Raw genomic sequence first — 230686 nt, forward strand, 5'->3', positions numbered from 1 at the left:
GGCCAAACGATCAAAAATGGCGGACTCAGTAACCCGATTTTGCGGCGTACTGGAGCCATGGGCCTGCACAAAGCTGCGACGCCGCAAACTATCCTCACCCACAATTGCCCGCGCCTCCGCCATTGCCCTGGCCATCGTCAGGTAATTCCCGGGACCCGGCGCAGAAATCGATTTCTTTGTACCGTCGGCATTGGTAAACACACCGGCAACCGAACCATATACGGAAGCACCCAACTCAAGCGCCAGAGCATCATCCATTAAGATGACCCACTGGGTACCCTCACCCAAGGTAAAACCACAGTTCTCACCGAACGGGCGACTGGTGCGTCGATAATCAATTTCACCAGGGAAAAGCTTGCGTAAATTCTCGGTAGTGGCAAGAGCACCCATCGTTGAATAGCCATCGACAACTTCAGGCACAAGGGGCGCCTCAGCCGCACCAATTACAGCGACCCGCGCCCTACCCGAGCGAATATCTTCAACGCCAGCGCGAAGGTTGTACAGGAAGGTTGCGCAAGCACCGGCAACAGCGCCAGTAGAACCGACATTTCCGAGCACATAAGCGTTAACAAAATCCGCTGGCATACTATTTAGACCAAGCGCCAGTTGTTTAGAGCTTACGCGGCCACCTCGCAGGCGGGACTGCAATAGACCACCGTTGCCAAATGGGTCCAGCTGACTCATTGCCGAGGCGGCATAGAGTGAAATATTTCCCGGCCCAGCCGCAGATACAACGGTATCCCAATCAACCCCCAAAGACTGCACAGCATCTGATGCGCCCAAGAGGGCCAACTGCAGTCCCCTCGGGTGAAATCGAGAGTTATATTTAGTGCCCGGTTCAAATCCGGTTGGGAGCTGGCCGGCAGCAGCCACACTTATCTCGCGGTGGCTATCCAACAAAACTGACAGCTCAGCTGTGGTGACCCGAACCCTGCCGCCCTGGATATGCTCCAAGTGCCAATGAGCGGGCACAGGCTGCGGAAGCTGCCGGGTGGAAATTTCGAATGTCAGGCCCTGGGGGTTTGCGAGCTGGGCAGACTGATGGAAATGGCACTTGCGGTAGTCGTAATAGCGACTCTCTAGTTCGCGCACCAAAGTACCATCCAACACCTGCTGCTCAAGGGCAGAGTCCAAAATGCCTTCAGCGTTGTCTCCGGTACGCAAGCCCATCAGGGCGGCCAGGTCGGAAAGAGTGCTATCCCTCTCTTCCTTACCCAGTTTATCTAGCACGAGGCGAGAGTACCCCCTATGGAAAGAACTACGTCCAGCAGGGTTGAATCCACCGAATGCGGTGATTACGGGAAGGCGCTGCATCCTGACCTCCAGCCAAGCACTTAACACTATAAAAATAAGAGATGCGAGTGTAGGGGGTGGCGATTCTGTCCAGTTATGGGCATACTGGCCAGCAAAATTGAGTGTTTTGGCCAATAGCGCAAGTGCGCATAGATGTGTAATGCGAACAGTAACTTTTCTACTTATCGACCAGATGCTGGCAACCGGTACCGTTCTCCCACTTGAGATGCTCCGCGGTGCGGAGAGTCGCGCCAGGGTTGAGGGCATCAAGGGCAGCCTAAAACTGGTGACCGCCAGTTTGGATGGGGCACCAGTAAATACCCGCTGCGGGTTTACCCTTCAACCGGACGTCGCTCTTAGCGATGCACCAGATAGCGACCTAATCTACATCCCGACCATGTGGCGCAACCCCCGCCCCGCCCTTAAGCGAGGCGGAAAAATATTGGAATGGCTGCGCCAACAGGAAAAACAAGGAGCTGCAATTAGTGCTGTGGGTACCGGAGTTTGCTTTTTGGCCGAAGCGGGCCTCCTTAACGGAAAACCTGCAACCACCCACTGGCATTATTTTGATCAATTTAGCTCAGACTATCCAGAGGTAAAGTTAAAACGTCAGTATTTTATTACCCAGGCAGACAAACTTTTCTGTGCGGCCAGCGTCAATGCCCTCGCCGACGTAACGGTTCATATGATCCGTCAACTGTATGGACCGGCCATCGCCAGTCATGTGGAGCGCAATTTCTCTCACGAAATTCGCCGCCCATTTGAAGAGATAGCCTACTCAGAAGGATCTGTTCACCTACACCCAGACGAAGATATCGTTCAAGCCCAGGCCTGGCTCAAAGAACATTGTAATACCGAGGTGCGCCTTAGCGAAGTGGCACAACTTTTCGATATGAGTGTGCGATCGTTCAATCGCCGGTTCAAACTTGCTACAGGACAGACACCACTGCAGTATTTACAAAATGTCAGGGTTGACATGGCGCGCGAGCTTTTACAATCAAGCAATTTATCGGTCAATGAAATTGCTGAAAAAGTTGGTTACCAGGATATGGGGCATTTCACAGCGCTATTTAAAAAATTCCTGGCAACAACTCCAAGTGAATACCGCACCACGGTGCGAGCCAAGCTATTCAGGGTCAATACTTAATTTTCTTAGAAAAATAACATCGCTGTGGACAAACTGGAGCTCGGCACCGAGTGACCGAGCTAACCATTCAAATGTCTTCACGCTAAAGAAGCAAATATGTGTAGGGTCTCTGATATAGTGCCACGTGGCGAAGCGCTCTGCAGAAATAACCAGTTTCGTCATCAGGGCCATAACCCCCCCTGTGCGAAGCCTTTGCCAAAGGCTTTCAAGCTCTTCTCCTGGCTTCACAAGATGTTCGATCACTTCTGTAGCAACAATAAAATCGTAGCTCCTATGCAGCGCCTTCCTGGCCGGCATGTAAAAGTGATCATACAGGTCCACCCGGTGTCCACTCTCCGCCAAAATTCTGGCCAATAAAGGCGCCGGGCCACAACCAAAGTCCAGGCCATGGCAGGCCCCACTCAACTCTTTCAGTAACGGCTGCGCGCAACGACTGAGAAATTGATGATAACCGTCATCCTCCATCGAATTCTCATGGAGGTCGTAATAAGCTCTCTCTTTTTCAGGTGTCAGATGGTATTGCGGCGGCACAAAAACGAGCGCGCAGTTATCACACTGATGATAACTGCGGAATTTATCCTGATGGTAAAGCTGTACCGCGCTTTGGCGGCACAGCGGGCAATGAAGTGACAACTTACGCTACTGCAGCAGTGGACTTAGTCTCACTCTCTTTGTGCTGCAGCACATTACCTTCTGTAATCGAAATTTTTCGTGGTTTCATCGCTTCAGGTATTTCGCGTACCAATTCTATATGTAACAACCCATTAGCCAGTTTTGCATCGGTCACTTTCACGTGATCGGCAAGTTGAAAGCGCCGCTCAAAATTTCTTGCGGCGATACCCCTGTGTAAATAATTTCCCTGGCTATTACTTTCTGGCTTAGTACCGCTAACCACTAAACGATTTTGCTCTACCTGAATATCGAGTTCAGACTGCTCAAAGCCGGCGACAGCCATGGATATTCGGTAGCTATCCTCACCAGTCAGCTCTATATCGTAAGGGGGGTAGGAAGGCTGCTTTTGCTCGCTTGTGGTCATTGCATCGAGCAGACTAGCCATACGGTCAAAACCAATTGCAGAGCGATAAAGTGGAGAGAAATCAAAATTACGCATTATCATATCCTCAATTCAGAGCAATATTTAAAACCACGTCCGTCAAATGACCGGACTCTATCCAGGGGCACTTTTCATTGAAGCTACCACCTGTACAACATAGATATGGGCAGAGGTTTCTAATTCAAGGGTGACAGATAAATTTTATGCCAAAAAATCACAAAAAACCTTTAGAGCCCACTTGTCGAATCTTTATCGGCATCCAGCTGGATAAAACAACACAAGAATTTTTAAATTATTTAACGAGCTTCATCACGGAAAAACAAAGCGCCTCATCCTTAGCCAGCACCCGCTTGATAACCTATAAGAACCGTCATATCACCCTTTGTTTTTTAGGCCAGATTCCAATAAAAACAATACCGCCACTAAAAACCGGCCTGACCTCAATCGCTCGAAACACAACTGAGACGAAAACTCGCCTATTTAAACTTGATACCTTCCCAGGCAATGATGCTCATCTAATCGCCGCAGAAATCACAGCCACCAAACAATTGACGGCCTTGCATATGTCCGTCAAAAGCCTCGCAGAAAGCCTATCGATACCGACAGAAAACCGGCGCTATCGCCCACATATCACCCTGTGCAGAAACAGGAAACAATTTCACGGATTTTCTCCAATCGACCTAGAACACCCAATAACAATTAACAATATTACTCTCTACCAAAGTCAACCAAGCCCGACTGGAAGCCTTTACACCCCCCTACTAACAACTATTCTACAGTCGCGGTAAAACTCCTCCCCACCGGTAAAATCTATTTTCTGGAACCCCAAAAGCAAAAAAGCGAGCCTTAGGCTCGCTTTTTTGCTTGTTCACTGAAGAATTAATTCAATTCTGACAGCACATACTCTGGGTACATAACCAATCTTGGTCGAGACAGGCGACGCGCATCAAAAATAAAGACATAGCGAGCCCCGTCATCCTCAGCCGGAATTGTACGGCGGAATTTCCAAGTGTTAATTTTATAAGTTTGGCGACCTGACTCAACGGTAGTCACCAAGCGATATTGATTTTCCCCCAAAAACTCAAAGGGCACTCTTTCCCCCCCAATTGGCCGCAACTCAAGATCCCGGAACGTTTTTCTATCGTTACCTTCTTCGTCAGCCAGGAGATCACTCAGGCGTGCTGTTTCCCGCTTTACATAATCCAACAAGTCGGCATCGATCTCTCGCTTAGCAACAGCTTCCACTTTTTTAGCGGGCTCCTCGCGCTTTGGCGGCTCGACCTGAGCTTTAATTTGCGGGGGCTTTGGTTTCTCATTAGTAGCAGCAGCTCGCGCCATAGCTGCCCTTCTCTCGGATGCTTCAGCCTTTGCCAGCATATCCTCAACCATCTTGCTAATTTTATCCTGCTGGGCAGAAATCTTAGCTTTGGCATCAGCAATTGCCTGTTTCTCTTCAGCCAGTTTTTGTTGAAGCTGCTGATGATTTTCTTTAATAAACTCGAGACGACGTGAACGGCTATCGACACCTCTCTCCGCCATAGCGAAGGCATGCTTAGCCTTCTTCAGGCGACGCTCAGTATCTGAGCTGGGGGTTGACTCATGAGCCCGGGTCGCCTGATTGAGTTCCTGGCGACTCGCTTCGTATTCCAGGCGCAGGTCATCGAGAGATTTCTGGGCCTGCTCGAGCTTATATTCATAGGAGAGCAGCTCATTTTCGACATCCTCGAGCCCAACACTCCTATTTTCAAGAGACTGTTCCAATCGCGCAAGACGGTTCTTCTCCGCCGTGAGGGGCGTCTGCGCTTGTGCCACTGCCCCACCCATAACTACTAAGCCCGCCAAAAGGAGCGAGCAACACCGCTTTACCGCCATCGTCGTGAACCCATTTCTCGAATTGATGTGTTTCGTGTTTTGGAAGCGCAGCGACTCTGAACCTACGACAGAGTGAAGCTACTGCGCAATATGGTCAATTTTACGCAGGGAGCAAGCTATGAGCAATGACCTTGCGTTCACCTGAGCCAACCAGCTGATCAATAAACCTTCAAATCCACAATATTGAGTCACCACAGTGACACCACTCCAAAATTTATATGAAATTTTTCTGCGATAGCGCTTGATTTTTTTTTTGGCGGAAGCATTATGGATACCAGGGAGAAGATCGCTGGACTCAGCGGAAACCCGACCCGGACGTAAAACACCCTAAGCTGCTTTGTCAGCAAACAATCGTTGCGATTCCGGCAGCTCGGCGCTTCAACTGCAGCCTCGAACCCTCCCACTAGGGCGCCCTACCTTCTTTACAGCAAACCGCAACAGCGGCCTGCATGGTTTCTTTTAACCGGAGGTATGTGCCCATGAAATCAGCGCCTAACGATAACATTGTGTTCCGCGACATTGACAAGTCAGCCGCCCTGGCGACTACCGTATCCAAGAAGTTAAACAAGCTGGAACGTTATTGTGGCGACATTATACATAGTCGCGTAGTCCTCGAAGCTCCCCATCAACACAAAACTAAAGGCAGACACTTCAAGGCATCACTAGAGCTTGCGATTAGTGGCAATCCCGTGACTATTAGTAGTGAGAACGAATCCATACACCGAGCGGTAAACGACACATTCGCCTCCGCCGAGCGCTGTCTGAAAGAGCGTAGTGAACGCAAGAAAACACGGCGGCACCAAGCCCTACAAGAGGCTGTAGAAGAACCCAGCTAAAAACTGGGAGTCACAAAAAAGGCGGCAAAATGCCGCCTTTTTCATTATTCACAACTGCAACTTATATCTACAGCGTAACAACAGCACCTAACCTGTAACTGGAGTTCTCATAGTTACAAACTCCTCAGCAGCGGTGGGGTGAATTCCAATCGTTGAATCAAAGGTGCTTTTGGTAGCTCCTGCCTTAAGTGCTACAGCCATCCCCTGAATAATCTCCCCTGCGTCATCGCCAACCATATGCACGCCAATCACCTTGTCGTTGGACGCATCTACAACCAGCTTCATCAATGTCCGCTCTGTATTCCCACTCACAGTGTGACGCATTGGTCTGAATTCCGACTTATAAATAGTGACGTCGAGTCCAGAGTCCCGTGCCTCTTCTTCAGACAACCCCACAGTTCCGATATTCGGTTGACAGAAAACCGCTGTAGGAATGTTGTTATAGTCAATTTCAGCCGTCTCTCCCGTGCGCCAATGCTTAACCAAGGCCATAGCCTCCGCCAAGGCAACAGGAGTAAGCTGAGGCTCACCCGTTACATCTCCCAGTGCAAAGATTGACTGCACACTAGTTCTAAAATTATCGTCCACAGAGATTGTGCCATCCTTGTGCAAGACAACACCCTGCTCCTCTAGCCCCAACCCTTCAACATTTGCTACGCGCCCAGTAGCGTAAAGCACCATATCCACATTAATACTGGAACCATCATCGGCATGAGCGAGCAAGCTGCCATCTTGAAGCTTCTCAATAGAGACAACGTTGTGGTTAAACTTTAAATCAATATTTTTCTTCTGCATCTCATCGCGAACAAAAGTGCGAATATCCCGATCGAATCCTCGCAAGAATAAATCTCTTCGATAAGAGAGGTGCACGTTTGCGCCGAGACCAGCAAAGATGCCTGCAAATTCAACGGCAATATAACCCCCACCAACAACCAAAACTCGCTTGGGAAAGTTTTCCATTGAGAAAACTTCATTGGAAGTCAGCGCAAATTCCCGTCCCGGAATATTCGGAATAAATGGCCATCCGCCTGTCGCCACCAAAATACGCTCTGCAGTAATTTCTTTGCCGTTAACAACAACACTGTGAGGACCTTTGATGCTGGCTCTGCCATTTAGGGTTTCCACCCCAGAGTTATCCAGCAAATTGCGATAAATCCCATTGAGTCGAGCAACTTCTTTTGCGTTGTTATCCCGCAGTGTTGGCCAGTCAAACTCAACTCCCGCGCTATTCCAGCCATAGGCTCGAGCATCAGAAAAGCCTGCGGAATAACCACTCGCATAAACAAATAATTTTTTGGGGACACAACCTACATTTACACAGGTCCCCCCCATATAGCGGTCTTCAGCCACAGCGACCTTCATTCCTTGTGCAGCAGCCATCCTACTTGCACGCACGCCACCAGAGCCGGCACCAATAACAAACAGATCAAAATCATACTCAGCCAAAATAAACTCCCACTCAGCTATGCTTCGAATAATTTTTAAACAGCCCGACAATAAGTTTTCTGTGAACAACCATCTCAAGCTGACAATTCTTACTTAATAACCGTTGACACTTGACTTCGCTTTGGATATTCATGTGACTGCTGTCACAGATATCAGCCCGCCAGAGGAAATTGCACAACAAAAAAACCTGAGGCGGATAAAATAACAGTCATTAATAAGAGCAAAACCTATGGGCAATAATATGAAATACCCAAATGCAGTGATGCAGCGCGCCCTATTGCTTACCTCTCTACTGCTCATCAGCAATTTAAGCAGCGCAAAGTCTCATCCATCCTATCTGTCAGAAAAATACTGTGGCGATGTGGTTGAACAATTTGTCGGCTCGGGCATGCGTAGCCTCGACAAGTATATCAACCATAACTTCAACCCCGAATACACCGGGGGAATTCGCAATACAATACAGTTTCTTGAACAGAGGTTGGACTGGCTGAGCGAGTGCGATGATTACCTGACAGACACCACAAAAAGCTCAGTATTTCACAGCAAAGACGACACACAAAAGATCTTCACCGCCATCAGAGAGTTAGCCAAGGAGCTCCAACACGTCCGGTCTGGAGTTGAATATCGGGATGAATCGGGAAATAACAACCCCGCCCCCTTCATACAGCGCCGCTATGAAGCCCTGGCCCAGCTGGTTGATCGACATCACACCCGCATGTTGATGAAAAAACAGTTTCAATAAGTTGCTGACTAAGGGGGCAGATTTTCGCCCCCTTACATCAAATAGTCAGCCCAAGAGATTGGCTTACGATCCCAGTAGCTACTCGGTACCCGCCTTCCGAACCTTTGCTTCCTTTCGCGAGCTAAGCCCAACCATAGAAAACAACTCGGGCATCCTCTCTTTAAGGCCACCACCAATACGGGCCATAACTGATCTCAGGCGAGGGCGCTGCTTTTCAGTAAAAGGGATTGGCCGACAGCTTTGCATTGTCGCCAAGCCGATACGCGCAACAAACAGACTGGCTCCGACCCCCTGCCCCAAACGCACAGATACTGTGCTCAGCATGCTATCGCCAACAAGTTCCGGCCACATTTCACTGATCGCATACTCACTCGCGCCAGTGTAGGCGACCAAAGACAAAACCCTCTTGAACAAGCGCCATCGCACCACAAGAGACGGCTGCACGCCATAAATCTGCGCCACATCATCAATCATTCGCAGTGACTGCCTCAGGGCAACCAGAATATCGATACTGGCAAAAGGGCTCAGCCCAACCAGTGCACCAGTGCTCGTTGAGTGGCGCACGACTCTCCTTAGAGCTTCTTGGTCAAGGGCATTTAAGAAGGTAACCTCTAAATGCTCTAACAACTCACTGCTATCGTAATAGTCAGCTGCCTCATCTAGAACTCGATTGAGCAGTACACCTTGGGGCTTACCGGCAAAATGCTCCTGCAAATTGCGCCTGAATACTTGCGCCTCTTGGTGACTGCGGCAGTCTCGGGCCTCGGCAGCCATTGCCTGAGTTTTTTCAAGCTTGTTCAGTGGGCGCCCCGCTCGGAAAAACTCCCACACGGAACTACCAATGATTGCACTGAAGCCCGCCATCAAAACAGCCACAAAAAGTCCCAATCCCCAGTGTTTATCGACCGCCCATTGATAAAGTCCATAAAACTCCCATCCGACCACGACCACCACTACTGCAAGCACAGAGAGCACTGCTGGCTTTAGCCACTTAAACCGGAAAGTGGGTAGGCGCAACTCGGAGAAAGCAATCCGATCAGGAAGAGACTCTCCAGTGGTTATTGACCTAGGAATCTCCGCTGACTCATCCGCCAGCGGTTCCACCCGCGTTGCATCTCTGTGCGGGACCTCCTGTCCAGGCTCATCTAGCGACTCGATACGTGTTTCGCGACGGTACTCAGTATTTTTATCACTGTTAATCAAACCTTATCTCCCAACAGAAGGTTCAAAAGAGCATCCACCCGTATATGTGGAATATGTCCTGCCTGCATTCCCACTGGAGGCCGCAGCTGTGGTGGTGCAGCTCCCGCATAGTGGCTCCACCCCTGCTCTTCATAGGGTGCCTGGGCAAAAATTTCCGCATTCTCAAAACCCAAATACTGCCCTTCGAGGTCATAACCCATCAGCATTCTCCGTCCATTCTTCTGCCCCTCTCTAGAGCAGCGAACCGCGGCAATCGCCTCACTAAATACCGGCAAACCCCGGTGACGGGCATCGGAGAAAGTCTGTTGCAACTGCTGGCCTAGAAGCTGCCTCAAAGCATCGTGGTCGGCAGCAAGTACCTGATCGACTTTAGTCGCAGCAAAAAGGAGTCGATTAACCTTTGGGCGCCATAGCTTGCTTAAAAACCCCGATTCGCCATAGCGGAATGTATCGGCAATATGAGCAAATGCCAGACGCATATCTTCCAGGGACTGTTCACCAGCAAATAGAGTGCCAATCATATCTACCAGTACCAGTTGTCGATCGATATGTCGAAAATGGCTGTCTACAAAGGGTTTTACCTGCGTCTGTACATAGCGTTCGTAACGCGCCTGCAAAACCTTAAAAACACTACTCTCAGACAAAGCAGCTAACTGCCCAGCATCTAAACCACGCAAATCCAGGAGTGGAACTACCCCGTACGCCTCCTCGTCTAGCAGCGCTCTACCAGGCTGTAAATAACTGAGATTCAACTTGGTTCGGCAACTCAGGAGATAAGCTCGGTATTCCCCCCATAATTCGTCCAAATTTACTTCACTGGCATTCGCCTGGGGGGACAGTGCTGCCAGCTGAGCTGTCAAGCGGGGGGCCAGCATTGATCGCGCATCTGTAGAAAATAGGTGTGCTTGATGACGACACCACTCTGCATAGTCCATACGCAATAGCGGCAAGTCCATCAACCATTCCCCGGGGTAGTCACGCAACTCCACTACCAACGTCTTTCTACCACTACCCCGAAAACGGCGCCGGCTGCGTAAATGGATGTGTAACTCCATAGCCGAAGCATCTCTAGTGCTCTGTGGCCAACTAGGTGGCTCAGCCATCAGTGCCGACAGGCAGGTCTGATAGTCAAACGGCGCCAAACCAGAGTCCAGCGCTGGCTTCAACTCTGCCCCCAACAGATCGCCATTGAGTGCAGGGGCAAAACCAGGTAATTGAGACTTCTCCGGATTGCAGAGTTGGTATATCAGACTGGTGAGAAACGTGGACTTGCCAGCACTACTGAGCCCAGTGATACCGATACAGATGCGTCGGTCCAACAAGCGCTCGGCGGCCCAGTGGGATTTATCCTGGGCCTCTCGGCTCCAGCGCCGTAGCTTTTCTTTTAAATGTGGGCGAGATTGACTCTCGCGAGACATAGAATCTTCGCGGTCCAGCGACACACACTCTGTCACTTTGGGTTCCATATAAAGCTGACTTCCAGAAATGGGTATAGAGAGGACGATGGAGGCTCAAGAATGCCCCCAAAAAAGAAATAGGCGCACAGCCTTACTGACCGAACGCCTTAGATGCAAAGGGGGCTCAGGAGCCGCCGCTTAGTCGACCAGCGCTACGTCTCCCGACCCCATCACTGAGAAGGAGTCAGTTCCTGGCCGTTTCAAAACAATATCACCCGATCCCATTATTGAGCCGCTGGCATTATCGGCGCGCAGACTGCGGCCAATAAAATCACCTGAACCCATGAGGCGAACGTTCACATCGGCAACTCGCCCGCCAACCAACATATCGCCGGAGCCTTGTATCTCCGCAAGTAAACTCTCACCGGTAATAGTACTTATCTTCATGTCGCCAGAGCCTGTCACCGCTACTTCCCCTTTGACAGTCAATGCCTTGTTGAGGAATAAATCACCGGAACCAGTAACATACGCTTTCAAGGATTCTGCGGCGACCTTGTCGATATTGATCATTCCTGAACCTGTCACCCCCAAAGTTAGGCCTTCACTCTCAACACTTGAAGATCTAGCCTCACCAGAGCCAGTCACCTTAAGAGCCTCAATTTTAGGCATCGTCACTGTAAAGTTAACTTCATCTCCCTGCCCTCGGGATATGGTGACAAATCCAAAAAGGTTCTGGGTGTTTTCCTCAACGGATAACTCCAACCTTTCCCCTTTTACCTCAACTTTGACGTAGGGCATTGTGCTGACAGGGCCGACAGCGACAACTTCAAAACTGTCCCCCTGAATCAACTTCAAGTGAGAACTTCCCTTGAGAGACACCTGAGTGAACCCTTCCATATCGAAACGCTTAGTTTCCATTTCTTCTGCCTGGGCATTAGTGCAAAACGCAGCGACTGTAGCGAGGACTACTACCAGCGGGGCAAAGAGCGTCTTCTTCAAAATCATCATTAGAGGAATCTCATCGTTATTACCAGTTCATACCTATGTGACTCAGTAAGCGGGGGACTTGGATGCAGTGTCCCACAAATATTTTGGGGACACCATGTGACCAAGCAGTCTAAAAAATCAATCTTAACGTCCTAGCTGCACTCCGCCTCGCTAAAGCCCAGCTCCTTTAAGGATTGTCGAATCTTTTCCGCCTCATGTGCCAACTGCTCTGAAGAAGCAGGCTTTTGCTTAGAGAAGTCAAAGTCTGACAATTCATCTACGGGTATCAGGTGGATATGGGTATGTGGCACTTCAATCCCAGCGATCATCACGCCCACTCGCTTCGGTGAGTAAGTTGCTTTCAGCCCTTTCGCCACCTTTTGCGCAACCAGCATTAGATGACTCGCCAGCTCCTCCGGAACATCATCCCAATGATTAATTTCCTCAACAGGGATGACCAAACAATGACCAGCCTTAATGGGTGAAATGGTCAAAATAGCTACGACCTTTTCATCTCTCCAAATAAAATTGCCAGGTAAATCGCCATTAATAATCTGAGTAAAAATACTTGCCATAAATTATCTCAAAAGGTTGAAATTTATTATTTGGTGCAAGCGTGCAGTCTAACACCAAGAAGAAAAAATAAAGTGTAAAGGCTTAGAAAATACTTGCGCAAACATAGATTTTCTTCTTTGGCGAAATAAACCCCCAATATGTGACAACCTGTCGAACAGAATGACAATTTTCTTAAACCAAGTTGGCATACCGAAAGAATATGTCTTAGGCTCGTCACCAATTAATGTTGTACCGCCATTGAGCCAATGCACATTGTGCTTCTCGTTAACAAAATACTTTTTCGGCTCTGCGGATAAACTTTAAATCAGTGCCAACTGCTCACCGGGGGGAGAGATATGGAAAGCCTGTTGGATCAGGTCGGTGGTGCTAAATTTGTCAACCGTACAGTCAGTGAATTTTACGGTGCTCTCAGCCACCACCTTTCAGCCTACGAAACTTGTGATTTCCGCAAACAATTAAGTCGTCAAGCTCAGTTTTTGAGCCATGCGTTGTCATCTACACCGGAACCAGACCGGAGTAGTCGCGCCCGCTTTTTAGCCAGGGGGTTAAACCCAGAGCTATTCGATTCAATGCTGGAGTATTTCGAGGGTCGCCTAATGGAGTTGGGCTATCGCCCTGACTTCAGCACACAACTGGTTGCGACCGTAACCAATCTCTATGGCGGTTGTGAGCAGGACCTGTCAATAGCTTGCTAATCTTTATCAGCGGCGCGCACGCACAAGTTGCGGCGCGCCCGCCCTGTCAATACAATTGCGCTTCACAGCCTTTACCCCCCGTTTTATTGCGCAGCGGTAAGCGCTCATTCACATACTCTTTTATATCAGAGATTATTCATGAAGATTGCCAACCACACAGTTGTGGAGATCCACTACACCCTGAAAGATGCTGACGGAACAGTCATTGACTCCTCAGCCAATGGAGAGCCGCTCAAATATCTGCAAGGGGTTGGTAATATCATTCCTGGGCTTGAGCGCGAGATGCTGGAAAAGGCACCCGGTGATAAATTTACTGCGGTGATCGCACCAGAAGACGGTTACGGCGAGCAAAACCCGGAGCTGATCCAAACCATGCCGCGCAGTGCCTTTGGTGGTGTTGAAGAGTTATCTGTAGGCATGGCATTCCGTGCAGAGAGCACCGAAGGCCACCCGATTGAAGTGGAAATTATCGACATCGACGGCGACGAAGTCACTATCAATGGCAACCACCCCCTCGCCGGCGTTGAGCTGCACTTCGAAATTGAAGTTGTTTCTGTACGCGAAGCGACTGCCGAAGAAGTTGACCACGGTCACGTGCACTAATCCCATGATATGAAACGCCGCCAGCCGCGCGGCGTTCCCCCCTTCTCAATGTCATTGCCAAACAACATCATCCTGTTTGATAGCGTCTGCCACCTGTGCAACCGCTGGAGCCAGCTAATTCTCAAGCGCGATAGAGAGCAGCGCTTTACCCTGTGCCGAGTGCAGTCCAATGCAGGCCAGCACTTCCTTAAACAGCTGAACCTGCCGCTGGGCACTTACCAGACCATGATTTTGCTGGAACGACATGGTGGCACTTACCAATCCTTTTACAAAAGTGAAGCGGCACTGAGAATTGCCAGCCGCCTACCCCAACCCTGGCGTTCATTGGCCATTTTGCGCTACATTCCCCGCCCGGCAAGGGATTGGCTCTACGACTTGGTTGCCCGCAACCGCTATCGCTGGTTTGGTCAACGGGAGAGTTGCCTATTGCCGTGTGACGCTGACAAACAGCGGTTTTTGGAAGATGTACCTGAAGAGACCCCAGATGAGCTTGTCTGACCAGTATTTACAGCGATTTGGCGGCATTGCTCGCCTGTATGGCGATAAGGCCCTCGAAATTTTATCCTCTGCTCACATATTGGTTATCGGTATTGGTGGCGTAGGGAGCTGGACCGCAGAGGCCCTAGCGCGAAGCGGCATTGGTCAGTTGACGCTTATCGACTTGGATGACGTCTGCATCACCAATACCAATCGTCAGAGCCACGCACTCGCGGATACGGTAGGCCATATCAAGGTCGAGGTGATGGCAGAGCGCCTACGGCAGATTAACCCGGAGATTACAGTTCATACGGAAGAGGACTTTATCGCTAATGACAATTTCTCAGAGCTGATCAACCCCGATATACACCCTGTCGATGTGGTGATTGATGCAATAGATTCCGCCCGGGTAAAAGCCGCCCTGATCGCTTACTGTAAAGCCCGAAAAATACGCTTGATAACGGTTGGTTCCGCAGGAGGTAAGCGCTCCCCCGATCGCATTGAGTGCGCCGATCTCGGCCGTACAATTAATGATCCGATGCTGGCAAAAGTCCGCCAACATCTATACCGCTTTCATAACTTCCAGAAGAGTCGCAAGCGCCAGTTTGGCATCGATGCGATCTTTTCCACTGAAGCAATGGTATACCCGCAGCCAGATGGGCAAGTATGCCAACAGAAGAGCGCTATGCAGGACGGTGTTAAATTAGACTGCAGTGGCGGCTTTGGTGCGGCAACTATGATTACCGGCACCTTTGGGTTTTTGGCCGCCAACCGGGCCATCGAGCGACTTCTCCAGGCAAAAAACTAAGCCGGGGTTAAATGAGCCCTCAGCTGATCGCGGTAGCGCCTGCTCACCGGGATTAGCTGGCCGCCAACCAAGTGAATACGCGCATCACCGCTCTCCAGGGGTTCAATCTCCGCAATAGAGTCCAAGCGCACAATATAGGAGCGGTGGATGCGAGCGAATGATCCTGGATCCAAACGCTCCAGTAACTTGGTCATAGTCTCCCGCAGGGGGTAAATTCTATCGCCCAAGTGCAGATTGACATAGTTGCCAGCAGCTTCTACCCATTCGATATCCTGCACATTAACCAGAAATTCTTTTCCCAGCTTTTTCACCAGAAGACGCTCTGGCCTTTCTACTGGCTCAGCAGCATCTCCCTCATCTGGCTCTTCTAGTAAGCGCGCCTCACCCTGTAAACGTACCAACAAAAAGCGGTACAAATAAACAGAGCTTAAAAGAGCGGCATAGGTTTGAATATCTTTGAGATATTCATAGAAAAATTCTACAGCCCAGTTACCAAAGTTATAGGAACCATCATTGAGGTGGTAAATGACCGTCCTCATAAACACCATGCCGGAAACGTGGATCAAGGACCAAGGCAAAGTGAAAAATAAATGTATGGCCAAGCTCTGCCGAACTCTCCCCTTACGCAGGGGGGAATAATGATCAAGAAGCAATATCAGCGGAAATAAGATTGCGATCATTAGGATACTGGTTCCCTCCCACACCAGAAATTCCCATGGCTGAAAAATAGAACCCCAGCGGCGGTGATCAAAGTATGCCAAAGCGAACTGAACAAGCCACTGGCCGACAAAAAACAACACCCAGAACCCCACCTCAAACTGTCGCCGGTGCGTCAAATACTGCTGAACCGTCATTGCTCCTGAACCAGTATAAAAATTCATCGGCAGTCTACCCCCGATTCACCCCCAAAAACCACCACTGGCCCCTAATACCGCACAAACCGGCACTTTGGGATAGCTAATGGCAATTACTAACGGGAGCATAGCGAGCGACTAAAACAGCCTTGAACGACGAAACCTATGCATTCAATAACACAGAGACGCCACGATATTGACGCCCTTCGTGTACTAGCCTTTGGCCTACTTATTCTCTACCACCTGGGAATGGCCTATGTCGCGGAATGGGGGTGGCATGTAAAAAGCAGCTACCAAAGCGAGCCACTACAACTGGTAATGCTAGCGGTTAACCAGTGGCGGATGCCGTTGTTGTTCCTGATTTCAGGTGCAGCCAGCTATTTTCTCTTCCACAAGCTGGGCACTGGGGGGTACTTACTGAGAAGAATGAAGCAGCTATTGATTCCGCTGGCATTTGGAATGCTGGTGGTGGTTCCACCCCAGGCCTACTATGAAGCGCTAAGCAACGGCATTATTGAGCCTGGATACTTATCATTCCTGCTGAAGTACTTCTCGTTCAGCCCCTGGCCAGAGAATGCCTTTGCTGGAAGTGAGTTTGGCCTGACCTGGAACCATCTGTGGTATCTACCCTATCTGGCATGCTACACCCTGGCCCTTATTCCTCTAGCCCTGTGGTTTAAACACCAACGGTGGCTGGGCCAATTCATGGAGAATATGAAATCTTGGCAACTGCTAATTCTACCGCTTGTACCCATGATGGTGTACGGCCTGGTCCTATTTCCGCGCTTTGGTGGGATAAACTATGCCGTCGTCGACGACTGGTACACTCATGCCAGATTTTTTACTTATTTCTGCTGCGGCTACTTGCTGGTCAGCAGTAACGCCCCCTGGGAAATACTGGCAAGACTGCGCAATCGCTTGGTTATTGCAGCGCCCCTCACTTTCGCCCTATATCTATTATTTGATCGAGTACTACCTGATAGCAGTATTCCCGCCCCAAAAATACTGCTTTTTATTGTTATCTATACAAATCGATGGGTATGGCTCCTGGCTGTTTTAGCCTGCGCTTATCAATTTCTCAATAAGCAATTCCGTTGGTTACCCTATGCCACTGAAGCGGTTTATCCCTGGTATATCCTCCATCAAACCATTACCGTAATCGCTGTGTATCAACTGGGGCAACTCGCCCTGGGGGCCATCCTGGAGCCCTTGCTAGTATTATTAATCACTATTTTCGGCTGCTGGGCTTCATACGAATTTATCATCCGAAGAAACCCAGTTTTACGGCCGCTGTTTGGTTTAAAGCCTATTTCCAATATCGGGCCTATTGCGGTGGAGGCCCCCATACCCCGCTCCAGTTAAGTTAATGGGAGGTCTGCTCCACCAGATTCAAAGCACGTTGCAGCAATGCGTAAAAACCATTGCTGCGCGATTCACTTAAGTGCTTTCCGAGCCCCAGCTCAGCAAATAACAGGGAAAGATCTCTCTCCCTAATCTCAGTAGCCGTGCGGCCATCGATTTGTGAAAGTAATAACGCACCCAGGCCTTTTACAACCCGGCTGTCGCTTTCCAATCCAAAATAGTGCCTACCACCCTCTGTCCGGTGCGCTAACCAAGCTGCGGACTCACAACCCCGCACCAGGTTTTCCTCGGTACGTATCTTGGGCTTTCGGGCAATAGTTTTACTCCACAGCATTAATTCTCTATAACGTCCCTGCCAGTTGCGCTGGGAAACCAAACTCTCTAGCAATAACGAGGAAAAATCATCCCTGGCCCATTCATCACTCTGAATACTATCCCCCTGTTCAATTGACTTCTGGATCTCACAATACTCTTCCAGGGCCTGCAAAAAAGCCTGAATATCACTATCGGTATTGTAGGCTGCGACTGATGCTCGTACCGTCACCAAATCACCGCTCTCTTTACCTAACAACTGTGCACAGTGATGGCCGACTCTCACCGCAATATCGCGCTCATCTAGCCAATGCATTAAATCGGCAGCGCTACCATGAATAGGCACAAAAGAGACAATACCCAGATTGTGGCGCACTTGGCTGATAATTCTAAAATTGGGGGACGCTATCAGTTCGCGATGTATCCATCGCACCAATTTCTGCTCATGCGCCGCTATTGCGACCCTATCTTGCTGCTCAAGAAATTCCAGTGCCGCTCCAAGACCCGCTATTGCCGCCAGCGGAGAAGTGCCTGCCTCAAATTTGTGCGGCAAGCCTGCATAATGACTCGTTTCAAGTTCAACGTCGGAGATCATTTCTCCACCACCCAGCCATGGCGGCATAGATTCCAAAAGTGTTTCCCTGCCGTATAAGAAACCAATTCCTGACGGGCCATAAAACTTATGTGCTGAGGAAACAAAAAAATCACAGCCAATTTTCTGCACATCAATCACTTCATGAGCTGCCAACTGGGCGCCATCAACAATCCACATCAAGTGCTTTCTGCGCAGCAATTGCCTCACCGCAGCCAGGTCCGGACGCAATCCGAGTGCGTTGGAACCGCCGGTCAGGGAAACAATTCTTGTGCGCTCATTCAGCACTTCTCCCAGGCGATCAAATTCCGGGATACCCGCTACATGGGGTACATAGCGCAAACTCAAATTGAATCGCTTGGCCGCCATCTGCCAAGGGATAATATTTGCATGGTGCTCCGCTGTTGAGATGACAATTTCGTCCCCAGCCTGCAGCTCACTGCACAGGCTGTGCGCCAACAAATTCAATGCCTCAGTAGCACCGCGACAAAATACAATTTCCCTTGTGCTGGCAGCATTAACAAACTGTGCCGCTTGGCGACGCACTCGCTCCACCATTTCTGTAGCCTTACGCGCCAGACGGTGACTGGAGCGGTGCGTATTGGCATTGCTGTGCACATAGTAATCGCGTACAGCATTAATCACTGCCTCTGGCTTCTGCGTCGTTGCAGCATTATCCAGGTATACCAACTCCTTATTCTCCTCTTGAGCAAAGAGGGGAAATGACTGCCTGAATGATTCAGCGGAAAAACTCATAGGGAAAATAACTTCTCAGTATTTCGACAGGTAGCATTGGCGATTTCCCGCACGGAAACTCCCCGCAAATCAGCCAGTGCTTGTGCAATTTTAGAAAGGTTTTCAGGGCTATTACGCATACCCTGCTGACCTGAAAGGGGCATATCCGGGGCGTCCGACTCAAGCAGTAAACTCTCCAGCGGCGCACGTGACACAGCCCGTCGGGTTTTCGCTGCCCGTGGGTAAGTAATTGTTCCACCGATACCCAGATAGAAGCCGCGCTTCCAGTACTCTTGCGCCATTTGCTCACTTCCACTGAAAGCGTGGATCACACCTCCCCAGGGGAGCTTGAATTGCTTTAACAGTCTCAGGAGTTCATTGTGGGCCCGGTGAACATGCAGAATAATCGGCAGTTCATGGTTACTAGCAATCTCCAAATGAAGCTTGAGAATATCTTCCTGCTTATTCAAGTCAGTGCCGATAGAGGCATCCAAGCCACACTCTCCAACAGCGACACATGAGTATTTCTCAAGGCTCTCACTAAGCCGTACTCCCAACTCCATCAGGTTTTCCCGCCAACGGGAATCTTGCGGGATTTTCTTCACCCACCAAGGGTGAACACCAGCAGCCATCATCCAACCGGGCTGTTCCGATACCAGAGCGCCCAACGACTGCCACTGAGCCTCGCAAACGCCGGGGATAATGACCCTATCTATTCCGGCATTGAGACATCTTTGCCACACCTGGTCCCGGTCCAGAGAAAAAACCTCAAAATCAAAGTGGCAATGACTGTCTATAAATTTCACTTGTGATACCCATTATTCGCGCGCATATTAGCATGAAGTCGCCTTTTCCTCTGGTACACCTGTGATTGAATCTCTTTTGCCGATCGCCCTTTTTGCTTTCTCAGCCAGTATTACACCGGGCCCTAATAACCTGATGATTATGTCCTCAGGACTCAATCACGGCATCTACAGTTCAACACCTCACCTACTGGGAATTTGGCTGGGATTTCCCGCCATGGTGGTTGCCATTGGCTTGGGACTGGGAACCGCCTTCAATCACTTCCCTTTTCTGCATGAAGTTATTCGCTGGGCAGGCATTGCCTATTTACTCTACCTGGCATGGATAATTGGTTCGACCCGGGAAATGGGTTCTGGAAATTCAAGCCAACCCCTGAGCTTTACCCAGGCGATGGCTTTTCAGTGGATCAATCCCAAAGGCTGGATTATGGCCACTGGAGCACTGGCTGCTTTCACCAGTCCCGGCACAGAAATATGGTCGGGAGTTGTTAAGGTTGCACTGGCATTTATCACCATTGGCGGGCCTTGTGTTGCCATTTGGCTATTCTTTGGCGTTGGGCTAAAACGGTTCCTGACTGAACCACGCTACTTGCGAAGCTTTAACATTGCTATGGGATTGTTGCTTGCTGCAAGCGTTATCCCCTTGGCGCTCGAGGGGCTTACCCCCTTTGGCGCAGCCACCTGAAAGGTCTCTTCAACAGCTTAAGCTCGGGAGCCTTCAACTCCCGAGGCGCTCAGAGTTAGGAAAAACTAGCGAGACGCAGCCTGGAAACGGCTTACTGCACGAAGCTCGGCTGAGTCCTGTAACCAAACAATATCTTCAGCGTCTACTTGCTGCCCTGTTATCCCTGATAACTGATCACTGAGTACTTCTAGTCGGGTATTCTCATCGACGCCCTCCACCGGAAGTCGGATCCAGACCTGCCCCTCTTCGTCTGTAACCTCCGCAGGTGCCCCCTGGTCAGTACTGCTTAAATGGCGATCAAACACCGAACTATGCCCTGGCGGCAAATAAATGGTGCCATTGGTAATATCGACAGCGAAAGCCACTATGCCCGGCAGCAAGCCAAATAGCAGGCCTGCGCCGTCCAAGATTACGACCGCAGGATCAACTCGCCCACCCGCCTGCCCTTTGCGCTCCGGGTACAGGAAATAGCCACAGGCGCTCAGATTCATCACTGTTACAAGCGCAGCGGATGCCACGATACTTCGTCTAATCACTCTATTCATGGTGTCACCTCTCACGAAAGCCCCCTATGCGGAGCTATTACTTGCTCTTTCTATTCCCACTAATGCCATGGGATCTATTCTCTATCTGTACAAATTCACGTCAGATAGCCCTGAGACAAAAAGATCATCAAATTTACGCCGATCGAAACGTTCGTACAACATCAAGCAGGCTCGATTGCCTAAACTTTAACCAGCACTTGCTGCGGGATGTTAAGGAGATTTACTAATTTCTGACAGTGTGGAGTGACGCACTTGTGATCTGACCGGGCAGTAAGCAGTCGCCTGGGGTCCGACACCGGAAATTTCAGGGAGCAGTAGTCGTAGCAGGTGCCGCCAGGGATTGGCTAAAGCACGGTATCCTTATCGATGCCGTGCTTTTCTAATTCACTAAATAAAGGAGATTTCGTCCTATCGCACCCAAAATTGGCGAGATCCCCTACCTTTCTTCCTGGAAAATTCCCCCTACCGCTGTATCCTGCGCCCAAGAACAAGAGTGGAGCTCTCTACATGTATATCAGCAGCGCCTTTGACAGCGGCAATATCGAAGTTATCAATACCGACAGCAATCCAATTGAGCTAGCAATCCGTCAGGACAACAATTCTGACTTCTATCAATGGTTTCACTTTCGTCTGGAAGGCGATATTGGCACCAGCTATCCCTTGCGCATCGTTAATGCCGGCAAATCCGCCTACCCGGAAGGCTGGGAAAACTACCGCATCTGTGCCTCTTACGATCGTCAAAATTGGTTCAGAATTGGCGCCAACTACGACAGCAATACCCTGGACTTCACTGTAACCCTGGATGAACCCAGCATCTATCTCGCCTATTTTGCCCCCTACTCCTGGGAACGCCACCTGGACCTGCTCGCTTGGGCGCAGAGCCACGACCTGGTCAAACTGCAAACTCTGGGTAAAACCCTTGATGAGCGCGATATGACCATGCTCACGGTTGGCAACGCCGACACCGCGAAACATCGTGTTTGGATGATTGCCCGCCAACACCCAGGAGAGACCATGGCGGAATGGTTTGTCGAGGGCTTCCTGGAAACTTTGCTCGACCATGCCAATCCTACTGCGCAAAGCTTGCTGGCAGATACCGTATTTTATGTAGTACCCAATATGAACCCCGACGGCAGCGTTCGCGGGCATCTGCGCACTAACGCTGCGGGCGCCAACCTGAACCGTGAGTGGCTCAACCCCACAATGGAGCGAAGCCCGGAAGTCTTTTTGGTCAGGGAGAAAATGTTGGAGCTAGGAGGGGATATCTTCCTGGATATTCATGGTGATGAAGCCCTGCCCTATAACTTTGTTGCGGCTTGTGAAGGTATTCCCGGCTATGACGAGCGCCACGCCAAGTTGGAAGAGACATTTAAGCAAGCTTATGAGGCCATCAGCCCCGACTTCCAAACGGAGCATGGATATGAGCTGGATAAACCCGGCGAAGCAAATTTGACAATTGGTACCGCCTGGGCTGGACATCAATTCCGCACCCTGGCTCTAACATTGGAGATGCCGTTTAAAGACAATGATGACCTTCCCGACTTAATCGAAGGATGGTCCCCGGCGCGAAGCCAACAACTCGCTCGCGATATTCTTTTCCCAATTCGCGAAACGCTAAAAACTATGTCTTAATCAGCCCAAAAGCCCCTAGCTTAAAGAGCCAAGGGGCTTTTGCCGACCAAAACTTAGTAAACAGGCTTTTCTATAAACCAAGCTATATCGATATAATTAGTCTGCTGACGGCTAATCTCCCCGCTTTCAGTATCCAACCAAATTACATCCAGCTCCCCCGAAGAACTTAACTTCGCTCCCCATACCACACTGTTTGAAGTAGGTGGAACCATACCTAATTTTGAAAATTCATCTGATCCGAGATGATGAGGCAACTGCGCTGTAATTTCTCCCCCATTAGATATATGGGCAACAACAGGTATTGCTTGCTCTGCCTCAATAACTGTTCTCTTTTCAGTCTCGGTATTAACACTACCTAACCAACTAATTCGTACTGCTAACCTTCTGCGTATAGCATCCAATAGATTAGAGATCCCTCCAGCAATAACCCTTCCACTATGGTCTTTCTGAAAAGCAACTTCCCAGTTTCGTTTTGGGGGAGCAGTGAAACACCAAACTGAATGTACACGGTCGCTATCTACCCTATTAGAGTGCTCAAAACGCCCTAGTAAAATACCTCGGCTATCTAGTAAACCGTGCCACCGTCCAAACTCAGAAGAAAGCTCTATCCTTGTATCATGAATTCTAGGAATCTGCCGATGAACAGACTGAACTTTTGTTGCCACTTCTCCAGACATAACAGTTGTAAACTGCGCATCAGACCAATGTGTAAGATCAGATTCTTTATCTCCATTAAAATCCAAATCCCACCCTACTCGCATTGGCACTCCACTTAAGGCAACTCTGGATAGTTCTTTTTTAGAGCCCGCCACTACCACACCATCAAAGTCGACTTCCAAAATAGGATCGTTACAGCTTGCCATCTGTTCGGCATTAACCTCAATCGCCCTTGCTAAAAAGAAAGTCAAAAGTAGCCAACTTTTACTTTTCATCACTATCACCCATGCATACTTTATTTGCCGTTGTCGCCTTTAAATGTTACCCACTAAAGAGCTGCTATATTTATACCCCAGCAGTAAGCCCCCTTATCTAAAGAAGGGATAAAAGCAGCATTTTATGAGCTGAATTGACTTTCTACGGCTAATTTACGTAAGCCTTTACCCTTTTTCTTTTGCCATTTTCAATAAAGCAAGCACAACCAAAAAAAGAAGAAAAGTAAATACAACCAACCCCCACATCACCGACTGAAAAGCCTGGGCAAAAGCCTCATTAAACATGTTAGCGATGCGACTGTGCAGAGCAGCAGACACCCCCATTGCGCCACGCTCTATCCTTTCAGGATTAATCAGCAATGCATCGATATATTTTTCCAGTACACTGGTAATCTGCACCCCACTTTCCTGCAATTGATTTAGCAAACTCTGTTTTTCCATTATCCGGAATACAGTACCCACTACAGCCAGTCCAAGTGCTGCGCCTATGTTTTGTATGCCCCACAACATTCCGGTTGCTATACCTGCACTATTAGGCGGCAAAGCGCCAATAGCGATTGGCGCTGTCGCACTAAATACAAACCCCCAAGCCACACCAAAAGGTATAAAAGCCAGCAAAAGCGTTGAAAAATTGGTATCCACTGAGAATTGCGTCATTACGATTGCCGCAATCAAAATACATATGACACCAATTAAGATTGGAGCCGCAGGTGCGGAATTAGCTGCCATTCTGCCCGCCACAGGAGATACCAAAGCCATTACCAAGGTAATAGGGAGCAAAATCAAGCCGGACATTACCGTTGTATCCTGACGCACAATATGCAAATAAAATGGCAACAAAAAGAAAGCAGAAATGAGAAATATCAACAAGCTGAAATTAGTTAAAATACAAGCGGAAAATAGCGAATTCTTAAAATAGGCAAAATGGATCAACGGTTGCTCCAGTTTTCGCTCAACACGAAAAAGGGCAACAAAACTCAATATAGAAATAACCAACAACAACAGTATCGGCCAGCTCAACCAACCCACTTGCGCCCCTTCAACTACTAACACCACTAGCGAACCCACACTAAGAGCAAGAAGTATCATTCCACGCCAGTCAATATAACTTTTTTCTTTATCTAAATTTTGCGGGCTCCGCATTACAAAAAGGCCAAACACCATACTAACCAACACAAAGGGGATATTAATAAAAAAGATCGACCTCCAAGACAAATACTCACATAGGACCCCACCCAACACCGGACCAAGAGCAAAGCCGACAGCCAATACCGACATCCACCATCCCATTGCAAATCCGGCTTCTTTTTCTACAAAAGTGTGGGACAGCAAAGCAATATTATTCGGCACGATTATGGCAATGGAGACACCTTGAAAGGCCCGCCAGACAATTAACCAAAGTGGATCCTCAGCCAATCCCGCGAAAAGGGAGCTAACTGCAAGTAATACCCATCCAATATTGAGCATCTTCAGGGAGCCCACAATATCCCCCAATCTCCCCATACTGGCCATCAGGATACATAGCATCAACATAAATATATTCATAACCCACTGGGTTTGAATAAAGGATGCACCTAAACTTTGCTGGATTGTCGGCAGTGCAATACTGACAATGGTGTAGTCCAACCCCAATATAAAGGTGGCTGGAAAGGAGCCAAGCAAAACAACCCACTTATTCATTAGTCGCATAATTCCCCTTATGCAGCTTGTTAATTAAAGCAAGGAAAGATCCTGAATAATTTATCGGCATTTATTGCTGAGAGAGCTACACAACCCATCCATTAACAATAGAATTATGATGCTGCCAGAAAACAACAAGAAACCAACCCTCATCACATAGACAAAAAAGTCCAATTCGTAGTAAAAAGCAAAAATAATAAAACGGTACCTTAAGGCACCGCACACTAATAAAAATTAAAAAATATTCACTAGCGTCTACTGCAAAGGTAGCGTATCTACTCAGTCCGGAGAAAAATAATGAAACACACTATCAGACAGATGATCCTATCGATTCTATTTGTACTTTCCTTCGCCTCTCCCCCCCTTTGGGCCGATAGCATTTCTGATTTCCAAAACAGCTGGACAGGCACAGCCTTGGATCTACAGCGTCAAATAGACAACCACACTCCCATGAGTGAAAACAATATTTTGGGGACACACAATTCTTACAACTCAGAAGTGTATCGCGCCTGTAACTTCTCAGTGGGATGCCGCTACCTGGACCCTCAACAGGAGCATTCCATAAAAGATCAATTGCGTATGGGAGCTCGCTTTATAGAGCTGGATGTCCATTGGACAACGAAAATGGAGAGCCTTTTTTCCTACCCAAAAAGATTACTTCTGTGCCATGGGCTCTGCAGTATCAATGACAAGTATGCGACTGAAGGATTTAACGAAATAAAGGACTGGCTAAATGACAGCGCCAATCAGGACGAAGTCATCATTTTATATATCGAGGACCACTCTGATGGGCGCCATCAAGATCTCTACAACCAAATAACCGATCGATTCGGGGATAAGATTTTCTACAGCGGCGGCTGCCAGAGTATTCCCAGCAATCTGACAAAAAATGATGTGCTTGCTGCAGGGAAACAAGTCGTCGTATGGAAAGATAGCGGCTGCTCTGGAAATGGTGACATGAAGAACATGGCCTTCACCGGATTAGGGGAAATCGGTCGAGTGTGGGAAGACAGCACCACTATTGGCACCATAGGGGAAATTTTTAGCGGTGGTATTGAGCGAATCACAGCCGATGATGTTCGCAATGGCTTTGCTATAGGTCACAACATAATCAATCTCGATAATATGAATACGACTGATGGCCGCATCGCTGCAGCTATTTGGTCATGGGATCAGAATGAGCCAAATAACTTGAACAATGAGGACTGCGCCATGCAGTGGGGCAACGGACGCTGGAATGATGCCAACTGCAGCAACCAATATAGCTTCGCATGTAAGAACACGGCTGACGGTAGCTGGCTGGTCAGCGCCTCCACAGGCCCATTCTCTTATGGTGCCGGGGTGTGCCAGGCACTGGGCAATGACTATGTGTTTTCCGCCCCCACCAATAGCCAGGACAACCAAGCCCTTAAAAGCGCCAAGGAAACCACTGGCTATGACAAGGTGTGGATTAACTATCAGGACCAGATAACTGAGGGCCACTGGCAGCACAATTAACCTCAAAAATCTCGACTTGAGGATTTAGGCTGGATAGGAGGCTAAGCCCGAGCCTCCTATCCAAGGCGAGTTTTATTGAACCCTCTCAAACACAAACCCTGTCACCATATTCAACTAAAATATCAAAACGGGAATATAGCTCCGGGCCTAGTCACACTCTACTCTCAACTGATCGCTGATATGTCGTTAGTTAAGACAAGATCAGGCATAATCTGCCTCCTAACAAGACTGTCAGGACAAAATTATGCGAATTCCTACTACCTGGCGCCGCCTTGGCTTGGCTATAGCCATCGGCGGTGTTATCAGCGGTTGTAGCAAGGGCAACGAAGAAGTCAGCTCACAAGCGCACTCCCATAAAGAACATATCGAGCACGGCACTGAAAAGCTCAATTTGGAAGCCGCTGAGAAGGCTCAAATTGATATTGTCGCTGCCGACCTGCACAAGCATGTCGCCGTATTGGCCTCCGATGAATTCGAAGGCCGCGCTCCCGCCAGTAAAGGTGAGGAGCTGACGGTAAACTATCTGGCAGAGCAATTTAAGGCGCTCGGACTTACCCCTGGTGCTGTAGATTCCGACGGTAACCCCAGCTGGTTCCAGGAAGTCCCCATTGTAGAGATGGATATTCAATCCACCCCCCTTACTATTCAGGGCGAAGGTGTAGGCCAGGTTCTAAAACCGATTGACGACATGGTCGCGTTTACCCAGCGCCAAACCAGCGCATCCAGCCTTAATGAAAGCGAATTGGTTTTTGTCGGTTACGGCATCGTAGCTCCAGAAAACAACTGGAATGACTACGCAGGTCTGGATATGGAAGGCAAAACCGCAGTCATTCTGGTGAATGACCCCGGCTATGCCACCCAAGATGAGGCTCTATTCAATGGCAATGCCATGACCTACTACGGTCGCTGGAGCTACAAGTTTGAAGAAGCTGCCCGTCAGGGCGCCGCAGGGGCCATTATTATCCATGAGAATGGTGCTGCCGGTTACCCCTGGGAGGTAGTGAGCGGCTCCTGGTCTGGCGCCCAGGTAAGCCTTGAAGCAGAAAACAAGAATATCGATCGCGTGGCGATTGAGGCCTGGATCACCAACCAGGCAGCGAAGGATCTGTTCCAGGCGGCAGGTCTCGACTTGACCGAAGAAATGGCAGCTGCAAAGGCACCGGGATTCAAGCCTAAGTCACTGGAACTCAAAGCCAGCATCGAACTCAGCAACAGCCTTGAGAAGTCCAACTCTCGCAATGTTATTGCTAAGTTACCCGGCAAAAAGTACGCAGATGAAACCATTGTTTACACTGCCCACTGGGACCACTTAGGGGTCAACAAAAACGCTTCTGGCGAAGACCATATCTTCAATGGCGCAGTGGACAATGCCACCGGTACCGCTGGACTACTTGCTCTTGCAGCCCAAGCAGCAAAAGAGGATCAAGCTGATCGCTCCCTGGTATTCGTCGCAGTAACTGCTGAAGAGTCCGGTTTACTCGGCTCCAAATATTATGCTGCTAACCCTGTTGATCCTCTGGAAAAGACGGTTGCCGGCTTTAACTTCGACGCTATGAATGTCTTGGGCCCCACCAAAGACATCACCGTCGTAGGCTTCGGCAGCAGCGAGCTGGAAAATCTCTTAGAAGCAGCCGCCAAAAAGCAGGGCCGCTATCTGGCTGCTGAAGAGCACCCGGAACGCGGCTACTTCTATCGCTCAGATCATTTCAGCCTGGCAAAAGAAGGCGTGCCAATGCTGTATTTTGATTCTGGTAGCGAAAACCATGAGCACGGCCGGGAGTGGGCACAATCTAAGGACAAGGAATATCTCAGCCAGCACTACCACAAGCCCGGAGATGAATACGACCCCAACTGGAACCTGAAAGGCGCCGCTATGAATTTGCAGCTGGGCCTACAATTGGGCCTGAAGCTGGCAAACAGCCGCGACTGGCCCAACTGGTATGAAGGCAATGAGTTCCGCGCTATTCGCGACGCCAGTGCCGAAAGCCGCAAATAACCAAGCAGGATAAACATCCCGCTTTTCCTTGGTGGCACCTCCTCGGTGTCACCAAACTTCCCTCCCCAAACATCAACCCTGCATTAGCTGCAGGTGCCTCTCCGTGAATCGAAACCAATAAAAAAGCCCCACTGTCTCCAGCAGGGCCTTTTATGCGGTTGAACTCTTTAGCTAAATAGCGACTTAAGCAGCGCTAGTAGCCTCAAGCTTTTTCAACTCTTCATCGCGAAGTTCACGGCGCAAGATTTTGCCCACATTAGTTTTGGGTAAGTCCTCACGGAACTCAACATGCTTCGGCACTTTATAAGCCGTCATATGCTCACGGCAGTAGGCGACAACTTCATCTTCGGTCAAAGATGGATCAGCCTTCACCAGGAAGAGCTTCACCTGCTCACCACTTTTCTCATCCGGGATACCGATAGCGGCAGCTTCAGTGACCTTCGGATGCGCGCTGATCACGTCTTCAATCTCATTGGGATATACATTGAAGCCGGACACAATAATCATGTCCTTCTTGCGATCTACGATTTTGATGTAACCATCATCCTGAATAACGGCCATATCGCCGGTATTCAACCAACCTTCACTGTCGATGGTATCCGCTGTCGCTTCCGGACGCTGCCAGTAGCCTTTCATCACCTGAGGTCCGCGCACGCACAGCTCGCCAGGAGAGTTGTTTGGCAGGTCATTGCCATTCTCATCGACAACCTTGACCTCGGTACCGGGAACAGGAACACCCACTGTGCCCAGCTGAACACCATCAGTAGGGTTAAATGAAACAACCGGGGAGGTTTCAGTCATACCGTAACCTTCCATGATCATACAACCGGTCATTTCCTCCCAGCGCTTAGCCGTATCGCGAGTTAACGCCATGCCACCAGAAGCTGTTGAGTGCAATTTGCTGAAGTCCAGTTCAGCAAAATCCTTGTTGCGCATCAGGCCATTGAACAGGGTATTGAGCCCAACAAATCCGGTGAAACGCAGGCCTTTCAGCATCTTCACAAAACCCGGAATATCCCTCGGGTTGGGTACTAACAACGAGTGGTTGCCCGTGGAGAAAAGGCACATGCAGTGGATGGTAAATGCGTAGATATGGTAAAGAGGCAAAGGTGCAATATAGAACTCCTCACCTTCTTTCATACCACTGGCAAATGCGATACGAACCTGCTCCATATTCGCAACCAGATTGCCATTAGTCAGCATTGCCCCTTTGGCAACCCCGGTAGTACCGCCGGTATACTGCAGAACCGCAATATCTTCTTTGGTGCGCTCAACATCCTTATGAGGACGCTCAGCGCCTTTTGCCATTGCATCGCGGAAGCTAACTTCATTGGCAAACGAAAATTCGGGCACCATTTTCTTAACGTACTTCGCCACACTGTTGATCAAGGTACGCTTCAGCGGACTGTGCAGATCCGCAATCTCAGTAACAATAACTTGTTTTACATCGGTTTCAGCAACCACCGCAGCAGCGGTATCGGCAATATTCGCCAGTACGACCAGAGCCTTGGCCCCTGAATCATTCAGCTGGTGCTTAAGCTCGCGCTGCGTGTACAGCGGATTGGTATTTACTACAACCAGACCTGCGCGCAGTGCACCAAAAACAACTACTGGGTACTGCAACACGTTGGGCAGCTGGACAGCGATGCGATCGCCGGGCTTCAAGTCGGTATGATTTTGTAAATAAGAGGCGAATTTTCCACTCAGCGTGTCAATATCATTGATTGAAAGTGTACGCCCCAGGCATGTGAAAGCCGGCCGGTCACCGAATTTGGCGCAAGCGCCTTTAAAGACATCAAGTATGCTGCGATCAATGTCCAACTCTCTTCTCCCATTCCTGATTGTTGTCGTCGCTTGCCCACACCTTCCGTCTCCATAGGCGAAAGCTGCCATATCTCTTGGCGAGCGAGAATTTATTTATTGTTTGTAGTATCTTTGAGACGGTGAAAAAGAAGGGTTTAAAACCTCTCTTTACCGATCTCCCTCTTCACTATTTGCAGGAAATAAACCTGCCAATGCTGCGGCCAATTCGCGATTTCCAGAATATTGAACATCCCCCAAAAGGAAGGCGTGACGCCCACTTAATTGACCGTCCAATATAGCACTGAGAGTGCTGTTTTCCATTTCCAATGTTAGTTCTGGATTATCAGTCTGACCAAATTCGGAAATCACTTTGTAATTTTTAGATACTTCGGTGACATAAACATAGAAGTCACAGGCATCTGGCAGCCGGAACTGTACCCGAGCCAGCGGGTACGAACAAGCTAAGTGACACAGGCGCTCTTGAACTGAATCCGGCAATTGCATCGGAAATTCTCCGTTTAAGCCGCTTTATTACTCACAAAAAAACCGCCGGCATTTGCCGGCGGTTTTCATTTCAGAGCGGGATCAGAATGCAAAATGCTCGGCATCCAATTCCATCAAGTTGCCTGCTCCACTCAACATGGACGTTGCGTGGCTGGAAGTGCGAGGAAGGATACGCTCGAAGAAGAAACGCGCGGTAGTAATTTTCGCCTTGTAGAAATCTTCTTCTCCAGTGCCCGCTGCCAGTTTTTCATTGGCAACTTTAGCCGCCTGTGCCCACAGGAAGGCCAGCACGGTGTAACCGGAGAACATCAGGTAATCTACAGAGGCAGCACCGACTTCGTCTGGGTTTTCCATAGCTTTGCCGCCAACGTGCAAGGTCAGGTCGCCCCACTGCTTGTTAAGCTCTTGCAATTTAGCAACGAAAGGCGCCAGTGCTTCGTTATCAATTTCCGCCTGGCAGAATTTGTGAACCTGCTTGGTGAAACCGCGCAGCAATTCACCCTGGGTCATCAGAACCTTACGACCCAACAGGTCCAGAGCCTGAATACCAGTGGTGCCTTCATAGATAGTGGAGATACGCGCATCACGTACGTTCTGCTCCACGCCCCACTCGGCAATATAACCGTGGCCACCGAAACACTGCATACCCAGGTTGGCAGATTCGAAACCAGCTTCTGTCAAAAATGCTTTTGCAATCGGCGTCAGGAACGCCAGCATATCGTCAGCGGCTTTCTTCGCGTCAGCATCGCCTTTGTGAGTGATATCAACCAGCTGTGCGCACTTAACAACCAGCATACGACCACCTTCAGAGAAGGCTTTCTGGGTCATCAGCATGCGGCGCACGTCAGGGTGAACAATAATCGGGTCAGCCGGGCCTTCCGGGTTTTTCACGCCGGACAGAGAACGCATTTGCAGGCGATCTTTTGCATAAGCCAGAGACTTCTGGAAACCGATCTCGGAGTGAGCCAGGCCTTGCAGAGCAGTGCCCAGGCGCGCAGTGTTCATAAAGGTGAACATATAGCTCAGGCCTTTATTCTGCTCGCCGATCAGGAAGCCTTTAGCACCGTCAAAGTTCAGCACTGCAGTGGCGTTGCCGTGAATACCCATTTTGTGCTCGAGGGAACCACATACCACACCGTTGCGCTCACCAGCAGAGCCGTCAGCGTTCGGCAGGAACTTGGGTACGATAAACAGGGAGATACCCTTGGTGCCAGCAGGTGCGTCTGGCAGGCGGGCGAGTACGATATGAACAATGTTGTCAGTCATGTCGTGCTCACCGGCGGAGATAAAGATCTTGGTGCCGGTAATCGCGTAGGAGCCATCGTCATTTGGCTCGGCCTTGGTGCGCAGAATACCCAGATCGGTACCACAGTGAGGCTCGGTCAGACACATAGTGCCAGTCCAGCTACCTTCAACCAGCTTGGTCAGGTAAACCTGCTTCTGCTCTTCAGTACCGTGCTCTTCCAGGGTGTTCATGGCACCGTGGGACAAACCGGGGTACATGCCCCAGGACCAGTTGGCGGTGCCAACCATCTCGCTCATGATAGTGCCGAGCGAGGGCGGCAGGCCCTGGCCACCGTACTCAGGATCGTGAGGCAGTGCAGCCCAGCCACCCTCTACAAACTGCTGGTAAGCTTCTTTAAAGCCTTCCGGGGTAGTAACTTCACCGTCTTTCCAGGTGCAACCTTGCTGGTCGCCAATTTGGTTCAGCGGTGCAATAACGTTTTCACAAAACTTTGCACCCTCTTCCAGGATGGCATCCACGACATCAGGAGTAGCCTCCTCATATCCAAGTGACTCATAATGCTTTTCTGAGTCCAGCATCTCGCGCATTACGAAACGCAAATCACGCAGTGGCATTTTGATATCGGTCATCCTGATAACCTCAATTCGCTTATGTTTGGGACCGGAGGCAAAACCATCCAGTCATATTTATGACTAATTTCTAAGATTGGTTCATCATAGTAGTAAGCGAGCAGCCCCCTCTATGGCCAAACCCGTCCAAAGCGGTGACAAATCGAGGCGAGAGGATGAAAAAAGGTGACTGGCCTAGTCAAATATCCAGGCCAGCTGCAGCGCGACCACCCCGGCGATACTCGCCTGGCGTAATTCCCGTCCATTTTTTGAAGGCGCGGAAGAAAGCACTGGATTCATCGAACCCAAGCATCTCTGCGATCTGCCCATTGGAAAGATCCGGGCAGCTGAGGTAGTGAAAAGCCGCTTCCATCCGACATTCGTCTTTGAGCTTCTGGTAGGAGGTACCCTCCTGCTGAAGGCGACGTCGCAACGTGGTGACCGACATATTGAGCCTCTCCGCCACCGCCTCAGCGGCAGGCATGGACTCACTCACGTCCCGGTTCAAAATGGTTTTCACTTTGGTCTTGATACTATTGGCACTGCCGTCGCTAATCACCAGGTGGTAAGGAGCGGTGCGAATAAAGTCCTCAACCATCTGCGGGCTTTGCACCACAGGGTATTCCAGGTAGCGGGTATCGTATTCGAGCGCATTAAACGGCTGCTCAAATAACAACTCATTGGCCTCACTCTGCGCGAGACTGCGAAACTCTTCTGGGCAAGCAAATGAAAAGTGCAGCCTGGCCAGCGGAATCTCCCGCCCTGCCAGCCAGCAATAAAACCTGTGCCAAACCGCTAAGGTTGTACGCACCACACTGGGGCTCGTGTTATTCAGCAGCTGCTCAAATTCGCCTTTGCCCAGCGAACTGATCCCGCAAATTTCAACCCGCTCGCGCCCATGGCCACCTTCTCCGAGTACCGGCTTCACCTTAAAACCTCGGCAGATTTCCATAAATTCGGCACAGAGCGTAATCGCCTGGCGGAGGGTTGCACAATTCACCACCGCCAGACACAACAAGCGAAAAGACCCGGAACGGACCCTTCCACCGCTAAGCATGCCAAACCACTCATTTTGCGCCAGCCACATCACGCGCTGGTACAAGCGGCCGTACTTCACTGCTGAAAATGCGGATACGCCCTGCAATTCAGACTCATCGATATCGACAGAAGCTAAAAGCTCCTTGCGATCACACCCATGCTTGGTCGCCTCTTCGAGCAGTCGCTCGAGGTAGGCGATAGGGATGCGAATATCCTCTTCCGTTGACGCCATCTATTATTTACGCCTGCGCAACCAATTCAATAAAGCCCCGCACCCAAACGCCAGAGCAATGATGACAAGCAATATCACCAACAGAAGAATGAAATAGGTGACAACATCCTTAACGGGCAGGTCCCAGCTGTAGACTGCCGCCACTACAAAGGCGACACAGGCGAGGACACTGGTAATAAAGGAGCGGCGACTTCTTTTAGCCATGACGATCTGGATACATTGATTTTCAAAACAGGTGAGACTGCCACATTTTGTGGCGCTACCATTGTATTGTCGGCACCCAGTACCGACGCGGCGTCGAATCGTGAGGGATTGGCCGGTTCCTGTCAACGCCGCAGGAGGCACCAATGAGCAGAAGAATGCTGGAACCAGAGGATCGAGCCACGCTGTTAAGGCTTTTGCACTGGCTTATGTGCCTGACCGCCATTATATCGTTAATACTGTTGGGAATCGCCTTTTTTGCCCCTAGCTAATCAGCCCACCCTTGGCCAAATGGGCGGGATCTAACAATTCCTCAAGCGTTTCTCTATCCAGGTCCGTCATTTCAACAGCAACATCCAGCACTGGCCTACAGCTGGCATAGGCGGCCTTGGCAATCTCCGCCGCTTTCAGGTAGCCAATCACTGGGTTAAGGGAGGTCACTAAAATGGGGTTGCGGCCCAGGGTTCCCTCAATATGCGCCCGATTCACCGCGAAACTGGCAACGGCTCGATCAGCCAATAGGGTCGATGCATTCGCGAGCAGGTTAATACTTTCCAGCAGCGTACTGCCTACTAAAGGCAACATAACATTCAATTGAAAATTGCCGCTCTGTCCCGCCACGGTCACTGTGGTGTCATTACCCATCACCCGGGCACAAACCATAGTAACTGATTCGGCAATAACTGGGTTCACTTTGCCCGGCATAATACTGCTCCCTGGCTGCAAGGCCTCCAGGGCGATTTCGGAGAGGCCAGCAAGGGGACCGCTGTTCATCCAACGCAAGTCATTGGCAATTTTCATCAGGGAAACTGCCAACACCTTGAGCTGCCCGGACAATTCCACCGACGTATCCTGACTGGAAATTGCGGTAAAAAAGTTCTCTGCCGGGCGAAACTGATGAGATGTGTGGGCGCTGATTTTTTGCGCGAACAGCTCGGCAAAATCCGGGTGAGCATTGAGCCCGGTGCCAATCGCCGTACCGCCTTGAGCCAGCTGGGCAAGCCGAGGCATTACCGCGCGAATTCTCTCCCGGCACGCCTCTATTTGTGCAGCCCAACCTCCAACTTCCTGCGCCATTGTCATAGGCACTGCATCCATCAGATGGGTGCGGCCAGTTTTTACAATACTTTCAAGTTCCGTGGACTTGTCGCACAAGCCAGTGTGCAAATGGCGCAACGCAGGCAGCAGGGTATCGCGCACTGCAAGCAGGGCGGACACATGTATTGCGGTAGGAACCACATCATTACTGCTCTGACTCATATTCACGTGATCATTGGGGCTGATGGTTTGATCACTGTGCTTTTCTGCGAGGTGGGCGAGCACCTCATTAACATTCATATTTGAGCTGGTACCAGAACCTGTCTGGTAAATATCGACGGGGAAATGAGTGGCATACTCCTCATCACCGAGACTGTCGCAAGCATTGATAATGGCCTCAGCCTGGGCTTTATCCAGCAACCCCAAGTCCCGGTTGGCCTCCGCAGCAGATTTCTTTATCAGCACAATGGCGCGGATAAACTCTGCAGGCAAGCCGTGACCACTGACAGGAAAATTCTCCACTGCGCGCTGGGTTTGCGCACCATACATCGCCTCAGTCGGCACCTGAACTTCGCCCAGGCTGTCCTTTTCAGTGCGGAATTCGCCACCCATTTCACTCTCCCCAGATGCGTTTAATGCATCGACAGAAGGTTATTTAGCCGCTGCAGCCCTACTCGACCACGACGGTAATTTTCTTGGACATCACAGGCTCTTTATGTGGCACATGCATATAGTTGCCCAGAACCAGTTGTAGCGTATGTTTGCCGGGTGGCAAGGTAACTTGAGTCTCGGTTTGCCCGCCACCAAAGTGAATGATGTTCTTACTCGCCGGCAAAGGCTTGCTCATATCCGGCATATCATCCACATCAATCAGCAGATGATGGTGGCCGGTATTCTCTTGATTGGTACCCGCCGGTGCCACACCCATACCAGACAAACCAAACTTCACCGTAAATGTTTGGGGCACCTTCTCTCCATCCTTCGGCGAGATAATATAGACCTTGGCATCTGCTGGGGCCTTACTGCTCATATTCGTTTTGCTTTCGTGCTCAGACGCATGTAACAGCGGCGATAGCATCAGTGCGCTGGCAAACAGCAGAGAACTGGATTTAATCATGTGTATTCCTTCCTGATAGGGCGCCCAGATCGCGCCAATTCTTATAATCTGGCTTTACAGCTTCTCGGCCGCGGCACCTTGGTACCGTTCGGCAAAGACACTTTAACAGACCAAAGTTTCAGTTCCAGGGACTATGAGGGAATATAGTTGCGGAAAGAAAAAGAGAGATAGGATTTGTGACAGGGCTGCTTATTTAAATCTGCTTTGCGGCAATTAGGCAAGAGAGGGCCCGGACCAACCGGGCCAGAAAAATCAGATACTCACCCGCCCCTCTTGGGTCCACTCGCAGCGAACCTGCATATCGCCGCTACCCGGCTCGTGATAAAGGCCAGCGGATTCCCAGCTGAAAGAGTGAACGCCGGAAAGCTCAGTTTCCAAATGCACAGTTGCCGAAACCCAATACATACTCTTCAACAACTCTTCAAACTTCTGTATCCACAAATCCCACTCGTACTCTACCGCCCGATAGGAAGCGCCAAAGTGGATAACATCGGTTTGGTACTGGGATTGCTTCACCTTAATGGTGGGAATAGCAAACATATCCCGGCACAGAAATGGCCATTCATCAGCACTGGGCAGAGCGAGCACAGCATTGCGGTTCACCCTGCGCCGATCGCTGCCGCCAGCGAGGCTATTGCTGTCTTTGATACATCCGTAAACGATGGATTCCTGATCGCCCTGAAGCATTAATTCCATTCCTTACCACAGTGCCACTGGACATCAGGTACCCAGGGCAAAACAGATCTAAGGCATCAACTTTAACGGCGAAGCGACCAGAAAGCCACAAAACAAAACACGAACCTGCAAAGTGCTCAAAAGTTCGGCTATTCAGTTACTAATGGTGCCCCGCCTAAAATACCAGGACTAAATCTCAAAGCCCCTTTCGCGCAGCATATCCAGAAGCGCCTCTTCATCCATAACCGTGATACCCAGTTCCTGTGCTTTGGTCAATTTTGAGCCGGCGCCTGGCCCTGCAACCAGAGTGCCGGTCTTGGCGGAAACACTTCCTGCGACTTTCGCACCCAGCCTCTGTAAATAGTCTTTTGCTTCACTGCGGGACAGGGTTTCCAGTTTGCCGGTAAGCACCCAGGTTTCCCCTGCCAGGGGCTGATCCTGCTCGTCACTCTCCTCCGCTTGCCAATGCACACCCGCCTGCTGCAGTGCCTCCACCTCTTCTTGGGCATGAGGTTGCTGAAAAAACTCAGCAACAAAATGAGCGACCACTGGGCCCACATCTTCAACTTCCTGCAAAGCCTCGACATCTGCCGACATTAGCGGATTCAATTCGCCAAAGTGCCGCGCCAAATTGCGCGCTGTCGCCTCACCCACTTCCCGGATACCCAGGGCATAGAGGAATTTAGGCAGCGTGGTCTCTTTACTGCGCTCCAGTGCATCAAGGAGGTTCTGGGCAGACTTTTGCCCCATTCGCTCAAGTCCCGCCACCTGCTCCAAGGTGAGGTGGTAGAGCCCGGACACCGAGTGTAACAAGTCCTCATCTACAAGCTGCTCTACCAGCTTGTCTCCCAGACCATCAATGTCCATCGCTTTGCGCGAAGCGAAATGCTTGATGGCCTGCTTGCGCTGGGCACTACAAATCAGGCCGCCGCTACAGCGAACCACCGCCTCACCGGGCGTGGATTCCACCGGCGAGCCGCATACCGGGCAATGCGTGGGGAATTCAATAGCGTGGCCACCCGGCTTGCGCTTGCTCTCCACTACAGAAACCACCTGCGGGATAACATCTCCAGCACGGCGAATAATGACGGTATCACCCACCTGCACGCCGAGGCGCTCGATCTCATCTCGATTGTGCAGAGTTGCATTGGAAACGGTAACGCCGCCGACAAACACCGGCTGCAGGCGAGCAACCGGGGTGACCGCGCCGGTGCGCCCTACCTGGAATTCAACATCCAATAATTCAGTCATTTCCTCCTGAGCGGGAAATTTGTAGGCCATGGCCCAACGGGGTGCGCGGGCAACAAAACCGAGGCGGCGCTGCAGGGGAATACTGTTGACCTTAAAAACAATACCGTCAATATCGTAAGCGAGGTCCTCGCGCTTCTCGCCGATTTCCCGGTAGTAGTCGATGCAGCCCTGAATATCTTTAGCGACGCGCATCTCCCGGTTTGTACGGAAGCCCCAATGTCCCAGCAGCTGCAAAGTCTCAACGTGCTTTTCCGGCAGCTCACCGTCCTCTACAAGGCCAGTGCCATAAACACACAATTCCAGCGGTCTCTGCGCGGTTATGCGGGAGTCCAATTGACGCAAACTACCGGCAGCGGCATTTCGAGGATTTACGAAAAGCTTCTCACCCGCCGCGGCCGCTTTGCGATTCAATTCGGCAAAGCCCGCTTTCGGCATATAGATTTCGCCGCGCACTTCCAATACACCCGGATGCTTTTCAATACCATCTGCTTGACGCAAACGCAGAGGTACAGATCCCACGGTGCGTACATTCTGGGTGATATCCTCACCCGTCGTGCCATCCCCTCGCGTTGCCGCTCGCTCAAGTACGCCGTCGCGATACAAAAGGCTGATAGCGATACCGTCTAACTTGGGTTCACAGGCGTATTCCACCGGCCCTTTACTGTTGAGGCGCTCACACACCCGGCGGTCAAACTCCAGCAACTCTTCATCATTAAAGGCGTTATCCAAAGACAACATCGCCACCTCATGGCGAACTTCCTGAAAAGAGGAGAGCGGCTCTGCGCCTACCCGCTGGGTGGGAGAATCCGGTGTCAGTAGCTGAGGGAATTCACTTTCCAGGTCCTGCAACTCGCGCAGGCGCCGGTCGTACTCAATATCCGGCAACTCGGGATCATCAAGCACATAGTATTGGTGATTCGCACGCTGGAGGATTTCATGTAATTCCTGAACACGTTCGCGCACTTGAGGGGAAATAGTTTGATGAGTCATCGGCAATTCGAGTGAATAAAAATAATAGTTAGAAAATTATTTCGATTTTACATGCAAATACGGCCCGAGCTTACGGCTAATTTCCAAAATGAAAATCAGCCGGCATCCCGGGCCGCATTAAAAATGGCAACAATTATTTAGAGATTGCGAGTTAGCTTTGCGCCATCGCTAAAGTCCTGCGGCGCTGGTACTCCACAACCCGCTGACGATAATGCTCCGCCGTTTGCGCGGTAAATACACTGCGATTCTCATCCTTCAATTCGCCACCGAGCAGCTCGGCAATTTTGTATGAGGTGGAAAGCAGTTGATCGAAAGCTTTAATCGCCTCGCCTTCCACAGGTAGTGTCAGGAACAGGCTAACACCTGGCGTGGCAAATTCTTCCATCTGGGCCAGATCGAAAACGCCGGGCACAACAATATTGGCGAGGCTAAAGATAATGGCCCCATCAGCACCGCCGTGCTCATGGTAGTGAAAAATATTCATTTCACCAAAGCGCATGCCACAGGCAACCATCACCCGAAGTAAGTCATTGCCCTCGAAGTAATCCCCTTCTGGCGCCATTACATTAATCACCAACACCTCACGGGTGGGGGCACCTTCACCAACACTGCCAGAGCTTGGAGACTGAGAAGATCGCTCGGATTGAGAATCCTCATGCACCGCTTCATGCTCAGGACTGTGAGCGCTATCCATCGCATTTAGGCTTTCAGCCTCATCTAATGCAGGCTCATAGCGCTGCTCTTCACCGACCGACTCCATCAGGGTGGGGACTTGCTCTTCCAAATCGAGGATACCCTGCTCTTCCGGACTCCTCTGGGGACTGCTGCCGGCGAGCGGTTTGCGCGAGGAAATAAAGCTCTCCTGCACCTGGCGATTCACATGTAGCGCATCCTCTAGCGGACGGCGCTGAACAACGCGAGCCTGCCCCGGCAATTCGCTGTTTGCGGGCTTGGGCTCCCGCGTCTCCAGGGGTTTGCGGACCGAGGGCTCTTCTTCAGCCTTCTCTGAGACCGGATCAGCTTCATTTTTTACTTCAGATTGCATGGCCCGCGACAGATTGCGGGAGACCTTAACTGCCGCGCGCTGCCGCAAGATCGCCCGGCGTATGCCATCGACCACAACGACCAACAGAACGACAACCAGGATTGTAACCAGCCAGTTATCCATTTTTTAGCGCCTCTCCCTTTACGCCCTTATGCAGAAGCCAGCTCGGCTGCTTCTTCCACATTCACCGACACCAGTCGGGATACACCCGGCTCGTGCATGGTAACCCCCAGCAACTGATCCGCCATCTCCATTGCGATCTTATTGTGGGTAATATAGATGAACTGAACGTGTTCTGACATTTCTTTAACCATTCGTGCGTAACGACCAACGTTAGCATCGTCAAGGGGAGCATCCACCTCATCCAACATACAAAAAGGTGCTGGATTCAGACGGAAAATCGAGAATACCAAAGCGATCGCCGTCAGCGCTTTTTCTCCACCTGAGAGCAGGTGGATTGTGCTGTTGCGCTTGCCCGGCGGGCGGGCCATGATCGCGATACCAGTATCGAGCAGATCTTCACCGGTAAGTTCCAGATAGGCATTACCACCACCGAAAACTTTCGGGAAGAGTTCCTGCAGGCCCGCATTTACCTGATCAAAAGTTTCCTTGAAGCGGGTTCTCGTTTCCTTGTCGATTTTCTTAATTGCATTTTCCAGGGTCTCCAGCGCTTCCATCAGATCCCCATGCTGGCGATCCAGGTAGTGCTTGCGCTCAGACTCCTGCTTGTATTCATCGATAGCGGCGAGGTTAATCGGCCCGAGACGCGAGATACGCGCGGCTACCAATTCCAAATCTTCCTGTACCTGTTTAATCGTCAGATCGCCAGGTAACTGTTCGAGCAGCTGATCGATATCGTGCTCGCTCTCGCGCAGCTGCTCTACCAATCCGTTTCGCTGCACTTCCAGAGTCTGCGCAGCGAGACGCTCCTGCTCAAGCTGCGCGCGCACCCCCTGAAGAGCCGCCTCCACTTTGTGGCGCTCCTGTTCCTGCTCACGCAGGCCAGTCTCCACTTCTTCCAGCTTTTTGCGCGCATCGGCGAGTTCCGTTTCCACCTCAATACGCTCGCCGAGTTTTTCTTCCAACTCAGCCTGAAAATCCTGGGAGGGGTCCTGGGTCTCCTCCATTTGCTCCTGTAATTGCTGACGACGACTGCGCAACCTTTCCAGCTGCTCGCTCATCACCTGCAAGGTCCGCTCGAGAGACACCATTTGGGTGCGCACTGACTGCTCGCGCATAGCCAGTTCATGAGCGCGATCCTTGTCCTCCCGCGCGCGCTGGCGCACGGCATCCAAAGCTTCGCGCAATTCCTCCCGGCGTGCCATTAGCGTTTCGCGACGATCGGTATCATCACTCATCGCCTCGACAGCTTCCTGCAGCATTAGACGAGCTTCCGACAGGGACTCCCCTTCCAACTCCTGCTGCTCACGCACCTCATCGATTTCCTGCTCAATTCGGATACGGCGCTCATTCATCTGCTCCGCACGCGCCCGTCGGGCGGACAACTGGCTGCGCAGCTCTGCCTCGCGACGCCCGAGCTGGTCGGACTCATTGCGAGCTTGTTCGATGGAGCGCTCGAGATCGACCGTTTGCGTGCGCAGGGATTCGCGGCGCTCAGCAATACTCTCTATCTGCTCCTCGCACAGGGCCAACTCCTGCCCCAGGATTTCAAGATCCTGCTTGCGCGCCAGGACCCCCGCCTCTGCATCACTGGCGCGATTCACTCGCAACCAGTTGGGACCGAGCCAGAGCCCATCGCGAGTCACAATAGACTCATAAGCTTGCAAACTCGCGCGCCTGGACAGCGCCTCAGTCAAATCCTCTGCGGTATAAATTCCCGCCAAGATGCCGGAGAGAGAGGACGGCCCCTGAACCCTATCCTGTAGTGCGGGAAGTCCCCCCGCAACACCGCTACTGACTGCGCTGTTATCGATCAGTACTGCCTGGCCGCTCTCTAGTGCCGCCAAACCTTCAGCTACAGACTCAATCTGCTCAACACATACCGCCTGCAATTGGGGGCCGAGGATAGTTTCAACTGCGGTTTCCCAGCCGGGCTGGGCTTTAATCTGGTCGGCGAGCCGAGGCTTGTCAGCCAGGGCTTGCTGCTGCAGCCAATTCTCAACTGCCTTGCCCTGCCCTAAAGCAGCTTGCTGCAAGGCTTCCAGAGACGCCTGACGGCCGCGCCCGGTTTGCAGCTGCAAGCGCAACTGATCGAGTTCGGTGGCCAGTTCCCGCTCCTGCACACGGAGACTATCCAGAGACTCGCGACACTCTGCCGCTTCCTCGCGGCGCTCTTCAGCCTGCATTTCCAGCTCGGCCATCTGCTCGTTCAGCTGCAGTGTCTCTTCATCGTCGTCAGAGACCTGGAGGCCGGACTGCTCCGCCAATAGCTTGTTGACCCGCTCCAGCAGCCGCTGGCCAGAAGTTTCCAAGTGCTGGATGCGGGATTGTTGCACTTCAGCTTTCTGACGGGAGCCAGAGGCACCCTGGTTAAACTGGTCCCACTCGTTCTGCCAATTGCGCATCTGTTCTTCAGATTCGAGCAGTGCCGCAGCAGACTCCTCTTCTGCTGCCAAGACCATCTCCAGGTCCGGCAGAATAATCTCTAGCTCCTCCTCAAACTGGGCCGCTTTTTCGCGATCCACTTCGAGGTTGGTCTCTGCCTCGCGATATTCTTGTTCGGTTTGCGCCAAATCGGAATGCAAGCGAGTAGAGCGCTCACGAGCGTGGGCAATGCTCTGCTCCAAGCGGGCGATATCTCCACCGACGGCGTAGAAGCGCCCCTGGACTTCGTTAAAGCTGTCAGATAGCTCGTGGTACCCCACGCGCTTTTGCTCAATGCCTGTGTCACAGGTGACCTGGCGGGTAACCAGCTCTTCAACGGTGAGTTCAAGCTCACCTATTTGTTGCTGCTTAGCCTTGGATTGGTCATCCAGTTCGCGGTATTTAAGCGCCTGAAGATTAGCCTTGTGGCTGCGCTCTTCCTCTTTAAATCGGCTGTATTTTTCCGCTGCTGCGGACTGTCGCTCCAGTCGGGACAACTGGCGATCCAGCTCATCGCGGATATCCGTGAGGCGCTCAAGGTTTTCAGAGGTCCGTCTCATCCGGTTTTCGGTGTCCCGGCGGCGCTCCTTGTATTTGGAGATACCGGCGGCCTCTTCGATATAGACGCGCAGCTCTTCGGGCTTGGCTTCGATCAACTTGGAGATCATGCCCTGCTCAATAATGGCGTAGCTGCGCGGGCCAAGGCCGGTACCCAAGAAGAGATCGGTTACATCGCGGCGGCGGCACTTCTCGCCATTCAGGTAATAGGTGTTCTGTGCTTCCCGGGTTACCTTGCGCTTGACGGAAATCTCCGAGAAAGACGCATAGGCTCCAGAAAGCTTGCCCTCAGAGTTATCAAATACCAACTCAATCGAGGCCTGCCCCACGGGCTTGCGGCCACTGGAGCCGTTGAAGATAACGTCCGTCATCGAATCGCCGCGCAGGTTCTTTGCGGAGGATTCCCCCATTACCCAGCGCACCGCATCGATGGTGTTGGATTTACCACAGCCATTGGGACCCACCACCGAGTTGAGGTTTGTCGGAAAATAGACAGTGGTAGGGTCAACAAAAGACTTGAAGCCCGCTAGCTTGATGCACTTCAGACGCATGTATTTATAAACTCGATATTTTTCTCTGCCGGGCGGGACACCAAACCTTCAATCTTACTTGGTGTCGCCAGAGCATTCAGCGCTATTCTTCACAGTAATGATCAGTCGGGATTATCAATCCGACCAAGCAGCGGTCAAGTCAAACATGACGATCGCTACCAAATGCCAACTTGCCCCAATAGAACTCATCAATATCGGGGCAATGTGAGCTTGAGGCCAATTAGACGCAAGAATGCCATCCGGCCGCAAATAAAAATGAGGCCACAGCTTACACTGTGACCTCATTTTCGACAGTCACAGCCAGTTACAGCTGACTATCGATGGCTATTGACTGAGTTTCACTCCAGCGGGATTTAGGCAACTCGCTAATCATTCCCTGCCAATCCCCCGGGGCCGGACGCGCATCTCCCTTAATGGCCAGTCGCGCTACCAACTGCACAGAGTCGACAGTGGCGATGGAACTTCCAGGCATCATTGCTCGGGACTCATCCAGCACAACCTCTGCCGGTAACTGTCCAGCTGTGAGGCGCACGATAGCCAGAGGCATCGGGCTCGCAGCACTGCGTGCATAGATAAATACCGGGGTAGATTCTGGAGCTTCAACCCCATCCCCCAAACTGACCTGAACTCGAATCTGCGGGCCTTTCTCTTTCGTTTCTACCTTAGCCTGCACCGCTACAACTTCACCGCTGTCTGCCAAAGCGCTTTCAGCCCTGGCAACACCAGCCTGAAGCGCCTCTGCTGCTGCAGATCCTGGGGGAAGCTGGCTAAGCGCTAGCTGCCAGTGTTGGCGAGCCTTACGGTATTCTCCATTTTCAAAAGCGGCAATACCCGCCAGGCCCAGCACAGTGCCATTGGATGGCTGCACCTGTAACACCTGCTCAATCAAGGAGCGGATCTCATCGGTAATCTTGGAACCGCCGGCAAAAAACAGCGCTTGTGCCAGCTCAGCTTTTACATTTGCCGCCTGGGGCTCGCGGGCTACAACATAGCGATAGGAATCTACCGCCCCAGCCAAATCGCCACTCACCAGTAGCCGCTGCGCCAATATATAGCGACTGCTAAGATCATCTGGGTGAGTTTTAGCCCGCTCCTGCAACTGGCGGGTGATTTTTGCCTCTTCTTCCGAAGAGGTGTGCCCACTCTGACTCGCCACCATATCGCGATACAAAGCTACTTCGGACGGTCGGTCGGAAAACCCGTAGGCAGCCGCTGCAATTGCAGGCACCAAAACCGCCAGCCCGATTAGCAATCGGCCACCACCCTGCCTGGCTTCACCAGATTGACTCTCCTGCTGAGCCGCCAGTAGTTCCCGAGCAAGATCTGCCTCCAGCTGGGCAAACTGCTTTTCATCCATCGCACCGCTCTGCACTGCAGCGCGAAGTTCTTTACTGCGCTCCCGGTAGAGCGCTGCCATAGCCTCTCGCTTGCTACTACCGCTGCGACGTCTGCCTGCAGCTCTCAAAGCAGGAATCAGAAATACAAAAGCTACCAACAGTAGCAGTAGGGCTATACCAAACCAGATATCAATCATTTACCTTCCTTCCCGCTATTACCTTCATCTACAGCTCCATCTCCCAACAACTGCTTTAATCGACGCCGCTCATCATCAGTGAGTTCCCCACTGCCGTCATCCTGGCGAGCCCCGGTACCACTTTTTGAGCGCATCACGATCACAATCAAGGCCAGAAGCCCGAAAACGGCAAAGACTCCCGGAGCCAACCACAGGATCAAGGTATTTTTCTGAACAGGTGGACGGTAGAGCACAAAATCCCCATAGCGGGCCACCATGTAGTCAACGATTTCCTGATCCGTAAATCCCTCCTCCAGCAAACGGCGGATTTCACGGCGCAAGTCCGAGGAAATAGACGCATCGGAGTCTGCCAGGTTCTGGTTTTGACATTTGGGGCATCGCATCTCTTCAATAAGCACGCGATACCTTGTATCCAGCTCGGGAGAGGACAATTTTTGTGTCTCAACTACCGCATGTGCAGCGATGGACAGGCAAAAAATACCGAATACCAGTACAAGTTGGGCCAGCCAGGTCTTCTGTGTCACAGCTTTTCTCACGCTCTAACTAACGGGAATTGGGGCGATTATAACAGTGTCACCCCCCGGCGGACACGCCCACGAATTCACACAAAAGCGCGTTAACTCATTGAAAGACAAAAAAAAATTCAAAAAAGGCGTTGACGCCACGAAGAATATCATTAAGATACGCAGCTCCTGACACGGGGTGGTTAGCTCAGTTGGGAGAGCGACGGCCTTACAAGCCGTAGGTCACAGGTTCGACCCCTGTACCACCCACCACTTCTCTTACTCTTGCCCGGCAAGAGCATCCAAGAGAAGCAGGAATGCGGACCGGTAGTTCAGTTGGTTAGAATGCCGGCCTGTCACGCCGGAGGTCGCGGGTTCGAGTCCCGTCCGGTCCGCCATATACAAAAAAGCCCTGCTCGCAAGAGCGGGGCTTTTTTGTATATGGCAATATATGAGACCTTAGCAACAGCTAAGGCCCTCACCTAAAGGCCCGTTAATGCTTGCGCACAAAACCAGCCTGCAACCACCTTAAGCCGCTAATGTAATTCCACTCAACTCCCGAGCAACCGCGCGCACAACCTCTGATCGCAGAGTATTAATAAAAAAGTGGCCATCATTAAACATTTCCAGAGAGACCTCCCCCTCCATGCACTGCCTCCAAGCGAGAAGCTCCGGCTCCAACACGGTTTGATCTGAAGCACCTCCAAAAAGTGCTGCTGCGCCCTTGTACTTCCAGTCCACACTGCAAGAATAAGTTTCACTTAGCGAAAAATCGGCACGGAGAATTGGGAGAAAAACCTCCATCAATTGAGGGCTTGCCAAAACTTCCTCTGGTGTACCGTTATATTTCCTAAGCTCGGCCAACAAAGCCTCATCTGGCAGAGTGTGAAGCTTCTTTTCCTGAATCAAGTGAGGAGCTTTCTTGGCTGACAAGATTAGAAGCTTTGGCTCATCAAGACCTAGTAGGGACAACTTTCTGGCGACCTCAAAAGCAATAAGTGCACCATTACTATGCCCAAAAAAAGCTGTAGGCTTTGTGTTAAGCCTGGAAATCACTTTGGCAATAGAATTTGACAATTCATCTAGCGAGTGAAGCAAAGGCTGGCCGAACCGCCGGCCACGCCCAGGTAATTCGACGCCGAGCACCTCAACATCTGGGCCTAACTCACTTTGCCAGCCTTGAAACACTTGCGCACTCCCCCCCGCGTAAGGGAAACAGCACAATCTAATTGGCGCCGAGCTTGCACAGATAATTTCATCCCGTTGAAACCATTCGTCTACATTTTCAATTGAGTTCGTATGCATTCTTCCCGAATAAGTCATTGCGAAGATAACTCCAATTCTTGAATGACCGACTCCTCCTGATACGCCTTACCGAGCTCAAAATTGTACATCCTATCCGCCACATCAAAGTACTTATCGTCATGGGAAATAACTATCACGGTTTTACCATCTGCTTTAAATGCTGGAAGTAATTCCCGATAGAAATAGTTCCTAAAAATTGGATCCTGATCAGCCGCCCATTCATCGAAGAGATAAATAGGGGCATCTTCAGCACAAGCTAGTAGCATGGCCAGCCTTTTTCGCTGACCTTGTGATAAATCAATTGTCGATAGCTTTCCATCAACAATATCTACTTTGCCTGCCATCCCCAAGCGCTCGACATGAGGCCAGACATCCGCCTTTGAAACCAATTCTCCCTTAGAATTAAGAATGTGCTCAAACAAATAAAAGTCAGAAAAAATAGTAGAAAAATGATTTCTATACCACTGAATGTTTTTTTCTGAAATCTCAACATCGCCGAGATGGATACTGCCTGAATAATGAGAATATAAGCCGACTAGTGCTTTCGCAAAAGTTGACTTACCACTTCCATTTCCACCCCGAATAAAAACTACCTCCCCCTCAGAGGCCTCGAAATCTACCGGGCCTATTGAAAAGCTTAGATCACCCGATTCCTCATAACTATACCTTAAACCTCTAACAGATATCTTACTCCATCCGTTAACATCGTTCTTTTCGATCACTCTATCCACAAGCTGGTTTTCCACCAAACTTAGCGATTGAACTTTTTTATAAGCAACTCGCCCCTTGAAAAGAAACTGGAAAGAACGCATTACAAAATTTAGGGGGCCCACCATATAAGTAGTAAATAAAACAAAACCCGTTAAAACCGCAAGCTCAATTTCGTACACCGCAAAAGCAAAATATACAAGTAGCCCCAAGCAAAAAAACAGGATAGTTGATGCCCAACTTTGAGTCAAAACCCAATATGTCAGTGCACTGGACTCGAGCGTTTTTACCTCTTCCAATCTAGGTCGTACTAATTGTTTTAGAAAGAAACTTCTCCTAGCCTCATTTAAGCTTAACTCCTTACTTCCATCGACCATACCTTTAAACATGCTAAACATACCATCCTCACTATCCCTTAAAGCAGTGAAAATCCTAGCGCCCCGATACATAATATATGCCGTCAACGAGACACCACTACCCAAGGATAAAAAAAGAACGGTGAACATGATCGGAGACAAGTACGCCAAATAGCTGAAGCACAGCAATATTGTTGTGAGGTTTACAACAAATACCGGTATAATTGCCAACGCCTCAGAGAGGCTATTTACATCGGTGGTGATAGTAGCATGAATTCTGTGACCCCCTATCTTCTCCAGTTGTTCGTAGCTCGTGCCCAATACACTTTCAACCAACAAAGAGCGTATACGAAAGACCAAAGATGTTCCTAGTCTTGCAAGTAGCCATTGCGAAAAAAAACCTAGAGTGAACAACAGAACGATAGCCACAAGAAACGTGAGGACAAAATCATCCATTCCTGCCCCTGCTAGAGAGGCATTGATCATAGAGATCAACCATAGACTTACGCCTGCACTTAACGCGCTCAATAACGCCGCAAAAAATAGCTTCCATTTATATTCTGAAACAATTTTCGAAATCACTATATATCCTTAAAAGGCAGCAGGCCAGCGATCGACTGCCGGCCTACTATTTACTTCGCACCATCAAAGTGATGCAGTATTTACTAACAGCCAGTACTCCCTGTATAGAAACAAGTGAAACTTGCCATACAAAGAGGAGGGGGGCGATTTAGAGCTTTTCACTCAACCGCCGATCAAATACCTCAGATAAACCCCGAACATAAGGGTCTCGAACAAGGTTTGTATGATCGCCCTCAACCTCTATTTGAATAATTTCCCCTTTCGCATAATGGCTCCACCCATAATCACTCAGCTCAGCGTCGCTACCTGGAACTCGGTACAACTCTAAATCTATTCCTGCAACTGCTGGACGATATACCGATAGGGCAAACCCTATATCAACAAGATAATTAAAATATCGATACACTATAGACCTATCCAGCTCCTGAGGAACGAAACCAGTAGAAAAAGCATCATTAACCAACCTATCCACACCCTGATCAACATCAAGAGTAGAAATTTTTTCCCAGTCAAATTGATCTTCAAACAAACCTTTAATTCGATCAAACCAGGAAAATACAGATTTATTTAGATTTTCAATTGGCCTTTCATCAAATAAACCAACATAACCAACTTGGTACCCCGCATTCTTTAATTGAACGGCAACCTCGTAAGCAAGGGACCCACCCAGCGACCATCCTACTAAGTGGAAGGCCCCCCCAGAATGTTGGTTAATTAGAGCCCGCATATAAAATCTCGCCAATTCCTCGAATGAACTAAAACGATATTCTTCCGTAAGTGCAGGAGCCTGAACGCCATAGACAGTACCAGCAAAATTCATACTATTTGCCAACGTCGTATAGCAGCCCACATTTCCTCCCAAAGGATGAAAGCAGAAGATCTGACTATTACTAGCTCCGTGCTTTAATTTAATAAGACATGAATCAGCCAAGTTAGAAACTATCAACTCTGATAATTTACTAGCAGGATTAACATTAGGACCTGGACCAACAGAGGTAACGCTTGAAGCAAGAGTCCTCAAACCATTCCTGTACAAATCGACCAACTTCTGTACCTCACTCTCCGTATATTGAGAAGAGCTATACTGGAGGTTACAACGTAACTTTCCTCCTGTTGCAATCAAAGTCAAGGTGATCCGATGGGAAGGCCGCCTTCTTGGGCTAACGTTTGAACCAGTTGACTCGCTAGCGACAGAAAAATGATTATTCTGCTTGGTAGATTGGTCAAACTGGCCCAGATAATTAAATAAGATTTCCGGTTTTGAATAGGTTTCTATAAGTGAGTGCCCCAGCATATATCTGTAAATACCATAACCTATACCCTGTGAAGGAACTTCATTAAGTTGAACCTTAACAGCCTGAAGCTGCTTGAGTAGGTTATCACTTGCCACTTCCAGCGCTATAGGGTAAATAGATGTAAACCAACCAATGGTTTGACTTAAATCGAGACCTGAATCCAAGCCATCCCTACCGTGACCCTCAACATCAAAGCGAACGGTATCTTCACCATTCCATTGTTTAATCGAAATTGATAATACGGTTAACAATAATTCGTTGATTTGAGATGAGTAGACTTCACCAGCCTTCAGCAAAATATCCTGAGACTCGCTTATTGGCAACTCAAAACCTACATTAGAAAATTCTGAAAGAGTCATAATGTCATCATGCGAATCAACATCAAGCATATCGAGATTAGACCAGTATTCAATTTCATCAGTGAAATTTGGAGAGCGAGAAATTTGCAGTAAGTAAAGAGCCCAATCTTTAAAAGAACTAGTCTTGAATCCCGCGGAAAGCGGCTGCTTATTTACTAACTGGGTCCAAAGCAGCTCAATATCCTGCAATAGGATCCTCCAAGAAACACCATCAATTATTAGATGATGAACAATCAACAATAATCGGCCCTCACCACTTAGATTCTCAATAAAAATAGCTTTTATCAACGGACCATCTAAAATAGATAAACTTCTCTGCGCCTGTTCCGCAACATCTGAAAAACCCGAAAATGAATCATCTTCAAAAAAATAACTTTCGACACTAGTAGATATCAAATCTTCAATTTCGAATTGATACTTACCTATCCAGCTTGTATCTCTGTATTCAAAAGTTAGCCTGAAGGAGTCATGCTTACTAAAGACAACTCTCAAAATAGACTTCAACTTTTCGACGTTAAAACCGGGCGGGGTCTTCAAAACTATTGACTGATTATAGTGATGCAGATCCGTATCATCTTGAAAAAATTCACTCTGTATAGGGATCAAGTTAAGTGTTCCCGAGACGGGTTCCTGAGAGACCTCAATTTTATTTAAATTTTTAACATTCGGTGCAAGTGCCGAAATAGTTTGATACTCAAATATTTGCTTGACACTAATTTGGTAACCTTCCTTAGCAGCACTGGAAACCAACTGTAAAGAAAGAATTGAGTCGCCACCAATCTCAAAAAAACTCTTCGTCGTATCAACCCTTGAAATCGGAACACCAAGAACTTGCGCCCAAATAGCTCGAAGCTTAGTTTCAATAAGGCCTTTAGGTTCAGTTATATCAACAAGACTAAAAGAGTCCTCTGGGATGCGCAGCGCTTTACGATCAATTTTTCCATTAGGAAGAACATTGAACTCATCAACTTCAATGATCATTGAAGGAACCATATAATCCGGAAGGCGCTCCTTCAGGAAGCGCCTTAGACATTCAGGTACTGAAAAATCTCCCTCAACCTTAAACCCAGTTGACTCCACCCAAGCTATCAGCTGTTTCCTACCATCCGGGCATTCTCGCACGTCAATAACAGATGCTGATACAATGCGATGCTCAGAGAGCCTTTGCTCGATCTCTCCAAGCTCTATTCTAAACCCTCTCAATTTCACTTGGTCATCAGCACGTCCATGGAATACTAAATCACCATTTTCCAGGTAACGAACTAAATCGCCAGTTTTATAAAGCCGAGCTTTAGGTAAGTCAGAAAATGGATCACTGGAAAAACAATCCGCTGTTACTCCGTCGTTATTTAAATAACGCTCTGCCAGTATTCCACCTCCGATATATAATTCTCCTACAGCCCCCCATGGAAGAAGATTTTTATGCTCGTCCAGTACATATAGCTTCCTATTCCCTATAGCATTTCCAAGAGGAAGGTATGATTGTACTTCCGTAACATCCGCAATAGTAGTTGTTATTACAGCTTCTGTTGGTCCATAGGCATTATACAGCTTACACGTTTTGTCAATATTTAGCTCTCGCCAACGTCTTACCAGACCAATTGTAGGAGCTTCACCTCCAACAACGACTCTGCTTAGGGTTGATTTATTCCAAAATCTAGAATTAACCGCGTCATCTAATAATAACTGGGAAAGGTAGTTAGGCGATAGATCCGTAATCGTGATTTTATTTGCATCTACAAATTTTGAAAACTCAATACCACTCCATAAGTCCTTTTCCCGCAAATATACTCTCGCACCAACTGTTAAAGCAGCAAACACTTGCTCCCCAAAGGTATCAAAACTAAATGATGCAAACTGTAGCACTCTGTCCTTATCTGATATAGATAGAACTTTAGTTATAGCCAGTATATGGTCGCTCAAAGCATCATAATTAACGACGACACCTTTTGGTATTCCTGTGGTACCAGAAGTATAGATTGCGTACACAGGACTCTTACGGCTACGTTTTGGAGCTATAAAGTCAGCTTGCCCTTCACTTACCCAGTCATATAGATCTAAGACAAACTGATTATCAACATCAAAATCAAACCTACCCACTAAATGACTCAGAGTGAGTAAAGCCCCTGCTCTAGAATCTTTGAGCATAAACTCTAAACGCTCGCGCGGATAATTCGGGTCAAGGGGTACGTACGCAGCTCCGGACCTGAGAACAGCCAGCACAGCAACAATCATCTCAATCGATTGATTCATGCAAATTGCCACAAAGGATCCTTCAGAAATACCGGACCTGATCAAATCATCTGCCAATCTATTTGAGCGCCGATATAACTCACCATAATCTAAGCTCTCCTCCGAAAAAGTTACCGCATGCTGCCTCGGGAAACGTGAGGATTGCAGCGTAAATAGATCTAAAATTGCATGATCGCTCTCACTCACACCAGGCCCAACACTCTCCTCGTTGATTCTATTTAAATCACTAGAAGAAATGCAGGACAGCTCTCCTAATTTTCCTTCAGTACAGCTTGAGATATTCTGTAACAATTGTTCCAGTTGCTCAGCCATTCTTTGAATTCGAGACTCAACAAATAAGTCTGTATTGTATTCAAAGCTTAATTGAAGCCCATCTCGCAATTCTGAAACATTTAACGTTAGGTCATATTTTGCTACTGAACGATCAAACTCATAAAACTCAACACTAATATCCTCCAGCTCAGCCTCAACTGGACTATTAGTATCCATTGAAAGCATAATCTGGAAAAGTGGTGAGTAAGCGGTGCTACGTTCAGGTTTCAGTAAGTCTACCAGCTGTTCAAAAGTAAGCTCTTGATGAGAAAGAGCATCCAGATTAACTTTTTTTACTTGGGAAAAATACTCATGTAACGATTGACTGCCATCACAATCCAATCGTAAAACCAAAGTATTCACAAAGAATCCTACAACCGACTCAATCTCCTTTTGCGATCTATTTGCAACAGGAGTTCCCAGTACTATATCGTGATCATTACTTAATCTTGACAGTAAATAGGCGAATGAACCGTGAAGCAACATAAAGAGCGTTATATTGTATTTCTCCGCAGCGCCCTTTAAATTAGACAATAACTTGTTATCTAGGAGTCTATGTATAGTCTTGCCGGAATACCTTTGCGTAATAGGACGAACAAAATCCAGTGACAAATTATGCACTTGAGGTATCCCAAGCAATTGGGTCTTCCAAAAATTTCTCAAATCTGAAAGCTTATCGCCAAGCAACATCTGTTTTTGCCAAACAGCATAATCTATATATTGAAGTGGGAGATCCACCTTTCTAGGGGCCTCTCCCCTACCTATGGCCTGATATATATCAAGAAATTCTTGAGCGAGTATCCGCATAGATCGTCCATCAGCAGCAATATGATGAACATTGATGATTAGCACTCCATAATCCATCGGTGACTTAATAAAAGTTGCCCTAAGCATCAAGTCAGCTGTCAAATCAAAAACCCTGGATATTTCACTCTTAATTGTAGCGTCTATTTTCTCCTCAATCTTCCACCTTGATTCATTTCCAAAATTTATATACTTGAGAAAAAAGGGACTATATTCAGAAATTACCTGTTTAGCTCCATCACCATCATCAATATAATTAACTCTTAATATTTCATGCCTAGAAATTAGAGCTGCAAACGCGACCTCTGCAAAATTGATATTAAATTGTCCGGAAATTTTTATCGCCAGAGGTATATTATATTGACTGCCACCTCCTTCCAGCTGATCAATAAACCACAATCTTTGTTGTGGAAGAGAGAGATCAAAATGTTTCGCATCTCTATCGACTGGCTCAACCTTTGAATCAACACAATTATTTTCTGAGTTTTCTATTATACTCGCCAATAAATGTAACTCAGGGGCCTCAAATACTTCACGAACAGATAACTTAACATTAAACTTATCAGACACCTCTGCCACTAACTGAACTGATAGCAATGAGTGTCCCCCTAGCGAAAAGAAATTTGCGTTCTGCCCTATATTTTCAACATCCACTTTGAGTAAGCTAGACCAAATAGTAGCTAGAAATCTCTCTATTTCCGTTTTCGGGGCTAAATATTCCTCTCCTAGATCATTTGGCTCCGTAAGAGCTTTTCTGTCTATTTTACCGTTAGGTGTGATCGGCATTACATCGAGTATGGCTAGTCGCGTAGGTACCATATAGCCAGGAAGCAGTTCTCCGAGTCTCCTGCGAATATCATCTTTAACAAAATTAACCGAGACCGAAATATCAGAACTCAGAACAACATAACCTGCCAAATATTTATCATCCCCGCCACCCCATACTTTCACTGCTGCGTCCTTGACATCAGACAGAGTACTCATTGTGGACTCGACATCACCAAGCTCTATTCGATATCCGCGAATTTTTATTTGGTGGTCCGAGCGCCCTACGTAAATCACCTGCCCACTGCAGAGAAGGCGAACTAGGTCTCCTGTCCGATAAGTTCGACCTTGAGAACTCTCCCCGAAAACAGAATTTGTCAATGATATTTGGTTATTATATCCACTATTGACACTAGCCCCCGAAATTAAAAGCTCGCCAACCATACCACCGGGAACCGAGTTTCCACTACGATCGACAATATCAAAATTTACGCCCTGTATCGGTTGACCTAAAGGAACAGAGATTCCAGACTCCTCGCCAGTTACAGAGGAATAAAGGACATCCGACAATACCTCAGTCGAACCATATAAGTTGAAGAATTTAACGCCTTTGAAAAGGCTAATTGATCGTTTGGATAAATCTATAGAAAAAGCTTCGCCACTAACAAACCAATATTTCAGGCTTGTCAACTCCGCGGAAAATGATTCTGTTGCCCTACACATTGCGCGCAATAAAGAGGGAGCAGTGACAATCCGGCTTACTTTCGTTCTTTGTAGTTGAAGGATAAATTCCGGGGTATTTTTAATCGTATCTCGCTTGAAGAGAACTAAAGGGACACCGGCACACATAGGTACGAATAGCTCCCAAACAGCCCTTACAAACGCCATCGAAGTAATATGACACGCTATTTCCTCTTCACCAAACGGGAAGTCATTTAACATCCAAGCAATACGATTTTGTGTGGCTCCATGAGTACCCAACACTCCCTTCGGACGTCCAGTTGAGCCGGAAGTATAGATAAGGTGCGCGACAGTACCCCTTCTTATCTCCGAACAAACAGGCTTATCAGAACTAAAGGACAAGTACTCCGTGACAGTTGACGGATGATCTAGAGTAATCAACTCAATATTAGGTGCAAGATCTTGAACCCACTGAATTGATTCCAGATCAGTAAGGATCACCTTTGCTCGGCAATCCTCAAGAATATAGGACAAACGATTAGCAGGTAGCTCAGACGTCAGAGGCACATAGGCCGCTCCGAGCTTTAAAATTGCCCAAATCGAGACAACACGATCAATACTTCTTGAGGTTGCGATAGCAACCTTATGAGTCGATCGAACATCAAACTGCTTAAAAAGATAATTGGCTAACTGATTAGCTTTTTGATTCAGATCGCCGTATGAAATAGCCATATTTTCCATAATAATGGCCGGCTTGTTCGCGTAAATCTCTGCATTTTCTTCGAATACATCAATTATACTTTCGAACTTCTCATCAGTTCTCGATAGCGCTGCCCCAGACCAACCATGGCCATTCTTCCATGGAATAGAAAATACTGCCGCTTCTGGGTTGCCCACAACGTATGATAAAAGAAATGCAAACTCATTCGCTATCGTTTTTATCGTAGCTTCATCAAATAAGTTTGCATCATAGACCCACCTAAAACTTAAACTGTTGTTTTCAATATTTTCGTTGATATATAAAGTTAAATCATACTTATGCTCTATCTCTCCGGCAGATTTCAAAGGTTCAATTTCCAAGCCAGGAATACCGGCAGTCTCTCCTCCAATATTATCCATATTGATGAGAATTTGAAATATCGGCGTAAATTCCGTGCTCCTTTCAGGGCTTAAATGTTCGACGATAAGCTCAAGAGGTACATCTGCATAACTAATCGCCTCAAGATGCTCGTTACGGCAACGAGCTATTAGTTCATTGAAACTTGGATTATCTAAGAACTGTGTTCTAAATACCTGCGTATTTAGAAACAACCCTACCATAGAATCAAGTAGCTGGTTATTTCGACTAACCGATGGCGCACCTACTACAACGTCAGATTCGTTGCTACATCTTCCAATATGTAGTGAAAGCCCAGCCTGCAATAACATAAACAATGTTGCTTCATTCTTTTCCGCTAGAAGCTTTAATGAAGTCGTTATTTTAGAATTAACTCCATTGTAAAAAATGCCTGTGCTTTTCTCACCACCGCTTACCCGGATCCTATCTGTAGGGAGACTATGTATCGGAGGAGCATCGACCAGCTTCTCTTCCCAAAATTTAAGCTTCTGAGCTAAAGTAGCTCCTTCCATGTACCTACGTTGCCATATAGCGTAATCCCCATACTGAACATCCAGCTCCTTTAACTCTGAAGATCTATTTTCCTTTAATGACGTATATATATGCGAAAACTCGTCAAATAGAACTCGCATTGACCACCCGTCTGCGGCAATATGATGCAATGTAAGTAATAGAATTCTATAACTGCTGCTAAACTCCAATATAGAGCCTCGCAACAGTAAGTCCTCCTGAAGATCAAATTTATAAGAAGATTCCAGTTTAATAGTTTCTATAATTACCGCATCTTGCTCTTCAGGTGAAAGCCTATTTAGTTTTGTAACTTGAAAAGAAAAATCAAATTCCTCTCGTACTACTTGTATCGGACCTTGCTTCCTCTGATAAAAGCACGTTCTCAGGATTTCGTGCCTTTTAATAACCTTATTTATGGCTCTGTTTGCAACAACCACATCAAAATCGCCGGAGATCTTGAAGGCATGGAACATGTTATATTGAGTCGAGTCTGGAGATAACTCATTTAAAAACCAAAGCTGCTGCTGAGCAAATGAAAGTGGTAGCTCAACAATATTTCTATCTCGAGGAGTCAAGCGTACCTCAGACGAACCGGCACCGGACGTAGTAACCAACACTGAGAGCTGCCTTAATGTCCTTGCACTGAAGACATCCTGCACAGTTATACGGACATTAAGCTTATCTTCAATAAGGTTAACTAGGCGTACACTTAATAGTGAATGCCCGCCCAGGGCAAAAAAATTGTCATTGAGGCTAATCCGCTCATATTCTAGCCCGAGTAAGTCGGCCCAAATACCTGCAAGAATTCGCTGGAATTCATTTTCGGGAGCTAAGAAATTAACGCAGCCTAGTAAAGCAGGTTTAGGTAACGCGCTTTTATCTAACTTACCGTTAACTGTGAGTGGTAATTCCTCTAATACAGAAAAAGCAGCAGGTATCATATGCGTCGGCAACCTGGATTGTAGCGCTTCCAGCACCCAAGTAACTAATTCTTCACCATTTGCATTCTCTACGGGGCATAAATATGCAACTAACTGACCTGGAAGATCATCCCGAACTAACACTACCGCGGATTTGATTCTATTTAGATCCAATAGTGCGGCTTCAATTTCTCCAAGTTCAATTCGAAAGCCACGTATCTTTACTTGTTCATCAGCTCGACCGATAAACTCCAGGCGACCATCTGAAAGTTCACGAACTAGGTCTCCTGTGCGATAAAGCCTCTCACTCTCGTTATTGGGGTTAAGTATAAACCGATCAAAATCTAAATCCGGTCTGTTATAATACCCTCTAGCCAGCCCCACACCACCAATATACAATTCTCCGATAGCGCCAGGTGCAACAAGCTGCTTGATCTCATCGAATATATAACAATAGGAATTGGCTATTGGCCTCCCTATGCTCTCCCTGTCAACCCTACCAACATAAGATTCGCGCAGAGATGTTATCGTACACTCTGTTGGTCCATATAAGTTGAAATATGTACGCCCTATAGACCAGTACCTAGCAACATTGAGTGGGCAAGTTTCTCCTCCTGTGCCAATGACCTTGAGAGAGGGTAATAATTGCTCTCTCTCAGCAGCAAGTACGGCTGCAGGGAGAATTGCATGAGTTATATTTTGATCTCTAATTATTGTAGTTAAATCAGACTGAAGGTCTACCAAGTAAATAGTTGCCCCAGAATTTAGCCCTGCAAATAACTGCCCAGTAGCTGGGTCAAAATTAAACGATATACAATGTAGCAATCGATCACCGCAGCCGAGTTTAAAATCCTGGATTTCTACATGGTTGAGATTGAGTAAACTCAGGTGCTCAACTAAGACGCCCTTTGGACGGCCCGTCGACCCTGACGTATAAATTAAGTATGCTAATTGACGGCCATCTCGCTCTACAGCAGGCGCTTCAGGCGACTGCTCCTGCCAAGAACAGCGATCGAGCCACAACACATCAACTGAAATATTGTCCAGTAGTGACTGACTTTCAGTTTCTCCCAGTACCAGACTAGCACCACTATCTTGTAGCATAAAGTTCAGGCGAGTCTTGGGATATGCAGGATCAAGGGGCACATATGCTCCTCCTGCCTTCAACACCGCTAATATGGCAATCACTAAGCGAGGTGTTCTCGGTAAACACAAACCAACTTTGCTTTCCGGTACTACCCCATTATTACGCAACAAATTGGCAAGCTTGTTGGCTTGTCGATTCAACTCACCGTAGCTAATTACTTGCCCCTGCCAAACAATTGCCGCAACATCAGGTTGTAATACTGCTTTCCCTTCAAAATGTTGTTGAATATGGCCACTAGGAACTGGTACTACTTCGCCACGAAGACCCATTTGAGCGGAGGGTTCAACTAAAGGTATTCTTTCAAGCTTATCATTTCCGTGTAAGGGAATATTTCTCAACATTATCATCAATTGTGTTGCTAGTTGACGAATATGCCCCTCATCGAATAATTCATTGTTATAGTCGAATTGAAAACCCAGGCCTGATTCTTTGTCGGTCACACTTAGAGTTAATTCAAATTTTGCTTGAACATCCTCCTGTTCAAAGCTGCATAGCCGAGTACGAGGCAACTCCAAATTAGTTCGCTCATTATTATCCATCGTAAACAAAACTTGGAATAATGGGCTATATTGGGTACTTCGTTCGGGGTTAAGCCTCTCAACTAAGTGCTCAAATGGAACGTCCTGATTTGCCTGTGCATCTAAATTGACTTGCTTTACCTGCTGTAAATAGGTAGATAGAGTTTGTTCTAGGTTGCAGTTGAGTCTCAGCACTAAAGTGTTAACAAAGAACCCTATCATTTCCTCCAGTTCTTGTTGTAAACGACCGGCAACAGGTGTACCCACTACGATATCGCTTTGGCCGCTATGGCGAGATAATAGCAAGGCAAAAGCACCATGTAATAGCATAAATAACGTCACCCCACTTTCTAGAGCAAACGCTTTCAGAGCCTCCCCGTTACGTTTATCTAAAGTTAAACAAACTCGCTTTCCTTTTTGACTCAATTTTTGTGGGCGCGTGTAATCCAATGGCAGATTATGAACAAGGGGTAGTTCACGAAGCTGCTCATCCCAATATTCCAACTGGCAAGTAAAAGCCTCGCTGTTAAACCAATTTCTCTGCCAACTTGCATAATCTGTATACTGAAAAGGAAGCGGCGGCAACTGATCACTCATACCTGCCAAAATAGCTTCGTACTGTATTCCAAACTCTTTTACTAATAGCCCTATTGACCAACCATCAGCAGCGATATGGTGCATATTAATATATAAAACACCTTCATCCTCAGCTGTATGTATGTAGCCCGCGCGCAACATTAAGTCATGGGCCAAATCAAAAATTCTGTTCTGTTCTTTGCTAAGCTGCTGCTGGATTTTTTCAAAACGTTGATCTGTAAAAAAATAACTAAGGTCTAAACGTACTAGCGAAAAAGTGTCGGAATCCTGTATACGCTGTTCTACACCTTGTCCTTCATCAACGAATACAGTACGTAAGGAATGGTGACGGGAAATGATTCGAGTAAATGCCTCTTCGGCTGCCTCTTCTGAAAAGCTCCCGGTAACCGAAAAAGCGCCAAACATATTGTAATGGGGACTACCACCTTCAAGTTGATCAATAAACCAAAGGCGTTGCTGTGCAAAAGATAAAGGTATAGGACCGACAATATCACATGACGGGCTTATCTGAGGCCGTAGGGCAGATTCTTGTGTTTGATCAATACGTCGCGCAAATTCAGCCAATATTGGGCATTCAAATATTTCTCGAACTGACAATTCCACGCCAAATTCAACACGTACAGCAGCAATCAGACGTACAGATAGAAGTGAATGCCCCCCAAGAGAAAAGAAATTTGAATTAGCTCCAATTTTGTCTCTTGGCAACTGCAATAAATCAGACCAAATATTTACAAGCCTTTTTTGAATTTTTCCCTCTGGCTTTACATATCGGCTATGTGACTCAATACGACTAGGCTCTGGAAGCGCTTTTTTATCAACTTTACCATTGCTGGTTAAAGGTATTTTATCGAGCTTCACATAAAAGGAAGGATGCATATATGACGGGAGTTCATTGGCAAGTGTGCTCTTTATCTCCTCCACTTCGTCACCCACCAATTCAGGGTGACGAAACACAATATATGCAATTAGATATTTCTGCCCCTCAGTTAATTCACGATACATGACAACTGCCGTTTCAACGTGCTCGTGAGAAATAAGATGGTACTCTATTTCACCCAACTCAACTCGATAACCTCGTATTTTGATTTGGTCATCTATCCTACCAACATATATAAGCTCCCCTGATGGACGAAGCCTCACTAAATCACCCGTTCTGTAGTATCTCTCACCTTTTGGTATCATCGACACAAATCTTTGACTGGTGAGATCTTGCCGATTCAGATATTCCTTAGCCAGACCATGCCCACCAATGTATAATTCCCCTACCGCCCCTAAAGGAACTTCAGATCTATGTACATCTAGGACCTTTACTCTTACATTATTCAGGGGAATCCCTATATTTGGATATTCTCCTTCTATAACACTATAAGTACTGTTTACACAGCACTCCGTAGGTCCATAGACATTTATAGCTGAACGCTCATGCAGAGTTTTCCATTTAACCAGACGATGCCATAAATCTTGAGATATCTCTTCACCACCAATCACTAAGTTTGGAAGACTGGAAGCCAAATTTTGGCTAAACCAACTTTCAAGAAGGGAGGGGGTGCAGTCCATAACCTGAATATTAAATTTAGAGATTAGCCTTCTGAGTTTAGCTCCCTCTCGCTTTATATCCTCATCAACAATGACAAGGGACACGCCACCAGCCAGCTGAATAATACTTTGTAACGAAGCATCAAACGCATAAGAAGAAACCCAACCCCATACGTCCCCCTCTTTAATTAACCCCCAATCTCGCATATTATTGGCCAGATTGGTCAATGATTCATTCTGAATAAGCGCCGCTTTGGGTTGTCCAGTTGAACCGGAGGTATAAATCCCGTACGCCAAATCCTTACTGGAGTCTCTATCATATATTGTGAGGTTCGCAGTCGAACACTGTGCTAACTCAGCCTTAAAGAAGGCATCATCAACAGTAATACTACTCACCCCTTTTACCCGGTTCTGTAAAGATTTATGAGTTATAAGTAACTCGACACCACTGTCCTTGAGAAGGAAGTCTAAGCGTGACGAAGAACTAGACGGATCTAATGGGACGTAGGCTCCCCCAGCCTTCCATATAGAAAATATGGCCACTATAATATCGATCGAACGGTTAAGCAGCAGGCCTACTAGTACATTTTCTTTAACACCATTTTCTCGAAGGTAACAACCAAGCTGATTTGAATGTTCATTCAGCTGTGCGAACGTGAGAAATTCATTACCATTAGATACAGCTATTTGGTTGGGCCTATTTTGGATCTGACTTTCAAACTGAGAGCAAATACTTTTAAAAGTAGTAGAATTGAACTCTGGAGCCGAATCCAACTTATGAATAAGTTTGAGTTCGTTATCATCAATATAATTTAAGTGTCCGATAGGGCAATCAACACGAACTACTATGTCTTTCAGCAAGCACTGAAGATTAACTGCCATTCGAACAACAGATTCCAACAAAAACAGCTCTGTATCGAACTCAAATGTCAAGCGAATACTATCATCAACTTCAACAGCGTTTAGCAACAATTCAAACTTACTATGACCAGTTTGGCTTTCTATAAACTCCAACTCAACATCTGGCAAATTTAATGTCTCAGACTGAGTATTATTCATTGAGAACATGATTTGAAATAACGGCATATAACCAGTATTTCTGTCAGAGCATAAGCGCTCGACCAATTGATCAATTGGCACTTCTTGATTGTTTAGAGCATCAAGGTTAACTTTCTTGACTTCATTTAAGTATTCGCTAAATGCAACTTCAGAAGTACAAGTAGTCCTAAGTATAATTGTGTTAGCAAAAAAACCAATTAGGTTTTCTAATTCTTTAGAGCCTCTATTGGCTACAGGCGTACCTATTACAATATCTGACGAAGAGGAATACTTGGCAAGTAACACGGAAAATGCTGCATGCAGCAACATAAATAGGGTGACATTATTTTCTCGAGCTATTTTTTTTAGCTCTAAAGATAATTGGCGATCTAAGTTAATCACATACCTGGATCCACAGGTATTAAATTTTTTTGAGCGGGGTTTATCTAACGGTAGGGTGTGAACTGCAGGAAGCTCTTGTAAATTGGACTCCCAAAAATTAAGCTGAGTTTTAACGCGTTCACTTTTTAAATATGTACGCTGCCAAATCGCGTAGTCCACATATTGTACTGGTAAATCAGGAAGTAGCCAGCCCTTATTAGAAGTGAGTTTCTCATATAGCGTAGCAAATTCTCTTAGCAAAACCCCAGTAGAATGGCCATCTGAAGCGATATGATGCATACTAAAGGTTAAAACTCCTTCTATAGGGGATACCTTTGCATAGGAAACACGCAACATAAGGTCTTGAGAGAGATCAAACAGACTTACTCCCTCACGCTCAATCAGGTCTTTAATCTGCTGACTTCTTTCTGCATCGGATAGCCCAGAAAAGTCTAATCTTCTAATATAAAAATCATTGTCTTTAAGCACCTGTTGATACGGTTCACCCTCAACTTCCACGAATATTGTCCGGAGAGATTCGTGGCGATCTATAATGATACGAAATGACTGTTCCGCTATATCAACATCAAACTTTCCAGATACTTTCAGCGCACCTGGCATTATGTATTCTGCTCCATCACCCATTCTATCTAAAAACCAAAGACGTCGCTGAGTATCGGATACCGGAAGTAAGTCAGAACTACGAACCACTGGGACAATCTTAGCTAGATCATCAATTTCTATAGCGCCTCGAGAATCATTCTCTAAAAACGACTGAAGAGACACTTTGTGCTCTCTAATCATTTCAACAAATTGAGGTTTAAGCTTGCCCTTTTTTGCCTTTGCTTTTAATTTCCCTTCAGCAACATACAAATGGATACCCGCACCATTTAATATTCTTATAACTTCGGCTGTCTTATCCATTTTAAAACTCCAACTCATCCAGTGACTCATCCGGTAACGCTGATAATTCAGCCGAGAGTTCCTCTTGAGAAACAATTTGCTTAATCAGTTGAGCAAGCGATCGTAATTCACTTCGCTCAAATATATTTTTAATTTGCAGTTCAACATTAAATAATCTTTTTATTTCAGAAATTAATCTCATTGCCAATAAGCTTTGGCCACCCAAATCCAAAAAGTGTGAGTTAGCGCCTATCCTGCTTAAATCCACCCTCAATAATTCCGACCATATTTCAGCCAAAGAACATTCGAGATCATCTATCAGAGGTTCTAGGCTAACTTGCTCGATTCCAAAGTCAGGTAGAGATTCCGTGTCGATTTTTCCATTTTTGGTAAGTGGGAGATTTTTCAAGAAGATGTATGTACTTGGCAACATATATCGAGGAAGAATTTGTGAAGCTCTGGACTTCAATTGCTCTAAAGTGATTGTTTCATCCGCAACAACATAAGCACCTATTCTTTTATCTTTATTAGCCTCATCAATTACTTGACTGTAACAAGATCGTATACCAGCGAGACCAGCAATAGCCTCTTCAATCTCACCCAAATCAACTCTAAACCCATGCACCTTCAACTGACGATCATAACGACCAAGGAAGATAAGGTTTCCATCATTTTGATAACGTACTAGATCACCCGTTCGATACATCAATTTATTGAGCCACGGGGACTTGACAAAAACTTCAGTAGTTTTTAAGGGCTGGTTATAATAGCCTGGTGAAATACTCGGTCCAGACAAGCACAGCTCACCAACACAACCAGGCAGCACGGGCTTCAGTCCTTCATCAAGGATATAAGTGCTTATATGTGGCAGAGGTTTACCGATTGGAATTCCTAATGGAAACTCTTGGTCTTCGTGTATCTCATAGGATGTTGCAACCACTGTACATTCGGTTGGACCATAAGTATTTATGATTTTTACCTGTCCTTTAAAATACTGATTCCATCGATTGAGGGCTGGCAAAGACATTGCCTCACCACCCAGTACAATAGTTTTTAGCTCTGGCAAACTTGGGATATCATCATTGCCCATTTCTCGAACTAGATAATGCCAATAGGCAGTTGGCAGGCTAACAAAAGATATTTCTTTTCTTTGTAAATACTCCCAAAAATATACCCCGCCAGAAAGTATCTCTTCATCTCTCAGAACCAGGCAATTTCCACCTGATATAGCTAGGCAAAATTCTTCAACGAAGATATCAAAAGAGGGGGATGAGAACTGGAGAACTCTTTCATTCTCACCGAGACTATAGCTTTTTCGTGCCGAATCAAGATAGCTTGACAGGTTTCCCTGCGTAGTCATAACTCCTTTGGGTTTACCTGAAGAACCAGAGGTATAACAAATATAGGCTAAGGATTCAGGCTCAGCCCTGGAATCAAAGCTAAAGCTCTTTTGCTGACTATTAATAATGTCAGCGGCCTTCATACCATCAATAGATAGTATAGATAAATCTGGAAATCTGTCTTTATATTCGTTAAGAGTAAGTACTTTACTTAACTTTGCATCAGAAGAAATCGCCTTAATCCGTTCTAGTGGGTATTCACTGTCAATTGGCAGGTATGTTGCTCCTATTTTCCAAAGAGCCAATATAGCAATAACTAGCTCCTGAGATCTTGGCAGACATATGCCAACAACATCTCCTGCAACTATCCTATTAGTTGTTAAAAAGTTAGCAAATTGATTAGCTTTGTTATCGAGCTCTTGATAGGTCAACACAAAATCATCAGCGCCCATTAATGCTAGTTTATTTGGTTCTGAGTATACACACTGGTGAAATTGCTCAATTACACTCTTCAGAGACTTGGATTTTTTTTCTTTTGAACCCCAATATTCCAAACAAGAAAGGTCATCCTCTGAAATGGTGTTCAAATCCACTAAGGACATATTTGGGGAATCTATAAAGGACTGTATAAGATGAGAAAAACGTTTTGAAAAACTAACTATTGTAGACTTATCAAAGATATCTTTATTATACTCCCATCCAAGCATTAACCCATCATCGACTTCAATTATACTCAAAGTGATATCAAGCTTGCTTAGTGGAAGTTCAGGATTTATATATTTAGATTCCAAATTGGGAGCAGAAAAACAACCATTATCATTGCTCTGCAGAATTAGCATAACCTGGAATAGTGCAGAATAACTCATATCGTTATCGACACCTAAAGATGATATCAACTTCTCAATCGGAACTTGCTGATGAGAGAATGCATCCAGCACTAACTCTCTACTTTGCTCTAAAATATCAATAAAACTTAGAGTACTATTGATACGTGAACGAAGAATTAAAGTGTTCAAGAAATACCCAATAAGTGGGTTTAGATCATCTTTCTCCCTGCCCGCAGTTGGCGTCCCTATCACTACATCATTTTGATTACCGTGGAGATGTATTAAGATTGCAAAAACAGCATGTAGCCCCATAAATAAAGTGGCATTATTTTCACGGCAGGTTTGAACAAATAACGACTTTAATTCGGCACTTATTTGACTGCGATATACTCCTCCATGATACGACTGTATTGCTGGCCTTGACCTATCGAGTGGAAGGTTATGTATCTCCGGTATACCCTCCAATTGCTCTACCCAATAACTTACCTGGCTAAGATATTCAGGGCTCTCAATTTGTTTTTTTTGCCAGTGGGCATAATCTGAATACTGTATGCGTAATGGAGGAAGCTCCACTCTATCTCCAGATAGATACGCATTATAATAGTGGTTTAATTCATTTAGCATCACTCCCATCGACCAGCCATCACTGACTATATGATGCATGCTATAAATTAAAATATGCTTCTTCTCAGATATCTTAATAAGCTTTACGCGCAGCATTTGATCTGCTTCCAGGTCAAATACTATTTTGCATTCAAGTTTAAATATGGAATCAAGCTTGGAATCTAGTGTTCCATCAGATATCCCGCTTAAGTCAACTTCGTTTATTTTAAAGGAATCCGAGCGCTTAACCACCTGATAAAAGAAGTCGTCTTCATTAAAAAAGTTTGTATGTAGTGAACCATGTCGCTCATAAATCTTCTGAAAAGACCACTTTATTGCGTCCTTTATCAGCTCACCTTGGATCTCTTGGGCACCAATCATATTGAACAGAGATAGCCCGGGCTGCATTTTATCGATAATAATCAGTCGCTGCTGTTGAAGAGTCACAGGTGCAAGCTGATTATTGCTAGTTATACCCAACCTAATGTAGTGAGCAATTATCTCTTCTTTTGTTTCTTTGAGTTTAAACTTTATTTCCGAAGTAATTTCATCCTTGTTACCCCGAACCCGAAGCTGCCCATCATCCAAGCTTATAATAATTCTTTGTTCTTTTAACTGAATCAGAAAATTAAACAGGCTCACAACTCAAACTCCTCTATGCTCTCTGCAGATTCCATTTCTATCGACGAAAGATTTTGTATTCTTTTAACATCGGAAAGCTTTGTAGATTTATCACTTTGTATACTTTCAATATATGCAGATAAGTTTGACAAACTACTTAACTCAAATATCTTCTTCAGGGAAATAGTAATGGAGAAAACCCTCTCAATAGAATTCACTAATTTTATTGCCAAGATCGAGTGTCCCCCCAGTGCAAAGAAGCTATCATTTACACCTATATCATCGAGTTTCAGCCGTAGCAGTTGTGCCCAAATTTTTGCCAGTTCAATTTCTATGTTTGTAGCAGGGGCTATATATTCTGCCGCATCTATAATCGATGGTATTGGCAGAGCATTTTTGTCTAGTTTGCCATTTATAGTTAAAGGTAACTTCCCTATAACTGAATAGGCAACAGGCAACATATATGAAGGTAATCTTGAGGCTAATTCAGATTGAATGATACGAATATATTCATCATTATCGACCTCGCTATTTAAGCAAATATATGCAACAAGTTGGCCAGGAAATTCATCCCTAGTGACTACAGCTGCTGCTTCAATTTCATGCATGCCCAATAATATGGATTCGATTTCACCTAGTTCTATTCGAAACCCTCGCAATTTAACTTGCTCATCAATACGACCTAGGAATTCGAGCTTACCATCAGCAAGTTGGCGTACCATATCACCAGTTCGATAGAGTTTTTCGCCAGTACAAATCGGATTATCTATAAATCGCAATGCATTTTGCTCGGGGCAACCGTGATAGCCTCTAGCCAATCCTAACCCGCCGATATAAAGCTCACCAACGGCTCCCGGTGGCACAGATCGCTGCATATCATCAAGTACATAACAATAGGTGTTAGCTATAGGTCTTCCAATAGTTAGCTTATTTTCTGTTCCGGTATACCGCTCTCTGACAGCCGTTACTGTACATTCAGTGGGGCCATACAAATTGAAGAATTTACGTCCCTGAGACCAATATTGTACAGTTTTAAGTGGACAAACCTCACCTCCAACACCAATCATCTTTAACGATGGGAGTTGCTGCTCTTCCTCAGCGGCAAGAACTGCTGCCGGAAGGATAGCGTGAGTGAGCTCATGTTCCTTAATAAATGTAGTGACACTTGAGTGAGTATTAGCCAGATAGATAGCTGCTCCAGAATTTAATCCACTAAACAGTACGCTAGTTGCAGGATCAAAATTGAACGACATGCAATGCAAGATTCGATCTCCAGCACCTAACTCATAATCAAGTATTTCAAATTCATTTACATTCAATAAACTACGGTGCTCAACCATTACTCCTTTAGGAGTACCAGTCGAGCCGGAGGTGTAGATCAAATAAGCTAAGTGGTGGCTATTATATAAGCTCAGTGGCTCTTCGTTAGGAAATTCTGATAAGGTGTATTCATCCAGCCAGATTATGCTGGTCAAGCTACCTTTTAGCACCTCCTTACTATGACTCTCACCCAATATTAATTTAACCCCACTGTCTTCGAGCATGAATGCTAATCGAGTATTAGGATATGCAGGATCTAGCGGCACATACGCACCTCCTGCCTTTAGAGTAGCAAGTAATGCGATAATTAAACTGGGGCCTCTTTCAAGACACAGCCCCACCCTATCCTCCGGACCTATGCCTTTTTTACGTAGTAAATGGGCTAACTTATTAGACTGGGTATTCAATTCTCCGTAACTGATTGACTGACCTTCCCATATAAGCGCTGGTAAATCCGGTTGTCGTTTAGCTATTTTCTCAAACTTGCTTTGAACTGGTCCTTCAGGTAACGACATTTCATTACCCTTCAAGATATTTTCCGCCGCTGAATCAATAAGCGGTAGATCTATAAGTCGACTGTTCTTGTGTGTAGGAAGACTAACCAACAGCCTTAAAAGCTGTTTAGCTAATTGCAGAATATGATCTTCCTTAAATAGTGCACTGTTATAGATAAGTTCAAATTCAATTCCTGATTTATTTTCACAAACATTTAGACAGAGCTCGAATTTTGCCTGTATCAGTCTGCGCTCTAACTCACAGACAGTTAAGCTAGGTAATTGAAGCGCAACTTTGTCTGTATTATCCATCGTGAACAAAATCTGAAACAATGGGCTATATTGTGTACTGCGCTCCGGGTTGAGACGCTCTACTAAGTGCTCAAATGGTATATCTTGGTTGTCCTGGGCTTCTAAATTTACTCGCTTAATCTGTTCTAAATAGCAAGGTAAATCTTGCTCTAGATCACAGTCAACACGCAAAACTAATGTATTAACAAAAAAGCCTATCATCCTTTCTAGATCTTTATTCCGACGTCCTGCTACAGGAGTACCAACAACAATATCTTGTTGATTGCTATGTCTAGCAACTATTAAAGAAAAGGCAGCGTGGATAAGCATAAATAGAGTTACATCCTGCTCAAGAGCAAATGCCTTTAGCATCTCACTCTCAGCTTCCTTTAGACTCAGTGATGCCTTCGCACCTTTTTGCCCTATTTTACTGGGGCGAGGAAAGTCCAAAGGCAGGTTATGAACAGGAGGAAGATCTTTAAGCTGCTTATCCCAATACCCTAGCTGGCTAAGGAAATTTTCTTCAGAAGACTGCTGTAATTGCCAATGAGCGAAATCTTCATACTGAAATGATAAGGGAGATATGTAATTTTTTTTATTTAATAAAACTGACTCATATTGTAAGGAAAACTCTTCCAGCAAAATCCCAACAGACCAACCATCCGATGCAATATGATGCATACTTATGAATAGAATACCTTCACTATCTTTAATTCGGATAAAACCCGCTCGTAGCATTAAGTCAGATGACAAATTAAAGGATTGAGTTTCTTCACTCTCCAAAAGACGTTCAATTTCGGAATTCTGTTTTTCCCCATTCACCCCCCTAATATCCATGTGTCGAAGGTGGAAAGATTCCGCCTCTTTTACATATGGTTCAACACCTTGGCCATTATCTATAAAGACGGTACGCAAGCTATGATGACGTGAAATAATACGGAAAAATGCTTCTTCGGCAGCTAATTCAGAAAAATTCCCCTGCACTAGAAAAGCACCTGACAAGTTATATTGACTGCTTTCCCCTTCTAAACTGTCTATAAACCACAGACGTTGCTGGGAAAAGGACAGTTTCTTACGACCTTCCGATAAAGAAATAATATTGTGGTGCGTTATTTTTTGCTTTGAAGAGCTAATTCGCTCAGCCTGTTCTGATAGCTCAGCATATTCAAATACCTCTCGTATTTCTAATTCAACATCAAATTCATTGCGCACAGCAGTTGCGAGACGTACTGATAGCAATGAGTGCCCTCCCAGGGCAAAGAAATGTGCATTGCGACCTATTTTGCTTATCGGTATTCGCAACAAGTCAGCCCAAATTTTCACAAGTCTAAGCTGAATATCTCCTTGAGGGGGTTTATAGTCTGATCCAGTTGGTGCGCGCTCTGGCTGAGGAAGTGATTTTCTATCCACCTTTCCATTGGCGGTCAGAGGGATTTGATCAAGCTCCATATAAAATGAAGGCTGCATGTACTCTGGTAACCTTTCTCTAAGATACTGCCTCACATCATCCAAAGAAGTTTCATTTTGTCCTTTGTCAAGACAAACATAAGCAACCAGGTATGTATCCTCCAAGTCATTTGAGCACATATTGACGACAGCCGATTTTACTTTTCCAAGTGTTAATATCTGCTGTTCTATTTCTCCTGGCTCTATACGAAACCCGCGAACTTTAACCTGATCATCAATCCGCCCGAGGTATTCAATTTCATCGCCAGCAATTCTTCGAGCCAAGTCGCCAGTTTTATAGAGCCGTATATCTGGAATAAGTGGGTGCTTACAAAATCGCTCTGAAGTCAATACATCTCTGTTAAGGTATCCTCGCGATACTCCATTCCCCCCCACATACATTTCTCCTATTGCACCAGGAGGCAATACATTCATTGAACGATCAAAGATATACAGCCTTAAATCACTAATAGGTGACCCAATTAAACTACCTTGCGCACTTTCGATATCTTTAGTTCTTATTATCCGGCTAGTGACATGAACAGTCGTTTCAGTAATGCCATACATATTCACCAGCTGTGGAGAAGTATCGCCACGATGAGAAACCCACGGCTTTAAGGCCGCCAGATTTAATGCCTCGCCACCAAAAATGACAAAGCGAAGGAATAAGCGGCTTCTATGGGCCTCATCAATGTGCGCCAGTTGATAAAAGGATCCCGGAGTCTGGTTCAGAACAGTGACTTGCTCCTTAATTAGTAACCTGTAGAGATCATCATAAGAGCGAGATGTCTCTTGAGAAACAATGACTAACCGTCCTCCATGGCTTAGCGCTCCCCAAATTTCCCATACCGAAAAGTCAAATGCATAGGAGTGGCACATTGTCCAAACATCATTTGGGCAGAACTGAAACTGCTCATTTGTCGAATTAAATAATCGAACAACATTACCATGCTCAACTAAAACTCCCTTTGGTAGGCCTGTTGAACCTGACGTATAGATAACATAAGCAAGGGATTCCGGTTTCAACTCACTTGTATCAAGATTCTCTTTAGAGCAGTTGTGCAATTCTTCCTGAACTTTGCATGAATCGATCCTAATTATGTCGAGATCAGCGATTTCCTGATCCAGGGGAATATCTTGATCCGAAATAATTATTTTAAGCCCGCTGTCTTTAATAATATGCTTGACACGGACATTAGGGTAATTAGGATCTATAGGTACGTAGGCGGCACTAGCTTTTAAGATAGCCAGTAACGTCACAACCATATCGGTTGAACGCTCTAAGTAAACTCCAATCAATACTTCTGCGTTTGCCCCACGCTCTTTTAAGTAGCGGGCCAACTGATTAGCTCGTGTATTTAGCTCAAGGTAGGTAAGCTGATTTCCTCCACAAGTTAAAGCAATCTCATCTCTTCGAAATTCCACCTGCTTCTCAATTAGGTGATGGATACAGTGTTGAGCTCGATATCCAAGAGGTACAGTAGTTTTACTAAATATAGATTTAAGTTGATCTTCTTTTGTTAGAAGAGTCAAAGAAGATAGTGTAATTTCAGAACCCTGGCACATCGTAATAAGCAGATTCTGATAATGCTCTAAGATACTTTTTGCTAGTTCATCATCAATTTTATCTTGGTGATATTTTAATCTAAACGTAATTTCATCACCCATCGTTACCACTAGCGCAAGTCCATAATTGGTTTCCTCGAAACTTTTTGCTTCGATTAATTGGATTTCTCTAGCGCTTTCATCTTTAAATAGACTAGATGTTATGGGGTAGTTTTCAACTACAACTATGCTGTCAAATAGGGATTTTGCACTGTTTAAATTTGCCGCTTGTAAAATTTCAGATAGGGAAAGGTAGCTATACTGTTCTCTTTTAATATGTGCGGATTGCAACTCTCTTAGCCATACCCCCAATTTCTGATCGTCTGCTAACCCTACACGACTAGGTATAGTATTTAGCAAAGGACCTACAATGTTTTCCACACCTGTTAAATCCGCAGGTCGCCCAGATACCGTTACTCCAAAGATAACTTCCTCTTCATTACTATAGCGGCTCAGTAAAAGAGCCCAAGCTCCTTGAATAAGGGTGCTAAAGGTCACCCGACAACTTTTCGCTAACTGGGATAGGTTTTGCACCTTTGATTCTGTTAATACCGAGTTAATTTCAAGTTTTCTATTTTCACATCTTGAAGATTTTAGATTTGGCAATGCCGTTGATGAATTTATACCTCCTAGCTCTTCCTTCCAGAAACGATTAGCAGATGCTTTGTCTTGGTAGGAAAGCCACTCTAGATAGACTTTATAGGTACATGAATTGCGATAAACTGAATCAATCTTCTCTGATAAATTTTGGTAATTTTCAACCAATCTATTGAGCATTAATGATGAAGACCATCCGTCACCGGTAGCATGGTGTTGCGTCCATAATAGCTGATATTGGTTCTTGCCTAAGTACCAAAAAGCAATACGTATTAGAGGAGCGACATCAATATCAAAACCTATAGATTTATCGCGTTTTCTGAACTCTTCGAGAAGCCTATTTTGTGATTCACTATCTAAACTTGAAAGATCCTCATACCTCCATGGCAAGATAGCCTCTGATTGGACCAGCTGGTATATCTCTCCATATTTATCTCTCATAAATTGGGTGCGAAGAATCCCTTCCTCATCAAGTAATTTCTGCCAAGCCTGCTGTATTTGAGTGGGATCTAAATTACCTTCCAGCTTTAATATTTTCTGACTTACATATGCCTCACTCTCCAAATAGCCATGAAATAGTAAGCCGCTTTGTGTGCCCGTTGCAGGATATAGATCTTCGATGTTATTAGATATTTGCCAATGATCTAACTGGTCTTGACTCAACTTGGCTGGATAATTCCCTTCCCCAAGTAAAGGGAAATCTGAAATCGTAAAGTACCCACCGGCTTTCTTGCAACAGTGATCTGTCACTTCCTCTATAGATTTACATATAAGCGCACATAAACTATTTATATTTTCTAAATCGTAATTATTGCCTAAAAATCGAAGCTCAAAAGTTAGCTTTCCCTTATTGATAAGCGCATTAAGAATTAGAGCGTGGGACTGCGGGCGCAAAGGGCTTACCATATCTCCGGGACAATCTAACATCGAAAAAACATGCTCGTTATTAACGACCTGATCAAACTGTCCTAGGTAATTAAACAATAATTCTGGTGTTGGTAAATTCTTAAGCTCTGGTATTTCACTCAAATACTTAAGCACGCCAAATCCAATACCCTTTTCTGGCACCGATCTAGAAGAATCTTTTGCAGAGAATATGTGACTCTCAATACTTTCACCATCAAAATTAATGGCGAGGGGATACTCTACAGTGAACCAACCAATCGTACGCGAGAGATCCAAATCGCTATTTAAACCCTCTCTACCATGACCTTCCAACGTTAGCGTTAAAGATTCCCGACCATCCCATCTATTAAAAGCTCTAGATAGAGCTGCCAAAAGTAACTCATCTGTTTTGGTATGGTATGCCTTATTTGATTCACCTATAAATTTTTCAGTACACTCTTCACTAATACTGAAATTTTTTATAGAAAATTCTTTCAGCGGTACTGGTTCTCTGGGTGATAGTCCACTGGTTTGTTCCAGCCAATATTGAACTTCGCTTTTCAATTTTTCAGAAGAGGCGTAACGATATAAATATTCGGACCACTTTTTATAAGATGTTGTTTTAGGGGGTAGATACAGCTCCAGACCCTGCCTAAATTGTCTGCTCAATTGCTCTATATCTCCCAGCAGAACCCGCCAAGACACACCATCAACCACACTGTGATGGGCAGTTAATAGCAATCGATTTAACCCAGCAGGCAAGATAAACAAAGCAGCCTTAAATAGCGGTCCGACAGTCAAATTAAAACTGCGCTGGAGCTTATTTACATGGTCTTCAATGTCGGGTTCTTCACATCTTATTACCTCAATGGATTCATATGCCAATTGTTCAGTATATGGTTTATATTTTGCTTGCCAAAGCTCTCCCTCTCGAGTAAACACGAGGCGCAAAGCATCATGACTGGCATAAAGCTTATCTACAACAAGATGTAACAAATCTATATCAAGCCACGCTGGAGAATCCAATAACAATGACTGGTTGTAGTGATTTAATTCTATCGATATTTCGAAGAAACGATGATGGATCGGCAACAGCTTAACTGTTCCTACTTCTTCCTTTTGTAGGTCAACTACTTCTATTTGCTCTATTTTGTCAGCAATATCTCTCAAACTTGGAGTATCGAATATATCTTTAACTTTAAATACCATCCCGACTTCACGTGCGCGTGACACACACTGAATGGCTAAAATCGAGTCACCACCCAACTCAAAAAAATTGTCGTTGATGCCGATTTCTTTAACACGAAGCCCGAACAAGTCTGCCCAAATTTTAGAAAGCTTATATTCAGCATCAGACTTTTTAAGTTTTTCAGCAGAAGTATTTTCATAGCTTTCTGGATCTGGAAGATTTTTACGATCAATTTTTCCATTTGACATTAGAGGTAAATTTTTCATCACACAATATTGTGATGGCAGCATGTATTGGGGTAATAACTTCTTAAGAGAGATATCTATTTCTTTAAGAAAATTGTCTTTTTGAGTGTTACTATTTAAAATTAGATATGCAACTAGTCGTGATCGACCATTAATTCCACAGTGTGTAACTACCGCAGCAATATCTACAGCTGGTAGATTGCTTATGGCCTTCTCAATCTCCTCTAACTCAATACGATAACCCCGTATTTTTACCTGATTATCCTTTCTGCCAACAAAAATGATATTCCCATCTGGCAGGAATCGCGCTAAATCACCTGTTTTATACAGCTTTGAGCCCGCGTGGCCTGACAACATATCTGGCTTAAATTTTTCAGCCGTTAATTTTGCCTGGCGATGATATCCTCGTCCGACACCATCTCCACCAATATAGAGTTCTCCCACCTCGCCAGTTGGTATGTGCTTACAATTATCATCCAATATATATGCAGTGCGGTTTGGTAATGGACGACCTATTGGGATTTGATCTGCAACTTCCTCACCACTTATTTGATAGGTAGTACATCCTATGGTCGTTTCTGTAGGACCGTAGTGATTAATGACATGGCATTTTTTTGTAAATACAAGCGATTGGATCTTATTGTACAGGCTTGGGGAAATGATCTCTCCCCCCAAGAAAAGCCAAGAACAGTCAAATTTATCCTTTAGCATTAGAGGGGTAAATAAGGCATCAAAGTGGCTAGGCGTGATCTTTAATAGGTCAATCCTACTTTTTATTAAATATTCACTTAGTTCATCACTCTGCATCACAATAGTTTTATCTAAGATGTAGATACAACCACCATTAACGAGGGACAAATATAAGGATGTATTACCAAGGTCTGTCGCTATACTTGAGAGCACCGCGTATCGCAGGCCCTTGGGAAGTAAATATCGAGAGCGGATTGCACTCAGATAGCTAGCTAATTGCGCATGCTCAGTCAATACACCCTTGGGACGTCCTGTAGAACCGGAGGTATATATCATATATACCAGATTCTCCGGCTTCGCTTCACAAGTTATCTCTGTATCTTTGTAAGATTTAAGTGCTTTCTCTACCTCTTGAGAATCAAGTACTAGTTGCTCTATTGCCTGGAATTTAAGCCTACTCGAAGTTTCCTGATCACATATTAATACTTTAATTTCGCTATCTTGGACAATAAACTCTACTCGATCTTCCGGAAAGTCCGGATCGATGGGGACATATGCTCCTCCAGCTTTGATCACTCCCAGTATTGCAACCAACATCTCAATTGAAGGAGATACGCAAATCCCCACAAAAAGTTCTGCACCTACTCCTAGATCCCGCAACATGCGGGACAGCTGATTAGTTCTAGCTTCCAATTCACCATAAGTTACACTAAGATCGCCACAAACCACTGCGAGGTCATCTTTATATTCGCCCGCGTGCTTAGAGAACTCTTCAACGATTGAGGTAACTGGAGGGAGCACAAAGGAATTTATTCCGCTATATTTATCTAAAAGCGAACGTTCAGCTGTTGAAATAAGATCTACTTCAGAAATCGACTTAGTTAGTAACTTAGGTACCTCCCCAGAGAGGCAAACCAACCTATCCAAAAGTTGTTTTGCGGCTTGATCGTCGTAAAAACCCAAATTATATTCCAACTGAAGCTCTAGCTCCTGCTCACCCCCAAAGTCAATTAAATTAATACTCAATGGGATCTGTGAGTATCCGCTAGTACAATAATTCGTGTATGCCTCAATGCCATCAAAGCTGGAGTTATAATCAATTTTCAGGTAATTGAAGTTTATATCATGTATACGCGATCGCGATTTTGCCGATAAATTGAGGTCCCGATTAAGGTGACTAATTGGGTATCTTTGGTGGCGAAAATCTTGTCTCTGTATGGCTGCGATTTCGCAGATGAGATTTTCTATGTTACTGAGAGGGTCAAAAAATAGCTTTAGTGGGGTGGTACTTGCAAACATACCAACTATTTTTTTATATCTTGCATTACCTCTATTGTGCACCGGCATCCCCAGTACAATTTCCTCTAATTGAAACACCCTAGAGAAATAAATATAAACTGCTGCAATCACCAACTGCTGCGGCGTTACACTTAATTTTTTTGCTACGCGCAATAGAGATTTACTACTTTCCTCAGGAAATTTCTGTGAAATCTTATTACTTGGTACTACCGAGCCAAATTTATATTCACCCTCAACTCGTCTTGATAACAATGGCTCAGGAATAGTGGAAAATTTTTTTAACCAGTAACTCTTGCTTTGTGAATACTTACTACTCGATTGATATTTTGCATCTTCAGCAACCGTGGGCAAAAATTGCTCAACATCAAACTGATAAGGCGTTATGGAGCTGTCGATTTTTGTCACACTATCTGAGTAAAGCCTTCCTAGCGCATGCAATATATTACTGCCCCCCCAACCATCCAGAACTAAATGGTGGCCAAACGTAATCAACCAGTGCTCCCTTTCACTTATTCGAATTATTTTCATTGCCACCAGGCAATCTTTCTCTATCGAAAATGGCGTTTCAAAAAGAGAGACTAAATATATATTTGCCGACTTCTCTGGATCATTATTACCTGTAAAGTCAATCAGCTCTAAATCGCAAGTTTCCCTTTCCGCAATAAACTGCACAGGCTGCCCATCGTGGACTTTAAAGTTGATCGAAAAGGCATCACATTCGTTGGAAACTTGTGAATATACAGCCTGAAGTAATGGAACATTCAGCTGTCCTCTCAGCACTGTATAGCCGCATATATTGTATAGAGGGCAATCTGGAAACTGTTGTTGGTGATAAAATACATCTAGCTGGGATGTGCTTAGCGGATAAAATATTTCTGACTGGGTACCCAATGAACCTCTCCTTGTCTTTCGGCCAGCACTTCGATAATTCATTACCTTTAGCGGCGTTGAGATGCCAACCATGTGACGATTTTATAATTATTTAGCTTTAAAAAATTGCGCATATTTGAATAGCTATTCGGAAATTTTGCAAGATAATTTCAAATTCTTTCTACAGACTTTTTTAAACCTCTATTTTTATGAGAAGTCCATAGAAAAACTGAGATACATATCCAGCAAATAAGGACAATTTTTTATTTATTAATACCGTTATGTCTCATGTGGTGAAGGCAGAACCTCTGCTCTGGCCCAAGCCCGCAAGTGATCAAGGAAAGTGAGTTGTCAAAGATAACTTATGAGGCAATAAAAACATTTGGATATATACTTTTTATAACTTTTCAGATTGACTGGAAAACAAAATCAATGAAAGTCACAAATGACCGATTAAATTTTTATCTCAACCTCAAAAGGGGTAAATACATCAAGTGGCAAAATGACTATAGCCAGTTATTGTTTTTTATTCCCCCCATGTAGCTCACCGCAAACCTATCCAATATATTTTTCGATGTATCAATTTAACATCGGCTGCTAAGTACCCACTTATTGAAGTCGACCTAAGTTAATACCTCTCTTGTATGCCTAACTCCCAACAGGTAGTAGGGGGAATACCCATAGAAAAAGTTGATTGTTTTTTACTCACACCCATACCATTGACCAGAAAACAGCCTATCTTAACCATCGCCGTGATTTACGGATCAAAAAAACAACAAATTTGCTATTGATTGATCTACTCACATAAATTCGCAAAAAAATGTTGACGCCATAAAGATTATCATTAAGATACGCAGCTCCTGACACGGGGTGGTTAGCTCAGTTGGGAGAGCGACGGCCTTACAAGCCGTAGGTCACAGGTTCGACCCCTGTACCACCCACCACTTCTCTTACTCTTGCCCGGCAAGAGCATCCAAGAGAAGCAGGAATGCGGACCGGTAGTTCAGTTGGTTAGAATGCCGGCCTGTCACGCCGGAGGTCGCGGGTTCGAGTCCCGTCCGGTCCGCCATATACAAAAAAGCCCTGCTCGCAAGAGCGGGGCTTTTTTTATATGGTCCCAGAAAATGGCGACCGAGTTCTTCAGCTTTCGCTGAGCCAAGGGAGTGCAACCCGGGCTTCAACTTGGTACCTTCCATATCTACATATCCCCCACCAATCACAGACTTTCATCCTGCACAAAAAAATAAAGAAAAGTTTCCTAAGTTGTTGACCTGCCTGAAAAAATCATTATGATACGCAGCTCCTGACACGGGGTGGTTAGCTCAGTTGGGAGAGCGACGGCCTTACAAGCCGTAGGTCACAGGTTCGACCCCTGTACCACCCACCACTTCTCTTACTCTTGCCCAGCAAGAGCAATCAAGAGAAGCAGGAATGCGGACCGGTAGTTCAGTTGGTTAGAATGCCGGCCTGTCACGCCGGAGGTCGCGGGTTCGAGTCCCGTCCGGTCCGCCATATACAAAAAAGCCCTGCTCGCAAGAGCGGGGCTTTTTTGTATGCGCCAATTAGAAAAGAGTTTGGGTTTTTAAACTTCAGCTGAAGCCGCCTGGCTCTCCTCCCATTCCCCATCCACCGTTTCTTCGCCGCCATGCAATAGATGCATCAATCGCTCCAGCTCCGGCATTTCGTTAAAGCACTCCGCTTCACCAGAAATTTCATCCCAGGATGCTTTGGATTCAGTGCAAAGATGGGCCACGACTTTCCCATCGATATCCCCTTCCAACAATCCAGCAGGCGCCCAGAAGTGCGTTGTATTACTCATTAAGTGAGGAACTGTACTTCCGCATCCACTGCAAAAGTCAGATCGATAGCCCGTAGGAGTCCGGAATGAAGAGATTCTGTCTAAGCCCCGCACCCAGCGAAACTGATCCCGGCTAATAAACATGGCCGTATCCGAGGCGGAACCACTCAATTTGCGGCAGAGCGAGCAATGGCATTGGTAAAGGTTTGGAATTGGCTCTTCCAGCTGGAACTCAACCCCACCGCATAGGCACTTCCCATTCATCCCTTTCTCCTTCCGCAAAACTGTTATTCGAAGTCGTCCATGAAATCGCAATAGGTTAGCAACAATATCTCAGTCCTACCCAAGACTCCTATAGACACACAGTGAAGTAAATGCCATTTGGCGCTTCATTCAACGAACATCATTAAATATCCAAAGATCTGGGGTTTAGTTTCGCCGTGAGGATATGATCCTCCCAACACCCATTGATCTTCAGGTATTTTGCCGCCCTACCCTCGACAACGAAGCCCAATGCCTCCAGCAGAGCTGCCGACCTATCGTTACCAGGCATGTAGTTAGCCATCACTCTATTCAAATTTAAGGTGTCAAAAGCATAATCAACGACATGACGACACAAGCTCCCCATTAAGCCCCGCCCCTCGTGGGACTGGTCAACTGCATATCCCATATTACAGGCCTGAAATGGGCCTCGGATGATATTCGTCAAGGAGCAAACGCCCAGTAACTGATCACACCCGGACTCTAATGCAGCGAACTTTAAAATTCCTCCAGAGCTGATGCGTCGAGTCCAGAACCCGGAACTGTGAAAACCGGGCTCGCGAATGGGCTCCCAGCGCTTCAGGTGCTCTTCATTAGATAAATAAAATGCAGATATGGCGGGCGCATCTGTCACTCCGAGCAAACGTATTTCCACCAGTCGATTACCTCACCATTCACATTCTGATTAAGCTCAATCAACCCATTTATACCGGCACTACTATTCAATTGACGGTAAAGAGTCCCGCTGACCAGGAAGCTCACGAAGAAATTCCCAACCCCGGGTTCTGCCGCTCTCATAACCTTCCTCGAGCAACTCTGCTTCCTGGGTAAAACGCTTAACCGGGAAATTGTCTGGAGGCGCAATAACCGAAACCTGGCACCCCTCTGGAGGCACCTCGATAAACTCCAGAGCCCGATTATATTTCTCCCCCCTCTCTAGCACGGCCTCAAATAGCCGAGCATGATCACGGAAAAACTGTTTGATAAATTTTGGAGCAGGCCCCTTAATTTTCCGATACCCCAGAGGGCGCGAAAGAATAACGGTTATATTCCTGGCCCCCTGCTGATAGGCCTGAATGATCGGTATCGAATCAGCCAGACCGCCATCGGTCATAGGTTCCCCATCCACTTCAGGAAACCCCCGGTAAGCAACCGGAATTGCGCAAGAAGCCGGGAAAACCTCGTGCATATTTTCCGGAGTTACTTTCAGGTATCTAGCCTCCCCCGTGTTGATACTGGTAGTCACGGCATAAAGCGGTATTCCATTCTCAACATAACTATCGACACTGAGCGGAATATCCTGATATGACGCATGCCACAACCAGCCAATATCGCAAAAATGACCGCCCCGGAGATAGCGGCGCCAGTCGATGAAGTCTGCCCGCCGGGCATGGTCCATTAGTATTTGCCGACTTCGCCCATGGTTTCCCGCCAGATAACCAATCAAGTTGGTGGAGCCTGCGGATACACCGATCGCAAAATCAAATGGCCGATAGCCCGCCTCCAAAAATGCATCCAATACGCCAGCAGCGAAAATCCCCCGCATAGCACCCCCTTCGACCACAAGGGCTGACTGGGAATTCTCGTTAATCAAAATACAGTCTTCCATAGCGAGCAACCGTTAAAACCAAACCATCTCTACCTTTGCCAAGCAGATTCCAATAGCACTATGATTGAGGCATTCAGGTAATCCGTTGAGTTAAACCAAGTATGCCAACAATCGCGTTTAAAGCTCCGTGGAGCCGCCAGCTCCAAATTATCAGTGCCATATGCACATTACTCCTACTGGGACTGCCGCTCTTTCTGGCATCGAGAGCACCAGCTGCTCCATCTACCCTCTATAGCATTGCCATAGCACTTCCGCCTGCAATACTGGCTCTCAGCGCCTTCTTTGCCATCCGTGGTTACGCCATCAAAAATGGCAACCTCTTGATATTGCGCCCGGGCTGGAAAACCACCATCTCCTTGGAGGGGCTATCTGAAGCATTCCCCGACTCAACCGCCATGCAAGGATCAGTCCGCATCTTTGGCAACTCCGGCTTATTTGGCTATATAGGCCTGTTTCAAAACCAAAAATTGGGGCGCTATCGTGCATTTGCTACCGATCAGCAAAAATCTGTCGTACTGCGTCTGGCTACACAAACTATCGTGATCACCCCCGATAAACCGGAGCGGGCAGCGGACATTCTCCGCCAACACTGCCAACTTCAACCCAACCCAAATTAATTGCTCCGACAACAACGCCACACGAATAGGTACAAGAAGTCGACAGGAAGTTCAAACCGATGAAAAAGTTCGCTTTTATAATTGCCGCCGCATTTACGCTGCTATCAGCAAGTGCTCACTCCGCTTGTGTGATTTTATTGCATGGATTAGCCAAATCAGATAGCTCAATGGAGAAACTGGCAAAGGCCATAGATGCCGAGGGTTTCCAAACGGTCAATATTGATTACCCTTCGACCAAGCACTCCATTGAAGCTTTGGCCAGCATGGCCATAGCGCCTGCTGTCGAGGAGTGCGGTAACGCGCAAGAAATCAATTTTGTCACTCACTCCATGGGCGGTATTCTGGTAAGGCAATATCTACATTCAGCTGAAATCAAAAACCTGAATCGCGTTGTCATGTTGGGCCCACCCAATAAAGGCAGCGAAGTAGTTGATAAACTGGGAACATTCCCCGGTTTCAAGTTTATGTTTGGGGATGCTGGGCTACAGCTGGGTACCGGCGAGATGAGCGTCCCCAACAAGCTCGGTAGTGCAGATTTTGATGTAGGTATTATTGCCGGTACTCGCAGCATCAACCTGATTCTATCCCGCCTTATCCCAGAAACCGATGATGGTAAAGTCTCCGTATCCAGCACAAAACTGGATGGCATGAATGATCATCTGCAAATGCCAGTGACCCATGTGTTTATGATGAAAGATAAAAAAGTTATCTCGCAAGTTATCCATTACCTCAAGCATGGATTCTTTCATAGAGCCGGCAATCAGGCATCCAATTAAAATTAATCGATCTTATAAATAATCTATACCTTTTAACTCCAATCACAATACAAAATTAGTGACAATAATTTGGAATTCACCTTTATGCAGTGGCAATGGTGCAGCTTTAAAGAGCTTACGCTCAGTCAACTTTACGAAGTTTTGCGAGTAAGGCAGGAAGTTTTTACGGTAGAACAAGATTGCCCCTATCAGGATGCCGATGGCAAAGACCAGCACTCCTGGCACCTGATCTGCTGGGAGGGAGACGAAAGCAGTCCGCAGGTTATGGCTTACCTGCGAGTTGTTTTCCCTGGCCTTAAATACCGGGAACCTTCGATAGGAAGAGTATTAACCGCAGAAGCCAGTCGCGGAACAGGCCTGGGCAAGGAGCTGATTCGCCGAGCCGTAATGCACACATGCGAGGAATACCCCAACACTGGTATTCGCATTTCAGCTCAACAACATTTGGATCGATTTTACGGGGAGTTTGGCTTTGAGCAGGTGTCTGAGCCGTACCAGGAAGACGGCATCCCGCATATCGAGATGTTACGCCCTGCCAATTAATTGAAAGGGATCTTTTAAGTCCGATGGAAGTTTTGGGGGCCCTGCAAAGGCACTGCGGGACCCCAAAAAATCTAGTTGCTACCCAGTGGATTGGCACCGGCAGATACAGGCTCACTATCCGACTGACGCGCCCTGCTATAAAGGCAAGAGGCCGCGATTCCAGCAGCAATTAGCAACCACACAACATTAACGACCAGTGATGCTCTCACAAAGGAATCCTCACCAAACTGAGCAACATGCACTACAACTGCACCAACGCAAGCGATAATTGTGGCAATACGCAGAGACATAGACCACTTGGCCACTGTCCCCATGAAGGCAGCCGCAACGCTTAACGCCAAGGTCACCAGCCAGAACACCTGCGCAGCATTTAACTTAAACGCCAGATAAGTCACCGCACTCAGAGCAATCGCAAATGGTACACCCCATACCTGAGCCATCCAGACCCGCTCCAAACGTACGGCGGGATTGCCGCGCTGACGCTTGCGAACAAACCAGATATTGATGCCGGATACCACCAGCAAGCACATCCCCACCCCCAGCAGGAAGTAAGCAATTTTCACAGGGAAACCGGAAAAGTGGCCAAAGTGTAAACGGTACGTAGAAAGGTAAACTTGTTTAGCCGCGTCTCCCTCAGACCAACCTTCTTTTTCAATCAGGCTGCCATCGGGATTAAAGTGGTAACGCTCACCCCAGACCAATCGCTCTGGAACTCGGGTCCACACCTCAACAACCTGGCCTTCACGTCCAGGGAATGCCACTTCTAAACGAGTGCGCTCTTCTTCCGGTGCGATACGATCCATTGTTGCCAGAATTGCAGCATAATCCGGATAATCAACTTCAGGGGCGTTTTCCTCCATCACCGGATGATCCGCGTAAAGCATGTGCTCTACCTTTTCCGTATCACCCTCAAAGAATACGCCGGCAATTGCAAAAGCGGCTATCTGGGACAACCCGATAAAAGCCCCGGTAATGGCTATGGCAAGATGAAAGGGAGAGGCCCAAACCCCCAGGCGATTGTGCAAATCCACTTGCTGAAGACGCTTAGAGCCAGAAAGACGGAAAGAGAAAGCGTCTTTAATAATTTTGGGATGGGCCAGCAAACCGGAGACGATCAGAGCGGACATCACCATCCCGATCAAACCAACCAGGATGACTCCATAACCAACAGGAAGGTTGAGCGCGTAGTGTAGGTAGGCCAGGAAGTGGGTCCACTCATGCTCCACCTTGCCCAGCAGGGAACCATCTTCAGCGACATATCGCTCCATATCGCCAACTTCAACCATCAATCTGGGCTTATCCTGATTGGGGATGGTGAAGGTAATTGAATCGAGATCCTCTTTTTCCTGCTTGGCCAACGCAATAGCATTTTCTGTAGCCGTCCGATACACAGAGGCTTCAACATTGAGGTTCTCCAACTCGGAGGCCTGCTCCCAGCGTTCGAACTCATTGTAAAAAACCGCCAGTGTTCCGCTGACGCAAACAATATATAAAAGAGTGGATACCGCCAGGCCGAGAACTGAGTGTCCATCGGTCATATCACGGACAAAGCCAGGGGTCGGTTTAAAGGAAAATTTCACGTTAAATTCCTACTCAAGTCCGTTGATCTATGCTGCCGAAGCGGGAAGCGCAAAGGTCAGCAACAAGCCGCTGACCACCGAGAAAGCCAGCATGGCAGCCGAAGGGCGCAGAAGCTTTTTATCGGCGCAGCACCAAACCATCGCCAGGGTCCAGATTATCACCGACAGGAAAGCTCCGCCGACCAAGCGGGCAGTTTCAGAAAAACCGGTAAAACCAAAGAAAAGCAAACCGGCAATCAAACCACTGGCCGCGGGCAAAAGAAAGGCAGCCATAAAACGCAAGAAGCCCCGCAACCACAATGGAAGCAGGGCTTGAGATTCGGGTGTTCCCGAGCGCTGTTTTTCAACGGGTCTTGGGCCACTGGGCCAGTCCCCCTTAAGAGCCAATAAAGCAAAGGCTCCGAGCATCACTATTAAAGTGGCAATACTGATTCCATATTCCACCCCAACAATTGAGCTCCACCCAAAAGCCGACAACACCATGGCTCCCCAACCGCTCCAACGGCGCACGGGCTCTGCCCCTCTGCGGGACCAGGCGGAATAAAGGAGCAGAATCCCGGCCAAAGCAAAGGCGCTGGAAACTCCTGCAATCATATAAAAAGACATTGGCATAACCATAACAGCGAGAGACTCGCCTCTCGTCTGGTTGCTTAAACGTAAAAAAGGGAGCCAGCCCACAGACTCCCCCTGTGGACAAGCTCCCAGTCTACACTAACTTAGAAAATGTAGCGTGCTTCCGCAGTTACATAGCGACGCTCACCGTAGAAGCAGTCACCGCGGCTCAGGCAAACCGTTGTATGCTCTTCATCGGTCAAGTTTTTCGCATTCAGCTGGAACTTCCAGCTTTCAAGGGTGTATCCGATAGTCGCATCATACAGAGTATACGAAGGGTTCTCTGTCGGGAAATGAGCAAACTCCGAATCGTAATAAGCTGCATTTTCTGGATCGAAAACAACATATTGTGCATGTACTTTATCGATACCGGTGTAACTGTCTCCTACGTAACGCGCCCCAACGCCAATAGTAAGCCCTGGAACCCAGTCGCTCAGATCATAGTCTCCCCAAATAGAAAACTGCTCTTCTGGCACGCCTTCGATTTCAGAACCCTGCTCAAAGGAGCTGCTGCTCTCAGTGATCTCAGTGATCTCAGTGTCTATTTGACTATAGTTAGCGATAAGAGTGAGATTGCCTAACTTACCGCTGGCCTCAAGTTCGAAACCATCAACTTTCGCCTCACCAATTTGCTCGAAAAGCCCGTAATCCCCATAAGTCAAACGATTCTTTTGCTTGATCTCATAAACAGACGCCGTCATCAAGATATCGGTTCCCTCAGGCTGAAACTTAACACCAGCCTCAACCTGATCCCCCTCTACCGCTTTAAAGTCACGCCCCATACCATCCGGGTCGGATACGATCGGCTCAAACGATTCAGAGTAGCTAACGTAAGGTGAAATGCCATTATCAAACGCGTACATCAAACCAAAACGCTTGGTTACAGCATCCTCCTTGTGAGTTCTTTGATCCGCTTCAGGGTCATTACTATCTGCTTGACTACTGGTGTTATCCTTCCTAATCCCGGTATTCAGAATAAAGTTACCGAAGGAAATCTGATCCTGGAAATAAAATCCAACCTGCTCAGAATCGGTAACAGTTTTCGTTCTGGCCAGATCCTCAAGGCCCGTAGGTACATACCCATAAACAGGATCAAAAATATCGATCACGCCACCATAACTTCTCGCTCTCAGAGTACTCTCATCAATTTGAGCGTCCTGGCTGTCCAAGCCAAAAGAAATCTGGTGTTCCAACGGGCCAGTTGAGATTTCCCCGGAAAGTCGCAAGTCAAAAATAAGGAAATCGCTGTTAGCGTCCTTCATGTAGACGGTACGTGATACTTCCCGTATATCTCTTTGTAGGCGAAGCCTAGCTGAGAAGTCAGCGTACATACTGTTGTAGTCCACTGTACCTTCAGAGTACCGAAGAGCCGCGTTAACTCCCCAATTGTCACTGAATCTGTGATCTAACCACAAACTGTAACCAGTCTGCTCTGTATCATATTTATCCCAACCCGGCTCACTCAGGAAAGTGTCAGTAGGGATTTCACCATTTACGTTCTCAACAATGGTGCCACCCCAGGGTAAAAATGCTGCGGTAGTACCTGATTCATCTTCCTGATAGCTCGCCATAAAAGTGATTTCAGTATCAGCATTCGGACGCCAGGAAATCGAAGGCATTAGTAAAGTACTGTTATCTTCAACGTGATCAACCTGGGCATCAGCCTCTCGATTGTAACCAACCACGCGGTAGAGCCACTCTCCAGACCCGTCGATAGAGCCAGTAACATCTCCCGCGACTACCATGCGGTCGTAATCACCAGCCTGAACCATTACCTCACCCCCAAATTCCTCTTTGGGGCGCTTAGAAACTAAGTTGACAATACCGCCTGTAGAACTCTGCCCGTAAAGTACAGATGAAGGGCCCTTCAGGATTTCAACACGCTCATATGAATAAAGATTTGCTCTGGAACTCGTATAGCTACCAAAAATAGACTGGAGACCATCAACAAACAGTACTGGTTCAACAGCGCGAATTGTGGACCAGTCCCCGCGAGCGTCTACACCAAACAAACCACCGTTAACACCGGCAGAATACTGTAAAACATCTTGTATGGATTTAGAGCCAGTCGCATCAAAAAAGTCCTTATCCCGTAGCGTGATCGAATACGGGGTCTCATCGACCGGAATATCCAGTTTACCAATGGAGGTCTGACGATCCAGGTTCAGATCTCCGATAACACTAACCTCTTCAATTCCTTCATTTTTATCTTCTGCAGCAAACGCCACAGAAGAACCGCCCGCAGCAATAGCCAACGCCAATACAGAGCGACTGATTCCAGAAATTACAGGAGAAGCTTTTTGCATACTTTTTGTTCGAGCGGTACTCATGAAGGTCCCTCAATGCCAACTGAATTTATGTGAATCACACTTAGACTGTGATACAAGTAACTGGTCGCGAATCCTAATAGGAATCGTTATCATCTACAACATTATTGGAACATTTTTTTATTAAAAATGTCTTCGCGGCGGTTAATGACAAAAAAACAGCATGAAAAGGTGGTTTAGCCACGCCAAAAGCGCACGGTCGTACCAAATTATTTAAGCTATCGGGAAGGACTGAAAGGCTTGGGCAGAGAGGGGGTTGGGTGGCAGCTCGCAAGCCACCACCCATCCATTTAGGGTGTCATTCGATCAATTGACCTTGAAGCACCTTGCACCCTTAGGGGTAGGTATAACTAGCCTGCACTCCCAAAGGCATCCCCAGTGTCCAGTAAGCCACCAGGAACAGTGACCAGCAAATCAGGAACACAATCGAGTACGGCAACATGATGGATACAAGTGTCCCAATACCCGTTCCCTTCACATAGCGCTGGCAGTACACAACCACCAAGGGGAAGTAAGGCATCAACGGGGTAATAATATTGGTGGAGGAATCACCTACCCGGTAAGCCGCCTGGGTGAGATCAGGGGAGAAACCGATCTGCATCAACATAGGCACAAAGATGGGGGACAGCAGCGCCCACTTGGCAGAGGCAGATCCCACAAACAAATTGATAAAGGCTACCAGTACAATAATACCCATCAGGGTAATCGGGCCCGGCAACTCCATCGCCGCGAGCAAGCTCCCTCCCTCTACCGAAAGCAGCGTACCCAAACCGGAGCGGGCAAATTCAGAGATAAACAACGCACAGAAAAAAGCCATCACTATGTAATAAGCCATGGAGCCCATGGTTTTGGACATCGCATCAATAACATCCTTACTCTGGCGGAAGGTGCCGGCCGCATAGCCAAATACCACACCGGGAATCACAAACAGCAGGAAGATCAGCGGTACAATTGACTTCATAATCGGCGCTGTAAAGGAGGCTAATTGCCCTTCTGCATCGCGCAAGGCCGAAGTCTCCGGCAGCATCCAGGCCACAAGTCCGACGATACCCGCTACCATCACAGTTACCGCCAGGTACATGGCTTTTTTCTCGCGGGCGCCCAGTTCCTGCATTACTGGCATATCCGCTTCATCGCCATCCACCTCTACATTCTTGAGGCGGGGCTCGATGACCTTATCCGTCAACCACCACCCCAACAGGGTCACCAGCAGGCAGGAAGCCGAAGTGAAGAACCAGTTATTAAGGGGGTTTACCTGCATCTCCGGGTTGGCGATTTGTGCGGCTGTCTGGGTAAAGCCTTGCAGTAAGGGATCAATCGCTGAGGGAACAAAGTTGGCAGAAAAGCCCCCTGAAACTCCGGCAAATGCCGCAGCGATACCCGCTAAAGGATGGCGCCCTGCCGCATAGAAGATCACCCCTCCGAGAGGAATTACCAATACATAACCTGCATCTACGGCTGTATGGCTGACGATGGCCACCAAAATCAACATAGGTGTCAGCAGCATCTGCGGCGTTACCGCCAGCAGCTTTTTCAATACCGCATTGATAAAGCCACTCTGCTCAGCCACACCGACCCCCAGCATAGCTACCAACACCACCCCCAGGGGCGCAAAACTGGTAAAGGTAGTTACCATACCAGATAGGAAGCGAGCCATTTCACTACTGGAAAGCAGGTTGGTTACCTGTATCGCCTCGCCGGTAGCGGGGTGTAAGGCTTCGAAGTTAACACCGGAGAGAAGCCAGGAGAGCACCCAGATTCCTACCATCAAGATCAAAAACAGAACAGCGGGATCAGGTAATTTATTACCGACAACCTCAATAAAATTGAGCGCTCGATTAATCCAGCCATTTTTATTATCGGCACTATTGCCGGCATCAGGATTTGCCTGAACGTTTTCCATGTTTGCACCCTGTACATTTATTATTTTTTATTAAAAAGGAGGCCGATACTCCATGGCCTCCTGCTTTTTCAGGAAAAGCTCTAACCTATCTTGCGGATACCAACCGCGTGACGCAACTTCTCGATAAAAGGCGCAGAGTAAGCGCGAGCCTTAATAGCCCCCTTCTCCAGCTCCGTTTCAATTTGGTCTGGGTTAGCCAGCAGCTCATTGTAGCGCTCGCGAGCCTCACCGATCTGGCCGTTCACCAGCTCAAACAACTGCTTCTTGGCCTCACCCCAGGCAATGCCCTCTTCAAAAGCTTTACGCATTTCAGCTGTCTGTTCTTCGCTGGCAAATGCCTGCCAAACCTGGAATACAGTGGAAGTATCCGGATCTTTTGGCTCACCCGGCTCCAGCAGGTTGGTTTTGATCTTATTAATGTGCTTTTTCAGCTTCTTCTCAGGAAGGAACAGCGGAATAGTGTTGCCGTAACTCTTACTCATTTTGCGGCCATCGAGGCCCTGTAACACAGCTACGTGGTCGTCAACTACCGCTTCTGGTAAAGCGAAGTGCTCGCCGTAGTGGTGGTTAAAGCGCTGGGCAATATCCCGAGCCATTTCGATATGCTGTACCTGATCTTTACCCACCGGCACCTTATTAGCGTTGAACATCAGGATGTCCGCGGCCATCAGGATCGGGTAGCTATACAGCCCCATGGTGACGCCAAAATCGGAATCTTCCCCATCGGCGCGGTTGGCATCTACCGCTGCTTTATAAGCGTGGGCACGGTTCATCAGGCCCTTGCCTGTCATGCAGGTGAGCAGCCAGGTTAATTCAGGAATCTCATGGACGTCGGATTGACGGTAGAACACCACATTGTCGGTATTCAGGCCCAAGGCCAGCCAGGTTGCAGCGATCTCCAGGGTGGACTGATGGACCTGTGCCGGGTCCTGGCACTTAATCAGTGCGTGGTAATCGGCCAGAAAGTAGAACGATTGGTTGTTTTCATCCTGACTCGCGGCGATCGCCGGGCGGATTGCACCCACATAGTTCCCCAGATGTGGAGTACCGGTTGTTGTAATACCGGTTAATACGCGCTGTTTCGTCATAATTCCTTCGTAGTCTGTACTGTCATCAGGCAATAGAGACCGAATCATACCCCTTTAGTGCCCGGGGGTGTATCAACCAAAGGTACCGACTCCCCATAGCCGTACCAACACGCGGCCAACGTTAAGCCTCAACCGCCACTTTGGCGGAAACCTGGAATTGGCGCTGATATTCACTGGGTGAGATCCCAAACGCCCGACGGAAATGGTGACGCAAGGTCGCACTACTCTCAAAACCAGCCAGTTGGGCTGCCCGATCTACAGACTCCCTACCGGACTCCAGCGCCTTCTGCGCCGCCCGCAAGCGCTGCTGGATCAGCCACTCCTTCGGAGCAATTCCCATCGACTGGCGAAACTTTCGGTCAAAGCTACGGCGGGATAAATGGGCGCGCTGCGCCAAATCATCAATTTTAATTGCGCCATCCAAATTGCCAATCGCCCAATCCAGCGCGGCGGAGAAGTGATCCGGCCGTTTGGCAACCGGCATCTCCACATATTGGGCCTGGCCACCCTGCCTATGGGGTGCCATCACCAACCGCCGAGCCACCGAATTGGCCAATTCATAACCATGGTTGCGCCGCAAAAACTCAATGCCCAAATCGATAGCGGCACTACTACCCGCAGCGCAAGCCAATACGCCCTCCCACACATAAAGAACATCTCCCACATACTCCACCGCAGGAAAGCGCTCACGAAAACGCTCTGCAAACAACCAGTGGGTAGTCGCCTGCCGGCCGTCAAATAGTCCCAGTTCCGCAGGCAGAAAAGCACCGGAGCAAAAAGTAAGAATCTGGCGGCCGGCAGCGGCAAACTCAGCCACCGCCCTATGTACCCGCTCTAAATAAGCATCTTGTGCTTGTGCATTGGTCGACCAACAGGGAATCACCAGCAGATCATAATCCATCAAACTCTCTACCCGCCGACAAGCCAGAGCCAGACCGCCGGTCGCCAGAGGATTTTCCTCAGCGAAAGTCACAATTTCACCGGTGTAGAGCTCGCTAAGTTCAGGGCGGGGTAGGCAAAAGAGTTCGGTAGCGCAACCGAGCTCGAAGAGCGAAACCTGCCGGTGGGCGAGAACAGCCACTTTCTGGCTCTTATTAGGCTTTTGTGCCAACGTCGACATAGGTACCCCTAACCCCCATAAATTATGGTTAACGAATAAATCCAACCCAGCATACCCAGTTGAGCAGTTATTGAAAGCAATGCCGGGAATAAAACCCTCAACCTTTGAAGCAATATTTAATCGGTAAATCACCATCATCCTCAAATAAGTAAAGCCGAACCCCACTAGCCAAAGCCAACCCACAAGTTTGCACGCAGAATTGGCGCAAAATTAATGCTATCTGGCTCAGAGGTAGATCGCCCGGCAGCAACCAAAAAGGGACACTATCGCCACTTGGAAACCTGACGAACCACCGAGAAATCACCGGGAGTAATATATGAGTTCAGCCGTAAGTAGAGTGCCCGCTGCCAACAGCCAAGATGCACTAAACCACTTCCAAAACCTCCTATCTTTTGAAACAGACTGCTGGGATGTACACCACGCAGTCAGCCAAAATCGCAAGGATTTCGTACTTTTAGATGTGCGAGGTGAAGAGGCTTATAAAAATGGACATATACAAACAGCCGAATCCTTACCATACAGCCGTATCAATAAAGACAGGCTGAGCGAATACCCTTCAGATACTTTATTTGTCGTCTATTGTGCAGGCCCACACTGTAATGCGACAGAAAAAGCAGCTATCAGGCTGGCCACACTTAACAGGCCGGTCAAGAAAATGATCGGCGGCATCACCGGATGGCTAGATGAAGGGTTTACCCTCACCCAAGAAACAGCAAAATCGATTTAATTCCTATTGTTAGCCTCTTACAGGATGACATAGCTTGGCATAAGGATGTGCCAAGCTATCAAACGCCGCCCCAAAGAAATACTGATTAAATGGTACTGATATGTTTGTTCGCCATGCCCACCCCACTGACTGCTTCTATCTTTACAATATGATGCGCTGCTTAGCCAGGCATAATAATTCAACTGACTCTTTCCATATTACCCAACTTGAATTGCAAAATAGGTTGTTTCAGAGGAAAGAGCATCAAGTGCTGGTTGTGGAACAAGACCACAACCTTGAGGGGTATATCAGCTTTAATATTATCCCAGAAAGTGAAAGCTCAGCGGCCTGGGCTATTATCAGTGAGCTATATATTGGGGATTGCGATGCAAACCGAAAAGAAGAGATTACCCAAGCCCTATTGAGTGCAATTGCAAAAGAAGCTCGGAAATATCACTGTACGGATATAAGGTGGAAGGTATCTTCAAAAGGGCATGAATAAAAACTGGCTTTTTAGCAAGGATTGCAAGTTCAACTTGTAATATAAAAAAGATGGAGAATTCTAAAACTCTCCTGACAGAAAATAATTAGCCCTTCCGCCACCTAACTAGCTTTGATATTCAAAAGAGCCTTTTGGCTGCGAAGAGACACTCGAACCCGAGTGCGTATATCGCCAGCCATCCAAAGGCTAAAACTTTATGCTTGAGGTCTAGCTTCTTAATCGCCTGCCCCCCAGAATTGCCCCCCTTATGACATATTCAAGCCTCCAATTTCTGTTTCTTTTTGATCCTCACATAGACTTCTTCGCGATGGATAGGCAGTGACTTGGGTGCGCTTATGCCTATCTTAACTTGATTACCTTTTACCTCCAGCACTGTGACTGAGACATTTGCTCCAATTCTTAGATACTCACCTGTCCGTCGCTTTAAAATCAACATTCTCATTTCCTTCAATAATCAAAGTTTGGGCACTTCCGGGATGGGGGAACTTGTGATTCAACGTTTGGAGGAAATATGGGGTGGTGCGCGAGGGCGGTAGGCACAGAAGAGAAAACGGCGGACGCTAGACTTCCAGAGCTCGGGAATAGACCCCAAACTACTAGATGTACTCCACTTTATTGAAGACGAGCGGGTTTCTAGCGTATTATGCATATAGCCATTTTGATAATGTGTGTATCAATTTGGTTAGCTGGCCCCGGGTGTTGGTAGCACCTTGGGTCAGCGCCTTTTACTTACTCTTATGTCACGCTACCGTTCTCCTTTAGGGGATGGGTCTTTTAGAAAACACTCAGCTCTCTCTAGGCTTTCAAGCCTGTAAAGCCGCTTTAATCGGCTCACTCAATTACGGTCAAACTACTAAAAATATCTATCGATTCTACGCAGCTTTGACATTAAAACAAACTTAATAAATTCCAATAAGATCATTTTTGCGCCTATATTTTTATATATTTGTAAATTGGAAAATTTCAGATAACAATCAGCAGCTGCTATTTAGACTAGAATCCTCCCTGTGTTTTTTTCGAAAAGCTTGAAGAATTAAACTCTCATTACCGTAGCAGGGAAGAGCCTTCTGAATCAGGTTAAAACTTCCAGTGAATCAGTTTCACAAACAGCACATAGTGCGTTTTGAGCTAGTGATAGTGTAGACACTCTAATTTATGACCGTGTGAGCAATAATGATTGGGTATGCTCGCAATCATTTGGGGATAGCTAAAATAATATTTTTCAAATTTACCCTAGTTTAATAATACTTGAAATCAAGATACCCAATACCAAAACGAAAAACCCTAACCTTTGACAACCAAGAAAGAAGTTAATCATTAACCAGCAAAAATAAAATCCAATCACCTACCATTGCTTGCTAAATATGCAAAGTAAATAGAAGCTTCAAAATATAGGGCTAAAAAAATTGAGCCCTAATCTCTCGATCGTACCAACAGTAAAATTCAGAGAGATCAATAAAGGAAAGAATTTGAGGCCTCATCCTACAGAAGGCGGGGTTGGTAAAGCATGGTTGGACCCGCGAACATGGGTCCAACTGCTATAGAAGTATTCCTAGAGATCAAGAAAGGTATCGTCTAACTAGTAGACATAAATAGCCCCCGCAGCATCCGCATCATTCAAATCTGGGTCAGCCATAAGCCCAGCATCCGAGCCCTGCTCTTCTGGAGCGCCCACTATCAGGGTATCGCCATCGCCACTTAAAGCGATTGAAGTTCCAAAGTAGTCACGCTCATCAGTATTATTAGCTTTCAGGTAAGCACTCTCAATCCACTGCCCATCAACCACCGAATACATATAGGCCGCGCCCGCCCTGGATGCCGAGTTGTCAGTGCTATCAGCATAGAAACCTATACCAGCACTACTCTCCTGAGCACCTACCGCAAGTAATGAGCCATCATTATTTAGACTAATAGACGTACCAAAAGCATCATCTTCATCGGTATTACTTGCCTTGAGATAAGTACTTTGGTGCCAAGAATCTTCCTCGTATGAAAATAGATAGACAGCGCCATTATTGAAGCCACCGCGATCATCAGGATCCTCTGAAGCACCTGCCTGAAGCGGGGCGCCCACAGCGAGCAGGCTGCCGTCGCCACTAAAACTAACGTCCCAACCAAAACGATCGCCCACTCTTGCACTATCTGCAGTAAGTAGCTGTTGCTGAGCCCAGCCTCCATTATTGGAGAAGATATAAGTTGCTCCCCTGCCACCATGCCCACCAATAGCACCAACCGCCAGAATGGAACCATCATCACTCAAGCTAAGGGATGAACCGAAGTCCATATTTGAATTACTATCACTTGCCTTCAAATAAGCTTCTTGACCCCACTCAACCCCAGAATACTGGAAGATATATACTGCACCAGAATCCAAAGCGTCGTCATTATCAGGGCCACTATTGACACCGGTAGCACTACTATCTTCAGATGGGGCTGCTACTGCCAAGGTTGTTCCATTACCACTTAGACTCAACGCCCGCCCAAAAAAATCATAGTGGCCATGATTATCTGCTCTTAGTTTAGCGCTGTGAGTCCACTCCAAATCTTCACGGGTGAATATATGAACTGCGCCAGCCGAAAAGTTATCATCCTCACCATTTTCTTTGTAGGCACCAACAGCCAACGTATTTCCGTCGCCACTAAGACTCACTGCAGATCCAAATGCAGCTCCACTTTCAACCTCTAAAGCTTTTAAAACAGCTCGGTAAACCCAACCATCTTCACCATAATCAAAAATATATACAGCCCCTGACCCGCTAGCTGCATTATTAAATTCATTTAACTCATTACTATCTTCGCCAGTCGCACCAACAGCTATGGTAGAGCCGTCGTCACTAATCGCAACGGACCAACCAAACTGGTCACCGGCTTCGGCATTACCAGCCTTGAAATAACCAATACTATCGACAACTTCCTCATCAATCGATATTTCATTTGAATCCAGGCAAGTTGTATCATCACAGCTTTGCAATATATAGCGAGCATTCAATCGCTCAAATAGAGGCACCTTAATTTCTACAATTTCAGAACCTGCAGAAATTTTATCGCTAACTACTTCATAGCCAGATTGCCCATCTTTGTTCTCAAGAAGTTGATAATAGGTAGCCCCTTCAACATCCGACCATTCAAAAGTGAACACTTTTGCTGAGTTGAAATATAGGTAGGGAGTCGCCGCTTCTGAGATCGAGGAACCTCCGCCACTACCCCCACCAGATGAGCCGCCCCCACAAGCGCTCAAGATCACACCACATGCAACGACTACTGAACTGCTTTTAAATTTCACAACATCCTTCCCCAAAGAGTATGACTTGAATCGCGCGCAACTCTACCAAGCTTAAGGGAAAAGAAAAACCAGAAACAGGATAAAGTGAGGGTCGAAGGGGATTAAAAAAACAAGGCAATGGTTGCAGACATTAATACCACACCAACTTTAAAGCACTATTTTTTATGCAAAATACACCCCTGAATTCCACATCATCATAACATTGAGACAAAAATGCAGCAAAAAAGGACACATCAAAAAAGTAAGTAAACAACCAAAGAAAATTAAATAGAGACTTAAAAGTAAGCCCACCTTTCTACCCACAACAGATACTTTAATGCACACACAAAAAGCGATTGAGGGGGTGATTTTTTGTGTACTGCCCCTCTTATCAACGCAAATCAAAATTTGCAGGAGAGAAAAAGGCAAATTTAGCCTCCTAAAGTTGCCCCACCATCAACAACAATATCTTGCATGGTGATATGCGCAGCCATATCCGAGGCCAAAAACATGACAGTATTTGCTATATCAGAAGTGCTCGCGATTTTTTTTAAGGGGATACCCAGCTTATACCCTTCTGGATTACCGGCAACAATAGCAGCTTCATTGCCTTCACTTCCCCACAGTTCACGCAACATCTCAGTATCTGTAGATCCTGGTGAAACTAAATTACAACGGACGCCATATTCTGCTAGCTCAAGAGCTACGCAATGGCTCAGTCCAACCAGGGCGGATTTTGATGCGCAGTATGCCGTCATCCCCAGTCTTGGAACATGGGCTGCATTAGAGGCTACATTTACAATAGCCCCTTTACCCTGATTTTTGAAATGGAGCGCCAGCTCTTTTATCAAACTAAAGGGGCCTGTCACATTTACTGATAAGCAATCATGCCAATCGGAAAGCGTCAGTTCGGATATACCTCCAATCCGTAGAATACCCGCTGCATTAACTAGAATTTCCGGGCCCAGGTTGTCAGTAAGCAATCCCTTACAAACCTGAGTAATCTGATCCGAATTTGATAGATCCAAAGTGACAGTCTCATATCCATACTCAGCCTCTGGAAATCTAATATCGAAACCAAATACAGCAGCACCATGTTCACAAAACAAATCCGCTATGGTCGCTCCAATTCCCCTACCGGCACCGGTAACCCAAACCCTCTTCCCTGAAAAATTCATGTATCCACTACCCTTTTAATTCCGGGTATTTACCCTGAATTAACTGCCACCACGAATTGAGTGAGGGAGCAACAGCCAGCTCTTCGAAGGTCATTTGCACACCAAGCTTTTGCCAATCAGTAACCAAGCCCATTAGCTGGGCCGAGTCCAGCCCATAGTCAATGAGATTTTCATCTGCATCAAATTGGTCAGGCTCTTCATCAATCAGCTCCAGCAATTGCTCCTTCAGAAAAGACCAGGTTAACTTATCCTTTGATGAAACCCCGAGAGATACGACATCATCTGTTGCAATAACACTTCCGCAACGATTAGCTACATATTTAAGTGCCATAAGATGCTCTTCTTCAGAGAAATCACCAACAGCATCAGCCACCATGAATGGCTGAACATCTCGCATAAAAGCATCCAATGCTGTGGTTAAACAGCCGATATGCGCATATATACCGCATATCAGGAGTTGATCCCTTCCTTTCTCCGCAAGAATTTCCTGAAGCTCAGATCGGTAAAAAGCACTATATCGCCACTTAACCAATACAATATCATCTTCATCTGGTGCCAAAGCAGGCACTACTTTTTGTAAGCTGGGGTCAGCTTTGGTAAGTCCTGGCCCCCACATATCGTTTAGCAATGCGCGATCTTTATCGCTTTGCTCAGTGGGTTGAGCCGTATAAATTACAGGTATCTGATGCTTTTTAGCCCAGGCCCGCATCGCAACAATATTGTTTTCTATATTGCGGACCAACTCGCTTTCTTCACCAAAGAAGCGAACGAAATACTCCTGCATATCATGAATAAGCAAAGCACTTCTGGAGGGGATGATTTTCCAGTCCACCCTATTTTTGGGGAGAGAATCAATCGTAGGTAGACTATAGTTATCCAGTGATGGAATTGACATAAATACTAATTCCTTAAACCTTTGAAGCAGCTGTACTTTTAAGCAGTTCTTTGCGCAAAATTTTCTTGTCTATTTTTCCTACCGGAGTAAGCGGCAAAGCCTGCACGAATTTAAATTTATCTGGCAGCTTGAATTGAGCTACCCCGAGCTCTCGCAAGTACTTTCTCAGAGTTACAGGGCGCAAGCTATCATCACTTGACACTAAAAAAGCACAACTTTTCTCACCCAGTAAATCATCCGGCATTGCTACCAAGGCCGCTTGAGTAATGGATGCATGACGTAACAAAAGACTTTCTAGCTCTTCAGCCGCTATCTTTTCTCCACCGCGATTGATTTGATCCTTTTGCCGACCCACTACTTTTAAATATCCACGGTCATCGCGCTGCACCAAATCCCCGGTACGATAAAAACCCTCACTATCGAAAGTATTTTTGTTATGCTCAGGACTTTTGTAGTAACCGCGTATTGTGTAAGGACCTCGAGTAACCAGCATACCGGTCTCTCCGGCAGGCACCGCATCTCCGTTCTCGTCAATGACCCGGACTTCATCATTAGGACACATGGGGCATCCCTGGGTGCAAAAAGCCAAAGCATCATCATCATCCAAGCGGGTATAGTTAACCAAACCCTCAGCCATACCAAAGACTTGTTGCAGTTGGCATCCTAGCTCTTCCGGCACTCTGCGAGCGACACTTTCAGCAAAATTTGCTCCACCAACCTGTATCAGAGAAAGCGTGGTTAACTTTTCATTGTGCTGCGGGGCAGCTTTAAGCCAAAGTGAAACCGCCGGAGGTACCAGTGCCACCATATTAACTTCGTGCTTTGCTATCAGGGCAAAACAATTTAATGGCTCTGGATCAGGAGCTGTTATTACGGTGCCGCCGCTATCAAATACCCCAAGGGCACCTGGTGAGCTTAATGAAAAGTTATGTCCAGCGGGAAGTGCGCATAAAAACCGGGTGTGAGGGCTCAGATCGCATATCTCTGCACTTCTACGCACGCTGTATAAATAGTCATTATGGGTGCGGGGAATAAGCTTCGGTGTACCGGTACTGCCACCCGAAAGCTGAAAAAAAGCAACTTCTCCAGGAGGAGTTGGCTCTAATTCCCCATTAGGTTCCGTTGTATTTATACTGGCATCAAGTGAATCGGCAGAGCTATCCTTTCCCCACAACAATACATGATTTACAGAGGGAGTTTGCTGCTTTAGCTCCTCTATAAAAGCAACATCAGAAAATAACGCATGAGAAGCTGAGGCGATAATAAGAGTAGGATGAAGCTGATCAGCATAAGCCAACAGCTCCAGGCGCTGATGACTGTACAGCGCATTCACCGGAACGACACCTGCTTTTAACAGCCCAAAGAATACAATATAAAATTCAGCAATATTCGGTAGCTGGACCAAAGCCGTATCGTAAGGTTTAACCCCCTTTGATTTCAGGGAGTGGGCCAGGTTATCGGAAAGCTGATCTAATTGGGCATATGAGAAATGTCGACCACCACAAATAATTGCTGTGGCTTTAGCATCCCTTTCACAAGACACTCTTAAGATATCCGTTAGCGGCTTGTCCACCCAATAGCCAAGATCCCGATAACGGCGAGCCTCCGATTCTGGCCAAGGCGTAAATTCAATACTCATTAAAGCGCTTCCTGCTGTTTGATTCCCAGAGCATTGAGCATTGTGCCCAACTTCGCGCCGGTTTCCTGCCATTCCGATTCAGGACAAGAGTCCTCCACAATGCCGGCCCCAGCAAATAATTGAATATGGTTGCCATTAACCGTGCCGCAACGAATAGTAACTACCCACTCACCATTACCTTCAGCGTCACACCACCCCACCATTCCAGTGAAGACGCCCCTTTCGAAAGACTCCACCAAGCGGATTAAATTACGGGCATCTTTTGTTGGGAAGCCACATACGGCAGGTGTTGGATGCAGCTGACAAGCAAGTTCCAAAGCAGAAATTTCAGGTTTTTTTAGCTGGCCATGGATGAGGGTCGACAAATGCCACATAGCCGGGGTGCTGATAAGTGCAGGGGCAGCCGGGATATCCAGTGAGCTACAAAACGGTGTGAGTACCTGGCGAATTTCATCAATGACCAATTTATGCTCGTAGCTGTCCTTTGCAGAAGTAAGTAGCGATTCACTTACAGCTTTATCTTTCTCCAGATCGTTTTGTCGCTTAGCTGAACCGGCCAAGGGGTTTGAAATCAGTTCGCTTCCTACTTTTCGTACTAACAGCTCAGGACTAGAACCTATCAACTCCTGATCCCCCTCAATGGGGATACGGAAATGATAACCGGAAGGGTTCTGCACAATTAACCTGGATAGAACTTCATCGACAGAGACTTTATCGGCTAACTCTACGTTTAGCACTCTGGACAAAACTGCTTTACGTAAATCACTGTGCTGAAAATTAGCAATCGCCTGCTCTACCGACTGCTTAAAGCGCCATTCACCGGGAATGCTTTGGATCTTTTCTACCCGGGGAACAGACGCGCTCCTCCCTTCAAGGGTTGTAATCATTTCACTGCGATCAAAAAATTCGCTTTCGGCAGGAACAAACAATCGGGACTGCTGACTGAGATCAAAGGGAACTGCACCAACTACAACAGGATTGCGGATTCCCGCCTCTTTCGCTTTGACAAGAGCCCCCTGCACCGACTTATGGAATAGCTGACTTCCTCCACTGGGCTCCGGTATCACCGGCTGGTTGATCTCCGTAAAAACCCCCTTGCCACGCAAGCTTCTATAAGAGGAAGTGAACAAAAAATCAGCGGAATCGGGAATGGGCAATCGTCCAGATTCCATGTCCTGAGTCGGGAAGAGCATAAACGGGCACTCCATTGAATATGCAAATGAGAATGACTATCATTATAATTCACACCCGAAAGCATTTGTCAATTGGTGTACTCAATATTTGAGAAGTATTTGCGCGAAAAGCAGCGAGGGAGGCGTCACACAAACTAATAAGCTAGGTAAACGTTTAAATGTGCAAGACAAAACAACAAGAGCGATCTAAAAAATATATTTTTATTTATTTCAGTTGCAACCTCCCAGGCAGATTTTCTCTGTTTTTCAGTAACCACTTGCAATTGCCGTCACGTTTAATTGCCGTCAAACCATGCAACTAAATAAAATTTTCCTTGCTGAGTTTTTGAATTGCCCCACACAAGCGCGAATGATAATAATTTCTATTTACACCGTCCATCCTCTTGCGGTAGCCTGTTGGCAAGTTATTACTACTTCTTGAAAAGAAGAATTAAGCACATGGCTCTTTATAAAATTCATGGAAAGTCCAACCATTAAACACGGGAATGCCATGACCGCTGTCATGCACTCAAATTTGTTGCGTATTACTCAATCCAGTGTCTCTGAGATTGGCAGCGCGCTTTGGTGGTCAGAGATGGAAAGGCAGGGACTACCGCTTGTTAATAAAAACCCCTCGAATAAAGAAAATTTAATTCTGACATTTTTGTGGAGAGACCCAGATGGTAGCGAATCTCACTCACCGATCAAACAAGTTTATATCGATATAAATTGTGTAACGAACCACCATACATTTTCACCGCCCTCCCTAGTACGGCTGCCAAAAACAGATGTGTGGTATTGGCAAGTAGAGATCGAAAAATCCTGGAGAGGTAGCTATCGCTTAATTCCAGCTACAGAAAAATGTATTGGTTCCACCTGGGAAAAAGCACTTCACCCCAACGATGATGCTCGGAAAATGCAAAGACATTGGTGGCGCAACCTGATTAAAGACGCCATACCAGACCCGCTGAATCGACAGGCACCGAGTGCCGGTTCGTGGAGCAAAAAGTTTTCTGCAATTCATTTGCCAGGACTTATGGAACAAAGTCCATGGCAAGAATTCGATCTGAAACCTGAATCTTCAGAGTCGGAAAACAAAAGCTTTTCTGATGTGGGAGAAGTGTACTGGCAAAGTTCCATTCTGGGGATTAGACGCAGAGTCTGGACTTACGCGTGCGGCAAAGCGTCTGATCCTGAACAGCGCCCACTTGTAATTCTGTTGGATGGTGATCGATGGGCAAAAGAAATGCCTGTTTTCTCAGTTTTGAGAGAACAGACACAATCCGGACATTTACCTGCGGCACTCTATTTATTGGTTGATTCAGTCAATGGGAAACAGCGAGAGCAAGATCTGACTTGTAGTGAGGACTTTTGGCTAGCTATTCAGAAAGAACTTATCCCCCAGATTAAAGAAGAGCTACCTCACACTGAAAATCCTGCTCATACGATTGTTGCTGGCCAAAGCTATGGTGGTCTAGCTGCGATGTTTGCTGGATTAAAGTGGCCTGCAAGATTTGGGTGTGTATTGAGCCAATCAGGCTCCTTCTGGTGGCCAAACAATAAACTCATGCAGAAAGGTAACAACAGCGATGACAAGGGCTGGCTCACAGATCAGGTTTTGTCAGAAACTTACCAGCCGGGCAGGCTGAAAATTTTTCAGCAGGTGGGCACTCGGGAATATTTTTTAACCAGAGTAAATGACCAGTTGAATAAAGCCCTTAACAATAAGAGCTTTGACGTTAAGTACCAAAAATTTGTTGGCGGGCACGACACTCTGTGTTGGCGCGAGGGACTAATCACTGGTCTTTCGTATTTATTACAAAACTTCAGTTATCAGGATTAAAGTTGTTATGCAATCAGAATATCAAAATCCATTTGATGATGAGAGCCACCAATTTTTTGTGTTAACTAATAATCTTGGCCAACATAGTTTATGGCCGGAATTTGCGGGAGTTCCCGAGGGCTGGAAGACAGTCTTTGGACCTCAGGATCGTCGACAATGTGTTGAATATATAGAAGAGAATTGGAAAAGCCTCAATCACTGATGGTTGTCAGTTTCTGCAGTTTTACTATTCCTCGTAAAGAGTACATACAACCAATGAAACTTGAGAGATCTAAGACTCTATTTACAGGCGGTTAAGGGACTAACTGCAGCTGGAAAGCACCAGCAACACCCACTTGAAAATATGGCTAAGGTCTGTGCCACACTATTTTCATATTCCAGTGGGCCGTGGCCAAATAGATCAGGAAGGACTATTTGGCCACTTTTTTTCCCACCAAGGCATTGTGCCAACTCAATATGTTGAAAAAGGATTGTTACTGTGCAAGAAGAAAGCGCGACCATTTCTGCAAGTAAACTTAACGATAACACTTACCCTTTGGTGGGACCTCAAGTGGGGATCTGGCTGGCCGATCAGCTTTCGGAAAGCAGTAATGCTTTCGCCGTAGCTCAATATGTGGAGATACACGGCGCAATTAATGTAAAACTGCTGACAAAAGCTATTCATATTGGATTAAGTGAAGCTGACACGATTCATGCAAAATATCACCAGGAAGATAACGTTCCGGTCCAACAGCTCCAGTCAGCACCAGAACCTGAATCCTTAAACGCTGTAGACTTCATAAAAATTGAAGATCCGCTTGATCCGGTGGCTGCTGCAAAATCTTTGATGCTCAATGATATTCAAAGTGAATTAAGATCAGATAGCGAAGCCTGCCTCTATCATCATATTATTTTTCAGTTACCCGATAGTTCAAATGGGAAACACTTTCTCTGGTACCAGCGCTATCACCATTTAATGGTGGATGGCTTCAGCTTTACCGCCCTCACTAAAAGAATCGAGAAAATTTATAATGCACTTATTAATGGTGCACCCATAGCCAGCTCTCCATTTACGGGGTTTTCCGCAGTCATTGATGAGTACCTAGAGTATGCCGAATCGGAAAAATTCAAACAGGATCGAGCCTTTTGGGCAGAATACGCCAAGAGCTTGGCAGCACCACTGACATTGTCGAATAAGACTACCAGCTCGCTCGACAACGCCAACAGCCTTGTGCATCGCCAAAGTATTTCGATGGCTCGAAGTTTAATTGAAAATCTAACCCAGCTGACGGACGCAAAGAAACTGTCGGTGGTCGACCTTGCCACAGCAATGATCTTTATTTATTTATCCCGAATATGTGATAGCAATAAAGTTACCGTAGGCTACCCATTTATGCGGCGTATGGGCTCCTCCGCGCTTAACTCTACAGGCCCCGTTGCTAATGTACTGCCATTACAACTTGAAATCAGTGCCGAGCAAAATATCTTTGACATTGCCCGATCTCTATCCAGGGAGTTACGCAAAATCCGTAAACATCAACGCTACGAATCCGAGCAGCTACAAAGAGATCTTGGGCTGGTCGGCTCACACAGGCGTCTGTATGGTCCCACTATAAATTGCAAAATCTTTGACTACACACTCAATTTTGATGGGGTCCCCGGTAAAACCTACCAAATAGCAACAGGCCCCATTGAAGATATAGAGTTTTCAATTTACTTCGGCAAAGAAACAATAACTATTGAACTCGCAGCCAACGCTCATCGATACAGTGAAAAGGAGCTAGAACTCCACAGACATAGAATCAGCGATCTCTTTGTTCAGGCTCACCATAATAGCCACTGTTTATCCAGTGAATTCTCTCTAATACCTATCGGTGAAAAAGGTCTTATCGACAGCTGGGCTAAAGGCATAGAAATCACCAACACTGAAAATCATATCAGTGTCTTGGATATTTTTTTACAACAAGTACACACTCGCAGCAATGAAACTGCCTTGGTTTTCGAGGGACAGGAAATTTCATTCAGTGAACTTTCACTACGCGCGCTAAAGATTTGTGCTTCCTTACAGAACAAGGGAATAACACCACAGAACATTGTTGCCGTGGCTCTGCCAAGAACCGTTGACTCTATTGCCGCCATCCTGGCAGTGTTCTACTCTGGTGCCACATACCTACCGCTCGACCTTACGCACCCGGATGAGCGTATTGCTATTATGTGTGACGATGCGCAGCCGGCACAGGTTATTACATTATCCAATCATGCCCACAGGCTACCATCCTTTGTTGACCAACTGCACCTGGATACAGCGGCGCTTGCCACCCCCAAAACGTATAGCGACCAGGCATTGATTAATTCTGGGGAGCAGAGGGCCTATATATTTTATACCTCAGGTTCTACCGGAAAGCCTAAAGGTGTAATGGTGCCTCACGGGGCGCTCCTTAACCTGGCGCTGGCCCTACAAAAGGAAATTTTTGCAAATGCCATTGAACACTGTGCCAACACCCGCCTAAAGGTAGCACTGACTGGCTCATTTTCATTTGATACATCCTGGGACCCAATTCTTCTTATGATGCTCGGCCATGAGCTGCACTTGTTTGGTGACGATGCCAAACGAGATGTTTATGGGTTAATCGATTCTATCCGCACATTAAAAATAGATACTCTTGCCGTCGCTCCATCATTGGCTACTCAACTAATGGAAGCCGGACTGATGGATGAAGGCCACCATCACCCGACCTTGATGGATATTTGCGGGGAGGCCGTATCTCCAGCCTTATGGTCTCAATTACAACAGTTCCCCAAACTGCAAGCGTATAATATTTACGGCCCCACAGAATTCACCGTCTATGCGACCAGTGCACAGGTATCCACAGATCTGGCGGAGCCGGTTATTGGTAGCCCGCTAGCCAACACCGAAGTTTATGTATTGGATAAACGACTGCGTCCAGTTCCCATTGGTGTCTCCGGCGAGCTCTATCTCGCAGGGGACAATATAACCATTGGATATCTGCGCCGCCCAGAAACCACTGCCAGCCGCTTTGTAGCAAACCCCTACCGCCCCGGTAAAGTTATGTACTTAACTGGGGACTTGGTTCGCTGGGGCACCCATGGAGAATTGGAGTTTATCGGGCGCTGTGACAACCAGGTAAAAGTACGCGGATTTAGGGTTGAGCTCGGCGATGTAGAAGCTGCGTTTTCATCTCTCGATGAAACCAAAGAAGTGGCTGTAATTGCCAAACCAATTGCTACAGGAAATCAATTGCTTGCTTACTGTACGCTGAAGACACCGTCAAACGGCAATAAGCAGGAGATTGAGAGCCGACTTATACAACAACTGAACGATCAGCTACCAGATTATATGGTGCCTGCTAGCTTAATTATTCTCGAAGAGTTTCCTCTAACTGTGAGTGGCAAGCTCGATAAAAAAGCCTTGCCAATGCCTTCTGCGACGCCTCAAAAAAGTTCAAGAGCGGCAATAGGAACCGCTGAGAGACTTGTGTGTAGCGCTATTGCGAGCACTTTGGAGATCGACAATATTGGAGCAGAAGATGATTTCTTCCAATTGGGAGGAGACAGCATTTCAGCAATGCACCTATGCACGGCAATGCGCAAAGCTGGCTACGATCTGCGCCCAAAAGAAATTTTCAAGTTGCGCTCTGCTGAGCAGATTGCCCTCAATCTCACACCTTTAGAGAAGCAATCCAAAGAGATTTCACCGGCGACATTGGGATTACCCCTGGTTGAAGCAGAGACTAAATATGGCCCTCTGACCGCTGTACTCCCTGTGCTTCCCCTGCAGGAAGGTCTACTGTTCCAGACCCAACTGGGTAGCGAGGAAAACTCCTATAGCTTTACGACAAAATTAACTCTCGAAGGCGAACTGGATATCTCCCGGTTGGGCCGAGCCCTAAACTCCACTTTAGCGAAGCACCCTCAACTAGGAGCCCTATTCGACTGCGAATCCTGGGATGCCCCTCTGCAGCTTATCCCCCAAATCAGTAGCGATGCCGATACTGCTGGAAAATGGCCTTTGACAGAAATTGACTTGAGCCAGCTACCAGAACCACAGCAACAGGAGATGCTACTTAATCTGGAGCTGCAGCAGGCCGGGCTGCATTTTGATATTCGTATGCATGCCGAAACCCGTACACCTCTGCTACATGCTCATGTTGTAAAAACATCAGTGGAAAATTACGCTCTGCTAATCACTGCACATCATCTGGTTATCGATGGCTGGTCGACTCCAATTCTATTACAGGACCTGCTTGAAGCTTATCGGGAGGATACCGGGAAAGTCACATCAGAACCTAACCGTTACAATCCTGTTGTAATGGAACTGTCTAATAAGGAAAAACAAAATACCATTAAGCATTGGGGAGACCTTCTCAAAGGTGTCACCCCCACTATCGCGTTCGCAGAGAGTCGCGATAAAGAAACAGTTCATGAAATAGAAGTCCCCCTTTGTGCGCACTTACACAAACAGCTCAATAAGCTCTGCCAACAGGAAGGACTCACGTTCAATACAGTGATCCAGGGTGTTTGGGGCGCAATGTTGGGATCAATAACCGGGCGCAATGACGTAGTATTCGGCAGCCCAGTTTCTGGACGATCCAGTGCGGTAGATGGGATTGATGAGGTGATTGGTTTATTCAGTAACACCCTACCCGTTCGTGTCCAGTTACAACCTCAACAACCCCTGATCAAGCAGCTGCAATCATTGCAGGAGCAACAAATCGCACTGTTTGATCATGACGGGATTGGCCTGGGTGAAATCCAACGTATTGCCGGCACAGATACCCTGTTCGATACACTTCTGGTTGTGGAAAATTATCCGGCCGACGAAGCTCTGATACAGCAGAATCACGCCGGGATTCATTTAAATGCAGTTCAAAATCGCGGGTTTACTCACTATCCACTGACACTATTAGTATTGCCTGGAGAAAAACCTAGAATACTTTTTGAATATCGGGATGCGGTTGTCAATGCTGTAAACCTTGTTCATCGATTTATCGACCTGCTTACACAGGTTGCCGAAAATCCAGAACAACCGTTGGCTGCCATGTCCCTGCAGACGGACACTGAGCGCAAGCTTCTTGAAAGTATCAATGACACCAAACAGACATTTGATCCTGTCACTTTACGCGATTTATTAATTAGGCAAGCTCAAGTTAGCCCAGATGGTAGAGCGCTCACAGACGAAAGCAGCTCCTTTGACTATCAAAGTATGCGTCAAAGTGTTCGCAGTATTGCTGCACAACTCAACGCTCACCACGTAGGTCGCGGCGATATTGTCGCCGTGACTGCTGAGCGTAGTGTTGAGCTCAGCCTCTCCCTACAAGCTGTAATAGAAGCCGGAGCCGCTTACTTACCATTGGACATTAGCTACCCGGATGAACGCTTGGCGCTCATGTTGGAGGATGCTAACCCCAAACTGATAATTGCTGGAGAAAATCAGGTTCACCGATTTGGTGAAAATTCTGCGGTGCCCTGCACCGCACCTGTACTAGCTATTGAAAATCTTCTCCAGCAGTCGTCACCCAATGAATTAATTGCTGTGGAAATTCGGCCGGAAGATCCCGCTTACCTGATTTACACGTCAGGGTCGACAGGTCGCCCCAAAGGTGTTCTGGTTTCCCATGAAGCCATAGTGAACCGGCTGCTTTGGATGCAAGCGGAATACAATCTCACAGAAAATGATGTAGTGCTGCAGAAAACACCATCAAGCTTTGATGTCTCAGTATGGGAGTTCTTCTGGCCACTGATCCGGGGGGCAGAGCTGGTCATGGCCCCACCGGAAGCACACAGAGATCCGGAGCATCTACTGCAGATTATCTCCAAATACCAGGTAACAACCATGCACTTTGTACCCTCAATGCTCGCAGCTATGGTGGACCACCTGGATAGCCAGCCATCTTCAGTACCTCTTACCAAGTCGCTGCGCCGGGTATTTTGTAGTGGCGAAGCACTTTCGAAAGAACTTGCCTCTGCCTATGCAAGTTACTTTAAAGCGCCTTTGCACAATTTATACGGCCCTACTGAGGCCGCTGTTGACGTTACATACTGCCCCGCTGATTTAAGGTTAAATCTTGGAGAAGGTACGGGCATACCTATCGGCAAACCGGTTTGGAATACCCAACTGAGGATTCTCGATCAATTTTTACGCCCGGTAGGTATCGGTGTTCCCGGAGAACTCTACCTAAGCGGTATGCAGCTCGCACTCGGTTATCTCAACAGGCACGGCCTGACTGCCGAGCGGTTTGTAGCCGACCCCTATGCAGTAGGCGAGAGAATGTATCGCACCGGTGATGTCGTTCGCTGGATGCCTGATGGTAACGTTGAATATCTGGGGCGCAGTGATGATCAGGTTAAAATTCGTGGACTGCGAATTGAGATTGGTGAGATTGAACAAGCGCTATCTTCCTTGGAGGGAGTGAGGCAGGCTGCCGTTCACGCCCGCGTATTGAGCCAAAGCAAAGCGACAGGTGATAACCGTCAATTGGTCGGTTACGTAATACTGGATAACCCAGAAAAGTTCCCGGAGACTCTTAGCCCACTTTTGGATCAGCTGGCCCAATCCTTACCGGCACATATGGTGCCGTCAGCATTGGTTGCTGTGGAAACGTTCCCACTCAGTGCCAATGGCAAGCTCGAAAGAAAAGCACTGCCAGACCCAGAAAGCGATAAAACTGATTCCGGCCGTCCACCCAGTGAAGGGGCTGAGCAAATTATTGCCAATGCCTTCTGCAAGATGCTGGACTTGGAATCCGTAACAGCAGAAGCGAGCTTTTTTGAGCTTGGTGGTCATTCACTACTGGCTATGCGGCTGGCTGCAGAACTACGCCAATGCTTGTCCCTTCCAGTAACAGTAGGACAAATTATGGTATCTCCTACTGTTGAGGGACTTGCGGCGGTATTGACCGATGAGAATTTGCGCAAAGATCCTGAAAAAGCGGGCTTTGGCAATATTCTTCCGATTAGGGCTGGAACAGGTACGCCGCTGTTCTGTATTAACCCCGGTTCAGGTTTTTCATGGCAGTACACCGGATTCCCCAAATACCTTGAAGGAAACTGGCCGATTATTGGCCTTCAATCACCGCGACCTAACGGCCCTGTAGCTATCAGTGAATCGATGGACGAAGCCGTTGAGCGCTACTTACAAACCCTCTTAAGTGCACAGCCCAAAGGCCCCTATCACTTAATGGGTTACTCGTTTGGCGGTACTGTTGCCGTAGCCCTGGCATCCAAGCTGACGGCACTCGGCCACCAGGTAGCTTTTGTCGGATTATTCGATACTTATCCACCTGAAGGCCAGGAATGGAAACGACCCACAGAAGATGAAGCCAGGGAAGAAGTAGAGCGCGAGAAACGGCAATTCCTCAGCGCAGCTGAAGGCGAATTTGCCGATGAAGCAACACTGGCAGAGCAGACCAAAATGTTTAACGATATCGTAGCGAATTACGATGATACTGTACGCCTGCTATCGGATGCAGACACCCAACCCTATTCTGGTAATGTGCAATTATTTGTTGCGGAAAAGACACTGCCTGAAGGTTGGGACGTAGATAAGTGCTGGTCTCCATTCCTGAATGACATGCAACAACACCGATTGCCTTTTGCCCATGACGATATTCTATCGCCGACATCTCTTGAAGTGCTCGGGCCCCTACTCAACGGTATATTGGCAAAGGTTCCAACTTTAACTAAACAGACAGAAAAAGCAGATCCCCAAGAGGCTGTAACATCCCTATGAACCGTTCACTATTTATGAGATTTGACTTGCTCAAGAGCAATGCAAACTTCCGCATGATCTTTATTGCCAGGATGATTTCGATTATCTCTCTGGGGATGTTAACAGTCGCGGTGCCGGTACAAGTCCATGCAATGACAGGCTCTACTATCCAGGTAGGAGTCATTATGGCTCTGGAAGGTATAGCCATGTTTATTGGCTTGCTGTGGGGAGGTGTGCTCGCCGACCGCCATAACCGCCGCACACTGATTTTGATCGGACGCTCCGGTTGCGGCTTGGGTTTTGCTGCATTAGCTATAAATTGCTTCTTTACATCACCCTCACTAATAGCCCTGTATGCTCTTTCCATTTGGAGTGGTTTGTTTGGTGCAATTGGTATCACTGCATTAATGGCCTCAATTCCCTCAATTGTAGGCAAAGAGAATCTTGCCTCTGCCAATGCTTTGGGCATGCTCACCGTACGTATCGGTACCGTTATCTCGCCGGCAATTGGCGGATTGATTATTGCCGCCACTGATATCAGCTGGAACTATACTGCGGCCTCCTTAGGTACTTTTGCCACGCTGATCCCGCTGACCCGATTGCCCTCCATGGCGCCAGGAAAGCAGCCGAAAAAGCAACCTCTAAAAGCACTAGCTGAGGGTTTTTCATTTTTATTCCGTCATAAAATTGTTGGCAGTGCGATTGCAGTAGGGACATTGGATTCCCTGGGCAAAGGCATCCGCGTTCTATTCCCCGCAATGGTTACCGTTATTTTTGGTGGAAGTGCATTCGAAATCGGCCTGATGTATTCTGCTGTGCCCTTAGGGGCTATGTTGGGTGCCCTAACCAGTGGCTGGGCGCCCCAATTAAAACGTCCCGGTGTTGTTTTACTACTCACTTGCACCCTCTCTTTTGTTGCCTTGAGCGGTCTCACTCTCGCTAACCATCTCTATATCGCTTTAGTTGCACTAGTCGCTTATGGCTATTTAGGGGCTATTAGTTCACTAATTCAGATTACTTTGGTTCAGAGTCATACTCCTAACCAATTACAAGGAAGAGTTAACAGTCTCTGGGCAGCCCAAAATGTAACCGGCGATACTTTTGGCGCAATGGGATTCGGCATCTTAGGCAAGCTGTTTGCCCCAATGGCCGGTACTCTCTACTTTGCTGCTACAGCAATTGGCATTACTGTTGCTATGTCCTTGGGATTCAGAAGTTTGAAGGACGCTGTATTTATTAAAAATAAAGCGCAAACGCCTCCTCAAAGCCCCGTCCCGAAAAAAGAAAAAATGGAAACTGAAGCCACAGCATTATGAATTGGGAATCCTCTTATAAAATTGACAACCCGATACCCAGCTTTTTAGGTGGATACAAGGTGATGAAGTCCAAGTACTTTACGGGCCATATGGTAGAGACTACTTTTTGCCCAGAAAGGTATGACGATCAGTTTTTCTCTCACTTGAATATTCCTTTTCCAAGTTCATTAGTAAAAGCCGTCCCATCACGACGAGCTGAATTTCTTGCTGGACGAAGCTGTGCTCACCTTGCACTCAGAGAGCTAGGTGTGCCAGTGAGAGAAATCCCTATAGGTATAAACCGCTGTCCAGTATGGCCGGAGGGAGTACAAGCCTCTATTACCCATGCAGGCAACCGAGCAATCTGTGCAGCCAGCACTACTTCTCAAGGGCTTGGGATTGATTATGAAACAACTATTGCCGCTAAAACTGCTGAAGAAATCAAACGCAATATAGTCAGTGATTCAGAAGAATCCCTACTTTCAGAGAGCGGTTTCCCTCAAGAACAGTGGTTGACTATGGCTTTTTCCATTAAAGAAAGCCTTTTCAAGGCACTATATCCTCTAGTTGGAAAATACTTTGACTTTCTGGATGCTGAAATTACAACACTGTCGCCCCTGCAGCAAAAATTAGAACTGAAAATTTTGCGAGATCTCTCATCCAGAGTTCCCAGTGGAAATACCTACACTGGTACATATCATCCACATCAAGACGGCATATTGAGCATCGTTGAGTATTAGTCAATCTCGACAATAACAGCGCTATCTCAGTTAAAAGAAAAGGACCATTCTATGTCTGACGTTCCTGCTATTTTGAGCGCACGGACTCATATGCAACTTCCGGGTAATGATGAGCTAATCCGAAAAATGCCGTGCCCATCTACTTCCGCTTTAACTATTGAACGAACCCGTAATGAGATTTCCCGAATATTGCGAGGGGAGGATGATCGACTTTTGGTTGTGGTAGGCCCGTGTTCAATTCATGACCCCATCGCCGCACTAGATTATGCGCAAAAGCTGTCCGAGATTAAGCCCCAGTTTGAAAGTAACCTCTGCCTGGTAATGCGGACCTATTTTGAAAAGCCACGTACCACCATCGGCTGGAAAGGCTTTATTTACGACCCCAATTTAGATGGCAGTGCCGATATGCATACTGGGCTCACTATGGCTCGGGAACTATTGCTTAATATCAATGCTCTGGGCTTGGGAGCAGCCACCGAATTTCTTTGTCCTTTGAACGCACTATACATCGCAGACCTGATTTCCTGGGGAGCCATTGGTGCCCGCACCACAGAATCACAAACACACCGGGAATTAGCTTCAGCACTTCCTTGCCCTATCGGATTTAAAAATAGTACCGACGGAAATATCAAAGTTGCAATGAATGCGATTCAAGCTGCCCAATCACAACAGATATTCTGCACCACGATTCGCAATGGAAAGTTTGAAGCAGTTCAGTCTACAGGCAACTCTAATTGCCACTTAATTCTTCGCGGAGGAACAATACCCAATTACTACCCCGAAGACATCGAACTAGCGATATCCCAACTTGACTCTGTATCGCTACCGGCCGGCATTATGGTTGATTGCAGTCATGGCAACAGCCAGAAAATACACAGTAATCAAATAGTTGTTGCGGAATCTCTCTGCGATCAAATCAGCACAGGGCAAAGAAATATTTCAGCTGTAATGATTGAGAGCTTCCTCGAAGAAGGAAGCCAAAAAATTCTCCCCTGGGGCAAGATGACCTACGGACAATCGGTTACTGATGCTTGTATCGGCTGGAAGGATACTTATCAGGCGTTAGAGATGCTTTCTGAAGCCGTTGTCAGACGTCGCCATCTATTTACCACCTCCCACAATATGGGAATGGAATTAAATCAAAGTGCTATGTAATAGTATTTCAAGAATATTTAAGCTGCCATTACTTCACTGGCATGGCAGCATTCCAAAATACCGAAGATTGCGTACATCTCCACTAGATTCATAAACCATTAGCCGCAACAATTTGAATTCTCTACTTCCTGCCTGCTACTCTTCAGGTGCAATTACACTAAACTACCTTAGCCATAAGATAGACATCAGCATACTCACCATTTCGAAATGCATAATTTTTTGCAGTGCCTTCGACCTCAAATCCATACTTCTTATATAGACCTACAGCCTGTTCATTATCAGTATAAACCTCTAACTCTATACGGCGAACGGCAAGCCAGTTAATAGATAAGTTGAGCATTGCCTCTAAAAGCTTTGAGCCAACCCCACTCTTTTGATGCTCTTCACTTACTGCCATACCTATATTTGAGACATGCTTTCGCCTTGGATTCGAGAATACCTCCATTCCAATTTGACCGACGATCATCCCATCCAGGACAGCTACGATGCTATAAAAGTTATCGGGGATATTCCCCAGAAACTTTTCCCATTTATCTATTGAAGGGTATGGGACTTGAAGTGTTCCCGCATAGCAGGAAGACTGAGCATATATATCTTTAATTTCAGGAATATCTTCTTTTCTACTATGTCTAATTTCTATACTCATGGACCCACTCTCGTATCACTTAATATAAATTCTACCAGCTTATTAATTTCGGTAGAGATAACTTTCCTATTCTGACGCATATCCACAACCACGCCCCCACCTGAATAAATTTAGCGTCTCTCAAAAGCTGGATACGCATTTGCTCGTATATTCATTGTCATGCCTATAGAACATACAATCTTACTCGTCCGCCCATTTCTATCTGTAAAACGGTGAAAGGTCCATCGCAGTACAGCTGGCAGTTAAGCTTGAGCCGAGAATGCTTTGTGATATACAACCTCTCCACTTGGAAAATCGTCATCAAACGACAGTGCCTGGAAGTACTCTACGGGTACATCAGGTAAAACCAGCCCTTCAATAACTTTGAAGCCAAAACGCCTGTAATAAGCAGGCTCTCCCAGTACAACGCAGCCTGCCGCACCTTGTTCTTTGAGGTCAACCAGGACGCTCCGAACAAGCTTTGAGCCAACTCCTCTTCCTTGATACTCAGGTAGTACTGAAATCGGCCCGAGCCCGAACCAGTTGGCTGAGCCATCAGAAATAACAACTGGAGAAATGGCAATGTGGCCTATAATATCTTCATCCACTTCAGCCACCTTTGATATAAATAATGCGTCAGCTTGGCGAAGGGCCTTCACGATAAACTGCTCAGAGTGATCAGTATACGGAGCGTCCCGAAAAGCCAAGGTAGTGACTCTGTGGATTGGCTCAATATCTCTTTTACTCTCTTTGCGTATCTGAATATCCAAATTTTGCTCTCTCTAAATTTTATAAACTATTTTCCCTGCTTTGTTATATTGAATTTTTTTCTTTAAATTGACACTCTTTCTGTCTCCCACAAGTAGATTACTTTTTGAGTAAATTCCTACGATTCTTGATTCATCTGATTTGATACCTTAACGCATTACGTAACAGGCATAGAATATGACGCAACTTGTTCATGCACCTTCTTTTTGGCCGACGATGAAAGCTGATAAGCTGCCAGGCCATACCATATCAAAGTAACTGCCACCCAAGTCCTTTGTGTCACTCCTTTGTATTCAACAGGCATATATCCATAACTAAAGAACCAAAAGAAAACAACGTGAATCAAGGTTACAAGTACACATAAATCCTGGAATTTCTTTGAGATATAATAATTGCGCATCTCTAAAGCAAATATAACAGGAACAACCATTAAGATACTTGTTAGCCCATATACATCATGTAATGGGCTATTCATAATAAAGAGCCCCGCAAAAATCCATGTCACACCAAATGCAAACATCGTTAAAAAAGTAAATTTAGCCTTTGCGAGTGACAAACAAGGCAGAGAAAATATACACATAGAAAGACCAATCAATATATCTGTAAGTCTATGTGAATATGAAAAGAAAGGTGATTCCAATGCTAACTCACTAATATGCTGAGTCACAATACTATAGCCTGGCAAAAACAACCCCAAGAAAATATTATACAGTGCAAACACAGGTATCAGCATTGCCTGCCTAATGAATATCAAATCCCGATTACCCAAAACTCACTCCATCTTGTAGAAAAATTAACATCCACATCTCAGACAAGCCAGCGCTACCTGACTGCCCAATGCAGGCTCATGTGATCGAAAAACACGGCATCAGCTTATCAAGTAACACCCTACATTGTGACGTAAAGTTGCCGAGAATACGCATGGTAGCGATTTATAGCCAATAAGGCATTTTCCAGGATACTCTCTTCAACACTATTGCCAAATAAGAGCGCGTACCTAGAATTCTCCGAATCTTGTATTTTGAACTCGTACTCAATATCGAAGTACTCAGCTAAAATATCCTCGATATAATCGAGATGATCCCAACTGAAAAGCTCTAAACACATGCCAAAATCTGGATCACAGGAAATTCTAAGTTCTTTCAATAATGTCGATCTATCTACCATAGTCACTTAATGCCAATCACTCATGGGGAGGCTCGAAGCGCTGCCCCCAAGAAAGCATAATAGCGTTAGTACTTACCAGATGCATTCTGCTTAACAGGAACTTCTGATCTGTAGTACTTCATATGCATATTTATCTAATTCATCTTCATTTGAATAAATATCAGGGTAAACTACCCTGTGCTCTTTTATCAATTTGAAAATCTTACACGTGGCTTTCTTGCTTTCACTATCTACAGACGGCAAGCACCCATCACTAGTCATGACAAATGTGTCAACTGACATTCACAGTATCTCTGAGTAACTGCTTAATTCCCTATGTCTGTTTCTACCAGCGTTCTATTACTACCTACTGAATTAATATATTTATCTTTAAGGGTATACAAAGAAGCTATTTGTCACACTGTACAAAGGTACCCCTAAAGACACCTTGCAGCCGCACAATATATCAACATTTTCCTCGTTTTTACGATATATGCAAATCTGTATAAGTCAATCCAGTTACACACATTTTACAATGGATGTAACCATCCCCCCGAGGTATTAGCAACAGGCGGAGACGGTACAGGCTACATTTAAAATAGTTAAAGCAGGGAGATATTAGAATGCTCTTTTCGATCCATCGCTATACTGGAGGACCTCTTGAATTTTACTACTTGCGCTATACCACTCTCGACAACCCAGAGTAGGAAAAAGAAGCCATTGGCTAGGCTGCGAAATCAGTATCCAGCAGCCTTATAGGGACCAAAGTTCTTACGATAAACAAGTAACGTTCGCTTGTAGGCGCAAACCCATTCACCATGTTGATTTTGAGCGCGGGAATATATGCTAAGCAACCCCTGTTCAGGCCTTGATTTTGACTCCCTTTTGGAAAGTATCTCAGATTCGAAGTATAAAGTATCTCCCACATAAACTGGCTGCAACTCACAGTCACTCATCTCCAAGTTGGCTACAACCTTTCCAAACGTCCTAGTTGTATGCGCCATTGCGCTTAAAACAAATGTCTCCAATACTCGTTGCCTATCACCATAAACTCGACGCGCATATACCTTATCAGTGATAAACGGGCTGAGATCGAATGAGCGAAGTGCATAGTCGACACAGCTAGCTTCAGTGAAGGTTCGACCTGGACGATGCTCGAATATTTGCCCCACTTCAAAATCTTCAAAGTCTATTCCGACCGTTTCTATATAAACGTTATCTTCTACTTCCCGCAAAAAATTAAATGACTCTTTCATTGAGGTCACCTAAATATGGAAAATGGAAATTTAGTAGCCGTTCGCAGAGAAAGGCAGGTGATTGCGCTTGAAGATCAACATGTCACACTGCATTTCGCAAATAGTCTTCTTGTCTTGATTCTTTCCATATATAACAATTTCTACCAGCCCCGCGTCGTCATACTCACTACCTGCCTGAACTTCGAGAACCTTACTCTCAGAATACAAGGTATCACCGCCATAAGCTGGTGCCACCATGGAAATTTTTCTCCAACCAACAATTTTTTTCCGTCGATTGTAGGTCTTCCAGATCAAGCCCATTAGCTGTTGAACCGCTAAAGTAGTATCGATTAACGGCTTACCGAATTCAGTTTGGGCGGTGTAACACTCATCAAAATGCAGCATGGCTTGATTTAAGGTCTTAATGCACTCTTCCTTATTATCATGCTGGCTAATGGTAACGCCGGGCCTATGGTGAAAAACCTGCCCTACCTTAAAGTCTTCAAAATCGAGACCGTAACGCTCTCGATAGCGATTTTTACCGGTTTTTATATACGCAGGAAAATGATAGCGGGGCATAGAAACCTCTTGCCTTACCGTAAGGCTCCGGTGAGTTTGGCTCTGCTACAGTACGGTCACAATCCCTTCGAGGCCGCCACAGTTTTTAGTGCCCGCTCAACCACGGGCATATCCACCATCTGTCCATCAACTACAAGAACTCCACCATGATTCTCTTTATAAGCTTTCAGTACTCGCTGAGCATGAGAGAGCGCCTCACTAGATGGTGCCAACCCTTGGTGAATCGGTTTAATTTGCTTTGGATGGATGGCTATTTTTCCAGAAAACCCCAGGGCGGAGACCCTCTGTGTTTCCTCAATTAGGCTTCTTTCATCATCCAGCTCCAAATAGGGGCCATCTACAGCATCAATGCCTGCAAATGCGGCAGCCTGAACCAGCCGCCCCCTGCCATATAAAAGTGCATCCCAGCTCATATCTGACCCCACTGTTGCACTGTAATCAGCCGCGCCAAAGGCCAAGCAAACCACCTCCTCTACCTGGGCAATACTCAACGCATTCTCCAAACCTTTTGGGGATTCAATCAGGGCTATTATTCGAATCGTTTTATGGGAGGGGGCCATAACCTGGCAAAAACCAATCACTTCTTCTGCTGATTGAACCTTGGGAAGAATCACAACATCTGGCAGTTGCGGCAGATCCAGCAGCATCAACATATCCTTAATGCCGCAATCGCTGTCGAGCTGGTTGATTCTCAACGCGCGCTGAGTGGGAACAATATCCTTTCCTGTAAAGAAATTGACCACCTGCTCCCTTGCAGTATCTTTATCTTCCAGGGAAACGGCATTTTCCAAGTCCACACAGGCAATATCGGCTCCGCTGGCCATTGCTTTTTCATAGCGATCCGGCCGGGTCGCAGGGACAAACAGGACGCTGCGAAAATACTTGCTTCTGTTAATGACACTACCCATCTAGCGGCACCCTCTCAACAAATTGACAGATATCCGGATATCCGTTCCCGGTGCCCTTCTCTACAACTGGATTCCAAACCAATCAGTAGCTCACCCAAAAGACTAGCAACTCTGTATTAAATCGTGACACTCACCTTCAGTGAGCCCTACTTGTCAGACAGGTCACTAAAATACGGGTGACCGGATATTCCCAATATCTACCAGCCAATCCCATCGAATTTACAACTCCTGCTCTATGCTGAGGAATACGGCGTATCTATATTTAGTGGATTATTCCGACATGTTACCTCTCTCAGGATTGCGGATTGTGGCGGTGGAACAATATGGTGCAGGCCCTTTTGGCACCTTATATCTGGCAAATCTTGGAGCGGAAATCATCAAGGTCGAAGATATCTCCCACGGGGGGGATGTAGGCCGTACCGTAGGCCCTTACTTCTTGGAAAATGAACCTGGGGATAACAGCAGCCTTTTTTTCCAGGCTTTCAATCACAACAAACGCAGTTTATCCCTCAACCTGTCCTCTCCCCAAGGGCAGGAAATCTTGCACAAATTAATTCTTAGTGCAGATGCACTGACCGACAATCTACGGGGAGACGTACCGGGCAAGCTGGGTATTACTTACAAAACACTGGGAAAGCTGAACCCCAAGATCGTTTGCGCCCACCTGACTGCCTACGGCCGCAGTGGCGATAGGGCCAAGTGGCCGGGATATGATTACCCTGTGCAGGCAGAGGCAGGCTATTTCAAGCTAACTGGTGAACCTGACAGTCCACCTGCCCGGTGCGGCCTGTCCCTGGTGGATTTATCCACCGGAGTGGCTCTCGCGCTGGCCGTTGTTTCTGGTGTACTTAATGCCAGGGAAACCGGCAAGGGGCGAGATATCGATGTCAGCCTTTTTGATAACGCTTTATATAATTTAAGTTATGTAGCCATGTGGCAGTTAAATGCGGGGCACAACCAAAAGCGGGTGCCGCGATCAGCACACTTTTCCCTAAGCCCTTGTCAACTTTATAAGACAAAGGACGACTGGATTTACCTGATGTGCAATAAGGAAAAGTTCTGGAAATCCCTGTGTCAATGTATTGAACATCCGGAATTAGCTGACGCACCCAAGTTTGTAAATTTCAGGGAGCGCAGGAAAAACCAATCGGAGTTAACCGAAATACTGGATGAGATACTGTCAAAAAAAGATACCGCAGAGTGGCTAAAAATTTTAGCTAGCCAAGTGCCAGCCGCCCCGGTATATGACGTTGAGCAGGCGCTAACAAACCCCTTTGTTTCCGATACCGACCGCATCCAAACAATACCCGGTGATCACGGCAAGGATATTAAAATACTGGCGCCGTCAATTCGCTGCGATGGAGAGATGGTTAATTTCAAGCGGGCACCTACCCTGGGAGAGGACACCAAGGATATCCTGGCTGAGCTTGGCTATTCCGGGGCAGAGATAGCCAAGCTCGCCAAGTACGGCATCATTTGAAAGAACTATTGATCCTCGAGAAGCTGAAAGCCCTCTGCCAATAGTTGCACCTGCAATTGCGACCACTGATCCTGGGGGAGTGAAACTGGCACGGTGACATCACTGGCATATTCCGGCTGCCCACAACTCCCCTGATGACGCCCCACCAAAAAGCGCAGGCGAGCTTCCTGGGCAAAATCACAGCAAACCGAAACATACATTTGGGGAACAAAGGGCTGCAATGGGATATTTTGCAGCGCGGCACCTACCGCACCGCGATAGGCGCGCATCAAGCCACCCACCCCAAGCTTGGTACCACCAAAATAGCGGGTCACTATAGCGCCCACATTACCGACACCCTGTTTCAACAGCAATTCCAGCATTGGTCGCCCCGCGCTACCACCGGGCTCGCCGTCGTCATCTGCTTGCATTACTTCCGGGTTGGAAGGGTTGCCGATCACCAACGCGGTACAGTGGTGGCTTGCATCGGGATATTGAGCGCGGACAGTTTCCAGCTGTTGCTGAAAAGCCGCTTTATTCTCTACTGGCCCCAGCCAACAAATAAAACGGCTCTTCTTTTCTTCTGTCTCACTGACAACGGGAGATGAGGGAATCTGATAACTCACCGACAATATCGTCCCAGCGCTGGTTTTTTAATTTTTCGTACAAAGGCTGGAGCTTGGTCTGCCAGACTTTATTGTCGACAACGCCAACGTGTTTGCAGCGAATAGTTCCCTCGGAATCCACCAGGAAAGTTTCCGGCGCACCGAAAACACCGAGGTCCAGAGCCAAACGGCCATCTCTATCGGCGAGGCTATACAAGTAGGGATTGTGGAATTTTTCCAACCACTTGATTGCTGCCTCATCCTCATCTTTGAGGTTAACGCCAACGATCGGCACACCCTGCTCAGCCAGAGCATTCAAATAGGGGTGCTCTACCCGGCAAGCTACACACCAAGTGGCCCACACATTCATCAAATGCGGGCCATTGGGAAGATCTTTCTTCTCTACAATTTGGCTGTTATCCGCCACTTTTTGCAAAGAGAATTCCGGCACAGGTTTATTCAGCAGGGCCGATGGCATTTCCTGTGGATTCAGGTAGAGGCCCCTCCAAAATAACAGGGCCAACACGACAAATATTACCAGGGGCAAAAAGAGTTTGAGTCTAGACATTATCCTTTCCAACTATTACGCCGTAGCAACATTGCCTGTAACTTCTATATCTACAGGTTTGGCGGCTTTCGCTTTGCGATAGCGCTTATCCGCTACAGCAATAGCTCCACCGATCGCCATCAAAAGCGAGCCCAGCCAAATCCATACCACAAAGGCTTTGTACTGAAGTCGCACAGCCCAATCACCGCTTGGATTAGACCTGTCCATCGGCTCACCGAGGGCCACATAAATATCGCGGAAGAGTCCGGTATCGATCGCCGCCTCTGTCATGGTGTTGCCACCAGACAGGTAATTGCGTTTCTGGGGATGCAGCTCTGCAACCGGCTTCCCGTCCTTGCTGACATGCAATACACCTTCAAAAGCCCGGTAATTAGGCCCCTGAACCATACGAACACCGTCAAATTTGAAGTCGTAACCGGAAACCTGGAAACTGTCCCCAGCACCCATACGCACATCTTCCTCAATGCTGTAAACGGTAGTTAGTACTACCCCCAACACCGAAACTGCCAGGCCGATATGTGCGATATGCATACCGTAGTAACTGGCTCTCTGACGCTTAAGGCCGGCAAAGAATGAGCTGGAGTTGCGGGTTTTAGCCACGATATCAGCGATGCTGGAAGCAAAGACCCAGATACCAATAAAGATTCCCAGCGCCGCTCCCCAGTGGAAGTCTCCCAGGGCCAGGGTCCACAGCAACGCAACTACCAACGAAGCGACAAATGGCAAACGCCATGCGCTCAGCAGTTTGTCCCAGCGGCTGTCTTTCCAGTTGGCGCGCACGCCCATACCCACCAACAGGCAAAGAACAACCATCAGTGGCACGAAGAAAAGATTAAAGAAGGGCGGACCCACACTCACCTTGCCCCAGTTCATGGCGTCGGCCAGCAGCGGGTAAAGAGTACCGGTCAAAACCATGCCCATAATCAGCATCAACAGGATGTTATTGCCAAGCAGGAAGGTTTCCAAAGAGCGGAAAGAGAAAACACTGCGGGCGCTAACTGTCGGTGCGCGCAGGGCAAATAACAGCAGCGAAGTGCCGACAATTACAGCCAGGAAGCCCAGAATAAAGCTGCCTCGCAGTGGGTCAGTAGCAAATGCATGCACCGAGGTAATCACCCCTGAGCGCACCAGGAAGGTGCCGAGCAGGCTGAGACTGAAAGCGAAAATCGCCAGCAGGATAGTCCAGCTCTTAAACAGCCCACGCTTCTCAGTTACCGCCAAGGAGTGCATCAAGGCAGTCCCCACCAACCAAGGCATCAGGGATGCATTCTCAACCGGGTCCCAGAACCACCAGCCACCCCAGCCCAGCTCGTAATAAGCCCACCAGCTACCCAGGGCAATACCCAAGGTCAGGAAGCCCCAAGCCACAGCCGTCCAGGGTCTTGCCCAACGGGCCCACACCGCATCCAACTGGCCACCGAGCAGTGCCGCAATGGCAAAAGCAAAGGCAACCGAGAAACCCACATACCCCATATAAAGCAAGGGCGGATGGAAAATCATACCCGGGTCCTGCAACAGCGGGTTCAGGTCAGAACCTTCCATCGGTGGGAATGGCAGGGTGCGATCAAATGGGTTGGAGGTAAGCAGAATAAAAAGGAAAAACCCTATCAGCACAAAACCGAGTACAGATAAAACCCGCGCGGAAAGCTCTGGGGGCAGCTGCTTACCAAACAGCGCTACTGCCGCAGCCCAACCAGCCTGAATCAAAAGCCATAACAGGATGGAGCCCTCATGCCCACCCCATACAGCGGTAACTTTATAATAAACCGGTAAGATACTGTTGGAGTTCTGTGCTACGTAATTAACCGTGAAATCACTTTGCACAAAAGAAGTGGTCAGGCAGGCAAAAGCGATCAGAACGAACGCAAAAATACCCAGAGCCAGCGGACGCCCCGCATCCATCCACACAGGGCGCGATGAATAGCTACCGGCCATTGGCACTGTTGCGAGAGCAACCGAAAGCAGCAAGCCGACAATTAACGCAAAATGGCCCAGCTCAGGGATCATATTTTCGCTCCATCGGAACAACCTTCATGGGAAACCATGGTGTCGGCTACCTCAGGTGGCGTATAAGTTTCATCGTGCTTAGCCAGCACCTGGTCCGCACGCAGAACACCGCTTGGCATCAACTGGCCGGTAATCACTGCTGCTTCGCCTTCGGCAAATAGGTCCGGCAGGATTTTGTCGAAGACTACGGAGAGTTGAGCCTCGCCATCAGTAATCACAAACTGGACTTCCAGGCTATCAGTAGCTCGCTGCACACTGCCCGGGACAACACAGCCTCCCGCGCGAATCCGCTTTTCCATCGGGACTTCACCCGCTGCAAAGGCCTTGGGGGCATAGAAATAATCGATATTGCCGCGCATCGCATAGGCTACAAAACCTACTGCTGCACTGGACAATACCACCAGGACAAGTACGAGTATCAGGCGTTGCTTGCGTACAGGGTGCATTGTCTAAGTCCTACTCCATAACTATTTAATTCAGTTGCGCTGATAGGTTCTCCATCGCCCTATCCGCTGGGACCCGGCAAATTGAAATTAAGCCGGTTCCTCTGCTGTTTCTTTCTTTGTGGTTACTGTGCGCTCACTCACTGCCTGGCGGCGGCGCTGGGCAATTTTCTGCTGTCGCACCAGCTCTGCCTTCAGGCCGCGGCGGGCAATGTAAGGGTAGAGAGCCATCCCCGCGAGACTCAGAAAAGTCACCGCGTAGGACACCCACACAAATACACCGTGGCCGTCCATCGTTAGGAAATCAGCCAGGTTGGCAAATTGAAACTCCACTTTATCGACCTCCCGCCAGTTCTTCCTGTACCCACTTGGTGCGCATCTCGCGCTTGAGCAGCAGAGTGCGGGTGTGAGTCAGCAGGGTCCAGGCATACATACAGTAGAAACCGATAATCATGGTCAGCAGCGGGTAGAACATGCTCGGATCAATACTGCTGGATTCGGTCAGGCGAATGGTCGCGGGCTGGTGCAAGGTAAACCACCAGTCTACAGACTTGTAAATAATTGGGATATTCACGGTGCCCACCAGGGCCAGCAGCGCAGAAGCTTTGTCGGCGACCTGCTCCCGGTTCACTGCGTGGGTAAGTGCCATAACGCCGACATAGAGAAACAGGAGTATCAGCATTGAAGTAATGCGGGCATCCCATACCCAGTAAGCACCCCAGGTAGGTTTACCCCACACAGCACCGGTAAATAGCGAGACAAAGGTCAATACCGCACCGATCGGCGCGGCAGCGCGCATCACGGCAAAGGAGAGCTTCATCTTCCAGATCAAGCCGATAGCACCGCTGATCGCCATAATGTAGTAACCGGCCAGTGCCAGGAAGGCGGCGGGTACATGGATAAAGATAATGCGGTAACTATTGCCCTGCTTGGCATCTTCTGGGGCAAAACCCAGGCCCCAAACACTGCCTACAGCGAGCAATACAACACTAGCCAGCGCCAGCCATGGCAGCCAGGCTTCAGTTTTTTGATAGAACCAGCGGGGCGAACCCAGGCGGTGAAACCATTGCCAAGCCAAGAAAGACCTCCAAATCAATTATCCAGGCTAATACGTATTGCACCCGCAGCAGCGAGTGGCGCCAGTGCCGCAGCAGCCGCTAGGAGTGCTGCCAATATCGCCAGTTGGGCGCTGTAGGCATAGCCATCAATTGCCGCCTGTACTGCGCCGGTGCCGAAGATTAGCACGGGCACATACAGCGGCATAACAATTAGTGCCAAGAGCAAACCGGGGCGGCGCAAGGCAACAGTGAGTGCCGCACCAATGGCCCCGATCAAACTCAAACTCGCAGTTCCCAGCAATAGGGAAACCAGCAAACAAACATAACCATCCACGGGCAGATTCAGCATTAAGGCGAGCAGCGGCGACAGCAATGCCAGCGGCAAGCCTGTGGCAATCCAGTGCACCAGGGATTTTGCAAGGACCGCAAAGTAAAGCGGTTGTGGTAACAGGGTGAGCTGCTCCAGGGTGCCATCTTCGAAATCACCTTTAAAAAGGCTTTCCTGGGATAGCATTGTGGACAGTAGGGCCATTACCCAGATCATGCCCGGAGCCATCTTTGCCAGAAGTTCGGGCTCAGGTCCTACCCCTAACGGCAAAAGTGCTAAAACCGTCACAAAAAATAATAAGGGGTTGGCAATATCTGCTCGTTTTCTCAACGCCAAGAGCATTTCAATCCGGAACAGCGCCATAAAACCGGGGCCACTGCGCACTTCGCTCACCGGCGTTTGGACATCAACTGTCGACATGCTCTCCCCCAAAATCCTCAAAAGGCTCAGAGACTGAATAGTCAGACAAATTAACCTCACTGAGTCCGGCTAATGACAGAGGTTGGTGTGAGGTCAGCAGAATTGAACCACCGCTATAAAGATGGACTGCCATTTGCTCTTCCAAAGCAGCAACACCCACAACGTCGAGCGCGGTCAGTGGCTCATCGAGTATCCACAATCGAGGGGAATTAGGTAGAAATAATCGCGCTAGGGCAACCCGGCGATTCTGGCCGGCGGAAAGGGAGTGACACAAGCTATCCTCAAAGCCGGTCAGGTCGACTTTATCGAGCGCATTGAGCGCGTCCTCATGGTCAGCACCATACCAGGTGAGGTTTTCCAGCGGAGTCAGGCCACTGCGCACTCCGCCCCTGTGCCCGATATATAGTAAGGACTCACGCATCGCCGAGAGCGATTGCGGGTAGGCGGTATCACACCAAAGGATCTCTCCAGTGAAATCACTGCTACTGCCAATCAAAGTGCGCAGCAAGGTCGTTTTACCCGCGCCATTACTACCTTTGATTTGAATTGCAGCGCCGGCTTGAAGAGAAAACTGAAGGCCCTCAAACAAGCGCCGACCATCCCTTTCGCAGGCGAGATCTCTCACTTGCAGCACAACTTGGGACTTAGGGGTCACAGACATTCCAGGATAAAACCGCTCTGACAAATCTGAACGGCATTATACCGGCACCAGCGCTAATTGCATTGTCTCAGCGAGCAACATTTTAGTAACCCTTGATCTTTCGCAAGAATGCCCACTGATTCACACTGAAAAGCGCTATTTAAATTGGCACTGAATTGTAGTTTTGGTATTTTCACACCGTCGTGAGATTCAGTACCTGTTTCTCGCTGTACCCTCAAGGAAGTGGGTAATCTCAGAAGTCGACATAAAGCTGGACCCCCAAAAGGGCCAATTCTTCTGCTCGTAAGGATGCGTGTCTATGAACAATCTCGCCACCCATATCGATCCCTGGCTCGACGCTACTACTTTAATTGGCCAAGAAAGCCAGATTCACCAACAGCCATTTCCTTTCTTCGTTGCCAAGAACTTGCTGGCCGAGAACCTGATGGCATCCTTTATCAAAGACTTCCCAAAGCTTAAAGGGGCCGGTTACCTTCCCTACGATAGAAGCAGTTGTGGCACCACAATAAATGAACTGATTGAACAGTTTAGGGCTCCGGAATTCGCCGATGCTATTGGCAACAACCTGGGTATTGAGAATCTTTCTCAATACCCAACCTATGTTTCCATTAGTCGTACACTCAAGAAACGCCACGGCCGCATCCATACCGACGGACAGTCAAAAATTGCTACCGCCCTGCTCTACCTGAACCCGGAGTGGTCCTTGGACGGCACAGGCTGCCTGCGTTTCTTAAAAAGCGGCGATAACTTTGAAGATACTGCAGCCCCAGAGGTAAAACCTTCGTACGGTACCCTAGCCGCATTTAAGCGAGCCGATAACTCGTTCCACGGACACTTGCCTTTCGAAGGTAAAAGATTGGTTATCCAGGTAGCCTGGTTAGTCAGCGATGCTGACAAAAACAGAAAGGCCAAGCGCGGCAAGTTAGCTTCAAAACTCAAGCGTCTGCTGGGTTGGTTTGGAGGCAACTCTGCAGCCACACAAAATATGTAGCTACAGCCAACTCAATACCTACGATAGAGCCCGCATCCCTTACGGGCTCTGTACATTTCCCTATCTCCATAGCACCCATTGCAAAAGCAATAAGCTTAACAACTTTAATTAATGGGAAATACAATACGGGGAAACATAGCCCAACGATTTAAAAGCACAGAGAAGAGCCAGGGAAAAATAGAGGTGACTTGGGCAGGAAAGGCAAATTTTCAATAAAATCTATTAACTACGCAGAGTACAGTTTTAGCAACCTTATTTTTAGATTACTTTATTTATTATCTGCACCCTGCATAGCTGGCTGTAGCCGTTAAAGTTTCAGCATATTTCGTTAGTCGAAGTCATAGTCCATTAATTCACGCCTTAAACGCTTTTCCTCCAATTTGTCTTCTACCATTCGACGTGCGTCGCGTGGTGGCTGAGAGGTAGCTTCCTTCAGCACTTCAGTTGCAATTTGTGGAATACCCACATTATCAAAATCTAGGCGTCTTTCGTTAACGTGGCCGCTCATACGAAACTCCATAATCTTGATTAGAGAAAGCAGAAATATCCTTATCGCACCAAGGGTGCAATTGCAGGTTAGCCAGCTCAATCAATCGTGGTCAAGCAATAATTTATCAAGTGGAAATGCGGCTTTTACGTCAAAACTTTCCAGCTGATCCCCGAACAAAGCTATCCGCAAAAACCGCCATTTCGAAGTCAAAGTAGCGAAGAAAAAAGACAGATTTATGAAGGTTTTTCGAAAATTTTAAGAAAAGGGAACGACGGGAATAGCAGTAACCGAGTGGCGCCAATGTTACCCTCAGTGACACAGCAACTTGGTACGATTTGATTGAAGGTGAGTTAATGGTGAAAAGCATGACATGACACAGGGCTTTCCACAGGCTAGAATAGCGCCGCTCTTCAGCAGTGCTGATACCCGCCCCCGTCGGTTAACAGGATAAACCACGGACCTCCTAAGTCCGGACTGGTGGTTCGAGTCCACCCGGGGGCGCCATACATATCAAGGCAAATTAGCAAACGACTGCCTTTGCCGAATGCATAAACAACGCCAGGAATAACCCAGCCAACAGCACCCCACCCCAGAAGAGCCTGGTAGAACGGCTAATCGTTCTCCCGCGCCTGGCTTCGTTTCTTACAGTCTTTCCCATATCACAAATCCATTTGCCTACATTTCGTCCATTCACCATAAATACTAACCGAAACCATTTCGCTGGTGAATCTCCATCTCAGGATAGACAAAGCCCGGCACAAGCCGGGCCCAGAACAATAGCAATGCAAGTATTGACGAACAGCGCCTACTGGTTAGTCCCGTTTGTGCCACTGCCACCATTACTATTGTTCATCTGAGTGCCATCCTGCATTTTTTTCTGCATCTTCATCATCTGCTTTTCAGCTTTGTCCTTCTTGTGGTGCATCCCCACCTTGTGCCACTCATCTTTGAACTTAGCCCAGAAAGATTCTTTTGGCGCTTTGGTGCAGGCGGTAATCACCATCGGCGTCACTTTTTCTGTGCCTTCAATATCCAGCATATCCCCCTCTTCCGTGCCTTTCTTGGCGTAGGCGGCAGCCCAATAAACTGCTTTAGGTTTAAACTCATCGTCGATAGCCAGGAAATCCGCACAGGTCCAGTCTTTCGCCGGCTTCTTGGGATGGTTATCCGCGAAGGCAGCAGAAGCAGCAAGACTGGCAATTACCAAAGGAAGAATGAACTGCTTACTTTTCACAATTAGATCTCCAAAATATCCAGGGTTATCACCCCGTGAATCAATTGCAGGTAATGTGCAATCCGCTCGCTACCCACGGGCCGGGGAGGACTGGCCGGCAAGTCACTAAAATGACTGCGACAAACAGCGAGGCAAGGAATAGCCCCGGATTCACCAGCCTTACGACAGCGGAAACGCAAGCCAAGACACTAAATCAACGAATGCTTGGCCCATTGAAAGGATAGACGCATTTTTCATTTTTTGGGGAAAATCAAAAACACTTTCTTACCCACTTGCATACAAACTTTATTGTCCAGACGCATTCCATGTGAAGAAGCAGGCTTTACCTATATACACCTTTAGCTATTAGCGGTCGGAATAGAGTTTGCTGCCTCCCATTTTTGACTGTGCCTACCCAGCCTCAGCAAAAAGAAGCCTAACCAAATAAACCAGACTATTTGGGAAATTCCGAATATTTCTGTAAAGATATCGTCCGGATAGATAGTCGCAATTCCCGCCACTCCCACTAACACTCCGATAAAGTTTAATGGCCGGGAAAAAAGTCCAATTTGCAATGCAGCAATGCTAATTAGCAGAACCCAAAGTCCACCCACCAACTCATTGCCACCACCAAGACTCTCAACCATCAAGTATATTATTCCCCAGGTATCGAAAGCCTGCTGAACACTGACCTCCATAAGCCCCAAAGCATAGGCGAGCCCTATATTTGCGATCATGCCGCTCGCTATGACAAGGCCCACCCAGACTGCTCCGAACAAGGATGCCAATGCAGCTATCTCCCTCCTCTTACTTTTTAGCTTTTCATATAAGCTAACTACCACACAGCCCAGAAAGATCGCAAAGACCAAGTACATAAGGGTATAGGCAATATTAAAAATCAGTTGATTTTCTGCCAAGAACATCATTTTTTCTATGGGGCTCCCATCCGATGGAAAAGACCAAAAAGCACCAAAGAATACAAAAGCACTAATATAAATTAACCCCATGCCAAACGCCGAGATACCCGCAACTCTATCCATAGCTCTCCCCTATCATCTTTTAACTCAACTCAATGCCCGTAAATATCGCTTCAATTATGTAACCCAAGGAAGCCAAATTCGTAACACCCCACCCTATCTAAGCGGCAAGTAATCGCAGAAATGAATATTCAGCAACAGAAGAAAATCACAGTGCTTTAACTGAAGTGTACATTAATGCCATTTCTGACTAGCGTTCATACCAGGACCTGTAGGTTAGGTGGATAGCTAAATATCACTATTGCCAACTAACCCGAAGGAGATAATAGGATGGGGAGCAAGGAGTGAAGGATCTAAATAATCCGGAGATCAGCGATTTCCATCAGGAGCCGATTTACTTAAAAATCAGCTCAATGTCAGCTCTAACGGTAGAGTGTCGTATTCAGTCGCCAAGCCGATACTTACGGGCCACAACCTCAAACTGACGAATATAAATGGCTTGGGCTGGCTTATAGGGCGGCAGCCACTGATCGGGCCCTTTATCTCCCTTACTGCGATTGTGGCCATCATCAACCAGCCACAAATTTGCAGGGTCTTCTGCAAAAGCTCTGCGCTGCTCCTGGCTCCAGCTAGCACCACCGTACTTATGAGCCCAAGATAGCGGTACTATATGCTCCACATCCAGATCCGAAGCTTTTTCAAAAAACTGTCCCGTATAGGGGTCCATCCACAGGCCTGTAACCACTGTACAGCTCTTCTCATTGCTGAAGGCAACAGGAGCCAAAGAGAGACGGATCAATAGCTCCTGACGAGTATTCTGGCAATCACCATCGACATCAGACCACCGTGGCAACCATTCACTGCGATCATAAGATTGAGGGGTTACTTCATAACATCCGCTGAGGGTCAGCATGGACACTATTAATAAAGACTTGAGTCGCATAAAGCTAAACTGCGGCTAATTACTGCTGGGGGAGCATTTTGATTGTAGTTTAAGGGCGCGTCAACAAGCACTTTTCTTAACACAAAATTTATTCGAGGATATAAGTAATAATCGAACCTGACAGAGATACGGGTTATTTAGCATGTGCAAACCTGTAGTAGTAAAAATATACAAATAGCGACAATTTATCGATACTGTATATACTTAAACCAATAAAATTCGTTAGCAGAACAATTCAATACATCTCAACAACAATAGGGAAATGCATGAAAACAATAACAACTTTAATCGTAGGATTTTTCCTTGGGGTAGGTTCCACTACCACCTTCCTTAGCTTTCGAGATTCCGGTACATCTGAAGTCTGGACTTTAACAAAATCGCTACAGACTAACGAAGGCATGATAATCCCAAGTGGTACACATTTTATAGTACATAAATACATGCCTGAAGGCTATGTATCCCTAGATCTTAACGTGAATGTAGAAGGAGTGATTCTAAAAAATTTTCACAAAAAACTATAAATAAAAATCACTTCAGATCTCCTGTGTGGGCTGAAGAAGCAGTAAACAATTGAATCAGCATCAGCCAAAGGGAAACTGTGGCGTACCATATAATATCTTTATATCAAAGCCTAAAAATACTCCAACAAAGACTTATATAATTCAGTTTCAATAGAAGACCCTACGTGAGAAGCGAAGTAGAATGAGTGATATTGAAAAAATCATAGAATTTGCTATCGAAATTGAGAAGCTTAAAGCTGTCCTGAGGCAAACAAAGCCAGTCGGTATAAATCGTTACGAGAACTCAGCAGAGCATAGCTGGCATGTCTCCTTAATCGCACTTATGCTCAAAGACTACGCCAATGAACGTATTGATATTAGCCGCGTTGTTAAGATGCTATTGATACATGACCTGGGTGAAATTGGAGCAGGCGATCAAATTGTGTATCAACCACTCACCGACGAGCAACAATCAAGTGAGACCCAAAGTCTAGCGCAAACACTATCGATATTACCGGACAAGCTCTCAGCTGAATTTATAGCTTTATGGGAGGAATTTGAGGAAGGCGTTTCACCTGATGCTAAGTTTGCAAAAGCGATTGATAGAGTACCTCCACTACTACATAACATTTATGGTAACGGCCATAGCTGGCAGAAACACAATATTTCCAAGGAACAGGTTTTCACTGTCAACTCAGAAAAAATAGCAGGTGGCAGTCATAAATTGTGGTCTACTATAGAGAAAAAACTCCATGAAGCAATTGAGAGTGGAGCTTTAAAGTGATCAGAAGGCATCCATAAACTTGTATACAGTAATGCTACGAGTAGAATGCACTACTCTAACAGTGAGATAATTATAAAATTTTACATCTAGCTGGTACAGAGGTGCATATTAAATTAAAAATAGCAAGCACCTGAAATTATACCTTTAAGAAGAGTTTAACTTTTTACTACTTCTACTGTACTTACATCCCCTCAATTTCACCACCCCCTTAAACACAGATCAAGCATAGCTGGTAGGATATATATTCTCATTCAAAAGTTGACTTCCACATGAAAAATAATACCTACCCAGTAAGCGGTTGTTAACAAAGACACTTCGAGCTGCGCCTCGAACTACCAAACAAAATAGGCCTACCTAAAGCTAGACTCTTTAAGCCTACAAAGATTGATCAATATCTCTGGATATCTCACAAAGGATACCGTTAATCGAATCTACAAAAAGATGCAATGTGTCGTCTGGTAGACTTAAAGCAACCAAGCCAAATAAAAGGTCAATAGGTATGAGTTCGAAAAGCAGTTAATAAGCTATTCCTTCTACATTTAGAATAGATAATTTAGAGAGTGTAAAATTCACCTAGCCTCAATAACAGTACTCTGCAGGGCAACCTTCAAAACCTTACGCCTCTTGTAATCCCCACTCATTAACAGTACAAGAAATATCCTATTTCGCACATAGACATACTACAGATTAGCCATTTTCAAGATAACACGGAGTTAACGATCTAGATGAAAGAATCGCTGAGTTCGCTCAAAATTATCGCTGTTTTTTTAATTCTCACAGCGAGCCTCTACCCTATCGGATACTGGCTAATTTTTCACATGGAAAGCGCAGTACCCTTAATGCTTTCTGTTGGGCTTGCCACGGTCACAACATGCTTGATATTCAAGAAGAGCCTGGGCTCCTTAGGATGGTCTTGGGGAAGCTGGAGATATCAGTGGTTAAGCTACTTGGTACCCTTGGGTTATGTAGCAGCTGCCTACCTCATTATGTGGATCTTAGGTTTCGGGGAGTGGTATAACTCAGAATACGTTACGGCACTAAGAGAAGGGTATAAAGTAGATGGCTGGAGTGATACCAGTGTAATCATCTTTAGATTCTTAATTACTGCAAGTATCAGCTTTTTATTGATACTGCCTGGAGTTTTAGGAGAGGAGATTGGATGGCGTGGATTGCTTGTACCTGAGCTCTCAAAGCTTATGTCCTTCTCAGGGATCGCACTAACCTCTGGGTTTATATGGGCCGCCTGGCATTGGCCCATGATGGTAGCAGGTGTCTACGGGAATGAAACAGCCCCTCTCAGCTATCAGTTGTTTTTCTTTACGCTAGGCTTAATGTCAATGTCAGTCATCATGACTTACGTAAGATTAAAGACTAACAGTGTTTGGCCTGCCGTTATTTTCCACATGAGCCACAATGCATTTATTCAAAAATTCTTTAATCCATTGACCCTACAAAGCACAGATTCAGGTTGGTATCTCAATGAATTTGGTATGGTTTTACCTGTAGTTATTTTTTGTATCAGCATTTATTTCTGGAGAAAGGGCCAACAAGAGTTCGGCTCCGCTCAATCTGCAAGCGAACTGCTGTCTCCACAAAAATCTTGACGTAGCGCCATGAATGTGTGACAGAGGCTTGGATTAAGAACAATCATGAGTTTTGGGCAATTTTACCGCAGGCATATAGAAATACATTATGGATAATGAAGTAGATATTTTTGCTCCAGTTACTGATCTAGGAAAAAGAGATGCCCTTGAATGCTGGAGATGGCTAGTTGGCAAAAAGGCCTCCATGTGCCTTCTGACCTCCATGGGGGATTTATTCTTCAAAAGGAAGGAAGGCCTACTGAACAGGGAACGTGTCTATTTCCTAGATACTGGCACAGGAGAAATGGAACTTGCCGCTAAATCCTGGAATGCATTCCGAGAGATGATGGCAGCAATGAAAGATATTCCGGGCCACTGGTTTAAATACAGATTATTACTTGAGTTAGTGGAGCAACCATTAACTCAAGGTTGTTGCTATTCATCAATCCAACCACCGATAATGGGCGGGGAGTACATTACAGAAAATTATCAATCTGTATCTTGGGAAGTCCATCTAGATCTGCTAGGACAGATACATGAGCAACTCAGCGGCCTTCCCCCAGGAACACCAATAGCTGGTATAAGCTTAAAAATTGAAGAAGATTGAGAGGCCACCATTCAAAAGGGTTATCCCTAAATCCAGCATTTAAATCTATAATTTCATGTCAGGACTTGTCCTTATGATAAGCATTGAGTTTTTGATTACCTCTTTTATCGTTGTGCTGATACCTGGAACGGGAGTTCTATATACAGTTGCTGCGGGGCTATTTAAGGGTAAACGGGCAAGTATTTCTGCAGCGTTAGGTTGTACGCTAGGCATCATCCCCTCTATCCTTGCTTGCATCATGGGGCTGTCCGTAATCATTCATACCAGTGCATTAGCATTCCAGTTTGTAAAATATGCAGGAGTCGCATACTTATTGTACCTAGCTTGGTCAATGCTTAAATCTAGCAACTCCCTGACTCTAGAAGAAAATCAAAAGAAACAGAGTTTAACCTCAATTGCTTTCAAGGGATTCATGATTAATATCCTGAACCCAAAGCTAACCATCTTCTTCCTGGCATTCTTACCCCAGTTTATTCCCTCTCAATTACAGAACCCTTTAGATAGTATGCTGATTCTTGGACTTGCCTTCATGGCTATGACCTTTCTGGTTTTCATTGTTTATGGCTTACTAGCAACAGTCATTCGAAATTATGTTATTCACTCTGAAAAAATTAGCGTTATCATTCAACGAGCCTTTGCTGGTAGCTTCGCAGCTTTAGGGCTCAAACTCGCCTTTACGAGCAGGGAGTGAGCCCCCCATTAACAAAAACAGTAAAGCGATTACTAACATTAAGTTTAATATTGCTTTAGGCATACCTGATTCAAGCTTACCCCTAAGAATCTCAATCGTAAAAGAATAAGCACAAACAAGCATGAAAATTTTTTTGACCTTTTCGGTACTCGGATTTTTCTTAACTCCATCACCTGAAGTAGTCGCTTCAAAGGCAGACCTTATGACCAACAGCGCTATTGGTCAAATGCCCTCCCAGTCCTTTCCCTCTAGCGGCTCCGAATATTGGATAGAGCGAGAACAAGCAGTAAGTTTTGCAAAAACCGATGACTGGGAAAAAGCTATTCCCTTGCTCGAAAAACTAACCGCCCAATATAAAGATGATGGAGACACTTGGTTTTTACTCGGGCATGGATACATCAAGACGAACCAATGTAACAAAGCAATTCCCTCACTCAAACGAACCCTAGAACTAGGGACAATCATGTCGGGGATAAGATCAGCTTCATCCCCCTCTAACGATATAATGATTAAAATTGCACAATGTCATTCCAAAATGAAAGAGAAAGACCAAGCACTGGGCTGGATTCAAAAAGCACTCGACTCCAGATGGGATGACCGGAAAAGCCTCATTGGCAGCAGCGATTTTCAACACATATCTCAAGACGATATGTATAAGGAGCTTTCAGGGGAAAGCCAGCTGGAAAATTTATCGAGAGATGAACGCTGGATGACAGATTTAAAATTCCTAGCTGATGAAATATTACGCCTACATGTTAATCCCTACCATCACTCATCAAAGGAAGATCTAGCATTACACATAAACGAAATTAAAACAGAAATTCCCCATTTAACCGACCAACAAATTGTATTTAGAATGATGGCGCTACTTGGCAGCTTAGGGAATGGACACAACTTTATTGTCCCAACCCACTCTAGGAATGGCTCATTCAGCAAGTTACCAATCCAGCTCTATTGGTTTAATGATGGGATATTCATTGTAGGTGCCGATACCGAATATAAGCATCTTATAGGGAAAAAACTCCTTTCTGTAGCCAACCAGCCGATAGATGCAGCAATGAAAAAGATTGCCACTGTAAATGCCCGCGATAACGAAATGCAACAATACTGGCTGGGGCCTTACTATCTGGCCTTACCCGAGGTTCTAGAGGGTTTAGGCATAGTAGAAAGTGCATCGAAGATCCCACTAACTTTGGAAGAAAAATCAGGAACCAAAGAGCAAGTAGTTCTATCAGGAAAACCTTTCAACTTTACAGGTTTTCCAACCTTACCCGCACCTAACAATAGGGACAACTTACTTTACCTAAGGAACAAGAAAGAAAACTATTGGCTTGAATACAATTCTGACAATGATCTCCTATATTTACAATTGAATAGGGTCGCACAAGATAAGTCACACCCACTGGACGTATTCAGCAAAAAGATCACAGCATTCACTAAGGGTAGAAAAGTCAAAAATCTTGTTCTAGATTTGCGTCACAACAGCGGCGGCAATGGTTCTATTATCCCTCCCTTAACAAGATCGCTAATTCATTTTTCAGAAAATAGAGAAGAGAATAATCTATTTGTGATTATTGGACGGAATACCTTCTCCGCTGCACATTTGTTACTTGCAGACCTCGATCGCTTGACTGACATCATCATTGTAGGTGAACCAAGTGGGAGCAGACCCAACCATTTAGGTGAAGCGGGATGGTTTAAACTTCCTTACAGCGGTGTCTGGGGAATTATTTCATCTCAATATCATCAGGCCTCAAAGGCCGAGGATCATCGTATCTGGATTGCACCACATGTTCCCGTAACACTCTCATCTGAAGAGTATTTCGCAGGAGAAGACCCCGCAATAAATCATATAATTAGAATAATAAGCCACAAAAAAGAAAAAGCAGAAATACCCTCACCAGGGTCAGTTAGCACGGAAGGATTTTAGAGTTAATTATACAAAGGAGGTGGATCAACATGTCTTTAACTTGGGTTATTGTAGGCTCATTTCTTCAACTGTCTTTTTGCGGATTCCTTTTTATGATGGCCGCATTCGCTGGAGGTGGCGTAGCTAATAGAGGAAATTTATCAAAACTTTCATCAGTGATACTTGCGGCCTCCCTATACTTATTACCCTCAATTAGCATACTTGCCGCCGGTATTGTTATATACCAATACAACCTCGGAGGGGACGCCTCCTCTTATTGGTGGCACTTCATGCCTGTTGCGGCGGCGGCTCTATATATCATTTATATAAACTCACTATGGGAAAAATAGCGTAACATAAAAGAAATCAATAGGAGTTTCATCTGTGAGTAAATGCCTGCTTTTTGATAACGATGGCACCTTAGTTGATAGCGAACACCTCTCCAGCATTGGCTTAGCTATTATGTTCGAAAATTACGGAATAAAACTAGATGCTGATGAACTGGTCATAAGATTTAGGGGCTGGAAACTGGCAAGTATTCTATCCCTATTAGAAGAAGAGAATAATATCAAACTGAAAAGCAATTTTGTTGCAGCTTATCGCGATATAGTCACAAAAATCTTTACCAGAGAGTTAAAACCTGTTGAAGGTGTAGCAGACGCTCTTGAGGTACTTGATGGTGAGAAAGCGGTAGTATCTAGCGGCCCCCTGCAAAAAATCAAGCATTCATTAGATATATGTGGGCTATCTAAGTATTTCGGAAATAATTTATTCAGTTCATATGAAGTAGGCATATGGAAGCCTGATCCAGGCATATACCTACATGCCGCAAAAAGTATGGGCTACCATCCTGAGAACTGCTCCGTTATAGATGATGGACCAGTGGGAGTTCAGGCTGGTATAGAAGCAGGCATGAAAACTTACTTTTTTAATCGTCTTAACGAGGAATCTAATACAGTTGGTGTAGTGTCCTTTCAAGCGATGAGAGAGTTACCAAAACTAATAGGTAACTAATCCCCCAAGAACACTATACCTTTAGTTTATTAACATCATTCATTCAAGCTCATGCTACAACCGGTCATCATGGGCGGCAGAGAAAAGATGGTTCCCGACAAGCAATATCTATTTGGCTCTTTGCCCATGGGAGATACAATTTAGCCATTAACAGTAGTGCAAAATATAGACAGAAAACCTATCATTCCATGTCTAATAGGATGTCGGTTTCACACGATACCTTCAGCACTAACCCTTGTACCCATCCTCACAAAACCTATATCTGGCTACAATAAGAATGTTCTCAAAGTTATTTAAAAAGAGTAAACCACGAGTCTATCTGGATAAATTGATTGTCGTCTCACAGAATGAATTTAGCAAGATTGGTGCTTGGGGGGCTTTTAAGGGCGAAGATTTAGAGGCGGGCATTCGTCATAGGCTGGTAGAAATTTTCTCCTTACCACATATATCGAGTCGAATAGAACCTAAATCCAATGATTTAGCACTAGAGGTTGTAGTCTTAAAAGTAAGAGGGGGTGAGTTTGACACCGCATACTTTGGAGAATTTGGTGCAATGCCTGTATTCTGGCGGCCAAAGATTGAAGTCGCAGCTCGACTCTATTACGCCGACTCCAAAAAAACACACTCCTCTTATAGGGCTCGAGAGAAAATGCCATGGAGAGAATATTTTTCAGGAGTATTCAGCCTAAGAGGGATGCTCAGATATAGGCCTGTTTTTGGAGCAAAAGAGCTAGAACCTATTCTCTATAGAGCATGTGAAAAGCTGCTTGCCAGTATGGTGAAGTCAGTATGAAATGCTGTAAATTTAGGCAATCCGCTACTACTTACGGACTTATTTTTTCCTGCGATAGAGATATCACAGCCTAAGTCAGGATATTAAAGTAACCAGGACTTTTGAGAGTTATCGAGAGGGTGATTTTTAAGTATAGCCAGATTTGCAGATAAGCTACTAGACTGAAGGGGCTTATCAACCCCATACCCTTTCGAACTTAATAATAATATTAAAGGACCCACTTGAACTGGCCTTGAGGTAGCAATTAGGCACGACTTGTGATGGGTGCTGCACTAAATCGTATACTTAACAATAACCTTATCTTTCTGGTGATTGTAATGCTCAAAATCAAAGAAGCCGCCGCTTTTATTCTAGTCGCCTCCCTAATGGGGTGCTCCTCAGATACTCCAGAGGATCCCAAGCCCACCACACCGATCGGTTCAGACAAGGATGCCCACGGGTGTATAAACTCAGCCGGCTACCTTTGGTGTAGTAAAACTAAAGAATGCGAACGACCATGGGAACTTGCAGAGAAGGCTGGCTTTGCTAACACTCCCAGCAATTTTGATGAATATTGCGGTAATAAATAGGGTCTCTGCCTAGCAGCCTCCTCCGTCTATAGGAGAAAGCAGTGACAGCTAAGGTCTTTGATACTCAAGACTAAAGAACAAAAGCTTCAGAAATAAAAAAGCCCGGCATAAGCCGGGCTTTTAGAAGATGGCGGTGAGGGAGGGATTCGAACCCTCGATGCCTTGCGACATACACACTTTCCAGGCGTGCTCCTTCGACCACTCGGACACCTCACCAAATTGTCACCCTCTGCGAGGGCATTCCGCCTTAAAGCGGCCTCTCTTTCCAGCAAAACCCTTAAGTAAATCAATAGGATAGCTGTTATATCGTCGAGAGAGTGCGCACTTTACCCAAATGTCGAAGAAAATTCCAGTGGAATCTGGGGTGAATGTGTACTTACCTTTATCTTGGTGCTCATGCTCAGCTACTAGCGGCTTCCCTGAGAGCCCACATAAGCCATTGAATGGCTCCCCAACCGCCTCCTCTTACACCGCCGCCAAACTGGCCAACCATGCTTGGAAAAAGCTTTGCGCCCGCCCCTGTTAGGGGTTGTTTATTGCGTTATAGCTGATAACTCGGCGTAGTGAGTTGATGCCGGCAGCGTAACTCTCACTGCCTCCAAAAACTTTGGAGGCAGTTCTGAGACTATTGCCATTATTTAAATGGCCGATAGTGCAAACTTCCAACAAGCCACTCTAAGTGAAAGAAAAAATAGGAAGTAGAGAAGATTGTTGAATAAGAAGTTTTTACTCAGCAGGTACAAATTTTATTTAGATAATTTGCCTCAATAAGAGCCAAAATATAAATATGTATGACTTTAACCCAAAAAAGTAGACAGTGGAGCTGCAGGCAAAAGCAAGGAGAAGAGCTAACTCGCAGTTAAAATTCCCTCAAAACCAACTTAGCCCACAATTTAGACAGCAGGGATAATAGCAACAAAAATGAGGATCTATATAAAATACTACAGCAGAATGAGTAAAGAGGCCTTTGTGTACCCCCTTAAATCTAACAGCCCGTCAATTATAAACGCAGTAGTATTTGGCAAACCCTTCTAAGATGAGATCCCCCCTTAGCAAAGCCCAAAAATCTCTGGGCTGACGAGTAGAATCGCCAAAAAAGACATAGAGAAACCAATCGAAAGGCAGAAACAAAAAAGCCCGGCATAAGCCGGGCTTTTAGAAGATGGCGGTGAGGGAGGGATTCGAACCCTCGATGCCTTGCGACATACACACTTTCCAGGCGTGCTCCTTCGACCACTCGGACACCTCACCAAATTGTCACCCTTCGCGAGGGCTCTCCGCCTTGTAGCGGTCTCTCTCTTCAGCGAAATCTTCAAGGAAATCAGGAAGATAGCTGCTGTGTCGTCGAGAGAGCGCGCACTTTACCCAAATGTTCATTGTTGTGCAAGCACTAATGCGAAAAAAGTCTCTCTGGCTGTTAAAACGGGGCATCATGAGGGAGCCCAGACTATCCGCTACAAGTCACCACGGCTATTTGCCCCCTCAAATGAGCCCCTCAGCTATCGCAGGTTTGGTGGCTAGACTCTGTGAGTCGATTGATCCAGGCTCTATATTAGTCCGACCAGCATTAGTTTTCCGGCCTGCTCTGCCCCTTCAGTTCTCCAATGTATGGGCTGTACAACTTATGTAACCCCTTGACTCAAAGGTGAATATAAGCCCGGCTTTATCTGAGGCCGATACCCAACCCCCTAAAGCAGTTATAGGAAAACTTGCCTTTTGCTGACACCCCCCTTTTCCCTTCACCTGGTACAAGTCGCCCGGATTCCTGAGCTCAGATTGATCTAGGTTAATAATGTCGAAAAAGCACCCTGTCATAATCCTTGGCCTGCTGTAGAGTCAGTGGTCGCTATCTATATAAACCTTGATACGCAAAGCCCTAAGGTACCCTCCCTGCCTAAACTGCAAATCTGCCATGAAAATTGGGAGGTTCAGAGGCTGGAGGTGCGGTAATATCACTGGCAACAACAACGAGAAAAATATCACTTGCATGCACAGTTTTTTCGCATTCTGTTCCTCGGAAGAGTAAACTGCGCTGCTGGAGTCACGGCGTGGCTATACGGTGGATGGGGAAATCGGAGCCACCCTATCGCCAACGCGCAAGGTGTTCACTTTCTGCTCAAACGGACAAAGAACAACACAAATGCAGGACCAGCTTGAGGAGAGCACGGGGCGGAATGTTAACCCTCGCTACTCCACCTATTTTCGCACCCTGATTTTATTTGCCGCTGCCGGTACCCTGGCAAACGCGGTGAATTGGGATGCGCCATGGCAATCAGACAAGCTGGTTATTACCGGATCTGCTCTTTTTATCATTGCTTATACCGCTCTCGCCCAATTTATCCTCTACAAAACTGGCGATAAAAAAGCACTGAAAACCCGGCGCTGCCTCTCTTTCCTGGATACAGTACTGATCGGCATCACCATATCCCTGGCAGACTTCAGCATGCTGCCCTCGCTGCTGCTGGTTACCATGGTCCAGCTGAATGCCCTCACTGGGGGCGGCGGTGGTCGCGCTTGGTTTGAGCACAATACCGGCTTATTGGTTGGGGTCGTTATCGGGTACCTGATGCACGAGCCATCTCTGCTAGTGAGCGCTGACCTCACTATCAGCACCGTGAGCCTGATCTGTATTCTGGCCTATTTATGCGCCTATGCATTCTTTACCCACCGCCAGATTGGCCAGCTTAAGGAAGCCAATCACTCCCTGATGGTTGAGCAACGCGTTAGCAAGGTTCGCTCCTACAAACTTTCCAAATACCTGCCACAAAAGCTGTGGCGCTCTGTCACTACCGGGGATGAAGAAGCTCTGGTGACCCAGCGAAAGCTCCTCACCGTTTTCTTTTCTGACATCAAAGACTTCAGCCAGCTCACCGAGGAGTTAGAGGCAGAGACCTTTACCCAGCTGCTCAATAATTACCTCTCCGAAATGGCACGTATAGCTGGACAATACGGCGGCACTATCGATAAGTTTATCGGCGATGCGGTAATGGTTGTTTTTGGGGACGATGAGAGTAAGGGACCCAAGTCAGACGCTCTGCGCTGCGTAGCTATGGCCCTGGCGATGCGTAAACGCGTACGTGAAATGAAGCAGGAATGGTACAACAAAGGTATCTCGCGCCCTCTACAGGTTCGTATGGGTATTAATACCGGCTACTGTACTGTCGGCATTTTTGGTACCGCCAACTACCAGTCTTACACGGTGATGGGTACCCACGTTAACCTCGCTTCACGATTGGAAGGCGCCGCCCAGCCGGGAGAAATCCTGATTAGCCACGAGACCTGGGCCATGATCAAACACACGGTAATGTGCCGGGACAAAGGGCATATCACCGTAAAAGGTATTAGTACCCCGGTGAAGGTTTACCAGGTTACTGATCTGCGTAAGAACCTGGGTGGGCAGCAGAGTTACCTGGAGGAGCATGCCCCCGGATTCTCAATGCATTTAGACCTGGATAAAATCCGAAATTACGATAAAGAAAAGGTTTTACAGTCCCTGCAAAAAGCAGCATCCAACCTGAAGAGCAAAGTTATTATCTAATTTTATAAAAGGTGCGTAAGCGTAAAGCGCTACATAGTTGTATGCATACGCACCGCCAGGTTCCCCATAATCCAGACTGTACCTAACACAATAATCAAAAGAATTAAGCTAGAGAAAAGGATTAACGCCAGGTTATCCCTCCGGTCCCGTTGGGTCGTTACGTTCAAGAAATATTTTAATTGCACCACCAGCTGCGCAACCCCTAGTAACGCAACCAGAATCAAGACACTTTTATTCTCCCTTCCGATCGTCAGCACTGCGGCAAAAGCCGCTAGAGTGAGCACAATAGACAGGATATAACCTGTGATATACAGCCGCAGGTGTTGTGCAAAAGTCGGTTCTTTAGCCATAGACCCAGCCACCGAAATAAACCACGGAAAAAATTCCGATCCAAATCAAATCGAGGAAATGCCAGAATAATGCCAGGCGCAGAAAGCGCAGCTTTACGACATCCCCCAATCCCATAGTGAAAACCTGAACGATCAAAACGATCATCCACAGACAGCCGAAAGTGACATGGAGACCGTGCAAGGGCACTAAACCAAAAAAGGCTGACAGGTAACCACTGCGCTGTGGCACCCCGCCCTTCTCGGCCATCCCGGCAAAGTCGTACAGTTCCAATGCCAGGAAACCCATGCCCAGCAACAGGGTTATCACCACCCAAAATAGAAAGGCAGCGCGACTGCGTTCATGCTTAACAATAACTGTCGCAATACCCGCAGTGAGGCTGCTGGTTAGAAGAAGCATCGTTTGGGCGAACAAGCTGCCGAAATCAAAAAGCTCTTTCGGGCCCGGCCCTCCGGCGGTAGCGCCCACCATGGTGATATAAATCGCAAATACCACCCCAAAGAAAATCAGGTCGCTCATCATGAAGACCCAGAAGCCAAAGATCACCATATCGGGATCTCTGTGGATGGCTTCGTGGGGATTGATGCTGCCCGGGCTTTTCGGTGAAGAGACGGGATTCATTTAGATCTCCAGCTTCGCAAGGCCGACATTTCGCGGGGAATCTTCCAGGTCCCGGCTCACTGCCTCGCTCTTCTCGACCAAGGCCAACCAAGCTTCCGTATCCTTTTCTAACTGACTGGCAGGAATAATATATTCCGTTTCTTTGCGGAAGGTGGCCGCGATAACTGCAACCAAAATGGTTAATGCGGAGATCAGTGCAAGCCACCAGATGTACCAAACCAGGGCAAACATCAAAATTCCACTGACAACGCACAAAATAAATCCGAGAGGATTATTTTTAGGGAGCTCTATGTCTCGATAGACTTTAGGCCGCTTATAGGCTTCACCGTGCTCCTTAGCCTCAGTAAATGCATCCCGATCAGTAACCTTGGGTATTTCAACAAAGTTATAAGCCGGTACTGGAGCGGGAGAGTTCCACTCCAGGGACCGTCCATCCCAAGGATCACCCACAGGAACCTGGGTTTTCTTTCGGTCCCTGATACTTACGATAAATTGAATAACCAGCGAAATTAAGGCCGCCAGAACAATCATTGCGCCGATAAAAGCAACGATCATGTACGGCTTGAATGTGAGATCGGCATAGCTGAATGATCGTCTTGGCATCCCCAATAAGCCGGCGCCATAGAGCGGGAAGAATGTCACCATAAATCCTGCAAACCAGAGATAGGCTGAGCGTTTGCCCCACTTATCATTAAGGCGGAAACCAAATGCTTTGGGGAACCAGTAGTTGTACCCCGCCAAAATTCCAAACAGCACGCCGGGAATCAAAACATTGTGGAAATGCGCCACCAGGAACAGTGTATTGTGCACTTGGAAATCGACAGTGGGGTTAGCCAGGATAACGCCGGACAGACCACCAATCACGAACAGGATTAAAAAGCCGATGGCATAAACCATTGGAGTGGTAAAACGTATTCGACCGCGATACATGGTCGCCATCCAGTCGTATACTTTCACCCCGGTCGGCACCGCGATCAGCATAGTCGCTATACCAAAGGCAATATTGATCGTCGGACTCTGCCCCATGGTGAAAAAGTGATGTAACCACACAGTAAAGGACAGGATCGCAATACACATGGTGGCAATCACCAGGGATTTATAGCCGTACAGGGTTTTGGCCGAATAGGTAGAAAAGACCTCGGAAAAAATACCATAGGCTGGCAACACCAATAGATAGACCTCAGGGTGGCCAAAGAGCCAAAACAAATTGGCATAGTTCATCATATTTCCACCGAGGTCATTGGTGAAGAAGTGGAAATCCAGGTAGCGATCCAAGCCCAACATCAGTGCGGCAACGCTGAGAGGCGGCATTGCGAAAATCATTAGAATGGAGGCGCAGAGTACGGTCCAACAAAACAGTGGCATACGGAATAAGTGCATTCCTGGACCACGGCATTTATACACGGTGACGGTGAAATTAATCCCCGTTAATGTGGTCCCCGCCCCAGAAAATACGATCGCCCATATCCAGTAGTCAGGCCCAACCCCAGGGCTAAAATCCGCCCCCGTATAAGGCGGATAAGCCGACCAACCCCCAGTAGAAAACTGCCCCACCACCAGAGAGACCATCAACAAAATACCGGAGGAAACTGTCACCGCCAGGCTGATTTGATTAAGTACCGGGAAGGCCACATCACGGGCACCAATTTGCAGCGGCATAGCAAAATTAATAAGGCCCACCAAAAACGGAACTGCCACAAAAAACACCATTATGGTGCCGTGTGTACTGAACAACTGGGCAAAGTGATCTGCATAGAGGAAGCCTTCCGGTGCGGCGGCTTGCTGGGCACGCATTACCATCCCCTCTAGCAACCCTCGAACCAACATCACGATCGCAAAAGCGATATACATAATGCCGATTCTTTTGTGATCAGTGCTGGTCAACCAATCCCGCCAGAGTGTTCCCCAGACTTTAAACCAGGTCAATAAAAACAGGATTCCCACTGTTGCCAGTATTACTATCGAGCCCGCCACACTGGCAACGGCCTCACTGACTGAGGGTCGCTCAAGAAACCCGCTAAATACCAGAGAATCCCAATTGAGCTTACCCAGCCAACCGTAATCCAAATTGTTCATGGCTGCGCTCCCTCGGCATCATCCTCGCCCCGGCCGAATTTTCGGGTGCCGGGCTGCTCTTCTATGCTCAGCGGTTTACCGGAGTGATAACGCATTACTATTTCGTGAAAAAGGTCTGTGCCCGGCAAGTTAAAATACAATGTATTTTCTGGCATCTTGCTATTTCCCAAGACTTTGTATGCTTGTTTTTTGGTATTTCGCTGTGCCAGGCGGTTATAATTTTCTGGACTCAGGACAATCCCACCCGTCCGTACTTGCTTTACCCAGGCTTCAAAGTCCTCATCAGTCACAACCTTGACTGCAAAATTCTGGTCGACAAAACCATTGCCGGTATATTGAGTATTCTCCCCTCTGGTGTCGCCGGTTTTTGTACCGATAAAATTGAGCTTTGTCGTCATACCCGGCATCACATAAATCTGCCCAGCCAGTGCAGAAATAAAGAACGACTGCATTACCGTGTCGCTGGTTAATATCATTGAGACTGGAGTGTGTACTGGTACAACCAATTCACCGACCGTTGCAATATCCAGCTCCGGATAGATAAATAACCACTTCCAGTCGAGCCCCACCACCTGCACTTTTACCGGGGGTACAACGCCCTGTATTTCCTTGTAGGGATCGAGCCGCGCCGTTGCACGCCAGAGCATCACTGACAGCACAATTATGACCAGGAATGGCACACCCCACATAATTACTTCGAGCGGGCCATAGGTTTCCCATTTTGGCGCATAGAATCCGTGACCTTTTTTTCTTCGGTATTTAAAGAGGATTACTGGCACCAGGATAAATACCGGGAGAACAGCGACCATGGTGAGTGCCATAGCCCAAAAGAAGTGTACTTTCTGCTCCTCTGCCACTGGTCCCAACGGCATCAGAAAGGTTTCAGAAGCACTGGCTGAATAGGGGATTAATAAAATTGAGAGAAAAACTGGCAGAATAAATAATAATCGTGGAGCGTGCACATCAACACATCTCCAGTACCTTAGATACGCACGCCCAAAAACCACAGGGGCTTTTAGATTCCAATCCATGGTAAAGCCTACCGCCAAAAGTAGTTAGCCGGCATCTATTCCAGCTAACGCTTTGAATTCCCTTTCGAACCATTGAACGCGCACTCTTTGATAGGCCCATCAACGGTTTGTCTCACCAGAATAGCTGAATACAACAGTTCCATTGCCCTAGAGAAAGGTTCGATAAAAATCACGATAAGTTAGCGGCTATAAAACGCCATTGCCAGACATAGTGCGAATCATCACCTCTACAAATTCACGCAAATCTCTCTCATTGGGATGGCGCAGCTCCTCCCCTGAATACTTGTATAAAAAAGTATCCGACTGAACCGACCAATAAACTTCGTCACTAGGCGCTGAATATAAACGTGTCTCCACAACAGCAACCTGGGAGTTGCGGATATTCGGGTTGATCCGTTTTAATGCCAACAATTGGGTAACCAATAAAGTGTCAAATCCTCTCTCCCGGAGTAAGGGTGCAATCTCCCCCATTGAGGGAACACCAGTTATTGCCCCGAGAGCACTCCAGGAATGCGCATCAATACCCGTATCCTGCAGTTGCATGACCCACTCCCTTTCTACCTGCCCACCGACTATTGGCCTCGGTACCAGGGTGTATGCGAGTACCAGGGTTTTTCCTAAGCTTTGAATACCAATATATGGGGACTGCCATACCCGCGTAACCACGGTACTGGCTGAAGTCCATCCGAGCAGAAGAGAAATCACTGAAAGGCTGCATAACAACCGAATAACTCGTGCTTGAAATACCTTCTCTCGTTTGACTCGCATATACCTGAACACCTCGTTTAAACACTTTACTTTCTTAAAATGTCATTCGGGTCGTAAATTGTGTCCGCACCAAAGACCCCCTATCTCCATCTTTGTCTTTGCGAGCGCCGTAGAGCACCTCGATTCCAGTCAACCAACGGGGAAAGGGTAACCAGACAATATTGATACTGCGGTATTGGGTTGCTTTGTAGGCCTCACCGGGTTGGAAGTCCAGATTATCCTGCCTTACCCTGCCGTAGGTCGCTACGGTATAAAGGCAAGGAGTCCACCAGTGCTGGTACCCCAGATACCAGGCTGTAGTGTTTAGTGCCTCTACGGAGTTATCAAAAAAATCATAAGCTGCATCTGGTGGCGCGTCATTAAGTAGACCGCTATATCCCGCACCGACGGACAAAGAGTAATAAAGGACATCCTTGGAAAGTACGCCGGGCATATTGAAAGTGCCGCTTAAATTTAATCCCCAGCCGGTAGTCGATACGGCTGAATCCGGATCGCCACTCGCGCGCAAATCCCTTAATACCAAACCCGCTTGTACCTGGGACCTAGGCAAGTCCGACTCCAGCGCAAATACCGCATCGGGCCAGCGGGCAACCTCAGTTGCATCCTCGAATATTTGTGAATCCGGCGCTTCAATAGCCACCTTAAAGTAATACTGTGGCCCGTACCTCTTAATCCATCGGACCATTGAATGGCGCAAGCCAAATGCCGAATTAGGCCCCTGGAAATCCAGGGTATTGGGGACCGCTTCCAAGTTCGCGAATGTTGACCACTGCTGCCCCACAAGAATACTGCCCCCCCAAAGCGCATTACTCACTTCTCCATAAGCTTTGCGCATACGGGGGTTGGGAGTGGTAACACTAGAGTCCTGCAGGAAGTCCATCGAAATCAGAGTTTTAAATTCACGTCCCTCCCAGTGCTGCAGGGTCTCAAATACCAGCCTGGAGGTCTGCACGGTAAATTCTGTCTGCCCGTCCGCTCCCTCTGCAGCCGTTTTGTCGAAAGTCACAATATCGGCAGGTACAAATTGTGCGGGGCTGATGATCGCGTCGGTATCATAATTGACATCCAAGTCCGCAAAGCCACTGATCTTCGCCTTCATGGTATTTCCCAACAAGGGAATGGAGCCAGGCCACTCCGTTGTCGCATTGGCAATCACATCTTCGATGTCACTGGGATCAGGTACCGCCTGATCAGACTGGGCCCGCGGCGGAGGCAGCGAACCAGGTGGAACTTCTTGGCGTATTTCCTCTATCTGTCGCTGTAAATCATTCATGCCCTCCTTGCTCACCGGTGCTTCAACGGGCTGTACAGGAGTTACTTCCAGAGACGGTCGGGATGGTGGTGCCCGTTGCATTTGCTCAATTTGCCGACGCAGGGCTTCGAGGTCTGCCTGTTGTTGCTGAATCTGGGCCTGCTGCTCTTCCAGCTGCTGTTGCTGGGCCTCAATCACCCGTATCAGATCATCAGCTTTAACATAAACTTCTGCAGTGGAGGATTGGGAAAAAAGAAGTGGGGCAAAACCGATTACTACGGCAGGAATTACTGGGGACTGCGTATTAATCTCCATCTGTCAGCCTCAACTCCACCTCCTGTGGGGCGGCCAACACAACTGCACTGTCGGTTTCCCCGGCCTATCTGGAAAGCGTAGCTTAAGAGACCGCAGCGCCAACCCAGATCGGCCTTAGGCAAAGAGTGATATTGAAGGGCCGTGCCACCGGGGACTCCGGTGGCACTTAAGAAAGGAAATTATTGACGGGCAAAACGCGGAGGCATACGTTTCTCAATGCGAGTCGATCTCAGCGGATTAATATCCAAGCCGCCACGACGGGTATAGCGAGCACAAACAGTTAACTCGGTAAATTCCGCCAACTGTTGCAAGTCGCAAAAGATACGCTCGACACAGTGCTCGTGAAAATCCTGGTGTTCGCGGAAGGAAACAATATAAGCCAACAGTGCCTCTCGCTTCAGTGCCGGCCCTTTATAGTCCACAACTACTGTCGCCCAATCCGGTTGTCCCGTTACCGGACAATTACTGCGCAGCAAGTGGCTATAAAGAACCTCACTCACATCTTCCTCACCGCCTTCGAGGGCGAGAAGTGCGGGGTCCGGCTCGTAATTATTCACTTCTATATCGAGATGATCCAGACAATAGCCCTCTGGTTTCTCAACTGCCAGCGCTGCATCTTCCACATCCATCAGGGTAACGCCGACATTTGCCCCCGCCGCTGCAGAGAGGTCCCGCACCAGGGCATCCTGTACCAATCTCCAGGATTCAAACTTGCTCTGGTTGAAAGAGTTTAAATACAGCTTGAAGGATTTTGACTCCACCATACAGGGGCTTTCTGCAGGAAAACTAAAACGAGCCACCGCCACCTGTGGTTTACCCCTGGGGTTCAACCAGGAAAGCTCAAAACCCCACCATTCGTCCTCTCCAAAGAAAGGCATTGCGCCGGCAGAGAGCCCCAACTGGGCTCGGGATACTGAGCGCTGAATTGGATGGAGCAACTCGGGGTTGTAAGTGGATTCGTAGGTGGTCTCCTGCCCCAGGGGGAGGTTTTGCCAGTCTTCTCTTGTCATAAATTTCTCAATGTCTCAGTCGCTTACCGTGGCTCATCAGATAAATGGCCCAGGATGCCAGAAGCGCAATAAATACCAGGACGCCAAAAAATGCCCCGACAACATTAATATCGGAAACACCCAAAATGCCGTAACGGAAGGAGTTCACCATATAAAGAATTGGGTTCAATTTCGACAACCCCTGCCAAAAAGGCGACAGCAGGTCGATAGAGTAAAACACGCCTCCCAGGTATGTGAGGGGAGTTAATACAAAGGTCGGAATAATAGAGATAGCATCAAAACTATTGGCAAAAATAGCATTGATAAACCCGGCCAGGGAAAACAGCACCGCTGTCAAAAATACAATCGCTACCGTGACAAAGATGTGCTCTACCGTCAGCGAGGTAAAAAACATCGCTACGAGAGTCACTATCAACCCCACCATTAATCCCCGTGACACGCCACCGAGAACATAGCCCGCCATAATCACCCAATTCGGCGTTGGCGAGACCAGAAGCTCCTCCACACTGCGCTGAAATTTAGCGCTGTAAAAAGACGAAACTACGTTGGCGTAGGAGTTGGTAATCACCGACATCATGATCAAACCCGGCACAACAAACTCGATATACGGATAGCCCCCCATATCACCGATTCGCCGACCAATCAGGGAGCCAAAGATCACAAAGTACAGTGACATAGTGATTACCGGCGGTACAAGGGTCTGTGGCCATATACGCATAAAGCGCCGGACTTCCCGACGATAAATAGTGCTGAATGATATCCAGATTAATCTGCCCTTCACTCTTCTAGCCCCGACATTTTTTCTTCCGACAACATGGACAGGAACAATTCCTCCAAGCGATTGGCGCGATTGCGCATACTGGTGACTGTGATGCCCTGCCGCTGCAATGACGCAAATACCTCGGTCAGAGATTGTCCCTTTTCAATAGTGACTTCCAGTGAGTGGTTGTCTCGCAAGCGCCCTTCATAACCGGACAAGTCCGGGCACTCAGTGAGAAATTCTGCGCAATCCAGGATAAAGGTTTCCCGGTTCAGGGTTTTCAGCAGTGACTTTATCGAAGTGTTCTCGACAATAGTGCCCTTGTCGATAATCGCTATATTGCGGCAGAGGCTCTCGGCTTCCTCCAGGTAGTGGGTGGTGAGAATAATTGTGGTGCCCTGCTGGTTTATTTTTTCCAGGAAACTCCACATGGAACGCCGCAGCTCTATATCCACACCGGCTGTGGGTTCATCCAGAATCAGTAATTTCGGCTCGTGAATCAGCGCGCGGGCAATCATCAATCTGCGTTTCATACCACCGGAGAGCATTCGCGCCTGGGTAGCGCGCTTATCCCACAGACCCAACTGCTTCAGGTATTTCTCAGTGCGTTCTTCAGCCAGTTTGCGCGGCATACCGTAAAAACCGCCCTGGGTAACGACAATGTCGAACACTTTCTCAAACTGGCTGAAGTTAAATTCTTGTGGCACAACACCTAACAGGCGCTTGGCCGCAGCAAAATCGACGTCGATATCCTCACCAAAAATCGACACTGAACCACCGCTTTTGCGCACCAGGGAACAGATGATACCGATGGTGGTGGACTTCCCCGCCCCATTGGGGCCCAGCAGCGCAAAGAAGTCTCCCGGCTGCACGTCAAAACTGATGCCTTTCAGGGCCTGGAAACCATTGTCGTAGGTTTTCTGTAAGTTATGGATCGATAGCGCAGCGCTCATCTTGCACTCCTATAGTGGGGAGCGTTATTCAACGCGCTTGCCCGAATAATTTCAACCTGAGGGGAGCTAGGGTTTTTCATACACGTCACTTGGTGGGATGAACCGGAACTTGCAGGAGTCCCGGGCAAAAGTAACCGTGCAGAAGATAAGAATTACTATATCGGAAAAACAAAAAGCCGCTCGATTGAGCGGCTTTTTATTTTTGGAGCGGGAAACCGGGTTCGAACCGGCGACCTCAACCTTGGCAAGGTTGCGCTCTACCAACTGAGCTATTCCCGCAATTGACCCGGTAGCATTGCTACCGGGTCGTATTGGCATCCCCAAGGGGAGTCGAACCCCTGTTACCGCCGTGAAAGGGCGGTGTCCTAGGCCTCTAGACGATGGGGACAGAAACTTGCACTTCGACCTTTCGATCCGGTGCTGCCATGCTGTCCATGGCAATGCCACTGATTTCTCGGTGGCGTGCTCTCCGAGTTGACTAGAGATCATCTCGCAAAGCAGAAAATTGGAGCGGGAAACCGGGTTCGAACCGGCGACCTCAACCTTGGCAAGGTTGCGCTCTACCAACTGAGCTATTCCCGCAATTGACCCGGTAGCATTGCTACCGGGTCGTATTGGCATCCCCAAGGGGAGTCGAACCCCTGTTACCGCCGTGAAAGGGCGGTGTCCTAGGCCTCTAGACGATGGGGACAGAAACTTGCACTTCGACCTTTCGATCCGGTGCTGCCATGCTGTCCATGGCAATGCCACTGATTTCTCGGTGGCGTGCTCTCCGAGTTGACTAGAGATCATCTCGCAAAGCAGAAAATTGGAGCGGGAAACCGGGTTCGAACCGGCGACCTCAACCTTGGCAAGGTTGCGCTCTACCAACTGAGCTATTCCCGCAATTGACCCGGTAGCATTGCTACCGGGTCGTATTGGCATCCCCAAGGGGAGTCGAACCCCTGTTACCGCCGTGAAAGGGCGGTGTCCTAGGCCTCTAGACGATGGGGACAGAAACTTGCACTTCGATCTTTCGATCCGGCGCTGCCATGCTGTCCATGGCAATGCCACTGATTTCTCGGTGGCGTGCTTTCCGAGTTGACTAGAGATCATCTCGCAAAGCGGAAATTTGGAGCGGGAAACCGGGTTCGAACCGGCGACCTCAACCTTGGCAAGGTTGCGCTCTACCAACTGAGCTATTCCCGCGTGGCATCCCCAAGGGGAGTCGAACCCCTGTTACCGCCGTGAAAGGGCGGTGTCCTAGGCCTCTAGACGATGGGGACCCAGAAACCTTCTGTCGTTTCGCTCCACCTTTGAGTGTAGCCCTGCGTCAGAAGTGGGGCGCATTCTATGGACCACCGCTAAACCTGTCAACACTCTTTTTGATTTTTTTTCTTTTGTTGTCAGACACTTACAAAACCCAGCCATTTCTGGAGTGCATTCTAGTACCGCTCTGTGCCAGTTCCCTCGAGCACCAGCGCGTGCAGGTGCAACTCTTCCAGAAATTGGCGGATACGCTTCGCATTGGTACCCAAGTCACTGACCCCGACTCGGGAGCTGGAACGCACATCGACTTTGGAGCCACCACCCACGTCAGCGCTGACCCGTACAACGATATCGTCCGTAAAACCGAGGATCGGTGTTTTCGCTACAGCCTCCAGGTGGCCCCGCTGAGGCTTATAGGAAACCACTTTCCAGCCCAGGTCTTCGGCCACTTCAGCAGCGATCTCAGTGGTACGAGCTATCGGGAAGTCCACGTGCAACGGCATTATATCGGCATATATATCTGCCTCCCGCTGCAATTCGGCCACCTTCTCTCCACCGTATTCGGCACTGTTATCGCCTTTCTGGCGCAACTTCAATACCTCTTGATACTGGGGGGGGTTGCGGGTATCGGTACTGATGTCGTGAATTCTTGGCACATCGAAGTTGCCCTTGCCTACGGTTACCAGAGGTATTGCCACCGGCAGCAGTCCGAGCAACGCCGCCCACAGAGCATTGCTGCGCACCAACGGCTTGCTCTTGCTCACTCCCCAGACAAAAACAAACAGGCTCAGTAGCGCAATTGCCAAGGCTGCACCGCCAGAAAACACAAATATTTTGAAAACCACAGAGAAGTGCAGCAGCCCGTAACGCAAGGCGGCAGCCGCAAGGACGATCAGCAGTAACAGAATCCACTGCACCCGCAATAACCAATTACTCCAGTGTGATTCCGTCACTCAGTGTCATCCTCCGTTTCATCACTGCCCTGGTCCAGCTTCACCGATAGAGAGTTCACACAGTAGCGAAGTCCCGTATCGGTGGGACCATCGTCGAACACATGACCGAGATGGGCATCGCACTTACTGCAGCGAATCTCTACACGCTGCATACCGTAGCTGCTGTCAGGCAGCTCCTTCACCGCACCTTCATAATGCTCTGCATCAAAGCTGGGCCAACCACACCCGCTCTCAAATTTTGACTGCGAGCCGAATAAAACCTCGCCACAGCAACGACAACGATAGATGCCATCGTCAAAAACATCCCAATATTCGCCGCTAAACGGCGCCTCTGTCCCACCTTCCCGGCAGACCTCAAACTCCTCATCTGTAAGCTTATCCCGCCAGTAGTTCTCATCCATCTGTTTTGACATACTCTAGTGTTTCCGTAATCAATTGGGGTTTCCGGTCAGGCGTCACTTTGTGGCAATGCCTATGTGTATCGGTTCCCGGTTTCCCGCAGGAGTGGTACCTACCGCTGGTGGACATTACCCGGTTTTCGCGCACTGAACTCGCGGCCCTGGGCCGCTCCTGCTCTGCAATAGAGCTTCCAGGTCACCATGAAGGACATCAATAAATCAGAAAAACTGCACGGCGTCTGCTACGAAATTCGCGGCCCCGTGATGGAGCAGGCCCAGCGCATGGAAGAGGAAGGCCACCGCATCCTCAAGCTGAATATTGGCAACCCTGCCCCCTTCGGTTTTAACGCCCCCGACGAGATTATCCAAGACGTCATTCACAATCTCTCTGAGGCACAGGGCTACGTCGAGTCCAAAGGGCTCTTCGCTGCGCGTAAGGCCATTATGCAAGAGTGCCAGACCCTGGGTATCCCGGGCGTCGAGATTAACGATATTTATCTGGGCAACGGCGTCTCCGAACTGATCTCCATGAGCACCCAGGCCCTTCTCAACAATGGCGATGAAATGCTGTTGCCAATGCCCAACTACCCCCTGTGGATGGCCGCCACCAACCTCACCGGTGCCAAGCCGGTTCTCTATCGCTGCGATGAGGAGTCCGGATGGCTGCCTGATATTGAGGATATCAAAGCAAAAATCACTTCAAAAACCCGCGGCATAGTGGTTATCAATCCCAATAACCCTACTGGCGCCGTTTATCCCCGGGAACTACTGGAGGATATTGTCGAGGTTGCCAGCAGTCACAACCTGGTGATCTTCGCCGATGAGATTTATAGCAAGATTCTCTACGACGATGCGGAATTTACCCCGATGGCCAAGCTGGCCCCAGACGTGCTCTGCCTGAGTTTTAACGGCCTGTCCAAGTCCTACCGCTTGGCCGGCTTCCGCTCTGGCTGGATGGTTATCAGCGGTACCAAACATAGGGCCAAAGGTTTTATCCAGGGGATGGAAATACTCGCCTCTATGCGCCTGTGCGGCAATGTACCCGCCATGTTCGCAGTACAAACCGCTCTCGGTGGCTACCAGAGTATTAACGATTTGGTCCTGCCCGGCGGGCGCCTGCGCCAACAGCGAGATATGGCCCACCGCATGCTCAATGACATTCCCGGTGTGAGCTGTGTCAAACCTAGCGGTGCTATCTACTTGTTTCCCAAGCTGCATCTGGATCATCATAAGATCGAAAATGACGAGCAGCTGGTACTGGATTTCCTGCGCCAGGAAAAAATACTACTGGCTCAAGGCAGTGCCTTCCACTGGGATGCACCGGACCACCTGCGCATTGTCTTCCTGCCCCGTGCCGACGACTTATCGCATGCGATGGAACGCTTGGGCGACTTTTTGGAGCGATATTCCTGCTGATGCTGGACGATTTACATATTCACGATTTTTACCGGGATGCCGGCAGGGTACTGCTGGCAATGTTTAATCAATTCCCGGTACCGGCAACCGTTTACGTGGAAGATATTTCCGGCCCTGACTCACCGGATGAGTACGGGCTGCACTCCCCCCGCCATTTAGCCTGCCTGGGTTCCATGACCTGGCTAAAGCAGAGCGGCTATATCAACTTTTCCCAGCTGGTGCGCCAGGAGGCGATGGAGGATGCGGTATTAACCCACAAGGGTTTCCTGCTAATGATTAATGCCGAAGCTGAGTCCGGACAGAGCAACGCCCAGTTGCTCAACAGTGCTGTGCGCGAGGGATCATCAGGCCAGTTGCAGGCGCTGATGGAGCGCTTGATGCGGGAGTTTGCCGCGCTGTAAGGGGCTCCTTAAGGCGCGGCATTGGCAATCGCCATTACTGGGATTGGCGGCGATATTTAACGTGCAGCATTTTTAAGGCAGCATCCGGGTCCCGATCAGGGAAATCCGGGTTCTGCTCCAAGCGCGCTACAACTTCATAACCGCTGTCAGATCCGAGGATTAACTCTCTAAACTGGGCTTCGTTGTGCCGGGGCGAGTTGATCACCATCAGCAGATCCGCCTCAGCGGCGAGACAAGCGGGCAGCTGCCTCAGCAACTTTTCATAATTCTGGCTGACATCGAAGCGACCTTTCTGTCGCGTCGGCGGATCGACAATGCCCAGGTCAAAGGGGCCGCGACGATCGAAGCGCTTGAATTGACGCAGTGCATCGAATTGCAGGAACTGAACCCCTTTGAGCGACAGCCCATTAACCTCGTGATTTTCCCGTCCGCGATTTAAAACACCGCGATTGACATCCACATTTACAATATCGATATCACCTGCCGCTCGCGCGACCGCAGAAAAGGCACAGGTGAAAGCGAAAAGATTGAGCATTTTTGCCGACGTCTGCCCAGCTCTTGCACGCACCTGCTCTTCAAGCCAGGCCCTGCCCGGCTCAATATCCAGGAAGAAACCCACATTTTGTCGATCAAACGTGAGGGGGAATTTAAGGTTTCCACGCTGCGCGACCGGGTCTGTTACCGGCTCACCAAAGTGCCACTGCAAAGGTGCCCCAGGGAGATAGCGTCGCTGAGCAGCGACCCCCTGATAACCTCGCGCCTCGGCCATTTGCCAGAGTTTTTCACACAGCTCTACTTCACCTTCATATTCTTCAAAAAAAGTCACTAACAAAGCGGGGAAAAAGCTGTCGACGCAAACCTGCTCCAAACCCTCATAGCTGCGACCCCGGCCGTGAAAAAAACGACGGCTGTCGCCAACATTCTGTCCTAGTTTATTTTCTACCTGCTCCAGCAGTAACTGCCAATCTGCACTCATCGCTTATTGAATATCCCCGTTACTCAGTGGATAAAGAATGGCATCCCGATAGCCGGTAACCACTCGAATAAAACCACTCCACCGTTTATCAAGCTTGGGGTTACCGCTATCGATTAATAGCGGGCGCCCATGTAATTCCGTAATTTTTGTTTTAGTTGCAACCACGATTAAATTATCGCGCCCAACGCGCCGCAGTACATTGGCTGACAATTGTTGGTTACCCCGGCCAATTAAATGACCCTGGCCACCAATGGCGGTGAGAATGATTTTTACCGGCCCGCTGTGATCGGCAATGGCCTGTTCAATTTGCGGCGCACTGACATCCAGCTGCAACAACTGGCCATCCAGTAATAAATCCACCCCCAACAGTGTTCCCTCACAGCCCAACTCGCTGAGGATTGCCAATGTAGTAGAGCCTGGGCCAACGACATACAGGGTTTGCGGGTCCAGGTCTTCGGTAATCTCTGCGGCGATATCCGCAACTGCCAGCTCTTCCACTTCGCGGCCGGCATTTTTTACCGCCTGTAAAAACTGGCCTTCCTGGGGCACCAGCAACTCGCCGTAGTAACGCGTGGTTACCCGCCCACTGCGGAATGACTGCTCATCAATATCCCGCACTTCACGCTCAGCGAGGTCCACCAGCTGCCCCGCCATCAGACGGCGCAAAACCTCACCACCCGCTTTAGGGGAAATCGCAAAACAGGCGGAGTGCATTTTCACTCCGGCGGGAATACCCAGCACCGGGAAATTATCCCCCAGGGCATTGACGATATTTCTCGCAGTGCCGTCACCGCCAATAAAAACAATGAGGTCTGCACCATTGTTGCGGATAGTGGCTGCTGCACGCTCTGTATCTTCCGGGGAGGATGGCGAGCACTCGGCCACGCCCACTTCACAGACAGAAAAACCGAGTTTACGCGCTGTACTGCCCCCCATATCGCCGGCAAAGCACAGGATTTCCAGCTCATCCTTATAGGGTTTTAGCTCCTCAAGGGCCAGCGCCGCACGCTGATTTGCCTGGGGCTCGATACCTGCGTCCAGCGCGCGTTGCACCGTTTCGGCACCATCGCTCCCCTTGAGACCCGCCGGGCCACCAATGCCAGCCCAGGGGTTAATAATTAAACCAAGCTTTTTTACTTGTTTACTTAACTGCACGCCAACCCCAAAACTTCCAGTTGTCGCTTCTCTTCGTCACCCAAAGTCTGGGCTGAAGTTTTGTAGTGACTGAACTCCAGGCGCTCGGGGTATTCTTTACGCAGCAAATCAAAAGCCTTCTCCATCGGCACATCACCTGCTGCAGCCGCGCGCAGGCGGCGATCGTCCGCGCGGGGGTTGTACATCTGCAACAGTAATTCTTCTGCTGAGTCTCCCCTGATCTCTTTAGAGGTAACAGCCGGCTGACATTCCGCAGACATGGGTGCAATACCCAGTTCCCGGCACAAGGCCTCGCGAATCATACGGGTGCCAGCCAGCTTCCCATCCAGGCTGTAACCGGCAATATGCGGTGTCCCCAGGTCAACATGCTGCAATAATTCAATATCGATATCCGGTTCGTTCTCCCATACGTCCAGTACGGAAGTAAAACGCTTGCCCCGCTGGATTTCCGCCAGCAGTGCCCGGTTGTCTACCACCCCACCCCGGCCGGCGCTAATCAATACGCTGCCATCGCGGAGCTGGCGCATCTGCTCTGCTCCAATCATATGGAAACTGGGGTAGGTGCCGCCCTTAACCAGCGGTGCGTGAAGGCAAACAATATCCTGGCTCAGCACCTTTTCCAGCTCACTCGCATCCGGGTTTTCCGGTAGCCAGGGATCGTAAACTGCGCAGGAAACCCCGAGGGCATGCAAGCGCTGTTGCAATAATCCGCCCACATTGCCGCAGCCCACTATGCCGAAGCTGCGCCCATGCCAGTCAATTTCCAGTGCGGCCAGGGTGCAGAAAACATACTCCACCACGGAGTTGGCATTGCAGCCAGGCGCGGCACTCCAGAAGATCTCATTGCGTTCCAACCACTGGGTATCCAGGTGATCAGTGCCTATGGTGCAGCTGCCAACAAAGCGCACCCGGGTCCCCTCCAGCAGGCTTTGATCAACCTGGGTGACCGAGCGCACCAACAAAATATCCGCATCAATTAATTGTTCTCGGCTCAAGGTGCGGCCGTGGTAGCGCTCCAGCGTTCCCAGATCACCGAAATACTCCTCCAACGCAGGAATATTCTCATCGGCGACAATTTTTAATCCCGCACTCTGTGCAGCGCTATCCGTCATGTAAGTTCTCCATCAACACCCGCTAAGGTGCGTTCAATCTTCTTGCTCAGGCCGCCGATACCAAATTCCTCCGCCAGGGCACGGGCCAGATAGACATCCACCGGCTGTGGGCACAAATCTGCCAGCTTTATATCCAGGGGAACCCGCTCCTCAAGACTGGTCAGGCGCTTGGCGAGGTGCAGCTGCTCTTCGTATTCCTCTATCCGGGCCACCAATCCTTTGGCTCCGCGAATGGGCATTGTGGCAAGGGTATCGAGCTGATCCAGCAACATTTCTATAGTGTCGAATATCTCTAACAGGCGTGCCGCTGTCTTTGGGCCAACGCCGGGTATCCCGGGAATATCATCGCTAGTGTCTCCCACCAGGGCCAGATAGTCGGGAATCTGTTCCGGGCGCACACCGAACTTTTCCCGTACGCCCTCGCCATCCAGGTGCCGGTCGTTGGCAAAATCCCACAGGGATACAGCGCCCCGAGCCAGCAGCTGCCCCAGATCCTTGTCCCGGCTCACGACCACTGGGTTATGCCGGTGCAGCTTCCGGGTTAACGTGGCCAGTATGTCATCGGCCTCGTAGCGCTCACTGGAAAAGCTGGCAATACCCAGTACCTCAGCCATTTCCCGGCACGCCGCCAGCTGGAAAGCCAGGGCTTCATCTGGTAGTGCGCGACTGCACTTATAGTCCGGGTAAATCTCATTGCGAAAACAGCTTCCCAATGATTCGTCGAAGGCGCAGGCAATATAGCTCGGTTGTCGCGCCAACATATCCAACAGGAAGTTAGTAAAGCCGTAAACGGCTTCAGTGGAGTAGCCACTGCGACTCTCCCAGTTGGGCGGCAGCGCAAAGTAGTAGCGAAAAATATATACCGATGCGTCTATGAGATAACTATTCAAGAGAGATCCGCCAATTGGTAGCTGCCCCAGTCAAAAGGATTGGGACAACCGAATTCCTTCATCAGGGCTTCGGCGAATGCACAGGCCCGAGGGTTGGGCCGGGTATCACAATAGTCCAGAACTTGCTGCCAGATGGCCTTTTTAAACAGGTCGCTGGCGCCCAATCCATTTTCCAGATTGTCGGCGCTCACGCGGAACTTGAGTCCGCAAGCCCGTGCAAAGATCCATTCAAGGGCCTGTGGCTTGACCTCTACCTGCTCGAACTCAGCCTGCTGGTCGGCACTGCGACCATCCGGCGCATACCAGTAACCGTAATCCGGCAATTGCCGCCGGGCCTCTCCGGCGACACACCAGTGCGCGACTTCATGCAAAGCGCTGGCGGCATAGTCCAGGGTGAACTCTACCTGGTGGTAGGGTTGACCTTCCCCCCTGGGCCGGTAATAGGGCTCGCAAAAGCCCCCGCGAAGTCGGGTATTGAGCCCATTTGGGTCTGAAAAACAGTGATCGAAGACTCTGACGATACGATCAGCCATTGGCAGTTTCGTAGGAACAGAAGCCATTTCTGCGGTTGCAACAGGCAAGGCGTTCTCCGGGATACCTCAAAGGCGGGGACTATATCAACGCCTGCGCCCCGATCAAAGCGCAGGCGCTTACGGGGCGCAAAAGGCGCTGGTTGTATTTCGGCAAATCAACATATACCTTTAGGAACAGGGATGCCGCAGAGGGCGTGTCCTTCTAGCGTCTCCCCGAGGAGGGAATTAAAGCAATCAAACACCCTCCTGCCCCAGTCTTCCTTCAGAGGTAGGGCATTTCGCTGTCGCACCTTCATCTGACGTGGAGACGGTATACAACCGGCCCTGCAAGGAGGTGTTCCATGACAGACCACAGCATCAACAATGTGGTTGACCTCTTCACCGGCGAGCCCATCGAAACTTCTGCGGACAGGCGCTTTATTCGTCTTTCGCCGGAGCTAGACGGCTTGGAAATGCTCTACTCCAACAACTCCAGCGGCACAGATCTATATAGCCTGAAAGTTTTATGCTGGGGTCTCAAAGCAAATGGCGAGGTCGTAGGCCTCGTTCCCTGGTTAAACACCATAGTGGCCTGTCCCGACATCAAGGACCCTCTCGACGGACGCTTTGAGGGCTACTATGACCCCGGCATCGAGGAAATCTTCCATCAGCCCCCCATTCACAAGATCGTCGAGCTGGAGACTGCGGCGGAATACTTTGAATACGAGAGCAATAAAGCTGAGGAAGTACTCCAGGAGATCCCCGACACCATCGGCACCCACGCTGTGTTTATGGATGAACAGCGCGAGAACCTGACACTGATTGAGGTCGTCAGCTGGAGGTTGCACGCCGACGGGGATATTCACGGCATGCTAATAGACCACGATATTGTTGAAACCACTCCGGTTTTACCGGGGGATCACTGCCTGTACCCCGCGCAGGAGAGCGAGGGATTCCGGTACTTTTTCCAACACCATATCGCTAACAAAATTAAATCCGAGGACCCCGAAGCCCTGGCCGCTATCGCTGCCCTGGTGACAGCTCCCTAGGGACTGTTGGGTCTTAATATTCAGGAGTGTGCCAGCCCCCGCCAATGGCATGGGGGCTGGAGCAACCGCGACCCGCTATTCCGCTTTTTTAATCCAGTAGACAAATTCGTCATTTTCCTCTGCGTGCTGTACCAGCTCATATCCAAGAAATTGGCAGAACTTGGGCACATCCCGCTGAGTGGAGGGGTCGGTAGCAACCATTTTCAACACTTCACCATCGGCGACATTGCGCACCGCTGAATGCAGCATCATGACGGGTTCGGGGCACAGGAGGCCACGGGCATCTAAGGTGTGATCTGACTTCATAAGTATTATTGTGCGCAATTTTACCGCCGCCGTCATCTCCAGAGGCTTGAGGGCCACGCGGTAATTCCCCTGCGCCCGCACTAAAATCCTCATAGGGCTAACGCAATTCGGGCTGACAATGATCTATGTGTTAATAGAACGGGAAATTGCGGCAGAAATGCAGGGCAGCTATGAAGAGGCCGCCCGCAAAATCCTCACTTGCGCCTACCGTACCGTAGGCTTTATCGAGGGGCAGACCTATATCGAGAAGGGCAATCCCTTGCGGCGCTTTACACTCTCCAAATGGCAATCTGAACTCCATTGGCAACATTGGTATACCAGCCAGGAGCGCCGCGCACAGATGAATCTACTCAACCCACTGATGGTGCGGGAAGAGCGCATTACTGTCCTGGAGATCGCAGCATAAACTGGGCAGCCAACTCTACTGCGGATTGCCAATGCTGAAGCTGGTTAAAACCGCTGGCGCGACGGGGTTTAAAGTCGTGATCGCCATCTTCCAGCCACTCGACCTCAACGGTGTTCGCTAGTCCGTAGCCTTCTACCTCAGCCCGGCTGCCTAATGGGTCCCGATCTCCCTGTATCACCAAGGTCTGGCAACGAATATCCACCAAGTGCTCGGTACGCAGCTTTTCCGGCTTGCCCTGGGGGTGAAACGGATATCCCAGGCACACGGCACCGGCAATCGCCTTCTGCCCCCAGTATTCATCCGCCAATAGACTCGCCACGCGCCCGCCCATGGACTTACCACCGATAAACAGGGGCAACTCGGGGCCTAGCTGGACGATTTGCTCGCGGAAAGACTCTTGTAGCTGGGGCATGGTATTGGGTGGCCGCTTACTTCCCCCGGTGCGCCGCTGCGCCATATAGGGAAACTCAAAACGGACTACTTCCACACCCTGCTCACACAACCCCTGCGCCAGGAACTGCATAAACTCACTGTCCATCGGCGCCCCGGCGCCATGGGCAAACAGAAAGCGCGCAAGGGGCTCTCGCGGGCTATCGATCAACCACTCAGACATCGGGGGGCAGGTCCTCGGCCAGGACCAGGTTTACGGTTTCTTCACCGGGCTCAAACCAGATCACCACTTGGCCGGATTGCAGCTGGCGACGCAGGCTGGCAACTTTGTCCACCAGTTCCACTTCACGCTCACCGTATTCGGTGCCCTCGCGAGTGGCGTACTCTTCCAGCAGACTTTGCAGGGTATCGGCATCTAGTTGTTCGAAGGGAATAATCATACAGCGACTAATTCAGGTAGGCTGGGAGCAGCCATAGCCACCCCCAGAATATTGTAAAACGATCAGGACTTGGGTTTGCGGAAGCGCAGGGTCATACGATCGCTCTCGCCGATAGCGAGATACTTTTCACGGTCCTCTTCACCCAGGCGCATTACCGGTGGTAAGGTCCAGACGCCTTTGGGGTGGTCAGCAGTGTCTTTGGGGTTCGCATTTACCTCGCTGGCCTCTTCGAACTCAAAGCCCGCTTTTTTGGCCAGGTCGATAACATACTCCTGGGTGACATAACCACTTTTCACCATATCTTCCAGGCTGGTACCTGGCTTGGCACGGTGCTCAACGATCCCCAGAACACCACCGGGCTTCAGCGCGGCAAAAAAGCTGGCAAAAGCTTCATCGGCATAATCGCGATACATCCAGTTGTGCACGTTGCGGAAAGTTACTACGGCATCGGCACTGCCTGCCGGAGCAATCTCGCGACCGGTTTGCGGGGCAAACTCAGTCACAATTACTTTCTTGTAAGCCTTATCGTTAGCAGCCAGCTTCGCTTTGAAGTTTTTCAGGGAGCGCTTGTAGTAGTCGGACTCACTATTCTCGGGGAAGTGCGCCGCATATAAGGTCCCTTCCTTGCTCAGGTAGGGCCCCAGAATTTCGGTATACCAACCGCCACCCGGTGTAATTTCCACTACTGTCATATCCGGCTCGATCCCCATAAATTTCAGGGTCTCCGCTGGGTTGCGGTACTGATCGCGGGCGACATAATCCTTATTGCGATGATCCCCCTTAATGGCAGCAGAGAAATCTGCGGCCTGGGCTGTGCCCGCCAAAGCCAGGGCACCGGCCAGGGCCACCAGGGATTTCTTAAAATTGCTCGTCATAGTTTTTCCTGTGTTGTTATCGTTGGTCCAACTTCGTTTGCACACTGTCGATCTTATCCTGCATAGATTGCTCGCGGTCAATACGAGTTCCCAATTTCAGGCTGGAACTGATTCGTTCGGCGCCCATTTGATGCACCCGCTCGTGGCACTCTTTAACTGCCGCCATCACCTTATCCCAGTCCCCTTCGATATTGGTACCGTATGCGTGCAGGCGATAGGAAAGCCCCGCCTCTTCCAGCACCCGCTCGCACTCAGCAACGTATTTACTGACGGAAACACCAACGCCGATAGGGATCACACATAAGTCCGCAATCACATTCATCAACAGTCCCTCGTTAAAGTACTTGGATATTGGTTTCAAAATAACGCTTTTGAGATTGGCCGATAGAGTTATTCGACGAGATCCTATTACAATGTCAGCTCAACGTCTCTCGTGAAGCAAAGGAACCTTATATGCAACAGCATCTCGTTATCTCCATGATCTCTGATGACAAGCCCGGTGTCGTGGAAAAGCTTTCAGCAGTTATCGCAGATAACGGCGGCAACTGGGAAGACAGCCATATGGCCCACTTCGCTGGGAAGTTTGCCGGAATCCTGCGGGTGGCGGTGCCCGCAGATAAAAGTGAGACACTTAAAGAGGCGTTGTCAGCCCTGGCAAACGCAGGCTACAACCTGGTCATTGAAGATGCCATTGCAGTGTCCGCCAAACCCCAGCAAACGCTGACGCTGAAACTGGTTGGCAACGACCGTCCCGGCATAGTCCGCGAGATCTCGCGCGCACTTACCGCCCACCATATCAATATGGAGCACCTGGAAACCACTTACGGCAGCACTCCCTGGAGCGGTGAGCCCCTGTTTAATGCCGAGTGCACCATCAGTGTGGCCGAAGACATAGATCTCGACGGCCTGCGTGACGATCTGGACCAAATTGCCAATGAACTCGGGGTCGAGATCGATTGCGAGGAGATCGCCACCCCCATCTAATTGTGAAATAATCCGCAGCCGTACAGGGCCGGGCACTGCTGTCCGGTCTAGCTAGAAGTCTCTCCAGCGCAAACGCCACCTCATGTTCAAGATTGTTCTATACCAACCTGAAATAGCGCCAAACACCGGCAATATTATTAGACTTTGCGCCAATACTGGGGCAGAGCTGCACCTTATCGAGCCCTTAGGTTTCGATATGGATGACAAACGCCTGCGCCGCGCCGGCCTCGACTACAGCGAGTACAGTCGTGTGGTGCGCCACAAGGACTGGCAGACTTTTATCGATAGCGAGCAACCCGCCAGGGTACTGGCGCTCTCCACCAAGGGGAGCAAAAGCCATACCGCGATCGAATTCCAGGCGGATGACGCCATTGTGTTTGGCCCGGAGACCCGGGGGCTACCCGCAGAGTTCCTGCAAGCAGTAGGGGCCGAAAATACGTTGCGTATCCCCATGCGTGCCGAGAGCCGCAGTATCAACCTGTCCAATGCCGCCGCCATTGTTATCTACGAGGCCTGGCGGCAATTGGATTTTAGTGGCGCCGTGTCCCAGCAGTAAGAAGTTCACCTGTTATGCAAAGTTCCCAAGCCCCAATCGGACTCTTTTACGGTTCCAGCACTTGCTATACCGAAATGGCTGCGGAGAAGATCCGCCAGTGTATCGGTCCTCAATGGATTGATATCCACAATATCGCAGAGGCGGATATTGGCCTCGCCGAAGACTACGACTTCCTTTTGTTCGGCATTCCCACCTGGGACTACGGCGAACTACAAGAGGACTGGGAAAATATCTGGGACGACTTGGCCGCGCTGGACCTGCACGAGAAAAAGGTTGCGCTGTTTGGTCTGGGTGATCAGGAAGGCTACCCTCAGTGGTTCCAGGACGCCTTGGGCTATTTGCATTCGCAGCTCCTCGCCTGCGGTGCCCGTGCAGTGGGCTATTGGTCCGCAGAAGGTTACGAGTTTGAAGAGTCCAAGGGGCTAACTGCCGATGGCAGCCAGTTTGTCGGGCTGGCCCTGGATGAGGAGAACGAATTCGATCTGAGCGAGGAGCGTATCCAGCGCTGGTGCGCCCAGGTAATGCGCGAGTTTGGCTTGCAGGATGAGGGCTGACGGAAGTCTTATTGTGAGCGAACCGGACAAGAAGTACGCAGAAATTGAATGGCGTGAAGACGGCCAACCGCTGTCTCGCGCCTACGACGATATCTATTTTTCCAGCGCCTCCGGCCTGGAGGAAACCCGCTACGTTTTCCTGCAGCAAAATGCCCTGGCTGAACGCTGGCAACAGCTCGCAGAGAACGGCACCTTTACCATTGCCGAGACAGGCTTCGGCACCGGCCTGAACTTTCTCGCCGCCGCGGAGCTTTGGCAGAAAACAGCCCCGGAAAGTGCTCGCTTGCACTTTATTTCGGTCGAGAAGTTCCCACTGCGTCCCAACGACCTGCGCAGGGCACTGGATCTCTGGCCACAACTGGCCCCGTTCGCCCAGCCCTTGATCGATAGCTACCCTCCCCTGCTGGCCGCCGGTATTCACCGACTGCACTTTGGCCCGATCAGCCTGACCCTGATTATCGGGGAGGCAAGTGAGGCCCTGAACAGCTTGCGCCTGCAAAGGGACAGCGATCACCAGGTAGACGCTTGGTTCCTGGACGGTTTTGCCCCAGCCAAGAACCCGGATATGTGGGCACCGGAGTTGTTTAACAACATGGCCGCTCTGAGCAGTCCCAGCGCCACTTTCGCCACCTTTACCTGCGCCGGGCTGGTTAAGCGCGGACTCCGCGATGCCGGTTTTTCCCTGCGCAAGGTTCCCGGCTTCGGGCGCAAAAGAGAAATGCTGTGTGGCACACTGGAGAGCCCACAAGTGAGCGAAACCAGAGAAACTCCGTGGCACCTGCCTCACCAGGAAAGCAAGCGTCCTAAAACCGTCGCTATTGTCGGCGCGGGAATAGCCAGTGCCACTATTGCCCGGGCACTGGCAGAGCGCGGCATCGATGTTCAGATATTTGAGCAGGGTGAGGAACCCGGCTCTGGTGGCTCTGGGAATGACCAGGGAATTCTATACGCCAAGTTATCTCCCAAGCCCGGCCCCAACGGAGACTTCAATCTCCACGCTTTGATGTTTGCCCAGCGCTACTATCGCAGCCGCTGCTCTAAAGTGAGCCACTTCAGCGGTCTGCTTCAATTGGCGCAAACTGAGCGGGAACAGCAATTACAGAGTCAGGTTGCCGCCACACTGGCGGAGAGCGATGGGCAGCTATTGGCTGAACCTGTCGATGCTCGAGCGGCCAGCTCCCTGGCAGGTGTGGACCTACCCGTGGGTGGACTGCACTTTCCTCACGCCGGGTGGATTGAACCCCGCAAAGTCTGCGCCACTTTATTGCAGCATCCAAACATCACCCTGCACAACAACAGCTTGGTAAAAGAATTAGAACGAGAATCGAGCGGTTGGTCAGTAAAAACAGACCGCAGTGACTTTCAATTTGATGCGGTAGTTCTGTGCGGTGCCAATGATATTCGCCAATTTGCCCCAGCGGCGGCCCTCCCCCTGAAGCCAATTCGCGGGCAGGTGTCCAGAGCAGCAGCCACTGAAAATTCTTCGCAGTTACAAATGGCTCTGTGCGGTGAGGGTTATATCACTCCTGCCTATCAAGGGCGTCAGAGCTTTGGTGCCACCTTTAAGCTTAAGGAGACCGCTACTGACTTACGGGTTAGCGAGCACAGCGAGAATCTACAAACCCTGGCGGAGCTACTGCCGCAAATAGCCGATGAGTTCTCACAACAGTCTCTCACTGGCCGAGCGGCTTTGCGCGCAGCGACCCCCGACTACCTACCCTTAGCCGGCCCCTTACCCAACTGGGACTCTATCAGCGATACCTATATCGCACTGCGCAAGAATCGCAAGCAGTACGTTCCCGAGCGAGCTGACTACCAGCAAGGCCTCTATGTAATGGGAGGCTTGGGTTCCCGTGGCTTTACCTACGCACCACTAACAGCCGAGGTACTGACTGCCTGGATGCTCAATGAGCCCCTTCCGGTCAGCGCAACCCTGGCCAAAGCACTGCACCCTGCTCGCTTTGCCATTCGCGATCTGGGTAGGAACCGGGATATCAAGTAGAGGAGACTCCAGTCTCCTTCTTCTCTGAAGACAGCAAGTTGGCACTGCCGGAACCACAGGCGACGATCGTCTTCATCGCCGCCTCAACACTCACGCCGGGCAGTATTTCTACGCACTCTGCCGGCACATGAAACACAAACCCGGAGGTGGGTACCGGCGCTGTGGGCACATAGACGGTCATATCTCCATTGGGGTGCTGAGAAGTGACAATTGCGGTGACAGTGAGCGGATTATCAATGCCGTGAATGCGGACCTTAGCTACCGGCCCCGCCAGCACACCTTCACCACCGCCACCAATAAACTGGATCACCACATCTTTGATGGTGCTGTAACCCGGCGCCAGGCGTCCCAACCAGTGATCCACATGGCGGTGCAACCAGCTGCCAACACTGGTTTTCACCAACAAACCAATCGCGAAACAACCACCAAGGATCAGGGCTATCACCACGAGCCTGGCAAGGGTATTCTTAAATTCTGTATGCGCCTCAAGCCACACCACAGCGGGAGCTACAAGATCACTAACTTGACCGAACAGCCACTGAAACAGCAGGACAAAGATAGCTATAGGCAGCACCACTGCGAGTCCACCCAGCAGCGTCAATGTGATAAAAGTTTTAATTCTGGTCATAGGCTATTGATGAACCGACTTCTCGTGAACAGCTGGATACTGTTATTGCTTTACGCCCCGTGGCCGCAAAGTGCAGCTGCAGAGACACAACTCCAAACAATCCCTTTTTCCATCCTGGAAGAGCGCCAGCGTGGAGGGGACCATTTCACCCAGGGGCTTTTCTACGATGGTCAACGCTGGTGGGAGAGCAGTGGTCGCTACCGCCGCTCCTGGCTCGCCGAGTATACCGACCCTGGGGCCAATCCAGTAAGACGCAAATGGCTTGCTAGGAATCGTTTCGCCGAAGGGCTCACAGTTCTCAACGATAAACTTTACCTGCTGACCTACAAGGCGGGAGAGGTCCATGTCTACCACGCAGACAAGCTCCAACATTTGAAGGTCATGCACTATCGAGGCGAAGGCTGGGGCCTCACCAGTAATGGCCAGCAGCTGATTATGAGTAATGGCAGTGGCGAACTGGTTTTCCGCGATCCCGATACTTTTGAGGTAGTGCGACACCTCAAAGTTCAAGGCGGAGGTAAAAATTGGTCCAGACTCAATGAATTGGAATTTGCCCAGGGCCTGATTTGGGCAAATATCTGGCAAGAAAAACAGATTATTGCCATAGATCCGGAGAGTGGCCAGGTGCGCGGTATTATCGATCTCAGCGACCTCAATCCCGCCGGCAAGAACCATCCAGATACTGTGGCCAATGGTATCGCCTGGGACAAAGCCAAAAATGGGCTCTGGGTAACTGGAAAGTACTGGAAACAGCTCTATTTGATTCGCCCTGCGGGACTGGGCTTTGAGAGCACCACTAAAGTTTCTAACGCTGATCCGTAACGGTCAGCACACCCCCATCCCGGAGATAGTCCATCGCGGACAACTGCAACTGCAAGCGATAGCCGTGCCCCCGGCTCTGTAGGCTGACGCCCTCCAAACTCGCCTTGCCGTCATACAGCGTGGTGAATTTCCCTTCTCCATTTTCCCACTGAATATTTTCAACTTTTTGCATACCGGGCAATTCAAGAGTGACCACCGTAAACTCTTCCGGCAAAGGCTGCAGCTCAACCTGGGCAACACCCGATGCGGTCGCCAGGGAAAATGCCAATTGGTTTTCCGGTGCTGACTGCCACCCCAGGTGGGTGTCAGCAACAACAGATTGAACCAGATTATGAGGGGAGGTTGAGGTACACCCCAGAAGTCCGGCAGGAACCGTCAACGACAACACAGTTGACAAAATCAATGTGCGCATAGCCCTATCCTTAGCTTGCCGCTGTGATGGCGTAGGATTATAACCCGCGAATTATGTCACAGGCGTAAAGCCGTCAATTTCATTCAATTTCAGCGGCATACTCATCAATAAACATACCGCGCACGATCGAGCCACAAGGTATACTCCCCGCCCATGAATTCCCCACAGCATATTCTCGAACACGTTTTTGGCTATACCGATTTCCGCGATCCTCAAAAAGCGGTTATCGACACACTGGTAGCCGGCAATGATGCCCTGGTATTAATGCCCACCGGCGGTGGTAAATCCCTGTGCTACCAGATTCCCGCCCTGGCGCGCCCCGGGTGTGGAGTTGTTATCTCTCCCTTGATTGCCCTGATGCAGGACCAGGTAGAAGCTCTTCAGGAAGCCGGCATCCGCGCCGCTTACTTGAATTCATCAGTGGCCTACGACGAAATCCAGGCAATCGAAAGCCAGCTATTACACGGTGAGCTGGATCTCCTCTATCTAGCCCCGGAGCGGTTGCTACAGCCACGAACCCTGTCATTACTGCAACGGGTTGAACTGTCGCTGTTTGCCATTGATGAAGCCCACTGTGTTTCCCAATGGGGGCACGACTTTCGCGCCGACTATCTGCAACTCAACTGCCTGCACGAGCAATTCCCCCGGGTGCCCCGTATTGCCCTGACAGCGACAGCAGACAAGCGCACCCGTGCAGAAATTGCTCGCCGCTTGGACTTGGAAGAGGCCCGCCACTTCGTCAGCAGCTTCGACCGCCCCAATATCCAGTACCGCATTGAGCCCAAGGACAACCAGCGCCGCCAACTGCTGCAATTCTTACAGAGCGGACATCAGGGCAACGCCGGGGTTATTTACTGCCTGTCCCGAGCCAAAGTGGAGAACACTGCGGAGTGGTTGAGCCAGCAAGGCTTCACTGCCCTGCCCTATCACGCCGGACTACCCGCCGAGACCCGCGCCGAGCACCAGCGTCGCTTCCTGCGTGAAGAGGGCGTCATTGTTGTCGCCACCATTGCATTTGGTATGGGGATTGATAAGCCGGATGTGCGTTTCGTTGTTCACCTGGACCTGCCCAAAAGCATAGAAGCCTACTATCAGGAAACGGGCCGTGCGGGCCGCGATGGTGGGGCCTCAGTTGCTTTACTCCTCTACGGTCTTGAGGATGTGGTAAAGATCGGCCAGATGGTGGAGTCTTCAGAGGGCAGCGAAGAGCACAAGCGCCAGGAGCGCAGCCGCCTGAATGCCATGCTCGGGCTGTGTGAAATCACCAGCTGCCGCCGCCAGGCCCTACTGGACTATTTTGCGGAACCACTGGACAACCCCTGCGGCAACTGTGACACCTGTCTGGAGCCGCCGGCCACCTGGGATGCCAGTGAGGCAGCGGTAAAACTACTCTCCTGTGTCTATCGCACCGGACAGCGCTTTGGCGCCAGCCACGTGATCGATGTACTGCGCGGCTCCGAGAACGAGAAAGTCCGCAAATTCGAGCACGACCAGCTCTCCACTCATGGCATCGGCAAAGACCTAAGCGCAGCCGAATGGCGGGCAGTCGTGCGGCAGCTGATTGTTCGCGGCTACCTGGAGGTCGAGGGAGAGTTCCAGGGGCTGAGGCTCACTGAAATTTGTCGCCCACTGCTGCGACGGGAGGAGACTCTCAACCTGCGCAAGCTTCCCCCGAAAGCGGCGCGCTCGCAGAGCCGTGACAGTCGCAGCCTGGATGATCTCAGCCCAGAAAACCAAGTGCTTTGGGAAGCCCTGCGCAACTGTCGCAAACAGTTGGCAGAAGAGCGCGGTGTGCCGCCTTATGTCGTCTTCCATGATGCGACCCTGCGCGGTATGGTACAAGCCCATCCACAAACACGCAGCGAGCTATTAGCGGTCTCCGGCGTTGGAGACAGTAAGCTCGAGCGCTTCGGCGATGCATTTTTGGCGGTTCTCAGGGATTTTCCCAAACACGAATAACTCCGATCAGTCGGGAGCTTTTCCCCAAAACACAGAGCTGTGTTACAAAGGGGCAAAGCAGTAGAACAATAATTGATAAACCCGACTGAGAGAGAACTATGAAAGTAATCGGCCACCTGATTAATGGCAACATGGTCAATGACACCGGTGCCGCAGGTAACTCCGAACTCCAAGAGGTCACCAACCCCTCCACCAACGAAGTGATCGCCCAGGTTTCGCTAGCCTCTAAAGCGACGGTTGAAGAGGCTATTAGCGCAGCTGAAGCGGCCTTTCCCGCTTGGCGAAACCTTCCGACGGCCAAGCGAGTACGAATTATGTACCGCCTGCGAGACCTGCTACAGGAGAACGCTGCAAAGATTTGTGAGCTGATTACCCTGGAACACGGCAAGGTCCTCGACGATGCGATGGGGGAATTACAGCGGGGCATCGAGAATATCGAGTACGTTTGCTCTACTCCAGAAATGCTTAAGGGCGAACACAGTAAAAATGTCGGGCCGGCAATAGACTCCTGGAGCGAATTCCAACCGCTGGGTGTTTGTGCCGGTATAACCCCCTTTAACTTCCCCGCTATGGTTCCGCTGTGGATGTGGCCCATGGCAATTGCCTGCGGCAATACTTTTGTACTAAAACCCTCCGAACGCACCCCCTCCTCTGCACTGTTTATCGCGGAGCTGGGTATTGAAGCTGGCATCCCTACAGGGGTGCTGAATGTGGTTAACGGCGGTAAAGAGGCTGTCGATACACTCCTCACTGATAAACGTATCCAAGCGGTGAGCTTTGTGGGATCGACTCCGATCGCAGAATATGTCTACATCACAGGCACCGCCCATGGAAAAAGAGTGCAAGCGTTTGGTGGTGCCAAGAACCATGCGATCATCATGCCCGATGCCGACCTGGACAACGCTGCCGCAGCTCTAATGGGCGCAGCCTATGGCTCCTGTGGTGAACGCTGTATGGCCATCTCTGTCGCTGTAGCGGTAGGTAATGAAACCGCCGATGCCCTTGTTGAGAAGCTCAAAGTACAAATTGCTGATCTGAAAATCGGCGATGGTATGGACAGCCAAAGCGATATGGGGCCACTGGTAACCCGGCAACACTTACAAAAAGTGGAGAGTTATATTGCTGCTGGTATCGAAGAGGGTGCCGAGTTGGCTGTAGATGGACGCAACCAGACCGTTTCCGGTTTTGAAAATGGTAATTACCTGGGAGCCTGCCTATTTGATCGAGTTACTCCAGAAATGTCGATTCATAGTGGAGAGATATTTGGCCCGGTACTCTGTGTGATGCGTGTCGAAACCATGCAGGAGGCCATGGATATTATAGATGCTCATGAATACGGTAACGGCACCTGTCTATTTACTCGCGACGGAGAAGCCGCACGCTATTTCAGCGACAATATTAAAGTTGGAATGGTCGGCATCAACGTTCCTCTACCGGTACCGGTAGCACATCACAGTTTCGGTGGATGGAAGCGTTCACTGTTTGGCGACCTCCACGCCTACGGCCCCGATTCAGTGCGTTTTTACACCAAGCGCAAAACCATTACCCAGCGCTGGCCTGCCAGTGGTGTAAGGGAAGGTATTCAGTTCAGTTTTCCCTCAAATCAGTAATTACTGAAACAAATCATTATAAGAAGGCCCATAACTAAGCGGGCCTTCTTCCTATCTCCAGATATAAACTGCTAGCAGGCATAAAGCTTCAGGACTCCAACCTTTACGTTCCTGAAACACTCCCCTGCCCCGATTTTCACACTTAGCACCAAAACCTTATATTTACCTCACTAATTGGCTCACCAAAAAACAAATAGGTTCTTATTTTTTAATGCACCTCATTTACTTTAGATTGACAGGGTGAGATTATTTATTTAGCAATAATTGGAATAACCATTATGAAAACCAAAGGTCTCGCTATTGCCCTTATTGCTGTACTGACTGCTACCCATCAGGCAGCAGCACAACAGGATGCATCATTTAAGAAATGTAAAAAGTGGCAACAAAAAATTGAACACTTCCGCGAAGAAAGAAAAGATGGCGGATCGTGAGAGCAGATGGAGAAATGGAAGGACAAGATAAATAAATTGAGAGAGAAATTTAAAGAATACAACTGCGATCAATATAAGCGCCACTTGTAATCAAGAATTGGCAACTGCAGCACTCAAGAAAGATTAAGCGCCTTCCCCTGAATATCAGATGAGCGTTAAATAAAAAAGGACGCCGAAGCGCCCTTTTTTGGCTGCATGACTGATTACCAGTGGAAATCAAACTTGTAGCCTACACCAATATTGAATGACCAGGGGTCAAAGAGGTAATCACCACCGAATCTGTGGCGATAAAACTCATTGTCATCATTGGTATCGAACCAGAAGGCATCCACCTCAATATCGGTATCTACATCATAGTAAATAGCGGCAAGGTTAATTAGCCAGCTACTATCATGACCGAAATTAAAGTCGACACCAATCTGCCAAGTGTATCCCCAGTTGTCACCCAGGTTTACACGGCCATCCCAAGGACGGAACACTTCAATATCATCATCGTAATCCCACCAACCCCAATGTCTCAGACGCTCATCGGTAAAGTCGGTATAGTTAATACCTACTCCCATATAAGGCTGAACCATGCAGCTGGGATCTAACGGATAATAATTCAGATAGGCGGCCGTGATCTGAGGCTTCCACCGAGCGAAATCGCGACGGCGGTGGAACTCGTCAAAGTCCGGATTAAAGCGACGTAGCCAGGGCCTATTATCTCCTCCTGTATGGCGGTCACCCTCGGTGTAACTCAAGGATACACTCATATGGTCAGTAGCCCGCCACTCTACATTGATAAACCAGCCCCACTCATCACTAGGATCAACATTGGAACGGAATGCACCCCAGTCAAAAGACTCATCATCCGGCCAGTCAAAGAATCTATCACTAAAGGTGACATTATCCGAGTTGGGGGAGATATAGGCCCCACCAATTCGAACCTTAAACTCCTGAGTCTTTGGTGGGGGAGGGGCATAGCCAGCCGGTCCTGCCGAAGCGACACTAGAGATTGCTAAGGCGAGGGGCGTCATAACGGGGATCAGAATACGCGTCATCTTCATTTGTGGTAACTCCATTGATATTCAGCAGATCAAACAGCAATCAGCCCAATCAATGGTCAGTCTAGTCGCACGAAGTAACAGGTGTAGAAAAAACAAACAAATGTTGGCGTGTAAAAAAGTATTTATTGTTTTCTGGCACTTAAACCGCTTTTTGGCGTTTAATTTTCCCGAACAAAGTATGATTTTTAAAATGGATAGGCGCCTCTTGGAATTCTAGCGGCCACCAGAGCAAGAGAGATATGAAGAGATCTAAATTAACAAACAAAAAATAGACGCCATTACACTACTGATTCTTACAACCAGTAAAAGCTTATGATGGCTTTCATGACGCAAAAAGAAACTGAAAATTTTTGAATGGCTGTTTACATGAAAAACGCGACAGGTCCCAGAACTGGAACCTGTCTGAGTTGTTTTAAATAAAGCGCTGAATTACGACTTTTTTCCACCACCCTGGCATTCAGGACTCTGTGGGGCCTGTCCCTCCCACTCTTCCGGGCTGTAAGTGTGCAGAGCAAGAGCATGTATTGGGCCAGCCATTTCTTCAGATAAAGCCGCATAGACTTTTTGATGGCGCTGCACTTTTCTTGCCGAATTGAACGCCTCACTCACCAAAACGACCCGAAAGTGCATTTCAGAGCCAGCAGGCACATTGTGCATATGACTTTCGCATTGCACTTCAATATGCTGCGGGGAAAATTCCGCAGTCAGTTTATCTTTAATTGTCTCAGCAAGACTCATCTATCAACTCCTTTATTTGCGATACAGCAAGGCTACTTTCCAGAACCTAGCTGACAACCTTAGCCTGTTGCTTTCTCGCCTCAACAATCGCTTCATAGGCAACAGTAATACTTTTCATCTGATCATCAGCATGACGCATAAACTCTTCAGGCAACCCCTTGGAAGCAATTTTATCGGGATGATACTCTGCTGCTTTTCGGCGATAAGCTAATTTAAGCTCTTTATCGCTAGTCTCCGGAGTACAACCCAACACTGCGTAATGCTGCTCCAGATTTGCAGCCGTACTCCTACCCCCGTGCACAAACTCATTTTGCATTGCCGCAAATAAAGATTCATGCAACCCAAGATCAACAGTGATGCGTTTTAAAATATCTTCTTCTGCGCTATGTAATTCACCATCGGCATAAGCAACAGCAAATAATAGGCGATACACCATTTCCCGCATTGCTTGATCGCGAACCAGCTGGCGATACTGTTTTGCGTAATCGTAAATGCTGTACTTATCAGTCTTAGCATTTTCAAAAATACGGATTGCATGCTTGCGCTCCTCAGTGCCCAGACGGAGGTTGTTTCTAATAAAGCCCTCTATAAACTCCACTTCAGCTTTAGAAACCAGGCCGTCTGCCTTAGCCATTTTTGCCAGCATCGAAAATAGAGTCACGATGAAGATTGTCTGGGCTCCATCCCTGCTCAGGGCCGAAGCAGCCTTCCCGAGGCGCTGCTGCAAACTGGAACCAAATGAACTGCCGATCCAGGCTCCCAATGCCGCACCAATTGGACCGCCAAACATAAAACCAAAGCCTGCACCTAACCCCGCCCCTAACCAGGACATACACTCTCCTAGACGCTAAAAGTCGCGCCCGCTATATAAGAATCAAACAAGTAAAACGCACCTATCATACCACGTACTACGGCGCCTTAATCCCCAAATATGAATCACTGGTCACAACCCAATAGAACTGAACCCGCCAGGTCTATCTTTTGACGCGGCAATCAATCTCGAAACTATCACTAGTCCTCAGGCCCAATTATGTTTGAGAGTGAAAATCGAACTTAAAGGCAAGCCGAATGAAAATGCGGCCAGACACAGCTCTCTTTCGCCCCCTATTGGCTTTTTGTGCCATAGCACTCCTCACGTTAACTGGTTGCGATCAACATCGAGGTGCATCCCAGCAAGAGGAGGCCAGCAGCACTCCAGGGCACCAGGACTGGGAAACTATCGTAGAGGTCCTTCTGCACCCCCGCTGCCTCAATTGTCACCAGTTGGAGATGCCACTTATAAATGAAGGGTCTCCCCATGTTCCTAGAGTGGAGCGCGGTCCAGATAATATGGGGGCAGGTACCATGCGTTGCAATAACTGCCATTCAAATAAAAACAACCCTGTTACCGGTGCGCCTGGAGCTCCAGGGTGGGTTATGGCACCCATTGAGTTGAACTGGTCACAAAAATCCTCGGCTCAAATCTGCAAGCTGCTAACTACTCCCCAGGACAACGGCGGGCGAGCACCAACCAGTCAACTGGAGTTTGTCAGTACCAGCCCACTGGTATTGTGGGGATGGCACCCCGGTGACAGCCGCCAACCGGTAAATATCCCCCACGATAAGTTCATTGAAGCAATGAAAGGTTGGATCGCAGCAGGGACACCCTGCCCACCAGAGAGGGCATCAAACTAATTATGTATTTGCTAAATCTAAAATTATGCGGTTTACAGTGAGATGAAAATTCTTGAAAAAATATAATCTCAGCAATACAAACATCGAAATAAATAACAGTTCGGTATCTAGGGAGCCTCTGAATAACTCCGTAATGCCTCTGCGGGTCTTGAAGGCTGCAGATGTTAGGCGCAGCTCGCCGCGAATGGCCGTAGCCCTTTGCAAGAGCTGCAACGCAGCAGCTGTGGCCTTCAAGGCCCGCCCTTCGGGGCTTGCAGAGCGATTCACACTCCGCGTTGCGACTTCTTGAAAGGTCTAGACATTCCTGCGAAGCCGCGCCTTGACTGTGAACCGCTCTGCATGCCAGAGGTATCGCGGAGTTATTCAGAGGCTCCCTAGTTGAAGATATTCTCGGAACCCTTTTATGACCCACGATTTAACGCTAGACCATCTAAGAAACACCTACTCGAAAGGTATTACAACACCGCGTGAACTCATTGCCAGCCTATTAAAACAAGCACAGCAGCAATCCAACTATAACGCTTGGATCACCTTATTAACCCGAGAAGAGCTAGAGCCCTATTTAGAAGCATTGGACCGAATAAGGCCCAGCGATCTGTCTCTATACGGAGTACCCTTTGCCATCAAGGATAATATTGATCTTGCTGGAGTACCTACAACAGCAGCCTGCCCAGACTTTAGCTATATCCCTCACGAAAGCGCATTTGTTGTAAAGCTATTGATTGAAGCAGGAGCCGTGCCGCTCGGCAAAACCAATCTCGATCAATTCGCCACCGGTCTAGTAGGTGTTCGCTCCCCTTACGGAGAAGGTAAAAACTCTTTTAACCAGGAGTATATTTCTGGCGGGAGCAGTGCGGGATCAGCTATTGCCACAGCACTTGGGCAAGTCAGTTTTGCTTTGGGAACAGATACTGCTGGCTCTGGTCGGGTACCTGCGGCACTCAATAATTTAATAGGCCACAAACCCACTCGGGGACTGCTGAGCACTACAGGGGTTGTCCCCGCCTGTAAAAGTCTCGACTGTGTGTCAATATTTGCCCTAAATTGTCGAGATGCCGCCAAGCTACTTGATATTACGGCGAAGTTTGATTCAGCCGATATCTATAGCCGTACCACCCCATTTTCCAATAGGCTGCGGTACTTCCAGGAAAGCTTCCCTAACAATAAGATCAGTTTTTATTTTGGTATACCTGAGCAACTTGATTTTCAAGGGAACAAAGAAACCCAGGCACTCTTTAATCAATCTATCAAAAAATTAAAAGTGCTGGGCGGACAGGCTGTAACTGTAGACTTTAATCCTTTTATAGAAGCGGCAAAGCTACTATACGAAGGTCCCTGGGTAGCCGAGCGCTGGATTGCAACTCAAGGTGTAAAACCGAAATCCATGCTTGAGGTAATCCGGAAGGTTATTAACTCCGCGGAAACAAAAACTGCAGCTGATGCTTTCCTGGGACAATACCGCTTACAAGCACTAAAGAGAATCTGTGATAAAACACTGGAGAATGTCGATTTTATCATTATTCCCACTATACCGACTGCTTACACCCGCCAGCAAATATCCGAGCAACCCATTCAAAGAAATTCTATTCTCGGAACCTACACAAATTTTATGAACTTATTGGACTATTCTGCGACCGCAGTGCCCGTTGGCTTTCTTAGTTCCGGAATTAGCTGGGGAGTCACTTTGTTTAGCCAGAAACATTGCGATATGTCCCTGCTAAGTTTTTCTAATAGTTTACACCAGGCCTGTAATCTCCCATTGGCTGCTACAGGAGAACGCCCGGGAGAGACGTCCAACCAAGACAGCGGCTCTCGCCATTAGCTACACCGGACAAGCTGGTCAAAATTATAGTCTGTGGTACTCATCTCAAAGAGCAACCTCTCAACTGGCAACTCACTGAGCGGGGAGAACAGTTATATCAGAAAACAACAACCAGTCATCAATACCGACTCTATGTTCTCCCCGAGGAGGAGCGCCCCGCTATGGTTCGCGATGAATCAGGAGATGGGCAAGCCATCCAGGTGTAAATATGGCAGTTACCAACCGAATATTTCGGCAGTTTAGTTACTGCAATACCCTCTATGGAAGATGACTTAACTGGCTCTAATCGAAACACTAAGTCCACTCGTCAAATTTACTTAGCCAGGAGGCATTCGTTTTCCTTCCTACCACAAAGAGCTCTTCACTAGATTTTATATCGCCATCCTCCACCCTAACGATTACCCCACCCATTTCAGTTATCAGAGGCTCAGGCAGAAAAGCGAGCAGCCTACAATTTTTTACTAGCTGGCAAAGAACCCCATAATCATTTACAACGACCTGCACCTTGCGAGGATAATTAATTTCTGGCCAGCCATCGCTACCTATCCCACGCTCTTCACCACAGAAGGGTGATATCCTCGGTGCGGCAAATGGATATTGCAAGATATCTGACAGTGAAGCCTTCACCTCAGCCCCCTGCTCCACTATCAAAGAGTGGTCAGGCCCTGCAGCAATACACATTGATACTGAGCCAAGTGGCCGAGCATCCATTGTGGATGACAACTGCCCCAAAACCGCTCCGGTTATCAGGGCCAGGTCTACCTCCCCCCTGGATAACATCTTCAATGCTAAGGCTTCATAGGCCGATGTAAATGACAACCGCCCCCCTGCTTCTTCAGTAATAAATTTGCGGTGGATAAATGTACCCCAGGCTAGTTGCAGCATGGTCGGAGCAGCAATTCGGCACTCCTGATTTACATTTAGCTCGCCAACTTCAGAGCGAATTCTTCTGGCAATCGCCACCATCTCAACCGCCCGACTTTGCAGTCTGAGGCCTGCATTATTGATTTTCAGTTGCTTGCCAACTCGATCAAACAGGCGAGTGCCCAGCTCTCCCTCCAGCCGTTTTAGGGTTTTACTCAATCCGCCTGGGCTCGTATCCAGCCTGTCTGCGGAGCGCTGCAGGTTCTCCGTCGCAGCAATCACTAGGAACTTCTCAAGTGCTTCTATTTCCATAGTGGAATCAAATGTCTCTATTTTTGAATCGATTATTCACTAGAGTACTCTTAGAATCCCCTGCATCCAAGGTCATATCTACACAAAACCGATGAAAAATATTCTTCTCTTTTTCGCTCTGACAATCAGCTTAAGCGTATGCTCCGCACAACCTTTATTAGCACAAAGTGACAATTCGATCGGAATTCATGGCATGGCCCTGTTTACCGTCGGTGAGCAAGTTATTGCCACACATATGCCACTACATGGCGGAAAACACAGTCATCAAGTTATTTTGGAATTGGAGACTGATGACCAGGAGGAGGTGCAAAACCTTCTCAAGCGAGACGAGTTAGTCACATTGCTTCCTGAGGAATTTTCTTTACGCGAACTACGCGAGGGGAAACTCAATGTCTTTAACGCCCAATTGTTTACAGGGCATTTTGAACGAGGAGGAAAACTTGCGCTGCAAGCTGTTACTTTCCGGGTAACCTCTCGACTAATGGACAGTCCCCTTACCCGAACAGAAAATGGGCACTACCAATTAATACTCCTTAAAAATTACACTTTGCTTGTGCATGAAATTGCATCCACCCCCAGCTTCGACCAAATACTGCTGGTCAGCACCGACCATAATTTTTCCAGCGACATTTATAGCAGCAGTTTAAAACCGCTTTCGAAAGATAGCTGGCCAAAAAGCCTAACTAAAGCCGGCATCCACTATAAGGAAGAACTGTATTTTGAAAATCAGGATTTCCAGTAAATGACCAAACCGATACTGATTATCCAACATGAGGAAACTGAGGGCCCGGGGTATATTTATGACTGGGCTACAGAGAAGCGAATACCGCTTTCTATCATTAACCCTCAGAAATCACCACTTCCTCAAAGCGGCTTTAGCGGAGTTATTATCCTTGGTGGGATGATGAACGTTTGCGAGCGCGAAAGGCTCCCCTGGCTTGCCAATGAGATTGCATGGGTGAAAAACTGCATTGAACTCCCGATCCCAATACTGGGCATCTGCCTTGGGGCACAGATTCTTGCATATGCATTGGAAGCGGAGGTCCGCCAACTTCCTCAAGAGGAAATGGGCTGGCTACCTATAAGGTCTACAACAGCACTGAATTTTAATTTAGAGAATGTGTTCCAGGCGCATAGTTATTTCTTTGAAATTCCGGAGGGGGCAAGCTGCTTGGCTGAATCTGATTTGTGCCCTCATCAGGCGTTTATATTCGGCAAAAATGTGTTGGGATTACAATTTCATCTAGAGTGGTCAAAAACGGATGTTGCCAAGTTATTTCCCGAACACTTTAAAATCCACGGCTCCCCAGAGGCGCTTCATCGCAAAGGGCGCGATTTATTATTTCAGCTGCTTGATGCGCACTTCACACAGTTAAATGTGAGTTTTTGATACTATTGATTGGGTGGGCGGAATTGGGGAATTCAGCAGGCTTCATAAACTGAATTTCCCCTAACACTCACAAACCAATTCAACAGCTCATCTATTCAGAGCACTTGATCCTTGACTCAGAGCAAAAACCACTGCGTTGGGTGCAGAGTTCAAGTAATTTCCCCTTCGCCTCAATACGGCTAAAGCCATTTGAATGCATGCCTCCCGCCACTGGATCCTTCATATAACAGGCCCACTTTGGACGCTCCTCTACTAGAGCTGGCGGTACCAGTTCGGGCTGAGCGTCAATACTCGCCTGCAACTCCAAAATCAAGTCCTGAAGCCGATGGACATTTTTTCGTAACTTAACCACTTCTTTTTCTAAGTCACGAACATTTTCAGCTCCAACACCCTGTTTGTGGTCAGAGTGTACTTCTTTACGGAGCTTAACCACCTCTTTCTTTAACTGGCGGACTTCTTCCGCAGTTTGATGATTATCATGTGCAAATACACTAGTGGAGAAAAGAGCAAAGGCAATTAAGAATGGCAAACTACGCATTGGGGTTACTTCCTAATGAATTTTTATTCCAGTAAACATTTTGGGAGGAATATAGCGCAACTAACCTTAACTCAAAATGAATTCTATCGATGGAGATGCTCTATTGACCTGATAAGCGTACCAAATCCATCCATGACTGCCTCTTCACATTATTTAAATCAGAAGGATCTGTTTTAACCAGCAAAAGTGGACAAAATGCATTTGTTTTAGGTCAACAAAAAAGGGCGAACACTGTTCGCCCTCTCTTCCAAAGCCATGGATTTTGGTTACCCGCCAGTAAGGCTCCGCACCATACTGATCATCACACCCGCAGCCACCGCAGAACCGATAACACCGGCTACGTTGGGGCCCATTGCGTGCATCAACAGGAAGTTGTGAGGATTGGACTCGAGTCCCACTTTGTTGGACACCCGCGCGGCCATAGGTACGGCAGAAACACCGGCAGAACCAATCAATGGGTTAATCTTGTGCTTGCTGAATACATTGATCAACTTAGCCATCAACACGCCAGCCGCAGTGCCGATCGCAAACGCCACAATACCCAAAGCCAAAATACCCAGGGTTTTAGGATCGAGGAATTTGTCTGCCGCCAATTTTGAACCAACAGAAAGTCCCAGGAAAATAGTGGTGATATTGATCAGCGCATTCTGAGCAGTGTCTGACAATCGGGAAACGACTCCGCACTCACGCATCAAATTACCAAAGCAGAACATACCCAACAGCGGTGCAGCAGCTGGCAGGAACAGGGCCACCAAAATCAGCAGCAACATCGGGAAGGCAATTTTTTCCCGCTTGCTCACATGGCGCAATTGCACCATTTCAATTTTGCGTTCCTGCTCAGTGGTCAGGGCTCGCATAATCGGCGGCTGAATCATAGGCACTAGCGCCATATACGAATAAGCCGCTACAGCAATAGCCCCCAACAGGTCCGGGGCCAATAGGCTGGAAACATAGATAGCTGTGGGACCATCTGCTCCACCGATAATACCGATCGCAGCGGCATCCGCGATTGAGAAGTCCATGATTCCCGCTACCGAGAGACCCACAGCACCGAGCACCGTGGCAAAGATCCCAAACTGGGCCGCTGCACCGAGGAACAAGGTGCGCGGATTGGCGAGTAGCGGACCAAAGTCGGTCATAGCCCCTACGCCCATAAAAATTACCAACGGCGCAATGCCGGAAGCAATAGCTACGGAATAGAAGTTATACAGCATACCGTTATTGAAACCGGCATCCCGGGCAAACTCAGCTGCTTGTACCTGCACAGCTGCCGGCGCACTGGCCAGAGCTTCCTTTAGCGCGGGTAAAGCTGAAGTACTATCGAGGCCCAGGATCTGGGCCATTTGCGCCAAAACAGTTCCATCTCCCTGGGTAAGGGCTGTCTCTGCGGCTGAGAGTGCCAAATCAGCACCGGGAATATTGGCCAGGATTCCGCCGAAACCGATAGGTACCAAAAGCAGGGGCTCAAAGTTCTTGCGAATGGCCAAAAACAGCAGGCCCAGGCCCACCAAAATCATAATGAACTGGCCCGATGCCATTTGCGCGACACCGGAGGAATGCCAAAGAGTAATCAGATTATCCACGTGTGACTCCTACCTTTGGCTATGCAATAGACAGCAGGGCATCACCCACCGCCACTGAATCGCCTTCTTTTACTGCCACACTGGCGACGTTACCGGCACGAGGGGCACTCACCACAGTTTCCATCTTCATCGCTTCCAGTACTAACACCGCCTGGCCTTCGCTCACCTGATCCCCAGGCTTCACCATTACTTTGAAGATATTTCCAGCGAGAGGCGCATTAACCGGCTCACCTCCGGTAGCAGGCACGGAAGGTGCACTAACTGCAGATGCTGGAGCACCACCGGACACAGGGGCAATATTGGTTAAGTCACCACCATCGGCCACAGTGACGGTATAGCTCTGCCCCTCTACAGTCACGGTGTAAACTTCTTCACCTTTGTCGTTCTTGACTGCAGCACCTTCATTACCAGTAGGTACTGGCTCAAAAGCTTCTGGATTACCACGGTTCTTCAGGAACTTCAGGCCAATCTGCGGGAAGAGTGCATAGGTAAGCACATCGTCGATCTCCCCCTCACCACCGGTCAGGGCCACATCTTGTTCACCCGCTTTCTCTTGAAGCTCCAGGGTTAACTTGTCCAACTCTGGTGCCAACAGGTCTGCCGGGCGGCAGGTAACCGGATTCGCTCCATCCAGTACCCGGACCTGCAGCTCCTGGTTAACTTCAGCAGGTGTCGCACCGTATTCGCCTTTCAAGACGGCGGCAGTCTCTTTGGAGATCGATTTGTAACGCTCTCCAGTCAGGACATTGAGCACCGCCTGGGTACCCACAATCTGGGACGTGGGAGTAACCAGCGGGATACAGCCCAGGTCTTCACGCACCCGAGGGATTTCCTCGAGTACATCATCCAGGCGATCCCCAGCGCCCTGTTCGCGCAGCTGGTTTTCCATATTGGTGAGCATGCCACCAGGTACCTGAGCCACCAGGATGCGGGAATCCACGCCTTTCAAGGAACCCTCAAACTTCGCGTACTTCTTGCGGACATTACGGAAGTAAGCCGCAATTTCTTCCAGCAGGTTAATATCCAGCCCGGTGTCCCGCTCAGTGCCTTCCAAAATGGCCACCAACGCTTCGGTTGGGCTGTGACCATAGGTCATGGACATAGAGCTGATCGCGGTGTCCACGTTGTCGATACCCGCCTCGATACACTTGAGAGCGGTAGCCGTAGATAAACCGGTAGTAGCGTGGCACTGCATATGGATGGGGATGTCCACGGCGGCCTTCAAACGTTTCACCAGCTCGTAGCCCTCATAGGGGCGCAGCAGACCGGCCATGTCCTTGATCGCGATGGAATCCGCTCCCATATCCTCGATCTGGCGCCCCAGATCCACCCACAAGTCCATGGTGTGTACTGGGCTCACGGTATAGGAGATGGTGCCCTGAGCGTGCTTCTCTTGTTTCTTCACCGCAGCCAGTGCAGTTTTCAGGTTGCGCATATCGTTCATCGCGTCGAACACGCGGAACACGTCTACCCCATTGACTGCAGCGCGCTCTACAAACTTCTCAACCACGTCATCCGCATAGTGGCGGTAGCCGAGAATATTCTGTCCCCTGAACAGCATCTGTTGAGGCGTATTCGGCATAGCTTTCTTCAATTCACGAATACGCTCCCAGGGATCTTCGCCGAGATAGCGAATGCAGGAGTCGAAAGTGGCCCCCCCCCAGGACTCCAGGGACCAGAAGCCAACTTTATCGAGCTTCTCAGCAATCGGCAGCATATCGTCCAGTCGCAGTCGGGTAGCGAACAGTGACTGGTGGGCATCGCGCAGGACTACATCGGTAATCCCCAATGGCTTTTTAACCTCAGTCATGGGTTATCTCTCTCGGCAGAAATTATTGGAAATTGTTTGGAAGCGATTGGTGGTTAGCGTCTTTTGCGATGCTGTTCGATCGCCGCTTTAATCACCGCATGTAAATGGGCCTTATCATTCCCTGCGGTTGGGGAAGGCGTGTGGGATACGGGCTCCGCTTCGGGAAAATAGCGGGAGATGATTCTCGACATAATACCGGTACCGATCACCAGCAATAGCAGAAAAGTAAAAACAATTCCCATACCAAACAGGGTGATATCTAGCCCCTGTTGCAAAAGTGTTTCTTGCACTGTTTATTCCCCCTGGCACCAGGCAATAAAACCAGCCATTCCGGACGGTTTCATCTGTCCCCGTAACACTATGAATTTACGTACCTATTTATTCAGGACAGCTGAAACACCCCAATTGATATTTTGTGCATATGTAAAATCTTCGCTCACAATTAAACAAATTTATGTCGTACAACCAATAAACTTGCCCGGGAAAATTTCACTTAGCCCAGCCGTCCCAAATTTCTGCACATCGGAATCTTATTCCCTAGACCGGTAATTTCAACCGCCGCTGCACCTGATCCTCCCCCAAAAAGAGCGGGCACACAGGAAAAAATTCGTTAGTTCCAAAATGCTGATATTTTTCTATTATCAATACAAGTTGCTTTTAAAATCAAACACTTATTGGTTTCAGGGGCAACGGAGGGGTCTAAATTACCACGCCCAATTTTGGTGCGAAACATCAATAGGCTGAGTTTATTTCTCCTACTTTTATATACTGAAGAATGATCGTTTTTGCGCCATTACAATAACTTGCTGATAGAATATGCGCCTTTAGATTTATGATTTACCTCTCAACTGACTTATGACCGACAAGACACCTACCCCAGAACCTACGATTTACCAGGCACCAATGGAGGGGGTAATCGACCATCACGTACGTGCCCTGCTCTCCGCCATTGGAGGGGTCGATATCTGTGTTACAGAGTTTGTTCGTGTCACTAATACTCGCTTGCCTCGCAGAGTATTCACCCGCTTGTGCCCAGAGGTCGACAAAGGAGCAAAGACCCCAAGCGGGATTCCAGTACGGTTACAGCTGTTAGGCGGCAACCCCAATGCAATGGCAATTAATGCAGTAAAAGCAGTTGAGTTCGGTGCTACAGCAATTGATCTCAATTTCGGCTGCCCTGCAAAATCAGTGAATAACAGCGACGGTGGCGCCTGCCTATTGCAAAGCCCTCACAGAGTGGAAGCTATTGTAGGAGCGGTTCGCCGCGCTGTCCCGGAAAACATCCCTGTCACCGCAAAAATCCGACTGGGCTTTAATGATCGCTCTAGCTATATGGATAACGCCCAGGCCGCAGCAGCTGGCGGCGCAAATGAACTGGCAGTACACGCTCGCTCCAAAGTCGATGGCTATAAACCCCCAGCCTACTGGGAATACATCGGTGAAATTCGCCAAAAACTCGAAATCCCAGTCATTGCCAACGGGGATATCTGGACACTTGAGGAATTTCAACGCTGCCGTGAAGTAACCGGATGCCAAGCATTTATGTTTGGTCGCAGCCTGCTAGCCAGGCCAGATTTGGGCAAGCAGATAAAAGCCTACTGCTCAGGTGAGAGCTATACAGCAATGGGCTGGCAAGAGATTATTGAAACTCTTTGGGGTTACTATCAAACCACCAGAGAAGTTTACCCTTCCAAGTATCTGGGCAATCGTATTAAGCAATGGCTCGCTTACTTGAAATTGGCTTTTCCTGAAGCCCAATTGTTCTTTGATAAAATAAAACGTCTCAGGGAGGCAGAAGAGCTTGATAGAGCTTTTTCCGAAGAGCGGAAAATTCAAATAGCATCAATTGAGGCAGCCTAATTTTCCGCACCTCTGCCAGTATCGGAATTGATACTGGCAGCGGAAGTTACCCGCTCAGATCCACTCTCACAGATCCATTTTTGACTGTCGACTCAAGTATGCCGGATTGAAGAATTTTTCCGCTAACTGATGCGCAGTGCTACTTTCGTAGTGAACTCTGGTTTCAGTGGTAGCCTTAATGCTATCAACTAAAACCATCTCCTCCACAAATAGCTCTTCATCCTTTATCCCCGATACAAAATGCGCAACCTTAGCCAACTTTCCAGATTTCAAGTAAAGCTCCGCTTGGATAGGGAAGAGACTCTCACTATCAAGCCACAATGTTATCTTTTGATAGCTGGCTCCTTTGGTTTTTGCCTCCAGCTGAAGTTTGTGGGTCAATTTACCCTTTAGAATTTCACTTGCCTCGAACTGCCCCCGATAGTCCTGGCTCCAAGTCAGAGTGGCTATATCACCAATTGAAGCCTCCCCCAGCAATCTTTGCATCGGTGTAATGCGGATAGGGCGGCGGCTGCGGGGCATCAATAGCCAGTAGTTATCCTGCAGCATCAGCATTTTTTGCCCTTCTTCACCAATACCTTTAAATATCACCAATGATTTTCTCTCAGGGCGAGTATAAACATGGTAGCGATCTTCGCTTTCTAACTCTCCCTGTTTAAAAACCTGGATGTTGGTGACAACTTTTGAAGATGACTCTCCAAGACGATAGGAATCGGCTTTGGCCAACATGCTTTCTACCTGTACAGCGGAAAAATGACTTTCCTTCTCCTCAGTCCCAGCTGAAACAAAGGGAGAGAACATCAGCAACAAACCAATCGCCAAGCTAACTCTGCCTAATCTTAATTTATACATGGACCAATGCCTCAGTAATCGGTTTATTGACACCTTTCCGCGCCGCAAGGAAGGATGAAAAAACACATATCGCAGCTATTGCAACCGAAATCATCCAAGCCAAGTTAATAGAGAAATAAACAGTCAAAGGATACCCCGTTGTTTTTCCCGGAGGTGGCGGCATAGTAATGTCAAACATCATCAATCCAGCGCTTATCAGACCAGCCAAAATAACACCGGCTAAAGAACCCACTACAGCAAGTACTAAAGCCTCCAATATAAACCCTGTTATCAATTCCACTTTGGATGCACCCAATGCGGACAAGGTACCTATTTCCCGTGTTCTCTCTGTTACCGACATTGCCAACGTATTGAAAAGCGAGACAAAGATAACCAGTGCCATAATGATTCCCATCAACCCAAAAATTCGATCATAAAGACTCTTCACTCCCTGATAGAAAAAGGCACGATCCTCCCAAGTTGTAATTTCCAGCTCTGGAACTAACTCGCGTAGCCTTTCCTGCAAGCTCGATGTCTTATCAAGGCTGTAGCCATAAATTGCCATGGTTGAGACCCTGTCACTATCTAAAAGGAACTGCGCAGCCGGAACAGAAATATATACTTGACGCTTATCCATATCTGGAACACCAGTCCCGAAAACTCCCCTAACCTTAAAATCCATTGCATTGAGAGCCCCATGAACGGTAGAGGACATTAAAGTAATATAATCTCCAGGCCTTACATTAAGATTTCTTGCGAGATCCTTACCCAGCATAATCTCAGGATCACTGACATCTTCACGGCTTGATAAAATACCGCCCTCAGTGACATTTAGAAAAGGCCCCTTCACCCGAAATTCACTTGGCAATATCCCCTGACCTAAAAAAATAGAGGACTTGTCACCATTGGAAATTAATCCTTGCAGATAAACTCTAGGCTGCACAGCCTTCACATTTTCCTCAACCAACAAGTTCCTACGTAATTTATTGGCATTATCTAAACCAAGCTGAAGAGGAAAGTCCTCATCAGAAGAGAAATATCCCGGCTGTGTTAGCACCAAATGCCCCTCACTGCGCGCCGCGCTCTCTTTAAGGGATTGATACGTAAATAGGCCAAAACCTCCGGAGGTCATCAAGGCCGTTACCACAATGGAAATAATTGCAACGGCAAGAAAGCTTCTGCGACGATTGCGCAATAAATTTAAAACCGCGACTTTTAAGCGACGCATAGAGCACTCTCCTGCAGAATTACACCATCTTTCAACTCAACAACTCTATCGCAATGACGAGTCATTCGATCATCATGACTGGCAACAATAAAAGCTGTTTTTTGCTCCATTCCTAAATTTTTCATTAACTCAATAATTTGTTGTGCGGTAATACTATCCAAGCTGGCCGTAGGTTCATCGGCAATTACCAATTTGGGCTGGTGCACCAGTGCTCGAGCAATTGCTACTCTCTGCTGTTGTCCACCTGAAAGGCGTTCTGGCCGGTAGTTGGCAAACTGGGACAGTCCGACATGATTCAACATGTCCATAACACGCCGCCTTACTTCACCTTCTTTCATTCCATTCAAAAGAAGTGGAAAGGCTACATTTTCAAAGGCTGTCATTACCGGAACCAAATTAAACTTTTGGAATACAAAACCCAACTGGGTACGACGGATCTTCATTGACTGCCGATGGCTTTTTCTCAGCACCTCGCCGGCAAAACAAACTTCTCCGCTGTAATCATGATCCAGTAGTCCGCAAATATTTAATAGGGTACTTTTACCAGATCCCGATGGTCCGCACAGAGCTACCATAGTGCCTGCCCGAATATCCAGATTCACATCTTTTAGGGCCTGAAGTTGAACCTCACCGGAAGTGTAAGTCTTTTCAATATGAGTGAGCTGTAACATAGATTCACTACCTGTTCGTACTATTAGTCAGAGTTTTTAACATCACCACATGGATTTGATATGCCATGACTCTCAGCCTTTGCTCCCCATAAATTCACTAACTCCTTGTCACCCTCAAGCTCTGCAGCCTGCAATGCGCCACAGTAAATCCAGTGAGTAGCGTCTGGCGGCATATATCCCATGCGTGGATCACCCATCAACTCATGATAAAGTTCAAACCCACGGTCAAAAGAATTAAAGAACTTTGGCACCTTAGTAAAAGTTGTTGCAGCAATCCCTTTGAGCAGCAAGTCTTGAGGCATCCCCTGAGAGGAACGACCAGGGTTATCCATTTCTTCAATTATGGTGAGCGCCTTATCCATACGGGCAATTCCATTCTCTGCATAACTGACCTTTCTCCAGGGCAACCAGCTTTCTTTTGCCATTAGAGTCTCACTAGCCCCCAGGTAAAAAAGTACAATAGGATCAGAAGGGTTATCTTTCTGTAATATCTTAAAAGCCTCATAGGAGTCCTCTATCGCCGCCCCACCCTGCGCTGCCGCTTTTTGGTACAAACCTTCCATTTGTGCGTCCTGGGCAGCAAGGGATGAAACGCTCACCCCAAGATTTAAAACCATTATTACAAGTAACCTTTTCATTACACTTCTCCTTGCTTCTGAATTTCTGATAGATTACCTAGCATCCAGGTATCATTCAGGACAGTGCGATGAACTGTCTTTGGGGAGGATAAGAGGCAGAAACTTATGCTGAATGGCTCTACAGGGTCGATAGGTGGAAAATTACTGCACGCGAAGAGATACAATCATTAAGGCGTCTAAATTTAGGAGAGTGTACCAGTTAGTAAAGACTGCGGAATCGCCAAAATATTGAAGGCTTGCTAACTAAATTGATACTAATAAGATTAGTGCGATGTACATAGAGTGGATACAGATCAAAAGAGCAGCTCCCTTGATCTGTATAAAATATTTAATAAAATTTACAAAGACTAATCCACCATTGCAATATGGGTGATCATTTCACCGACAGACTGCCCCAAATTATTTGTAGCTATAGTACGAACAATAAAAACATCGTTTTCAACATCTAAGAGTTCTACTTTTATATCTACATCTTGTCCTGCCAGCGCTAAGTTGTCCGCACACAAATCCGCAGAGGTAACTATAAAACGAGCACTATCTTCACCTGTCAACCGCCTCAAAAATATACAACATGACTTAATAAGGCTCTGCGAGGCAATAGCAACGGGCAACGCTTTCACCTTATCAAAATGCCCCATGCACATTTCTGGAGTAACTCTACCGATACTTGCCGTCAGAGACATTAGATCAATATTATGGACATTAATATCAATACTTTTGGAGTAAGGGTTAATATCGCTAATAACAGGAGTGATATCATGGATACTATCACTATATATCTTATGGAAAGATCGCTCCCGCATTACATGATATTTCACGTTAAGTCGTGCCGCCACTTCACCAGCAGGGTCTAACAATTCAGCCTCAGCAACCAATTCTCTCTTATTGGTAAATACGGCTTTGGTTCGGGCTAGAAGGTGATCAGGGCGCATATCAGAAACAAAGTTATCATAAGTTTTCAAATCAGCTTTGCGCGCCAGGTAGTAATGCTTGGATCTCACTGGATTGGCCAAAGCGCCAAAACAAGAGCCCAAAATTGCCAAGTGTCGACCAATCTCCGCGACATCCATTAAACTACTTTCATATGTACTTTGACATTGCACAGGCACTTTAGCAACAAGCCAGCCGTCAGCGTCAAAATGTAAAGCCTCTAGCGCAAAGTAGGGAGATTTCACCTCAATTAGATCCTCAACTCCTTCTACAGAAGAAGGATCCAACTTAAAACTATCCAACATAATTATTCCATTAATTATCGGAGAAAATTTACACACAGGTACTCACAGCAGAATACCTGCCATTACAAGAGGAAAATAGATTACGCACTTTCGGGAAGAAGGCAGCATATATACCTTCCCAGCCATTTAAGAAAATGTCCTAAAATAGAAAAACCATAAAGAAAAATCTTAGCCTATTTAACAAGCCAAATGAGCAGAAAATAGACCTTCAGGCAGAATCTCAAGCACCAGGCACAAACAAACTCAAACCCACCAAAATAGTTAATCTACAATTAAAAAACACTCCACCCCTCAAGTCGCGGGCAATTATGCCAATCAAACCCCTAAAGTAAATTACCGACAATTACAAAAACAACCCCCTCAGTTCGCACAAGATTACTAGTCAAATCATATAGCAATAGCATGTAAACATATAAACAAGCGTCCAAATTCAAACCCAAACAGCAACCATCCTAAAATCTTAGCAATTAAAGTCCCATTAAGTTTGAAGCACGGTTTTAATAGTAATTCCATAAATCCAATATCATCTTTAACGCTATAGTCTCTTATCACCCATCCTTTGATCAGCAGCAGTTGGAGCATTTAGATTAAAGATCTCTCGATAACAAACCAACCTGAGTGTCCGACCACCAAAAATAAGGGGGGGGGGGGGGGGGGGGGGGGTAAAGTTACAAAATCTTAGGTAGCAGATATGAATCTCTGACATACATAGCAATTTAAATGAAGGGGTCAATTTAACCCCCCCTAAATTAAGACAAATATAAATTGTTGATCACTACATTATTTTAAACAACGAAGCAGCCCTACGACTTACTGTATATTGACGCCCGTCATCCATCACCACAGATACACCGCCAGTTATTCCACGGCATACTTTTTGAATGCGCTTCACACAGACAATTGTAGAACGGTGGATTTGCCAAAATAAATCTGGCTCCAACTGAGCTAACAACTCCTTTAGTGGGGTTCTAATAATATGCTCACCCTGATCGGAGTAAACCGTCGTATATTTGTCCTCTGCCACAAATGCCGAAACCTCATCGCAGGCAATCAGATGAATATCATCGCCTTTGCTTGCCTTAATCCAGCGAAGGTACTCGGGTCTACTTAAGGAAAGCTGCCTCAGCAACGCCTCAATATCAGGTCCTGACTTTAGGTTACCCTCTTCCCGGTCTCTCAGGCGCTGCCGAATACGATCACATGCTTTTTCCAGCCGCTTGTCATCAATAGGTTTTAGCAGATAGTCGGCTGCCTCATGCTCAAAAGCACTTACAGCATACTCATCATAGGCTGTGATAAATACAACAATAGGACTTGTTTTTAATTTGCTAAGAGCCTCAGCAACAGCCAAACCATCCATTCCAGGCATGCGGATATCGAGAAAAACTACATCAGGCTCCTCTTGTTGGCATAGGGCTAACGCCTCGCGGCCATCACAGGCTTTACCAGCAATCTCAAGCTCAGGAAAAATATCGGCAAGCATTTGGTCAAGATGGTGACGCAATAAAGGCTCATCGTCTGCAATTATGGCACGCATGGAAACTCCAAACGGGCAGTTACCCCGCCCTGATTATTACTTTGAATCAGTAGCTTACCACGCTCTTGGTAAAGGGTAGAAAGTCGCTCCCTAATATTGCTTAGCGCAATCCCATTATGTTTGCTGGGGCTAAGTTTATTAGCTCCAGCAGCGAGCCCCACACCGTTGTCTTCTACCTCAATAACCCACTGGTTTTCTTTCTGTTTCACCCGCAACCTGACCAGTCCACCTTTGGCTGCAGGCTCAATGCCATGAAAAATTGCATTTTCCACTAAGGGTTGTACAAGTAACGGGGGAACAAATGTCTCTAAACTCACACCCCCTGATAAATCAACTTCATACTCTAGCCGTTCCCCCAAGCGTATCTTTTGAATCTCCAAATAGCATTTCAAACTGCTTAACTCATCCTTTAAGGATACCTGGTCGGAACGGGATTTTTTCAAGCTAATTCGCAAGAGGTCACTAAAGTTATCCAGTAGGACTTCTGCCTTTTGAGGATCGTGGCGAATAAGCATTTTCAGATTGGCCAGAGTATTAAATAAAAAATGAGGTTCAATCTGGCTTTGCAATACTTTTAGCTGGCTCTGAGCCAAAGTCTTTTGTTGCTCCATCTTTAACAATTCAGCTTCTTGCCGCTCCCTCTCAAATTGGTAAGCCTGCTCCCGATTAAGATGGACTTGATAAAGAAAAATAGAAAGAAGAATAGCAACGATTAAAAAATCAAGTGCTCGAAAGACTCCATATCCTGATATCCACCACCAAGCATGCAAAGTTCCCAATATAATTGCCACTAAACTCACTACCGCATACTTCAATTTAGAGGGCCAGGCGGGCTTGAAAAACTCCACTACTTGTCTCGTGGATGTCGCTATAAATCCATACACCAAAGAAATCATACCGTGAATCACATAGCTCCCTTCCCAAATTTCCTGAGTGATCACCGCTACCACTATGCAAATTATCAAAGTGCGCAAGTACTCTCTTAACAAGTTCACCATTAACTCCACTCAAAAAACTATCGTCGTACTGAAAGTAAATACGGCCTGGCTTTGAAGCTGCGCAAAAGCAGATTCGTCGCGACCACCAAAGAATCTTGCAGACGCACCAAGTACCCAATCTTCAGTTAACTTCCTCTCACCACCGATAGTTAAAATAAGGCCGCTATCTTCAGGGGTATAGACTAAATCGACTTTAGGATGATATTCATTATTGGAAAGCATCCAATGTAAAAGCAGATTGTGCCTCAAGGCATTATCATTAGAAAAGGCCATCGCAGAGGACCGGCGAAAGCTATCCCATTGCACCCCCTGATTTTGGTACCATTGGCTGTAATCAAATACCTGACCCCACTCATTTTTACCCCAAGAGCGACTATCAAACCAGTACTCCAAAATAATGGAGTGCCCAATACTATTTGCCCAAGTCATTCCTATAAGAGCCTGCCAACCATCATTTGCTTTTTCTTGTTTTGGTATGGCCATCAATTCTGGGGGCAACCAGCGCCAATACTCCTGCTGATAACGCCATTCCGCATGGACCTCCCATTGCTCTCCATAAGTATTAACCCAGCTTCCCCCCAGGTTTACACCTCGTTGATTATCCATATAACCCATCAACTGCCATTCGGCACTCAGTCCCAGCTGATACCAGCGCATGGCCAGCCCTCTTGGGAGGTCTCCCCCAGAGACCTGACTGATACCGGCATCTATCAGCATTAGACTAAACTCTCCGCTCTCAGTGAAACGGCTAGCCGACACTACGCCAACTCCTTCGCTCACTTGAAGTGACACCGGATTCCGCTCAATGGGTAAAAACCAATCCAGGGGGCGATGTCCATAACCAACACCAAAGTCCAGGCGGCGCTTGCCCAGCAACCAATCCCAATCCTGCCAGCTTCCCTGCCAGAAAAGCTCCTCAACTACCAACTCTGAGTCTTCACTGCCACCGCGCTCTGCCTGATGGAATGTAGAGATCTGCCCTTCCCAAGCTTCATACTGTAGAGCCCCCTGTAGTAAAGCTTGCCGAGACACACTTGATTGCCCCTCAAAAAGTGAGCTATTAGAAGCGCGATCATAAGCGGCTGTCATCGCCAGCTCCCACTGTGATTCAAGGGCATCCGCCTGGCTAGTAGCACTACCAATCAGTAGAGATAGCGCCCAAAGAGAATATAGTTTCATAGTTGCCTCCATTCGTGGGAAGCACACTACCAACCTTCCAGGCCCATACCATCGGATTAGACCAGCGGTACTGGAGTCAGATAAATGGCTTTTGACCAAGATTAATGGAGGGGGTTATCCATTAAATAACCCACTGAAAAATTGATCACTTTTTGCGCAACCATCCGAGAATACGGTTATTCTCTACATACCATTGCCCTGGGGGCATGAAAATAAGTCGGTAACGCTCTCGGGAGGGAGAAAATGGACCCGCGTTCTGCTGAATAACCTCCAGGGTAGCATTCTCTATATCTATCATAGAGACGATAGCCACATGGCCATAAGGGTTAAAGAGGGAGGGGTTATAGACAACGATATCGCCAATATCCGGAGGGGTATTACCTTGGTTACGAAACTGCAGCAATCCTCTTTTGGTATTCAAATTTCCATGCTGAACCGTCAGGTCAAAAAAATCTTTAGCGTGACCAAATGTATCCGGCATTTTGTGCCCAAATCGCTCGTAATAATAGCGCTTAACAAACTCAACACACTGGTATCTTAAGCCAAGATTATAACCATCTTCCGAGATGTTACGCTCTTCGACATTATTAACTCCACCATTGTAATAGACCTCTACTCCGTGAAGTGAATCTATAACCTCTCCGATAGAATAAGTGGTATTAAGGTTTAGTCGGGTGACTAATAGATATAACATCAATATCAAAAGCCCTATACAGGCCACAACAGCAATAAACCCACCTTTCCTTCCACCTTCTTTTGTTTTTTTAACGGAAGACAACATCCATGTTCCTCACTAATCGATCCCAATGATAAGTACCCCGATTTCAGCCCCGCCAGTGGAAAAGGCTTATGGAGCTAAGTTCATTCTACGTTCAAATATAGGTCTCATTCCTTTACCCTACCCACTACACCTGCTTAACTTTTTGAACCCTGTCATCAATTACTCAAACGGGGTTCACACTACTTACTGGCGCTAATAGCAATTGATCCAACACCGTCACAACCTGCCAAAAAAGCGATAGCTATTTTGCCTTAGGTGACCCAGAATCCAAATATAGTTATTTAACTAATAATCAGCAGGAACCGGGCCACTGAGCAGCTGTCCATCAATTACAAATCGCTTTGCTCAATTAGATTAAGAAATACTTCGAGTTTGTCATGCCTGATACCTTAAAATTCCTTACAGCATTCAGCTTATCGGTTCTCCTTACAGCTTGTGGAGGAGGTTCCAGCAGTAGTAATTCCAACGATGAGACTACTGAAACCGAAACAAGTACCGACAACGGTGATAACAGTGGTTCTGATGATTCCGATAACGGGAATGAGGATAGTGATGAAGAAACGGGGGGCTACACCTTTAACCCCAGCAATCCCCTAGCATCACTTATCGTAGGGACACAAGAGTATGCCAGTGGCACTCTCACCCTTGAGGATACCGATAGCAATAGCCCCACCTTTCAAGCCAGCAGTGCGGCCGGAAGCTATGGAGATTTCACTCTCTATGAAAGTGGAAACTGGGAATATCAATTAAACACCAATTCCCAGAATTTGAATGATGGTGATTCCGTAGAGGACACAATCTCTTTCCAGCTCACCGATGGTAGCACCCTCTCCGTGGTGTTCTCTATTCAAACCATCGAAGCCACAGAAAGCAGCATTGTCTTTATCTTTATGGACTTCTCAGACGCCTCTGTAGAAGATGATCTAAGCATTACCCAAATTGCAAATATGGCTTTCAATGACACAGATTCTCTTGATAATGCCTACCATGAAAACTCCTTGGGACAACTAAAGTTCAGCCGCCATCTAAGCAATGACACCTCGCTAGATCAATACTGCTACGGTGAAGACAACGATGAGAGCACTTCTATAGACTGCTTTACCTACAACATTGCCGACAGCCAGAATGGTGGTGTACTGAGCATCGAAGATGCGGAATCTCGCTCGGGCAGTGAATATAACGATAGCGGCTATACATGGAGAGATAGGGCAACCAGTTGGATCCAAAGCAATTACGTAGACTCCAACAACCAGCCTGTAGAACTCAATGATTGGCGTCATCGGGTCTACATTTTCCCGGAAGCAGCGGCCAGAGCAGGGCTGGTTGGCACGGGAGTCGCCTCTGTCGGAGGCCGTTGGAGCATGATAATTGCAGATAGTGATCAACTGATTATGGGCCATGAAATTGGGCACAATATTGGCCTGAGCCACGCCGGTAATGACGATAATAATGATGGGGATACCAACGATAGCGGTGAGAGTGAATATGGCAGTGACGGCTCCCTAATGGGCAATGCTTGGCAGTCACGACTCTTTGGAAGCGGTCATCGTGACTATATGGGCTGGTATGACTCATTCCCCGGATACACTGAAACTATTGAGGCGGTCGCAGGCAACACCACTAGCATTGAGTTTCAAGCCATAGAACTTACTGCTGGTGAGCTTAGTGATGATCTTCCTCAGCTCTTAAAGGCCGAAAGCATTGGTAGCAGGAATGGAGAAAACTACTATTACATCGAATACCATGTCGAGCACGACACCCTCAACCCCCGTCCACACCACGAAAATGCGGTAACGGTTCACTATCTTAGCGGCACCAGTAACAACAATGTTACCGCCAACCAGGTAGCCACACTGTCAACTACCGGGGACAGCTTTACTGACTCATCTGCTGGGATCACTATTGAATTCCTATCCACTGACAGCAGCAACAACTCTGCAACTGTTTCTGTAACTTATGATGAATAATTTAATGGGGAGTAAGACCGCAATGAAAAATCTACCCTTAGCCCTACTTCTCGCCCTTTCCTCTTCAGCGATTGCCGAAGAGACCGTAACTGGCGTGTTAGAGGAAGAAATCTCCGAGAACTTTCAAACAGGAGAAGTGGATCACCGCTTCTCCGTAAAAGACGAAACTACCGGTGAGTACTACTTTATCGACGCCAAAGAGGCAAAGAAGAAAGGTATGCAATCTGGTGAGCGAGTACGTATTCATGGAGAACGAGAAAACAAACGGCGTTTTCGTATACGTGAATCTCAACGCCTGGAGTTAAGACGAGAGGGATAACGCCCTTTCTAACTATAATTTTAACTCCTACCTCACAAATTCCGCATAGATCAATTCGGGTGTACAGAACATTATCAGTGCACCCAATTAACGCAACACCAATTAGCCTAACACCTGGCCACCTCAAACCAAGATACATTTTACTGACCACATTATTAAAGTTAATTATTTAAGTCATATAATATCGGCACATCTTTACCATTTAGGTAAGTTACAAACAGATCTATTCAAACTACGCCGATAGAAAACCCGAGTAGGCAAGTCACTCTGCAATTCACAACGCCACTCCCGCCGTCATTTCAAGCTGGGCATATAAGCGCTGTATTATATGCAGTAGAACCTAGCCCCTGGCGCCAAATACATCCATTGTGAAAGTTGACTTTTTACAAAATTCTTAACGTGAACAACTCACCCCTTGTAGATTTCATCTTACCGCACTGAGATTGCAGCAAATAGCTCATCCAAATACCTTTTAGTCAAATATAATACTAAAGGCACTACAGTCTCTTTAATTTTAAATACTAATTACTGCTCTTAAGAAATTAACTCAGAAATAAAACCGACCAGAGCCTCAGGATGAGAAACAGTAAAATTAAAAAGCTCTTTATGGGTAGCATCCCACCTATTCTGTTAATTATTGGCTCCAATAGCCTTGCCAACGATGGCCGCACAGTACTAGTAGAAGCAGCGCAACCCTGGGAGCAAGCTATTAGAACAAAGTTATTTTGCTCTGTATCATCCCCTGCCCTACATCAAATATCTAGTCACTCAGATGCTGAACTTATAGAAATAAAGCCTGTTGGCTCCATTATCAAAGCTGGTGAATTAGTAGCAACCCAGGATGGCTTTTATCTTTCCCAGCAAATGAAGATCATTCGCACCGATATTGAATTAACACAAAGCCAACTTAACTATGCAGAAGAAGAACTAGATAGACTGGAAAAACTTCGCTCAGCCGACATGGTTTCTCAGTCTCATTTAAATAACCTTAAGCTCAATGTGGATACTTATCAATTAACAAAACAAAGACTCGAACAACAGCTAAATACTGCTGAATATCGTTCTAAACGACTACTGCACTACGCAAAAACTGATAGTCAAGTTTTAAGCATAGAAGCTAACCCTGGTGAAAACCTCAATCCAGGACAAAGAATTATGCAATTACTTCCACTAACTGAAAACCAAATTGAATGCAGCCTCCCTGAAGAACATATAAATAAAGAAATACTGCTAAGCAATAGCACCTTTAAAATTAAGGAGCAAAATATTGAACTCAGAAATATCAGCCACATAGTAAACCCAGAAACACAGAACTTTAACCTCTACTTTGAAGTAAACAGACAAAAATTTAAGCCCCTACTGGTTGGGCAGCGATTAGTAATAACTATGTTTACCCCTTTCGCGGATCATACTGAGCAAGAATATATTACTAGAATTCCAAGTGACGCCGTAGTTCTCGAGAATGGGGGACAATATAAAGTTTGGACTCTAGATAACGATCAAAGAGCAATTAGTGCTAGGGTGCAAATAATAGATACTCTCGATAATTATTTTGTCGTACGTTCAAGCATTGCTCCCGGCGATCTTTTGATTGTACTGGGTCACGAAGGGTTGCAACTCAATGAAGCCGTTACTCCTACAAAGAGGGAAAACACATGAAGTCCCTGGAGAAATACAGCTCAATTATCATCTGTTGTACCTTTACCCTAATAATAGCAGGGGTTATAGCCGGGATAAATTTACCAAACGCCCTACTCCCATCCATTAATCGTCCACAAATTGCACTCTCAACCTCCTGGCCAGGAAAGACCGCAGAAGAAATAGAACAAATACTAATTGCTCCGCTAGAGCAGGAACTCTCCAGCCTAAGCCACCTAAAAGAATTGCAAACCAATGTTAATAGTAGCTGGGCTTGGACCGTAATTGACTTCCATTCGGAGGCAAATATGGAGCAAATGTATATTGAGGTACTCTCCAAAATCAACCAAGTACCCAATTGGCCAACACAAGTTCGCACACCGGATGTATTCAATTTTGCAGATGGCGCAGGGGCAACGCTTGGATCCTTTTTCCTATATTCTGAGACGCCAACTAGCGAACTTGAATTAATCGACGCATTTATAAATCATGTAAAGCCAGCCTTTAGCAAAGTTCCTGGTGTACAGTCTATTGAAGAGGCCGGCACACCCACTGCCCAAAGGGTGGATATTGAGTTCGATCCGGAAAAGATGACTCGGTACTCTTTAACCATTAGTGAGATAACCGAAAACCTAAACAATTTAACGGATCGTTCGGGAGGAAATCTAAAAATTGGATCAAAAGATTATGCCCTTCATTTTAAAGGTCAGATCCCAATAGAGGAACTCTCAACGCTACCTATCGCAACACGAGAAAGCCAAATCATTCAACTCTCGGATATTGCTTCGGTAAAAGAGCGTGTAGCTTCAGATTGGTTGTACTTTGCCCTTGAAGGCAATAGATCTCTATACTTCTACCTACGCCCTACCGAAAATGTCAATGTTCTAGAAACCATCGCCCAGCTCAAATCAACAATAGAAGAACTAAATGACGGAGAGTTAAATCGACTGGGGATGAAGCTCGCCATAAGCCGGGATGACTCCACGGGTATTCGGAATTCCCTCAGCCTGGTATACGGAAGCCTCTTGCTGGGATCACTACTCGCCTGCCTGGTTATTTATTGGTTTTTACGTAACCCCAGAACTCTTACCCTAATATTTCTGAGCATTCCCATTTGTATCTCTCTGGTAGTTCTGGGAATGTATCTTGGAAATAGAAGTATGAATGTTGTTTCACTTGCAGGGATTGCACTTTCTATCGGGTTAATGGTCGATGCAGCAATTATTGTCGTAGAAAACATTCAAAGACTGCGCAAGCAAAGTATAAATATTCAGGAAAGTATAACGCGCGGAACCAAAGAAGTTTCGGGCTCATTAGTTTCATCTACAATATCCAGTGTTATAGTATTCCTGCCCATTATTGCTATGCAGTCAGCAACAGGGCAGCTTTTTCAAGACCTGGCCTTCACAATTTCAAGCGCGTTATTAGCATCACTATTGTTTGCTCTACTAATACTACCCTCATTGGCCAGACACTTACTTGGAAAAGCAGCAGTTACTGAGGAGGGATTCAGTAGTATCAAAATCAATAAGGTGCTTGAATGGTGGGTGAAGCTTTCTATCCGTTCTGCAAGCAATCCTAAGCTAGCTTCCACTGTGATTTTGTTAGGATTACCCGTCGCACTCATTGCCACTTTCTTTTCTAGCCCTAACATTGATGTCCTCCCGGACCCTAAACAAAATATGGTCTCTGTTTATATCAACTTTGAAAGTCCTTTATCCTCAGAGACCATAAGAAATAAAATTGGGGAACGGGTCGTAAATAGAATTACAGCTAATAGAGAAGAAATAGAGAACCAAGTTTCAACCTATGGAATAATTTGCAACCCAAATAATTGCAATCTCTATCTATACACAAAAGGGGACTGGGATTTTGAAGAACTAAAGAGTTGGCTAAATGAAAAAGCTCTCTTTGGACTAATCGGGACTCGAATACATTTCAGACAAGGTGGTTTACTAAGGTTTGCCCTGCCCAATAACCGTATTAGCCAGTTAGATATCAAAGGGGCAGAGCTATCTCGACTACAGATGGCAGGGAGTGAGCTGATGAGTCATTTACGCTTAGAGTTTCCAGAAGCGCAAATTCAAGAAGGTAGCGCACTTCAAAATAGAGCGGTTCGTATTGAATTTCAACCCAAACTAGTACAATTAGCTCGTTTAGGTATTACGATATCGGAATTAAATCATCATATGATGGCTTTAACCGATGGAATATATATTGGGCATTTCTATACAGGGACCAACACTCTTCCTTTTTACTTTAAAGCAAGAGAACCGCAAAACCTTGAGATGCTCCTAAATACAGAGATACTGATTAACAATCATGGCTTTATTCCTCTACGAGAATTGACTGACGCCAAAATCACTCAAGCGCCAGCCAGTATACTTCGTGTTGGCCAGGAAGTGAGTGCATCAATAAACTTGACTCCTCCCGAAGGCGTTGCTATGAAGTCTTTTGTCGAGGATGTTGATCAATCTGTAAAAGAGTTTTTATCAGAAAGTTCCTACAATGATCTTCATACACAGTTTAGAGGTAGCGCCAATGAACTCAACCTGTTCCTCAGTGAATTCCTAAAGATTTTTGCAGCAGCTATTGCAGTATTGGCCTTATTATTGTATTTCGCCCAAAGGTCCGCAAAGTTAGCAGCAGCAGTACTCTGTGCTGTACCCTTATCTTTCGCTGGCGGAATGATAAGCTTACAAGTTTTAAATCTGTTTACTCCCCAAAGCCTGGATGTAATAACCATGATCGGCTTTGTAATCTTAATGGGGCTGGTAGTTAATAATGCGATACTATTGGTCAACCAATTTCATAAGTCATTGCAAAACGGAGCCAATCAATTAGAGGCGATATATATGGCTGCCAGCTTGCGTGTCCGCCCCATTATGCTTACAACAATTACCTGTATCTTTGGCAATATCCCTTTAGTGCTTAACCCCGGAAGTAGCGCAGCGATCTATCGCGGCCTAGCCACTGTCATTACAGGTGGAATGGTTTCTAGCGCCTTATTCGTCTTAGTTTTTATGTCCGCCCTACTTTCAACGAGTTTGTTTCGCACTATCACACCCGCCGCCACTCATAACCGCGACTTAAAACTCCCAGAAGCCACCACTGCATAATATCCAACAGGTGGCCTTAATTTATTCACGCCATACAGATAACAGAATCAAACTACCGGTATGGGCGTGAATATTTTCCTCGAAGGGCACTTTACGACGCTGTCTACCACCTATTCTAACAATTTAATTTGCTATAGTTTTATAGGTCAGTTAACCAATACGGAGAGAATTGGTTGAATCACCTCTTATAGACTGGCAAGGAATCAAGGATGAAGCCTCTAAAATATTTACTTTTGAGTATTCCATTTACACTGCCACTTATCAGCGAAGCCGCTTGGACAGAGAGGGCGCAAATTTACTACTTAAAAGTACACTCGAACGGTGTAGATGTCAGACTTAGAGGATTTGTCAATCCAGAGACAGAGGTGAGCTGCGTGAGCAAAAACACCTTTTTTCTTATTAATGACGACTCTACCATATACAATACCAAGGTATCTTTTCTACTTTCCGCCTATATGTCCCAGAAAACTGTAAAGTTCAGTTATTACGAATGTGAAGATGATAGGATTCGCTTAGGCTCAATCCGTTTTCATGATGAATAGCAGAATCTCATATGATTGACTGACCCTTTATAATTTGGGCCAGTCAATTCTTATCAATATCAATCTAGAAAATATCCGGATCATCTATCAAACTTGCATTTTCCAACCCATAGTACTCGATCACCCAAGCATAACTCTGGTAAATTTCATAACGAGTCGGATAGGCCCGCCCTACTTCATCCCAGCGCTTCCGCGCATTGGAATAGCTGGAACCTTTGATAACTCCTTTCAACTCGAACTCATCACCATTATGGGGATTCATGACCGTTGTGGTATAGGGAACTTCAACCTCGCTATTTTCCACCATCATCCGCGCCATCATCAATCCATAGGCGGGTACATTAGATGGCATGGCATCTTTAACAGTTTCCTGGTTGCTTTTGGTCGATGTTTCCCCAACGGTCGTTGAAACACTAAAAGTCTCAGAAAAACTGAATGTAATGGAACCACTATTTTCAACAGTACCGGGAACACCGACTTTGTAACCCTCGGTCAAGCTAACTCCAGCAGTAACCGAAATCCCCATAGTATTAGTCCAGGTATCTGTTTCACTCTTCCCGTCGGTATACCAGACTTCTGTACTATCGTTTTGGGCAATACTGCCGGAGTTCTCAAGCAATCTCTCACCAAAGAATGTCCTGGTATTGTTGGGAGTTTCCACAATCTGATCCCAATGAATCTCTACTCCAGATTCCACCAACTCCAAACGATCCGCAACGCAAGGGTAAATACTCCAAACTTTACTATCACTCGCAGTACCAGCAAATCCAACTACTGACCGGGTTTCAATACTTAGATGGTATTCCTCCCACTTGTACCAGCCATTATTACCTCCAAAGGTAATATCACGGGTTGAGTTATCAGCCATGTCTTTCAAGTAGACTCGAATCCTGGAAATATTGCCATCGCGCTTTTTATAGAAGCGCCAACCTTGAATATATTCGGTAGCACCAAGCAACTTTCGATATCCGGAGATAGTGGTTTTACCAACCTCCTCATCTCCTGCATATAAGTATTCGAGCTTTAACCCTTTGATTCTCTCATCACCGCTAAAACTGGTTATAGCGGTGATCTTGTCTCCAGGGATTCGGGTGGTAACATAGCTATCGCACATATCGAAATCGCTACCATTCCCACTCTTACCATACTGAAATATTGTATCGTACCTTAGGGTCCCACCATTATCTGATGTATTAAAGTACTGATCCAAAATATTTTCTGTTGCACTAATCTGCACAGAAGCCAATAAACCTAACATCGCTGTGACGAAATACTTCATAGTCAACACCTTCTTTATAAGATTATTCTTTTAAACGGATACAACTATCTGAGTACAACCTTTTGTCAACTTCGTCCGTGTCCAACCCTCCTGTATTGCCTTTATTGTTTAAGTTTTCCATCCTGTGGGGTGAAAAATAGAAGTAATCTGACTTCGCGCTACCAGAACGAACCAACCACCAACGCAGTAACCACAAGCAGTAGCACAGACTGAACTCGATAGTTTTTCCATAGTGGCTGTGCTTTCAGGGATACGGTCTCAGTGTCAAAATCGCTTTTAGACCAAGTGAAAGATTTGGCTTCTTCGCTAATCTCAGTAGGATAAAGCAGGCTGGCAATCACCAATACCAGTGAACAGAAGACAAATAAAATTGGAGCAATATAGAGGAAATGTAAGTTTGTCCAGTCGAAGACTTCATTGACAAAAAAGAGGCCAACACCGCCCAAGGTGCCTAACAGCAAAGTAGCTATAGCTCCCTTGGAGTTAGCACCACGCCAAAAGAATCCGATCAGGAAAAGTGCCAGTACAGGGGGAACTGCATAGGAAAGTACCTTCTGCAGATACTGGAATAAGGAACCAAAACTCTCAATTTGTGGTGCCCAAAGTACGGCAAGTATCATAAAGATAAAGGTGACCAGCTGACCTACACGCATTAACTGGTGCTGGTTTAGGCCCGGAAAAAACTTCCGCACAAAGTCCATGGTCACCAGCGTGGAAGCTGAATTAAGCGTGGAATCAATTTGCGACATTAGTGCAGCAACAAAACCTGCCAACACTAGCCCCAGGATACCAACAGGCAACAGCTCAAATAACAGAGTGGGATAAACCATATCTGCGCGCTCTAGCTCGGGGAAAATAACAATCGCCATAGTGCCAGGCAGAACCATGATAAACAGCACGGGAAGTTTGAGCAGACCGGCAAATAAGGCTCCCCAGCGGCCGTGATTAACATCTTTTGCACTGAGTACCCTTTGCACCATAAATTGGTTAGTACACCAGAAATAAAAGCCCAGCAAAGTGACTCCCGTAATTAGCCCCAACCAGGGTACGCTCGAATCACCAATGGGCCGTATCAGACTCAATTGTTCCGCCGAGACCTGGGATACAACATTTTCCCAACCTCCTGCGCGATCCAGGGCAAAAATACTGATCAGGATTGAACCAAATATCAGCAGCAGCGCCTGAATGGTGTCGGTATAAATAACGGCCGCCAAACCTCCACAGATGGTGTAGATACCCGCGATCACCGCCAAAATTGAAATCGTGGTCCAAATTGGTAATTCAGGAAATATCAATTTCATTACCAGGGCCCCTGCATAGAGGCTACCTGCAGTATCAACCACAATATTCAGGAAAATAGTCAATCCCGAAAAATAAGTGCGCGCGGTGCTGTTAAAGCGACGCTCAAGCATTTCCGGCATCGTGTAAATTCGCGAGCGAAGAATTGTCGGCAGATAGAAAACGGCAAAGAAAACCAGGATAACCGCCGCCATCCACTCATAGTTGAAGACCGCTATGCCAGTGCTGTAAGCATCTCCGGCCAAGCCGATCAAAGTGGTACTCGATATATTGGAAGCGAACAGGGATAAGCCAATCAAGGGCCATACCATTTTCCTCCCAGCCAGGAAGTAGTCCTCTGCAGTATCGTGGCGGCGACTTAGGAAGAGCCCAAGGGCGATGGTGAAAACGAAATAGACGACCAGAATGGTCGCATCGACTGGGTGGAGACCAAAATCGACCGGCATAACTTCCTCGTTCACTGCTAGCAGCGTATTTTTAGAATGATTTGCTTGAACTTGGCCAAAAATTAAATCACAGTGATTTAATTAAGTAAAGCCAAGCTTCAACAAACAAAAAAAATTATATTAATCAATAGGTTATATAAACTCTGATCTTAGTACCAACGAAGTCAATAGACTAAGCAAAGGCTTTAAAGTTACACTTTTAACAATAGAACCGGGCAATCAGTGGCCGGATCAGATCACGTTTCATCTCAGGGGGCACGGATGGGTAAAGGTAGCAATTCCAGTGGTTTACGCCGTTATAACGAGCGAGTGGTGCTTACGACCCTGCGGAAGACTGGCGCAGCCTCCAAGTCCGACCTAGCGCGCCAAACTGACCTCACCGCTCAGGCGGTTACCCGGATTGTCGATGATTTGGAAAGCGCAGGGCTGGTAATGCGAGAGGGGCGCCGACTGGGCGGCAAAGGCCAACCCTCGATTATGTACGTTATTAACCCTACTGGTGCTTACTCTGTCGGTATCAAGGTGGGACGGCGCAATATCGAGCTGCTACTAATGGATTTTGGTGGCACAGTACTAAAAAAGATTTGCCACGAATTTGAATTCCCGGAGCCCAAATTTTTATTGGCAAAAATTGAATCGGGCCTCCAGGCACTTACTGATACCCTACCCACTAAAGACAGAGAGAAACTAGTGGGCGTTGGTATCGCTATGCCCTGGTTTATCGGCGCTTGGACCGAAGAGCTCAATATGAGTGAAGAACTTGCCGCCCAGTGGCAGGAAATTAATTTTGCTGAAGAAGTTGCTCAGCGCACACATCTGCCGGTCTTCTTCGAGAACGACTGTTCCGCTGCTGCTGTTGCCGAATTGCAGTTTGGCAATGGCCAAGACATATCCAATTTTCTCTACGTTTATATCGGGACCTTTATCGGTGGAGGCCTGGTATTAAATGGCAGCCTGGAAACCGGCGTCCATGGCAATGCGGGCAACCTGGTTTCCCTGCCAGTGCCCCCCTCAAAACTTAGCAGCACCCCTGAAAATCAAGGAGCATTTGAGCTACTCCTCAATCGCGCTTCACTATTTGGGCTGCGCAGACATTTACGAGAGTGCGGCATCGAAATTACCAGCACTTCCGAACTTGAAACGGTAATGGACCAGGCCCGCCCTCAGATCCAGGAGTGGCTGGACGACTGTGCAGATGCGCTGGTTTATGCATTTCTATCGGCAATCAGCGTACTGGACCTGGAGGCTATTATTGTCGATGCGCATTTACCCCGCTTTTTATTAGACGAACTGGTCGAAATGATTTCTCGCAGGATAAAGCAGGTGGCGCCTTCAGGTGTATTTGCGCCCAAAATTGTCAGTGGAAAAATTGGAGTCGACGCCATCGCCACAGGCGGTGCGATTCTGCCTTTTTACTCAATTTTTGCACCGGATAAAACAGTTCTATTAAAGGGCGGCATACCAGGAAGAATATCTACCTGATTGCGCCTTAATTGGAACCCCAGAAAAGCATAAAAATAACTCTGGGCTCCTTAAGAATAATCAAAGCAATAACTCACCGGAAAATTTCCAATCAGCACCAATGAGGTAAATATCATGGCATTTAATCTCGATAATAAATGGGTATGGGATTTTTGGTTCGCGCAGGACGGCGACCAGTACCATGTATTTTACCTTCAAGCCGATAAATCACTGGGCGATCCTGAGCTGCGCCATTGGAATGTATCTGTCGGTCATGCCGTTTCTACGGACCTTATTCATTGGACAACGCTCCAGGATGCATTAAAACCCTCACCTCGAACTGCAACCGCCAGTGAGGAGGCTGCAGACTCTTACACTACCTGGACCGGCTGTGTACACAGAGAAGGCGATACCTGGTATATGTTTTATACCGGTACTAAATATTCGGAGAAAGGCCTGGTTCAGCGGGTCTGCCTGGCAACTTCCAAGGACTTATTACACTGGGAAAAACACCCCAACAACCCTCTGGTGGAATTAGATCCCAATTTCTACGATGGCCTGAACCTTGAGTATTGGCACGATGCATCCTGGCGTGACCCATGGATCGTTAAGGACCCCTCGCAGAATCTCTACCATATGTATGTCACTGCGCGCTGTAACCAGGGCAGCCCAGATGGGCGTGGCGCAGTTGGCTATGCCAGTTCAACGGACTTAATTCACTGGAAAGTGGGGCAACCGGTACTGGCTCCCGGCTGGTATGGCGAAATGGAAGTACCGCAAATTGAATACATCCATGGCCGCTACTACTTATTCTGCTCAGTATCGACAAAGTTCCACAGCGCTGCCCATCGACAATCCATGCAGGGTACACCACTGACTGGCACAAAATATTTTATCGCCGATGATCTGAATGGCCCATACGAAGTGGTTGGAGATGGCTTTATCGGCGCAGACCAGCAGGGATCACTCTATTCCGGCCGGGTTATCCAGGGGCCGGACCAACATTGGTATCTGCTGGCTTTTAATAGGGACGATGCCGAGGGCAACTTTATCGGCGGTATCTGCGACCCCAAACGCATCGAGTTTATGGACGATGGACAACTGGAATTGGCCAAAGACTAGCAGGCAGGAATCGCAACCAAATCCTTAGGTAGATGCTCACCAGAAGCATCTACTGCCCCGTATCCCCTTCTCCCGCAACCAGTGCTACTTAGAAAGACAAGCAGCGCTGTCACCAGAAGCAAAGATCGTTACCGCGAAAATCACTGCTTCCCCTTGGTTTACTTATCTATTTGCTGATTCCACTTCGTAAATTCCACAAATTTTCGTATTGCCTTTATTAAATCACAGTGATTTAATAAATGTGTTCGCGGGGAGAGATCCCACCCATGCGGTAACAGGAAGAGAGTCTCGAGCCCGCAGAGAACGGGCCGTGAAAAATCTAATAACCATAAGAGATGATTGAGGAGAGCGCCGTGATTGCAGAGGGCTTCCAAGCAGGTTCAGAGACACAGAAACACTTTAAACCACACTCCATAGCCCTGGCAGTTGCCATGGCCTCCAGCGTTGCGGTACCGGCAACAGCTGAGGAAATGCCGGAAATTGAAGAGGTGATGGTTACCGCAACCGCCCGACCGGTTACCAAGATGGAATCCAGCGTATCCGTTAGTGCACTGGACACAGAGGAAATGGCGAAGTACGCCCCGCGCTCTACCGCAGAGCTGTTCCGCAGCTTACCCGGTATTCGGGCGGAATCCTCCGGTGGCGGCGGCAATGCAAATATCACCGTTAGAGGTATTCCCCTGGCAACTGGCGGCTCCAAATATATGCAAATCCAGGAAGACGGATTGCCTGTATTAGAATACGGCGATATTAATTTCGGTAACACTGACAACTTTGTTCGCACCGACTCCTCTCTCGCACGTATAGAAAGCGTACGCGGCGGCTCTGCCTCCACCTTTGCCAGCAATTCCCCTGGCGGTGTGATCAATATGATCAGCAATACCGGCGAAGAAGAGGGTGGTAATGTAGGACTTTCGTTTGGTGCGGACTACGATGAATCCCGCCTGGACTTTGGCTATGGCCACCACTTGAATGATTCTTTGCGATTCTATGTCGGCGGATTTTTAAGAGAGGGGGAAGGCATCCGCGAGACCGGCTTTGATGGGGATTCCGGCGGCCAACTCAAGGCCAACCTCACCAAAGAGTTTGATAACGGTTATGTCCGCCTCTATTACAAACATCTCGATGACCGGGTAACAACTTATCTTCCTGGCCCTGTAACCTATAAAGGCGATGGTGAATTCGGCACGGTTGCCAACTTCGATGCCAGCAGCCAAACCCTGCATTCCGATAATTATCGATACATTTCCACTTTTGATGCCTACGGCAATCCGGTAACCCGCGACTTATCCGACGGTATCGAATCACTGGTGGAAGCCTATGGCTTTGAAACCAAATTCGAATTTAATGATGGCTGGACTGTTACCGACAAATTCAGAATTTCTGATGTTAGCGGCAGCTTTATTTCCCCCTTTACCGATACTTTCGGCGATTACGGACCACAATCCACACAGGATATGGCTGATACCATTTGTGCAAATGCCGTAGGCAGTAACGGAGAGGCCATAGACTGTAGCGCCGGCACAACGGTGACTTATGCCAATGGTGAAGAAGCCGAAGGCCTCGCCTATGTCGACCTGCTCTTTGATACAGAAATACACGATTTGGGTCTGATAGTTAACGACTTTAAAGTCGATAAATTAATTGGCGATAATATTGTTGTTTCCGGTGGATTCTATTACTCCAACCAAAATATCAAAACCAGCTGGAACAGTTGGAATGCCCTAATTCAAACTGTTGACGGCAGCAATTCTGAAAACCTCACCATAACTGCCAATGCCAACGGAGATGTACTGGTAGATGATGGGGTCTGGTCTGCAAGCTTTCTTTCCTGGGCCTGGGACCTGGAATATGAAACTTATGCACCCTATATGAATGTGGCGATCGACATCGGCAACTTTACCTTCGATGTCAGTGCCCGCCACGATATGGTCAATGCCAAAGGCTCCCTGGTTTCCAGCTGCTGCGGTGGTGATACAGACTACGATCTGAATGGCGATGGTATTATCAGCGACATGGAAAGTGCTAGCGCTTCTGATGCCTTTGGATTCACCGGCGGCGTCATCACAATGGCCAATGGATCCACCCAGCTCGTTGACTACGATGCAGACAACACCTCTTTCTCTCTCGGTGGAAATTATATTCTCAACGACAGCATGGCTATTTTTGCCCGCTACAGCGAGGGTGGTCGAGCAATTGCCGATCGGCTTCTACAAATTAGCGGCGCCCTCAACAGTGACGGAAGCCTAACCGACACCACCGATGGCTTCGACTCTGTGGACCAGCTGGAAATTGGATACAAACTCTCAACCGGCGATCTGGATTTCTTTGCAACTTACTTCAATACGGTCACTGAAGAGACCAATGCAGAAATCACTAGCGGCTTAACATTTGTACGCGAGTATGAAGCCCAAGGTATCGAGCTGGAAGCGGCCTACAGTTATGGAGACTTTTCCGTAAATGGAAACCTCACCTGGACCGACGCCGAAATTTCAAAAGATGCCAACGACAATTCTGTCGTAGGTAATACGCCGCGCCGCCAAGCTGATTTCATTTACACAATTACACCGCAATATGACTTTGGCGATGACTTTACATTTGGTGCAAGCCTCCAAGGGTCTACAGAATATTTTGTTTCTGACTCCAACCAGTTGAAACAGGAAGGTTATGTCCTGGTCAATCTGTTTGGTTCTTATTACCTGACAGAAGACCTTACCGTTTCCTTTAATGTAAACAACCTCACCGATGAATTTGTTGTTACCGAAGTTGAAGAGTCTTACGCAGAAGTTGGAGACATAGTACGCGGACGGGCTATCAGTGGCCGCTCCACCAGCGTCAGTTTCAATTACGCTTTTTGATCGTTGTTCTTCCCTACTCTAGTAAGTGGTTTGCAGTTCTGCCCATAGCTTTGCAAACCCCGAGCGTCTGGCCCCCACCGGCGCTCGGTTTTTTTCTTTCAGAAACAATATAACCAGCTATAAACTATCAGTAGTGTAATTTCAGCAACCATCAACTGATAATACAAATAACTTATGTAACCCGGGGAGCGGATTAGGATGGAAATGCAAGGCAATGCGGTAGATACCTTGCTCGGCGGAATTGAAGCCGGTGGTACCAAATTTAACTGTGTGGTAGCCGCTGGGATTAATGACATCCGTGAGCGAGCCAGCTTCCCAACCACCGATCCAGAACATACGTTATCCAAGGTCGCTCAGTTTTTTCACGAAAGCAGTCAGCGCCACGGCACTGTTTCTGCGCTGGGCATAGCCAGCTTTGGCCCGGTAAACCTGGACCCAGAATCCGCCTACTATGGCTATATCACCCAAACACCTAAAGCTGGCTGGTCCAATACCAATATGGCTGGCTACTTCAGCCAAGCCCTGTCGGTACCAGTTGCTTTCGATACAGATGTTAATGGCGCCGCCCTTGGAGAGCACCTCTGCGGCGCCGCTACAGATGTAAAGAACTTTGTCTACGTCACCATCGGTACCGGTATAGGCGCCGGCATTATGATCGACGGGCAGCTCATCAATGGATCTATGCACCCGGAAATTGGGCATATGTTGATGCCTAGAGACAGCCAAAAGGATTCTTTTAAAGGCAACTGCCCATTTCATAACAACTGCCTTGAAGGACTGGCCTCAGGTCCTGCGATAGAGGAGCGTTGGGGGCTGCGTGGCCAACACCTCGAACAACACCACCCGGCCTGGGACCTGGAGGCGGAGTACCTGGCCACTATGTGTGTCAACCTTACCAGCTGCTACTCACCACAGCGGATCATACTGGGGGGTGGAGTGATGATACAGGCGCACCTATTCAATCGCATAAGACAAAAATTCCTAGCCTTAGCCGGTGGTTACTTTCCCCAAGTCTCAGAAAGTAATATTGAACGGTATATCGTTGCACCAAAACTGGTGGGAAGATCCGGTGAAGTCGGCTCTCTGCGGATGGCCCAGCACCTATACAACACTAAAAACGTCATTGCCTAAACCAGGGAGGGGACATCCCCTTCCCGCCCATCTTCTTCTCAGTGGGCGTGGTTCCCACGTGTAATATCCCTATTTCTGTGATTATGACCACTTCTTGAGCAAAAACTTGCTATGCAGAGTGATTCCTGCGGCAGTAACCCCCTCCCCAGCTAGCGATTCCCTTTATCTATCTGTTAGGCTTCCATATAGATACCTCTAGTAAGCAGGGCGATAACAGGTAAGTTTCAGCGCCCCTCAGGGATAGCAATGAAAATAATTAGATTATTAGTGATAGGTATTCTTAGTGCCTGTTGCCAGCTGGCAGCAGCCGGCAGTGCCGAACCCACAACTTTCACCCGCCCAGGGATACTGTCATACAACTTTTACTCTGATTTACTAGAGCGTGAGTACGTTATTGACATAATGCTGCCTCTCTCGTACACCCCGGAAAACACCGAACGCTATCCAGTCATTTATATGACCGATGGCTTTCTACATTTCCCTATGACAGCCCCTAACCTTCTTCAGGAACAGGTTCCCGATGAGTTTGGCAATGTCAAAATGCCCCCTGTAATTTTGGTAGGTATCTCCCACGCTTTTGGCAGTCCGAATTTCGTCCAGCGAGTAATGGATTTCACCCCCGTGCCTGGTGTGATCAAAGGTGCCGAACTAGGTGGAGGCGCCGATCACTTTCTTGAGTTTATCGAAGAGGAACTTAAACCCTTTATCAATAATAATTTTAAAGGTAACGAAGAAGACGAAACCCTAGTGGGCCATTCCCTGGGTGGGCTTCTGGCTCTCCATGCACTTTTTAACCACACCAATAGCTTTGACCGATATGTCATTGGAAGCCCCAGTATTTGGTGGGCTGACAAGCAAATTTTAGATAGTGAATTGGCCTATGCAGAACGCAATGCCGATTTGGGAAAAAGCGTGTATTTATTTATTGGTGGAGAGGAGACTTGCAGTGAAATCGACTCAGTTTGCGCAGTAAAAGACTTCTCTCAACTAATAAAAAGACTAAAGTCTCGTAACTACAATAACCTTACCTTAAGAAAACGTGTATTTGATAACGAGAATCACGGTAGTGTTGTTAATCCAGGCTATGATCGAGGGATAGAGAAGGCCTTTAAAGCAAAACTTCTTCCCAGGAAATACTCGTTTTAAATCATATATCCACACTCACCTAAAGGTAGAATTTAGATTGACACTAAAATGTATCAAACGCCAAACTCTCAAACATACGAAACAATTTGTACTGTTCACGCTGCAAAAATACTGATGGTGACTCATTACATGAATAAGCCTCCAACACATGATTTACACCACCCAGAAGACATTTTAACGTATAAGGCTCCTCATTAAGAATACGATATAGAACTGTAGATATCTCATTTAAGCTCATACAATATTCGCCCATTCCAACACTTGCAGCCTCCAACACCTCTGAAAGTAAAGGCAAAAGCTCTTCAGATCTCTCTACTAAGCTTACCCTAAGGTAATGCATGACATCATCAAGAATTACAAACGGAAATTTCTTCAAGTATTCATCACAACAATGAAATAAAAATAAGCGAGCCTCTCTATCATCAAGGTATACAAAGTTTTTAGCTAAAGCAACCTCAAGATCCGTGTTGTCAAGCCAATTTTTCAAAACAAACTACTCAGAAAAGAGATAAAACGATTGGCAATTAACTTTCAATAACTCTAAGGATCCCTTCTCCAATCCAGAAAAAGAAAGCGATGATAGCAGAAAGCACTAAACTTAAAATCACAGCACTTAATAAGACAGGGAAACCATAGATATATTGACCATTAGATGACACAATATCAAAACCAAGCGCTCCCAATAGACCCATAAATATCAAGAAACTACCAATAGTGAAGAAACAAGATAAGAAACAGCGCTTATAACTAAACACATCTCTCTTATAGGCATCCGCAGACTCGGAAGAACCAGATAAAATTTCAATTTTTCTCCTGAGCTGCACTACGACCTTTTCCTTCCTTATAAGCTCATCTCGGAGCTCTTTATACAGCGCTCTATTCTTCGCCTTATCAATACAGGCAATCGCATCACACAGCTCATTAATCGTATATGCTTCTATTCTTTTCATATTCCCTATACCTACTACCGCAACAAAAAAGAAAGTGGAGCACATGCTCACCATCAAAAATAAAACACGCTCTATATTTAAGCAAGTTGATTAATGGCAAGCAAAGCCAACAAGTACTTTGGTGCAATCTTCAAAACCATCTTAAATAAATTGTCTCAGCACAGTTTCAGCACTTAAAACCGCTTACCTCCACTTCTCCAGCATTCATAACAACTGTAACTTAAGCCAGTAAAAAATTTCTATATCCACCCTATTTATACCCCCCCAACTAAACAGACATTTAATTGAATTAATAATCTTACAAGGAACAGCCTCTCTTTATATTACACCTAAAATAATTTAACCTTTAGCACAAACACCTTAATATAAAGATTCATGATTGCTGGATGATTTATCAACTGACCTAGACTAGCAAGTTCATTGCGGCATCATTCATCCATTATCCCCTGAGTCAGAAAGAAAACTGGATTGGTTCTAATTAGGCCACTCGCCTTGTTGATACCCACAAAAAGACTTATAAGCTTTTCTTTTATGTCACCATCTATAATTCCACTAAAGTAACACTCAAAGGAACTACCACTAGTACAATCTACGCGATACTCTCTCAATCTAGTATCACGCCTCAATAGTAGGCTCATCGGCGACGACTATCTCCAACATTTTTGCAATTGCATTCTAAGATTGTTTATTTTACACATATTAAAAATAAAGCTTGTTCACTTTGGTTCAAGTAACAATAGCCACTCCGCACTTTCCTTTTGATAGATATAGATACCATCTCCATTAGCAAATACCACTTTGACAGTATATTCTATCGCCCTAAATCCAAAGCGTTTGTAGATTAAGCGGAAGTGTAACTATATAAGAAAAGAGTGGGTACCCCCCCACTCTTAAACTAAGCATTAGTCTAACGACGCAAATACTCCTCTCGGGTTTTACGCATATTAACTACATGACTCCTGCTTAATCGGTCATGAATCAAGTTGCCCCCGAGAAAACAGTTGATAAACCAACCGATCTTCCCAAGCGCCAAACATAAAACAAAACTAACAACCCGCCATAAACCATGCCCATATCCAATGCGCTTGAAATTACGGTTAGTAACGCGATACCCCATTAAGTATTTACCCGGAGTACCCTGGAATCTAGAACTGTCCAATATCCAAGCAAAGAACAAGTACGCAATAATACAAATTCCGCCTGCCTGAAGAGTTGCCTCACTTTCGGGTCTATCGAGAGCGGCCATAAAAACAATTGAAGTTGGAAAGCCAATAACAACATAAAGTAGTAATAGATCCAGAACAACAGCTATACCTCTGGCCAATAAATGGCCAAAATAATACTGCTCGTAGTTCTCGACCAACTCCTCACTATTGGCCCTTATGACTTCGCGCCCTCCGCGAAGCCCCTGTAGTGGATCGATCTCAGACTCATGATTTTCCATAATTCCGAACAAGCTATCGCATAGTTTTTCATCCAACGATTGGTATAGGTAGGGTGCGTTTCCCCTCCAATCAAACAAACTATCGCAGTACTGTAGGACGTTTACGGAAACCAACCTTTGGGACTTTCTTTCCCCCTCCTTTTCTTGACCGGACTGATTTAACCGGGCAAAACGATCGAAGATTGAAAGCCCCAAGTTCCAGTTGTACTCCTCATCCAGCATATGCGAACTCTTGCCAAGAAAATACCATCTTCGTTCATCGTTAAGCTCGGCATCGCTGCTAAGAATTTCGTCTACCTGTTTGAGGACACGCCGATATTCCTCAATCCGCAAGTCTCTTTCCTGGTTCGATACCGCTTGCTCTTCCGAAACAGGTATAGCTGCGTCGCTCTGAGCACTTGATTCAGCCCTCCCCCCCTCTTTCTCTTCAATTGATACTGAGGGCTCCGACTCTGAAAGACTTTCGGCTTTTTCTACCGCTAAGGTAGCGTTTGTATCATCTTCAGCCTGATCTACCCTAGCGGTGGAAACGATAGGTTCTTCGGCTTCAAGGGGGAGTGACTCAGATGATAATTCGCTGGATGAGAGGCCGTGATTACTACTCTCCAATTCTACATCGGCATCTCCCTCTTCCTGCAACTGTTCAGCAAGTTGCAATGCCTGCTTATACGCAGAGTACAAAACCTGAAACTCCTCAGGTTTTTCATCAGGGCGCGTTTGCTTCAACTTTTTTGCGTAGGCACGCTTGATAGCCCTGGCATCATTGACAGGGGTAATGTCGAGGACTGCCCAAGGGTTCATTAAATCCAGTCCTCGCTATCCAACCGATCCAGAATTTCACCGATTTCTGTGCGCGCTTTGGTGATTTCTGTAGGGTTTTGTCTCTCAAGCACACTATCAAACGAAGCCAGCAGTCTGGCGATATACTCCCGCTGTTCACCCAGGCTCGACTCATATAAGCGTTCGCCACGAGCGATAATTGCCTGGTTTTTTTCATCTTCCCTTGGGTGGAACTTTAACTTTGCCAATTTTTCCAAAGCTTCAGCTTTTTGTACTTCGGTAAGAGCGCCCGGTGTGAATTCAATTAATTTATTGAAATTTTTCCCTGTGGAGACAACAGTAACGTCCACCTCCAGAAGTCCATTCATATCGTAGGTGTAACGAATATCTGCCGCTTCCTCACCCTTTGCTTTCTTAGGCACAGGAACTGTTAGCTCACCTAAGTAAACGTTCTTTTTTACTAGGCGATTTTCTCCCTGGTATACATCGACACACAACTGTGTCTGATCATCCCGAGCAGTCCAAACCCGTCTTACAACACTGACTGGCACAACGGTATTGCGCTCAATAATAGGCATAAAGTAAGCACCGAGCTGCGGATTATCTTCATTGATAACACCCGTCCCCAAGGTGTAAGGGCATACATCAGTCAGGACAATATCATCCAGTGCCGAGTTCTTTTCTTTTAAGCCGGCCTGAATAGCTGCTCCCATCGCAACGACAGTGTCCGGGTCCAAATGACAGGCTGGCAGACGGCCAAACATTCGACCAACCATTGAACGAAACTGGGCCATGCGCGTCGAACCGCCAACCAATACCACTTCATCAATTTTCTGTGGGGGCAAATCTGCATCGCGCATTGCCCGCTCAATTGGCCGCTTCGCTCTTAACAACAGGGGGGTGCTGAGTTTCTCAAACCACTCTGGAGTCACCTGGAATTGCAGGGAGCGTCCATCAAGTTGTAATTCAAGTTTTTGTTCAGGCTGCTGGCTGACTCGACGTTTGGCGCTTTCCATTTGCATATATAAGTTTTGCAAATCGCGAGGGCTTAAAGCCTCTTTCTTAATATCAAACTCAGCCAGGACATCATCGATCATTGCCTCAACGAAATCCTCCCCACCAAGGAAGTTGTCTCCGGCACTGGCATGAACTTCCATAATACCATCGAAAAATTCCAGGATGGAAACATCGAAGGTGCCACCCCCAAGGTCTAAAATAAGGAAGTTTCCTTCACGCTTGTCGTGTAAACCGTAAGCAATGGCAGCCGAAGTTGGCTCGTTAATTAGCCTCTCTACTTTTAATCCCGCAAGCTCTCCTGCCAACTTGGTGGCATGGCGCTGATTATCATTAAAATAAGCTGGGACACTGATTACCGCCTCGGTTACTTCTTCACCAAGAAAAGTTTCAGCATCTTCTTTGAGCGCACGTAAAATTAACGAGGAGAGTTCTGTTGCACTAAATTTCTGTTTCCCCAGGGAAACTTTGTGATCAGTGCCCATCAAGCGCTTAAAGGCAGCCACAGTGGTACTACTGTGGTTAATAAGACGTTCTTTAGCCGTTTTGCCGACTAGCAGTGTGCCAGAATCATCAAGCCCCACAACTGACGGGGTCAAAATTTCACCCAAACGGTTGGGGATTAGTTTTACCCCCTCGTCGGTCAGTACCCCGCAAGCACTATTAGTGGTTCCCAAGTCGATACCAATAATGGCCATATTTCCCCTACCTACCCTTGGATTCGAATTGCAAAAACGATCGAATCTATAGAATTTTTAAGACAATAGTTTTAGCTATATTTATGGCGCATTATTCTAAGCGGCCTTGACCACAAATTGCCAGATAAGACACCGCTATAAAACAATATCAGGGGATAGGTACTCACAAAGTGAGGCGTGATTAAGCGGTTAGTTGTGGCCCAAAGGGCTGGGCCACGAAAAGATAAATATAAAAATTAGGGAGCGCGACGCTCTATATTCCAGCTTTCCTTTTCTTCACGGCGATAAATAAAACGATCGTGCAATCTATTTTCACCCCCCTGCCAAAACTCAACAGCATTGGGTACCACACAGTAGCCGCCCCAAAATTCTGGCAATGGAATTGTTTTACCGGCAAAGCGAGCCTTTTCTTTATCAAACTGTTGCTCGAGTTCCTCCCTGGACGAAAGCGGCCGGCTCTGGTGCGAGGCCCATGCGGCCAACTGGCTATCCAGGGGGCGCGACTGGAAATAGGCCTCTGCCTGCTCGCGGGAAACGGGCTCCACCTTCCCATAAACAATCACCTGCCGCTCGAGACGGCACCAGGGAAACAACAGCGACACCTGAGGGTTAACGGCCATATCTCGGGCCTTGTCACTCTGTAAATTGGTATAGAAAACGAAACCCTTCTCATCGAAGCCTTTCAGCAAAACAATCCGCTGCGAGGGGTGCCCGTCCGCGTTAGTGGTGGCAAGACACATGGCGCTGGCATCAACTAATTCTGCTTCAACAGCTTCTGCAAGCCACTTGCGAAACTGCTCCACGGGGGTCGGCTTCAATTCAGAGCGCCTTAAACCACCCATTTGGTATTCCCGACGCCATTGATCGATTTCCATGGTGATACTTCCTCGGTTGTTCTAGCTCAAAGTTTATTCAGCGAAGTGCCGGAAGGCTATTGTGCGGCAGCCACCCCGTCAAATTCCGCAAAATCTACTGACAGGTAAAGTAACCCAAGCGTACAAAGTTTCCTGCCGCAGTGCCGGGTGAATCTCAATTTTCCTGCGATATTGCCTGTGAAGGTGCAGACTCTGCGGGTGCTTGCACGGCTTTTGGTGGGCCGCTAGGCTCACTGCATTTTTACACGAATAAGGAAAATGGTGCTTATGTCCTCTGCGCCCACATGCGCCCAGGTGCTGATGCGCCTGCTGCGCGAATACCAGGTAAAAAAAGTTTTCGGGATTCCCGGCGTACATACCATTGAACTGTATCGCGGCCTGCCCGGTAGCGACTTGATGCATATCACGCCAAGGCATGAGCAGGGCGCCGCCTTTATGGCAGACGGTTATGCCCGCGCCAGCGGCAAGCCCGGTGTCTGTTTCCTGATCACTGGGCCGGGGCTGACCAACGCAGCCACTGCGATGGCGCAAGCTTACTCAGACTCAATTCCCATGCTGGTTATTTCCGCCGTCAATCGCCGGGAAGACCTTGGCATGGGCCGTGGGCGCCTGCATGAGCTACCCCGCCAAAGCGATGCCAGTCGAGGCTTCTGTATCTGGCAGCACACCTTGACCCAGGCAGAACAATTACCGGAAGTGATGGCACGGGCATTCCAGCTATTGCAGTCCAGCCGCCCCGGCCCTGTCCATATCGAAATCCCTATCGATTTATTCCCGGCGCCTATGTCCGGCAAGCTGGACGATTACCGCGCGGCACCCAATGCCATGGTACCGGCAGCCAACGCGACAGCTATCGCAACTGCTACCCAGTGGCTGCAAGCTGCCGAGCGCCCGGTGATTCTGCTGGGCGGTGGCGCGCAATCTGCTGGAGAGGCGGCAACACAGGTATCAGAAAAAATTGCAGCTCCAGTCTTCCTTTCTCTGGCGGCCAAAGGCGTTGTCGATGAAAGACATCCTCTGTGTGGCGGAGCCAATCTCAGTTTTGACTGCGTGCGTGAGCGAGTGGAAGCTGCCGATGTGGTCTTGGCCGTTGGCACAGAGCTTTCGGAAACCGATCGCAATCTGGTGAAAGAGGATTACGCTTTCTCCGGCAAACTGATCCGCATCGACATTGATCCGGCTCAGCTGGTATGCAATGCCCAGCCGGACCTGGCCATCTGCGCGGATGCAGCTGAAAGCCTTCAGCAATTAAGCGAAGCCCTGGTTCAGTGCGAAGAGAGCTCAAAACAGCGCGCAGAAGAGGAAGTTTCACAATTAATCGGTAACTGCCGCAAAGAATGGTGGGAAGGTTCTGAGGAGCGCTTCCCTTGGGTTGAAGCTCTGCGCGAAGCGCTGCCAGATGAGGGAATTCTGGTCACCGACTCCACACAACTGGCCTATAACACTAACCACGCCTTGCCGCTGTATCACCCTCGCAGCCATATTACCTGCACCACCGGTTATGGCACGCTGGGCTTTGCCCTGCCCGCCTCGATCGGGGCCAAGTTATCCAGCGAGCGGGATGTAGTTGCCTTGATCGGCGATGGCGGCCTGATGTTTACTCTCGGTGAGCTGGCCGTTGCAGTAGAACAGCAACTGCCCCTGCCAATACTGGTTTGGAACAACAGCGGATATGGAGAGATTCGCGACTTTATGGATGCCGCTGAAGTACCTCAAGAAGGTGTTAATCTTCGCACTCCGGATTTTGTCGCACTGGCAAAATCTTTTGGCGCTGAAGGTTGTCGCATCGACAAACCACAGCAATTAGCTACGGCAGTCGCAGAAGCCCTGCAACGCAAAACACCAACAATTATCGAAATCACCGCCCCTTGAACTGGCGCGAAGCAAACGGAAGCGTGACATGACAGATTTCAGCAAGCTGCATACCGACAAACTGTTTATCAATGGTGAGTGGCGCGAGCCCCTCGGCACCAGTTCCCATCCTGTGATCAACCCCGCCACTGAAGAAATGATTTGCCAGGTGGTGGAAGGCTCTGCTGAGGATGTGGATATTGCCGTTGCCGCTGCCCGCAGCGCCTTTCGCAAGTGGCGCCATACCAGCGCAGATCAGCGCTCAGCCCTGCTGAATGCCATTGCTGACGGAATGGAAGAGCGCAAGGAAGACTTGATCCAGGCGATCTCACAAACCCTGGGTTGCCCCGCCCATATCACCCGTTGGTTGCATGTGGATGGCCCTATCTACGCCATGCGTTACTACGCCGGTCGCACTTCAATCATGGAAGAGACCGAAAAGGCGGCCCACTCGGTATTAATCCGGGAGCCGATTGGCGTGTGTGGCTTTATTACCCCTTGGAATTACCCTCTGCACCAATTTGTCGGCAAAGTGGCCCCGGCTCTCGCAGCAGGCTGCACCATGATTACCAAGCCTTCGGAAACCACTCCGCTACAGGATTTCGTCATGGCGGAGATTATCCAAGCAGCCGGTGTTCCTGCGGGCGTATTTAACCTGATCCCCGGTGCTGGCTCAGTCGTCGGTGCAGAGCTGTCATCCCACCCGGGAATCGATATGGTGTCCTTTACCGGCTCCACCCGTGCAGGCGTTGAAGTTGCCAAGGCTGCAGCGCCCACAGTTAAAAGGGTAACCCAGGAGCTGGGTGGTAAATCGCCTCTGATTATCACCCCGGACGCGGATCTTAAAGCAGCGGTTCGCTGGGGCTGCGAAGATGTATTCATCAACAGTGGCCAAACCTGCACCGCACTCACCCGTATGCTGGTTCCCGCTGAGCACTATGAAGAGGCGGTGGAAGTTGCCAAGCAGGTGGCTGAAGAAGTGGCCATGGGCACCGATGCCAATGCCTTTATGGGCCCCCTATCTTCCGCTCGCCAACTGGAAATCGTGCGCGGCTACATCAAAAAAGGTATCGAGGAAGGTGCCCGCCTTGTAACTGGCGGCCTCGATCTACCCACCGAGCTGGATAAAGGCTTCTATGTGAAACCCACGGTATTTGCCGACGTTCACAACGATATGGCCATTGCCCGGGAAGAAATCTTTGGCCCGGTGACTTGCCTGATCCCCTACAAGGATATGGATGAAGCCGTCGCCATTGCCAATGACACCGAATACGGTCTGTCCAGTGGCGTATGGGCTAAAGACGCCGAAAGCGCCATGCCTATCGTTCGCCGCATCGAAGCGGGCCTGTGCTTTGTTAACGGCGGTGAATTTAACTACGACGCCCCCTTCGGCGGTTACAAGCGCTCCGGCAACGGACGCGAGTTTGGTGAGGCCGGTCTCGGTGAGTTTATCGAACTGAAATCCGTGCAGCTTCCCGCATAAACTTCTGCACCGCCCTCTAATGGGGGCGGTACTGTTGACTGCTAATCCCCTCCCCGTTATCTTTGCTCGCACATCACGAGAGTGGCTGACGCCAACGCCAACCTGCCGACCGGGGCAAGGTGGTTCTCTCTCTGCGGCACACAAGGCCTGCAGGGAGGATGGGGCTCTACCAGAGCAAACCAACCGGATTAGCGAACATCACTTCGCCGCTTCCACGTCAGTCCTCCATAGTTTTACCATTGGAGGGACCATGTCCGAATCACCGTTTTCCAGTAAAGACATTATCGAAATTCAAATCGCCAGCCAAAGAAGCCACACGGCAGTACGCGCGGTGAGAAGAGGTGATCGTCAGTTGTTGTGGCAACTACTGTTCGACACTGCCGAAGAGGCATTAAAATTTGCCACCAGTTGCCGCGCCAGTGAGCACCCTATTTCGGCCCATGAGGCCTGCGAACTGGCGGGATAAAGTAGAACCAACAGGCGCCGCGAGCTCGCGCCCGTTACCCTGTGCCAAGAGCACCCGACAGGAGCTAAAAACAATACCATGTCAAAGCCAGAACAATTCTTTGAGCACCTGCGCAGCGAACTCAAACAGATCGATGCAGACGGCCTGTACAAACGCGAGCGGATTATTACCTCCCAGCAGGCCGCTGAGATCCAGGTGAACAACGACACCCAGGTACTGAATTTTTGTGCAAACAACTACCTGGGCCTGGCCAACCACCCGGACTTGATTGAAGCGGCCAAAGAAGGGCTCGAACAGTACGGCTTCGGCATGGCATCGGTGCGCTTTATCTGCGGCACCCAGGACATTCACAAAGCGCTGGAATCGCGCCTGTCTGAATTCCTGGAAACCGAAGACACCATTCTTTACACCTCCTGCTTCGACGCCAATGGCGGCCTGTTTGAAACACTGCTGGGCCCGGAAGATGCCATCATCTCCGACTCCCTCAACCACGCCTCCATCATCGACGGCGTGCGCCTGTGTAAAGCCAAGCGCTACCGCTACGCCAACAACGATATGGCGGAACTGGAGAAGCAGCTACAGGCCGCAGACGCCGCTGGCGCCAAGACCAAACTGATCGCCACTGACGGCGTTTTCTCTATGGACGGAGTTATCGCCAACCTCAAAGCCGTGTGCGATTTGGCCGACCAGTACAATGCCCTGGTAATGGTGGACGACTCCCACGCAGTGGGCTTCCTCGGAGACCACGGCCGCGGCACCCATGAATACTGCGATGTGATTGACCGCGTCGATATTATTACCGGCACCCTGGGCAAGGCCCTGGGCGGCGCTTCCGGCGGCTTTACTTCTGGCCGCAAGGAAATTATCGACATGCTGCGCCAGCGTTCGCGCCCCTATCTGTTCTCCAACTCCGTAGCCCCAGCGATCGTCACCGCCTCCCTGAAGGTGTTGGATATGCTGACTGAAGGCGGCGAGCTGCGTGAACAACTCCGCGACAACTCCGCTTACTTCCGCAAGCGCATGTCTGAAGCAGGCTTTACCCTGGCCGGCGCCGACCACCCGATCATCCCCGTGATGATTGGCGATGCTGCGCTGGCGCAGAAAATGGCTGACAAGATGCTGGAGCGCGGCATCTACGTAGTGGGCTTCTTCTATCCGGTAGTGCCCAAGGGCCAGGCCCGCATCCGCACCCAGATGTCCGCCGCTCACACCCGCGAGCAGCTCGACCAGTGTATCGATGCCTTCATTGAAGTTGGCCGCGAACTGAATATTATCTAAACCAAACAGCGGTGCTGATACGGTAATTCTCACAAGGAATTCACCGGAGCGGCGCCGCGCCCTGCCATTTGTAGTTTTAAAAACAATGAAAGCACTATCCAAGCTGAAATCTGAAGTGGGAATCTGGCTTACCGATGTGGAAATCCCCACACCGGGCCACAACGACCTGCTGATCAAGATTCACAAAACCGCAATTTGCGGTACCGACATGCATATCTACAACTGGGATGAATGGTCGCAAAAAACTATTCCTGTCCCTATGGTGGTAGGCCACGAATATGTGGGTGAAGTCGTCGGTATGGGGCAGGAAGTTGCAGGTTTCCAGGTGGGCGACCGTGTTTCCGGTGAAGGCCATATTACCTGCGGCCACTGCCGCAACTGTCGCGCCGGCCGCCGCCACTTGTGCCGTAACACTTACGGTGTCGGTGTAGACCGCCCCGGAGCTTTTGCCGAGTATCTGGTAATCCCCGCGCTCAATGCCTTCAAGATCCCGGATAACATTTCTGACGATCTCGCCTCTATTTTTGATCCCCTCGGTAATGCGGTACACACGGCCCTGTCTTTCGACCTGGTGGGCGAAGATGTACTAATTACCGGCGCCGGCCCTATCGGTATTATGGCCGCAGCAGTCGCCAAACATGTTGGCGCACGCCATGTAGTTATCACCGATATCAATGAATACCGCCTGGACCTGGCACGCAAGATGGGCGCTACCCGCGCCGTAAACGTTGCCAAGGAAAACCTCAGCGATGTGATGAACGAGCTGGGAATGAGCGAAGGCTTTGATGTTGGCCTGGAGATGTCCGGCGTACCCGTCGCCTTCCGCGATATGATCGCCGCAATGAACCACGGGGGCAAAATTGCCATGCTCGGTATCCCCGCAGGTGAAATGGCGATCGACTGGGGGCAGGTTATTTTTAAAGGCCTGATGATCAAAGGTATTTACGGCCGTGAGATGTTTGAGACCTGGTACAAAATGGCCAGCCTGATTCAATCCGGCCTGGATTTAACCCCAATTATTACTCACCAGTTTTCGATCGATGACTTCCAACAAGGCTTCGATACCATGGGATCTGGTGAATCCGGTAAGGTTATCCTGAACTGGAAATAAGTCCCAATGGCTGCGGGATTGCCCGCAGCCATTCTCCCTGCCCTCAATTTACTCCCCCCCTACCCCAAAATATCTTTGCGTTACCTGCCAGCTTCTACACATTTGCAGTTGCTACAGCTTAAACAGTTAGCGACTGAAATAGATCTTCTAAAACTTCGATTATTTTTTCAAAATCATGGATCATTAGGTTCCAGCCCACCTAACACACGATTCATTCAGCATCCCTGAAGCCTATTTTTACTGTACATCTTTATATTTATAGCGCCTGAACCTGGTACGATCGGACAGGATCGCTACCACATTCTACTCCTACATAGGTCTTCCGGTTTTTACTCCAATTGATTCCAAGATAACAATCGGGATAATAAAGATCAGATTTACTGCGGCACAAATGTTAAAAGTAAGAACATGAAACTATATTTAACTTTGGCATTACTTCTTTTTACACCATTTGTCATAGCAGACGAAAACCTCTTCTATGTGGGAACTTGGCAATCAAATGAAAAAAAGACTTTAGCCAGCATGAACAGCGTGGAGGACATACCCGAGAAAACCCAAATGCTCTTCCGCTCCAATTTCTTTGGGCGTCTCGTGAATGTAGTTCGAGTAGATTCGTTTGCAACTTACATCATAGGGGAAAAGCCTGAGGTATTGACATTTTCATCACATACGATCGAAGTCTTGAGTGCCGATACGATTCGTATCACATATTACGACGAACTCTCCACTTCTGATGAGACACAGATTTTAAAATACGAAAATAACTGCTACTCATTGCCGGTAACAAAATGGGAGTTTAGAGAATATTTTTGTCGTGTTGAATAAGACTCGCAACAAGCAGAGGTATACTCGTGTACTTCGAGTAATCGATCTCAGCTTCACTCCGCCCCATACTTTGGGAAGTTACACTTAGAGTGACTCTGAATAGCTCCATAATACCCCTGCGGATCTTGAAGGCTGCAGACGTTAGGCACAGCTCACCGAAAATGACCTGGTTGAAACGCAGCAGCTGTGGCATTCAACCCCCACCCTTCTGGGCCTACAGATTTGTTCAGAGGCTCCATAAGTAGTCACCCGGTATGATCAAATACAGGAAGTTTCGAACGATGTTCCCATTTAAGAAATTCTGCTTATCGATTTATAGATTATTATTTGAGCAAACATGGTAAATTACTCCGCATCTAATTTTTTACAGATAGCCTTTATCACCCTATCGATTCTAGGTATTGCATTACTTTGGGCGCAAAACCGTTTTACAGCAATGCGATACTTGTTAGGCGCCACTGCATTATTGATGACATTTAATTTTGTAGAAGAAACGAAAGTAGTTAATCTTGGCTATTTAATCACGCCTTCGTTCTCATTATTGATGGGCCCATTATTTTTTGCCGTAGTTGCACAATTAATATCCGCCAGTTATCAACAACAACGTAAACACTGGGTGCACTTAGCACCAGCAGCAATCAGTTTATTATTTAATCACTGGCCCCAGTGGGTTTTAGCGGCCGGTACCTTAAGTCAGATTGTGTACTTCTCATTAAGTATAAAAGCGCTTATTCGATATCAACATATCTTGCCCCAAAACCGCTCCGATGCTAACAAATTGAGAGCTGATTGGGTTAAGCGTATCCTATGGGTTCTGGTTGGCGTTGCACTGGTGGATGCAGTGCGGCATAACTTGCAACCTTACTTACCTATTCCTC

183 protein-coding genes, 17 tRNA genes and 1 riboswitch (2 of these 201 running past the window's edge) are annotated in these 230686 nt (G+C 47.6%); of the genes, 77 read left to right on the top strand and 123 right to left on the bottom strand.

The annotated features are described in order from the left end of the window. Window positions 1-1314, bottom strand: the 5' portion of a protein-coding gene (locus tag ACJJI6_RS08770) for a beta-ketoacyl synthase (RefSeq protein ID WP_475713154.1). Its footprint begins 543 nt before the window's first position; the window shows 1314 of its 1857 coding nt (coding positions 1-1314); the start codon lies at window positions 1312-1314; the stop codon falls past the left edge of the window. Window positions 1315-1453: 139 nt separating this feature from the next. On the opposite strand from ACJJI6_RS08770, the gene ACJJI6_RS08775 reads away from it, so the two are divergent. Then, a complete protein-coding gene (locus tag ACJJI6_RS08775; RefSeq protein ID WP_413665170.1) occupies window positions 1454-2440 on the top strand; it encodes a GlxA family transcriptional regulator in 987 nt (328 codons plus the stop codon). Here ACJJI6_RS08775 and ACJJI6_RS08780 read toward each other — a convergent pair. Together ACJJI6_RS08780 and ACJJI6_RS08785 are read right to left on the bottom strand one after the other, a co-directional pair. Further along, a complete protein-coding gene (locus ACJJI6_RS08780; RefSeq protein ID WP_475713155.1) occupies window positions 2420-3073 on the bottom strand; it encodes a class I SAM-dependent methyltransferase in 654 nt (217 codons plus the stop codon). The two genes, ACJJI6_RS08775 and ACJJI6_RS08780, sit on opposite strands and share 21 nt — an antisense overlap. 1 nt (window position 3074) lies before the next feature. Beyond that, a complete protein-coding gene (locus ACJJI6_RS08785) occupies window positions 3075-3551 on the bottom strand; it encodes an Hsp20 family protein (protein WP_444912651.1) in 477 nt (158 codons plus the stop codon). Between the two features lie 146 nt (window positions 3552-3697). On the opposite strand from ACJJI6_RS08785, the gene thpR reads away from it, so the two are divergent. After that, window positions 3698-4282 carry an RNA 2',3'-cyclic phosphodiesterase gene (gene thpR / locus ACJJI6_RS08790; RefSeq protein WP_475713156.1) on the top strand — a complete coding sequence of 195 codons (585 nt, stop codon included), beginning with the start codon at window positions 3698-3700 and terminating at the stop codon, window positions 4280-4282. A gap of 91 nt (window positions 4283-4373) precedes the next feature. Here thpR and ACJJI6_RS08795 read toward each other — a convergent pair whose 3' ends face one another. Next, on the bottom strand, window positions 4374-5306 hold the full coding sequence (locus ACJJI6_RS08795) for a hypothetical protein (RefSeq protein ID WP_444905774.1): 933 nt from the start codon (window positions 5304-5306) through the stop codon (window positions 4374-4376). A 539-nt stretch (window positions 5307-5845) separates the two neighbouring features. On the opposite strand from ACJJI6_RS08795, the gene ACJJI6_RS08800 reads away from it, so the two are divergent. Continuing rightward, complete coding sequence (locus ACJJI6_RS08800) at window positions 5846-6202, top strand: HPF/RaiA family ribosome-associated protein (RefSeq protein WP_475713157.1); 357 nt, start codon at window positions 5846-5848, stop codon at window positions 6200-6202. A gap of 87 nt (window positions 6203-6289) precedes the next feature. On the opposite strand, the gene gorA is transcribed toward ACJJI6_RS08800, so the two are convergent. After that, a complete protein-coding gene (gene gorA, locus ACJJI6_RS08805) occupies window positions 6290-7648 on the bottom strand; it encodes a glutathione-disulfide reductase (RefSeq protein WP_475713158.1) in 1359 nt (452 codons plus the stop codon). A 241-nt stretch (window positions 7649-7889) separates the two neighbouring features. Here gorA and ACJJI6_RS08810 point away from each other — a divergent pair, with 241 nt between their 5' ends. After that, complete coding sequence (locus ACJJI6_RS08810; RefSeq protein ID WP_413665163.1) at window positions 7890-8390, top strand: hypothetical protein; 501 nt, start codon at window positions 7890-7892, stop codon at window positions 8388-8390. A 78-nt stretch (window positions 8391-8468) separates the two neighbouring features. Here ACJJI6_RS08810 and ACJJI6_RS08815 read toward each other — a convergent pair whose 3' ends face one another. From ACJJI6_RS08815 to ACJJI6_RS08830, 4 genes are all read right to left on the bottom strand, one after another. After that, window positions 8469-9593, bottom strand: coding sequence for a TIGR01620 family protein (locus ACJJI6_RS08815; protein ID WP_475713159.1), 1125 nt, complete (start codon window positions 9591-9593; stop codon window positions 8469-8471). Then, window positions 9590-11059 carry a YcjX family protein gene (locus tag ACJJI6_RS08820; protein ID WP_475713160.1) on the bottom strand — a complete coding sequence of 490 codons (1470 nt, stop codon included), beginning with the start codon at window positions 11057-11059 and terminating at the stop codon, window positions 9590-9592. Before ACJJI6_RS08820 ends, ACJJI6_RS08815 begins: the two co-directional genes overlap by 4 nt. 129 nt (window positions 11060-11188) lie before the next feature. After that, window positions 11189-11998: a GIN domain-containing protein gene (locus tag ACJJI6_RS08825; RefSeq protein ID WP_444905779.1), complete on the bottom strand. Its 810-nt coding sequence runs from the start codon at window positions 11996-11998 to the stop codon at window positions 11189-11191. 131 nt (window positions 11999-12129) lie between these two features. Beyond that, complete coding sequence (locus tag ACJJI6_RS08830; protein ID WP_475713161.1) at window positions 12130-12552, bottom strand: HIT family protein; 423 nt, start codon at window positions 12550-12552, stop codon at window positions 12130-12132. A gap of 336 nt (window positions 12553-12888) precedes the next feature. On the opposite strand from ACJJI6_RS08830, the gene ACJJI6_RS08835 reads away from it, so the two are divergent. The 4 genes from ACJJI6_RS08835 (at window position 12889) to tcdA (ending at window position 15136) form a co-directional block, all read left to right on the top strand. Then, entirely contained in the window at window positions 12889-13248 is a 360-nt protein-coding gene (locus tag ACJJI6_RS08835) for a hypothetical protein (protein ID WP_475713162.1), read from the top strand. A gap of 138 nt (window positions 13249-13386) precedes the next feature. Continuing rightward, entirely contained in the window at window positions 13387-13851 is a 465-nt protein-coding gene (locus tag ACJJI6_RS08840; RefSeq protein ID WP_413665157.1) for an FKBP-type peptidyl-prolyl cis-trans isomerase, read from the top strand. A gap of 9 nt (window positions 13852-13860) precedes the next feature. Further along, window positions 13861-14349 (top strand): thiol-disulfide oxidoreductase DCC family protein, encoded by a 489-nt coding sequence (locus ACJJI6_RS08845; protein WP_475713163.1) that lies wholly within the window; start codon window positions 13861-13863, stop codon window positions 14347-14349. Then, the gene (gene tcdA, locus ACJJI6_RS08850) at window positions 14336-15136 is read left to right on the top strand and encodes a tRNA cyclic N6-threonylcarbamoyladenosine(37) synthase TcdA (RefSeq protein WP_475713164.1); all 801 of its coding nucleotides are present in this window, start codon (window positions 14336-14338) and stop codon (window positions 15134-15136) included. Before ACJJI6_RS08845 ends, tcdA begins: the two co-directional genes overlap by 14 nt. Here the strand turns inward: tcdA and ACJJI6_RS08855 are convergent. Then, window positions 15133-16017 carry a LytR/AlgR family response regulator transcription factor gene (locus ACJJI6_RS08855; protein ID WP_475713165.1) on the bottom strand — a complete coding sequence of 295 codons (885 nt, stop codon included), beginning with the start codon at window positions 16015-16017 and terminating at the stop codon, window positions 15133-15135. The two genes, tcdA and ACJJI6_RS08855, sit on opposite strands and share 4 nt — an antisense overlap. 138 nt (window positions 16018-16155) lie before the next feature. Here ACJJI6_RS08855 and ACJJI6_RS08860 point away from each other — a divergent pair, with 138 nt between their 5' ends. Next, window positions 16156-17352: an acyltransferase family protein gene (locus ACJJI6_RS08860; protein WP_475713166.1), complete on the top strand. Its 1197-nt coding sequence runs from the start codon at window positions 16156-16158 to the stop codon at window positions 17350-17352. A 1-nt stretch (window position 17353) separates the two neighbouring features. Here the strand turns inward: ACJJI6_RS08860 and ACJJI6_RS08865 are convergent, their stop codons facing one another. Together ACJJI6_RS08865 and ACJJI6_RS08870 are read right to left on the bottom strand one after the other, a co-directional pair. Next, a complete protein-coding gene (locus ACJJI6_RS08865; RefSeq protein WP_475713167.1) occupies window positions 17354-19012 on the bottom strand; it encodes an aminotransferase class V-fold PLP-dependent enzyme in 1659 nt (552 codons plus the stop codon). Beyond that, the gene (locus tag ACJJI6_RS08870) at window positions 19009-19797 is read right to left on the bottom strand and encodes a TatD family hydrolase (protein WP_475713168.1); all 789 of its coding nucleotides are present in this window, start codon (window positions 19795-19797) and stop codon (window positions 19009-19011) included. Before ACJJI6_RS08870 ends, ACJJI6_RS08865 begins: the two co-directional genes overlap by 4 nt. 61 nt (window positions 19798-19858) lie before the next feature. On the opposite strand from ACJJI6_RS08870, the gene ACJJI6_RS08875 reads away from it, so the two are divergent. After that, a complete protein-coding gene (locus ACJJI6_RS08875) occupies window positions 19859-20479 on the top strand; it encodes a LysE family translocator (RefSeq protein WP_413665151.1) in 621 nt (206 codons plus the stop codon). 65 nt (window positions 20480-20544) lie between these two features. On the opposite strand, the gene ACJJI6_RS08880 is transcribed toward ACJJI6_RS08875, so the two are convergent. Then, window positions 20545-21024: a hypothetical protein gene (locus ACJJI6_RS08880; RefSeq protein ID WP_475713169.1), complete on the bottom strand. Its 480-nt coding sequence runs from the start codon at window positions 21022-21024 to the stop codon at window positions 20545-20547. 507 nt (window positions 21025-21531) lie between these two features. On the opposite strand from ACJJI6_RS08880, the gene ACJJI6_RS08885 reads away from it, so the two are divergent. Next, window positions 21532-22656 (top strand): M14 family metallopeptidase, encoded by a 1125-nt coding sequence (locus ACJJI6_RS08885; RefSeq protein WP_475713170.1) that lies wholly within the window; start codon window positions 21532-21534, stop codon window positions 22654-22656. A gap of 53 nt (window positions 22657-22709) precedes the next feature. Here the strand turns inward: ACJJI6_RS08885 and ACJJI6_RS08890 are convergent, their stop codons facing one another. Together ACJJI6_RS08890 and ACJJI6_RS08895 are read right to left on the bottom strand one after the other, a co-directional pair. Beyond that, the gene (locus tag ACJJI6_RS08890; RefSeq protein ID WP_475713171.1) at window positions 22710-23588 is read right to left on the bottom strand and encodes a hypothetical protein; all 879 of its coding nucleotides are present in this window, start codon (window positions 23586-23588) and stop codon (window positions 22710-22712) included. Window positions 23589-23753: 165 nt separating this feature from the next. Next, a complete protein-coding gene (locus ACJJI6_RS08895) occupies window positions 23754-25277 on the bottom strand; it encodes an MFS transporter (protein WP_475713172.1) in 1524 nt (507 codons plus the stop codon). 288 nt (window positions 25278-25565) lie between these two features. Here ACJJI6_RS08895 and ACJJI6_RS08900 point away from each other — a divergent pair, with 288 nt between their 5' ends. Together ACJJI6_RS08900 and ACJJI6_RS08905 are read left to right on the top strand one after the other, a co-directional pair. Next, entirely contained in the window at window positions 25566-26765 is a 1200-nt protein-coding gene (locus tag ACJJI6_RS08900) for a phosphatidylinositol-specific phospholipase C domain-containing protein (RefSeq protein WP_444896682.1), read from the top strand. A gap of 244 nt (window positions 26766-27009) precedes the next feature. Continuing rightward, window positions 27010-28761, top strand: coding sequence for a M28 family metallopeptidase (locus tag ACJJI6_RS08905; protein WP_444896681.1), 1752 nt, complete (start codon window positions 27010-27012; stop codon window positions 28759-28761). A gap of 183 nt (window positions 28762-28944) precedes the next feature. On the opposite strand, the gene ACJJI6_RS08910 is transcribed toward ACJJI6_RS08905, so the two are convergent. The 13 genes from ACJJI6_RS08910 to ACJJI6_RS08970 form a co-directional block, all read right to left on the bottom strand. Next, window positions 28945-30582 (bottom strand): AMP-binding protein, encoded by a 1638-nt coding sequence (locus tag ACJJI6_RS08910; RefSeq protein WP_413665144.1) that lies wholly within the window; start codon window positions 30580-30582, stop codon window positions 28945-28947. A 150-nt stretch (window positions 30583-30732) separates the two neighbouring features. Next, window positions 30733-31068: an SCP2 sterol-binding domain-containing protein gene (locus tag ACJJI6_RS08915; RefSeq protein ID WP_282933465.1), complete on the bottom strand. Its 336-nt coding sequence runs from the start codon at window positions 31066-31068 to the stop codon at window positions 30733-30735. A gap of 81 nt (window positions 31069-31149) precedes the next feature. Next, complete coding sequence (locus ACJJI6_RS08920) at window positions 31150-32943, bottom strand: acyl-CoA dehydrogenase C-terminal domain-containing protein (RefSeq protein WP_413665143.1); 1794 nt, start codon at window positions 32941-32943, stop codon at window positions 31150-31152. Between the two features lie 178 nt (window positions 32944-33121). After that, a complete protein-coding gene (locus ACJJI6_RS08925) occupies window positions 33122-34192 on the bottom strand; it encodes an AraC family transcriptional regulator (RefSeq protein WP_282933467.1) in 1071 nt (356 codons plus the stop codon). A gap of 3 nt (window positions 34193-34195) precedes the next feature. Beyond that, window positions 34196-34396: a hypothetical protein gene (locus tag ACJJI6_RS08930; RefSeq protein WP_282933468.1), complete on the bottom strand. Its 201-nt coding sequence runs from the start codon at window positions 34394-34396 to the stop codon at window positions 34196-34198. Window positions 34397-34657: 261 nt separating this feature from the next. After that, window positions 34658-36043 carry a class II fumarate hydratase gene (locus ACJJI6_RS08935; protein WP_413665142.1) on the bottom strand — a complete coding sequence of 462 codons (1386 nt, stop codon included), beginning with the start codon at window positions 36041-36043 and terminating at the stop codon, window positions 34658-34660. Window positions 36044-36101: 58 nt separating this feature from the next. Next, window positions 36102-36548, bottom strand: a complete 447-nt coding sequence (locus ACJJI6_RS08940; RefSeq protein ID WP_475713173.1) for a DUF4399 domain-containing protein — start codon at window positions 36546-36548, stop codon at window positions 36102-36104. 252 nt (window positions 36549-36800) lie between these two features. Then, window positions 36801-37235 (bottom strand): hypothetical protein, encoded by a 435-nt coding sequence (locus ACJJI6_RS08945; protein ID WP_282933471.1) that lies wholly within the window; start codon window positions 37233-37235, stop codon window positions 36801-36803. 177 nt (window positions 37236-37412) lie between these two features. Then, a complete protein-coding gene (gene ligA, locus ACJJI6_RS08950) occupies window positions 37413-39464 on the bottom strand; it encodes an NAD-dependent DNA ligase LigA (protein ID WP_445358679.1) in 2052 nt (683 codons plus the stop codon). A gap of 151 nt (window positions 39465-39615) precedes the next feature. After that, window positions 39616-40632, bottom strand: a complete 1017-nt coding sequence (gene zipA, locus ACJJI6_RS08955) for a cell division protein ZipA (protein WP_475713174.1) — start codon at window positions 40630-40632, stop codon at window positions 39616-39618. 26 nt (window positions 40633-40658) lie between these two features. Beyond that, window positions 40659-44162, bottom strand: a complete 3504-nt coding sequence (gene smc / locus ACJJI6_RS08960; RefSeq protein ID WP_475713175.1) for a chromosome segregation protein SMC — start codon at window positions 44160-44162, stop codon at window positions 40659-40661. Window positions 44163-44466: 304 nt separating this feature from the next. Then, complete coding sequence (ccmI, locus tag ACJJI6_RS08965) at window positions 44467-45696, bottom strand: c-type cytochrome biogenesis protein CcmI (protein WP_475713176.1); 1230 nt, start codon at window positions 45694-45696, stop codon at window positions 44467-44469. Next, window positions 45693-46220, bottom strand: coding sequence for a cytochrome c-type biogenesis protein (locus tag ACJJI6_RS08970; protein WP_444927357.1), 528 nt, complete (start codon window positions 46218-46220; stop codon window positions 45693-45695). Before ACJJI6_RS08970 ends, ccmI begins: the two co-directional genes overlap by 4 nt. A 176-nt stretch (window positions 46221-46396) precedes the next feature. On the opposite strand from ACJJI6_RS08970, the gene ACJJI6_RS08975 reads away from it, so the two are divergent. Together ACJJI6_RS08975 and ACJJI6_RS08980 are read left to right on the top strand one after the other, a co-directional pair. Beyond that, window positions 46397-46472, top strand: a tRNA-Val gene (locus ACJJI6_RS08975). Window positions 46473-46520: 48 nt separating this feature from the next. Next, a tRNA-Asp gene (locus ACJJI6_RS08980) sits at window positions 46521-46597 on the top strand. A gap of 130 nt (window positions 46598-46727) precedes the next feature. On the opposite strand, the gene ACJJI6_RS08985 is transcribed toward ACJJI6_RS08980, so the two are convergent. The 5 genes from ACJJI6_RS08985 to ACJJI6_RS09005 form a co-directional block, all read right to left on the bottom strand. Next, window positions 46728-47522 (bottom strand): thioesterase II family protein, encoded by a 795-nt coding sequence (locus ACJJI6_RS08985; RefSeq protein ID WP_475713177.1) that lies wholly within the window; start codon window positions 47520-47522, stop codon window positions 46728-46730. Further along, the gene (locus tag ACJJI6_RS08990; protein ID WP_475713178.1) at window positions 47519-49150 is read right to left on the bottom strand and encodes a cyclic peptide export ABC transporter; all 1632 of its coding nucleotides are present in this window, start codon (window positions 49148-49150) and stop codon (window positions 47519-47521) included. Before ACJJI6_RS08990 ends, ACJJI6_RS08985 begins: the two co-directional genes overlap by 4 nt. A gap of 148 nt (window positions 49151-49298) precedes the next feature. Further along, window positions 49299-64307 (bottom strand): non-ribosomal peptide synthetase, encoded by a 15009-nt coding sequence (locus tag ACJJI6_RS08995; protein ID WP_475713179.1) that lies wholly within the window; start codon window positions 64305-64307, stop codon window positions 49299-49301. 1 nt (window position 64308) lies between these two features. Beyond that, on the bottom strand, window positions 64309-67698 hold the full coding sequence (locus ACJJI6_RS09000) for a non-ribosomal peptide synthetase (protein ID WP_475713180.1): 3390 nt from the start codon (window positions 67696-67698) through the stop codon (window positions 64309-64311). Next, window positions 67695-78629 (bottom strand): non-ribosomal peptide synthetase, encoded by a 10935-nt coding sequence (locus ACJJI6_RS09005; protein WP_475713181.1) that lies wholly within the window; start codon window positions 78627-78629, stop codon window positions 67695-67697. The genes ACJJI6_RS09000 and ACJJI6_RS09005 overlap by 4 nt, the downstream gene beginning before the upstream one ends. An 847-nt stretch (window positions 78630-79476) precedes the next feature. Here ACJJI6_RS09005 and ACJJI6_RS09010 point away from each other — a divergent pair. The 4 genes from ACJJI6_RS09010 to ACJJI6_RS09025 all read left to right on the top strand — a co-directional run bounded on the left by ACJJI6_RS09010 (window position 79477) and on the right by ACJJI6_RS09025 (window position 80120). Then, window positions 79477-79552: transfer RNA gene (locus ACJJI6_RS09010), tRNA-Val, on the top strand. Between the two features lie 48 nt (window positions 79553-79600). Then, a tRNA-Asp gene (locus tag ACJJI6_RS09015) sits at window positions 79601-79677 on the top strand. Between the two features lie 242 nt (window positions 79678-79919). Further along, window positions 79920-79995 (top strand) — tRNA-Val (locus tag ACJJI6_RS09020). A gap of 48 nt (window positions 79996-80043) precedes the next feature. Further along, a tRNA-Asp gene (locus ACJJI6_RS09025) sits at window positions 80044-80120 on the top strand. Between the two features lie 70 nt (window positions 80121-80190). Here the strand turns inward: ACJJI6_RS09025 and ACJJI6_RS09030 are convergent. The 3 genes from ACJJI6_RS09030 to ACJJI6_RS09040 all read right to left on the bottom strand — a co-directional run bounded on the left by ACJJI6_RS09030 (window position 80191) and on the right by ACJJI6_RS09040 (window position 82276). Next, window positions 80191-80670, bottom strand: coding sequence for a GFA family protein (locus ACJJI6_RS09030; RefSeq protein WP_445356056.1), 480 nt, complete (start codon window positions 80668-80670; stop codon window positions 80191-80193). Window positions 80671-80812: 142 nt separating this feature from the next. Then, window positions 80813-81322 (bottom strand): GNAT family N-acetyltransferase, encoded by a 510-nt coding sequence (locus ACJJI6_RS09035; protein WP_475713182.1) that lies wholly within the window; start codon window positions 81320-81322, stop codon window positions 80813-80815. A gap of 63 nt (window positions 81323-81385) precedes the next feature. Next, a complete protein-coding gene (locus ACJJI6_RS09040) occupies window positions 81386-82276 on the bottom strand; it encodes a patatin-like phospholipase family protein (protein WP_413665134.1) in 891 nt (296 codons plus the stop codon). A gap of 101 nt (window positions 82277-82377) precedes the next feature. Here ACJJI6_RS09040 and ACJJI6_RS09045 point away from each other — a divergent pair, with 101 nt between their 5' ends. The 3 genes from ACJJI6_RS09045 (at window position 82378) to ACJJI6_RS09055 (ending at window position 84212) form a co-directional block, all read left to right on the top strand. Further along, the gene (locus ACJJI6_RS09045) at window positions 82378-82893 is read left to right on the top strand and encodes a PH domain-containing protein (RefSeq protein ID WP_282933480.1); all 516 of its coding nucleotides are present in this window, start codon (window positions 82378-82380) and stop codon (window positions 82891-82893) included. 59 nt (window positions 82894-82952) lie between these two features. Continuing rightward, window positions 82953-83669 carry an esterase/lipase family protein gene (locus ACJJI6_RS09050; RefSeq protein WP_444896671.1) on the top strand — a complete coding sequence of 239 codons (717 nt, stop codon included), beginning with the start codon at window positions 82953-82955 and terminating at the stop codon, window positions 83667-83669. Window positions 83670-83753: 84 nt separating this feature from the next. Next, window positions 83754-84212: a GNAT family N-acetyltransferase gene (locus ACJJI6_RS09055; protein ID WP_445356054.1), complete on the top strand. Its 459-nt coding sequence runs from the start codon at window positions 83754-83756 to the stop codon at window positions 84210-84212. Between the two features lie 71 nt (window positions 84213-84283). Here the strand turns inward: ACJJI6_RS09055 and ACJJI6_RS09060 are convergent, their stop codons facing one another. From ACJJI6_RS09060 to ACJJI6_RS09085, 6 genes are all read right to left on the bottom strand, one after another. After that, the gene (locus ACJJI6_RS09060; protein ID WP_475713183.1) at window positions 84284-85792 is read right to left on the bottom strand and encodes a PepSY-associated TM helix domain-containing protein; all 1509 of its coding nucleotides are present in this window, start codon (window positions 85790-85792) and stop codon (window positions 84284-84286) included. Between the two features lie 27 nt (window positions 85793-85819). After that, entirely contained in the window at window positions 85820-86398 is a 579-nt protein-coding gene (locus ACJJI6_RS09065; protein WP_444896668.1) for a hypothetical protein, read from the bottom strand. Window positions 86399-86508: 110 nt separating this feature from the next. Next, window positions 86509-88734, bottom strand: a complete 2226-nt coding sequence (locus ACJJI6_RS09070) for a TonB-dependent siderophore receptor (RefSeq protein ID WP_475713184.1) — start codon at window positions 88732-88734, stop codon at window positions 86509-86511. Between the two features lie 331 nt (window positions 88735-89065). Next, the gene (locus ACJJI6_RS09075) at window positions 89066-90634 is read right to left on the bottom strand and encodes an AbgT family transporter (RefSeq protein ID WP_444896666.1); all 1569 of its coding nucleotides are present in this window, start codon (window positions 90632-90634) and stop codon (window positions 89066-89068) included. 80 nt (window positions 90635-90714) lie between these two features. Then, window positions 90715-91722 carry a tryptophan--tRNA ligase gene (locus ACJJI6_RS09080; protein WP_282933487.1) on the bottom strand — a complete coding sequence of 336 codons (1008 nt, stop codon included), beginning with the start codon at window positions 91720-91722 and terminating at the stop codon, window positions 90715-90717. 121 nt (window positions 91723-91843) lie between these two features. Continuing rightward, window positions 91844-92842 (bottom strand): helix-turn-helix domain-containing protein, encoded by a 999-nt coding sequence (locus tag ACJJI6_RS09085; RefSeq protein WP_444927348.1) that lies wholly within the window; start codon window positions 92840-92842, stop codon window positions 91844-91846. A gap of 316 nt (window positions 92843-93158) precedes the next feature. Here ACJJI6_RS09085 and ACJJI6_RS09090 point away from each other — a divergent pair, with 316 nt between their 5' ends. Together ACJJI6_RS09090 and ACJJI6_RS09095 are read left to right on the top strand one after the other, a co-directional pair. After that, window positions 93159-93569, top strand: coding sequence for a rhodanese-like domain-containing protein (locus ACJJI6_RS09090; RefSeq protein WP_444959470.1), 411 nt, complete (start codon window positions 93159-93161; stop codon window positions 93567-93569). Between the two features lie 100 nt (window positions 93570-93669). Next, window positions 93670-94050: a GNAT family N-acetyltransferase gene (locus tag ACJJI6_RS09095; RefSeq protein WP_475713185.1), complete on the top strand. Its 381-nt coding sequence runs from the start codon at window positions 93670-93672 to the stop codon at window positions 94048-94050. Window positions 94051-94306: 256 nt separating this feature from the next. Here ACJJI6_RS09095 and csrA read toward each other — a convergent pair whose 3' ends face one another. The 6 genes from csrA to ACJJI6_RS09125 form a co-directional block, all read right to left on the bottom strand. After that, entirely contained in the window at window positions 94307-94486 is a 180-nt protein-coding gene (gene csrA / locus ACJJI6_RS09100; protein WP_413665123.1) for a carbon storage regulator CsrA, read from the bottom strand. Window positions 94487-95629: 1143 nt separating this feature from the next. Continuing rightward, the gene (locus tag ACJJI6_RS09105) at window positions 95630-97333 is read right to left on the bottom strand and encodes an FG-GAP repeat protein (protein WP_475713186.1); all 1704 of its coding nucleotides are present in this window, start codon (window positions 97331-97333) and stop codon (window positions 95630-95632) included. 410 nt (window positions 97334-97743) lie between these two features. After that, complete coding sequence (dhbA, locus tag ACJJI6_RS09110) at window positions 97744-98490, bottom strand: 2,3-dihydro-2,3-dihydroxybenzoate dehydrogenase (RefSeq protein WP_475713187.1); 747 nt, start codon at window positions 98488-98490, stop codon at window positions 97744-97746. 7 nt (window positions 98491-98497) lie between these two features. Next, the gene (locus ACJJI6_RS09115) at window positions 98498-99385 is read right to left on the bottom strand and encodes an isochorismatase family protein (RefSeq protein ID WP_475713188.1); all 888 of its coding nucleotides are present in this window, start codon (window positions 99383-99385) and stop codon (window positions 98498-98500) included. Window positions 99386-99398: 13 nt separating this feature from the next. Further along, entirely contained in the window at window positions 99399-101024 is a 1626-nt protein-coding gene (locus ACJJI6_RS09120) for a (2,3-dihydroxybenzoyl)adenylate synthase (protein ID WP_475713189.1), read from the bottom strand. Then, entirely contained in the window at window positions 101024-102217 is a 1194-nt protein-coding gene (locus ACJJI6_RS09125; RefSeq protein WP_475713190.1) for an isochorismate synthase, read from the bottom strand. The genes ACJJI6_RS09120 and ACJJI6_RS09125 overlap by 1 nt, the downstream gene beginning before the upstream one ends. Window positions 102218-102719: 502 nt before the next feature. Between ACJJI6_RS09125 and fes the strand changes: the two genes are divergently transcribed. From fes to ACJJI6_RS09155, 6 genes are all read left to right on the top strand, one after another. Continuing rightward, window positions 102720-104039, top strand: a complete 1320-nt coding sequence (gene fes / locus ACJJI6_RS09130; RefSeq protein WP_475713446.1) for an enterochelin esterase — start codon at window positions 102720-102722, stop codon at window positions 104037-104039. 7 nt (window positions 104040-104046) lie between these two features. Continuing rightward, the gene (locus ACJJI6_RS09135; RefSeq protein ID WP_475713191.1) at window positions 104047-104241 is read left to right on the top strand and encodes an MbtH family protein; all 195 of its coding nucleotides are present in this window, start codon (window positions 104047-104049) and stop codon (window positions 104239-104241) included. Between the two features lie 276 nt (window positions 104242-104517). Next, a complete protein-coding gene (locus ACJJI6_RS09140) occupies window positions 104518-111768 on the top strand; it encodes a non-ribosomal peptide synthetase (RefSeq protein WP_475713192.1) in 7251 nt (2416 codons plus the stop codon). Beyond that, the gene (entS, locus tag ACJJI6_RS09145) at window positions 111765-113063 is read left to right on the top strand and encodes an enterobactin transporter EntS (protein WP_445356040.1); all 1299 of its coding nucleotides are present in this window, start codon (window positions 111765-111767) and stop codon (window positions 113061-113063) included. The genes ACJJI6_RS09140 and entS overlap by 4 nt, the downstream gene beginning before the upstream one ends. Continuing rightward, window positions 113060-113782, top strand: a complete 723-nt coding sequence (locus ACJJI6_RS09150) for a 4'-phosphopantetheinyl transferase family protein (RefSeq protein WP_445356039.1) — start codon at window positions 113060-113062, stop codon at window positions 113780-113782. Before entS ends, ACJJI6_RS09150 begins: the two co-directional genes overlap by 4 nt. A gap of 51 nt (window positions 113783-113833) precedes the next feature. Then, entirely contained in the window at window positions 113834-114937 is a 1104-nt protein-coding gene (locus tag ACJJI6_RS09155; RefSeq protein WP_475713193.1) for a 3-deoxy-7-phosphoheptulonate synthase, read from the top strand. A gap of 157 nt (window positions 114938-115094) precedes the next feature. On the opposite strand, the gene ACJJI6_RS09160 is transcribed toward ACJJI6_RS09155, so the two are convergent. The 6 genes from ACJJI6_RS09160 to ACJJI6_RS09185 form a co-directional block, all read right to left on the bottom strand. After that, window positions 115095-115583, bottom strand: a complete 489-nt coding sequence (locus ACJJI6_RS09160) for a GNAT family N-acetyltransferase (RefSeq protein ID WP_445356037.1) — start codon at window positions 115581-115583, stop codon at window positions 115095-115097. Window positions 115584-115825: 242 nt separating this feature from the next. Further along, window positions 115826-116332, bottom strand: a complete 507-nt coding sequence (locus tag ACJJI6_RS09165) for a GNAT family N-acetyltransferase (RefSeq protein ID WP_445356036.1) — start codon at window positions 116330-116332, stop codon at window positions 115826-115828. A 155-nt stretch (window positions 116333-116487) separates the two neighbouring features. Further along, window positions 116488-117099 carry a DUF998 domain-containing protein gene (locus ACJJI6_RS09170; protein WP_445356035.1) on the bottom strand — a complete coding sequence of 204 codons (612 nt, stop codon included), beginning with the start codon at window positions 117097-117099 and terminating at the stop codon, window positions 116488-116490. A gap of 1114 nt (window positions 117100-118213) precedes the next feature. Beyond that, entirely contained in the window at window positions 118214-118732 is a 519-nt protein-coding gene (locus tag ACJJI6_RS09175) for a MaoC family dehydratase (RefSeq protein WP_413665113.1), read from the bottom strand. Window positions 118733-118762: 30 nt separating this feature from the next. Then, window positions 118763-119290: a MaoC family dehydratase gene (locus tag ACJJI6_RS09180; RefSeq protein ID WP_444896647.1), complete on the bottom strand. Its 528-nt coding sequence runs from the start codon at window positions 119288-119290 to the stop codon at window positions 118763-118765. 56 nt (window positions 119291-119346) lie between these two features. Continuing rightward, window positions 119347-120198: an HpcH/HpaI aldolase/citrate lyase family protein gene (locus tag ACJJI6_RS09185; RefSeq protein ID WP_413665111.1), complete on the bottom strand. Its 852-nt coding sequence runs from the start codon at window positions 120196-120198 to the stop codon at window positions 119347-119349. A gap of 280 nt (window positions 120199-120478) precedes the next feature. Between ACJJI6_RS09185 and ACJJI6_RS09190 the strand changes: the two genes are divergently transcribed. Further along, window positions 120479-121678 carry a CaiB/BaiF CoA transferase family protein gene (locus tag ACJJI6_RS09190; protein ID WP_475713194.1) on the top strand — a complete coding sequence of 400 codons (1200 nt, stop codon included), beginning with the start codon at window positions 120479-120481 and terminating at the stop codon, window positions 121676-121678. Window positions 121679-121683: 5 nt separating this feature from the next. On the opposite strand, the gene ACJJI6_RS09195 is transcribed toward ACJJI6_RS09190, so the two are convergent. The 8 genes from ACJJI6_RS09195 to ccmA form a co-directional block, all read right to left on the bottom strand. After that, window positions 121684-122283, bottom strand: a complete 600-nt coding sequence (locus tag ACJJI6_RS09195; RefSeq protein ID WP_475713195.1) for an IMPACT family protein — start codon at window positions 122281-122283, stop codon at window positions 121684-121686. Beyond that, the gene (locus tag ACJJI6_RS09200; protein WP_444896644.1) at window positions 122246-122830 is read right to left on the bottom strand and encodes a DsbE family thiol:disulfide interchange protein; all 585 of its coding nucleotides are present in this window, start codon (window positions 122828-122830) and stop codon (window positions 122246-122248) included. The genes ACJJI6_RS09195 and ACJJI6_RS09200 overlap by 38 nt, the downstream gene beginning before the upstream one ends. Before the next feature lie 15 nt (window positions 122831-122845). Continuing rightward, window positions 122846-124837, bottom strand: a complete 1992-nt coding sequence (locus tag ACJJI6_RS09205) for a heme lyase CcmF/NrfE family subunit (protein WP_475713196.1) — start codon at window positions 124835-124837, stop codon at window positions 122846-122848. Further along, window positions 124834-125283 carry a cytochrome c maturation protein CcmE gene (locus tag ACJJI6_RS09210; RefSeq protein ID WP_413665106.1) on the bottom strand — a complete coding sequence of 150 codons (450 nt, stop codon included), beginning with the start codon at window positions 125281-125283 and terminating at the stop codon, window positions 124834-124836. The genes ACJJI6_RS09205 and ACJJI6_RS09210 overlap by 4 nt, the downstream gene beginning before the upstream one ends. Before the next feature lie 87 nt (window positions 125284-125370). Beyond that, on the bottom strand, window positions 125371-125613 hold the full coding sequence (gene ccmD / locus ACJJI6_RS09215; RefSeq protein WP_444912610.1) for a heme exporter protein CcmD: 243 nt from the start codon (window positions 125611-125613) through the stop codon (window positions 125371-125373). 1 nt (window position 125614) lies between these two features. After that, window positions 125615-126358: a heme ABC transporter permease gene (locus ACJJI6_RS09220; RefSeq protein WP_282933518.1), complete on the bottom strand. Its 744-nt coding sequence runs from the start codon at window positions 126356-126358 to the stop codon at window positions 125615-125617. A gap of 14 nt (window positions 126359-126372) precedes the next feature. Beyond that, window positions 126373-127086 carry a heme exporter protein CcmB gene (gene ccmB / locus ACJJI6_RS09225; protein ID WP_282933519.1) on the bottom strand — a complete coding sequence of 238 codons (714 nt, stop codon included), beginning with the start codon at window positions 127084-127086 and terminating at the stop codon, window positions 126373-126375. Further along, window positions 127073-127741 (bottom strand): cytochrome c biogenesis heme-transporting ATPase CcmA, encoded by a 669-nt coding sequence (gene ccmA / locus ACJJI6_RS09230; protein ID WP_475713197.1) that lies wholly within the window; start codon window positions 127739-127741, stop codon window positions 127073-127075. Before ccmA ends, ccmB begins: the two co-directional genes overlap by 14 nt. Window positions 127742-128045: 304 nt before the next feature. On the opposite strand from ccmA, the gene ACJJI6_RS09235 reads away from it, so the two are divergent. Then, window positions 128046-128738 (top strand): 2OG-Fe(II) oxygenase, encoded by a 693-nt coding sequence (locus tag ACJJI6_RS09235; protein ID WP_413665103.1) that lies wholly within the window; start codon window positions 128046-128048, stop codon window positions 128736-128738. A gap of 328 nt (window positions 128739-129066) precedes the next feature. On the opposite strand, the gene ACJJI6_RS09240 is transcribed toward ACJJI6_RS09235, so the two are convergent. Continuing rightward, on the bottom strand, window positions 129067-129246 hold the full coding sequence (locus tag ACJJI6_RS09240; RefSeq protein ID WP_108735213.1) for a PA3496 family putative envelope integrity protein: 180 nt from the start codon (window positions 129244-129246) through the stop codon (window positions 129067-129069). A 410-nt stretch (window positions 129247-129656) separates the two neighbouring features. On the opposite strand from ACJJI6_RS09240, the gene ACJJI6_RS09245 reads away from it, so the two are divergent. Then, window positions 129657-129732, top strand: a tRNA-Arg gene (locus ACJJI6_RS09245). 301 nt (window positions 129733-130033) lie between these two features. On the opposite strand, the gene hdeA is transcribed toward ACJJI6_RS09245, so the two are convergent. From hdeA to ACJJI6_RS09260, 3 genes are all read right to left on the bottom strand, one after another. Next, window positions 130034-130462 carry an acid-activated periplasmic chaperone HdeA gene (gene hdeA, locus ACJJI6_RS09250; protein WP_282933522.1) on the bottom strand — a complete coding sequence of 143 codons (429 nt, stop codon included), beginning with the start codon at window positions 130460-130462 and terminating at the stop codon, window positions 130034-130036. A 338-nt stretch (window positions 130463-130800) separates the two neighbouring features. Next, the gene (locus tag ACJJI6_RS09255; protein WP_475713198.1) at window positions 130801-131481 is read right to left on the bottom strand and encodes a hypothetical protein; all 681 of its coding nucleotides are present in this window, start codon (window positions 131479-131481) and stop codon (window positions 130801-130803) included. 379 nt (window positions 131482-131860) lie between these two features. Continuing rightward, complete coding sequence (locus ACJJI6_RS09260) at window positions 131861-132361, bottom strand: HNH endonuclease family protein (protein WP_444942199.1); 501 nt, start codon at window positions 132359-132361, stop codon at window positions 131861-131863. 702 nt (window positions 132362-133063) lie between these two features. Between ACJJI6_RS09260 and ACJJI6_RS09265 the strand changes: the two genes are divergently transcribed. The 8 genes from ACJJI6_RS09265 (at window position 133064) to ACJJI6_RS09300 (ending at window position 140811) form a co-directional block, all read left to right on the top strand. Continuing rightward, complete coding sequence (locus ACJJI6_RS09265) at window positions 133064-133645, top strand: HD domain-containing protein (RefSeq protein ID WP_475713199.1); 582 nt, start codon at window positions 133064-133066, stop codon at window positions 133643-133645. Window positions 133646-134370: 725 nt separating this feature from the next. Continuing rightward, the gene (locus ACJJI6_RS09270) at window positions 134371-135249 is read left to right on the top strand and encodes a CPBP family intramembrane glutamic endopeptidase (protein WP_475713200.1); all 879 of its coding nucleotides are present in this window, start codon (window positions 134371-134373) and stop codon (window positions 135247-135249) included. Window positions 135250-135337: 88 nt separating this feature from the next. Next, on the top strand, window positions 135338-135835 hold the full coding sequence (locus tag ACJJI6_RS09275) for a T6SS immunity protein Tdi1 domain-containing protein (protein WP_475713201.1): 498 nt from the start codon (window positions 135338-135340) through the stop codon (window positions 135833-135835). Window positions 135836-135908: 73 nt separating this feature from the next. After that, complete coding sequence (locus ACJJI6_RS09280; RefSeq protein WP_475713202.1) at window positions 135909-136526, top strand: LysE family translocator; 618 nt, start codon at window positions 135909-135911, stop codon at window positions 136524-136526. Between the two features lie 121 nt (window positions 136527-136647). Then, window positions 136648-138456 (top strand): hypothetical protein, encoded by a 1809-nt coding sequence (locus tag ACJJI6_RS09285; RefSeq protein ID WP_475713203.1) that lies wholly within the window; start codon window positions 136648-136650, stop codon window positions 138454-138456. 363 nt (window positions 138457-138819) lie between these two features. Next, window positions 138820-139449 (top strand): HAD-IA family hydrolase, encoded by a 630-nt coding sequence (locus ACJJI6_RS09290; RefSeq protein ID WP_475713204.1) that lies wholly within the window; start codon window positions 138820-138822, stop codon window positions 139447-139449. A 277-nt stretch (window positions 139450-139726) separates the two neighbouring features. Continuing rightward, complete coding sequence (locus ACJJI6_RS09295) at window positions 139727-140242, top strand: hypothetical protein (protein ID WP_475713205.1); 516 nt, start codon at window positions 139727-139729, stop codon at window positions 140240-140242. A 317-nt stretch (window positions 140243-140559) separates the two neighbouring features. Then, complete coding sequence (locus tag ACJJI6_RS09300; protein ID WP_475713206.1) at window positions 140560-140811, top strand: hypothetical protein; 252 nt, start codon at window positions 140560-140562, stop codon at window positions 140809-140811. A 128-nt stretch (window positions 140812-140939) separates the two neighbouring features. On the opposite strand, the gene ACJJI6_RS09305 is transcribed toward ACJJI6_RS09300, so the two are convergent. Together ACJJI6_RS09305 and ACJJI6_RS09310 are read right to left on the bottom strand one after the other, a co-directional pair. Then, window positions 140940-141027, bottom strand: a tRNA-Ser gene (locus ACJJI6_RS09305). A 947-nt stretch (window positions 141028-141974) separates the two neighbouring features. Continuing rightward, window positions 141975-142062: transfer RNA gene (locus ACJJI6_RS09310), tRNA-Ser, on the bottom strand. A gap of 889 nt (window positions 142063-142951) precedes the next feature. Between ACJJI6_RS09310 and ACJJI6_RS09315 the strand changes: the two genes are divergently transcribed. Then, on the top strand, window positions 142952-144349 hold the full coding sequence (locus tag ACJJI6_RS09315; RefSeq protein WP_282933535.1) for an adenylate/guanylate cyclase domain-containing protein: 1398 nt from the start codon (window positions 142952-142954) through the stop codon (window positions 144347-144349). 29 nt (window positions 144350-144378) lie between these two features. Here ACJJI6_RS09315 and cyoD read toward each other — a convergent pair whose 3' ends face one another. The 19 genes from cyoD to msrB form a co-directional block, all read right to left on the bottom strand. Then, window positions 144379-144699, bottom strand: a complete 321-nt coding sequence (gene cyoD / locus ACJJI6_RS09320; protein ID WP_444912603.1) for a cytochrome o ubiquinol oxidase subunit IV — start codon at window positions 144697-144699, stop codon at window positions 144379-144381. After that, a complete protein-coding gene (locus ACJJI6_RS09325) occupies window positions 144692-145318 on the bottom strand; it encodes a cytochrome c oxidase subunit 3 (RefSeq protein WP_444894403.1) in 627 nt (208 codons plus the stop codon). Before ACJJI6_RS09325 ends, cyoD begins: the two co-directional genes overlap by 8 nt. Beyond that, a complete protein-coding gene (locus tag ACJJI6_RS09330) occupies window positions 145319-147394 on the bottom strand; it encodes a cbb3-type cytochrome c oxidase subunit I (RefSeq protein ID WP_413665088.1) in 2076 nt (691 codons plus the stop codon). Next, entirely contained in the window at window positions 147391-148356 is a 966-nt protein-coding gene (locus ACJJI6_RS09335; RefSeq protein WP_282933539.1) for a cytochrome c oxidase subunit II, read from the bottom strand. Before ACJJI6_RS09335 ends, ACJJI6_RS09330 begins: the two co-directional genes overlap by 4 nt. A gap of 255 nt (window positions 148357-148611) precedes the next feature. After that, on the bottom strand, window positions 148612-149193 hold the full coding sequence (locus ACJJI6_RS09340; protein ID WP_282933540.1) for a hypothetical protein: 582 nt from the start codon (window positions 149191-149193) through the stop codon (window positions 148612-148614). Window positions 149194-149227: 34 nt separating this feature from the next. Next, window positions 149228-150760 (bottom strand): DcaP family trimeric outer membrane transporter, encoded by a 1533-nt coding sequence (locus ACJJI6_RS09345; protein ID WP_475713207.1) that lies wholly within the window; start codon window positions 150758-150760, stop codon window positions 149228-149230. A gap of 179 nt (window positions 150761-150939) precedes the next feature. Further along, complete coding sequence (gene queF, locus ACJJI6_RS09350; RefSeq protein ID WP_282933541.1) at window positions 150940-151770, bottom strand: NADPH-dependent 7-cyano-7-deazaguanine reductase QueF; 831 nt, start codon at window positions 151768-151770, stop codon at window positions 150940-150942. A gap of 7 nt (window positions 151771-151777) precedes the next feature. Then, the gene (locus tag ACJJI6_RS09355; protein WP_413665084.1) at window positions 151778-152551 is read right to left on the bottom strand and encodes an ABC transporter permease; all 774 of its coding nucleotides are present in this window, start codon (window positions 152549-152551) and stop codon (window positions 151778-151780) included. Continuing rightward, window positions 152548-153483 carry an ABC transporter ATP-binding protein gene (locus tag ACJJI6_RS09360; protein ID WP_413665083.1) on the bottom strand — a complete coding sequence of 312 codons (936 nt, stop codon included), beginning with the start codon at window positions 153481-153483 and terminating at the stop codon, window positions 152548-152550. The genes ACJJI6_RS09355 and ACJJI6_RS09360 overlap by 4 nt, the downstream gene beginning before the upstream one ends. Before the next feature lie 203 nt (window positions 153484-153686). After that, a tRNA-Gly gene (locus tag ACJJI6_RS09365) sits at window positions 153687-153762 on the bottom strand. 33 nt (window positions 153763-153795) lie between these two features. Next, window positions 153796-153871, bottom strand: a tRNA-Glu gene (locus ACJJI6_RS09370). Between the two features lie 118 nt (window positions 153872-153989). Beyond that, window positions 153990-154065: transfer RNA gene (locus tag ACJJI6_RS09375), tRNA-Gly, on the bottom strand. A 33-nt stretch (window positions 154066-154098) separates the two neighbouring features. Next, window positions 154099-154174: transfer RNA gene (locus ACJJI6_RS09380), tRNA-Glu, on the bottom strand. 118 nt (window positions 154175-154292) lie between these two features. Continuing rightward, window positions 154293-154368 (bottom strand) — tRNA-Gly (locus ACJJI6_RS09385). A 33-nt stretch (window positions 154369-154401) separates the two neighbouring features. Then, window positions 154402-154477: transfer RNA gene (locus ACJJI6_RS09390), tRNA-Glu, on the bottom strand. Between the two features lie 118 nt (window positions 154478-154595). Next, window positions 154596-154671: transfer RNA gene (locus ACJJI6_RS09395), tRNA-Gly, on the bottom strand. A gap of 1 nt (window position 154672) precedes the next feature. After that, window positions 154673-154748: transfer RNA gene (locus ACJJI6_RS09400), tRNA-Glu, on the bottom strand. 159 nt (window positions 154749-154907) lie between these two features. Continuing rightward, on the bottom strand, window positions 154908-155684 hold the full coding sequence (locus ACJJI6_RS09405; protein WP_475713208.1) for a DUF1499 domain-containing protein: 777 nt from the start codon (window positions 155682-155684) through the stop codon (window positions 154908-154910). After that, window positions 155681-156097, bottom strand: a complete 417-nt coding sequence (gene msrB / locus ACJJI6_RS09410) for a peptide-methionine (R)-S-oxide reductase MsrB (protein ID WP_475713209.1) — start codon at window positions 156095-156097, stop codon at window positions 155681-155683. The genes ACJJI6_RS09405 and msrB overlap by 4 nt, the downstream gene beginning before the upstream one ends. 186 nt (window positions 156098-156283) lie before the next feature. Here msrB and ACJJI6_RS09415 point away from each other — a divergent pair, with 186 nt between their 5' ends. Both ACJJI6_RS09415 and ACJJI6_RS09420 read left to right on the top strand, forming a co-directional pair. Then, window positions 156284-157498 carry a pyridoxal phosphate-dependent aminotransferase gene (locus ACJJI6_RS09415; RefSeq protein WP_475713210.1) on the top strand — a complete coding sequence of 405 codons (1215 nt, stop codon included), beginning with the start codon at window positions 156284-156286 and terminating at the stop codon, window positions 157496-157498. Beyond that, window positions 157498-157899 (top strand): hypothetical protein, encoded by a 402-nt coding sequence (locus tag ACJJI6_RS09420; RefSeq protein WP_475713211.1) that lies wholly within the window; start codon window positions 157498-157500, stop codon window positions 157897-157899. Before ACJJI6_RS09415 ends, ACJJI6_RS09420 begins: the two co-directional genes overlap by 1 nt. Window positions 157900-157933: 34 nt before the next feature. Here the strand turns inward: ACJJI6_RS09420 and ACJJI6_RS09425 are convergent, their stop codons facing one another. Genes ACJJI6_RS09425 through ACJJI6_RS09445 form a run of 5 tightly spaced genes read right to left on the bottom strand, consistent with a single transcriptional unit; the run spans window position 157934 to window position 162613 of the window. Next, a complete protein-coding gene (locus ACJJI6_RS09425; protein WP_475713212.1) occupies window positions 157934-158875 on the bottom strand; it encodes a class I SAM-dependent methyltransferase in 942 nt (313 codons plus the stop codon). A 3-nt stretch (window positions 158876-158878) separates the two neighbouring features. Continuing rightward, window positions 158879-160030: an ATP-NAD kinase family protein gene (locus tag ACJJI6_RS09430; RefSeq protein ID WP_475713213.1), complete on the bottom strand. Its 1152-nt coding sequence runs from the start codon at window positions 160028-160030 to the stop codon at window positions 158879-158881. Beyond that, window positions 160021-161142, bottom strand: a complete 1122-nt coding sequence (locus ACJJI6_RS09435; protein WP_444905845.1) for a 4-phosphoerythronate dehydrogenase — start codon at window positions 161140-161142, stop codon at window positions 160021-160023. Before ACJJI6_RS09435 ends, ACJJI6_RS09430 begins: the two co-directional genes overlap by 10 nt. Then, window positions 161139-162032, bottom strand: coding sequence for a 5'-3' exonuclease (locus tag ACJJI6_RS09440; protein ID WP_475713214.1), 894 nt, complete (start codon window positions 162030-162032; stop codon window positions 161139-161141). The genes ACJJI6_RS09435 and ACJJI6_RS09440 overlap by 4 nt, the downstream gene beginning before the upstream one ends. Then, entirely contained in the window at window positions 162029-162613 is a 585-nt protein-coding gene (locus tag ACJJI6_RS09445; protein WP_475713215.1) for an elongation factor P hydroxylase, read from the bottom strand. Before ACJJI6_RS09445 ends, ACJJI6_RS09440 begins: the two co-directional genes overlap by 4 nt. A gap of 293 nt (window positions 162614-162906) precedes the next feature. Between ACJJI6_RS09445 and ACJJI6_RS09450 the strand changes: the two genes are divergently transcribed. After that, window positions 162907-163593 carry a hypothetical protein gene (locus ACJJI6_RS09450; RefSeq protein ID WP_444905848.1) on the top strand — a complete coding sequence of 229 codons (687 nt, stop codon included), beginning with the start codon at window positions 162907-162909 and terminating at the stop codon, window positions 163591-163593. Window positions 163594-163668: 75 nt separating this feature from the next. Here the strand turns inward: ACJJI6_RS09450 and tusA are convergent, their stop codons facing one another. After that, entirely contained in the window at window positions 163669-163899 is a 231-nt protein-coding gene (gene tusA / locus ACJJI6_RS09455) for a sulfurtransferase TusA (protein WP_282933554.1), read from the bottom strand. Window positions 163900-164017: 118 nt separating this feature from the next. On the opposite strand from tusA, the gene ACJJI6_RS09460 reads away from it, so the two are divergent. Further along, complete coding sequence (locus ACJJI6_RS09460) at window positions 164018-164305, top strand: antibiotic biosynthesis monooxygenase family protein (RefSeq protein ID WP_413665059.1); 288 nt, start codon at window positions 164018-164020, stop codon at window positions 164303-164305. Here the strand turns inward: ACJJI6_RS09460 and ACJJI6_RS09465 are convergent. From ACJJI6_RS09465 to ACJJI6_RS09480, 4 genes are all read right to left on the bottom strand, one after another. Next, the gene (locus ACJJI6_RS09465) at window positions 164280-164918 is read right to left on the bottom strand and encodes an alpha/beta family hydrolase (RefSeq protein ID WP_475713216.1); all 639 of its coding nucleotides are present in this window, start codon (window positions 164916-164918) and stop codon (window positions 164280-164282) included. The two genes, ACJJI6_RS09460 and ACJJI6_RS09465, sit on opposite strands and share 26 nt — an antisense overlap. Then, window positions 164911-165135 (bottom strand): YheU family protein, encoded by a 225-nt coding sequence (locus ACJJI6_RS09470; protein ID WP_108732557.1) that lies wholly within the window; start codon window positions 165133-165135, stop codon window positions 164911-164913. The genes ACJJI6_RS09465 and ACJJI6_RS09470 overlap by 8 nt, the downstream gene beginning before the upstream one ends. A 62-nt stretch (window positions 165136-165197) precedes the next feature. Then, the gene (locus tag ACJJI6_RS09475; RefSeq protein WP_475713217.1) at window positions 165198-166010 is read right to left on the bottom strand and encodes a class I SAM-dependent methyltransferase; all 813 of its coding nucleotides are present in this window, start codon (window positions 166008-166010) and stop codon (window positions 165198-165200) included. A 16-nt stretch (window positions 166011-166026) separates the two neighbouring features. Then, window positions 166027-166371, bottom strand: a complete 345-nt coding sequence (locus tag ACJJI6_RS09480; protein ID WP_475713218.1) for an MTH1187 family thiamine-binding protein — start codon at window positions 166369-166371, stop codon at window positions 166027-166029. A gap of 92 nt (window positions 166372-166463) precedes the next feature. Here ACJJI6_RS09480 and ACJJI6_RS09485 point away from each other — a divergent pair, with 92 nt between their 5' ends. The 4 genes from ACJJI6_RS09485 (at window position 166464) to mnmC (ending at window position 170106) form a co-directional block, all read left to right on the top strand. Further along, a complete protein-coding gene (locus tag ACJJI6_RS09485; RefSeq protein ID WP_282933559.1) occupies window positions 166464-166994 on the top strand; it encodes a glycine cleavage system transcriptional repressor in 531 nt (176 codons plus the stop codon). An 82-nt stretch (window positions 166995-167076) separates the two neighbouring features. Further along, a complete protein-coding gene (gene trmL, locus ACJJI6_RS09490) occupies window positions 167077-167550 on the top strand; it encodes a tRNA (uridine(34)/cytosine(34)/5-carboxymethylaminomethyluridine(34)-2'-O)-methyltransferase TrmL (RefSeq protein WP_108732553.1) in 474 nt (157 codons plus the stop codon). Window positions 167551-167564: 14 nt separating this feature from the next. Beyond that, entirely contained in the window at window positions 167565-168104 is a 540-nt protein-coding gene (fldB, locus tag ACJJI6_RS09495) for a flavodoxin FldB (RefSeq protein ID WP_444896612.1), read from the top strand. A 13-nt stretch (window positions 168105-168117) separates the two neighbouring features. Further along, entirely contained in the window at window positions 168118-170106 is a 1989-nt protein-coding gene (gene mnmC, locus ACJJI6_RS09500) for a bifunctional tRNA (5-methylaminomethyl-2-thiouridine)(34)-methyltransferase MnmC2/FAD-dependent 5-carboxymethylaminomethyl-2-thiouridine(34) oxidoreductase MnmC1 (RefSeq protein ID WP_475713219.1), read from the top strand. On the opposite strand, the gene ACJJI6_RS09505 is transcribed toward mnmC, so the two are convergent. Continuing rightward, window positions 170099-170734, bottom strand: a complete 636-nt coding sequence (locus tag ACJJI6_RS09505) for a DUF502 domain-containing protein (protein ID WP_475713220.1) — start codon at window positions 170732-170734, stop codon at window positions 170099-170101. The genes mnmC and ACJJI6_RS09505 overlap by 8 nt on opposite strands. Window positions 170735-170743: 9 nt before the next feature. Between ACJJI6_RS09505 and ACJJI6_RS09510 the strand changes: the two genes are divergently transcribed. After that, on the top strand, window positions 170744-171556 hold the full coding sequence (locus ACJJI6_RS09510) for a glutaminyl-peptide cyclotransferase (RefSeq protein ID WP_475713221.1): 813 nt from the start codon (window positions 170744-170746) through the stop codon (window positions 171554-171556). Here the strand turns inward: ACJJI6_RS09510 and ACJJI6_RS09515 are convergent. After that, window positions 171540-171968, bottom strand: coding sequence for a hypothetical protein (locus ACJJI6_RS09515; RefSeq protein ID WP_475713222.1), 429 nt, complete (start codon window positions 171966-171968; stop codon window positions 171540-171542). The two genes, ACJJI6_RS09510 and ACJJI6_RS09515, sit on opposite strands and share 17 nt — an antisense overlap. Window positions 171969-172121: 153 nt before the next feature. Between ACJJI6_RS09515 and recQ the strand changes: the two genes are divergently transcribed. From recQ to ACJJI6_RS09530, 3 genes are all read left to right on the top strand, one after another. Beyond that, window positions 172122-173927 (top strand): DNA helicase RecQ, encoded by a 1806-nt coding sequence (gene recQ, locus ACJJI6_RS09520; protein WP_475713223.1) that lies wholly within the window; start codon window positions 172122-172124, stop codon window positions 173925-173927. A 98-nt stretch (window positions 173928-174025) separates the two neighbouring features. Further along, complete coding sequence (locus ACJJI6_RS09525) at window positions 174026-175537, top strand: CoA-acylating methylmalonate-semialdehyde dehydrogenase (protein WP_475713224.1); 1512 nt, start codon at window positions 174026-174028, stop codon at window positions 175535-175537. A 278-nt stretch (window positions 175538-175815) separates the two neighbouring features. Next, window positions 175816-175968, top strand: a complete 153-nt coding sequence (locus ACJJI6_RS09530) for a hypothetical protein (protein ID WP_475713225.1) — start codon at window positions 175816-175818, stop codon at window positions 175966-175968. A gap of 203 nt (window positions 175969-176171) precedes the next feature. Here the strand turns inward: ACJJI6_RS09530 and ACJJI6_RS09535 are convergent, their stop codons facing one another. From ACJJI6_RS09535 to djlA, 3 genes are all read right to left on the bottom strand, one after another. Continuing rightward, a complete protein-coding gene (locus ACJJI6_RS09535) occupies window positions 176172-177017 on the bottom strand; it encodes an OmpW/AlkL family protein (protein WP_475713226.1) in 846 nt (281 codons plus the stop codon). Between the two features lie 429 nt (window positions 177018-177446). Continuing rightward, entirely contained in the window at window positions 177447-177755 is a 309-nt protein-coding gene (locus tag ACJJI6_RS09540) for a BolA family protein (RefSeq protein ID WP_444896604.1), read from the bottom strand. Window positions 177756-177801: 46 nt separating this feature from the next. Then, window positions 177802-178587 carry a co-chaperone DjlA gene (djlA, locus tag ACJJI6_RS09545; protein ID WP_444896603.1) on the bottom strand — a complete coding sequence of 262 codons (786 nt, stop codon included), beginning with the start codon at window positions 178585-178587 and terminating at the stop codon, window positions 177802-177804. Window positions 178588-178823: 236 nt separating this feature from the next. Between djlA and ACJJI6_RS09550 the strand changes: the two genes are divergently transcribed. From ACJJI6_RS09550 to ACJJI6_RS09560, 3 genes are all read left to right on the top strand, one after another. Next, window positions 178824-179429, top strand: a complete 606-nt coding sequence (locus ACJJI6_RS09550) for a hypothetical protein (protein ID WP_475713227.1) — start codon at window positions 178824-178826, stop codon at window positions 179427-179429. 403 nt (window positions 179430-179832) lie between these two features. Further along, window positions 179833-181251 (top strand): allophanate hydrolase, encoded by a 1419-nt coding sequence (gene atzF, locus ACJJI6_RS09555; RefSeq protein ID WP_475713228.1) that lies wholly within the window; start codon window positions 179833-179835, stop codon window positions 181249-181251. Between the two features lie 26 nt (window positions 181252-181277). Then, entirely contained in the window at window positions 181278-181457 is a 180-nt protein-coding gene (locus ACJJI6_RS09560; RefSeq protein ID WP_475713447.1) for an allophanate hydrolase-related protein, read from the top strand. An 88-nt stretch (window positions 181458-181545) separates the two neighbouring features. On the opposite strand, the gene ACJJI6_RS09565 is transcribed toward ACJJI6_RS09560, so the two are convergent. Further along, the gene (locus ACJJI6_RS09565; RefSeq protein WP_475713229.1) at window positions 181546-182427 is read right to left on the bottom strand and encodes a LysR family transcriptional regulator; all 882 of its coding nucleotides are present in this window, start codon (window positions 182425-182427) and stop codon (window positions 181546-181548) included. Window positions 182428-182518: 91 nt separating this feature from the next. Here ACJJI6_RS09565 and ACJJI6_RS09570 point away from each other — a divergent pair, with 91 nt between their 5' ends. Then, window positions 182519-183169 (top strand): hypothetical protein, encoded by a 651-nt coding sequence (locus tag ACJJI6_RS09570; protein WP_475713230.1) that lies wholly within the window; start codon window positions 182519-182521, stop codon window positions 183167-183169. Next, window positions 183170-183817: a type 1 glutamine amidotransferase gene (locus tag ACJJI6_RS09575; protein ID WP_475713231.1), complete on the top strand. Its 648-nt coding sequence runs from the start codon at window positions 183170-183172 to the stop codon at window positions 183815-183817. A gap of 91 nt (window positions 183818-183908) precedes the next feature. On the opposite strand, the gene ACJJI6_RS09580 is transcribed toward ACJJI6_RS09575, so the two are convergent. From ACJJI6_RS09580 to ACJJI6_RS09595, 4 genes are all read right to left on the bottom strand, one after another. Then, entirely contained in the window at window positions 183909-184355 is a 447-nt protein-coding gene (locus ACJJI6_RS09580) for a magnesium transporter CorA family protein (RefSeq protein ID WP_282933578.1), read from the bottom strand. A 266-nt stretch (window positions 184356-184621) separates the two neighbouring features. After that, window positions 184622-185938, bottom strand: a complete 1317-nt coding sequence (locus ACJJI6_RS09585; protein ID WP_444927296.1) for a sodium ion-translocating decarboxylase subunit beta — start codon at window positions 185936-185938, stop codon at window positions 184622-184624. 19 nt (window positions 185939-185957) lie between these two features. Then, window positions 185958-187748 (bottom strand): sodium-extruding oxaloacetate decarboxylase subunit alpha, encoded by a 1791-nt coding sequence (gene oadA / locus ACJJI6_RS09590; RefSeq protein ID WP_475713232.1) that lies wholly within the window; start codon window positions 187746-187748, stop codon window positions 185958-185960. A 53-nt stretch (window positions 187749-187801) separates the two neighbouring features. Beyond that, window positions 187802-188038 (bottom strand): OadG family protein, encoded by a 237-nt coding sequence (locus ACJJI6_RS09595; protein WP_444935452.1) that lies wholly within the window; start codon window positions 188036-188038, stop codon window positions 187802-187804. A 565-nt stretch (window positions 188039-188603) separates the two neighbouring features. Between ACJJI6_RS09595 and ACJJI6_RS09600 the strand changes: the two genes are divergently transcribed. After that, window positions 188604-189608, top strand: a complete 1005-nt coding sequence (locus tag ACJJI6_RS09600; protein WP_475713233.1) for a tRNA dihydrouridine synthase — start codon at window positions 188604-188606, stop codon at window positions 189606-189608. Between the two features lie 66 nt (window positions 189609-189674). Here ACJJI6_RS09600 and ACJJI6_RS09605 read toward each other — a convergent pair whose 3' ends face one another. From ACJJI6_RS09605 to ACJJI6_RS09645, 9 genes are all read right to left on the bottom strand, one after another. Beyond that, a complete protein-coding gene (locus tag ACJJI6_RS09605) occupies window positions 189675-190460 on the bottom strand; it encodes an outer membrane lipoprotein-sorting protein (RefSeq protein ID WP_475713234.1) in 786 nt (261 codons plus the stop codon). Next, window positions 190453-191667, bottom strand: coding sequence for an ABC transporter permease (locus tag ACJJI6_RS09610; RefSeq protein WP_475713235.1), 1215 nt, complete (start codon window positions 191665-191667; stop codon window positions 190453-190455). Before ACJJI6_RS09610 ends, ACJJI6_RS09605 begins: the two co-directional genes overlap by 8 nt. Beyond that, on the bottom strand, window positions 191655-192338 hold the full coding sequence (locus ACJJI6_RS09615) for an ABC transporter ATP-binding protein (RefSeq protein ID WP_475713236.1): 684 nt from the start codon (window positions 192336-192338) through the stop codon (window positions 191655-191657). Before ACJJI6_RS09615 ends, ACJJI6_RS09610 begins: the two co-directional genes overlap by 13 nt. 23 nt (window positions 192339-192361) lie before the next feature. After that, window positions 192362-192976 carry a hypothetical protein gene (locus ACJJI6_RS09620; RefSeq protein ID WP_444916015.1) on the bottom strand — a complete coding sequence of 205 codons (615 nt, stop codon included), beginning with the start codon at window positions 192974-192976 and terminating at the stop codon, window positions 192362-192364. A gap of 347 nt (window positions 192977-193323) precedes the next feature. Further along, the gene (locus tag ACJJI6_RS09625) at window positions 193324-194211 is read right to left on the bottom strand and encodes a hypothetical protein (protein WP_475713237.1); all 888 of its coding nucleotides are present in this window, start codon (window positions 194209-194211) and stop codon (window positions 193324-193326) included. 775 nt (window positions 194212-194986) lie between these two features. Continuing rightward, window positions 194987-195748: a LytR/AlgR family response regulator transcription factor gene (locus ACJJI6_RS09630; protein ID WP_475713238.1), complete on the bottom strand. Its 762-nt coding sequence runs from the start codon at window positions 195746-195748 to the stop codon at window positions 194987-194989. Then, window positions 195736-196689 carry a sensor histidine kinase gene (locus tag ACJJI6_RS09635; RefSeq protein ID WP_475713239.1) on the bottom strand — a complete coding sequence of 318 codons (954 nt, stop codon included), beginning with the start codon at window positions 196687-196689 and terminating at the stop codon, window positions 195736-195738. The genes ACJJI6_RS09630 and ACJJI6_RS09635 overlap by 13 nt, the downstream gene beginning before the upstream one ends. 66 nt (window positions 196690-196755) lie before the next feature. Next, a complete protein-coding gene (locus ACJJI6_RS09640; protein ID WP_475713240.1) occupies window positions 196756-197925 on the bottom strand; it encodes a hypothetical protein in 1170 nt (389 codons plus the stop codon). Between the two features lie 145 nt (window positions 197926-198070). Then, a complete protein-coding gene (locus tag ACJJI6_RS09645; RefSeq protein WP_475713241.1) occupies window positions 198071-198706 on the bottom strand; it encodes a CHAP domain-containing protein in 636 nt (211 codons plus the stop codon). Between the two features lie 377 nt (window positions 198707-199083). Here ACJJI6_RS09645 and ACJJI6_RS09650 point away from each other — a divergent pair, with 377 nt between their 5' ends. The 5 genes from ACJJI6_RS09650 (at window position 199084) to ACJJI6_RS09670 (ending at window position 206291) form a co-directional block, all read left to right on the top strand. Next, a complete protein-coding gene (locus ACJJI6_RS09650; protein ID WP_475713242.1) occupies window positions 199084-200673 on the top strand; it encodes a VCBS domain-containing protein in 1590 nt (529 codons plus the stop codon). A 22-nt stretch (window positions 200674-200695) separates the two neighbouring features. Next, window positions 200696-200992: a hypothetical protein gene (locus ACJJI6_RS09655; RefSeq protein ID WP_475713243.1), complete on the top strand. Its 297-nt coding sequence runs from the start codon at window positions 200696-200698 to the stop codon at window positions 200990-200992. A 576-nt stretch (window positions 200993-201568) separates the two neighbouring features. Then, entirely contained in the window at window positions 201569-202651 is a 1083-nt protein-coding gene (locus ACJJI6_RS09660; protein WP_475713244.1) for an efflux RND transporter periplasmic adaptor subunit, read from the top strand. Further along, window positions 202648-205749, top strand: coding sequence for an efflux RND transporter permease subunit (locus tag ACJJI6_RS09665; protein WP_475713245.1), 3102 nt, complete (start codon window positions 202648-202650; stop codon window positions 205747-205749). The genes ACJJI6_RS09660 and ACJJI6_RS09665 overlap by 4 nt, the downstream gene beginning before the upstream one ends. A gap of 209 nt (window positions 205750-205958) precedes the next feature. Further along, window positions 205959-206291: a hypothetical protein gene (locus tag ACJJI6_RS09670; protein ID WP_445355986.1), complete on the top strand. Its 333-nt coding sequence runs from the start codon at window positions 205959-205961 to the stop codon at window positions 206289-206291. Window positions 206292-206355: 64 nt separating this feature from the next. Here ACJJI6_RS09670 and ACJJI6_RS09675 read toward each other — a convergent pair whose 3' ends face one another. Both ACJJI6_RS09675 and ACJJI6_RS09680 read right to left on the bottom strand, forming a co-directional pair. Further along, a complete protein-coding gene (locus ACJJI6_RS09675) occupies window positions 206356-207570 on the bottom strand; it encodes a hypothetical protein (protein WP_475713246.1) in 1215 nt (404 codons plus the stop codon). A 158-nt stretch (window positions 207571-207728) separates the two neighbouring features. Continuing rightward, entirely contained in the window at window positions 207729-209330 is a 1602-nt protein-coding gene (locus ACJJI6_RS09680) for a sodium:solute symporter (RefSeq protein WP_444932672.1), read from the bottom strand. 246 nt (window positions 209331-209576) lie between these two features. Between ACJJI6_RS09680 and ACJJI6_RS09685 the strand changes: the two genes are divergently transcribed. The 5 genes from ACJJI6_RS09685 (at window position 209577) to ACJJI6_RS09705 (ending at window position 217033) form a co-directional block, all read left to right on the top strand. Further along, entirely contained in the window at window positions 209577-210797 is a 1221-nt protein-coding gene (locus ACJJI6_RS09685) for an ROK family transcriptional regulator (RefSeq protein WP_475713247.1), read from the top strand. Window positions 210798-210911: 114 nt separating this feature from the next. Next, on the top strand, window positions 210912-211898 hold the full coding sequence (locus tag ACJJI6_RS09690; protein ID WP_444927277.1) for a glycoside hydrolase family protein: 987 nt from the start codon (window positions 210912-210914) through the stop codon (window positions 211896-211898). Window positions 211899-212251: 353 nt separating this feature from the next. After that, window positions 212252-214756: a TonB-dependent receptor gene (locus tag ACJJI6_RS09695; RefSeq protein ID WP_475713248.1), complete on the top strand. Its 2505-nt coding sequence runs from the start codon at window positions 212252-212254 to the stop codon at window positions 214754-214756. A 198-nt stretch (window positions 214757-214954) separates the two neighbouring features. After that, window positions 214955-215887 carry an ROK family protein gene (locus tag ACJJI6_RS09700; protein WP_444905883.1) on the top strand — a complete coding sequence of 311 codons (933 nt, stop codon included), beginning with the start codon at window positions 214955-214957 and terminating at the stop codon, window positions 215885-215887. Window positions 215888-216133: 246 nt separating this feature from the next. Beyond that, entirely contained in the window at window positions 216134-217033 is a 900-nt protein-coding gene (locus ACJJI6_RS09705) for an alpha/beta hydrolase (RefSeq protein WP_475713249.1), read from the top strand. Between the two features lie 43 nt (window positions 217034-217076). On the opposite strand, the gene ACJJI6_RS09710 is transcribed toward ACJJI6_RS09705, so the two are convergent. The 5 genes from ACJJI6_RS09710 to pdxH all read right to left on the bottom strand — a co-directional run bounded on the left by ACJJI6_RS09710 (window position 217077) and on the right by pdxH (window position 222794). Beyond that, window positions 217077-217520, bottom strand: a complete 444-nt coding sequence (locus tag ACJJI6_RS09710) for a hypothetical protein (RefSeq protein ID WP_475713250.1) — start codon at window positions 217518-217520, stop codon at window positions 217077-217079. 37 nt (window positions 217521-217557) lie between these two features. Then, window positions 217558-217983: a hypothetical protein gene (locus ACJJI6_RS09715; protein WP_475713251.1), complete on the bottom strand. Its 426-nt coding sequence runs from the start codon at window positions 217981-217983 to the stop codon at window positions 217558-217560. Between the two features lie 907 nt (window positions 217984-218890). After that, window positions 218891-220228: an RDD family protein gene (locus ACJJI6_RS09720; RefSeq protein ID WP_475713252.1), complete on the bottom strand. Its 1338-nt coding sequence runs from the start codon at window positions 220226-220228 to the stop codon at window positions 218891-218893. After that, on the bottom strand, window positions 220228-221919 hold the full coding sequence (locus ACJJI6_RS09725; RefSeq protein WP_475713253.1) for an Hsp70 family protein: 1692 nt from the start codon (window positions 221917-221919) through the stop codon (window positions 220228-220230). The genes ACJJI6_RS09720 and ACJJI6_RS09725 overlap by 1 nt, the downstream gene beginning before the upstream one ends. Window positions 221920-222155: 236 nt before the next feature. Then, complete coding sequence (gene pdxH / locus ACJJI6_RS09730; protein WP_444896569.1) at window positions 222156-222794, bottom strand: pyridoxamine 5'-phosphate oxidase; 639 nt, start codon at window positions 222792-222794, stop codon at window positions 222156-222158. A 267-nt stretch (window positions 222795-223061) separates the two neighbouring features. Here pdxH and ACJJI6_RS09735 point away from each other — a divergent pair, with 267 nt between their 5' ends. The 7 genes from ACJJI6_RS09735 to ACJJI6_RS09765 form a co-directional block, all read left to right on the top strand. Further along, window positions 223062-224666 (top strand): 5-guanidino-2-oxopentanoate decarboxylase, encoded by a 1605-nt coding sequence (locus ACJJI6_RS09735; RefSeq protein WP_475713254.1) that lies wholly within the window; start codon window positions 223062-223064, stop codon window positions 224664-224666. A 28-nt stretch (window positions 224667-224694) separates the two neighbouring features. Then, entirely contained in the window at window positions 224695-226128 is a 1434-nt protein-coding gene (locus ACJJI6_RS09740; RefSeq protein WP_444896567.1) for an aldehyde dehydrogenase family protein, read from the top strand. A gap of 65 nt (window positions 226129-226193) precedes the next feature. Continuing rightward, window positions 226194-226320: riboswitch (SAM-I-IV-variant riboswitch) on the top strand. A gap of 58 nt (window positions 226321-226378) precedes the next feature. Continuing rightward, on the top strand, window positions 226379-226594 hold the full coding sequence (locus ACJJI6_RS09745; protein ID WP_108732493.1) for a hypothetical protein: 216 nt from the start codon (window positions 226379-226381) through the stop codon (window positions 226592-226594). A 78-nt stretch (window positions 226595-226672) separates the two neighbouring features. Continuing rightward, complete coding sequence (locus ACJJI6_RS09750; protein ID WP_282933632.1) at window positions 226673-227872, top strand: glycine C-acetyltransferase; 1200 nt, start codon at window positions 226673-226675, stop codon at window positions 227870-227872. An 85-nt stretch (window positions 227873-227957) separates the two neighbouring features. Continuing rightward, window positions 227958-228983 (top strand): L-threonine 3-dehydrogenase, zinc-binding type, encoded by a 1026-nt coding sequence (gene tdh, locus ACJJI6_RS09755; RefSeq protein WP_444896565.1) that lies wholly within the window; start codon window positions 227958-227960, stop codon window positions 228981-228983. Window positions 228984-229391: 408 nt separating this feature from the next. Further along, complete coding sequence (locus ACJJI6_RS09760; protein ID WP_475713255.1) at window positions 229392-229808, top strand: hypothetical protein; 417 nt, start codon at window positions 229392-229394, stop codon at window positions 229806-229808. Window positions 229809-230145: 337 nt separating this feature from the next. After that, a protein-coding gene (locus ACJJI6_RS09765) for a helix-turn-helix domain-containing protein (protein WP_475713256.1) crosses the window boundary here: on the top strand, window positions 230146-230686 show its 5' portion. It continues 536 nt past the right edge of the window; the window shows 541 of its 1077 coding nt (coding positions 1-541); the start codon lies at window positions 230146-230148; its stop codon lies beyond the right edge, outside the window.

It is taken from the genome of Microbulbifer maximicatervae (SeqCode) (genome assembly GCF_056232625.1).

Coding starts and splice junctions, on each gene's coding strand:
- ACJJI6_RS09135 (WP_475713191.1), top strand. CDS start 104,047: ATGCAATCAGAATATCAAAATCCATTTGATGATGAGAGCCACCAATTT.
- ACJJI6_RS09760 (WP_475713255.1), top strand. CDS start 229,392: ATGAAACTATATTTAACTTTGGCATTACTTCTTTTTACACCATTTGTC.
- ACJJI6_RS09625 (WP_475713237.1), bottom strand. CDS start 194,211: ATGTTGGATAGTTTTAAGTTGGATCCTTCTTCTGTAGAAGGAGTTGAG.
- ACJJI6_RS09150 (WP_445356039.1), top strand. CDS start 113,060: ATGAATTGGGAATCCTCTTATAAAATTGACAACCCGATACCCAGCTTT.
- oadA (WP_475713232.1), bottom strand. CDS start 187,748: ATGACTGAGGTTAAAAAGCCATTGGGGATTACCGATGTAGTCCTGCGC.
- ACJJI6_RS08920 (WP_413665143.1), bottom strand. CDS start 32,943: ATGACCGATATCAAAATGCCACTGCGTGATTTGCGTTTCGTAATGCGC.
- ACJJI6_RS09050 (WP_444896671.1), top strand. CDS start 82,953: ATGAAAAAGTTCGCTTTTATAATTGCCGCCGCATTTACGCTGCTATCA.
- tcdA (WP_475713164.1), top strand. CDS start 14,336: ATGAGCTTGTCTGACCAGTATTTACAGCGATTTGGCGGCATTGCTCGC.
- ACJJI6_RS09600 (WP_475713233.1), top strand. CDS start 188,604: ATGACCGACAAGACACCTACCCCAGAACCTACGATTTACCAGGCACCA.
- ACJJI6_RS09690 (WP_444927277.1), top strand. CDS start 210,912: ATGGCATTTAATCTCGATAATAAATGGGTATGGGATTTTTGGTTCGCG.
- ACJJI6_RS09570 (WP_475713230.1), top strand. CDS start 182,519: ATGAAAAATATTCTTCTCTTTTTCGCTCTGACAATCAGCTTAAGCGTA.
- ACJJI6_RS09515 (WP_475713222.1), bottom strand. CDS start 171,968: ATGCGCACATTGATTTTGTCAACTGTGTTGTCGTTGACGGTTCCTGCC.
- ACJJI6_RS09070 (WP_475713184.1), bottom strand. CDS start 88,734: ATGAGTACCGCTCGAACAAAAAGTATGCAAAAAGCTTCTCCTGTAATT.
- queF (WP_282933541.1), bottom strand. CDS start 151,770: ATGACAAGAGAAGACTGGCAAAACCTCCCCCTGGGGCAGGAGACCACC.
- ACJJI6_RS09735 (WP_475713254.1), top strand. CDS start 223,062: ATGTCCTCTGCGCCCACATGCGCCCAGGTGCTGATGCGCCTGCTGCGC.
- ACJJI6_RS08925 (WP_282933467.1), bottom strand. CDS start 34,192: ATGGCGTCAACGGAAGAGGATATTCGCATCCCTATCGCCTACCTCGAG.
- fldB (WP_444896612.1), top strand. CDS start 167,565: ATGCAAAGTTCCCAAGCCCCAATCGGACTCTTTTACGGTTCCAGCACT.
- thpR (WP_475713156.1), top strand. CDS start 3,698: ATGCCAAAAAATCACAAAAAACCTTTAGAGCCCACTTGTCGAATCTTT.
- atzF (WP_475713228.1), top strand. CDS start 179,833: ATGACCCACGATTTAACGCTAGACCATCTAAGAAACACCTACTCGAAA.
- ACJJI6_RS09510 (WP_475713221.1), top strand. CDS start 170,744: ATGAACCGACTTCTCGTGAACAGCTGGATACTGTTATTGCTTTACGCC.
- ACJJI6_RS09030 (WP_445356056.1), bottom strand. CDS start 80,670: ATGAATGGGAAGTGCCTATGCGGTGGGGTTGAGTTCCAGCTGGAAGAG.
- ACJJI6_RS08785 (WP_444912651.1), bottom strand. CDS start 3,551: ATGCGTAATTTTGATTTCTCTCCACTTTATCGCTCTGCAATTGGTTTT.
- ACJJI6_RS09210 (WP_413665106.1), bottom strand. CDS start 125,283: ATGCACCCTGTACGCAAGCAACGCCTGATACTCGTACTTGTCCTGGTG.
- ACJJI6_RS08905 (WP_444896681.1), top strand. CDS start 27,010: ATGCGAATTCCTACTACCTGGCGCCGCCTTGGCTTGGCTATAGCCATC.
- ACJJI6_RS09425 (WP_475713212.1), bottom strand. CDS start 158,875: ATGAGTGCAGATTGGCAGTTACTGCTGGAGCAGGTAGAAAATAAACTA.
- ACJJI6_RS09525 (WP_475713224.1), top strand. CDS start 174,026: ATGAAAGTAATCGGCCACCTGATTAATGGCAACATGGTCAATGACACC.
- ACJJI6_RS09670 (WP_445355986.1), top strand. CDS start 205,959: ATGAAGCCTCTAAAATATTTACTTTTGAGTATTCCATTTACACTGCCA.
- ACJJI6_RS09160 (WP_445356037.1), bottom strand. CDS start 115,583: ATGAGTATAGAAATTAGACATAGTAGAAAAGAAGATATTCCTGAAATT.
- ACJJI6_RS09325 (WP_444894403.1), bottom strand. CDS start 145,318: ATGAATCCCGTCTCTTCACCGAAAAGCCCGGGCAGCATCAATCCCCAC.
- ACJJI6_RS09505 (WP_475713220.1), bottom strand. CDS start 170,734: ATGACCAGAATTAAAACTTTTATCACATTGACGCTGCTGGGTGGACTC.
- ACJJI6_RS09415 (WP_475713210.1), top strand. CDS start 156,284: ATGAAGGACATCAATAAATCAGAAAAACTGCACGGCGTCTGCTACGAA.
- msrB (WP_475713209.1), bottom strand. CDS start 156,097: ATGTCAAAACAGATGGATGAGAACTACTGGCGGGATAAGCTTACAGAT.
- ccmB (WP_282933519.1), bottom strand. CDS start 127,086: ATGTCGACAGTTGATGTCCAAACGCCGGTGAGCGAAGTGCGCAGTGGC.
- ACJJI6_RS09475 (WP_475713217.1), bottom strand. CDS start 166,010: ATGACGAGCAATTTTAAGAAATCCCTGGTGGCCCTGGCCGGTGCCCTG.
- ACJJI6_RS09085 (WP_444927348.1), bottom strand. CDS start 92,842: ATGTCGACGTTGGCACAAAAGCCTAATAAGAGCCAGAAAGTGGCTGTT.
- ACJJI6_RS09535 (WP_475713226.1), bottom strand. CDS start 177,017: ATGAAGATGACGCGTATTCTGATCCCCGTTATGACGCCCCTCGCCTTA.
- ACJJI6_RS09260 (WP_444942199.1), bottom strand. CDS start 132,361: ATGCGACTCAAGTCTTTATTAATAGTGTCCATGCTGACCCTCAGCGGA.
- ACJJI6_RS09575 (WP_475713231.1), top strand. CDS start 183,170: ATGACCAAACCGATACTGATTATCCAACATGAGGAAACTGAGGGCCCG.
- ACJJI6_RS09655 (WP_475713243.1), top strand. CDS start 200,696: ATGAAAAATCTACCCTTAGCCCTACTTCTCGCCCTTTCCTCTTCAGCG.
- ACJJI6_RS08985 (WP_475713177.1), bottom strand. CDS start 47,522: ATGACTTATTCGGGAAGAATGCATACGAACTCAATTGAAAATGTAGAC.
- ACJJI6_RS09095 (WP_475713185.1), top strand. CDS start 93,670: ATGTTTGTTCGCCATGCCCACCCCACTGACTGCTTCTATCTTTACAAT.
- ACJJI6_RS09650 (WP_475713242.1), top strand. CDS start 199,084: ATGCCTGATACCTTAAAATTCCTTACAGCATTCAGCTTATCGGTTCTC.
- ACJJI6_RS08810 (WP_413665163.1), top strand. CDS start 7,890: ATGAAATACCCAAATGCAGTGATGCAGCGCGCCCTATTGCTTACCTCT.
- ACJJI6_RS09465 (WP_475713216.1), bottom strand. CDS start 164,918: ATGTCTGAGTGGTTGATCGATAGCCCGCGAGAGCCCCTTGCGCGCTTT.
- ACJJI6_RS09255 (WP_475713198.1), bottom strand. CDS start 131,481: ATGGATAGAGTTGCGGGTATCTCGGCGTTTGGCATGGGGTTAATTTAT.
- ACJJI6_RS09265 (WP_475713199.1), top strand. CDS start 133,064: ATGAGTGATATTGAAAAAATCATAGAATTTGCTATCGAAATTGAGAAG.
- ACJJI6_RS09665 (WP_475713245.1), top strand. CDS start 202,648: ATGAAGTCCCTGGAGAAATACAGCTCAATTATCATCTGTTGTACCTTT.
- ligA (WP_445358679.1), bottom strand. CDS start 39,464: ATGACTCATCAAACTATTTCCCCTCAAGTGCGCGAACGTGTTCAGGAA.
- ACJJI6_RS09645 (WP_475713241.1), bottom strand. CDS start 198,706: ATGTTGTCTTCCGTTAAAAAAACAAAAGAAGGTGGAAGGAAAGGTGGG.
- ACJJI6_RS08835 (WP_475713162.1), top strand. CDS start 12,889: ATGGAAAGCCTGTTGGATCAGGTCGGTGGTGCTAAATTTGTCAACCGT.
- ACJJI6_RS09285 (WP_475713203.1), top strand. CDS start 136,648: ATGAAAATTTTTTTGACCTTTTCGGTACTCGGATTTTTCTTAACTCCA.
- ACJJI6_RS08890 (WP_475713171.1), bottom strand. CDS start 23,588: ATGAAAAGTAAAAGTTGGCTACTTTTGACTTTCTTTTTAGCAAGGGCG.
- entS (WP_445356040.1), top strand. CDS start 111,765: ATGAACCGTTCACTATTTATGAGATTTGACTTGCTCAAGAGCAATGCA.
- ACJJI6_RS09485 (WP_282933559.1), top strand. CDS start 166,464: ATGCAACAGCATCTCGTTATCTCCATGATCTCTGATGACAAGCCCGGT.
- ACJJI6_RS09065 (WP_444896668.1), bottom strand. CDS start 86,398: ATGTCTTTTTATATGATTGCAGGAGTTTCCAGCGCCTTTGCTTTGGCC.
- pdxH (WP_444896569.1), bottom strand. CDS start 222,794: ATGGAAATCGATCAATGGCGTCGGGAATACCAAATGGGTGGTTTAAGG.
- ACJJI6_RS09675 (WP_475713246.1), bottom strand. CDS start 207,570: ATGAAGTATTTCGTCACAGCGATGTTAGGTTTATTGGCTTCTGTGCAG.
- ACJJI6_RS08825 (WP_444905779.1), bottom strand. CDS start 11,998: ATGATGATTTTGAAGAAGACGCTCTTTGCCCCGCTGGTAGTAGTCCTC.
- ACJJI6_RS08845 (WP_475713163.1), top strand. CDS start 13,861: ATGAAACGCCGCCAGCCGCGCGGCGTTCCCCCCTTCTCAATGTCATTG.
- ACJJI6_RS08830 (WP_475713161.1), bottom strand. CDS start 12,552: ATGGCAAGTATTTTTACTCAGATTATTAATGGCGATTTACCTGGCAAT.
- ACJJI6_RS09045 (WP_282933480.1), top strand. CDS start 82,378: ATGCCAACAATCGCGTTTAAAGCTCCGTGGAGCCGCCAGCTCCAAATT.
- ACJJI6_RS08840 (WP_413665157.1), top strand. CDS start 13,387: ATGAAGATTGCCAACCACACAGTTGTGGAGATCCACTACACCCTGAAA.
- ACJJI6_RS09190 (WP_475713194.1), top strand. CDS start 120,479: ATGTTACCTCTCTCAGGATTGCGGATTGTGGCGGTGGAACAATATGGT.
- ACJJI6_RS08880 (WP_475713169.1), bottom strand. CDS start 21,024: ATGAATAGAGTGATTAGACGAAGTATCGTGGCATCCGCTGCGCTTGTA.
- ACJJI6_RS09720 (WP_475713252.1), bottom strand. CDS start 220,228: ATGAACCCTTGGGCAGTCCTCGACATTACCCCTGTCAATGATGCCAGG.
- ACJJI6_RS09460 (WP_413665059.1), top strand. CDS start 164,018: ATGATCTATGTGTTAATAGAACGGGAAATTGCGGCAGAAATGCAGGGC.
- ACJJI6_RS09630 (WP_475713238.1), bottom strand. CDS start 195,748: ATGCGTGCCATAATTGCAGACGATGAGCCTTTATTGCGTCACCATCTT.
- ACJJI6_RS09300 (WP_475713206.1), top strand. CDS start 140,560: ATGCTCAAAATCAAAGAAGCCGCCGCTTTTATTCTAGTCGCCTCCCTA.
- ACJJI6_RS09040 (WP_413665134.1), bottom strand. CDS start 82,276: ATGGAAGACTGTATTTTGATTAACGAGAATTCCCAGTCAGCCCTTGTG.
- ACJJI6_RS09640 (WP_475713240.1), bottom strand. CDS start 197,925: ATGAAACTATATTCTCTTTGGGCGCTATCTCTACTGATTGGTAGTGCT.
- smc (WP_475713175.1), bottom strand. CDS start 44,162: ATGCGTCTGAAGTGCATCAAGCTAGCGGGCTTCAAGTCTTTTGTTGAC.
- ACJJI6_RS09235 (WP_413665103.1), top strand. CDS start 128,046: ATGAACAATCTCGCCACCCATATCGATCCCTGGCTCGACGCTACTACT.
- ACJJI6_RS08800 (WP_475713157.1), top strand. CDS start 5,846: ATGAAATCAGCGCCTAACGATAACATTGTGTTCCGCGACATTGACAAG.
- ACJJI6_RS09605 (WP_475713234.1), bottom strand. CDS start 190,460: ATGTATAAATTAAGATTAGGCAGAGTTAGCTTGGCGATTGGTTTGTTG.
- cyoD (WP_444912603.1), bottom strand. CDS start 144,699: ATGGCTAAAGAACCGACTTTTGCACAACACCTGCGGCTGTATATCACA.
- ACJJI6_RS09740 (WP_444896567.1), top strand. CDS start 224,695: ATGACAGATTTCAGCAAGCTGCATACCGACAAACTGTTTATCAATGGT.
- trmL (WP_108732553.1), top strand. CDS start 167,077: ATGTTCAAGATTGTTCTATACCAACCTGAAATAGCGCCAAACACCGGC.
- ACJJI6_RS08935 (WP_413665142.1), bottom strand. CDS start 36,043: ATGGGTGGCGAATTCCGCACTGAAAAGGACAGCCTGGGCGAAGTTCAG.
- ACJJI6_RS09345 (WP_475713207.1), bottom strand. CDS start 150,760: ATGGAGATTAATACGCAGTCCCCAGTAATTCCTGCCGTAGTAATCGGT.
- ACJJI6_RS09080 (WP_282933487.1), bottom strand. CDS start 91,722: ATGACGAAACAGCGCGTATTAACCGGTATTACAACAACCGGTACTCCA.
- ACJJI6_RS09120 (WP_475713189.1), bottom strand. CDS start 101,024: ATGAGTATTGAATTTACGCCTTGGCCAGAATCGGAGGCTCGCCGTTAT.
- ACJJI6_RS08860 (WP_475713166.1), top strand. CDS start 16,156: ATGCATTCAATAACACAGAGACGCCACGATATTGACGCCCTTCGTGTA.
- ACJJI6_RS09705 (WP_475713249.1), top strand. CDS start 216,134: ATGAAAATAATTAGATTATTAGTGATAGGTATTCTTAGTGCCTGTTGC.
- csrA (WP_413665123.1), bottom strand. CDS start 94,486: ATGTTGATTTTAAAGCGACGGACAGGTGAGTATCTAAGAATTGGAGCA.
- ACJJI6_RS09610 (WP_475713235.1), bottom strand. CDS start 191,667: ATGCGTCGCTTAAAAGTCGCGGTTTTAAATTTATTGCGCAATCGTCGC.
- zipA (WP_475713174.1), bottom strand. CDS start 40,632: ATGGATAACTGGCTGGTTACAATCCTGGTTGTCGTTCTGTTGGTCGTT.
- ACJJI6_RS09280 (WP_475713202.1), top strand. CDS start 135,909: ATGATAAGCATTGAGTTTTTGATTACCTCTTTTATCGTTGTGCTGATA.
- ACJJI6_RS09725 (WP_475713253.1), bottom strand. CDS start 221,919: ATGGCCATTATTGGTATCGACTTGGGAACCACTAATAGTGCTTGCGGG.
- ACJJI6_RS09420 (WP_475713211.1), top strand. CDS start 157,498: ATGCTGGACGATTTACATATTCACGATTTTTACCGGGATGCCGGCAGG.
- ACJJI6_RS08900 (WP_444896682.1), top strand. CDS start 25,566: ATGAAACACACTATCAGACAGATGATCCTATCGATTCTATTTGTACTT.
- ACJJI6_RS09180 (WP_444896647.1), bottom strand. CDS start 119,290: ATGCCCCGCTATCATTTTCCTGCGTATATAAAAACCGGTAAAAATCGC.
- ACJJI6_RS09315 (WP_282933535.1), top strand. CDS start 142,952: ATGCAGGACCAGCTTGAGGAGAGCACGGGGCGGAATGTTAACCCTCGC.
- ACJJI6_RS09185 (WP_413665111.1), bottom strand. CDS start 120,198: ATGGGTAGTGTCATTAACAGAAGCAAGTATTTTCGCAGCGTCCTGTTT.
- ACJJI6_RS09470 (WP_108732557.1), bottom strand. CDS start 165,135: ATGATTATTCCCTTCGAACAACTAGATGCCGATACCCTGCAAAGTCTG.
- ACJJI6_RS09685 (WP_475713247.1), top strand. CDS start 209,577: ATGGGTAAAGGTAGCAATTCCAGTGGTTTACGCCGTTATAACGAGCGA.
- ACJJI6_RS09275 (WP_475713201.1), top strand. CDS start 135,338: ATGGATAATGAAGTAGATATTTTTGCTCCAGTTACTGATCTAGGAAAA.
- ACJJI6_RS08885 (WP_475713170.1), top strand. CDS start 21,532: ATGTATATCAGCAGCGCCTTTGACAGCGGCAATATCGAAGTTATCAAT.
- ACJJI6_RS09530 (WP_475713225.1), top strand. CDS start 175,816: ATGAAAACCAAAGGTCTCGCTATTGCCCTTATTGCTGTACTGACTGCT.
- ccmI (WP_475713176.1), bottom strand. CDS start 45,696: ATGATTGATATCTGGTTTGGTATAGCCCTACTGCTACTGTTGGTAGCT.
- ACJJI6_RS09090 (WP_444959470.1), top strand. CDS start 93,159: ATGAGTTCAGCCGTAAGTAGAGTGCCCGCTGCCAACAGCCAAGATGCA.
- ACJJI6_RS08945 (WP_282933471.1), bottom strand. CDS start 37,235: ATGCTTCAGGGCGATCAGGAATCCATCGTTTACGGATGTATCAAAGAC.
- ACJJI6_RS09360 (WP_413665083.1), bottom strand. CDS start 153,483: ATGAGCGCTGCGCTATCGATCCATAACTTACAGAAAACCTACGACAAT.
- tusA (WP_282933554.1), bottom strand. CDS start 163,899: ATGAAGTCAGATCACACCTTAGATGCCCGTGGCCTCCTGTGCCCCGAA.
- ACJJI6_RS08995 (WP_475713179.1), bottom strand. CDS start 64,307: ATGGATAAGACAGCCGAAGTTATAAGAATATTAAATGGTGCGGGTATC.
- ACJJI6_RS09660 (WP_475713244.1), top strand. CDS start 201,569: ATGAGAAACAGTAAAATTAAAAAGCTCTTTATGGGTAGCATCCCACCT.
- ACJJI6_RS09075 (WP_444896666.1), bottom strand. CDS start 90,634: ATGGAAAACGTTCAGGCAAATCCTGATGCCGGCAATAGTGCCGATAAT.
- ACJJI6_RS09715 (WP_475713251.1), bottom strand. CDS start 217,983: ATGAAAAGAATAGAAGCATATACGATTAATGAGCTGTGTGATGCGATT.
- ACJJI6_RS08895 (WP_475713172.1), bottom strand. CDS start 25,277: ATGCGACTAATGAATAAGTGGGTTGTTTTGCTTGGCTCCTTTCCAGCC.
- ACJJI6_RS08915 (WP_282933465.1), bottom strand. CDS start 31,068: ATGCAATTGCCGGATTCAGTTCAAGAGCGCCTGTGTCACTTAGCTTGT.
- ACJJI6_RS08940 (WP_475713173.1), bottom strand. CDS start 36,548: ATGATTAAATCCAGTTCTCTGCTGTTTGCCAGCGCACTGATGCTATCG.
- ACJJI6_RS09750 (WP_282933632.1), top strand. CDS start 226,673: ATGTCAAAGCCAGAACAATTCTTTGAGCACCTGCGCAGCGAACTCAAA.
- djlA (WP_444896603.1), bottom strand. CDS start 178,587: ATGTCCTGGTTAGGGGCGGGGTTAGGTGCAGGCTTTGGTTTTATGTTT.
- ACJJI6_RS09340 (WP_282933540.1), bottom strand. CDS start 149,193: ATGCGAGTCAAACGAGAGAAGGTATTTCAAGCACGAGTTATTCGGTTG.
- ACJJI6_RS09565 (WP_475713229.1), bottom strand. CDS start 182,427: ATGGAAATAGAAGCACTTGAGAAGTTCCTAGTGATTGCTGCGACGGAG.
- ACJJI6_RS09200 (WP_444896644.1), bottom strand. CDS start 122,830: ATGTCTAGACTCAAACTCTTTTTGCCCCTGGTAATATTTGTCGTGTTG.
- tdh (WP_444896565.1), top strand. CDS start 227,958: ATGAAAGCACTATCCAAGCTGAAATCTGAAGTGGGAATCTGGCTTACC.
- ACJJI6_RS08930 (WP_282933468.1), bottom strand. CDS start 34,396: ATGGCTAAAAGAAGTCGCCGCTCCTTTATTACCAGTGTCCTCGCCTGT.
- ACJJI6_RS09330 (WP_413665088.1), bottom strand. CDS start 147,394: ATGAACAATTTGGATTACGGTTGGCTGGGTAAGCTCAATTGGGATTCT.
- ACJJI6_RS09620 (WP_444916015.1), bottom strand. CDS start 192,976: ATGAAAAGGTTACTTGTAATAATGGTTTTAAATCTTGGGGTGAGCGTT.
- dhbA (WP_475713187.1), bottom strand. CDS start 98,490: ATGAATTTTTCAGGGAAGAGGGTTTGGGTTACCGGTGCCGGTAGGGGA.
- ACJJI6_RS09580 (WP_282933578.1), bottom strand. CDS start 184,355: ATGCGTAGTTTGCCATTCTTAATTGCCTTTGCTCTTTTCTCCACTAGT.
- ACJJI6_RS08775 (WP_413665170.1), top strand. CDS start 1,454: ATGCGAACAGTAACTTTTCTACTTATCGACCAGATGCTGGCAACCGGT.
- ACJJI6_RS09540 (WP_444896604.1), bottom strand. CDS start 177,755: ATGAGTCTTGCTGAGACAATTAAAGATAAACTGACTGCGGAATTTTCC.
- fes (WP_475713446.1), top strand. CDS start 102,720: ATGCACTCAAATTTGTTGCGTATTACTCAATCCAGTGTCTCTGAGATT.
- ACJJI6_RS09125 (WP_475713190.1), bottom strand. CDS start 102,217: ATGCTCTTCCCGACTCAGGACATGGAATCTGGACGATTGCCCATTCCC.
- ACJJI6_RS09745 (WP_108732493.1), top strand. CDS start 226,379: ATGTCCGAATCACCGTTTTCCAGTAAAGACATTATCGAAATTCAAATC.
- ACJJI6_RS09175 (WP_413665113.1), bottom strand. CDS start 118,732: ATGAAAGAGTCATTTAATTTTTTGCGGGAAGTAGAAGATAACGTTTAT.
- recQ (WP_475713223.1), top strand. CDS start 172,122: ATGAATTCCCCACAGCATATTCTCGAACACGTTTTTGGCTATACCGAT.
- ACJJI6_RS09450 (WP_444905848.1), top strand. CDS start 162,907: ATGACAGACCACAGCATCAACAATGTGGTTGACCTCTTCACCGGCGAG.
- ACJJI6_RS09240 (WP_108735213.1), bottom strand. CDS start 129,246: ATGAGCGGCCACGTTAACGAAAGACGCCTAGATTTTGATAATGTGGGT.
- ACJJI6_RS09115 (WP_475713188.1), bottom strand. CDS start 99,385: ATGTCAATTCCATCACTGGATAACTATAGTCTACCTACGATTGATTCT.
- ACJJI6_RS09055 (WP_445356054.1), top strand. CDS start 83,754: ATGCAGTGGCAATGGTGCAGCTTTAAAGAGCTTACGCTCAGTCAACTT.
- ACJJI6_RS09700 (WP_444905883.1), top strand. CDS start 214,955: ATGGAAATGCAAGGCAATGCGGTAGATACCTTGCTCGGCGGAATTGAA.
- ACJJI6_RS09205 (WP_475713196.1), bottom strand. CDS start 124,837: ATGATCCCTGAGCTGGGCCATTTTGCGTTAATTGTCGGCTTGCTGCTT.
- ACJJI6_RS08820 (WP_475713160.1), bottom strand. CDS start 11,059: ATGGAACCCAAAGTGACAGAGTGTGTGTCGCTGGACCGCGAAGATTCT.
- ACJJI6_RS08865 (WP_475713167.1), bottom strand. CDS start 19,012: ATGAGTTTTTCCGCTGAATCATTCAGGCAGTCATTTCCCCTCTTTGCT.
- ACJJI6_RS09270 (WP_475713200.1), top strand. CDS start 134,371: ATGAAAGAATCGCTGAGTTCGCTCAAAATTATCGCTGTTTTTTTAATT.
- ACJJI6_RS09155 (WP_475713193.1), top strand. CDS start 113,834: ATGTCTGACGTTCCTGCTATTTTGAGCGCACGGACTCATATGCAACTT.
- ACJJI6_RS09615 (WP_475713236.1), bottom strand. CDS start 192,338: ATGTTACAGCTCACTCATATTGAAAAGACTTACACTTCCGGTGAGGTT.
- ACJJI6_RS09435 (WP_444905845.1), bottom strand. CDS start 161,142: ATGACGGATAGCGCTGCACAGAGTGCGGGATTAAAAATTGTCGCCGAT.
- ACJJI6_RS09295 (WP_475713205.1), top strand. CDS start 139,727: ATGTTCTCAAAGTTATTTAAAAAGAGTAAACCACGAGTCTATCTGGAT.
- ACJJI6_RS09550 (WP_475713227.1), top strand. CDS start 178,824: ATGAAAATGCGGCCAGACACAGCTCTCTTTCGCCCCCTATTGGCTTTT.
- ACJJI6_RS08855 (WP_475713165.1), bottom strand. CDS start 16,017: ATGAATTTTTATACTGGTTCAGGAGCAATGACGGTTCAGCAGTATTTG.